The 230,686-nt window shown below is 59.6% G+C and carries 183 protein-coding genes and 1 pseudogene (2 of these 184 running past the window's edge); 97 read left to right on the top strand and 87 right to left on the bottom strand.

The window, feature by feature from the left end; translation table 11 throughout:
* The 6 genes from ydcS to ygjG all read left to right on the top strand — a co-directional run.
* Positions 1-64, top strand: partial view of a putative ABC transporter substrate-binding protein YdcS gene (gene ydcS, locus ACL2XN_RS15170; RefSeq protein WP_413723532.1) — the 3' portion only. It extends 1,088 nt beyond the left edge of the window; the window shows 64 of its 1,152 coding nt (coding positions 1,089-1,152); its start codon lies off the left edge, out of view; the stop codon is at positions 62-64.
* A 56-nt stretch (positions 65-120) separates the two neighbouring features.
* Positions 121-1,140, top strand: a complete 1,020-nt coding sequence (locus tag ACL2XN_RS15165) for an ABC transporter ATP-binding protein (protein ID WP_413730981.1) — start codon at positions 121-123, stop codon at positions 1,138-1,140.
* A gap of 5 nt (positions 1,141-1,145) precedes the next feature.
* Positions 1,146-2,093 (top strand): ABC transporter permease, encoded by a 948-nt coding sequence (locus ACL2XN_RS15160; protein WP_413727286.1) that lies wholly within the window; start codon positions 1,146-1,148, stop codon positions 2,091-2,093.
* Positions 2,083-2,889, top strand: a complete 807-nt coding sequence (locus ACL2XN_RS15155; protein WP_410012420.1) for an ABC transporter permease — start codon at positions 2,083-2,085, stop codon at positions 2,887-2,889. Before ACL2XN_RS15160 ends, ACL2XN_RS15155 begins: the two co-directional genes overlap by 11 nt.
* Positions 2,890-2,904: 15 nt before the next feature.
* Positions 2,905-4,329, top strand: coding sequence for an aminobutyraldehyde dehydrogenase (gene patD, locus ACL2XN_RS15150; RefSeq protein ID WP_413728979.1), 1,425 nt, complete (start codon positions 2,905-2,907; stop codon positions 4,327-4,329).
* A 439-nt stretch (positions 4,330-4,768) separates the two neighbouring features.
* A complete protein-coding gene (gene ygjG, locus ACL2XN_RS15145) occupies positions 4,769-6,217 on the top strand; it encodes a putrescine aminotransferase (protein ID WP_413730980.1) in 1,449 nt (482 codons plus the stop codon).
* Between the two features lie 131 nt (positions 6,218-6,348).
* Here ygjG and satP read toward each other — a convergent pair whose 3' ends face one another.
* The 4 genes from satP to malK all read right to left on the bottom strand — a co-directional run bounded on the left by satP (position 6,349) and on the right by malK (position 10,602).
* On the bottom strand, positions 6,349-6,906 hold the full coding sequence (gene satP, locus ACL2XN_RS15140) for an acetate uptake transporter (RefSeq protein WP_410012418.1): 558 nt from the start codon (positions 6,904-6,906) through the stop codon (positions 6,349-6,351).
* A gap of 234 nt (positions 6,907-7,140) precedes the next feature.
* Positions 7,141-8,052: a maltose operon protein MalM gene (malM, locus tag ACL2XN_RS15135; RefSeq protein ID WP_413728978.1), complete on the bottom strand. Its 912-nt coding sequence runs from the start codon at positions 8,050-8,052 to the stop codon at positions 7,141-7,143.
* 111 nt (positions 8,053-8,163) lie between these two features.
* The gene (locus tag ACL2XN_RS15130; RefSeq protein WP_410012416.1) at positions 8,164-9,453 is read right to left on the bottom strand and encodes a maltoporin; all 1,290 of its coding nucleotides are present in this window, start codon (positions 9,451-9,453) and stop codon (positions 8,164-8,166) included.
* A gap of 39 nt (positions 9,454-9,492) precedes the next feature.
* Positions 9,493-10,602: a maltose/maltodextrin ABC transporter ATP-binding protein MalK gene (gene malK / locus ACL2XN_RS15125; RefSeq protein WP_410012415.1), complete on the bottom strand. Its 1,110-nt coding sequence runs from the start codon at positions 10,600-10,602 to the stop codon at positions 9,493-9,495.
* Positions 10,603-11,058: 456 nt separating this feature from the next.
* On the opposite strand from malK, the gene malE reads away from it, so the two are divergent.
* The 5 genes from malE (at position 11,059) to ACL2XN_RS15100 (ending at position 15,852) form a co-directional block, all read left to right on the top strand.
* A complete protein-coding gene (gene malE, locus ACL2XN_RS15120; RefSeq protein ID WP_410012414.1) occupies positions 11,059-12,252 on the top strand; it encodes a maltose/maltodextrin ABC transporter substrate-binding protein MalE in 1,194 nt (397 codons plus the stop codon).
* 65 nt (positions 12,253-12,317) lie between these two features.
* On the top strand, positions 12,318-13,889 hold the full coding sequence (gene malF / locus ACL2XN_RS15115; protein WP_413728977.1) for a maltose ABC transporter permease MalF: 1,572 nt from the start codon (positions 12,318-12,320) through the stop codon (positions 13,887-13,889).
* Positions 13,890-13,900: 11 nt separating this feature from the next.
* Positions 13,901-14,791: a maltose ABC transporter permease MalG gene (gene malG, locus ACL2XN_RS15110; protein WP_410012412.1), complete on the top strand. Its 891-nt coding sequence runs from the start codon at positions 13,901-13,903 to the stop codon at positions 14,789-14,791.
* A gap of 153 nt (positions 14,792-14,944) precedes the next feature.
* Complete coding sequence (locus ACL2XN_RS15105) at positions 14,945-15,385, top strand: antitoxin Xre/MbcA/ParS toxin-binding domain-containing protein (RefSeq protein ID WP_410012411.1); 441 nt, start codon at positions 14,945-14,947, stop codon at positions 15,383-15,385.
* A complete protein-coding gene (locus tag ACL2XN_RS15100; RefSeq protein WP_410012410.1) occupies positions 15,382-15,852 on the top strand; it encodes an RES family NAD+ phosphorylase in 471 nt (156 codons plus the stop codon). The genes ACL2XN_RS15105 and ACL2XN_RS15100 overlap by 4 nt, the downstream gene beginning before the upstream one ends.
* Here the strand turns inward: ACL2XN_RS15100 and malQ are convergent.
* The gene (gene malQ, locus ACL2XN_RS15095) at positions 15,849-17,930 is read right to left on the bottom strand and encodes a 4-alpha-glucanotransferase (RefSeq protein ID WP_413728976.1); all 2,082 of its coding nucleotides are present in this window, start codon (positions 17,928-17,930) and stop codon (positions 15,849-15,851) included. The genes ACL2XN_RS15100 and malQ overlap by 4 nt on opposite strands.
* A 253-nt stretch (positions 17,931-18,183) precedes the next feature.
* Between malQ and malT the strand changes: the two genes are divergently transcribed.
* A complete protein-coding gene (gene malT / locus ACL2XN_RS15090) occupies positions 18,184-20,898 on the top strand; it encodes an HTH-type transcriptional regulator MalT (protein ID WP_413728975.1) in 2,715 nt (904 codons plus the stop codon).
* A gap of 1,339 nt (positions 20,899-22,237) precedes the next feature.
* On the opposite strand, the gene ACL2XN_RS15085 is transcribed toward malT, so the two are convergent.
* Positions 22,238-24,535, bottom strand: a complete 2,298-nt coding sequence (locus tag ACL2XN_RS15085) for a TonB-dependent siderophore receptor (protein WP_410012407.1) — start codon at positions 24,533-24,535, stop codon at positions 22,238-22,240.
* Between the two features lie 315 nt (positions 24,536-24,850).
* Between ACL2XN_RS15085 and fes the strand changes: the two genes are divergently transcribed.
* The 3 genes from fes (at position 24,851) to ACL2XN_RS15070 (ending at position 30,428) form a co-directional block, all read left to right on the top strand.
* Positions 24,851-26,122, top strand: coding sequence for an enterochelin esterase (fes, locus tag ACL2XN_RS15080; RefSeq protein ID WP_413730979.1), 1,272 nt, complete (start codon positions 24,851-24,853; stop codon positions 26,120-26,122).
* Between the two features lie 101 nt (positions 26,123-26,223).
* Positions 26,224-26,430 carry an MbtH family protein gene (locus tag ACL2XN_RS15075; protein WP_410012406.1) on the top strand — a complete coding sequence of 69 codons (207 nt, stop codon included), beginning with the start codon at positions 26,224-26,226 and terminating at the stop codon, positions 26,428-26,430.
* 35 nt (positions 26,431-26,465) lie between these two features.
* Complete coding sequence (locus ACL2XN_RS15070) at positions 26,466-30,428, top strand: enterobactin synthase subunit F (RefSeq protein WP_413728974.1); 3,963 nt, start codon at positions 26,466-26,468, stop codon at positions 30,426-30,428.
* Between the two features lie 3 nt (positions 30,429-30,431).
* Here ACL2XN_RS15070 and ACL2XN_RS15065 read toward each other — a convergent pair whose 3' ends face one another.
* From ACL2XN_RS15065 to fepD, 3 genes are read right to left on the bottom strand one after another with little or no spacing between them, the layout of a single operon-like run.
* Positions 30,432-31,232 (bottom strand): ATP-binding cassette domain-containing protein, encoded by an 801-nt coding sequence (locus ACL2XN_RS15065; protein WP_413721974.1) that lies wholly within the window; start codon positions 31,230-31,232, stop codon positions 30,432-30,434.
* Positions 31,229-32,230, bottom strand: a complete 1,002-nt coding sequence (fepG, locus tag ACL2XN_RS15060) for an iron-enterobactin ABC transporter permease (protein ID WP_413728973.1) — start codon at positions 32,228-32,230, stop codon at positions 31,229-31,231. The genes ACL2XN_RS15065 and fepG overlap by 4 nt, the downstream gene beginning before the upstream one ends.
* Complete coding sequence (gene fepD, locus ACL2XN_RS15055; RefSeq protein WP_410012402.1) at positions 32,230-33,216, bottom strand: Fe(3+)-siderophore ABC transporter permease; 987 nt, start codon at positions 33,214-33,216, stop codon at positions 32,230-32,232. The genes fepG and fepD overlap by 1 nt, the downstream gene beginning before the upstream one ends.
* Before the next feature lie 132 nt (positions 33,217-33,348).
* Here fepD and entS point away from each other — a divergent pair, with 132 nt between their 5' ends.
* Positions 33,349-34,632, top strand: coding sequence for an enterobactin transporter EntS (entS, locus tag ACL2XN_RS15050; protein ID WP_413728972.1), 1,284 nt, complete (start codon positions 33,349-33,351; stop codon positions 34,630-34,632).
* Between the two features lie 74 nt (positions 34,633-34,706).
* Here the strand turns inward: entS and fepB are convergent, their stop codons facing one another.
* Entirely contained in the window at positions 34,707-35,642 is a 936-nt protein-coding gene (gene fepB / locus ACL2XN_RS15045; protein WP_413730978.1) for a Fe2+-enterobactin ABC transporter substrate-binding protein, read from the bottom strand.
* A gap of 251 nt (positions 35,643-35,893) precedes the next feature.
* On the opposite strand from fepB, the gene ACL2XN_RS15040 reads away from it, so the two are divergent.
* The 4 genes from ACL2XN_RS15040 to dhbA are packed head-to-tail and all read left to right on the top strand — an operon-like array spanning position 35,894 to position 40,322.
* Complete coding sequence (locus ACL2XN_RS15040) at positions 35,894-37,066, top strand: isochorismate synthase (protein ID WP_410012400.1); 1,173 nt, start codon at positions 35,894-35,896, stop codon at positions 37,064-37,066.
* A gap of 11 nt (positions 37,067-37,077) precedes the next feature.
* Entirely contained in the window at positions 37,078-38,709 is a 1,632-nt protein-coding gene (locus tag ACL2XN_RS15035) for a (2,3-dihydroxybenzoyl)adenylate synthase (protein ID WP_413730977.1), read from the top strand.
* Positions 38,710-39,567 (top strand): isochorismatase family protein, encoded by an 858-nt coding sequence (locus ACL2XN_RS15030; protein WP_410012399.1) that lies wholly within the window; start codon positions 38,710-38,712, stop codon positions 39,565-39,567.
* Positions 39,564-40,322, top strand: coding sequence for a 2,3-dihydro-2,3-dihydroxybenzoate dehydrogenase (gene dhbA, locus ACL2XN_RS15025; protein WP_410012397.1), 759 nt, complete (start codon positions 39,564-39,566; stop codon positions 40,320-40,322). Before ACL2XN_RS15030 ends, dhbA begins: the two co-directional genes overlap by 4 nt.
* A gap of 62 nt (positions 40,323-40,384) precedes the next feature.
* Here the strand turns inward: dhbA and ACL2XN_RS15020 are convergent, their stop codons facing one another.
* A complete protein-coding gene (locus ACL2XN_RS15020) occupies positions 40,385-41,140 on the bottom strand; it encodes an IclR family transcriptional regulator (protein ID WP_413728971.1) in 756 nt (251 codons plus the stop codon).
* 85 nt (positions 41,141-41,225) lie between these two features.
* Between ACL2XN_RS15020 and ACL2XN_RS15015 the strand changes: the two genes are divergently transcribed.
* Genes ACL2XN_RS15015 through ACL2XN_RS14995 form a run of 5 tightly spaced genes read left to right on the top strand, consistent with a single transcriptional unit; the run spans position 41,226 to position 47,295 of the window.
* A complete protein-coding gene (locus ACL2XN_RS15015; RefSeq protein ID WP_413728970.1) occupies positions 41,226-42,875 on the top strand; it encodes a hydantoinase B/oxoprolinase family protein in 1,650 nt (549 codons plus the stop codon).
* Entirely contained in the window at positions 42,872-44,914 is a 2,043-nt protein-coding gene (locus tag ACL2XN_RS15010; RefSeq protein WP_413728969.1) for a hydantoinase/oxoprolinase family protein, read from the top strand. Before ACL2XN_RS15015 ends, ACL2XN_RS15010 begins: the two co-directional genes overlap by 4 nt.
* A 25-nt stretch (positions 44,915-44,939) precedes the next feature.
* Positions 44,940-45,719, top strand: coding sequence for an ABC transporter substrate-binding protein (locus ACL2XN_RS15005; protein ID WP_413728968.1), 780 nt, complete (start codon positions 44,940-44,942; stop codon positions 45,717-45,719).
* A gap of 42 nt (positions 45,720-45,761) precedes the next feature.
* The gene (locus tag ACL2XN_RS15000) at positions 45,762-46,556 is read left to right on the top strand and encodes an amino acid ABC transporter ATP-binding protein (RefSeq protein WP_413728831.1); all 795 of its coding nucleotides are present in this window, start codon (positions 45,762-45,764) and stop codon (positions 46,554-46,556) included.
* Between the two features lie 49 nt (positions 46,557-46,605).
* Positions 46,606-47,295: an amino acid ABC transporter permease gene (locus ACL2XN_RS14995; protein ID WP_410012392.1), complete on the top strand. Its 690-nt coding sequence runs from the start codon at positions 46,606-46,608 to the stop codon at positions 47,293-47,295.
* Positions 47,296-47,299: 4 nt separating this feature from the next.
* On the opposite strand, the gene ACL2XN_RS14990 is transcribed toward ACL2XN_RS14995, so the two are convergent.
* A complete protein-coding gene (locus ACL2XN_RS14990; protein ID WP_413727274.1) occupies positions 47,300-47,980 on the bottom strand; it encodes a TetR/AcrR family transcriptional regulator in 681 nt (226 codons plus the stop codon).
* A 297-nt stretch (positions 47,981-48,277) separates the two neighbouring features.
* Between ACL2XN_RS14990 and bhsA (ACL2XN_RS14985) the strand changes: the two genes are divergently transcribed.
* Both bhsA (ACL2XN_RS14985) and bhsA (ACL2XN_RS14980) read left to right on the top strand, forming a co-directional pair.
* Complete coding sequence (bhsA, locus tag ACL2XN_RS14985) at positions 48,278-48,535, top strand: multiple stress resistance protein BhsA (RefSeq protein WP_413721983.1); 258 nt, start codon at positions 48,278-48,280, stop codon at positions 48,533-48,535.
* Between the two features lie 119 nt (positions 48,536-48,654).
* Positions 48,655-48,912: a multiple stress resistance protein BhsA gene (gene bhsA / locus ACL2XN_RS14980; RefSeq protein WP_410012389.1), complete on the top strand. Its 258-nt coding sequence runs from the start codon at positions 48,655-48,657 to the stop codon at positions 48,910-48,912.
* Between the two features lie 151 nt (positions 48,913-49,063).
* Here bhsA (ACL2XN_RS14980) and ACL2XN_RS14975 read toward each other — a convergent pair whose 3' ends face one another.
* The 4 genes from ACL2XN_RS14975 to ACL2XN_RS14960 form a co-directional block, all read right to left on the bottom strand.
* On the bottom strand, positions 49,064-49,591 hold the full coding sequence (locus ACL2XN_RS14975) for a DUF1993 domain-containing protein (protein ID WP_413728967.1): 528 nt from the start codon (positions 49,589-49,591) through the stop codon (positions 49,064-49,066).
* 171 nt (positions 49,592-49,762) lie between these two features.
* Positions 49,763-50,950, bottom strand: coding sequence for a DUF1615 domain-containing protein (locus ACL2XN_RS14970; RefSeq protein ID WP_413728966.1), 1,188 nt, complete (start codon positions 50,948-50,950; stop codon positions 49,763-49,765).
* Between the two features lie 10 nt (positions 50,951-50,960).
* Positions 50,961-52,232, bottom strand: a complete 1,272-nt coding sequence (gene cytX, locus ACL2XN_RS14965; protein WP_413728965.1) for a putative hydroxymethylpyrimidine transporter CytX — start codon at positions 52,230-52,232, stop codon at positions 50,961-50,963.
* Between the two features lie 76 nt (positions 52,233-52,308).
* Entirely contained in the window at positions 52,309-52,812 is a 504-nt protein-coding gene (locus ACL2XN_RS14960) for a YgjP-like metallopeptidase domain-containing protein (RefSeq protein WP_410012385.1), read from the bottom strand.
* A gap of 275 nt (positions 52,813-53,087) precedes the next feature.
* Here ACL2XN_RS14960 and dhaK point away from each other — a divergent pair, with 275 nt between their 5' ends.
* From dhaK to dhaM, 3 genes are read left to right on the top strand one after another with little or no spacing between them, the layout of a single operon-like run.
* Entirely contained in the window at positions 53,088-54,158 is a 1,071-nt protein-coding gene (gene dhaK / locus ACL2XN_RS14955) for a dihydroxyacetone kinase subunit DhaK (RefSeq protein WP_410012384.1), read from the top strand.
* A gap of 15 nt (positions 54,159-54,173) precedes the next feature.
* Positions 54,174-54,806 carry a dihydroxyacetone kinase subunit DhaL gene (gene dhaL, locus ACL2XN_RS14950; RefSeq protein ID WP_410012383.1) on the top strand — a complete coding sequence of 211 codons (633 nt, stop codon included), beginning with the start codon at positions 54,174-54,176 and terminating at the stop codon, positions 54,804-54,806.
* Positions 54,807-54,835: 29 nt separating this feature from the next.
* A complete protein-coding gene (gene dhaM / locus ACL2XN_RS14945; RefSeq protein WP_413727272.1) occupies positions 54,836-56,347 on the top strand; it encodes a dihydroxyacetone kinase phosphoryl donor subunit DhaM in 1,512 nt (503 codons plus the stop codon).
* Between the two features lie 66 nt (positions 56,348-56,413).
* Here the strand turns inward: dhaM and dhaR are convergent, their stop codons facing one another.
* From dhaR to ACL2XN_RS14930, 3 genes are all read right to left on the bottom strand, one after another.
* The gene (dhaR, locus tag ACL2XN_RS14940; protein ID WP_413730976.1) at positions 56,414-58,333 is read right to left on the bottom strand and encodes a dihydroxyacetone kinase operon transcriptional regulator DhaR; all 1,920 of its coding nucleotides are present in this window, start codon (positions 58,331-58,333) and stop codon (positions 56,414-56,416) included.
* Positions 58,334-58,519: 186 nt separating this feature from the next.
* Positions 58,520-59,314, bottom strand: coding sequence for a 5'/3'-nucleotidase SurE (gene surE, locus ACL2XN_RS14935; RefSeq protein WP_413728964.1), 795 nt, complete (start codon positions 59,312-59,314; stop codon positions 58,520-58,522).
* Positions 59,315-59,631: 317 nt separating this feature from the next.
* Positions 59,632-60,492, bottom strand: a complete 861-nt coding sequence (locus ACL2XN_RS14930) for an SDR family NAD(P)-dependent oxidoreductase (protein WP_413728963.1) — start codon at positions 60,490-60,492, stop codon at positions 59,632-59,634.
* 416 nt (positions 60,493-60,908) lie between these two features.
* Between ACL2XN_RS14930 and ACL2XN_RS14925 the strand changes: the two genes are divergently transcribed.
* From ACL2XN_RS14925 to ACL2XN_RS14910, 4 genes are all read left to right on the top strand, one after another.
* Positions 60,909-61,886 (top strand): TRAP transporter substrate-binding protein, encoded by a 978-nt coding sequence (locus ACL2XN_RS14925; protein ID WP_413721988.1) that lies wholly within the window; start codon positions 60,909-60,911, stop codon positions 61,884-61,886.
* A gap of 63 nt (positions 61,887-61,949) precedes the next feature.
* A complete protein-coding gene (locus ACL2XN_RS14920; RefSeq protein ID WP_413728962.1) occupies positions 61,950-62,459 on the top strand; it encodes a TRAP transporter small permease in 510 nt (169 codons plus the stop codon).
* A gap of 17 nt (positions 62,460-62,476) precedes the next feature.
* Positions 62,477-63,775, top strand: a complete 1,299-nt coding sequence (locus ACL2XN_RS14915) for a TRAP transporter large permease (RefSeq protein ID WP_413728961.1) — start codon at positions 62,477-62,479, stop codon at positions 63,773-63,775.
* Positions 63,776-63,890: 115 nt separating this feature from the next.
* The gene (locus ACL2XN_RS14910; protein ID WP_413728960.1) at positions 63,891-64,913 is read left to right on the top strand and encodes an isopenicillin N synthase family dioxygenase; all 1,023 of its coding nucleotides are present in this window, start codon (positions 63,891-63,893) and stop codon (positions 64,911-64,913) included.
* Here the strand turns inward: ACL2XN_RS14910 and ACL2XN_RS14905 are convergent.
* Together ACL2XN_RS14905 and ACL2XN_RS14900 are read right to left on the bottom strand one after the other, a co-directional pair.
* Positions 64,908-66,059, bottom strand: a complete 1,152-nt coding sequence (locus ACL2XN_RS14905; protein WP_413728959.1) for a trans-sulfuration enzyme family protein — start codon at positions 66,057-66,059, stop codon at positions 64,908-64,910. The genes ACL2XN_RS14910 and ACL2XN_RS14905 overlap by 6 nt on opposite strands.
* Positions 66,060-66,114: 55 nt before the next feature.
* Positions 66,115-67,488, bottom strand: a complete 1,374-nt coding sequence (locus tag ACL2XN_RS14900; protein WP_410012374.1) for a pyridoxal-phosphate dependent enzyme — start codon at positions 67,486-67,488, stop codon at positions 66,115-66,117.
* A gap of 352 nt (positions 67,489-67,840) precedes the next feature.
* Here ACL2XN_RS14900 and ACL2XN_RS14895 point away from each other — a divergent pair, with 352 nt between their 5' ends.
* From ACL2XN_RS14895 to ACL2XN_RS14880, 4 genes are all read left to right on the top strand, one after another.
* Positions 67,841-68,050 carry a hypothetical protein gene (locus tag ACL2XN_RS14895; RefSeq protein WP_410012373.1) on the top strand — a complete coding sequence of 70 codons (210 nt, stop codon included), beginning with the start codon at positions 67,841-67,843 and terminating at the stop codon, positions 68,048-68,050.
* A 439-nt stretch (positions 68,051-68,489) separates the two neighbouring features.
* Positions 68,490-69,407 (top strand): dihydrodipicolinate synthase family protein, encoded by a 918-nt coding sequence (locus tag ACL2XN_RS14890; protein WP_413728958.1) that lies wholly within the window; start codon positions 68,490-68,492, stop codon positions 69,405-69,407.
* Between the two features lie 80 nt (positions 69,408-69,487).
* On the top strand, positions 69,488-71,467 hold the full coding sequence (locus ACL2XN_RS14885; RefSeq protein WP_413728957.1) for a YjhG/YagF family D-xylonate dehydratase: 1,980 nt from the start codon (positions 69,488-69,490) through the stop codon (positions 71,465-71,467).
* Positions 71,468-71,699: 232 nt separating this feature from the next.
* On the top strand, positions 71,700-73,046 hold the full coding sequence (locus tag ACL2XN_RS14880) for a GntP family permease (protein ID WP_410012370.1): 1,347 nt from the start codon (positions 71,700-71,702) through the stop codon (positions 73,044-73,046).
* Between the two features lie 59 nt (positions 73,047-73,105).
* On the opposite strand, the gene ACL2XN_RS14875 is transcribed toward ACL2XN_RS14880, so the two are convergent.
* A complete protein-coding gene (locus ACL2XN_RS14875; RefSeq protein ID WP_410012369.1) occupies positions 73,106-73,870 on the bottom strand; it encodes an IclR family transcriptional regulator in 765 nt (254 codons plus the stop codon).
* 224 nt (positions 73,871-74,094) lie between these two features.
* Here ACL2XN_RS14875 and ACL2XN_RS14870 point away from each other — a divergent pair, with 224 nt between their 5' ends.
* A complete protein-coding gene (locus ACL2XN_RS14870; protein WP_413728956.1) occupies positions 74,095-75,471 on the top strand; it encodes a hypothetical protein in 1,377 nt (458 codons plus the stop codon).
* Position 75,472: 1 nt separating this feature from the next.
* Here the strand turns inward: ACL2XN_RS14870 and ACL2XN_RS14865 are convergent, their stop codons facing one another.
* Positions 75,473-76,429 carry a sugar-binding transcriptional regulator gene (locus ACL2XN_RS14865; RefSeq protein WP_410012367.1) on the bottom strand — a complete coding sequence of 319 codons (957 nt, stop codon included), beginning with the start codon at positions 76,427-76,429 and terminating at the stop codon, positions 75,473-75,475.
* 186 nt (positions 76,430-76,615) lie between these two features.
* Between ACL2XN_RS14865 and dalD the strand changes: the two genes are divergently transcribed.
* The 5 genes from dalD (at position 76,616) to ACL2XN_RS14840 (ending at position 83,136) form a co-directional block, all read left to right on the top strand.
* Complete coding sequence (gene dalD / locus ACL2XN_RS14860; protein ID WP_410012366.1) at positions 76,616-78,016, top strand: D-arabinitol 4-dehydrogenase; 1,401 nt, start codon at positions 76,616-76,618, stop codon at positions 78,014-78,016.
* Positions 78,017-78,047: 31 nt separating this feature from the next.
* Positions 78,048-79,517, top strand: a complete 1,470-nt coding sequence (gene xylB / locus ACL2XN_RS14855) for a xylulokinase (RefSeq protein ID WP_413721994.1) — start codon at positions 78,048-78,050, stop codon at positions 79,515-79,517.
* Between the two features lie 118 nt (positions 79,518-79,635).
* Positions 79,636-80,595 (top strand): substrate-binding domain-containing protein, encoded by a 960-nt coding sequence (locus ACL2XN_RS14850; RefSeq protein ID WP_331122048.1) that lies wholly within the window; start codon positions 79,636-79,638, stop codon positions 80,593-80,595.
* Between the two features lie 47 nt (positions 80,596-80,642).
* Positions 80,643-82,142 (top strand): sugar ABC transporter ATP-binding protein, encoded by a 1,500-nt coding sequence (locus ACL2XN_RS14845; RefSeq protein ID WP_410012364.1) that lies wholly within the window; start codon positions 80,643-80,645, stop codon positions 82,140-82,142.
* A gap of 55 nt (positions 82,143-82,197) precedes the next feature.
* Complete coding sequence (locus ACL2XN_RS14840) at positions 82,198-83,136, top strand: ABC transporter permease (protein WP_410016644.1); 939 nt, start codon at positions 82,198-82,200, stop codon at positions 83,134-83,136.
* Positions 83,137-83,252: 116 nt separating this feature from the next.
* Here the strand turns inward: ACL2XN_RS14840 and ACL2XN_RS14835 are convergent, their stop codons facing one another.
* The 3 genes from ACL2XN_RS14835 to ACL2XN_RS14825 are packed head-to-tail and all read right to left on the bottom strand — an operon-like array spanning position 83,253 to position 86,507.
* Positions 83,253-84,767 (bottom strand): FGGY-family carbohydrate kinase, encoded by a 1,515-nt coding sequence (locus ACL2XN_RS14835; RefSeq protein WP_410012363.1) that lies wholly within the window; start codon positions 84,765-84,767, stop codon positions 83,253-83,255.
* Between the two features lie 38 nt (positions 84,768-84,805).
* Positions 84,806-85,606: a BtpA/SgcQ family protein gene (locus ACL2XN_RS14830; protein ID WP_410012362.1), complete on the bottom strand. Its 801-nt coding sequence runs from the start codon at positions 85,604-85,606 to the stop codon at positions 84,806-84,808.
* 49 nt (positions 85,607-85,655) lie between these two features.
* A complete protein-coding gene (locus ACL2XN_RS14825) occupies positions 85,656-86,507 on the bottom strand; it encodes a DeoR/GlpR family DNA-binding transcription regulator (RefSeq protein ID WP_410012361.1) in 852 nt (283 codons plus the stop codon).
* Between the two features lie 155 nt (positions 86,508-86,662).
* On the opposite strand from ACL2XN_RS14825, the gene ACL2XN_RS14820 reads away from it, so the two are divergent.
* The 5 genes from ACL2XN_RS14820 (at position 86,663) to ACL2XN_RS14800 (ending at position 91,852) form a co-directional block, all read left to right on the top strand.
* Positions 86,663-87,463 (top strand): SDR family NAD(P)-dependent oxidoreductase, encoded by an 801-nt coding sequence (locus ACL2XN_RS14820; protein ID WP_413728955.1) that lies wholly within the window; start codon positions 86,663-86,665, stop codon positions 87,461-87,463.
* Positions 87,464-87,613: 150 nt separating this feature from the next.
* Positions 87,614-88,738: an ABC transporter ATP-binding protein gene (locus ACL2XN_RS14815; RefSeq protein ID WP_410012359.1), complete on the top strand. Its 1,125-nt coding sequence runs from the start codon at positions 87,614-87,616 to the stop codon at positions 88,736-88,738.
* Positions 88,739-88,757: 19 nt separating this feature from the next.
* Positions 88,758-89,558 (top strand): carbohydrate ABC transporter permease, encoded by an 801-nt coding sequence (locus tag ACL2XN_RS14810; RefSeq protein ID WP_410012358.1) that lies wholly within the window; start codon positions 88,758-88,760, stop codon positions 89,556-89,558.
* Between the two features lie 128 nt (positions 89,559-89,686).
* Positions 89,687-90,919, top strand: coding sequence for an ABC transporter substrate-binding protein (locus ACL2XN_RS14805; protein ID WP_410012357.1), 1,233 nt, complete (start codon positions 89,687-89,689; stop codon positions 90,917-90,919).
* 9 nt (positions 90,920-90,928) lie between these two features.
* Positions 90,929-91,852 carry a carbohydrate ABC transporter permease gene (locus ACL2XN_RS14800; protein WP_410012356.1) on the top strand — a complete coding sequence of 308 codons (924 nt, stop codon included), beginning with the start codon at positions 90,929-90,931 and terminating at the stop codon, positions 91,850-91,852.
* Between the two features lie 154 nt (positions 91,853-92,006).
* On the opposite strand, the gene ACL2XN_RS14795 is transcribed toward ACL2XN_RS14800, so the two are convergent.
* Positions 92,007-93,437 (bottom strand): sugar porter family MFS transporter, encoded by a 1,431-nt coding sequence (locus ACL2XN_RS14795; protein ID WP_413728954.1) that lies wholly within the window; start codon positions 93,435-93,437, stop codon positions 92,007-92,009.
* Between the two features lie 341 nt (positions 93,438-93,778).
* Here ACL2XN_RS14795 and cbpA point away from each other — a divergent pair, with 341 nt between their 5' ends.
* The 3 genes from cbpA (at position 93,779) to ACL2XN_RS14780 (ending at position 96,235) form a co-directional block, all read left to right on the top strand.
* Positions 93,779-94,717 (top strand): curved DNA-binding protein, encoded by a 939-nt coding sequence (gene cbpA, locus ACL2XN_RS14790; protein ID WP_410012354.1) that lies wholly within the window; start codon positions 93,779-93,781, stop codon positions 94,715-94,717.
* 6 nt (positions 94,718-94,723) lie between these two features.
* A complete protein-coding gene (locus tag ACL2XN_RS14785) occupies positions 94,724-95,026 on the top strand; it encodes a chaperone modulator CbpM (RefSeq protein ID WP_410012353.1) in 303 nt (100 codons plus the stop codon).
* A gap of 195 nt (positions 95,027-95,221) precedes the next feature.
* A complete protein-coding gene (locus ACL2XN_RS14780; protein ID WP_410012351.1) occupies positions 95,222-96,235 on the top strand; it encodes a glycosyltransferase family 9 protein in 1,014 nt (337 codons plus the stop codon).
* On the opposite strand, the gene ACL2XN_RS14775 is transcribed toward ACL2XN_RS14780, so the two are convergent.
* Together ACL2XN_RS14775 and ACL2XN_RS14770 are read right to left on the bottom strand one after the other, a co-directional pair.
* Positions 96,232-96,588, bottom strand: a complete 357-nt coding sequence (locus tag ACL2XN_RS14775) for a DUF1493 family protein (RefSeq protein WP_410012350.1) — start codon at positions 96,586-96,588, stop codon at positions 96,232-96,234. The genes ACL2XN_RS14780 and ACL2XN_RS14775 overlap by 4 nt on opposite strands.
* Positions 96,578-97,717 carry a glycosyltransferase family 9 protein gene (locus ACL2XN_RS14770; RefSeq protein WP_410012349.1) on the bottom strand — a complete coding sequence of 380 codons (1,140 nt, stop codon included), beginning with the start codon at positions 97,715-97,717 and terminating at the stop codon, positions 96,578-96,580. Before ACL2XN_RS14770 ends, ACL2XN_RS14775 begins: the two co-directional genes overlap by 11 nt.
* 613 nt (positions 97,718-98,330) lie before the next feature.
* Here ACL2XN_RS14770 and gntU point away from each other — a divergent pair.
* Positions 98,331-99,668: a gluconate transporter gene (gntU, locus tag ACL2XN_RS14765; RefSeq protein WP_413728953.1), complete on the top strand. Its 1,338-nt coding sequence runs from the start codon at positions 98,331-98,333 to the stop codon at positions 99,666-99,668.
* A gap of 140 nt (positions 99,669-99,808) precedes the next feature.
* Here gntU and ACL2XN_RS14760 read toward each other — a convergent pair whose 3' ends face one another.
* Positions 99,809-100,387 carry an Ail/Lom family outer membrane beta-barrel protein gene (locus ACL2XN_RS14760; RefSeq protein WP_410012347.1) on the bottom strand — a complete coding sequence of 193 codons (579 nt, stop codon included), beginning with the start codon at positions 100,385-100,387 and terminating at the stop codon, positions 99,809-99,811.
* 507 nt (positions 100,388-100,894) lie between these two features.
* Between ACL2XN_RS14760 and ACL2XN_RS14755 the strand changes: the two genes are divergently transcribed.
* A complete protein-coding gene (locus ACL2XN_RS14755) occupies positions 100,895-101,566 on the top strand; it encodes a TetR/AcrR family transcriptional regulator (protein WP_410012346.1) in 672 nt (223 codons plus the stop codon).
* A 128-nt stretch (positions 101,567-101,694) separates the two neighbouring features.
* On the opposite strand, the gene ACL2XN_RS14750 is transcribed toward ACL2XN_RS14755, so the two are convergent.
* The 5 genes from ACL2XN_RS14750 to panE form a co-directional block, all read right to left on the bottom strand.
* A complete protein-coding gene (locus ACL2XN_RS14750) occupies positions 101,695-102,495 on the bottom strand; it encodes an anti-sigma factor family protein (RefSeq protein ID WP_413721997.1) in 801 nt (266 codons plus the stop codon).
* Positions 102,495-103,022 (bottom strand): sigma-70 family RNA polymerase sigma factor, encoded by a 528-nt coding sequence (locus tag ACL2XN_RS14745; RefSeq protein ID WP_410016643.1) that lies wholly within the window; start codon positions 103,020-103,022, stop codon positions 102,495-102,497. Before ACL2XN_RS14745 ends, ACL2XN_RS14750 begins: the two co-directional genes overlap by 1 nt.
* Positions 103,023-103,045: 23 nt before the next feature.
* Positions 103,046-103,528, bottom strand: a complete 483-nt coding sequence (locus tag ACL2XN_RS14740) for a tetratricopeptide repeat protein (RefSeq protein ID WP_413728829.1) — start codon at positions 103,526-103,528, stop codon at positions 103,046-103,048.
* 102 nt (positions 103,529-103,630) lie between these two features.
* Positions 103,631-104,200, bottom strand: coding sequence for a cytochrome b (locus ACL2XN_RS14735; RefSeq protein ID WP_410012344.1), 570 nt, complete (start codon positions 104,198-104,200; stop codon positions 103,631-103,633).
* Between the two features lie 90 nt (positions 104,201-104,290).
* Positions 104,291-105,223 (bottom strand): 2-dehydropantoate 2-reductase, encoded by a 933-nt coding sequence (panE, locus tag ACL2XN_RS14730; protein WP_413728952.1) that lies wholly within the window; start codon positions 105,221-105,223, stop codon positions 104,291-104,293.
* A gap of 569 nt (positions 105,224-105,792) precedes the next feature.
* Between panE and ACL2XN_RS14725 the strand changes: the two genes are divergently transcribed.
* Entirely contained in the window at positions 105,793-106,530 is a 738-nt protein-coding gene (locus tag ACL2XN_RS14725; RefSeq protein WP_410012341.1) for a metallophosphoesterase, read from the top strand.
* A 70-nt stretch (positions 106,531-106,600) separates the two neighbouring features.
* Here ACL2XN_RS14725 and lsrK read toward each other — a convergent pair whose 3' ends face one another.
* Positions 106,601-108,208 carry an autoinducer-2 kinase gene (gene lsrK, locus ACL2XN_RS14720; protein WP_410012340.1) on the bottom strand — a complete coding sequence of 536 codons (1,608 nt, stop codon included), beginning with the start codon at positions 108,206-108,208 and terminating at the stop codon, positions 106,601-106,603.
* A gap of 47 nt (positions 108,209-108,255) precedes the next feature.
* Positions 108,256-109,221: a transcriptional regulator LsrR gene (gene lsrR, locus ACL2XN_RS14715; protein ID WP_410012339.1), complete on the bottom strand. Its 966-nt coding sequence runs from the start codon at positions 109,219-109,221 to the stop codon at positions 108,256-108,258.
* Positions 109,222-109,439: 218 nt separating this feature from the next.
* Here lsrR and lsrA point away from each other — a divergent pair, with 218 nt between their 5' ends.
* Genes lsrA through lsrG form a run of 6 tightly spaced genes read left to right on the top strand, consistent with a single transcriptional unit; the run spans position 109,440 to position 115,327 of the window.
* A complete protein-coding gene (gene lsrA / locus ACL2XN_RS14710; protein WP_413728951.1) occupies positions 109,440-110,981 on the top strand; it encodes an autoinducer 2 ABC transporter ATP-binding protein LsrA in 1,542 nt (513 codons plus the stop codon).
* Positions 110,974-112,047, top strand: coding sequence for an autoinducer 2 ABC transporter permease LsrC (gene lsrC, locus ACL2XN_RS14705; RefSeq protein WP_413728950.1), 1,074 nt, complete (start codon positions 110,974-110,976; stop codon positions 112,045-112,047). Before lsrA ends, lsrC begins: the two co-directional genes overlap by 8 nt.
* Positions 112,047-113,054, top strand: coding sequence for an autoinducer 2 ABC transporter permease LsrD (lsrD, locus tag ACL2XN_RS14700; protein ID WP_413728949.1), 1,008 nt, complete (start codon positions 112,047-112,049; stop codon positions 113,052-113,054). Before lsrC ends, lsrD begins: the two co-directional genes overlap by 1 nt.
* Positions 113,055-113,084: 30 nt before the next feature.
* Positions 113,085-114,110 carry an autoinducer 2 ABC transporter substrate-binding protein LsrB gene (gene lsrB / locus ACL2XN_RS14695; protein ID WP_413728948.1) on the top strand — a complete coding sequence of 342 codons (1,026 nt, stop codon included), beginning with the start codon at positions 113,085-113,087 and terminating at the stop codon, positions 114,108-114,110.
* Positions 114,111-114,134: 24 nt separating this feature from the next.
* Positions 114,135-115,028, top strand: a complete 894-nt coding sequence (lsrF, locus tag ACL2XN_RS14690) for a 3-hydroxy-5-phosphonooxypentane-2,4-dione thiolase (RefSeq protein WP_410016641.1) — start codon at positions 114,135-114,137, stop codon at positions 115,026-115,028.
* The gene (gene lsrG / locus ACL2XN_RS14685; protein ID WP_410012333.1) at positions 115,028-115,327 is read left to right on the top strand and encodes a (4S)-4-hydroxy-5-phosphonooxypentane-2,3-dione isomerase; all 300 of its coding nucleotides are present in this window, start codon (positions 115,028-115,030) and stop codon (positions 115,325-115,327) included. Before lsrF ends, lsrG begins: the two co-directional genes overlap by 1 nt.
* Before the next feature lie 24 nt (positions 115,328-115,351).
* On the opposite strand, the gene ACL2XN_RS14680 is transcribed toward lsrG, so the two are convergent.
* Complete coding sequence (locus ACL2XN_RS14680; protein WP_413722004.1) at positions 115,352-117,184, bottom strand: glycoside hydrolase family 15 protein; 1,833 nt, start codon at positions 117,182-117,184, stop codon at positions 115,352-115,354.
* A gap of 136 nt (positions 117,185-117,320) precedes the next feature.
* Positions 117,321-118,079 carry a helix-turn-helix transcriptional regulator gene (locus ACL2XN_RS14675; protein WP_410012331.1) on the bottom strand — a complete coding sequence of 253 codons (759 nt, stop codon included), beginning with the start codon at positions 118,077-118,079 and terminating at the stop codon, positions 117,321-117,323.
* Positions 118,080-118,349: 270 nt separating this feature from the next.
* On the opposite strand from ACL2XN_RS14675, the gene ACL2XN_RS14670 reads away from it, so the two are divergent.
* The 4 genes from ACL2XN_RS14670 to ACL2XN_RS14655 all read left to right on the top strand — a co-directional run bounded on the left by ACL2XN_RS14670 (position 118,350) and on the right by ACL2XN_RS14655 (position 122,964).
* Complete coding sequence (locus tag ACL2XN_RS14670; RefSeq protein ID WP_413722005.1) at positions 118,350-119,654, top strand: purine-cytosine permease family protein; 1,305 nt, start codon at positions 118,350-118,352, stop codon at positions 119,652-119,654.
* A 345-nt stretch (positions 119,655-119,999) separates the two neighbouring features.
* Positions 120,000-120,620, top strand: coding sequence for a hypothetical protein (locus tag ACL2XN_RS14665; protein WP_413722006.1), 621 nt, complete (start codon positions 120,000-120,002; stop codon positions 120,618-120,620).
* A 254-nt stretch (positions 120,621-120,874) separates the two neighbouring features.
* Complete coding sequence (gene astD, locus ACL2XN_RS14660) at positions 120,875-122,341, top strand: succinylglutamate-semialdehyde dehydrogenase (RefSeq protein WP_413728947.1); 1,467 nt, start codon at positions 120,875-120,877, stop codon at positions 122,339-122,341.
* A 164-nt stretch (positions 122,342-122,505) separates the two neighbouring features.
* A complete protein-coding gene (locus ACL2XN_RS14655) occupies positions 122,506-122,964 on the top strand; it encodes a hypothetical protein (protein WP_410012327.1) in 459 nt (152 codons plus the stop codon).
* A 17-nt stretch (positions 122,965-122,981) separates the two neighbouring features.
* Here ACL2XN_RS14655 and ACL2XN_RS14650 read toward each other — a convergent pair whose 3' ends face one another.
* On the bottom strand, positions 122,982-123,875 hold the full coding sequence (locus ACL2XN_RS14650) for a LysR family transcriptional regulator (protein ID WP_410012326.1): 894 nt from the start codon (positions 123,873-123,875) through the stop codon (positions 122,982-122,984).
* Positions 123,876-123,999: 124 nt separating this feature from the next.
* Here ACL2XN_RS14650 and ACL2XN_RS14645 point away from each other — a divergent pair, with 124 nt between their 5' ends.
* Both ACL2XN_RS14645 and ACL2XN_RS14640 read left to right on the top strand, forming a co-directional pair.
* Positions 124,000-124,740 (top strand): SDR family oxidoreductase, encoded by a 741-nt coding sequence (locus ACL2XN_RS14645; protein WP_410012324.1) that lies wholly within the window; start codon positions 124,000-124,002, stop codon positions 124,738-124,740.
* Between the two features lie 44 nt (positions 124,741-124,784).
* Positions 124,785-125,681 carry an SDR family oxidoreductase gene (locus ACL2XN_RS14640; protein WP_413728946.1) on the top strand — a complete coding sequence of 299 codons (897 nt, stop codon included), beginning with the start codon at positions 124,785-124,787 and terminating at the stop codon, positions 125,679-125,681.
* A gap of 69 nt (positions 125,682-125,750) precedes the next feature.
* Here ACL2XN_RS14640 and ACL2XN_RS14635 read toward each other — a convergent pair whose 3' ends face one another.
* Both ACL2XN_RS14635 and ACL2XN_RS14630 read right to left on the bottom strand, forming a co-directional pair.
* Complete coding sequence (locus ACL2XN_RS14635) at positions 125,751-131,561, bottom strand: hypothetical protein (protein ID WP_413728945.1); 5,811 nt, start codon at positions 131,559-131,561, stop codon at positions 125,751-125,753.
* Positions 131,562-131,755: 194 nt separating this feature from the next.
* Positions 131,756-133,045: a DUF445 domain-containing protein gene (locus ACL2XN_RS14630; RefSeq protein ID WP_410012320.1), complete on the bottom strand. Its 1,290-nt coding sequence runs from the start codon at positions 133,043-133,045 to the stop codon at positions 131,756-131,758.
* Positions 133,046-133,586: 541 nt separating this feature from the next.
* Here ACL2XN_RS14630 and ACL2XN_RS14625 point away from each other — a divergent pair.
* Complete coding sequence (locus ACL2XN_RS14625; protein WP_413728944.1) at positions 133,587-136,040, top strand: DUF3772 domain-containing protein; 2,454 nt, start codon at positions 133,587-133,589, stop codon at positions 136,038-136,040.
* 72 nt (positions 136,041-136,112) lie between these two features.
* Here the strand turns inward: ACL2XN_RS14625 and ACL2XN_RS14620 are convergent, their stop codons facing one another.
* Together ACL2XN_RS14620 and ACL2XN_RS14615 are read right to left on the bottom strand one after the other, a co-directional pair.
* Positions 136,113-136,655, bottom strand: a complete 543-nt coding sequence (locus ACL2XN_RS14620; RefSeq protein WP_410012318.1) for an N-acetyltransferase family protein — start codon at positions 136,653-136,655, stop codon at positions 136,113-136,115.
* Positions 136,656-136,778: 123 nt separating this feature from the next.
* Entirely contained in the window at positions 136,779-138,113 is a 1,335-nt protein-coding gene (locus tag ACL2XN_RS14615; protein WP_413727248.1) for an MFS transporter, read from the bottom strand.
* Between the two features lie 315 nt (positions 138,114-138,428).
* On the opposite strand from ACL2XN_RS14615, the gene ACL2XN_RS14610 reads away from it, so the two are divergent.
* The 3 genes from ACL2XN_RS14610 (at position 138,429) to ACL2XN_RS14600 (ending at position 142,420) form a co-directional block, all read left to right on the top strand.
* A complete protein-coding gene (locus ACL2XN_RS14610; protein WP_413722012.1) occupies positions 138,429-140,081 on the top strand; it encodes a glucan biosynthesis protein D in 1,653 nt (550 codons plus the stop codon).
* Positions 140,082-140,424: 343 nt separating this feature from the next.
* Positions 140,425-141,207: an ABC transporter ATP-binding protein gene (locus ACL2XN_RS14605; RefSeq protein WP_410012315.1), complete on the top strand. Its 783-nt coding sequence runs from the start codon at positions 140,425-140,427 to the stop codon at positions 141,205-141,207.
* A 244-nt stretch (positions 141,208-141,451) separates the two neighbouring features.
* Positions 141,452-142,420: an MBL fold metallo-hydrolase gene (locus tag ACL2XN_RS14600; protein ID WP_413722013.1), complete on the top strand. Its 969-nt coding sequence runs from the start codon at positions 141,452-141,454 to the stop codon at positions 142,418-142,420.
* Between the two features lie 14 nt (positions 142,421-142,434).
* On the opposite strand, the gene ACL2XN_RS14595 is transcribed toward ACL2XN_RS14600, so the two are convergent.
* From ACL2XN_RS14595 to agp, 4 genes are all read right to left on the bottom strand, one after another.
* A complete protein-coding gene (locus ACL2XN_RS14595; RefSeq protein WP_410012313.1) occupies positions 142,435-143,697 on the bottom strand; it encodes an MFS transporter in 1,263 nt (420 codons plus the stop codon).
* A gap of 26 nt (positions 143,698-143,723) precedes the next feature.
* Entirely contained in the window at positions 143,724-144,191 is a 468-nt protein-coding gene (locus tag ACL2XN_RS14590) for a MarR family winged helix-turn-helix transcriptional regulator (protein WP_410012312.1), read from the bottom strand.
* A 138-nt stretch (positions 144,192-144,329) separates the two neighbouring features.
* The gene (locus tag ACL2XN_RS14585; protein WP_413722015.1) at positions 144,330-144,827 is read right to left on the bottom strand and encodes a thiol-disulfide oxidoreductase DCC family protein; all 498 of its coding nucleotides are present in this window, start codon (positions 144,825-144,827) and stop codon (positions 144,330-144,332) included.
* A gap of 81 nt (positions 144,828-144,908) precedes the next feature.
* Positions 144,909-146,225: a bifunctional glucose-1-phosphatase/inositol phosphatase gene (gene agp, locus ACL2XN_RS14580; protein WP_413722016.1), complete on the bottom strand. Its 1,317-nt coding sequence runs from the start codon at positions 146,223-146,225 to the stop codon at positions 144,909-144,911.
* 379 nt (positions 146,226-146,604) lie between these two features.
* Here agp and ACL2XN_RS14575 point away from each other — a divergent pair, with 379 nt between their 5' ends.
* A complete protein-coding gene (locus ACL2XN_RS14575; RefSeq protein WP_413728943.1) occupies positions 146,605-147,654 on the top strand; it encodes an aldo/keto reductase in 1,050 nt (349 codons plus the stop codon).
* Between the two features lie 285 nt (positions 147,655-147,939).
* Positions 147,940-152,166 (top strand): hypothetical protein, encoded by a 4,227-nt coding sequence (locus ACL2XN_RS14570; RefSeq protein ID WP_413728942.1) that lies wholly within the window; start codon positions 147,940-147,942, stop codon positions 152,164-152,166.
* Positions 152,167-152,183: 17 nt separating this feature from the next.
* On the opposite strand, the gene ACL2XN_RS14565 is transcribed toward ACL2XN_RS14570, so the two are convergent.
* From ACL2XN_RS14565 to ACL2XN_RS14545, 5 genes are read right to left on the bottom strand one after another with little or no spacing between them, the layout of a single operon-like run.
* Positions 152,184-153,689: an efflux transporter outer membrane subunit gene (locus ACL2XN_RS14565; protein WP_413728941.1), complete on the bottom strand. Its 1,506-nt coding sequence runs from the start codon at positions 153,687-153,689 to the stop codon at positions 152,184-152,186.
* A gap of 2 nt (positions 153,690-153,691) precedes the next feature.
* Positions 153,692-154,615 carry an efflux RND transporter periplasmic adaptor subunit gene (locus ACL2XN_RS14560; protein ID WP_410012305.1) on the bottom strand — a complete coding sequence of 308 codons (924 nt, stop codon included), beginning with the start codon at positions 154,613-154,615 and terminating at the stop codon, positions 153,692-153,694.
* A gap of 6 nt (positions 154,616-154,621) precedes the next feature.
* Positions 154,622-154,831 carry a DUF1656 domain-containing protein gene (locus tag ACL2XN_RS14555; protein ID WP_410012304.1) on the bottom strand — a complete coding sequence of 70 codons (210 nt, stop codon included), beginning with the start codon at positions 154,829-154,831 and terminating at the stop codon, positions 154,622-154,624.
* A complete protein-coding gene (locus ACL2XN_RS14550; protein ID WP_413727241.1) occupies positions 154,828-156,924 on the bottom strand; it encodes an FUSC family protein in 2,097 nt (698 codons plus the stop codon). Before ACL2XN_RS14550 ends, ACL2XN_RS14555 begins: the two co-directional genes overlap by 4 nt.
* A gap of 5 nt (positions 156,925-156,929) precedes the next feature.
* A complete protein-coding gene (locus ACL2XN_RS14545) occupies positions 156,930-157,415 on the bottom strand; it encodes a MarR family winged helix-turn-helix transcriptional regulator (RefSeq protein WP_410012302.1) in 486 nt (161 codons plus the stop codon).
* 189 nt (positions 157,416-157,604) lie between these two features.
* Between ACL2XN_RS14545 and ACL2XN_RS14540 the strand changes: the two genes are divergently transcribed.
* Positions 157,605-158,714: a hypothetical protein gene (locus ACL2XN_RS14540; RefSeq protein ID WP_410012300.1), complete on the top strand. Its 1,110-nt coding sequence runs from the start codon at positions 157,605-157,607 to the stop codon at positions 158,712-158,714.
* 20 nt (positions 158,715-158,734) lie between these two features.
* Here the strand turns inward: ACL2XN_RS14540 and ACL2XN_RS14535 are convergent, their stop codons facing one another.
* The 11 genes from ACL2XN_RS14535 to ACL2XN_RS14485 form a co-directional block, all read right to left on the bottom strand.
* Entirely contained in the window at positions 158,735-159,874 is a 1,140-nt protein-coding gene (locus tag ACL2XN_RS14535; protein WP_413727240.1) for a glycoside hydrolase family 88/105 protein, read from the bottom strand.
* 33 nt (positions 159,875-159,907) lie between these two features.
* On the bottom strand, positions 159,908-161,473 hold the full coding sequence (locus ACL2XN_RS14530; RefSeq protein WP_410012298.1) for an MFS transporter: 1,566 nt from the start codon (positions 161,471-161,473) through the stop codon (positions 159,908-159,910).
* A 251-nt stretch (positions 161,474-161,724) separates the two neighbouring features.
* Positions 161,725-162,246, bottom strand: coding sequence for a 5' nucleotidase, NT5C type (locus ACL2XN_RS14525; protein ID WP_413728940.1), 522 nt, complete (start codon positions 162,244-162,246; stop codon positions 161,725-161,727).
* Between the two features lie 114 nt (positions 162,247-162,360).
* The gene (locus ACL2XN_RS14520; RefSeq protein ID WP_413728939.1) at positions 162,361-163,614 is read right to left on the bottom strand and encodes a DegT/DnrJ/EryC1/StrS family aminotransferase; all 1,254 of its coding nucleotides are present in this window, start codon (positions 163,612-163,614) and stop codon (positions 162,361-162,363) included.
* Positions 163,615-163,808: 194 nt separating this feature from the next.
* Entirely contained in the window at positions 163,809-164,531 is a 723-nt protein-coding gene (gene fucR / locus ACL2XN_RS14515; RefSeq protein ID WP_413722024.1) for an L-fucose operon activator, read from the bottom strand.
* Positions 164,532-164,621: 90 nt separating this feature from the next.
* Positions 164,622-165,050, bottom strand: a complete 429-nt coding sequence (gene fucU, locus ACL2XN_RS14510) for an L-fucose mutarotase (RefSeq protein WP_410012292.1) — start codon at positions 165,048-165,050, stop codon at positions 164,622-164,624.
* Complete coding sequence (fucK, locus tag ACL2XN_RS14505) at positions 165,044-166,519, bottom strand: L-fuculokinase (protein ID WP_413728938.1); 1,476 nt, start codon at positions 166,517-166,519, stop codon at positions 165,044-165,046. Before fucK ends, fucU begins: the two co-directional genes overlap by 7 nt.
* Before the next feature lie 78 nt (positions 166,520-166,597).
* A complete protein-coding gene (locus ACL2XN_RS14500; protein ID WP_413730975.1) occupies positions 166,598-168,358 on the bottom strand; it encodes an L-fucose isomerase in 1,761 nt (586 codons plus the stop codon).
* A gap of 63 nt (positions 168,359-168,421) precedes the next feature.
* A complete protein-coding gene (locus tag ACL2XN_RS14495) occupies positions 168,422-169,381 on the bottom strand; it encodes an ABC transporter substrate-binding protein (protein WP_413722026.1) in 960 nt (319 codons plus the stop codon).
* 53 nt (positions 169,382-169,434) lie between these two features.
* A complete protein-coding gene (locus tag ACL2XN_RS14490) occupies positions 169,435-170,415 on the bottom strand; it encodes an ABC transporter permease (protein WP_413728937.1) in 981 nt (326 codons plus the stop codon).
* A 3-nt stretch (positions 170,416-170,418) separates the two neighbouring features.
* The gene (locus tag ACL2XN_RS14485; RefSeq protein WP_413728936.1) at positions 170,419-171,918 is read right to left on the bottom strand and encodes a sugar ABC transporter ATP-binding protein; all 1,500 of its coding nucleotides are present in this window, start codon (positions 171,916-171,918) and stop codon (positions 170,419-170,421) included.
* 626 nt (positions 171,919-172,544) lie between these two features.
* Between ACL2XN_RS14485 and ACL2XN_RS14480 the strand changes: the two genes are divergently transcribed.
* From ACL2XN_RS14480 to ACL2XN_RS14465, 4 genes are all read left to right on the top strand, one after another.
* Positions 172,545-173,192, top strand: a complete 648-nt coding sequence (locus ACL2XN_RS14480) for an L-fuculose-phosphate aldolase (protein WP_413722028.1) — start codon at positions 172,545-172,547, stop codon at positions 173,190-173,192.
* 353 nt (positions 173,193-173,545) lie between these two features.
* Complete coding sequence (locus ACL2XN_RS14475; RefSeq protein WP_410012283.1) at positions 173,546-174,793, top strand: FAD-dependent monooxygenase; 1,248 nt, start codon at positions 173,546-173,548, stop codon at positions 174,791-174,793.
* A 176-nt stretch (positions 174,794-174,969) separates the two neighbouring features.
* The gene (locus tag ACL2XN_RS14470) at positions 174,970-175,344 is read left to right on the top strand and encodes a DUF3817 domain-containing protein (RefSeq protein WP_410012282.1); all 375 of its coding nucleotides are present in this window, start codon (positions 174,970-174,972) and stop codon (positions 175,342-175,344) included.
* The gene (locus ACL2XN_RS14465) at positions 175,344-175,772 is read left to right on the top strand and encodes a CopD family protein (RefSeq protein WP_410012280.1); all 429 of its coding nucleotides are present in this window, start codon (positions 175,344-175,346) and stop codon (positions 175,770-175,772) included. Before ACL2XN_RS14470 ends, ACL2XN_RS14465 begins: the two co-directional genes overlap by 1 nt.
* A 31-nt stretch (positions 175,773-175,803) precedes the next feature.
* On the opposite strand, the gene ACL2XN_RS14460 is transcribed toward ACL2XN_RS14465, so the two are convergent.
* Positions 175,804-176,661, bottom strand: a complete 858-nt coding sequence (locus ACL2XN_RS14460) for an SDR family oxidoreductase (protein ID WP_413723539.1) — start codon at positions 176,659-176,661, stop codon at positions 175,804-175,806.
* 80 nt (positions 176,662-176,741) lie between these two features.
* Between ACL2XN_RS14460 and ACL2XN_RS14455 the strand changes: the two are divergent.
* Positions 176,742-177,134, top strand: a pseudogene (locus ACL2XN_RS14455) (winged helix-turn-helix transcriptional regulator); the annotation flags it as partial.
* 68 nt (positions 177,135-177,202) lie between these two features.
* On the opposite strand, the gene xylR reads toward ACL2XN_RS14455, so the two are convergent.
* The 3 genes from xylR to xylA all read right to left on the bottom strand — a co-directional run bounded on the left by xylR (position 177,203) and on the right by xylA (position 181,380).
* On the bottom strand, positions 177,203-178,381 hold the full coding sequence (gene xylR / locus ACL2XN_RS14450) for a D-xylose utilization transcriptional activator XylR (protein ID WP_413722029.1): 1,179 nt from the start codon (positions 178,379-178,381) through the stop codon (positions 177,203-177,205).
* A gap of 114 nt (positions 178,382-178,495) precedes the next feature.
* Positions 178,496-179,950 (bottom strand): xylulokinase, encoded by a 1,455-nt coding sequence (gene xylB / locus ACL2XN_RS14445; RefSeq protein WP_413727234.1) that lies wholly within the window; start codon positions 179,948-179,950, stop codon positions 178,496-178,498.
* A gap of 110 nt (positions 179,951-180,060) precedes the next feature.
* Positions 180,061-181,380 carry a xylose isomerase gene (gene xylA, locus ACL2XN_RS14440; protein ID WP_413722030.1) on the bottom strand — a complete coding sequence of 440 codons (1,320 nt, stop codon included), beginning with the start codon at positions 181,378-181,380 and terminating at the stop codon, positions 180,061-180,063.
* Positions 181,381-181,863: 483 nt separating this feature from the next.
* Between xylA and xylF the strand changes: the two genes are divergently transcribed.
* The 7 genes from xylF (at position 181,864) to ada (ending at position 191,456) form a co-directional block, all read left to right on the top strand.
* Positions 181,864-182,859, top strand: coding sequence for a D-xylose ABC transporter substrate-binding protein (xylF, locus tag ACL2XN_RS14435; protein WP_413722031.1), 996 nt, complete (start codon positions 181,864-181,866; stop codon positions 182,857-182,859).
* 105 nt (positions 182,860-182,964) lie between these two features.
* Positions 182,965-184,473, top strand: a complete 1,509-nt coding sequence (locus tag ACL2XN_RS14430) for a xylose ABC transporter ATP-binding protein (protein ID WP_413723540.1) — start codon at positions 182,965-182,967, stop codon at positions 184,471-184,473.
* Positions 184,466-185,632: a xylose ABC transporter permease XylH gene (gene xylH / locus ACL2XN_RS14425; RefSeq protein WP_413722032.1), complete on the top strand. Its 1,167-nt coding sequence runs from the start codon at positions 184,466-184,468 to the stop codon at positions 185,630-185,632. The genes ACL2XN_RS14430 and xylH overlap by 8 nt, the downstream gene beginning before the upstream one ends.
* A gap of 299 nt (positions 185,633-185,931) precedes the next feature.
* A complete protein-coding gene (darB, locus tag ACL2XN_RS14420; RefSeq protein ID WP_413728935.1) occupies positions 185,932-188,319 on the top strand; it encodes a darobactin export ABC transporter permease subunit in 2,388 nt (795 codons plus the stop codon).
* A complete protein-coding gene (gene darC, locus ACL2XN_RS14415) occupies positions 188,310-189,566 on the top strand; it encodes a darobactin export ABC transporter periplasmic adaptor subunit (RefSeq protein ID WP_410012270.1) in 1,257 nt (418 codons plus the stop codon). The genes darB and darC overlap by 10 nt, the downstream gene beginning before the upstream one ends.
* A 1-nt stretch (position 189,567) precedes the next feature.
* Positions 189,568-190,227, top strand: coding sequence for a darobactin export ABC transporter ATP-binding protein (gene darD, locus ACL2XN_RS14410; RefSeq protein ID WP_410012269.1), 660 nt, complete (start codon positions 189,568-189,570; stop codon positions 190,225-190,227).
* Positions 190,228-190,382: 155 nt separating this feature from the next.
* On the top strand, positions 190,383-191,456 hold the full coding sequence (gene ada, locus ACL2XN_RS14405; protein ID WP_413728934.1) for a bifunctional DNA-binding transcriptional regulator/O6-methylguanine-DNA methyltransferase Ada: 1,074 nt from the start codon (positions 190,383-190,385) through the stop codon (positions 191,454-191,456).
* A 165-nt stretch (positions 191,457-191,621) separates the two neighbouring features.
* Here the strand turns inward: ada and ACL2XN_RS14400 are convergent, their stop codons facing one another.
* Positions 191,622-192,803, bottom strand: coding sequence for a benzoate/H(+) symporter BenE family transporter (locus tag ACL2XN_RS14400; protein WP_410012267.1), 1,182 nt, complete (start codon positions 192,801-192,803; stop codon positions 191,622-191,624).
* A gap of 330 nt (positions 192,804-193,133) precedes the next feature.
* On the opposite strand from ACL2XN_RS14400, the gene ACL2XN_RS14395 reads away from it, so the two are divergent.
* Positions 193,134-194,036: a hypothetical protein gene (locus tag ACL2XN_RS14395; protein WP_413728933.1), complete on the top strand. Its 903-nt coding sequence runs from the start codon at positions 193,134-193,136 to the stop codon at positions 194,034-194,036.
* Between the two features lie 53 nt (positions 194,037-194,089).
* Here ACL2XN_RS14395 and dmsD read toward each other — a convergent pair whose 3' ends face one another.
* From dmsD to ACL2XN_RS14375, 4 genes are read right to left on the bottom strand one after another with little or no spacing between them, the layout of a single operon-like run.
* On the bottom strand, positions 194,090-194,698 hold the full coding sequence (dmsD, locus tag ACL2XN_RS14390) for a Tat proofreading chaperone DmsD (RefSeq protein ID WP_410012265.1): 609 nt from the start codon (positions 194,696-194,698) through the stop codon (positions 194,090-194,092).
* A 10-nt stretch (positions 194,699-194,708) separates the two neighbouring features.
* Positions 194,709-195,569, bottom strand: coding sequence for a DmsC/YnfH family molybdoenzyme membrane anchor subunit (locus ACL2XN_RS14385; protein ID WP_410012264.1), 861 nt, complete (start codon positions 195,567-195,569; stop codon positions 194,709-194,711).
* A gap of 1 nt (position 195,570) precedes the next feature.
* On the bottom strand, positions 195,571-196,188 hold the full coding sequence (locus ACL2XN_RS14380; RefSeq protein WP_413727231.1) for a DMSO/selenate family reductase complex B subunit: 618 nt from the start codon (positions 196,186-196,188) through the stop codon (positions 195,571-195,573).
* A gap of 3 nt (positions 196,189-196,191) precedes the next feature.
* The gene (locus ACL2XN_RS14375) at positions 196,192-198,642 is read right to left on the bottom strand and encodes a DmsA/YnfE/YnfF family dimethyl sulfoxide reductase (protein WP_410012262.1); all 2,451 of its coding nucleotides are present in this window, start codon (positions 198,640-198,642) and stop codon (positions 196,192-196,194) included.
* Positions 198,643-198,992: 350 nt separating this feature from the next.
* On the opposite strand from ACL2XN_RS14375, the gene umuD reads away from it, so the two are divergent.
* Complete coding sequence (umuD, locus tag ACL2XN_RS14370; RefSeq protein ID WP_410012261.1) at positions 198,993-199,409, top strand: translesion error-prone DNA polymerase V autoproteolytic subunit; 417 nt, start codon at positions 198,993-198,995, stop codon at positions 199,407-199,409.
* A gap of 2 nt (positions 199,410-199,411) precedes the next feature.
* Positions 199,412-200,677 carry a translesion error-prone DNA polymerase V subunit UmuC gene (umuC, locus tag ACL2XN_RS14365; protein WP_410012260.1) on the top strand — a complete coding sequence of 422 codons (1,266 nt, stop codon included), beginning with the start codon at positions 199,412-199,414 and terminating at the stop codon, positions 200,675-200,677.
* Here the strand turns inward: umuC and ACL2XN_RS14360 are convergent.
* A complete protein-coding gene (locus ACL2XN_RS14360; protein ID WP_410012259.1) occupies positions 200,648-201,052 on the bottom strand; it encodes a winged helix-turn-helix transcriptional regulator in 405 nt (134 codons plus the stop codon). The two genes, umuC and ACL2XN_RS14360, sit on opposite strands and share 30 nt — an antisense overlap.
* A gap of 98 nt (positions 201,053-201,150) precedes the next feature.
* On the opposite strand from ACL2XN_RS14360, the gene ACL2XN_RS14355 reads away from it, so the two are divergent.
* Positions 201,151-201,900, top strand: coding sequence for an SDR family oxidoreductase (locus tag ACL2XN_RS14355; protein WP_413728932.1), 750 nt, complete (start codon positions 201,151-201,153; stop codon positions 201,898-201,900).
* Between the two features lie 80 nt (positions 201,901-201,980).
* The gene (locus ACL2XN_RS14350) at positions 201,981-202,463 is read left to right on the top strand and encodes a GNAT family N-acetyltransferase (RefSeq protein WP_410012257.1); all 483 of its coding nucleotides are present in this window, start codon (positions 201,981-201,983) and stop codon (positions 202,461-202,463) included.
* On the opposite strand, the gene ACL2XN_RS14345 is transcribed toward ACL2XN_RS14350, so the two are convergent.
* Positions 202,460-203,554, bottom strand: coding sequence for a DNA alkylation repair protein (locus ACL2XN_RS14345; protein WP_413727229.1), 1,095 nt, complete (start codon positions 203,552-203,554; stop codon positions 202,460-202,462). The genes ACL2XN_RS14350 and ACL2XN_RS14345 overlap by 4 nt on opposite strands.
* Positions 203,555-203,750: 196 nt before the next feature.
* Positions 203,751-205,187: an alkaline phosphatase gene (phoA, locus tag ACL2XN_RS14340; protein WP_410012255.1), complete on the bottom strand. Its 1,437-nt coding sequence runs from the start codon at positions 205,185-205,187 to the stop codon at positions 203,751-203,753.
* 286 nt (positions 205,188-205,473) lie between these two features.
* Here phoA and ACL2XN_RS14335 point away from each other — a divergent pair, with 286 nt between their 5' ends.
* From ACL2XN_RS14335 to ACL2XN_RS14325, 3 genes are read left to right on the top strand one after another with little or no spacing between them, the layout of a single operon-like run.
* Complete coding sequence (locus ACL2XN_RS14335; protein ID WP_410016637.1) at positions 205,474-206,235, top strand: endonuclease/exonuclease/phosphatase family protein; 762 nt, start codon at positions 205,474-205,476, stop codon at positions 206,233-206,235.
* 2 nt (positions 206,236-206,237) lie between these two features.
* A complete protein-coding gene (gene clsB / locus ACL2XN_RS14330) occupies positions 206,238-207,482 on the top strand; it encodes a cardiolipin synthase ClsB (RefSeq protein WP_410016636.1) in 1,245 nt (414 codons plus the stop codon).
* Positions 207,479-208,534 (top strand): lysylphosphatidylglycerol synthase domain-containing protein, encoded by a 1,056-nt coding sequence (locus tag ACL2XN_RS14325; RefSeq protein ID WP_413728931.1) that lies wholly within the window; start codon positions 207,479-207,481, stop codon positions 208,532-208,534. The genes clsB and ACL2XN_RS14325 overlap by 4 nt, the downstream gene beginning before the upstream one ends.
* Here the strand turns inward: ACL2XN_RS14325 and cydB are convergent.
* From cydB to bhsA (ACL2XN_RS14290), 7 genes are all read right to left on the bottom strand, one after another.
* Complete coding sequence (cydB, locus tag ACL2XN_RS14320; RefSeq protein ID WP_413728930.1) at positions 208,504-209,532, bottom strand: cytochrome d ubiquinol oxidase subunit II; 1,029 nt, start codon at positions 209,530-209,532, stop codon at positions 208,504-208,506. The two genes, ACL2XN_RS14325 and cydB, sit on opposite strands and share 31 nt — an antisense overlap.
* Positions 209,533-209,557: 25 nt before the next feature.
* Positions 209,558-210,979 (bottom strand): cytochrome ubiquinol oxidase subunit I, encoded by a 1,422-nt coding sequence (locus tag ACL2XN_RS14315; RefSeq protein WP_413728929.1) that lies wholly within the window; start codon positions 210,977-210,979, stop codon positions 209,558-209,560.
* A gap of 37 nt (positions 210,980-211,016) precedes the next feature.
* Positions 211,017-211,502: a DUF1641 domain-containing protein gene (locus tag ACL2XN_RS14310; protein WP_410012251.1), complete on the bottom strand. Its 486-nt coding sequence runs from the start codon at positions 211,500-211,502 to the stop codon at positions 211,017-211,019.
* The gene (fdhF, locus tag ACL2XN_RS14305) at positions 211,502-214,474 is read right to left on the bottom strand and encodes a formate dehydrogenase subunit alpha (protein ID WP_413728928.1); all 2,973 of its coding nucleotides are present in this window, start codon (positions 214,472-214,474) and stop codon (positions 211,502-211,504) included. Before fdhF ends, ACL2XN_RS14310 begins: the two co-directional genes overlap by 1 nt.
* A 171-nt stretch (positions 214,475-214,645) precedes the next feature.
* On the bottom strand, positions 214,646-215,527 hold the full coding sequence (locus tag ACL2XN_RS14300; RefSeq protein WP_410012249.1) for a PhzF family phenazine biosynthesis protein: 882 nt from the start codon (positions 215,525-215,527) through the stop codon (positions 214,646-214,648).
* Positions 215,528-216,289: 762 nt separating this feature from the next.
* Positions 216,290-216,547 carry a hypothetical protein gene (locus tag ACL2XN_RS14295; protein WP_410012248.1) on the bottom strand — a complete coding sequence of 86 codons (258 nt, stop codon included), beginning with the start codon at positions 216,545-216,547 and terminating at the stop codon, positions 216,290-216,292.
* 10 nt (positions 216,548-216,557) lie between these two features.
* Positions 216,558-216,815, bottom strand: coding sequence for a multiple stress resistance protein BhsA (gene bhsA / locus ACL2XN_RS14290; protein ID WP_410012247.1), 258 nt, complete (start codon positions 216,813-216,815; stop codon positions 216,558-216,560).
* Positions 216,816-217,191: 376 nt separating this feature from the next.
* On the opposite strand from bhsA (ACL2XN_RS14290), the gene ACL2XN_RS14285 reads away from it, so the two are divergent.
* The 3 genes from ACL2XN_RS14285 (at position 217,192) to nirB (ending at position 222,426) form a co-directional block, all read left to right on the top strand.
* Entirely contained in the window at positions 217,192-217,860 is a 669-nt protein-coding gene (locus ACL2XN_RS14285; protein WP_410012246.1) for a TetR/AcrR family transcriptional regulator, read from the top strand.
* A 147-nt stretch (positions 217,861-218,007) separates the two neighbouring features.
* The gene (locus ACL2XN_RS14280; RefSeq protein WP_410016635.1) at positions 218,008-219,279 is read left to right on the top strand and encodes a nitrate- and nitrite sensing domain-containing protein; all 1,272 of its coding nucleotides are present in this window, start codon (positions 218,008-218,010) and stop codon (positions 219,277-219,279) included.
* Between the two features lie 144 nt (positions 219,280-219,423).
* Positions 219,424-222,426: a nitrite reductase large subunit NirB gene (gene nirB, locus ACL2XN_RS14275; protein ID WP_413728927.1), complete on the top strand. Its 3,003-nt coding sequence runs from the start codon at positions 219,424-219,426 to the stop codon at positions 222,424-222,426.
* 45 nt (positions 222,427-222,471) lie between these two features.
* Here nirB and ACL2XN_RS14270 read toward each other — a convergent pair whose 3' ends face one another.
* From ACL2XN_RS14270 to ACL2XN_RS14255, 4 genes are all read right to left on the bottom strand, one after another.
* Entirely contained in the window at positions 222,472-223,875 is a 1,404-nt protein-coding gene (locus ACL2XN_RS14270; RefSeq protein WP_410012244.1) for an efflux transporter outer membrane subunit, read from the bottom strand.
* 63 nt (positions 223,876-223,938) lie between these two features.
* Positions 223,939-227,043, bottom strand: a complete 3,105-nt coding sequence (locus ACL2XN_RS14265) for an efflux RND transporter permease subunit (protein WP_410012243.1) — start codon at positions 227,041-227,043, stop codon at positions 223,939-223,941.
* Complete coding sequence (locus tag ACL2XN_RS14260) at positions 227,043-230,240, bottom strand: efflux RND transporter permease subunit (RefSeq protein WP_413722040.1); 3,198 nt, start codon at positions 230,238-230,240, stop codon at positions 227,043-227,045. Before ACL2XN_RS14260 ends, ACL2XN_RS14265 begins: the two co-directional genes overlap by 1 nt.
* On the bottom strand, positions 230,237-230,686 hold the end of the coding sequence (locus ACL2XN_RS14255; protein WP_410012241.1) for an MdtA/MuxA family multidrug efflux RND transporter periplasmic adaptor subunit. It continues 762 nt past the right edge of the window; the window shows 450 of its 1,212 coding nt (coding positions 763-1,212); the start codon falls outside the window, past its right edge — the gene reads right to left on this strand; it ends in the stop codon at positions 230,237-230,239. Before ACL2XN_RS14255 ends, ACL2XN_RS14260 begins: the two co-directional genes overlap by 4 nt.

Here is a 230,686-nt window from a genome sequence, read left to right as displayed (position 1 = left end):
CGGCCAGTGCGTATCCTACAGCCGCTGGACCCAGGATTATATCGCCATGATGGGCGGCCGTTAGGGCGCCGGTAATTTGCCCGCGGCGCCTGCGCCGGGGCGCCAGCAGGAGGGGCCATGATGAACAGTGCGGTGAGCCTGGATAACGTAACGCGCCGTTTTAACGGCGTTGCCGCGGTGGACGGGGTGTCGCTGGATATTCCCGACGGGGAATTTTTCGCGCTGCTGGGGCCGTCGGGTTCCGGCAAAAGCACCTGCCTGCGCCTGATTGCCGGCTTTGAGCAGCCGGACGGCGGCGTTATCCGGCTGCACGGCGTCGACACCGCCAACCTGCCGCCCTATCAGCGCGACGTCAATACCGTGTTCCAGGATTATGCCCTGTTTCCCCATATGTCGCTGCTCGACAACGTGGCCTATGGCCTGATGGTCAAAGGGGTGGGGCGCGCCGAGCGCATGGCCCGGGCCCGGGCCGCGCTGGCGCGGGTGGCGCTGGGCGATGTGCACGATCGCAAGCCGGCCCACCTTTCCGGCGGCCAGCGCCAGCGGGTGGCGCTGGCGCGCGCGCTGGTCAACGAACCGCGCATCCTGCTGCTGGACGAACCGCTGGGGGCGCTGGATCTTAAGCTGCGCGAACAGATGCAGGGCGAGCTGAAAACCCTGCAGCGCGAGCTGGGAATCACTTTTATTTTTGTCACCCACGATCAGGGCGAGGCGCTTTCCATGTCCGACCGGGTGGCGGTATTTAACCAGGGACGCATTGAACAGGTGGATACGCCGCGCCGGCTTTATCTTCAGCCCAGAAGCCGGTTCGTCGCCAATTTTGTCGGCAGCGCCAATGTGATTGGCGGCGAGCTGGCCCGGGAACTGACCGGCGAAAACGGCCTGTTCGCCGTGCGCCCGGAGTTTGCCCGCATCAGCGTAGCGGGCGCGCCGGCCGGCGAGCTGTCGGTTAGCGGCGTTGTGAGCAATATCCTGTTTCAGGGGGCGATGACCCGCTATGAGCTGGTGTTGGCGGAGGGAACCCATTTTTCCGTCAGCGAGACCCATCCGGTACGTTCATCCGGCCAGGAAGGGATTGCCCTCGGCCAGCGGCTGACCGCGTCCTGGTCCCGGGCGGCCATGACCGTCCTCGAGGAGTAAGGAGTATGGCTATGAGCCTGGCCGATCGGCCGCAAACCGCCCGGCGCCCGGGCCGCGCGATAGCGACATTCCTCTACCGCCGGCCGGCGGTGCTGCTGGCGTTACTGCTGCTGCCGCCGCTGATGTGGTTTGTCATCATTTACCTGGGCGCCTTGCTCAGCCTGCTGTGGCAGGGCGCCTATACCTTTGACGATTTCACCATGACCGTGCTGCCGGAGCTGACCACGGCCAATATCCTCGCGCTGTTCAGTCCGGCCAACTACGACATTATCCTGCGCACCCTGGCGATGGCGGTGGCGGTAACGCTTGCCAGCGCGCTGCTGGCGTTTCCCATCGCCTGGTATATGGCGCGTTATACCAGCGGCCGCTGGAAGGCGTTTTTTTATATTGCGGTGATGATGCCGATGTGGGCCAGCTATATCGTTAAGGCGTATGCCTGGACGCTGCTGCTGGCCCATGACGGCGTGTTGCAGTGGTTTTTACAGCATCTCGGCCTGCAGCCGGCGCTGCAGGCGGTGCTTACCCTGCCGGGCATCGGCGGCAGCACCCTGTCCACCTCCCATTTGGGCCGCTTTATGGTGTTTGTGTATATCTGGCTGCCGTTTATGATTTTGCCGATCCAGGCGGCGCTTGAGCGCCTGCCGCCGTCGCTGCTGATGGCCTCCGCCGATCTTGGCGCCCGTCCGGACCAGACGTTGCGCTATGTGGTGCTGCCGCTGGCGGTGCCGGGCATTGCCGCCGGCTCCATTTTTACCTTTTCGCTGACCCTGGGCGATTTTATCGTGCCGCAGCTGGTGGGGCCGCCGGGCTATTTTATCGGCAGCATGGTTTACGCCCAGCAGGGCGCCATCGGCAATATGCCCATGGCGGCGGCGTTTACGCTGGTGCCGATGGTGTTGATCGGTTTGTATCTTACCCTGGCCAAACGTCTGGGGGCTTTCGATGCGCTCTGATCGCGCGCCGCTGGCGCTGAGGCTTGCCGCCTGGGGCGGTATCCTGTTCCTGCATTTTCCCCTGGGGATCATTGCCCTGTACGCCTTTAACACCGAGGACGCGGCGTTCAGTTTTCCGCCGCGGGGATTTACCCTGCACTGGTTTGAACTGGCCGCCGGGCGCCCGGATATTTTGTCCGCCCTGTGGCTGTCCCTGCAGGTGGCCTGCCTGGCGACCCTGATTGCCCTGCTGCTGGGCACCCTGGCGGCGGCGGCTTTGTACCGGCGGGATTTTTTGGGCAAACAGGCCATCGCCATGATGATGGTGCTGCCCATCGCCCTGCCGGGCATTATCACCGGCATCGCCCTGCTGTCCGCTTTCAAGGCGCTGGATATCAGCCCCGGCCTGATGACCATCGTTATCGGCCATGCCACTTTCTGCGTGGTGATTGTTTTCAATAACGTTATCGCCCGGCTGCGCCGCACCTCTTTTAGCCTGATCGAGGCGTCGATGGACCTGGGCGCCGACGGCTGGCAGACCTTCCGCTATGTGGTGATGCCGGGGCTGTCCTCGGCGCTGCTGGCCGGCGGCATGCTGGCGTTCGCGCTGTCGTTTGACGAAATCATCGTCACCACCTTCACCGCCGGCCATGAGCGCACGCTGCCGCTGTGGCTGATGAACCAACTGGGCCGTCCGCGCGATGTGCCCATCACCAATGTCGTTTCCCTGCTGGTCACCCTGGTGACCATGCTGCCGATACTCCTGGCCTATTACCTGACACGCGGCGGCGAGGGCGTGGCGGGCAGCGGCAAATAACCCAAGGACTCTCCTATGCATGACACATTATTGATAGACGGCAGGTCGGTGACGGGCGCGGGCAAACCGACGCCGGTGATAAATCCCGCCACCGGCGATACGATTATCACCATTAACGAGGCCAGCCTGGAGCAGGTGGACGCGGCGGTGCTGGCGGCGGACGCGGCGTTTGAAACCTGGGGGCAAACCACGCCGAAAACCCGCGCCACGCTGTTGCTGCAATTGGCCGACGCCATCGAGCGCCACGGCGAGGCGCTGGCGCGCCTGGAATCCCTGAACTGCGGCAAGCCGTACCACTGCGTTATCAACGATGAAATCCCGGCGGTGGCGGACGTATTCCGTTTCTTTGCCGGCGCGAGCCGCTGCCTGGGCGGCAGCGCCGCCGGGGAATACCTGGAAGGGCATACCTCCATGATCAGGCGCGATCCCATCGGCGTCATCGCCTCCATCGCGCCCTGGAACTATCCGCTGATGATGGCGGCGTGGAAACTGGCGCCGGCGCTGGCCGCCGGCAATTGCGTGGTGTTCAAGCCCGCCGAGCAGACGCCGCTGACCGCGCTGTTCCTGGCGCAACTGATGGCGCCGATCCTGCCGGCGGGGGTGGTTAACGTGCTGTTCGGCACCGGCGCGGAAATGGGCGACGCCCTGACCGGCCATGAGCGGGTGCGCATGGTATCGCTGACCGGTTCGATTGCCACCGGCGCGCATATCCTGTCCCATACCGCCGGGGGGATCAAAAAGACCCATATGGAGCTGGGCGGTAAGGCGCCGGTGATTGTGTTTGACGATGCCGACATCGACGAGGTGGTGGACGGTGTGCGCACCTTTGGATTTTATAATGCCGGCCAGGACTGCACCGCCGCCTGCCGGCTGTATGTGCAGCGCGGCGTTTACGATGCGCTGGTGGACGCCTTGGGCAAAAGCGTCGCCACCCTTAAAATCGGCGATCCGGCCGATGCCGGCACTGAACTGGGGCCGTTGATTACCGCTGAGCACCTGCGGCGGGTCAGCGGGTTTGTCGAGCGCGCCAGGGCATTGGCGCATATCCGGGTGATTACCGGCGGCGCGCCGATCGACGGACCGGGTTTCTATTTTGCCCCCACGGTGCTGGCCGATGCGCGCCAGGAGGATGAAATCGTCCAGCGCGAAGTGTTCGGGCCGGTGGTGACCGTCACGGTCTTTGACGACGAAGCGCAGGCGATACGCTGGGCCAACGCCTCCCCCTACGGCCTGGCCTCGTCGGTATGGACGCGGGATATCGGCCGCGCCCATCGGGTTAGCGCCCGTTTGCAGTACGGCTGCACCTGGGTCAACACCCATTTTATGCTGGTCAGCGAAATGCCCCACGGCGGCCAGAAGCTGTCCGGCTTCGGCAAGGATCTGTCGATGTACGGGCTGGAAGATTATACCGCGGTGCGGCATGTCATGATTCGCCATTAGCCGCGGCTTATCACTCCGGTCGGCGGCGGGAATAGGGTTTTTCGCCGCCGCGCCGGGGCCGCGAAAAAATTGCCATAAAAAGCGCTGCCATCGACATAAAAAGATTGCCGTTCCGCTCCGCGTCTGTTATAAAATTCTGCGTTCAAATATTATTGGCTAAATATCACTGGTCAATTGCACCTATTTAATGCAGGCGCGATCTATTATGGTGCATGGTTATTTTCGCAATAAATCCCCCTTATATTTCCTTTGGCAGTAATCAGCATTTCCGGCCGCGGTTCTTCTCTCTCCCTATGTGAATAACTTTTTTTATTGGTCTTATTTATATTTTGTTCTAAACCTAAGCATGTAGTTACAGTTGGCCCGGACGCTGCATCTGTCAGATCGATATCATATGATATCTCCTTCCAAGGAGCTTATTTTGTCTCGTTCAACCCCCATGCTTACCCCGTTAGAATGTACTCAGCAGGCGCTTTCGTGGATTGAGAAAAAAACGCTGACGCATGATGAGATGGTTAACCTGAATAAGGAAGTGATAAACAATTTTAAAGAGTATGTGAATCCTGGTTTTCTCGATTACCGTAAATCCGTGACGGTAGGCGGGGATTACGGAGCCGTAGAATGGCGGGCCGGCGGTCTTAATACGCTGGTCGACACCCAGGGCAGGGAATATATCGATTGCCTGGGTGGTTTCGGCATATTTAACGTGGGGCACCGTAATCCAAAAGTTCTTTCCGCCGTCGAAAACCAACTGGCGAAACAACCGCTGCATAGCCAGGAACTGCTTGATCCGCTGCGCTCCATGCTCGCCAGGACCCTGGCGGCGGTCACCCCCGGCACGCTGAAATACAGTTTTTTCAGCAACAGCGGCACCGAGGCCGTCGAGGGCGCGCTGAAGCTGGCCAAGGCGTATCAAACCCCGCGCGGCAAAACCACCTTTATCGCCGCCACCGGCGCCTTTCACGGCAAAACCCTCGGCGCGCTGTCCGCCACCGCCAAATCCACCTTTCGCCGTCCTTTTATGCCGATGCTGCAGGGTTTCGATCATGTGCCGTTCGGCGATATCGGGGCGATGCGCGATCATGTCTATCGCTGCCGGTCCACCGGCGCGGACGTGGCGGCGGTTATCCTGGAGCCTATCCAGGGGGAGGGCGGGGTCATTATTCCGCCGGAGGGATACCTGACGGCGGTGCGGGCGCTGTGCGACGAGGTGGGCGCGCTGCTGATCCTCGACGAAGTGCAGACCGGCATGGGCCGCACCGGCCGGATGTTTGCCTGCGAGCACGAAGGCGTGCAGCCGGATATCCTGTGCCTGGCCAAGGCGCTGGGCGGCGGCGTAATGCCGATCGGCGCCACCGTCGCCACCGAAGAGGTATTCTCGGTGCTGTTCGAGAACCCGTTTTTGCATACCACCACTTTTGGCGGCAATCCGCTGGCCTGCGCGGCGGCCCTGGCGACCATTAACGTGCTGCTGAGTGAGGATTTGCCGGCGCAGGCGGCGCTTAAGGGCCAGTTTTTGCTTAGCGGTTTCGCCCGGCTGGCGTCGGCGTATCCAGAGTTTATGGTGGAGGCACGCGGGCGCGGGCTGTTGCAGGCATTGGAATTCAGACGCAACGATATCGGTTATGCCTTTGCCCAGGGTATGTTCCGTCATCAAATCCTGGTGGCGGGTACGCTGAACAATTCCAAAACCATCCGCATCGAGCCGCCCCTGACCATTACCCCCGAGTATTGCCAGCAGGTGCTGGCGGTAGCGGAACGGGTACTGGACCAGATGCGCGGCAAGGAACCGGCCCATTACAAAACGCCGGCGACGACGGTGGCGCAGCCGCAAACGCAGGCACACATACCGTTCCCCTTGGCCGCCTCGACCGGCCTGACCGCATAAGACGGACCCGCCGTTGGCGCTTGCGGGAGGGGTTGCCGTGTTGGCGCGGGTTTTGCCTAGGCGGCATAAAGCTTACTCCTAGGCGCCCCCCCACCGGTTCGGCATAAATCCCGCGGTAAGCGTCGTGATGCTCAGCCGACCGGCATCACCTGGCGGCCCAGCTGTTCATTGACCACCTGCGCCATGGCCAGATAAATGGCGCTGGCGCCGCAGAACAGGCCTTCATAGCCGGCAATGACGATGATCTGATGATTGCCGGTAATATTGCCGGCGGCCAGCAGGGCGAACAGCACGGTCAGGCTGCCGAACACGATTTGCAGGCCACGGCTGGATTTAAGGGTGCCCAAAAACATAAACAGGGTAAAAATGCCCCACAGCGCCAGATAAACGCCTAAAAATACCGCGTCGCTCGGCTCGGCCAGGCCCATGCGCGGCAGCATCAGAATCCCCACCAGGCTCAGCCAGAACGCGCCGTACGAGGTAAACGCCGTGGTGCCGAAGGTATTGCCGTGCTTATATTCCATAATACCGGCGATGATTTGGGCAATGCCGCCGTAAAAAATCCCCATACTGATAATGATCGAGGTTAAAGGGAAAAAACCGGCGTTATGCAGGTTTAGCAAGACGGTGGTCATCCCAAAACCCATTAATCCCAGCGGGCCGGGGTTCGCCAACTTAAAGGTATGCATATATCCTCAGCAGAAAAAAGCAAAATGAAGTGGACTGACTGTCCTGTTGCGTCCCGCGACGGCGCAGATGGCTCTGCGGCCGAAGGAGGGCTGCGGCATCATAATGACCTTGCACGGCTGAAACAATGATTTAGATTAGTGCCGGGTGATTTTTGCCGGTTTTTGCCGGCCGGAAAAAAAGGTGCGCCTGGGCGCACCAATATTCTGCCAAATATCAGCAGTATCGGGATAACCTTACCCCTTGCCTTTTACACTACTGATAAATGTTTGCCGCGCCGATGACGATCCCAGCCGCTCCGCTTCGTTGAGCAGCTTCAGCGCCTTATCGATATTACCGTCGCGCACCGCTTGTTTAATGGCTTGATTAAAATAGCTCTCGGTATCGTTAAGCATCGGCGCGGCCGGTCCCGCTGCCGCTGCCGCGGCCTGGGGCGCCGGCGGCGCGGTATTGCCGACCACGACCGGCTGCGTCTCGGGGCCGGAGAAGATCTGGCCGATGGTGATATTGCCGCTCTTCTGTTCCGCCTCCACTTTTAACCTGATGGTGCCGGTGTCGCTATGGCGGCCGATGGGATCGGGAATATCGGGCACCGCATTACCGACGCCCTCGGCGTAGGCCTTGGCCGGATTGGTCATGGTGGTGGTGGCCAGCAGGTCCTGGCGGGTGGTGTAGATCAGCAGGTAGATTTGTTTCTGTCCCAGGGCGGGAGTGAGCTTAAGCGTGCCTTCCAGCCGGTCCATCGACATGCCGCCCGGTTTTTCATAGGGGAAATAGCTGCTGGGGAAAAACGCCGCCGGACGCAGTTGTTCATCCAGCACCAGCACGTTGGGGGCATAGATCGACTGGCCTTTAGCCAGGCTGCTGAGGGTGATGGCCAGCGATCCGCGGTTGGCCGGCAGCGTAATGGCGGCCACCGGCCCGGTGATATCGCCCATCTGGATGCGGGGCGAGGCGCCGTCGAGAATGATTTCCTGCCTGGCCGGGGGCATCAGCGTCTGCCAGGGCAATTGCCGCAAGGTGGACTGCGGTATCACCGGCGCCACCGACATATCTTGGGGGTTGGTCAGGGTATCCGCCAGCGTGGTGGCCGGCAGGGTGGCGCTCAGTGCGGCCATCAGGCACAGGGAAAGTATTTTTATTTTCATTATTATCGCCTTTTCAGCGTGACGAGCGACGGGCCGTCGCCGGGCAAGTAGCGCCGGCCCGCCAGGTACTATCCCACGCGTCCTACCCCCGGGGGCGGGACGCGCCGGAGATTATTTCCACCAGGCTTCCATCTGCACGCCGAAGGAGACTTCATCATCCTTACCGCGGCTGAAGGTGGTCGAGCTGTTATCGCTATACGCGATGCCGTTGGTAAAACCGGCGTCGTTATTGCCATAACCCCATTTTTCATTCCATTTGGCGTAGGTGGCGAACAGGCGGATCGCCGGACGGGAGAAGATGCTGTCCCCGGCCTGCCACTGCTGCGCCAGCGTCACTTTATACTGATCGTTGCGATCGCTGGTGCGCTGGGATTTGACATTGTCGTAGCCGACTTCCAACAGGGTGCTCATGATCGGGGTCCATTTGTACATCGGGCGTATGCCGACGGTGTACCAGGTGGTGCCGTTATTGTTATCGCGGTCGATATCCTGGTACATGCCGACGTACATCATTGCCCACTTGTCGTTGAAGTCCAGGCCGCCGTGATCCAGCACGCGGATCATATGGCCGTCGTTATCGACGTAGGAGCCGTGCGGGCGCCCGGTATTATCGGTGGTCATGGCGTCGGTGGCGTATTGCAGCACAAACTTGTTAAAGCCGTTGCCGATGGTCTGGGTATGCTCCATCGTGGCCATGGTGCCGTCTTTGGTGGCCCCGTCCGCCAGATTGAAATTGTCCTGCACGTTGGCGCGGCCGTAGTCCACGCCGAATTCCAGCTTGCCGCCGGGGTTGGTTTCCAGTTCGGCGATACGCACGTCGTAGATGTCGTTAATGGTCGGCACCTGGTTGAGCTGGTTATCGATATAACCATAAGAGCCGCCGGACTCGCTGTTGCGCGTGACCGCCAGGGACAGCTTGCCTACGCCCAGATCGATATTTTCCAAACCGGCGCCGGGACCGGAAATGTCCCAGTAGTAGAAGTCGATCATATGGACGTCGTGACGCTGATAGAAACGTTTCCCGGCCCACATATTGGCGCCCGGCAAGGCGTCGATCAGATTCTTGCCCACCACGTTGACTTCGCGGAAGCTGGGTTCCAGCGGTTCGTCATCGTTACGCTGGGAAACGGAGTACCCCACGTTGGTATCGAAGTAGAAGCTCTTGTTGCCTTCGCGCCACAGCTCCTGCCCGAGTTTTAATTCGGCGTAGGTTTCGCATTCGTTGCCGAGACGGTATTTACTGGAGGCGCCGGTGGCCTTGAAGCATTGCTGCTCGCCGCCGCTCCCGGTCCAGCCGATGCCGGAACGGGCATAACCGCCAAAATCCACCGCCATCGCCTGGGCGGAAGCCGCGCCGGCGATGATTGCCACTGACAAAGGTAAAATGCGTAGGTTAGTCATTATTTTCTCCTGATTATTATTGCCTGCGGACAGGCAGACTTATACGCCCGGTTCCTGATGTAACCGTCGGCAGGCGCTGCCATCCTCGCGGAATAAATGGCAGCGCTCGGGCGGCAGGCCGATAGCGAATTGGGCACCCTCGTTTACCAGCACCACGTCATTCTGGCGATAAACCAGATTGAGGCGGAGCGAGGGAATTTGAATATGGATCAGGGTTTCATACCCCAGTTGCTCCACCACCTGCACCACGCCTTCCAGGACGACATCGGCGATGTTGCCGGCCAGCAAATGCTCGGGCCGGATACCCAGCGACATCGTGGCGCCGACCTCCACCCGGCTGCTCTCCACCGGCAGCCACACTTTCTGGCCGTTGTGCAGCGCGATCTGCACCTGGTCGATGGCGATGGCGGTGACTTTTACCGGCAGGAAATTCATCTTCGGCGAACCGATAAACCCGGCGACAAACCGATTTTCCGGGTAGTGATACAGCGCCAGCGGCTTGCCGACCTGCGCCACGCGCCCGCCGTCGAGCACCACGATTTTGTCCGCCAGCGTCATGGCCTCGGTCTGGTCGTGGGTGACGTAAATCATGGTGCGCCGCAGGCGCTGGTGAAGACGTGAAATCTCGATACGCATCTGGACGCGCAGCGCGGCGTCCAGGTTCGACAAGGGTTCGTCTAGCAGGAACACCTGCGGCTCCGCCACCAGGGTGCGGCCGATGGCGACCCGCTGGCGCTGCCCGCCGGATAACGCTTTGGGGCGGCGGTCCAGCAAATGGCCGAGCTGGAGAATCTCCGCCACCTGGTTTACCCGGCGCGTTATTTCCTCTTTTTTCACCCGGGCCAGCTTCAGGCCGAAGGACATATTGCCCGCCACCGACAGGTGCGGATAAAGCGCGTAGGACTGGAAAACCATCCCGACCCCGCGTTCGGCGGGCGGCACGTCATTCATCCGGCGATCGTTGATTTTCAGCTCGCCGGAGGTGATGTCCTCCAGCCCGGCAATCATTCTCAGCAAGGTGGATTTGCCGCAGCCCGACGGGCCGACAAACACCACGAACTCCCCTTCGCCGATATCCAGGTTGATATCGCGGGAAATCACGTTTTCACCGTAGCTTTTGCAGATATTGCGCAGCGTCACGCTTGCCATAGACCCGGATTCCTACCTCTGTTTACCCTGCCGCCCGGCGGTGCGGCGGCAGGCTGACATCAAGTGTCGGCAAGTGTGAGGGAAATGCGCGGCAGGGAAATCATCCGGGACGGTTTTTTTCAAGGGGGAGGCGGCGGGATGACGGCAAAGCGCCATTCACGGCCGCGGCGGCGGCGAGCCGGAAAAAACGTGACGGCGGCGGCAAATATCCAGCATGCTTTTTGTGGCTTGCCCCGCAAATTGTCCACGGAGTGTTAATGCGGTCACATCGGGAGGCGCAGGGGCGTAGGACGGGGGAGGATGAGCGCGCCCGAGGTTAAACGCAGTATGTCCGGTGTGTAAATTCACCACAGCTTTCCGTGCGCCCCGGACATCGCCGGGCTGGTTGCAGGTGCGATGCCTGTCGGGACCCGCTTTGCGCGCGTTGGGAACGCTGCCACCAGTAAGGATGGAACTATGACCCGCATCAAATGCACTCTCCGTACCCTGGCGCTGTCGTCCCTGATGTCGGCGATGGCCTGTTCTTCGGCGTTCGCCAAAATAGAAGAAGGCCGGCTGCTTATCTGGATCAACGGCGACAAGAGTTACAACGGCCTGGCTGAAGTCGGCAGGAAGTTCGAACAGGATACCGGCATCAAGGTGAGCGTAGAGCATCCCGATAAGCTGGAGGAAAAATATCCCCAGGTGGCGGCTACCGGTGACGGGCCGGATATTATCTTGTGGGCGCACGACCGCTTTGGCGGTTATGCCCAATCGGGCCTGCTGGCGGAAGTGGCGCCGGATCAGGCGTTTCAGGATAAGCTGTTCCCCTTTACCTGGGACGCGGTGCGCTATAACGGCAAGCTGATCGGCTATCCCATCGCGGTGGAGTCCCTGTCGCTGATTTACAACAAGGATCTGGTCGGCGCGCCGCCGAAAACCTGGGAAGAGATCCCGGCGCTGGATACCCGACTGCGCGCCAAAGGCAAAAGCGCCATTATGTGGAACCTGCAGGAACCCTACTTTACCTGGCCGATTATCGCCGCCGCCGGCGGTTATGCCTTCAAGCCGGAAAACGGCGGTTACAATATCAAGGATGTGGGGGTGAACAATGCCGGCTCCCGCGCCGGGCTGCAGTTTATTGTCGATTTGGTCAAAAGCGGGCATATCAGCGCCGATACCGATTATTCCGTCTCCGAAGCCGCCTTCAACAAAGGACAGACCGCCTTGACCATCGACGGCCCCTGGGCCTGGGGCAATATGGAAAAAAGCGGCGTTCACTACGGCGTGGCGCCGTTGCCTACCTTCCAGGGCCGGCCGTCGAAACCTTTTGTCGGCGTGCTAAGCGCCGGGATTAACGCCGCCAGCCCCAATAAGGAACTGGCGAAAGAGTTCCTGGAAAATTACCTGCTGACCAGGGACGGACTGGATGCGATGAATAAAGACAAGCCGCTCGGCGCGGTGGCGCTGAAAAGCTATCAGGCGGAGCTGGCCAAGGATCCCCGGATCGCCGCCACCATGGCGAATGCGCAACAGGGTGAAATCATGCCCAATATTCCCCAGATGAGCGCGTTTTGGTATGCCGAGCGCAGCGCGGTGGTCAACGCCATAAACGGTAAACAAAGCGTGCAGGCGGCGCTGGACGGCGTGAAGGACCGCATTACCAAATAATCCGCCGGCCGCCGTCACGGGGCCTGCGTTCAAGCGGGTTGTCATCCGCCGTTATAGGAAGGGTTATGTCAAACACCGGCTCGGTTCCTCTGTCCCGCAAGCCCGCGCGCTGGCGGCATCACCGGTTTGTGAAGTGGGCGGTCGTGATTTTTTGCGCCCTGGCCATCGCCTGGATGGTGATACCGCTGTATGCCCGGGGTGAATATCTGTTTGCCCTGCTGACGCTCATCCTGACAAGCGCGGGGCTGGCCGTTTTCGCCAATGCCGGGGCCTATGCCTGGCGCTATGTGTATCCGGGACTGGCGGGCGTGGGGCTGTTTGTGTTGTTTCCGCTGCTGTGCACCGTCGGCATCGCCTTTACCAACTACAGCAGCGTCCATCAGCTGTCCTTTGAGCGCGCGCAATCGGTGCTGCTGGATCGGCAGTTGCAAATCGGCAAAGCCTACGCCTTCAGCCTGTACGGCCAGGGAACCGCATGGCGGCTGGCGCTGGCCGATGCCGACGGCGGACGGTTATGGGTCTCGCCGGCGTTCAGCCTGGACGGCGGCCGGGACCAGACGCTAATGATGTCGCCGGGCGACGCGCCGCCGCCGGGAGAGCGCGGCACGCTCAGGGTGGTAACACAGTATCGCCAGGCCCTCGGCCGGCTGACGCTGCAATTGCCCGACGGCGCCCGGCTGCGCATCAGCTCGTTACGGCAATTTTCCGGCCTGCGGCCGCTGTATACGCTGGGCGGCCAGGACCGCCTGACCGACAGCCGCACCGGGGCCGTCTACCGGCCCAACCGGGCCACGGGTTTTTACCAGGCGGTCGATGCCGAAGGCCATTTTGTCGCCGGGCAGCTCAGCCCGGGTTATACCGTGCCGGTGGGGTGGCAAAATTTTATGCGGGTGGTAGAGGATCAGGGAATCCGGCAGCCTTTCCTGGCCATATTTGTCTGGACCATTGTGTTTTCGTTGCTGACCGTGGTCCTGACGGTGGCCATCGGCATGGTGTTGGCCTGCGTGGTGCAATGGGAGGCGCTGCGGGGCCGCGCTTTGTACCGGCTGCTGCTGATCTTGCCGTATGCCGTGCCGTCGTTTATTTCAATATTGATTTTCAAGGGATTGTTCAACCAGAGTTTTGGGGAAATCAATATGCTGCTGAACGCTGTGTTCGGCATCCGGCCCGCCTGGTTTCAGGATCCGCTGCTGGCGCGGCTGATGCTGGTGGTGGTGAACGCCTGGCTCGGGTATCCCTATATGATGATTTTGTGCATGGGGCTGCTGAAATCCATACCCGATGACTTATACGAAGCCTCGGCCATGGACGGCGCCGGACCGTTACAGAATTTTTTCCGTATTACGCTGCCGTTGCTGCTCAAGCCGCTTACGCCGCTGATGATCGCCAGCTTTGCGTTTAATTTTAATAATTTTGTGCTGATCCAGTTGCTGACCAACGGCGGGCCTGACCGCATTGGCACCAGCACTCCCGCCGGTTATACCGACCTGCTGGTAAGTTATACCTACCGTATCGCCTTTGAAGGCGGCGGCGGGCAGGATTTCGGCCTGGCCGCCGCCATCGCCACCCTTATTTTCCTGCTGGTGGGCGGGTTGGCGATACTGAATGTGAAAACGGCGCGTCTGACATTTGATTAAGGAGGTCCCGGGTGGCTATGGTGCAATCTTCATCGCGTTTCCTGCGGCTGGCGGCGACGCACGTGCTGCTGCTGGGTTTTATCGCCCTGATCGTGTTTCCATTGCTGATGGTGCTGGCGATTTCACTGCGCGTCGGCAACTTCGCCACCGGCAGCCTGATCCCGCAGCAGATATCCCTGGAGCACTGGCGGCTGGCGCTGGGTTTGAGCGTACGGCACGCGGACGGCAGCATAACCCCGCCGCCGTTCCCGGTGCTGCTGTGGTTATGGAACTCGGTAAAGGTGGCGACCATTACCGCCCTGGGCATCGTGGCGCTGTCCACCACCTGCGCCTACGCCTTTGCCCGCATGCGTTTTCACGGTAAAAGCGCGTTGCTTCAGGGCATGCTGATTTTCCAGATGTTCCCGGCGGTACTGTCGCTGGTGGCGCTGTACGCGCTGTTTGACCGGTTGGGTCAGTATCTGCCGTTTATGGGGCTTAATACCCATGGCGGGGTGATCTTCGCCTATCTTGGCGGCATTACGCTGCATGTCTGGACCATCAAGGGCTATTTCGACACTATCGAGGGTTCGCTTGAGGAAGCGGCCGCGCTGGACGGCGCCACGCCCTGGCAGGCGTTCCGGCTGGTGTTGCTGCCGCTGTCGGTGCCGATACTGGCGGTGGTGTTCGTGCTGTCGTTTATTGCCGCCATTACCGAGGTGCCGGTGGCGTCGCTGCTGCTGCGCGATGTGGATAATTTCACCCTGGCGGTGGGCATGCAGCAGTATCTCAATCCGCAAAACTATCTGTGGGGGGATTTTGCCGCCGCGGCGGTACTGTCCGCCCTACCCATCACCCTGCTGTTTTTGTTGGCCCAGCGCTGGCTGGTAAGCGGTCTTACCGCCGGAGGCCTGAAAGGTTAAGCCACTGTTGTTGTTCTTGCGTACGTGTCTGTGTCTGTGTCCTGTGTTTTTGGCGACGTTATGTCGCCATTTTTTTGCCGGGCACGAAAATATTGATTTTTTCTGCCAAATGGCTATCATGAAGTATGACATTTGGCAGAAAGTGAGGCGTGCATGAAAATATATACCCCTCCCGTAATGAAAGAGCCCGCACATAGCCTGTGGGCCTCCGCTCATTTGCCGGATGCGTCCGGTCCCGAGCTGCGTCATCTGATGATGGAAGGGCTTGAAGTGTCGGTAATTGATAATATCAGGTCCATCGTCGGCTTCAAAAGGGAAGAATTTTTGGCGACGCTTGGGTTAAGTGGACGCAGCATTGCCCGGCGTAAAGAGAAGCTCTCTCCGGCTCAAAGTGAATCTATTACCCGTTATGTTACCGCCTTTGATATGGCTTTAGCGCTGTTCGGCAATGACTTCCAGAAAACCATTGCCTGGATGAACAAACCTGCCAAAGTTTTAGGCGGCGAAACACCCAATCAGGCGATTGGCACTGAAACCGGTGCCCGTGATGTGGTCAGTTTGATTGAAGGCATTAAACATGGAGTTGTCATGTGATCTTGTATCGATTTTGCCAGAAGCAATATATCGCCACCGCGTGGAGTGGCGTTGGCGCTTTTAACAGCTCGGTGGCAAGATGGAACAGAATGGGTACGCCGATGGTGTATATCTCCTCGGCAGTGTCACTGGCCATTCTGGAAGTATTAGTGCATTTACAGGACGAATCCATATTAGATTTTTATCAGTTAATGAGTATTGACGTACCCGACGATTTCATTGTCAAGCTCAATGCGCAAGATCTTCCTGCTAACTGGAATGCGCCGGTGCCGATTCCCGCCACCAAGGATATCGGCACACAATGGTTTCAGGGAAAATCGAGCGTCGGGCTAATGGTGCCTTCCGCCATTGTGCCTATGGAATACAATGTATTGATTAACAATGAGCATCCGGCGTTTGCTGGTTGTCTGGCGTCGGTTACGCCGCTCGAATTTACCTTTGATCCAAGGCTGAACCCCAGCCTCTAACGCAACTGGCGACGCCGGTTGATATCCCGCAGCAGGGCATTGATGCCCTTATCGGCGAAAATCTCCTCCAGGCTGCGCGTCAATTTGCGGCGCCAGTTCGGATACCCATCGCTGGTGCCGGGCACGTTGACCGGCGTGGTGATATCCAGCCAGTCCTCGGGCTGTAATCCCAATAACGCGCTGCCGCTGTCGGCCAGATAGCGGTGAATGGCATGGTTAAGCATGCGCGACATCGGCAGGCCATCGGCCCGGCGCGATACCCGCCGCGGCAGGCCGCCGTGACGGTGCAGGGCGTCCAGCAGCCCCTGGCGCGCGCGCCGTCGGTCCTCATGCAGATAATGCAGCACCGCCGCGTCGGGATACAGTCCCAGCGTTTTGCCAAGGCTGAGATCGCCGGCGCCCCAGTAGCCGCGCAGCGTCGGTAAATCATGGGTGGCGGCGGTGGCCATAGACTGCGGCGGGTAGGCTTCCGGCGGCTGGAAATGATGCCGGGCGTCCCGCTCGAAATAGAGCACTTTATAGGAATAAACGGCGCTGTCGCGCAGCCGCGCGAGGATTTCATGCGGCACGGTGCCCAGATCCTCGCCGATCACCAGGCACTGGTTGCGCAGGCTCTCAAGCGCCAGGATGGCGAGCAAATCGTCCAGCGGGTAGTGGACGTAGGCGCCCTGTCCGGCGGTATCGCCGCGTGGGATCCACCACAGGCGCAGCAGCGACATGACGTGATCGATGCGCAGCGCGCCGCAGCCCTGCATATTCGATCGCACAAGATCGATAAACGGCTGGTAGCCGCGGGCGGCCATCACCCGCGGATCCATGGGCGCCAGCCCCCAGTTCTGCCCCTGCGGGCCGAGCACATCCGGCGGCGCGCCTAGCGCTACCTCCAGGCAATATAATGCCGGATCGCTCCAGGTTTCCGCGCCGCCGTCGCTGACCCCCACCGCCAAATCGCGGTATAAGCCGAGAGGCATGCCAAGCGCCCGGCAGAGCGCAGAACATTCGGCAAACTGACGGTCGGCCAGCCACTGCAGCCAGAGATAAAATGCGATCTCACCGGCATGCCGCCGGCGGAACGCCTGCGTTCCGGCGCCCTGGCTGGCGCGGTACTCGGCAGGCCAGTCCTGCCAGCGGCGCCAGGACGGATCCCGCGCCAACAGGTACGCGTGCAGGGCGTCAAATTCAGCCTGATGGCGCAGGCTGTCGCCGCCCAGGCGCACAAAAGCGGCAAACGCCAGGCGCTGCGCGTCCTGCTCTCCGCGCAGGCTGAACTGTTGCCAGCACAAACGCAGCGCGGCTAATTTCAGCGCGCCGACCCGGGGATAATCCACCTCGGGAGCGGCGCGCGCCAGCGCCAGCGCTTGCTGCACCTCTTCGCGCGCCCACCATGACCGCGCCGCCGGGCTAAGGTGGAAATCCTCCAGGCTATTGATATCGATATACAGCATATTCAGCCAGCGCCGTGACGACGGGCTGTAGGGACTGGCATCGCCCGGCGTGGCCGGGCAGAGCGCATGGATGGGGTTGAGACCGACAAACGCGCCGCCGCGCCGGGCGACTTCCCGCACCATCGTTTTCAGATCGCCGGTATCGCCGATACCCCAATTGACCGCCGAACGCAGCGTATAGAGCTGGATGCAGGCGCCCCAGAGCTTTTGCCCGGCCAGCAGCGCCCCTGGCTGAAAACAGCGGGGCGGGGCGATGATTACCCGGCAATGCCACTCCCGCGCGCCCTGGCTTAACGTTAACCGGTGATAGCCGCACGCCAGGGTGTGGGGCAGCGATAGCGGCGATCCGGCGCTTATCTCGCCCTGAAGGGTTCCGCCCTGCTCGGTGCGCAGTTGCCAGCGGTAATCGCCCCGGCCGCCGGGCGTCAGCGCCGCCGGCGCATCCCGGCGCCAAACGGCTACCGGCGGCAGCGGGTCCTGCGAGACGGCCGCCAATCCTGACCCGCGCCCCATGGCGTCCAGCAACCGTCGTTTGGTTTGTGCCGAGATGGCCTGCCGCTGGCCCAGGGCATTGATATAGTCGCTGCCGATACCGGCCTGGGCCGATATCTGTTCGAACAAGAGTTCTTCCATTATTTTTCCCGCGGTGGATAGCCGTCGCCCGTTTGCCGCCACCGGCCATCATGACGCGGCATAGGGCGTTTTTCATCCTCCCGGCGGCGGGTTAAAAGGGGAGGAGCGCCAAGGCTGAGTTAAAATTGTGATAGGGCGCAATTTACTAAAATGGGATATGGATAACCTTAGGTAATAATTATTTACATTATAATTACAATGGTTAACAGTTAGTTTTAGCACATTGCCGTGTACCCCTGGGGAAATAAAAACAATGCTAATCCCATCAAAACTGAGACGGCCAGTGAGGCTGCAAAGTGCCGTGCCGCGCCAGCGTTTGCTGGACCGGCTGGATAGCGCGGCGAACTATCGCCTGGCGCTGATTACCAGCCCCGCCGGTTACGGCAAAACGACGCTTATTGCGCAGTGGGCGGCGGCGAGGCAGGATCTGGGCTGGTATTCCCTTGACGATAGCGATAATGAACCGGAGATCTTTGCCAATTACCTGGTGGCGGCGATCCAGCAGGCGACGGGCGGCCATTGCCTGCGAAGCGAAGCGCTGGCGCAGAAGCATCAGTATGCCAGCCTGGGAACCTTGTTTGCCCAGCTGTCGGTGGATCTGGCCGACTGGACCACGCCGCTTTTCCTGGTCATCGACGATTACCATCTGATCACCAATACGGTTATCCATGACGCCATGCGCGGCCTGCTGCGCCAGCAGCCGGATAGCCTCAAGCTGGTTCTGCTGTCGCGCAACCTGCCGTCGCTGGGCATCGCCAATCTGCGGGTGCGCGATCAACTGCTGGAAATCGGCAGCCAGCAGTTGGCCTTTACCCATGAGGAGGCCAGGCAGTTTTTCGCAGGACGCCTGGATATGCCCATCGCAGCCCAGGACAGCAACCGGCTGTGCGACGAGGTCGCGGGCTGGGCGACGGCGCTGCAGCTGATTGTTCTGTCTTCCCGCCAGTCCGATACCCCGGCCAGCAAAACCGCCCGGCGGCTGTCGGGCATTAATGCCGGTCATTTGTCCGATTACCTGGTGGATGAGGTGCTCGATCGGGTCGATGGCGCCACCCGTCGTTTCCTGCTGCGCTGTTCGCTGCTGCGCTCGATGAACGATGCGCTGATTGACCGGCTGATGGGCGAGGGAAACGGCCAGCAGCGGCTGGAGCAGACCGAACACCAGGGGCTGTTTATCCAGCGTATGGACGACAGCGGCGAATGGTTTCGTTTTCATCCGTTATTCGCCAGTTTCCTGCGCCAGCGCTGCCAGTGGGAACTGGCGGCCGAGCTGCCCGAGATCCATTGCGCCGCCGCCGAGGGCTGGCTGGCGCAGGGCTATCCCGCCGAAGCCATCCACCACGCGATGGCGGCGAATGATGTGGGTATGATGTGCCGGATACTGCTTGATAGCGGCTGGACGTTATTTAACCATGGTGAGCTGGCGTTGCTGGACCGTTGCCTGAAGCATTTGCCCTACGACGTGCTGATCCTGCGGCCCAGGCTGGTGTTGCTCAAGGGCTGGCTGGCCCAGGGCCAGCACCGGAGCGCCGAGGTGGCGAGCCTGCTGGCCCATGACAAAGCGGAGATGGCGCGGCGCAAACTCGATCTTGCCCCCTGGCTGGTGGCGGAGTTTAACGCCCTGCTGGCGCAGGTGGCGATAAATACCGGCAAGCCCCTTGAAGCGGAATCCCTGGCTGCCGAAGCGCTACGGTTTTTGCCGCAGTTTAATTATTACGGCCGTATTGTCGCCACGTCGGTGACCGGCGAAGTCGCGCATTGCCAGGGACAGTTGGTCAAAGCCTTGAGCATGATGCAGCAGACCGATCGGATGGCCCGCCGGCATGGGGTGTATCACTACGCCTTGTGGGCCTTGCTGCAGCAAAGCGAAATCCTGATAGCGCAGGGGTATTTGCAGGCGGCGTATGAAATACAGGATAAGGCGTTCGAACTGGTGGGCGAGCAGCATCTGGAACAATTGCCGATGCATGAGTTCCTGCTGCGTCTGCGCGCGCAGCTGCTGTGGTCCTGGGCGCGCCTGGACGAGGCCGAACAGGCCGCCAGCGCCGGGCTGAAGGTGCTGGAAAGCGCCGAACCGCAGCAGCAGCTGCAGTGCCTGGCGATGCTGGCCAAAATCGCGCTGGCGCGCGGCGATTTCGATAATGCCCGCAGCCATCTGCACCGTTGCGAGAACCTGATAAGCGGCGCGCAATACCATAGCGATTGGGTGACCAATGCCGATAAGCCGCGGGTGCTGTTCTGGCAACTGACCGGGGATGTCGATGCCGCCGCGAGGTGGCTGGACCAGACGGTGAAACCGGATAACGTCGATAACCATTTTTTGCAGGGGCAGTGGCGTAATATTGCCCGCGCCCAGATTCTGCTCGGCCAGTTCGACGAGGCGGAAGTGGTGCTGGACGAGCTTAATGATAATGCCCGACAACTGCATTTGGTGAGCGATCTTAACCGTAACCTGTTGCTTAATAATCTTATTTATTGGCGCACCGGGCGCAAGAACGATGCCCAGCGGGTGCTGATGGAGGCGTTGTCGTTAGCCAATCGCACCGGTTTTATCAGCCATTTTGTTATTGAAGGCGAAACGATGGCGATGCAGCTGCGGCAACTGCTGCAGCTCGGCGTGCTGCCGGAGCTGGAACAACAGCGGACCCGGCGCATTTTGCGCGATATTAATGCCCATCATCGCCATAAGTTCGCCCATTTCGACGAAGTTTTTGTCCAGCAATTGCTCCATCATCCGCAGGTGCCCGAGTTGATTCGCATCAGTCCGCTGACCCAGCGGGAGTGGCAGGTGCTGGGGCTGATTTATTCGGGTTACAGTAACAACCAGATTGCCGGCGAGCTGGACGTGGCGTCGACCACCATCAAAACCCATATTCGTAATCTTTACCAGAAGCTGGGGGTGGGGCAGCGGCAGGATGCGGTGCAGCAGGTGAAAAAGATGCTGACGATGATCGGTTATGCGGTATAAGGCGCGTATCGATTACGCGTCCGGGCTGTTGACGGCGCCGGCGCTTGTTTTCGTTCGGGCGTGATGGGTAAAGGGGGCGGTATTACAGCGGCCTCGTGGCGGCTTGAGCCCGGTGGGCAAAGGTTTTGTTTGCGGTCAGCTGAATGTTGCGTCGGGGGGGGTCGCTTGCCGTGTGCGGGGGAGGCTTATACTGCCGCTGCGGAAGGTTCGCTTGCGGGGGAGGCTTATGCTGCGGCGGTAGGAGGTTCGCTTGCGGGGAGGCTTATGCTTCGGCGGCGGGAGTTTCGTGTGCGGGTAGGCTTATGCTGCGGCGGCGGGAGTTTCGTTTGTGGGTAGGCTTATGCTGCGTCGGCGAGAGTTTCGTTTGCGGGTAGGCTTATGTTGCTGCGGCAGAGGTTTCGCTTGCCGTGCGTCCGGTGGTTATATGTATTGCCTGGCGCCGGCAAGCGACAAGGAGGCCGTACCGCGACGGCCTCCTTGACCTCCGCGCGCCCGGCAGGTCGCGCGTCGCTGCGCGATGCCTTCCGCCGCCCATGCCCCCGTTATGCACCGGCCCGGTTAGCGCTCCCGGCGCAACCGGGCCTTTCGCCGCTCCCGGCGGCTCATGCCGGGGGCACAGGCGCCGTCAGCGCGCTTTATGCCGGTCCATATGTCGCTGTTCGTACTGCATGTTATGAAGCGATAGCGGCGCTGTGGCTTAGGATAGGACTGGCGTCGGCTTAGGATCGACTGTGGTGGGATGCAACGGGTATGGAATGCCGCTGGCGCAGCGAAAAGCAGGTCATACAGACATACAGTCACACATTAAGGCATTCATCATTCAGCTACAGTAAGTACTACGTTTTCAGCCATCCGCTATCCGCCTATCGACTTCAGCCCAAAAAGCATGCTGATATTTCTCCCGGTAATCACATACCGCGATGAACCCCAAAACGCTGTTTTACTCACAGGCGATGGTGTTGACGTGGTGCCGGCATAGAGTGCGCCGGCGGCGCACATCACGGCTGGATGAGCCGCCGGGAGCGGCGAAAGCCCGGGCTGCGCCGTGAGCGCATCCCGGGCGGTCCACAAGCCGGGATGGGTGATGCCGGGGACCGCGCAGCGGCGCACGATCTGTCGGACGCGCGGAGGTCAAGGAGGCCGTCGCGGTACGGCCTCTTTGTCGCTTGCCGGCACCCGGCAATACATATCACCACCGAACGCACGGCAAGCGAAACCTCCCCCACGGCAACATAAGCCTACCCGCACATGGCAAGCGAAACCTCCCCCACGGCAACATAAGCCTACCCGCACACGGCAAGCGAAACCTCCGCCACGGCAACATAAGCCTACCCGCACATCAGAAGTGGGTGTTAAGGCCAAGGTAGAAGGTTCTGCCCGGTTCGTTGTAGGTGGCGGCGCCGGCGCCGTACATATAAGCGTTGGTGGCGGCGTTGCCGGTGGTCTGGGCGTTACCGGCGCGGAACTGGCGCTTGTCGAAGACGTTGTCGATGCCCAGGGTCAGGCTGGCGTATTTGTTGATATCGTAGGTGCCGCTCAGGCCGACAATGGCGTAAGGGCTGACCTCATTGGTTTCGCTGCCGGTAACGCGTTCGCCCTTGTAGTTGTATTTTTTCGGTTTCTGGCGTCCATACCATGAAAGGGTGGACTGTAGCGACAGATCCTGGCGCGCCTGCCAGCTCAGGGTGGAATTCAGCGTATATTCCGGAATAATCGACAGGTAGTCCCCGGTCTCTTTATTTTTGCTTTCAATGATATAGGTAACATTGTTATTCCAGGAAACCGTTTCGCTAACCGGGATATTCAGCGTACCTTCCAATCCCTGCACCACCGCCTTGGGTACGTTTTCCCAGCGATAGATATCGGACGCGCCGTTGGTCGAGACGCCGGTCGGCACATAACCCGCCTCGATTTTATCGCGGTAGTCATTGCGGAAATAGGTCACGCCCGCCTGGTAGCCGTCGCGTTTAAATTCCAGCCCGATTTCTTTGTTGATGCTGGTTTCCGCCTTGAGATCATCATTACCTAGCAGATAACACCCGCCGGTGCTGGCGGCACAGCCCTGGCCGCGGCTATAGAGCAGGTAGTTGGGGTTGGTCTGGAACAGGCTCGGCGCTTTATAGGCGCGGGCGATGCCCATTTTCAGGGTGAAATCCTGTCCCAGCCCCTGCGAGAGGTTAAGCGAAGGACTCCAGTTGTCGCCGACGATGGAATGGTGGTCGAAGCGCAGCCCCGGCACCAGCATGGTGCTGTCGGTCAGTTCCATATTATCCTCGGCGAACAGCGAGAAAATATCGGCCGAGGAGTAGGGGCTGCGTCCGGTGCTGGCCACGCCCGGGATAGCGCCGCCCAGGAGGGTCTGGGTATTCGACGCCGGATCCTTCATTTTCTGCTGGTTCCACTCGCTGCCGGCCGTGAGGGTCTGGTTGACCCCCAGCTCAAACGGCACGCTGAGTTCGGTATGCGCCAGCACGCTGTCCAGCTGGATGGTGGAAAAATCATTGCTGGCGAAAATCCCCTCCGTGCCGCCGGCCAGCCCCTCGTCCAGGCGGGTATTTTTTGTGCGCTCATATTGCAGGTAATTAAGGGTGCTGACGCCGCTGTCCCAGGCGCCGCGCCAGGTCAGGGCATGGGTCTGGCGATAGATACGGTTGGTTTCATGGCCGTAGTTGTCCTGCACCAACTGGCTGGTATTGGTGTTCTGGGTATCGCCGGCGTAGATATTGCCCTGGCGGCTGTAGGTGGTTTCATATTCCAGGCTTTGCATCGGCGCCAAATCCCAGTGCAGGAGGGCATCGATATTTTTGTCCCTGACCCCTTCGCGTCCGGCCGGGACGGTATCGGCATAGGTGCCGGTGCGCAGGGACTGATGACCGTCGTTAATATCCTGGGCGTCGGCCTGGGTTTTGCTGTAGCCGCCGGTCAGGCGGAAGCTGAACGCGTCGCTCAGCGGCCCGGACAGGCTGAAGTTGGTGCGTTTGGTCGCGCCTTCGTCGTCATGCTGCGGCATATTCAGATAGGTATTCCATGAACCATGCCAATCGCGGGTGTCTTTTTTGGTAATAATATTCACCACGCCGCCGGCGGCGCCGTTGCCGTAGCGCGCCGCCGCCGGTCCGCGGATCACCTCGATATGATCGATCATTTCCGGCGGCACCCAGGCGGTATCGCCCCGGGTGTCGCGCTCGCCGCGCCAGCCCTGGCGCACCGAGTTGCGGCTGCTGACCGGCAGGCCATCAATCAGGATCAGGGTATTTTCCGGCCCCATGCCGCGGATATCGATTTGGCGGTTGTTGCCGCGCTGGCCGCTGGTGGAATTGCCGGTCAGGTTGACGCCGGGCATGGTGCGGATGATTTCCGACACATCGCGGGCGGGCGGCCGTTTCCTGATTTCATCGGCGCTGATGGTGGATACGCCAGGCGCCTGGAGATTTTGCTTTGCCGCGGTGACGACGATGGTATCGCCCGCCGCGCTTTTGCCGCCGCTGGTTGCCGTGGCGTCGTCCGTCGTCGCGGAGGTTGATACCGGTGCTGTGGTCGTGCTGTCGGCCGCAGGCGCGGCCAAAGGAAGTGCCAGAGTTCCCAGACCCAGACTGATTAGGGTCGCTAAGGAGTAACCTGAGAATGTGGTATGCATATGTTCCCTGATCTGTAGCCGATCCCGTGACTGCTCCGGCGAAAGCCAGCAGTATGGACGGCCTGCTATGTTATAAATTGGATAAAATAAGCAGTTTTTTCAGCAACTGCCGGCGGCTAGCACGCAATGTTAAATCGCTGTTAACATTGCGTTATTCCCTCGTTCGGCCACGCCATTGACAAATAAAACCGACCCTTAATGGAACTTTTACACACTATTGCAAATAGAAATAATTATCAATAGTATTTAGTTTACGTTTTAGATTAAAACGTCTACATTCACGGTTTACATAAGGAATCGCGCCCGGTGAAAAAAATGATGTTGGCCCGCGCCGATGTGGGCGGCGACGACTGGTGGCGGGAGGTGGAACGCCAGGGCGCGCCCTGGGTGGAGGCCGGTGCGTCCGGGCAGTGCGGCGTGATATTCCTGTGGCGCGACCCCGGGGGCGACGAGCGCGCGTCCCCTATCCGCCGGGTATGGATTAACATCAGCGGCGTGACCGACCACCATAGCGATACCGGTCCGCAAAGCCTGGAGCGTATTGCCGGCACGGATGTCTGGTATTGGCAAACCAGTCTCGGCGCGCGGTGGCGCGGCAGTTATTGCTTTATCCCATGCCGGGACGACGGGGCGTTCGGCGCGGCGGCGCCCATGGACCGCGCCGCGCTGCGTAACGCCTGGCGTGGTTTATTTTCCGGCGCGGTCGCCGACCGGCTTAATCCGCTGCGCGCCTGGACCAACGGACGCGGCCATCCGGTTTCCGCGCTGCATATGCCGCTGGCGCCCCCGCAGACGGCCTGGAACGAGTACGACAGGCTTGGCCCGGTGGCCGGGCGCACCCTGCCGCCGCTGCCGCCGCCCGCAGGGCTGGAGCGCCATCGCTGGCATAGCGAACGCCTGGGCAACAGCCGCGATATCTGGGTATTCACCAGCGGACGCCGGCATGCGCCCGGGCGTCCGCTGGCCATCCTGCTGGACGGGCAGTTCTGGGCGCGGCAGATGCCGGTCTGGTCGCCGTTGCTGCATATGACGCGCGCCGGGGTCCTGCCCGAGGCGGTCTATGTATTGATTGACGCCATCGATAGCCCACGGCGCGGGCGTGAATTAACCTGCAACCCTGAATTCTGGCGGGCGGTACGGGAAGAACTGCTGCCGCAGCTGGCAGCCTGGGCGCCGTACCGCGCCGATCCGGCGACGACGGTGGTGGCGGGGCAAAGCTATGGCGGCCTGTCCGCCCTGTATGCCGCCTTAAACTGGCCCGGGCATTTTGGCTGCGTGCTCAGCCAGTCCGGTTCGTTCTGGTGGCCCGACCGGGATGCGGCACAGGCGCGGGACGCCTCCGGCGATGACCGTGGGCTGCCGGCGCAGATCGGGCGGGGCCTGGGCGACGGACTGGCGCTTAAGGTCTTTATCGAGGCCGGCAACCGGGAGCGGCTTATTCACCAGGTAAACGACCGGGTGGTGGAACTCCTGCGCCGGCAAGGGCACCGGGTTGATTACCGGGTGGTGGACGGCGGCCATGACGCGCTGTGCTGGCGCGGCGGCCTGCTGGACGGGCTGGCCGCGCTCTGGTCGCCCGGCCGCTAGCGCCCCCGGCCCGCGCTTCCCGCGTCCATGCCCGGCCTGGCTATTTTCGCCCCGGGCAATCCCCGTCATTGGCGCTATCGCCACAAAATAAGGAGTGCGTTTTGGAACACCCCAACCCCTTCGACGATCCGCAACAGATTTGTCTGGTTTTGCAAAACCGCCAGGCCCAATACAGCCTCTGGCCGGATTTCAGCCCGGTGCCCGCCGGATGGACGCCGGTTTTTGGCCCGGCGCCGCGCCCGGAATGCGGCCGGTGGCTTGAGACCCACTGGACCGATATGCGTCCCGCCGCGCTGCGCGGGGCATAAGCAGCGCAACCCATCGTTTTTAAGGAGTTACCGCCGTGTCAGAAATATCCTTGCCAACCGGCGCCGATGGACAGCCGGCCGAACTGCCGCTGGTGGCGGCGCAGCCCGGTATCTGGGTGGCAGACCAACTTTCCGCGCAGCCCAACGCCTATGCGGTGGCGCACTATATCGAGCTTAAGGGCGATATCGATGAAGGCTGCCTGCTGCGCGCCATCGACCAGGGCATGGGCGAAGCCGACACCCTGCGCATGCGTTTTGCCGAGCGTGACGGCATTGCGGTGCAATGGGTTGACGGCGATCTGACCTTTGACCGTCCCGATTGCGTGGATCTCAGCGCCGCCGGCGACGCCCGGAACGCCGCGCTGGCGCTGATGCAGCAGGATCTGGCGGGAGATCTGCGGGTGCTGAGCGGCAAACCGTTGTACCGGCATCTGCTGATTCGCGTGGCCCGCGATCGCTGGTTTTGGTATCAGCGCTATCATCATCTGATCGTCGACGGCTTTAGTTTTACCGCCATCACCCGCCGCATCGCCGTGCTGTATAGCGCCTTCATGCGCCGGGAAACGCCGCCGCCGTCGCCTTTTACCCCCTTTCAGGGGGTGGTGGAGGAATATCAGGCGTATTATCAGTCGGATGCCTGGCGCCGCGACGCCGCTTTCTGGCGCGAAAAAACCGGCCGACTGCCGGCGCCGGGCACGCTGTCGCTCAAACCGTTGTCCGGCCAGGCCGCCACCACCCATGTGCTGCGTTATGCGCTTGATCTCGATAGCCGGCTGTTCGCCGGCCTGGTCACGGGGGAGGAGCGCGCGCCGGGCATCGCCGATCTGGCCCTGGCGCTGGTGGCGTTATGGTTTGCCCGGCTGTGCGGGCAACCGTCCTATGCCGCCGGTTTTATCTTTATGCGCCGTATGGCCTCGGCCGCCCTGGATGCCACCGGTCCGGTGATCAATGTCCTGCCGCTGGCCGTGACCGTCGGCCCGGGGCAGACGCTGGGCGCCTTGGCCGCCGCCCTGTCCGGCGAGCTCAAGAGCCTGCGCCGCCATCAGCGTTATGATGCGGAACAGGTACTGCGCGACCTGGGCCGCACAGGGGATGAACAACCGCTGTTCGGCCCGGTATTTAATCTGAAGATGTTCGACTTCCAGCTTGATTTCGCCGGGGTGGAGGGCGTGACGCACGCGCTGGCTTCCGGGCCGGTGCGCGATCTGGAAATCGCGCTCTATCTTGGGGAAGAAACGGTAGCGGTGGAACTGGTGGCCAACGCCGAGCGGTATACCGCCGGCGAGCTGGCCGGCCATGCCCGGCGCCTGCCGCTGCTGCTGCTCCAGTTTGCCGCCGATCCCGCGCTGCCATGCGGCCAGGCCGATTTGCTGGGCGAGGCCGACCGCGCGCTGCTGGCGCGCATCAATGATACCGGTAAAACGCTGGCGCCGGATACGCTCGCCACCCTGCTGGCACGCCAGGCGTTGCGCACGCCCCAGGCCGTGGCGCTGGCGGATGCGCGGCGCCGCCTGACCTACGGCGAAACCCGCGGGCAGGTGCTGGCGCTGGCGCAACGGCTGGCGGCGCAGGGGGTACGCCCGGGCGATATCGTCGCCGTCGCGCTCCCGCGCTCGGTATTCCTGACGCTGGCGCTGATGGCGGTTATCGAGGTGGGCGCCGCCTACCTGCCGCTGGACACCGGTTATCCGGACGAGCGGCTGCAACTGATGCTGGACGATGCGCGGCCGCGGCTGATTATCACCTGCGCCGGACAGGCCGCGCGGTTCGACGGCCGCGGCGATCTGTTGCTGTATGAGGCGCCGTTGACAGCGGACCCGCGGCTGCCGCGGGATTTCCCCCGGCCGTCGGCCCATCATCCCGCTTATATTATCTATACCTCCGGGTCGACCGGACGGCCGAAAGGCGTGGTGGTGGCCCATGACGCCATCGTCAACCGGCTGCTGTGGATGCAGGATCGCTATCCGCTGAGCGCGGATGACGCGGTGCTGCAAAAAACCCCCTGTAGCTTTGACGTATCGGTGTGGGAATTTTTCTGGCCGCTTATCAACGGCGCGCGGCTGGTCATGGCGCCGCCGGACGCCCACCGCGATCCGCAGGTGTTGCTGCAGCTTATCGCCGATTACCGCGTTACCACCCTGCATTTCGTCCCCTCGATGCTGGCGGCGTTTGTCGCCTCACTTGCCGATGACGGCGCCATCGCCTGCTGCGCCACCCTGCGGCGGGTATTTTGCAGCGGCGAGGCGTTGCCCGCCGAACTGTCGCGCCTGTGGCAGCGGCGCACCGGGGTGGAGCTGCATAACCTCTACGGCCCCACCGAGGCCGCGGTGGACGTCAGCTGGTACCCGGCCCACGGCGAGACGCTGGCGGCGGTGCGCGGGGCGCATGTGCCGATCGGCTTCCCGGTATGGAATACCGGCCTGCGCATTCTTGACGGGCGGCTGCGGCCGGTGCCGCCGGGCGTTGCGGGCGATCTTTACCTGACCGGCGTTCAACTGGCCCAGGGTTACCTGGCGCGCCCGGAGCTGACCGCCAGCCGGTTCGTGGCCGATCCCGACGGCGACGGCGGGCGGATGTACCGCACCGGCGATGTTGCCCGCTGGCTGGACGACGGCGCGGTGGAGTACCTGGGCCGCAGCGATGATCAGCTTAAAATCCGCGGGCAGCGGGTGGAGTTAAGTGAAATCGATCATGCGCTGCTGTTATTGCCGGGCGTGCGCCAGGCGGTGACCCATGCCCGGGTATTGGGCGCCGCGCCTGATGGCGGCATCGGCGGCGATGCGCGGCAACTGGTCGGCTATCTGGTGGCGCAGCCGGGTGAAAAGCTGCACCCCGAGGCGCTGCGCGACGCCCTGGCCGAACGGCTGCCGGCGCATATGGTGCCGGTGGCGCTGGTCGAACTTCCGGCCCTGCCGCTCAGCGCCAACGGTAAACTGGATCGCAAGGCGCTGCCGTTACCCCAGTCGCGTCGGGCGACACGGGGGCGAGCGCCGCAAACCGCCATCGAGCGGCGGGTAGCCGCGCTGTTTGCGCAACTGTTGCAACAGGAGATCGGGTCCGTCGATGATGACTTTTTTGCCCTTGGCGGCCATTCCCTGCTGGCGATGCGGCTGGCGGCGGAGCTGCGCCGCGACGTGGGTAAGCCGGTAACCGTCGGACAGGTGATGGTGGCCTCGACGGTGGCGCGCTTGGCCGCGCTGTTTGATGATGAGGTGGATAACGACCCCGGCGATGCTATCCGGCGTTCCGGACTGGACGCGGTCCTGCCGCTGCGCCAGGGCGAGGGCCCGCCGCTGTTTTGCTTTCATCCCGCCTCCGGTTTCGCCTGGCAGTTCAGCGTGCTGCGGCGCTATATCGATCCGCGCTGGCCGCTGGTGGGTATCCAATCGCCGCGTCCGGACGGTCCGCTGCAGCGGTACGGCACGCTGGAGCAGGTGTGCGACGCGCATCTGCTGACGGTGCGCGGCATACAGCCGCACGGCCCTTATCATTTTATCGGCTATTCGCTGGGCGGCACGCTGGCGCAGGGTATTGCCGCCCGTTTACGCGCGGCGGGGGAAACGGTGGCGTTTCTCGGCCTGCTCGATACCTACCCGCCGGAGACGCGCAATTGGGACGCGGTGCAGGGTAAACATGTGCTGGACCCCGAAGTGCTGGAGGAAGTACGGCGCGAGCGCGAGCAGTTCATCGCCGCGCAACAGGGTATTGCGGAGCCGGCGGGGGACGAACAGCGGCGGCTGTTCGATGCCATCGAGGGCAACTATGCGGATTCGGTACGCCTGCTGGCGGCCAGCCGCAGCGCGTATTTTGCCGGAGAAGCCACGCTGTTCGTGGCCCGGCGCACGCTGCCCGCCGCTATGGACGTGCGCCGGACCTGGTCAGATTATGTGGACCGGCTGCGCGTGCACGAACTGGACTGCGCCCATGTGGATATTATTTCGCCCGCGTCGTTCCAGGTGCTCGGACCCTTGCTTAACCAGGCGCTCAGGGAACTGTAGGCGTCAGCCCCGGCCCAGCGGCACGATCATCGGCGTATGGGAGACCGGATCGTCGATGATCATGCAGCGCAGGCCGAATACCGCCTCCACCAGTTCGGCGGTGACGATGTCCACGGGCGCCCCCTGGGCCAGGATACGCCCGTCGCGCATCGCCACCAGATGGGTGGCGTAGCGGCAGGCGTGATTAAGATCGTGCAGCACCACCACCAGCGTATGGCCGGCGCGGTGCAGCTCGCGCATCAGCTCCAGCAGATCTATTTGATGGGCGATATCCAGCCAGGTGGTGGGTTCGTCCAGCAGCAGCAGCGGCGTTTGCTGCGCCAGCACCATGGCGATCCAGACCCGCTGCCGCTGGCCGCCGGACAGGGTATCCACCGGCCGTTCCGCCAGCCCGGCGACGCCGGTGGCGCGCATCGCTTCCTGCACCGCTTGTTCATCGCGCCCGCTCCAGCGGCTTAATAGCGATTGATGCGGGTAGCGTCCGCGCGCCACCAGATCGCCCACCGTGATATCCCCGGGCGCGCTGGAGCTTTGCGGCAACAATCCCAGGCGCCGCGCCACCTCCTTGGTGGCGTAGGCGCCGATCTCCCGGCCGTCCAGCCATACGGTGCCCTCGCCGGGCCGCATCAGGCGGCTGAGCGTGCGCAGCAACGTCGATTTGCCGCAGGCGTTGGGGCCGATGATCACCGTCAGTTCACCATCGGGGATGGTGATGGACAGATCGCGGGCAATCACTTTTTTATCATAGGCGAGCGTAAGATTTTCCGCCCGCAGGCGGCTGGACGACGGGGTAAGGGCGCTCATTTTTTTCGCGACTCCCGGATTAATAAGCCGATCAGATAGAGGCCGCCGATGCTGACGGTAACCACCCCGACCGGAAGCTGATAAGGCGTAAACATACGCTGTGCGGCGAGGTCGGCCGCCAGCAACAGCAGCGCGCCGGTCAGGGCCGCCAGGGGGATCGCCAGGGTTTGGCTGCCCGCCAGGCGGCGTGAAATCTGCGGCGCCACCAGGGCGATAAAGGAAATGGGGCCGGCGGCGGCCGTGGCGGCGGCGGTCAGGGCCACGCCCGCCAGCATCAGTCCCAGACGCGATTTTTCCACCGGCACGCCGAGCGCGCAGGCGGCGTCATCGCCCATTTCCAACAGGCGCATGCGCCGCGACAAAGCCAGGGCCAGGGCAAAGGCCAGGACAATTGGCACGGCCACCGGCGGGCATTTCGCCCAGGTCATGCCGTTAAGCGATCCGGCGCTCCATAGCCCGGCGGTCAGGGCGGATTCAAGCGAAGCGCTGACCACCAGCCAGGTGTTAAGCGATACCAGCAGGGCGCGAACGGCAATGCCGACGATAATGAGCCGGAAGGTCTGGATGCCGTTGCGCCAGGCCAGCAGGTAGACTACGGCGGCGGTCAGCAGGCCGCCGGCAAGGGCCGCGCCGGTTATGCCCAGATAGCTGCTGTTGAACAGCACTATCGCTATCAATACGGCGCTGTGCGCGCCGGTATTGAAACCCATGACATCCGGGCTGCCGAGCGGGTTGCGCATCAACGACTGGAAAATAGCGCCGCTGGCGCCCAACGCCGCGCCCAGCAATAACGCCATCGCCACCCTGGGCAGCCGCCATTGCGTCACGATAACCTGGATATTGTGCGCCGCCGCGCCGCGCAGGGCGTCCACCACCTGCCGGGCCGGAAGCGGGAGCGACCCGGCGCCGAGGGCGTAAATCGCCAGCGCAAGGCAGGCAAGCAGCAGGATGCCGACGGTCAGCGACGTCCTGATCCGGGCGTGCCGGTTCGCCATCATCACCGGCTTATCATCCGGTGGCGGCGTACCAGGGCTATCAGCACCGGCGCGCCGAGCAGCGCCGTTATCACCGATACGCGCAGCTCGCCGGGCACCATCACCCGGCCCGCCATATCGCTGCCCAGCAGCAGCAGCGGCGTAAGCAGCAGCGTCCAGGGCAGCAGCCAGCGGTGGTCCGGGCCGGCTATCCAGCGCGCGATATGCGGCATCATCAGCCCGATAAAGGCTATCGGCCCCGCCAGCGCCGTAGCCGCGCCGCATAACAGGGTAATGGCCGCCAGGCCGAGCAGCTGCGTCAGGCCCACCCGCGAGCCCAGCGCCGTCGCCAGTTCGCTGCCCATGCCCAGGGTATTGAGCGCCCGCGTTAGCCAAAGCGTCAGACCGGTGCCCAGGACGATAGGCCAGATAACGGCGTTTACCGCCGCCATGCTGCGGATATCCAGCGAACCGGCCTGCCAGAAGCGCAATTGGTCGTAGACCAGGGGATTGAGCAAGGAAATACCGGAAGCCATGCCGTCCAGCACCGCGCCCAGCGCCACGCCCGCCAGGGTGAGGCGAATGGGGTTCAGCCGCCCGCCGCCCGCCGCGCCGATTAACGCCACCAGCAGGGCGGCGGCCAGCGCGCCGGCAAAGGCAAACCACAGGTAGCGATCGATGGAGGCGGCGCCGAAAAAGGTGATGCCCAGCACCACGGCGAACCCCGCGCCGGCGTTGACGCCAAGAATGCCGGGGTCGGCCAGCGGATTGCGGGTCAGGGTTTGCATCAGGGCGCCGGACAGCCCCAGGGCGATGCCCGCCAGCAGCCCGGCCAGCGTGCGCGGCAGGCGGCTCTCGAGGATAATAATACAATCCGGGCTGCGGCAGGCGCCGGTCAGCGCGGGCAATACCTGGTCGGCGGGAATGGTTTTGGCGCCGATAAAGAGGCTCGCCGCCATCAATAATGCCAACAGCACGCCGCTTAACAGCAATCCGTAATAATGGCGCATAAAAGGCTAAACCATAAATTATATGATAATGATATTTATTATCGTTATTACTCGCAATAACTTATGATAGCATGACTGCTTCCCTGATTGCAGCGCCCAGTGGCGTCGAATTCCCCGGATAGTTAGCGTCTTATGCAAAAACCCTCGTATTTACTCGATATCAGCCTGCTGAAAACCCACCCCGCCTTCCGGGCGGTTTTTATCGCGCGGTTTTTGTCCATCCTGGCGCTCGGCATGCTGGCGGTGGCGGTGCCGGTGCAGATACAGGCCATGACGGGGTCCACCCTGCAGGTCGGACTGGCGGTGACGCTGGCGGGCGGCGGTATGTTCGTCGGCCTGCTGGCCGGCGGGGTGATGGCGGATCGCCGCGAGCGGCGCGGGCTTATCCTGTTTGCCCGCGCAACCTGCGGGGTGGGGTTTATCGGCCTGTGCCTTAACGCGCTGCTGCCGGTACCGTCCCTGTTCGCGATTTATCTGCTGGCGGTGTGGGATGGTTTTTTTGGCGCGGTGGGGGTGACGGCGCTGCTGGCCGCCACGCCGTCGCTGGTCGGGCGGGAAAATGTCATGCAGGCGGGCGCCATCAGCATGCTGACCGTGCGCTTCGGCGCCATTTTATCACCGGCGGCGGGCGGCCTGGTCATCGCCTCCGGCGGGGTGGCCTGGAACTACGGGCTGGCGGCGCTTGGCACGCTGCTGACGCTGTTGCCGCTGCTGCGCCTGCCCAGGCTGGCGCCGCCTCCCCAGCCCCGGGAACACCCGCTGCACGCGCTGGCCGGCGGCATGGCCTATCTGTTTCGTCATAAAACCATCGGCCTGGTGGCGCTGATCGGCGCCCTGCTGACCATGGCAAGCGCGGTACGGGTGCTTTACCCGGCGCTGGCGATAAGCTGGCATATCAACGCCGCCCGGCTGGGGCTGATGTATGCGGCGGTGCCCCTGGGCGCGGCGATAGGCGCGTTTACCAGCGGCCGCGTCGCCGCCACGGCGCGGCCGGGAAGAATGCTGCTGCTTACCGCCGTCATGGCGTTTATCTGCGTCGCGGCATGCAGCCTGATGCCGTGCTACGCGCTGGCGCTGCTGTGTCTGGCGGGCTTTGGTTATTTCAGCGCCATCAACTCGCTGCTGCAATATGCATTGATACAACAGCTGACGCCGGATCATCTGCTGGGCCGCATCAACGGCCTGTGGACCGCGCAGAACGTCACCGGCGACGCGCTGGGGGCGCTGGTATTGGGGGGGTTGGGCACCCTGATGCCGCCGGGGCTGGCCGCCGCGGCGTTCGGCCTGGCGGCGGCCCTGGCGGGGCTACTGCCGGCGCTGGCGCTGCGGGGCCTGCGCGCCGTGGATATGGCGCGGCATCGGGATCAGGGCCGGCCGGCGGATGAAATCCCGCCCGCCGGCCGCAGTGAGCCATAACCGCCATGAATCCCCGCCCGGCCGGGAATGGCCGCGGCATGACGCGGTTAGCCACGCGGCAGGATGGGGAAAGATCACGGCTTGGCGAACAGCTGTTCCAGGCGGGCCAGCACATTGCTGGCGCTGTAGTAATCAAGGCGGAAGGTGTCGTTGCCAAGGGCGTAGACCCGGCGGTTTTGCACCGCCGGCAGATGCGCCAGGAACGGATTGGCCAAGAGCAACCGGGCGCTGGCGTCATCGCCGGCAAACAGCAGAAAGGTTTGCCCGTTCAGGCCGGCGGCCAGGTTTTCGCCGGACAGCTGGACGATGTCCTTGCGCACGCCCATGCTTCGGCCGCCGACGGGGGTGGCGGGCGGTTCGGCCAGCGTAAAGCCCAGCTGGCGCAGCAGCTGGCCCTGCGGCGAATCGGCGGTCCACAGGTTGGCGGCTTTGCCGTCCGGCTGGTATACCAGGGCGGATACCGGCTGCGGCGGCAGCGCCAGATGCTGTTTCAGCGCCTGCCGGCGGGCGTCGAAGCGGGCGATGACCTCCGCGGCCTGCGCTTCATGGCCGGTGGCTTGTCCCAGCTCCCGGGCCAGGTCCTGCCAGCTTTTATCGTCATAATTGACCACCAGGGTCGGCGCCAGCGGCGACAACTGATCGTAAAGGCGCAGGGCCGAATCGCCGCCGGTGGCGGCGATAATAATCAAATCGGGATTCTGGCCGGCGATGGCCTCGGCATCCGGCTCGCCGATGTACAGGCGTTTGACGCCGCGCTGCCGGGCGACATCGCTCCACTGGCGAAAAAAGCCCTGTTCGTCCGCGACCCGGTTATTCGGCGTGGTGGCGCCGCTGGCTATCACCGGCGCCCCGATGGCCAATAGCGAGCCGGTAAGGGTGACGCTTGTGGATACGATGCGCTGCGGCATGTGATCCAGGGTAATGGCGCCATGCGCGCCCGCCACCTGCCGCGGCCAGCCGTTTTCAGCGGCGCGCGGGGACGCGGCCGCCAGCAGTAAGGGCAGGGCCATCAGGGCGAGCCAATTGCAGGCGGATCGGCGCCGGGACAATAGAGTGATCATGTCTGGTATTCCTGGGGTAGGGGCTGGTTTTGTCCGCCTTATGATGACAAAAAACGGGCAATCAAATCCACCCTTGCGCGGGTGAGGCAGTGTTTACGTTCATTGACACGGCAGATTCTACGACGTAGTTTATGTGCTATCAATACAAATGATAATTATTATTATTGTGTTTATCATTTGATAATAGCGGAGATCGTCACGTGGAATTTTCATTGTTTCGACAGACAACACCAGGCGACGCGGATGCCCTTATAAACGGATTTTTTTTCATGTCGCCTTATCGCAGCTTCGTTACCCAGGGTCGTTTCTGCGCCATCAGCGCGCCCGCGGGCAGGGGTGATCAGCCCGATGGCGTGTTTCAGCGGGAGCTGCGCCACGCCTTCCGGCGCGCCAGAAACGCCGGCATTGAACGGCCGCTGGTGGTGGGGGCCATTCCCTTCGATGCCGACCGGCCCGCGGCGCTGTTTATCCCGCAGCGCAGCCAGGGGTTCGATCGCGAGATGTTTTTGCAAAGCCGGAATGTGCCCGCCGAACCCTTGCCGCAGGTAACCGGCAAAATCGAGCGACCGCCGGAGCGCGACTTTAAACACATGGTGGCGCGAGCGGTGGAGGCCACCGGCCAGCAACGGCTGAGTAAAGTGGTGCTCGCGCGCCTGCTGGATATCACCACCCGGGAACCGGTGAATACCGCGGCCCTGATGCGGCGCATCGCGGCCCAAAATCCCGCCAGTTACAATTTCCATGTTCCCCTCGACAACGGCGCCCTGCTGGGCGCCAGCCCGGAGCTGCTGCTGCGCAAGACCGGCAACCGGTTTTACTCCACGCCGCTGGCGGGTTCCGCCCGGCGCGACGCCGAGCCGGGCCGTGACGCCGCCGCCGGCCGCCAATTGCTGGATTCCGTCAAGGACCGCTATGAGCATCAGCTGGTTATCGACCAGATGCGCGAAGTGCTGGCGCCCTACAGCGCGGGTTTAAACGTGCCGCCCGTACCCGGCCTGGTCAATACGCCCACCCTTTGGCATCTGGCCACCGCCATCGACGGCGAGGTGGCGGACCCCGCCGTCAACGCCCTGGCGCTGGCCTGCCTGCTGCATCCCACGCCCGCGCTGTGCGGCGCCCCCACCGATCGCGCGCGCCGCTTAATCCAGACCCTGGAACCCTTCGACCGCGATCTGTTCGGCGGCATGGTGGGCTGGTGCGACGAGGAGGGCAATGGCGAATGGGTGGTAACCATCCGCTGCGCCAGGGTGGCGGGCAACCAGGTGCGGCTGTTCGCCGGCGCCGGCATCGTGCCCGCCTCCCTCCCCGACGCGGAGTGGCGCGAAACCGGCGTCAAGCTCGATACCATGCTGAGCGCGTTCGGATTGCATTAACAGGAGAGATGATGAGCATTGTATTTAACCGTTGGCCGGATGAGTTCGCGGCCCGCTACCGCGCCAGGGGATACTGGCTGGATTTGCCCCTGACCGATATTATCGACCGCCGTAAAGACAGCGGCGCGCTGGCGGTGGCCTGCGGCGAGCGCCGCCTGAGCTACCGGGATGTCAACACCTTGTCCGACCGGCTGGCCGCGGCCCTTGCCCGGCGCGGGCTGGCGGCGGGGGATACCGCGCTGGTGCAGCTGGGCAACGTGGCGGAATTTTACCTGGTGCTGTTCGCCCTGCTGAAAATCGGCGTGGCGCCGGTAAATGCCCTGTTCAGCCACCAGCGCAGCGAACTTACCGCCTATGCGCTGCAAATCAGGCCGGCGCTGCTGATTGCCGACCGGCAGCATGGGCTGTTCAGCGATAATGGCTTTATCGATGAACTGCGGCGGCAGCATTCGTCGCTGCGGGTGGTGGCGATGCGCGGCGACGACGCGCCGCAAACAAGTTTACAGGCATTATTCGACGAAGCGCCGGGCGCGTTCACCGCCGCCCCGTCGCCCGCCGACGAGGTGGCCTTTTTCCAGCTGTCCGGCGGCAGCACCGGCACGCCGAAGCTGATTCCGCGCACCCATAACGACTACTACTACAGTATTCGCGCCAGCGTGGACATCTGCCGTTTCGATGAGGATACCCGCTACCTGTGCGCGCTGCCCGCGGCCCATAACTACCCGCTGAGCTCGCCGGGCGCGCTGGGCGTGTTTTACGGCGGCGGCAGCGTGGTACTGGCCAGCGATCCGAGCGCCAACGTCTGTTTCCCGCTGATAGCGCAACATCGGATCACCGTCACCGGGCTGGTGCCGCCCGCCGTGACGCTGTGGCTGCAGGCGATGGAACAATGGGGCGACAGCGGGCAGTTGGCCAGCCTGCAATTATTGCAGGTCGGCGGCGCCAAGCTTGGCGAGGCCCTGGCCGCGCGCATTCCGGCGGAGCTGGGCTGCCGGCTGCAGCAGGTGTTCGGCATGGCCGAAGGGCTGGTGAACTACACCCGGCTGGACGATGACGACGAACATATCTTTACCACCCAGGGCCGTCCGATATCGCCGGATGATGAAGTCTGGGTGGCCGACGGGCAGGGCAATCCGCTGCCGCCGGGCCGCGTGGGACGCCTGATGACGCGCGGGCCTTATACGTTTCGCGGTTATTACCAAAGCCCGGAGCACAACGCCGCGGCGTTTGACGCCGACGGGTTTTATTGTTCCGGCGATTTAATCGAGCTGACGGACGACGGCTACCTGAAAGTACAGGGACGCGAAAAAGATCAGATCAACCGCGGCGGGGAAAAGATCGCCGCCGAAGAAGTCGAGAACCTGTTGCTGCGCCATCCGCACGTGGTGAATGCGGCCCTGGTATCCATGACCGATGCGCTGATGGGGGAAAAGAGCTGCGCCTATATTGTCGTTACGCAGGAGATCAAACCGGTGGCGCTGCGCCGCCATTTGCGCCAGCTGGGGGTGGCGGAATTTAAACTGCCCGACCGTTTTGAACGGGTGGACGCATTGCCCCTTACGCCGGTGGGCAAGGTCGATAAAAAACGACTGCGCCTGCTGATCGACGCCGCCACCGCCACCCCCGCCACAGGAGAAAAATAAATGGCCATCCCGAAACTGGTTTCCTATGCCATGCCCACTCCGGCGGAACTGCCCGCCAATAAGGTCAACTGGGCCTTTGAGCCGCAGCGCGCGGCGCTGCTTATCCATGATATGCAGGACTATTTCCTTAACTTTTGGGGCGGGGACAGCGCGCTGGTCAGCCGGCTGGTGGAGAATATCGCCGCCCTGCGCCGCTACTGTAAATCGCAGGGCATCCCGGTGTTTTATACCGCCCAACCGGCGCGGCAGAGCGAGGAAGATCGCGGGCTGTTAAACGATATGTGGGGGCCGGGGTTAAACCAGTATCCCGAACAGCAGGCGGTCATCGCCGCCCTCGCGCCCGACGCCGATGACCAGGTCCTGGTCAAATGGCGTTACAGCGCCTTTCACCGCGCCCCGCTGGCGGATATGCTGGCCGAGCGCGGCCGCAACCAGCTTATTATCTGCGGCGTTTATGCGCATATCGGCTGCCTGATGACCGCCGCCGATGCGTTTATGCGCAATATCAAACCGTTGCTGGTGGCGGACGCCCTGGCCGATTTTACCCGCGACGACCATCTGATGGCCCTGCGTTATGCCGCCGGCCGCTGCGGGCGCGTGCTGATGACCGCCGATTTGTTGCCGGCGCCCATCAGCAAGGCGCACCTGCGCGCGCTGATCCTGCCGATGCTCGACGACGACTGCGGTGATTTGGGCGATGATGACAACCTGATCGACTACGGCCTGGATTCGGTGCGCATCATGACGCTGGCCACCCGCTGGCGGCAGGCGCGCGCGGGGCTGGATTTTGTCGCGCTGGCGCGGAACCCGACCCTTAACGGCTGGTGGCAATTACTGGCGCCGGAGCATAACGTATGACTATCAGCCTGGATTTCAGCGGTAAGCGCGTCTGGGTGACCGGCGCCGGTCAGGGCATCGGCTACCAGACCGCGCTGGCGTTCAGCGAGGCCGGAGCCGACGTGGTCGGACTGGACCGGCGCTTTGCCGGCGACGGCTACCCGTTTCGCACGCAATTGCTGGATATCACCGATGCCCCCCAGGTCGGACGGGTGTGCGGGGCGCTGCTTGAGGAAAACCCACGGCTGGATGTCCTGGTCAACGGCGCCGGCATCCTGCGCATGGGGGCCACCGATAGCCTGGACCTCCAGGACTGGCAAGACTGCATGGCGGTCAACGCCGGCGGCGCGTTTAACCTTTTTCACCATACCCTGCCGGTATTTCGCCGCCAGCGGGCAGGCGCCATCGTCAGCATCGCCTCCAACGCCGCCCACGTGCCGCGCGTGGGCATGTCCGCCTACTGCGCCTCGAAAGCGGCGCTGAGAAGCCTGTGCATGACCGTCGGGCTGGAAATGGCGCCGTTCGGAGTGCGCTGCAACCTGGTGTCGCCCGGCTCGACCGATACGCCGATGCAGCGCGGCCTGTGGCAAAGCGCGGATGCGGAACAGCGGACCATTGCCGGTTTTCCCGGGCAATTCAAGCTGGGCATTCCGCTGGGGAAAATCGCCCGGCCGCGCGAGATTGCCGACGCGGTGCTGTTCCTGGCCTCGGAACATGCCGGCCATATTACCTTGCAGGATATCGTCATCGACGGCGGCGCGACCCTTGCCGCCTGATGCCGTTGCGGCCCGCCGGGCGCTAACGCCGGCGGACGTGTTTCATCGCCGGCCGGCCTGATTCAGTGCCAGCCCAGCCGGTTGCTCAATAATAGTGCATGGCGTTTCACCGCCGCGATAATATCCTCGCGCCGCTCGGCGAAACGGCTGGAAAGGGCCGCCACATTCAGCGCGGCCACGGTTTCCCCCTTGGCGTTCAGCACCGGCGCCGCCACCCCCGAACCGCCGATATCCATCTCCTGATCCGACACCGCGAAGCCGTCCCGGCGGGCCTTGGCGATATGCTGGCGGATAAGATCGCGGTCCACCAGGGTATGCCGGGTGTACTGCACGATGCGTTCATGGGCGAGGTAACGCTCGATCTGGCCGTCGTCCCGGGCGGCCAGCAGGGCGCGCCCCATGGCGGTGCAATAGGACGGCAGGCAACTGCCCAACGGCGACTCGTAACGCACCGGTTGGGTGCCGCTGCAACGCTCCAGGGTTTTCAGCCGGCAATCGCGGTTCAGTACCCCGAGCATGATGGTTTCGCCGCAGCCGTCGCGCAGCTCGCGCATCACCGGCCCGGCCAGTTCAATCAGCCTGGCCTCCGGCCCGCAAATCCAGCCCGGGCCGTTGCGGTACGTGTCGTTCAGCGTATACCGATCCGCCTCGCCGCGCACCGCATAGCCGCGCGCCACCAGGGTCGCCAGCAGGTTATGGGTGCTGCTTTTCGGGTAGCCCAACTCGTCCACCACCTCTTTCAGGGCGAGCGGTTTTTCCGCCTGCGCCAGCAGTTCGAGTACTTCCAATACGCGCACCGCGCTTTTGACTTCGTTCATGTATGTGAACTCTATTCTTGTTGCTGAACTTATTTTTACTGTGTTAGAACTCGGAACACAATCTTTTCCTGATACGGGATCCGCGATGAACCAAACAGCGCCGCTGGACCAGATAGCCATCGAGCTTGTCCGCAACGCCTTCCATTCCATCTGCGATGAAATGGCCGAGTCGCTGGTGCGTTCCAGCCACTCGCCGAATATCAAGGAGCGGCGCGACTGCTCATGCAGCGTCTATGACGTGGCCGGCGATATCGCCGTGCAGGCGGAGCATATTCCCATCCATCTCGGTGTGATGGCGGGGGCGCTGCGCCATATCCTGGCGGCGTTCCCGGCGGCGGAGATGGCGCCGGGAGACGTGTTCCTGGTCAACGATCCGTATTACGGCGCCAATCACCTGCCGGATTTTATCGTCGCGGGACCCTTGTTCGCCGGCGGCCGGATGGTCGGCTTCGGCGCCAGCATGGCGCACCATACCGACGTGGGCGGCCTGACGCCGCGCAGCATGCCCGCCACCGCCACCGAGATCTTCCATGAGGGCCTGCGCATTCCGCCGGTGAAACTGGCGGCCGCCGGCCTGGTGGATAACAATATCCTGACCATTATCGCCGCCAACTCGCGCCTGCCCGACGAGCGCATGGCGGATCTCGGCGCGCAAATCGCCACCATCCGCGTCGCCCAGAGCCGCATTGACGAACTGGCGCGCCGCTATGATACCGATCAGCTGCGTTACGCCCTGGCCGAGATTATCCGCCGGTCGGAGGCGGCGACCCGCGCCTGTATCGCCGCGCTGCCCGACGAGGTTTGGTACGGCGCGGCGGCGGCGGATTTCGGCGGCGAGATGATCCCGCTGCGGGTGGCGCTTTCCCATCAGGGCGATCGCCTGAAAATTGATTTCTCCGGCAGCGGCCCGCAGACCAACAGCCCGTTTAATTCCTGCCTGGCCAATACGCTGGCCTGCGTCTACATGGCCATCCGCATCACCCTGGCGCAGGGCATCCCGGCCAACGCCGGCATGTACCGCGCCCTTGAGATCGCCATTCCCGCGGGTTCCATTCTCAACCCCGTTTTCCCGGCGGCCATTTCCGCCGCCACCCAGGTGTCCTATCATACCTTTGAGGCGCTGATGGACGCGCTGTCCGCCTTTGCGCCGGAACGGGTGCTGGCCGGCACCGGCGGCGGCGGGGTGTTTTCCTTCGGCGGCATGAACCCGCTGACCGGCCGGCTTTTTGCCTATGGCGAGGCGCTGGGCGGCGGTTCGGGCGCCAGCAACGTGGCCGACGGCGAGAGCGGCATGATCCCGCCGGTGGCCAATTTGCACGACACGCCGGTGGAAGTGCTGGAAATGAGTTTGCCGGTGCGTATTTTACGTTATGAACTGGTGCCGGGTTCCGCAGGCGCCGGACGCCAGCGCGGCGGCTTTGGCCTGCGCCGGGAATTCCAGGTGCTGACGCCGGTGCGCTGCTCTTTCCAGGTCAGCATGCCCACGCACGGGCCGGGCGGCCTGCTGGGCGGCGGCGCCGGCGCGCCGACGCGCATTACCGTCACCGCACCGGACGCCGCGCCGTTGTCCATCACGGGTTTTAGCGAACTCTCCGCGGCGGCGGGCACGGTCATCCGGGTGGAAACGGCGGGCGGCGGCGGCTACGGCCCGCCGTGCGAACGCGCCGCGCCGGCGCGCGCGCAGGACCGGCTGTACGGCTATGGCGATATCCAGATCAGGGAGGCTCAGGCATGAGCGGATTACTGGCCGCCGTTGACGTCGGCGGCACCTTTATCGACGTGGTGGTGACCCATCCCGCCACCGGCGAAACCCGCATCGCCAAAGTCCTGCACCGCAAGGGCGATCAGGGCAATGACATCCTGGCGGCGCTGGACGGGCTGGCGCGGCAGATGAATGCCGGCGCCGCCGACATCGATGCCGCGGTGGTGGGCACCACCGTGGTGACCAATGCCTTGCTGGAAGGCGCGCTGGCCAAGACCGCCCTGGTGACCACGGCGGGCTTTCGCGATGTGCTGGAAATTGCCCGCATGACCCGGCCGTCCTCCTATGATTTGCACGCCCGGCGCGCGCCGGTGGTGGCGCCCCGGCATTTGCGCCTGGAGGTGCCGGAACGCCTCGATCATCGTGGCGAGGTGCTGCTGCCCCTGGATGAGGCCGCGCTGGACCGCTGTATCGAACAGCTGCTTGAGGAAAAAGTGGAGGCGGTGGCGGTCAGCCTGCTGTTTTCCTTCGTCAATCCCGACCATGAGCGGCGTATCCTGGAAAAGCTGGCGGTGCTGGGGGTGCCGGTCTCGTTGTCCTCCGACGTGTTGCCGGTATTCCGCGAATACGAACGCACCGCCACCACGGTGCTGAACGCCGCCACCATGCCGGTGATGGCGCAGTTTTTAGCCGGCCTGCAAACCCTGAAAGACCAGGGACCGGCCCGGGCCTTTATCATGGGATCGGCCGGCGGCTGCCTGACCTTTGCCGAAGCCCGCCGTTTCCCGATAAAATGCGCCATGTCCGGCCCCGCCGGCGGGGCGGTGGGCGCGCTGGATCTCTGCGCCCGCCATGGCCTGGGGGAAGCGCTGACGCTGGATATCGGCGGCACCAGTTCGGATATCGCCCTGCTGCGCAACGGCGCCATCCCGGTGACCGACGAGCGGGCGATCGGCGGCTATCCGGTGGCGGTGGCCTCGGCGGAAATTGAAACCATCGGCGCCGGCGGCGGTTCGATAGCGTATCTGGACCGCGCCGGATCCCTGAAGGTCGGGCCGCGCAGCGCCGGCTCGACGCCGGGGCCGGTGAGCTACGGCCGCGGCGGCGAACTGCCCACCGTCACCGACGCGCATGTGGCGCTCAATCGCCTGGGGGTCGACAGCATGCTCGGCGGCGGATTCCCCCTCGACCGGGAGGCGGCCGTCGCCGCCATCGGACTGCATATCGCCGCGCCCCTGGGCGTCAGCTGGCAGCGGGCGGCGCACGGCATATTGCAAATCACCACCGCCAATATCGTGCGCGCCATCCGCGCCATGTCGGTGGAACGCGGTCACGATCCGCGCGCCATGACGCTTATCGCCTTCGGCGGCGCCGGCCCGCTGCACGCCGTCGACGTGGCGCGCGCGCTTGAGATTCCGCGCGTGCTGATCCCGTATTTTTCCGGCGTGTTTTCGGCCCACGGTATTTTGTCGGTGGATATCGCCTATGACGCCCAGCGCACCTGGCTGCGGGAGCTGTCCGCCATCGATGCCCACGAGCTGGCGGCACTGACCGACGAGATGCTCGGCGCGCTGCTGGCCCGCGCCGCCGAAGACGGGTTTAGCGCCGGCGACCTGGCCATCGCCTGGTCGGCCGACCTGCGCTATCGCGGCCAGTCCCATGCGCTGACCGTGGCGCTGCCATCGCCGGACGCGGCGGGCCTGGCCGTCAGCCGCTCGGCGTTTTTGGCCGAGCATCTGCTGCGCTACGGCCACGCCTCCGCCACTGCGGCGGTGGAACTGCTCAACCTGCGGCTGAAAATCAGCCGGCCGCGCGGGGGCGTCGGCGAGGTCGGCGCCGCGCCCGCGACGGCGGCCGAACCGGCCGGTCAACGCGATATCTGGCTTGATGAGGCCGAATGCGTCGCCTGCCCGGTCTATCAGCGCGCCACGCTGCCGGACCACTGGCGCGCCACAGGCCCGCTGGTGATTGAACAGTTCGACGCCGTGACCGTACTCGGCCGCGGCGATATCGCCGAGGTCCTGCCCGGCACGCGCGCCTTATCGATTCGCATCCACCCACACACCGACTGAAACCATTCACCCGAAGGAGCACCCTATGAGATTTTCTGCTAAGCACGGCGCGGCGCTGATTGTACTGGCCGCCAGCCTGACCGTCGCCGCCCTATCGGCCCAGGCGCAGGGCCTGACCCAGCTGCGCGTTGGCGCCGATCCCAGCTACCGGCCGATATCCTTCGTCGATCCGTCGGGCAAGCTTATCGGTTTCGACGCCGATTTCGCCGCCGCCCTCGGCCAGCATATGGGGGTGCCGGTGTCCTATGATGGCATGGCGTGGGACGGTATTATCCCGTCGCTCCAGGGCGGAAAAATAGACGCCATCACCAATCTGGTGATAAGCGACGAGCGCAAGAAAGTCGTGGCGTTTTCCCAGCCGATCATGACGCAAACGATTGTCGCGGTGGTGCGCGCCGACAGCCAGCATCCGCAGGCGGCCGCCGCCGACCTGCCGGGGCTTAAGGTCGGGGTGATGGTCAACACTGCCGCCGCCACCGCGTTGCAGGGTATGAAGGGGGTAACGCCGGCCACCTATAACACCGTGGTGGACGCCTATAATGATCTGATGCTCGGGCGCATCGACGTGGTGGCGGTGGAAAGCGTTAATGGTACCTATATTGCCGCCAGCCAGTATGCCGGCAAGCTGAAAGTGGTGCCGAAGCCGCTCACCGACGATGTGAAGCTGAACGGCGTGGCGCTGCGCAAGCAGGATACCGACGGGCTGGCGCAGGTTAACGCCGCCATTGATAAAATGAAGTCGGACGGCACCCTGGCCGCCATCGCCACCAAGTGGTTCGGCAATACCTTGAATGTGCCACACTGATTGTACTGCCAACGTTACCCATGAGGTCAACAGATGCCGGAAATGACGGAAACGCCGTCGGTGGAGCCAGAGCCGCCGATCCTGCGGATTAGCCAGCTCTGCAAGTCGTTTAACGGCGTGCCTGTCCTGACCGATGTCAATCTTGATATCGCGCGCGGGGAAACCGTGGCGGTGATTGGCCCCAGCGGGGCCGGCAAGACCACGTTGCTGCGCTGCGTCAATTTTTTAAATACCTACGACAGCGGCAGCGTGACCCTGCGCGGCGAGCAAATCGGCTACCGGCAGTTGGGCAACCGGCGGGTGGAGGATAGCGACGCCAATATCAGCCGGATGCGCCGTAAAACCGGCATGGTGTTTCAGCGGTTTGCGCTGTTTCCGCACCTGAGCGTGCTGGAAAACCTGATTGAGGGACCGACGCGGGTGCTGGGACAATCCCATCGCGAGGCGGTGGCGCGCGCGACCGCGACGCTTGCGTCTGTGGGACTGGCGGATAAGGCCCATGCCTACCCGGCCCGGCTTTCCGGCGGCCAGCAGCAGCGGGTCGGCATTGCGCGCGCCCTGTGTATGGAACCGGACGTGCTGCTGTTTGACGAGGTGACCTCGGCGCTGGACCCGGAACTGGTGGGCGAGGTGCTGGCGGTGATGCGCCGCCTCAGCGAGGAGGGGCGTACCATGCTGATGGTCACCCACGAGCTGCGCTTTGCCCGCGATGTGGCCGATCGCATCGTGTTTATGGAGCAGGGACGCGTGGTGGCCGACCTGCCGGCCCGGCAGTTTTTTGCCGAGCCGCCCAACGAGCGTATCCGGGCGTTCCTGACGGCCAGCGAGGCAAAATAAGCGCGCCGGCGACGGCAATATTTAATCTTGATACAGGATGGCGCGGGTTATGATGGAATTTGTGGCGGCCTATTCGCCGCTGTATTTGCAGGGCGTGCTGGTCGGTCTTTCTTTAACCGTCTTCGCTATGGCGGGCGCCCTGGTCATCGGTTTGCTGGTGGCGCTCGGGCGTTTATCCCGGCGGATGCCGGTGCGGCTGTTTTGTCTGGCGTATGTCACTGTTTTTCGCGGCGTGCCGCCGCTGGTATTGCTGTATCTGGTGTATTTCGGCTTGCCGGCCTGGGCCAGCCAGGCCGGCAGCCCGCTGCTGATAAGCCTGCTCAGCCCGCTGGATAACCGGCTGCTGGCGGCGACCCTGGCGTTTGCGGTTAACGCCGGCGCCTATACCGCGGAAAGCATTCGCGCCAGCATTACCTCGATTCACAGCGAGCAGATGGAGGCCGCCCGCTCCATCGGCATGACCTATCCGCAGGCCATGCGGCGCATTATCCTGCCGCAGGCGCTGCGGGTGGCGTTTCCGCCGTTGTGTAATGAGTTTATCATCGTGCTTAAGGGAACGTCGCTGGCGTCGGTTATCGGTGTTACCGAGCTGATGCGCAATGCCCAGATGGTGGCGTCGGCCACTTTCCTTAATCTTCAGGCCTACCTGCTGGCCGCCGCGTTTTATGTGGTGCTGGTGATCCTGCTGCAAGTGCTCGCCAGCGCCGTCGAACGCCGACTGAGCCTGCCGAAAGGCTAAGGCGCTACGCTTTACTCTCCTTGCCCCTCATTCCCGCGTCAGGCTTGGGTACGGTCAGCGCCGGCCAAACCGCCATCCAGGTGGCCGCGATGGCGTGCAGATCATCCCGGCTGGCGCCTTCGCGCGCCTGTACCGACATGCCGTGCAGCGCGCAGACCAGATTCTTGGCCAGGCCTGCCGCGTCAATATCCGCCGCCAGCTCTCCCGTCGTCTGGCGCTGGCGGAAAAATGCCAGCAGCATATCCTCCTGCCGGTGATGGCGAGCGCGCAGCATCAGCGCCACGTCGTGCGAGGACGAAGACAGCGCCGCAGAGGTGCAGATTAAAAAGCAGCCCGGCGGCAGCGTCTCATTGGTAAACATCGCTGCGGCGTCGCGCAGGTAATCCCGCAGTACCTCATCCAGCGGGCGGCCCGCATCGGCCAGCAGGTTTTTACCCCGCTCGGCGTACAGCGCGATATAACGTTCGGCGGCGGCGCGAAACAGCCCCTCCTTATTACCGAACGCGCTATAAAGCGTCGGCGCCTTGGCGCCGGTGGCCGCCACCAGATCGGACATGGAGGTGGCTTCATAGCCATGGCGCCAGAACAGTTCCAGCGCTTTATCCAGGGCGCACTCCCGGCTGAACTGTTTTGGCCGGCCCGGTCCTTTGGCGGTTTTGACACACGCAGTCGGATGTGTGTCCATAAAATCCTCTCTTAATGATGGTGATGTATCAGTATATAATTAACGATCATTAAGAAAATTACAAGCACCACGTGGCAACGCAGGGAGGTGACGCATTGCCAGGGGGGTCGTAAAGGGGATAAAGACAAAAAATTTTCAACTTTAATCGTATTATTATCAGTTGCTTAACTATTAAATTAACGATCGATAATAAAAAGAAGTTGCGTGCCGCGCTGCGGGAGGATAGTATTTAGTTATCGAACGTTAAGAAATTAACGTCGCCAACTGAATCCTGACTAACTTTAGAGAGTACACATCATGAAAAACGTAAAATATGCCGTTGCCGCCATCGCCCTGAGCGTTGTTTCTTTCGGTAGCTTCGCCGCCGACCTGGTTAACGCCGCACCGGCCGACCAACAGCAGGTCGGGGTGATTTCCGCCACCGGCGGCAGCAACCTGTCCTCGCTGGAAAGCCAACTGGCCGATAAAGCCGCGCAGTCCGGCGCCAAGTCGTTCCAGATCACCTCGACTACCGGCCAGAATAACCTGCACGGCACCGCGGTGATTTATCAATAAGTGTGGCCGGCCGCGGGGCCTATCCCCCGCGCCGCAGATAAATAACAAACCCACAATCGTTAATTATGCGCTTACCCGCGGATAATGATAATGTCATTTGAATACAGAGAGTCGCTATCATGAAAAACGTAAAATATGCCGTTGCCGCCATCGCCCTGAGCGCTATTTCCTTCGGTAGCTTCGCCGCCGACCTGGTTAATTCAGCGCCGGCCAACCAGCGCCAGGTCGGGGTGATTTCCGCCACCGGCGGCAGCAACCTGTCCTCGCTGGAAAGCCAGCTGGCCGATAAAGCCGCCCAGTCCGGCGCCAAGTCGTTCCAGATCACCTCGACCACCGGTCAGAATAACCTGCACGGCACCGCGGTTATTTATGAATAATATAAAAAGAACGGAAGCGCCGTTTAACCGGCCTTCCGTTCTTTTTTATTCGCTATTATTGCGCCGTCAGCGCGGCGTCTTAATAGTTTCTCCCGCCGTTAACCTCCCTGTTTATCCGCCGCGTTCGCGTGCTCATCGCTTGTCAAATCACTTATTCAAATGAACCCAGATAATCGCTTTTACCTATAGCCAGGCCCTGGTTACGCAGGATGTCATAGGTCGTGGTGATATGGAAAAACAGGTTCGGCAACGCCAGGCGGAATAAATAATCATAGCCGGTGAAGGTTTTCGCCGTACCGCGCATATTCATCACGATGGGCCTTTCGCCGCTATGGGCAAACTGATCCTGGGACAGGCTGTTGAGGTAGGTGATGGTTTTGGCGATACGCTCCTGCAACTGCTCAAAGGTGGTCTCGGTATCGGGAAAACTGGGAATGTCGCCGCCGGACAGGCGCGCCGCGCAGGATTTTGCCGCGTCGCTGGACGACTGCACCTGCCGGGCCAGGCTGAACATATCGGGGGCCAGGCGGGCGTTGACCAGTTGGGATTCGTCGATGCCCTGCTCGGCGGCGTAAGCGACCGCTTTATGCAGCAGCGCGGACAGATTGTTCAGCGCCCGGATAAATACCGGGATCGAAGCCTGGTAGTAGGTCAGGTCATGTTGTGCCGGATTAGCCATTTTTCGTCTTCTCATCGTTATCGGACATCAGGATAGACAGCGGGCCGTTGATTCTGCCCGCCATCAACTTAGGGCGCGGCATCCGGCCCGTCAATGTTTTTTTAACGATCGCTATGAAATTTGATAACCCGGCGGCATTGGTTTCAGGTACGGCATACGCAGGCCAACGCCTCAGCCGGCCCGGTCGCGGGCCAGGCAGGCCAGGCGCCGTTCATCAACCCGTTTGGCGAACCAGGCGGTGGTCAGCTTGCGGGTTATTTTCGGGCTTTCCAGGGTAATGCCCGGCAGTATGGCGCGCGGCAACGGCTGGCCCTGGGTTTTATCGGCCAGGGCAAACACGCGCCGGTAAAGATCCGTTTCTTCAAAATCCAGACGTTCGCCCTTTTCCAGCGCCCGGCGGATGGCCGCGTCGCCGATATCCAGACGCTTGCCGATCGCCCGTACGGCCAGTTCCGTGGCGCTCGCCGCATCTGACCCATAGTTGACCAGATCGCCGTCAAGCGCCAGCTGCTTGCCGGAGAGGCGATTGACGGCATTCTGGAACGCGGCGTTGCGGCTGGCATACCAGCCGGCGTTGAAATCGGCGAAGCGGAAGATCTGCCGGGGATAATGGGTAGGATAGCCGAGTAAATGCACAATGCCGAAATACATGCCGCCGCGCCGGCTGAATACTTCGTGGCGGATCGAGCCCTCGATGGGGTAGGGGTAGCCGTCGGCATGTTCGGCGGCGAAGGCGATGCTGACCTGCATCGGCCCGCCGGTATGGACTGGGTTCAGGTTGCCGAACAGTTTTTGCCCCATCGGCACCATGCCGATAAAGTCCTCGAAAATGCCGCTCAGTTCTTTTTCATTGCGCACGTTGTCCAGGCGTTCGCTATAGGTCTTGCCGTTGGGCGAATTGATATGCAGCGCGGCATGGACCACGATCGCCGGGATATGCGCCTGCGCGGCGCGGCGGTCGATTTCATCCCAGGCTATCTTGCCCAGGCCCGCTACCGGCGCGTCGGCCTGCAGCCCTGATTCCTGCTGGGCTACCGCCAGTACCGAGCAGATATTCTCGCTATTGGGGTCGATATTGCGGACGGCGAACGCCGTATAGATATCCTTGGCCCAGCCCGCGCGATCGGCGGTATTGGCCGGCAGTAACCGGATGATATGCGCCTGGACGTCCGCCGGCTGCGGCTTGGCGGGCTGGCGCTGCTGGCTGCCGCAGCCGGCCAGCGCCAGCAGCAGGGCGATGCCCGCCCAGGGGCGGCAGGCGCGCAATAATGCCGCCGCCGGGCGGTTTCCCGCTTGGCGGGCGATCCTGTCGGCGGCCTGGGCAACAGGTGAAAATGAGATAACGCGGTATAAAAGCATGGCTTTCCTGTTAAACCTGACGGGGACGGCGGGACAACGCACAATGCAGCAGCCCCGAGATAAGCAGCGCCGGCAGGGTGGCGCCCACCTGCGGCAACCAGTGCGACATGGCCTGGTAGACCGCGATGCCGCAGACCCAGGCCAGGAAGGCCCGCCATGACAAGGCGGCGCCCGGGGCCAGGTCATGGCGGCGGCGCACCAGGAAATGCTCCACCAGCACCACGCCGAACAGGGGCGCGAACACCGACCCGATCAGCAGCAGAAAGTTTTCATACTGCGACAGCGGTACCCGCCAGGCTATCAGCGTACAGGCCAGGCCGATAACCAGGGTCAGCGGTTTCACCCGCAGCGGCACCAGCAGCGCCGACGACAGCGCCGCCGAATGGATATCGGCAAAGGCGTTTTCATTTTCATCGATAAGGATAAGCAAAAGGGGAATGCCCATGGCGGCGCCCGATAACGCCACCAGCAGCGCGCTGGTATCGTTATTGCTGACGAACGCCAGGGCATAGGCGCCGCCCAGGGCCATGATCCACAGACTGCCGCACAGATAGCCGGCCAGGGTGCCGAAAAAGGTTTGCCGGGCGCTTTTGCCGAAACGGGTGTAATCCCCCACCAGCGGCAGCCAGGATAAGGCCATGGAAATCACGATATCGCAGCCCGCCGCAAACGGCAGCGTGCCGTCGCCGGGGCTGGCGGCCAGCGCGCCCATATCCGCCCGCCGCCATAACGACCAGCTCAGCCAGCCGCAGGCAATAATCAACAGCCAGATGCCGAAGCGCCGCAGCACCACCCGGATAAACGCCAGCGGCCCCGACAACGCCAGCGCCGTGGCGCACAGGCCGAACAGCCAGGTCCACAGAATGGGATTCGCCCACGGACTGCCGCCGCCCAGGGCGCGTGTCGCCAGCAGGCTGGCCGCGTCACGCATCATCACAATTTCAAACGCGCCCCAGCCGACCAACTGCAAAAAGTTGAGCAGCGCGGGTACCGACGCGCCGGTATTACCCAGGCTGAAGGCCATGCCCGCCATGGACGATCGCCCGGTGTCATAACCGATAACGCCTGACAGCGCCAGCAGCACGCAGCCGGCCAGCGATCCGATGGCGATGGCGGACAGGGCGCCCAGCATGCCCAGGCCCGGCGTAAGAAGGGCGCCGGCCTGCAACACCGCCAGCCCCAGGCCTAAAGAGAACCATAAGGAAAAAAGATCCCGCCAGCCCAATACGCGCCCGCCAGGGGCAATCAACCGGTCGGGGGCATAAGTATCACTGTCTTTCATGGGGTTATCTGTTCGCACAAGGATAAGCGAGCATAGCATAGCCCGCGCGCGCCGTCGGCTAATCCCGGCGCCGGCGTCAATCCGGCTTGCCTTGCAGCGCGAGCTGCGTCAGCCACAGGCGGGTATCGAATTCCAACTGGTGATAGCGCGGCTCCATATGGCAGCAAAGCTGATAGAACGCCTTGTCATGCTCTTTCTCTTTCAGGTGGGCCAGCTCATGCACCACGATCATGCGCAGGAAATCCGCCGGCGCGGTTTTGAATACCGTGGCGATGCGGATCTCCGCCTTGGCTTTCAGCCTGCCGCCCTGCACGCGCGACACCGCGGTGTGCAAACCCAGCGCATTCTTCAGCACGTGGATTTTACTGTCCCAGGCGACTTTATTGATCGGGGCCGCGTTGCGCAGGTAGCGGTTTTTCAGCTCCAGCGTATATGCGTACAGCGCCTTGTCGCTGGCGACCTCATGCGCGGCGGGATAGCGCTGCGCCAGCACCGCCGCCAGCCGCTGCTCCGCGATAAGCGTGCGCACCTGGGCGAGGAGGTGCTCCGGGTAACCCTGCAAATAGATAAGTGGTGTCATAAGTGCCCTGTTGCGCGGCAAAAGATGCCGACCCGGCTAAGGGTAACGGATCCCGGGTGTAAAACCAACGGCCGCGGCCGCGTCGCCCCGGTGTTATCGCCGGCCCGTAATGTGCGTCAGTTCACCCTCTGCCGCGCTACGCCCGCCCGATGTTCCAAAATGAAACCTTATTCGCGCCGCAACGTTCCAAAACGGAACTATTTACGTCGTTATCCCGTCCGGCCAAAGCTGCCTTATAGTCATGATCTATTCCTATTCATCTGGCGGAGCAGCGTATGAAAAAATTAATCAATAGCGTTGAAACGGTGTTGCAGGAACAGCTCAACGGCCTGGTAGAGGCGCATCCCACACTGGCATTGCACCAGGAACCGCTGTTTATCACCCGCGCCGACGCGCCGGTGGCGGGGCGGGTGGCGCTGATGTCCGGCGGCGGCAGCGGCCATGAGCCGATGCACTGCGGTTATATCGGCCAGGGTATGCTGGCCGGCGCCTGCCCCGGGGAAATCTTCACCTCGCCCACGCCGGATCAGATGTATGAATGCGGACAGGCGATTGACGGCGGCCAGGGCGTATTGATGCTGATTAAAAACTATACCGGCGATATCCTTAATTTCGAGACGGCGGCGGAATTGCTGCACGCCAGCGGCACGGCGGTGGCGACCCTGGTGGTCGACGATGACGTGGCGGTAAAGGACAGCCTGTTTACCACCGGGCGGCGTGGCGTGGCCAATACCGTGTTGCTGGAAAAATTGCTGGGCGCGGCGGCGGCGCGCGGCGACTCGCTCGATGATTGCGCGGCGCTTGGGGAGCGCATCAACAACCAGGGGCATTCCCTGGGCATCGCCCTGGGCGCCTGCACCGTGCCCGCCGCCGGCAAACCGTCGTTTGCGCTGGCGGACAACGAGATGGAATTCGGCATCGGCATCCACGGCGAGCCGGGCATCGAGCGCCGTCCGTTTATCTCGCTTAACGACACGGTGGATACCCTGTTCGCCACCCTGATCGAAAACGGCGGCTACCAGCGCACCCTGCGGCACTGGGATCGCCAGGCGGGCGATTGGCGTGAAACCCGCCAGTCCAAGCAGCCGTTGGCAAAAGGCGATCGGGTTATTGCGCTGGTCAATAACCTGGGGTCGACGCCGCTGTCGGAGCTGTATGGCGTCTGGCATCGCCTGGCGGAGCGCTGCGCGGCGTTCGGCCTGCAGGTGGAACGTAAATTAATCGGTTCCTATTGCACTTCGCTGGATATGCAAGGCATGTCCATCACCCTGCTGAAGGTGGATGACGCGCTGCTGGAACTGTGGGATGCGCCGGTCAACACGCCGGCCCTGCGCTGGGGCTGTTAATTTATGGAGGCAATAATGGTTATTACCAGACAGCATATCGTCAGTTGGCTGCAACTGTGCGCCGAGGTGTTTACCGAACAGCGGGACTTCCTTACCCAACTGGATTCGGATATCGGCGACGGCGATCACGGTCTGAATATGAACCGCGGTTTTAATAAGGTACTGGAGAAATTGCCTTCAGTCGCGGACAAGGATATCGGCTTTATCCTCAAGAATACCGGCATGACGCTGTTGTCGAGCGTGGGCGGCGCCAGCGGCCCGTTGTTCGGCACCTTCTTTATCCGCGCCGCCCAAAGCGCCAACGCCAAACAAAGCCTCGATTTGCCGGCCCTGTGCCAGATGCTGAAGGAGGGCGTGGAAGGGGTGGTCATGCGCGGCAAGGCTGAACCCGGTGACAAGACCATGTGCGACGTCTGGGTGCCGGTGGTCGAGCAACTGGAACAGGACAGCCGGGACCACCTGGCGTTGCCCGACGCCCTGCGCCAGGCCGTCGAGCGGGCGCAGCGGGCGCTGGAGTCCACCATCACCATGCAGGCGCGTAAAGGACGGGCCAGCTATCTGGGCGCACGCAGCATCGGCCATCAGGATCCCGGCGCCACCTCGGCGATGCTGATGATCCAGGCGCTTTACCAGGTGACGACCCGTTAGTCGCAGGCCCCGGGCGGGCAGGAGGAAAGATGGTCAATATCGTGGTAGTGTCCCACAGCCTTCTTCTGGCGCAGGGCGTAGCTGAGCTGGCTGAACAAATGATCCAGGGCGGCTGCCGGCTGGTTATCGCCGCCGGGGTGGACGACGGCGATCATCCCATCGGCACCGATGCGGTCAAGGTGATGGACGCCATTGAATCGGCGGACGATCCCTCCGGGGTGCTGGTGCTGATGGATCTCGGCAGCGCCCTGTTGAGCGCGGAAACCGCACTGGAACTGCTGGACCCCGCGCTGGCGCAGCGGGTAACGCTGTGCGCCGCGCCGCTGGTGGAAGGCACCCTGGCGGCGGTGGTGGCGGCGTCGGCGGGGGGTAGCCTGGCGCAGGTGAAGGCGGAGGCGCTGGGCGCGCTGGCGGCTAAGGCCCGCCAGCTTGGCGAGCCGGATGACGCCGGCGACGAGGGGCCGGGCAAGACGGTAATGCCCGCCGACAGCCAAAGCGTCAGCTGGACGGTGCTTAACCCGAACGGACTCCATGTCCGTCCGGCGGCGCGGCTGGCCGGGGTATTGGCGCCGTTTAAGGCGGACCTGCGTCTTGAAAAGGGCGGGCGCGGCGTCGACCCGCGCAGTCTTAACCAACTGGCGACGCTGCAAATCCGCCAGGGCGATACCCTGCGCCTGCTGGCCAGCGGTCCGGAGGCGGGGGCGGCGCTGGACGCGTTTATCGCCCTGGCGCGCCGGGGTTTCGGCGAACAGGTCGACGTGCGCGCCGGCATGACGCTTACCGGCATACCGGTTCCCCCCGGCGGTATTCGCGCGCCGGTGCTGAAGCTGCGTCCGGCCCGTTATCATGCGCGGCCGGAGACGATTTCGCGCCAGCAGATAACCGGACAGCAGCAGCGGCTGCGTTCGGCGCTGGCGGCGACCCGCGGCGATCTGCGGCGGCTGGCGCATCGGGCCGGCGATGCCATGGGGCCGGATCAGGCGGCCATTTTCAGCGCCCACGCGCTGCTGATTGAGGATGCGGATCTGCTGCGGGCGCTGGATCAACGCATCGCAACGGAACTCTCCAGCGCCGAGGCGGCGGCGTCGCGGGAACTGATGGCCATGGTCGACGAGTACCGCGCGATGGAGGACCCCTACCTGCGCGCCAGGGAACTGGATATCCGCGATATCCTCAACCGGGTGCTGGGACATCTTGGCGCCGGGCCGGTGGCGCCGCCCGGCGTTGGCGACGGCGACGGCGTGCTGCTGGTGGCCGAGGAACTGATGCCTTCCGAGATGCTTGGCCTGGACCGGCAAAAGGTGAAAGGCATTTGCCTGAGCGCGGGGAATATCTGGTCGCATAGCGCCATCCTGGCGCGGGCGCTGGGCATACCGATGGTAGTGGGCGTGAGCGGATGTTTACAGGCCACCCGCAACGGCCAAACGGCGGCGCTGGACATGGCCGCCGGCACCCTCACCGTCGACAAGCCCGCCGGTGGTAAAAAAGCGGGGACGGAGGAGAGCGAAGACAAAAAGCCGCGCGGCGGCGCGCTGGTTTAACGCCTGGCGCTTTCGCAGCGATGTTTGACGCGAGTATTTTCCCGGCGCCGGCGGACCCGCCGGCGCTTATTCCGCCTCGGCGCCCGTTTTGAACCGCGCCATTTCCAGGTGGTATTGCTTCACCTTGCGCCAAAGCGTGGTGCGGCCGATGCCCAGCAGCGGCGCCATTTCGTTTAGCTGACCCCGGCATACCAGCGCCGCGCGGATAATCGCCTGGCGCTCCAGGTCCGGAAACGACAGCACCGGCTGCGACGCGGGCGCGTCCGGTTCCACCAGCGCCCGTTCCTGCAGCAAATGCTCCGGCAGATCGTTAAGCTCGATACGATTGTTGCGGCAGGTCATGGCGGCGCGCTCCACCACGCTTTTCAGCTCCTGATCGTTGCCCGGCCAGGGGTACAGGCACAGCTGGCGAATGACGTCCCCGGCAATCTGATAGCGGCACTGGAAATGGCGGCCCAGCGCCTGCAGGCTGTCCTGCACCAGCACGGGAATATCCTGCGTCCGCAGGCGCAGCGGCGGGATATGCAGTTCAAAGGATTGCAGCGTGTAAAACAGCTGGCGGCGAAAACGGTTTTGCTTGACCAGCAGCGGCAGATCGGCGCCGGTGGCGGCGATGACCCGCACATTCACCGGGATCACCCGGTTCGAATTGACGCGCATCAGCATGCCGGTCTTGATGATTTGCAGCAGGGCTGACTGCATTTCCGGCGACAGATATTCCACCTGTTCCAGATACAGGGTGCCGCCGTTGGCGAGTTCGAATTTACTCGGCTGCCCGGCCTCGCCCTCGCTGGCATCGCTGCCCAGAAATTCCCGCGCCATCAAATCCTGCGGCAACGCCTGGCAGTTCAGGGCGATAAACGGACCCTGCGCGCGTTCGCCGCCGTTATGGATGGCCTGTCCCAGACGCTGCTTGCCCACGCCTTCCTCGCCGTGCAGCAGCATGGGATGGCTGCCTTTGGCCGCCTGTTTGCCATAACGCACCAGCCGCCGCATTTCCAGCGACGCCAGCGGCATATCCGCAAAGGTATAACTCACCCGGCCCAGCTGGTTATGCACCAACTGCTGCAGGAGTTCCTGCGGGTGAAGCAGTGCGATAAAACCGCAGCGATCGCCGTCGGGAATAGGCTTTAGCGTCAGCAGCGCCGGGATAAACTGCTGCCGGTTCTCAAACGTGACCTGGACATGGCTCAGCGGGCTGCGGTTATGCATGGCCTGGATCACCAGCGCCGGCAGCGTCAGCAGGGTCAGCACCGGCTTGCCGAGGCTCTCCGTTTCATCGAGGCGCAGCATGGCCGCCGCGCGTGCGTTAAGGTATTGCAGGCAACCGTGCTGATCCCAGGCCAGCACGCCGTCTTCCACGCCGTCGAGCAGGGCGTTGAGCGCGTTAAGGTGGCGGTTGGTTTCGGCCAGCAGGCTGTCGGCGTGCAGGTAATTGCCCACTTCGCGCGCCAGCACCAGCGTCAGCGACAGATCGCTGGCGGCCTTGTCCTCCACCAGGCTGGCCAGCACGATGACCGCCCGCTGGCGGCCGCCGTTGTCGTACACCGGGGCGGCGCAAAAGTGCCAGGGGTGCAGCGCCTGGCGGAAATGCTGTTCTCCCGCCAGTTGCACCGGATAGCCCCCGGCGATGGCCAGCGCCGGCGCGTTGGTGCCGATCAGGCCTTCGGTCCAGTAACTGCCGGGGCCGATGCCCAGCGCCTCCAGCCGGGCCTGGGTAAACGGATGGCCGCACGCCCACAGGGTACAGCCGCTTTCATCCAGGATCAGCAACGCGCAGGGCCGCGACTCCATATACTCATACGCATCCTCCAGCGCCGCCTGTCCCAGTACCAGCAAATCGTCCTTACGCCGGCAAATGGAAGCGAAGGTCACGCCGGCGGCCCGGTGCGCGGGACGCCAGTCGGCGGGCTGCATCAGTTTGCGGCAGCGGCGCCGGGATTCCTCCAGGGCCGGAACGGCGCACGCCGGTTCCCGCTTGGGCAGGTCGTCGCGGCCAGGGTGGGGCAAGGCAGTTTTCAGCACCAAGGTATCGTCTCCCCGGATTAACGGCATCAAGGGAGGTATTACTCCAGAATCCCGGCGGGATTTCTGTTAAGCCTCAGGCAAATATCGCAGGCGGCGATAACGCGGGGGGAGCAACCGCACCGGCGGGGCGCGGTTAGGCAGGGGCTAAAAGTCCTGGCCGTACAGGCTGCCGAGACGTTGGAACTCTTTCATTTCAGTCCGCTCGAAGGTGAGCGGCGTCACCGAAATATAGCCTTCGTCATTCAGCTTCAGCTCGCTGTTCTCCGGGCGTTCAAGGCCGCCGTGCTGCACCCGGATCCAGAAATAGTCCTCGCCGTGGGGATCCTTGGCGGGAATGACCATCATGCCGTCCACATTGCCCATGCCCTGCTTGGTGACCCTGATGCCTTTCACCCGATCGGCGGGCATATCCGGGAAATTCACATTCAGGCACACCTGCCGGTCCCATGTCGCCTGCAACACATGCCGCAGGGTCGGTATCAGGTAGCGCGTGGCGCTATCCCAGTTTACCGGTTGATCGGGATCGCGGTTCTGGCTTAGCGCAATCGAGGGAATGCCCGACAGCATGCCGGTCATCGCCGCGCCCACCGTGCCTGAGAGCAGGGTTTCAAATCCCAGGTTGGAACCGTTGTTGACGCCGGAAAGCACCAGGTCGGGCGGGGAACCGAGCATCGCCTGGTGCACGGCGTAGGCCACGCAGTCGGCGGGCGTGCCATAGACGGCAAACCGCCGCGGACCTTTGTTGATCACCCGCACCGGCTCGCGCATGCTCAGGGAGTTGGCCACGCCGCTTTTGTCCTGGGCGGGGGCGACTATCCACACCTCTTCTGCAATCTCCTGGGCGGCCTTGGCCAGCAGCTCCAGACCGGGGGCGTCGATGCCGTCATCATTGGTCAATAAAACGCGATTCACTTTTTTCATCACAGGGTTGTTCTCCATGGGTCAGGCCAAAAATGAATGAATGTCGAGTTGATTTCGCCACGGGCTCTGCCTGACATCATAAGACAAAAATCACGTGCGCAGGGGATAAAATCTGCGCGGCCGCGCGGCTGCCCGCCCTGGGGCGGGCCATAAAGCGCAGCGCAAGGGTAAAAAAAGGGGTTGAACAGCGGATGACAAAAATATGACAAATCAAAGAAATAAAGCGGTTACCCCAAGCGCACTACGTGTTTGCCATCAATACGCTAGTTCATTAAATTGAGGGAGGCCATAAGTCCCGGATTATTCCCGCCATCATCAACGACCTCTCATTGATATCACTGCGGGAAATCCGTCGCCAGCGACGCATCCTTCCACGCCGCCAGATCCAGCTTAACCTCGCCGAGTTTCTGATACGCCAGATCCCAGGCCAGATTGCCGGGGAACAGGTGCAGCGGCGGTTTTTCCACGGATGCGATCCGGGCGATAAGTGCGGCCAGCCTGTCGGGATCGCCGGCCTGGTTGCCCGCCAGGGTGTCCATATGCAGATCCAGCGACGCCTGGGCAGCGGCGTAGTCGTCAATCTGGCGCTGCGCCACCGCCAGGGAGCCGGCCGAGAGAAAGTCGGTGCGCACCGGCCCGGGGTAGATCACGGTGGCATGGATGCCCAACTCCCGCGTTTCGGCCGCCAGCGATTCCGTCAGTCCGGCCAGGGCGAACTTGGCGGCGACATAACCGCCCCAGCCGGCATAGCCGCCCTGGAAACCGGCAACGGACGCGATATTGATAATGTGCCCTGCGCGCTGGCGGCGCAGCTGCGGCAAGGTCTTGCGCAGTACGTTTAGCGGCGCGAAGACATTGACGTCGAAATTACGGCGCAGTTCGGCGTCGGTCAGCGCTTCCACCGTGCCCTGCAGGCCATAACCGGCATTATTTACCACGACATCGATAACGCCGAACGCCTTTATAGTTTGCTCCACCGCCGCGCCGACGCTGTCCTCGTCGGTGAGATCGGCTTCCAGCGGCAGGAACAGCAGGAACTGGTCGGCGGTGGGCGCCACGGCGCGCTCCAGCGCCGCGCGGTTTCTCGAGGTGGCGGCCACGTTGTGGCCCTGCGCCAGCAGCAGGCGGGCCAGGGTCAGACCGAGGCCCCTGGAGGCGCCGGTAATAAACCAAGTCTTGGGTGGTAGGGTGCGCATAGCAGTTATTCCTCAGGATAATGAAACGGGCCGTCGGTCTGACGGGCGATCGGTTTGCCGACGTCGACGCCGTCCGGCTGGAGAATGACCATGCTATGGTACGGGGTTGTCCGCCGCGCGCGAATATACAGTCCTTTTGATTTGTTGCCTATTTCTCTTTAATTGCTCTTCAAAACGGTTTGCCGCAAAAATTGGCATTTAATTTCAATTTGTGACAGACATTAAAATTTCACATTTTGATAACCAAAAAATGTGACCCACTTCATTCTACTGATTGATGGTGTATTTTATAAAACACCGTTCCAGATATATTCATTTTGTTACTTTCCTTTTGCTTATACATTTTAGCGCCCAGCGGCGAGCTGCCCGTCCGCCCAGGCGTATGCGACCTCTGAAACCCGTCCGGAGTTAAAATAATGAAAACGAATAAATTATTGATTGCACTATCGATAACCCTGGCCACCGCATTGTCCGCCCCCATCGCCACGGCCAGGGTGCTCAAGGTCGCCGAGGTGCAGCCCGACGGCTATCCCACGGTGGTGGCGCTGCAGCATATGGGGGAAAAGCTGAAGCAGGCTACCGACGGGCGCCTGGAGATGAAGGTCTATTCCGGCGGCGTGCTGGGGGATGAAGAGCAGACGCTGCAGCAGGTACAAATCGGCGCGGTGGATATGATCCGCGTTTCGCTGGCGCCGATGACCACCATTGCCCCGGAAACCAGCGTGCTCACCCTGCCGTATATTTTTCGCGATGAAGATCATATGCATAAGGTGCTTGACGGCGAAGTGGGGCAGGAAATCGCCGCCAAGGTCAGTGCGGATCCCAAGGCTAAAATGGTCTTCCTCGGCTGGACCGACGCCGGCGTGCGCAATATGATCACCAAAAAACCGGTGGTGAAGCCGGAGGATCTGCACGGCATGAAAATCCGCGTACAGAACAGCCAGATATCGCTGGCGACGTTAAAAGCCATGGGCGCCAATCCGGTCGCCATGGGCGTCAGCGAAGTCTTCAGCGCCATGCAGACCGGCGTAGTGGACGGCACCGAAAATAATCCGCCGACCTTTGTTGCCCATAATTATATTCCGGTGGCCAAGTATTACACCCTGACCGGCCATTTTATCCAGCCGGAAATGATTTTGGTGTCCTCGCTGGTGTGGAATAAATTATCCGCCGCGGATCAGCAGACCATGCTGAAATTGGGCAAGGAAGCGCAACTGGACGAGCGGCAATTATGGGCCACCTACAACCAGCAATCGCTGGATAAAATGAAAGCCGCCGGCGTGACGTTCCAGAATATCGATCATGATTATTTCATTAAGGCGACGCAGCCGGTAAGAGATCAGTTTGGCAAAGGACATGAAGAATTAATGAAACGTATTGCCGATGTGCATTAATCCTTATCCCTCCCTGCGGCGGGGATAACGTCCCGCCGCCTGCAACCTTTCAGGTGGAACATTATGCCTTTTAATTATTCCCGGTTAATGGACGGGTTGTATGCGATATGTCTGCTGATCGCCAGCATCGCGCTGATGATTATGGTCACCGTGATCCCCATCGGCATCGGCGCCCGTTATTTGTTTGATAACGCCCTGTCCTGGCCGGAGCCGGTGGCGATTGTCTGCATGATTATCTTTACCTTTATCGGCGCGCCGGTGGGGTATCGCGCCAACACCCATATTTCCGTCTCGATCATGACCGACCGGTTGTCCCCGGCCGGAAAGCGTTTCTGCGAGCTGGTCTGCGATATTCTGATGTGCGTGATCTGCCTGATCATGATCTGGTACAGCACCAGCCTGTGCGCCGCCATGTGGGACCAGATGATGGCCTCGCTGCCGGGCTTTTCGTACGGAGAAATGTACCTGCCCATCCCCGTAGGCTCGTTCCTGATGATGTTGTTTGTCATCGAACGCATGATATCCGGGCCCCAGGATCACCGTCCTTTGGTGATGCTGGGCAATTCCCATTAATAAAGCGGAGCGGTGCTATGGATGCGTTAATCTTGATAGGCAGCCTGGTGGTGCTTCTCGCCCTCGGGTTTCCCGTGGCCTTTGCCGTGGGCTTAAGCGCTTTTATCGGCGCGTGGTGGATTGATTTACCGCTGGAGGCGATTGTTATCCAGCTGACCAACGGCATTAACAAGTTTTCCCTGCTGACGATTCCGTTCTTTATTCTGGCCGGCGCCATTATGGCCGAAGGGGGCATAGCGCGGCGAATGGTGAACTTCGCGTACATCTTCGTCGGCTTTATCCGCGGCGGCCTGTCGCTGGTGAATATTGTGGCGTCGACCTTTTTCGGCGCGATCTCCGGCTCGTCGCTGGCGGATACCGCCTCCATCGGCTCGGTAATGATCCCGCAAATGGAGGCGCAGGGCTATCCGCGCGATTTCGCCGCCGCGGTGACCGCCAGCGGCTCGGTGCAGGCGGTGTTAACCCCGCCCAGCCATAATTCGGTGATTTATTCGCTGGCCACCGGCGGCACCGTAACCATTTCCTCCATGTTTATGGCGGGTATCTTTCCCGGCTTATTGCTGGGACTGTGCCTGGTTATCATGTGTATCGGCTTTGCGCGCAAGCGCAATTATCCCAAAGGCGAACTGGTGCCGTTCCGCCAGGCGTTGAAAATATTTGTCGATGCGTTCTGGGGCCTGTTCACCATCGTGATTATACTCGGCGGTATTCTTTCCGGCGTGTTCACCGCCGCTGAATCCGCGGCTATCGCCTGTATCTGGGCTTTTTTTGTCACCATGTTCATTTACCGCGAATTCAGGTGGCGCGATCTGCACCTGCTGCTGTTCCGCACCATTAAAACCGTCACTATCGTCATGGTGCTGATCGCCTTTGCCGCCGCCTTTGGTTCGGTGATGACCTTTATGCAGCTGCCGACGATTATTACCGACTTTTTCCTGAGCATTTCAGAAAACAAATACGTTATCCTGATGTGCATTAATATCATGCTGCTGATTGTCGGCTGCCTGATGGATATGGCGCCGCTGATACTAATCCTGACCCCGGTTCTGCTGCCGGTCACCACCTCGCTGGGTATCGACCCGGTGCATTTCGGCATGATTATGCTGGTCAATCTCGGCATCGGCCTGATCACTCCGCCGGTGGGCACCGTGCTGTTTGTCGCCAGCGCGGTCAGCCAGCAGAAAATGGAGGCGGTGGTAAAGGCGATGCTGCCGTTTTACTGCGTGCTGTTTATCGTGCTGTTGATCATTACCTATGTGCCGATTATCTCGCTATGGCTGCCCGCGGTCACCGGGGTGTATAACGGCAACGGTTGAAGGGTGCGCCGCGATTTCTTAGCAGTACCGGCAATAACTTAGAACCGATCAGTATTGGGCGACGTTTTAAAGATGATGCATGTTGGGCTCTTAGGTATGAACAACGGAGCAGCCTATGAGTACGGCAGTAGCGGCATCTTTACCCTTGCTCGATCTTTCCCGGCTTGATGGCGGCCAGGCGGAGCGTACGGTCTTTTTAACCGAGCTGCGTCTCGCGGCGCGGGATATCGGTTTTTTCTACCTGGCCGGCCATGGCGTGGATGCGCAGTTGCTTGACCAGGTGCAGCGGCTGTCGCGTGAATTTTTTGCGCTGTCCGACGCGCAAAAACAGGCGGTGGCGATGATCAACTCTCCCCATTTTCGCGGCTATAACCGCGCCGCGTCGGAATTGACCCGGGGACAACCCGACTGGCGCGAACAGTTCGATATTGGCGCCGAGCGCGCGCCGCTGCCGCAGACGGAGCGGACGCCGGCGTGGACCCGGTTGCAGGGGCCTAACCAGTGGCCGGCGGAACTGCCCGGGTTAAAACCGGCGCTGCTGCGCTGGCAGGCCGCAATGACCGCGATGTCCCTGCGCCTGCTGCGCGCCTTTGCCGAGGCGTTGTCGCTGCCGGCGGACGCGTTCGATCCCCTGTACGGCGATAAGCCCAATGAGCATATTAAGCTTATCCGTTATCCCGCCCGCAACCAGACCGGCAGCAGCCAGGGCGTCGGCGCCCATAAGGATTCCGGTTTTCTCAGTTTCCTGCTGCAGGATCGGCAAAAGGGCCTGCAGGTGGAAGTGGAAGAAGGTCATTGGACGGATGCCGCGCCGGTTGCCGGCACCTTTGTGGTCAATATCGGCGAACTGCTGGAACTGGCCACCAACGGCTACCTGCGCGCCACGGTGCACCGGGTGGTGTCGCCGCCCGCGGGCGCCGATCGCCTGTCCATCGCCTTTTTCCTTGGCGCCCGGCTGGACGCGGTGGTGCCGCTGTTTGAACTGCCGCCCGCGCTGGCCGCCCAGGCGCGCGGCCCCGCAAGCGATCCGCGCAATCCGCTGCTGCGCGACGTCGGCTGGAATTATCTGAAAGGACGGTTGCGCTCCCACCCCGATGTGGCGCAACGCTATTACCCCGATATCCCGGCGTTATTATAACGCCGCCAGCCCGCGGGCCAGATCCGCCATCAAATCCCCGGCGTCCTCAATGCCCACCGACAGCCGCACCAGCTGCGGCGTAATGCCGGTGGCCAGCCGTTGCTCCAGCGGAATGGAGGCGTGGGTCATGGCGAAGGGCTGGCTTACCAGGCTTTCGACGCCGCCCAGGCTTTCGGCCAGGGTGAACAGGCTAAGCTGCCGGATAAAGCGATTGGCCGACTGCGCATCGTCGCCGCGCAGGCGGATGGAAATCATGCCGCCCGCGCCGCGCATCTGGCGCCGCGCCAGCTCATGCTGCGGATGGCTCGCCAGGCCTGGGTAATAAACGTTCTCAATCTGCGGCTGCGTTTCCAGCCATGCGGCAATGCGCAGCGCGCTTTCGCTGTGGCGGGCGATACGCAGCGCCAGGGTGCGAATGCCGCGCAGGGTTAAAAAACTGCTGAACGGGTCGAGCACGCCGCCGATGGCGTTTTGCAAATAGGCCAGCCGCTCCGCCAGCGCGGGATTATCCCCCACCACCGCCAGCCCAGCCACCACGTCGGAATGGCCGTTAATGTATTTGGTCGCCGAATGCACCACGATATCGAACCCCAGCGTCAGCGGCTGCTGCAATACCGGCGAGGCAAAGGTGTTATCCGCCACGCTTATCAGGTTATGGCGGCGGGCGATAGCGGCAATCGCCGCCAGATCGGCAAGCTTAAGCAGCGGATTGGTGGGGGTCTCCACCCAAATCATCCGGGTATCGGGTTGAATGGCCCGCTCTAGCGCGTCCGCGTCCTGTGGCTTGACCCAGCTGACGCGCAGGCCGGCGGTGCGGGCGCGCACGTTTTCCAGCAGCCGGTAGGTGCCGCCGTATACATCGTCCACCGCCACAATATGGCTACCCTGATCCAGCAATTCCAGCACCGTTGAGCAGGCCGCCAGCCCGGAGGCGAAGGCGAATCCCCGGGTGCCTTGCTCAAGCTGGGCGATGGCCTGTTCCAGCGCGTGGCGGGTGGGATTGCCGCTGCGCGAATATTCGTAGCCGCTGTGTTCGCCCGGCGCCGTTTGCGCAAAGGTGGAGGTGGCGTAAATCGGCGGCATTACCGCGCCGGTGGCGTCCGGGGTATAACCGCTGTGCACGGCAAGGGTGGCGATATGGGTCATGCTATTATCCTTATTATGATTATAGAGGTTGCGGTTGCGTCGGGTGTTCAGCACATCATGTTGAAGGCAGGCGGTTGCGCCACGTGTTCAGCACATCGGCGCGGGTGATGAGCCCCAGGAATTGCCCGCCATCCATTACCACCGCCACATGGCCTTGGGCGAAAGTACGCAATAGCGTCGCTTCGTCGGCTTCTTTCGCCAGGGTAATCACCTCCCGCGTCATGGCGGCGTCGACCGTCAGGGCGAACCGCCGGGCATCGGCCCGTACCTGGGTAAGAATATCCCATTCATCGATAAGCCCCACCAGCCGGCCGTTTTCCAGCACCGGCAGTTGTGAGATATCGTACAGGCGCATACGGGCGTGGGCTGTGGCCAGGGTATCCGCCGGCAGGGCGAACACGGTGGCGCCTTCATCGTGACGAAAAGCGATAAAATCGCGCAGATCGCCGGTAACCGGACGCGCCAGCAAACCCTGCTGGCGCAGCCAGTCGTCGTTGAACATTTTGGAGAGATATTTGTTGCCGCTGTCGCAGGCGAAGGTCACCACCCGTTTGGGCGTACGCTGCGCCCGGCAGTAGCGCAGCGCCGCCGTCAGCAGGGTGCCGGTGGACGACCCGGCCAGGATGCCCTCCTTATGCAACAGGGTACGGGCGGTGGCGAATGCCTCGCCGTCGGTAATGCGAAACGCCTGGCTCAGCCGCTCCACCTGGCTGAGCGGCGGCACAAAATCCTCGCCAATCCCCTCCACCAGCCAGCTGCCGGCCTCGGGCGCGGTGCCGTGCTCCACCACATCCGCCAGGATTGACCCCGCCGGATCGGCGAGGATAAATTCGGTTTTGGGCGATACCTCGTCAAAAAAGCGCCTGAGTCCGCCCAGGGTGCCGCCGGAACCGACGCCGACCACGATGGCGTCGATATCCTGATCCATCTGCTGCCACAGTTCGGGCGCGGTGCCCTGGTAATGGGCCAGCGGGTTGGCGGGGTTGTTAAATTGATCGATATAAAAGGCGCCCGGGGTTTCCCCGGCCAGGCGACGGGCGTAGTCCTGATAATAATCGGGGTGTCCCTTACCCACGTCGGAGCGGGTCAGCAGCACTTTCGCCCCCAGCGCCCGCAGATGGAATATTTTCTCGCGGCTCATTTTATCCGGCACCACCAATATCAGGCTATAGCCTTTTTGCGCGGCCACCAGCGCCAGGCCCAGGCCGGTATTGCCGGCCGTGGCCTCGATAATGGTGCCGCCGGGGGCCAGGATGCCCTGGCGCTCCGCCTGCTCGATCATGGCGAGCGCCACGCGATCCTTGATCGATCCCGCCGGGTTTTGGTTTTCCAGCTTAAGAAACAGCCGGCAGATGCCGCTGTCCAGCCGCGTAAGTTCCAGCATCGGGGTATGGCCTATCAGATCGAGAACGGAATCAGGTAATGGCATGGGCAATGTCCTTTAACGTGCCGGGGATGATTTGCGTGGATAATAGAGCTGAATCAAGCCGGTGTTTAAAGAACAAATAACTACTTTATATGCCATAAAGTAATATATTGCTCTGTTTAGACGTCGGGATGTACGGCCGTATAGCGGTAAGGAAAGATAAAATAAAACCTCTTCCGCGCCGGCGCTGGGTCCGGCGACGGCGGGTATCGCGTTCCGGTGCCGGCCCTGCGGCCCAATAGGCAAAAAATGCGTTAGCTTAAACAAAATAAGTATAAGTTGACGCCATACTGAAACACCGGCGTGGTATGAACTATGATCTCCATATCCGGACAGGTGCAACGCGGGGGGAGATATGCGTAAGCCACGTAATGACGATCGCGCCATCATCGAGATGCTGGGCGATGATCAGGAATTCGCCGTGGAATTTTTACATATGGTGTATGGCGGGCTGGACGAGGAAGAAGAGGAAGAGCTTTTCCTGACGGCGCTGCATGGGCTAAAGGCGTCCGCCGGCGATAACGCCCAGGCGCCGGAAACAGCGCCGGGACGCCAGGGCGGTTAACCGGCCGGCACCGATATAACCCTGATAAACCGGGCCGAAACCCGTTCCCGGTGTAGATTTCTGCGCCCGGCATCGCCGTCATTGCGCCGCCGCCGGACGCCACGTTCGCCGCGCTGGTGGCGACGACGGTCCCACCTTTGCGCCCGTCCGGCGGCCATTTCCCCACCTGTTATTTCCCGCAAACGCTCAAGCGACGCAAGACCGGCCCGCCAGGATCAATCCGGCGGGTTTTTGTGATCCAAGATACAGAACGAACACGCATTCCCACGGTGGGTATTTACACCGCCAAAATGACGGTGCTAGTATCTCGTTAAGCATTATACAACCGTGTTCTATAATATAGAACAAATCCACTGACGATTGCCGGTAATGATCCTGATTTTTTGGCCGGTCCGCATAATGCGCCTTCCCACATTCCCGGTTGTAAAAGGTTACTATTATGATTGATAACAAGAAGTTTCGCGGGATTATTCCGCCGGTGTCCACCATCCTGACCCAGGAAGGCCAGCTTGATGAGGCGGGCATGGGCCTGACCATCGACCATCTGATCGCCGCCGGGGTCAACGGCCTGTTTTTCCTGGGGACCGGCGGCGAATTTTCGCAAATGTCGTGCGCCGAACGGCAGACCGTGGCCGAATTCGCCGTGCGCTATGTTAACCACCGGGTGCCGGTGCTGATTGGCACCGGCAGCACCAATACGCGCGAGGCCCTGACGCTGAGCCGTCATGCCCAGGCTATCGGCGCGGACGCCATCGTGGTGATCAATCCCTATTACTGGCATCTCACCGACGCCAACCTGTTGCGCTATTACGGCGACATTGCCGCAAGCGTCGATCTGCCGGTGATTTTATATAATTTCCCTTTCCTGACCGGGCAGGATCTGACGCCGGCCCTGGTCAAGCGCCTGGCCGATGCCCATGGCAATATCGTCGGCATCAAGGACACTATCGACTCCGTGGCCCATCTGCGTGACATGATAGTCACCCTGCAGGATGCCCATCCCGGTTTCTCGGTATTCTGCGGTTTTGACGATCATCTGCTTAATACCCTGTTGCTGGGCGGCGCCGGCGCGATTTCCGCCAGCGTCAATTTCGCCCCCCAGCTCTCCGTCGGCATTTATAACGCGGTACGCGCCGGCGATCTGGCCAGGGCCGCCGAATTAAACCAATCCTTGCTGATGCTGCCCGCGCTGTATGCCATCGACAGCCCGTTCGTCAATGTGGTCAAGGAGGCGATGCGGGTATGCGGACTGGCGGTATCCGATTATGTACTGCCGCCGGCGCAGCCGCTGGATAGCGCGGGCAAAGCGGCCGTCAGGCGGGTACTGCAACGGGCCGGCGTCATTAACCAACAATGATGCGCCGCAACGTTAATGTCGCCGCTACGCGGTATGTTGAATCACAGAGAATGAAGTCATAGCAGCAGGTGAGTAATATTATGTCTATCAATACTATTTTCACTGATGTCGATGCGTCGATATATGATATCCAGACGCACGCGGAAGGGCCCAAGGGGTCGCTGCCGCTGACGCCGGAAATGCTGATGGATTCCCCCAGCGGCAACATTTTCGGCCTGACCCTGAATGCCGGCATGGGCTGGGATCCTAATAAGCTATTGGGTACCGAAGTACTGATCCTGGGTACCCAGGGCGGGATTCGCGATCATGACGGCGCGCCCATCGCCCTGGGTTACCATACCGGCCACTGGGAAATCGGCCTGCAAATGAAAGCCGCGGCGGAGGAAATCAGCCGGCACGGCGGCGTTCCTTTCGCCGGTTACGTCAGCGACCCTTGTGACGGACGCTCGCAGGGCACCACCGGCATGTTTGATTCCTTGCCCTATCGCAACGACGCGGCCGTGGTATTCCGGCGCCTGATCCGCTCCCTGCCGACGCGCAAGGCGGTGATAGGCGTGGCGACCTGCGACAAAGGGCTGCCGGCGATGATGATCGCCCTGGCGGCGATGCACGACCTGCCGACGATTATCGTGCCCGGCGGCGCGACGCTGCCGCCCACCCAGGGTGAGGATGCGGGCAAGGTGCAAACCATCGGCGCCCGTTTCGCCAACCATGAGCTTACCCTTGAGGAAGCGGCGGAGCTGGGTTGCCGGGCCTGCGCATCACCCGGCGGCGGCTGCCAGTTCCTCGGCACCGCCGGCACTTCCCAGGTGGTGGCGGAAGGGCTGGGCCTGGCGTTGCCGCATTCGGCGCTGGCGCCGTCCGGCCAGGCCGTCTGGTTTGAAATTGCCCGCCAATCGGCCCGCGCCGCGCTGGTGATGGGGCGCAAGGGACTCGCCACCAAGGATATCATCACCGATAAAGCCATAGAAAACGCCATGGTCATCCATGCGGCTTTTGGCGGTTCGACCAACCTGCTGCTGCATATTCCCGCCATCGCGCACGCCGCCGGATGCCATATCCCCACCGTGGACGAATGGGCGGCGATAAACCGCCGCGTGCCCAGGCTGGTGAGCGTGTTGCCCAACGGCCCGGTATATCACCCCACGGTAAGGGCGTTCCTCGCCGGCGGCGTTCCCGAGGTGATGCTGCATCTGCGCCGGCTGGGTTTGCTGCATGAGGATGCGCTGACCGTGACCGGCGAAACCCTGGGCGCCAATCTGGACTGGTGGGAGGCGTCGCCGCGGCGCGCACTGTTCCGCGAACGTTTACAACAGCTTGACGGCGTGCATCCGGATGAGGTAATCATGTCGCCGCGCCAGGCAAAGGAACGCGGCCTGACCTCGACCATTACCTTCCCCACCGGTAATATCGCCCCCGAGGGGTCGGTCATCAAATCTACCGCCATCGACCCCTCGGTGGTCGGCGCCGACGGCGTTTACCGCCATACCGGCAAAGCCCGGGTATTTACCGCCGAGTCCGACGCCATCAAGGCCATCAAGCAGGGTCATATCCACGCCGGCGACATGATGGTGGTGATCGGCGGCGGCCCGTCGGGCACCGGCATGGAGGAGACCTATCAGTTAACCTCCGCGTTAAAGCACCTCTCCTACGGCAAGCATGTTTCCCTGCTGACGGATGCGCGTTTCTCCGGGGTATCCACCGGCGCCTGCGTCGGTCATATCGGGCCCGAAGCGCTGGTGGGCGGCCCGATAGGCAAACTGCGCGACGGCGATATTATTGAAATGATCGTCGACCGCGACCGGCTGGTGGGATCGATTAATTTTATCGGCACCGATTCCGCCACGCTGTCCCCCGGCGAAGGCGCCGCGGTATTGGCGCAGCGTCCCAGCCACCCCGGGCTGCGCCCGCATCCCCAATTGCCCGACGACACCCGGCTCTGGGCGGCGCTCCAGGCGGTCAGCGGTGGAACCTGGCGCGGCTGCGTCTACGACGCGGACCGTATTATCGCGGTGCTCGATGCGGGCGTGAAAGCCCTGGCGGAAAAAACGCATAATTAAATTACTATTCAGATCTATAACGACGAAGCTATTAATAGCTCACTGATATGAAGTGGCAATCTTATTAACAGGATTGCCACCTCTTTTTTCATATTGTTGTCATGATAGAACATATCTCTGCGCTGACTATAGCTCCAGTGATAATAACCGCAGCCTTATTTCTCTATATAAGGTTGGCGAAAGCGTGTGTCTTTTTTATTAATTGATAACACAATAAAACCGGAGTGAGAGAATGCCTTTAATTATTGTTTCTTTGGGAATAGTAACCCTCTTATTTTTAATCATGAAGTGTAAGCTTAATACTTTTGTTTCGCTGATTATTGTTTCATTCGGCGTGGCGTTGGCATTGGGCATACCGCTGAATAACGTGGTGAAATCCATCGAAGGCGGCCTGGGCGGCACGCTCGGTCATATCGCGCTGATATTCGGTATCGGCGCCATGCTGGGACGCCTTATTGCCGATGCCGGCGGCGCCCAGCGCATCGCCATTACCCTTATCGGCAAATTTGGCGAGAAAAATATCGAATGGGCGGTGGTGGTCGCGTCTTTTATCGTTGGCATCGCGCTGTTTTTTGAAGTGGGCCTGGTCTTGCTGATCCCGATAATCTTCACCATCGCCAAACAGCTGAAGGTGTCAATCCTGCATCTGGGGATTCCCATGGCCTCGGCGCTGCTGGTGACCCACGGCTTTTTACCGCCGCATCCGGGGCCGACGATGATCGCCGGGGAATATGGCGCCGATATCGGTTCAGTGCTGCTGTACGGCATTATTGTCGGCACGCCGACGGTGATCCTGGCCGGTCCGGTTTATAATAAACTGGCCAAAAAAATCGTGCCTGAGGGGTTTAACAAAATCGGCAATATCGATTCCCTTGGCGAATCAAAGCTGTTCAGGCTTGAGGATACCCCCGGTTTCGCCATCAGTATGCTGACCGCCATGCTGCCGGTGATATTGATGTCGTTAGCGACCATTATTACCATGATCCAGCAGGAAACGGGGCTGGCCGATAATACCGCGCTGGCCATTATCCGCCTGCTGGGCAACGCTTCTGTCGCCATGCTGCTTTCCCTGCTGTTCGCCATCTACAGCATGGGGCTGGCGCGCGATATCCCCATCAAAAACCTTATGGCCTCCTGTGGCTCGGCGGTGACCAGCATCGGCATGATGCTGCTGATTATCGGCGGCGGCGGGGCGTTTAAACAGGTGCTGATCGATGGCGGCGTCGGGCACTATGTGGCCGATTTATTCACCGGCACCGCCGCCTCGCCGATTATCCTGGCCTGGGTGGTCGCCGCGATCCTGCGTATTTCGCTGGGTTCCTCCACCGTGGCCGCTATCTCGACGGCGGGGCTGGTCATACCCACCCTGGCGCACAGCGATGCCAACCTGGCGCTGGTGACGCTGGCCACCGGCGCCGGCAGCGCCATCGCCTCGCATGTCAACGACGCCGGTTTTTGGATGATCAAGGAATACTTCGGCCTGACCATGAAAGAGACATTCGCCACCTGGACGGTACTGTCCACCATTGTCTCGGTGGCCGGGTTGGGGTTTATCTTATTACTGAGCCTGGTGGTATAACTCCCGGCGAGTGATGAATGACGATCTTGATGCCGGGAGCGCGGTAACCCTTGTCGCCGTCAGTTCCCGGCCGTATATCCTAATTGCTGTGATAATTCCTGCCCGGCCTGTTTTAATAATTGGATATAGTCATCGAATTCGTTATCGCTGACGCGGGAAATTAAGGTCGAGATACTGATGGCGGCGATAACCTTGCGTTCAACATTCCATATCGGCACGGAAATACATCTTACCCCCTGTTCATTTTCCTGGTTATCGAGGGCATATCCCCGGCTGCGCACCTCGGCCAGTTCCGCTAAAAACCGGCCTTCATCGGTAATGGATTGCGGCGTTTGCCGGGTATAGTCGTAATTCTCCAGCAACGCCTGGATATCCGCCGGTTTAAGAAAGGATAACAGCACTTTGCCGATGGCTGTGGCATGCACCGGCAGCCTGCGCCCGATGCGGGAATAAGAAATTACCGCCATCTTCCCTTCCACTTTATCGATATACACGCCTTCTTTACCGTCAAGAATACCCAAATGCGTGGTCTGGCCGGTTTTAATCGATAATTCAAGCAGGAAACTTCTGGCTTTTTGCCGGATATCAATGGAATTGACCACCAGGTTTCCCCGTTCGACCAATTTCATGCCCAGACGGTATTTGCCGTTTTCATGATTTTGATCGATATAACCCTGCACCTGCAGGGTTTTAAGCAAGGAGTGCAGGGTGCTTTTGTGCAGGCCCATTTTATTGCTGATTTCGGTGATTTTTAGTTCGGTGTCGTGTTCATCGAACAGGTCCAGAATATGCAGGGCTCGTTCAACGGATTGGATGATTGGCATGGCTGACCGCTTGGGAAAAGAATGATACATGTTATGGGCTTGACGGTACTACGTCCGGTCGGGAAAATCAATTTAACCCCATCCGCCGCGCGACGCGTCCGTTTATCGTCTTATGCGATCGCGAACACGGATTTTAAAAAAATAATTTCAAAATCATCTAAATTTGAAAGTTTTTTTGGCAGACGGTCGCTACCTTGTGGCGGTAAATCAGGGGAGAATTCGTTATGACGACAAACATCACTAACAACTCTTTTTACCGTCCCGAGGATAATAATGCGTTCAACACAGGCGTGAACAGAATGTCGGGCGCGCTGCGGTTAGATGATCGCAGCGAAGGAGCGTATGAACAGCCGGGCGTGCCGCAACATATCATCAAAGTCAGTAACCGGCCGGCGGGAAGCCCGTTAGCACCAAACGGCCATCGTGCGTCTGGATTCCTTCCTTTGCCGGTTCAGCCTATCAATCTGGGTGTTGCGGCAGCGCGCGCCGCGGCGGGTTCTTCCATGGCGGTAGCCCCCGGCGCCGCACACAAGACCACCGCTATAAAGGCCATACCCGCTAACGCCGAAACCACGGCAAGCCAGCGCATTAAGATGTTCATTAAGTCGTTATTTACGGCTAAAAATATTAACAAGGCCATCAGAGTGGTGGGCGTAGCCATGACCGCTGCCGCGCTATTCTCCGCCGTGGCGACCTTAGTCGGTGTGGCGGGGGGACCTTTGCTTATCGTCGTCGCGGTAGGTTTTGCCATTGGCGCGCTGGTGAGTTTAACGGCCAAGGGTTTATCCCGCGCTTTCGCCAAGGCTGCGGTTCATGTGGTCAAAAATAAATCCGCCGAAACCCAGGCCAAAACCGGCGGCGCGGTGGCTCTGATGTCGGCGTTTGGCCACAATGCCAGCACCCGTGGAATGCAAACCGCCGCCTACGTTGGCGGCATAGCCGGTTATTGCTGCGCCACAATCGGGAAACCTGAACTGACCAAGGTTTTGTTGGCGCCCATTGGCAAAGCCGTTGGCGTAATGGATACGATGATGTGTGGAACGGCTAATGTGGCTAAACAATGGGGCGCGGCCGTAGGCACCGCCGTGGCGGGCTGTTTGGCATGGTACAGTAATTTGGCGGAGCACGAACTTGGCAAAGTTGCCGATGGCGCCGCGTCTGGCAGCCAAACCGGGGCGTCAGTTGGCCGTTTAATCGATGATTTTATTTTTTCTCCCCTCGGGCTGGGTTTGATTCGCAATATACAAAATCAGTATATCAACACCGCTAAATCCTGGTATTTATTACCCTGGACATCGGAAGAACCCGCGGCCGGTCCCGCGGAATGGCTGGCGGCGATATCCGGGGGCACCCTGGGCGGCGTGACGCAGGTGGCCGATATTTACACCGGGGGGGAAATAACCCGCATAGGCCAGGCGGCCGATACCGCCCGGCGCACCGTATCCTTTGGCAAACTGCTGCGCGCGGCGGGTAATGCGCGGGATATGCGGCCCGGCGGGACCCTCAACGCCTTGCATACCGCCTGGCAAACCGTTTCCTTCGGCAAGATGGTAAGCGCGGTAGGTAATTATTTCGAACTGCGTATTCCGCATCCGGCCTGAATCACGCCTCGGCGGCGGCCAGCAGTTTTACGGCGGTATCCTCATCCGTTACCAGGCCGTTAATCCAGCCGCCGCTGAGCACCGCCTGGATAGCCTGGAACTTTTCCCGGCCGCCGGCAAAGGCGATCACCGGTTTTTCGGGGCGTGTCTGGATAGCGACGCTGGTCAGGCGATCGTCCATTTCGCTTGCCACCCGCTGGCCGTTTGCGCCGATAAAATGGCCGACGATTTCCGCCACTACGCCCGCCTGCGTCAGCCGGTTGACTTCGTCGGTGGTGATAAAACCATCCTTATGCAACGGGCAAAGGTAGTTCATCTGGCCGATGCCGATAAAGGTGACATCCGCCTGCGCCGCCTTATCGGTCACCATGCGGTAGATACGGTGATTACACCACAGCTCTTTATCCGTTAGGTTATCGGCGAACAGCGGCGCCGGCAGGATAAAATATTTACCCTGGGTTTTTTCCGCCATCCATAACGGCACATCGTAACGGGTACAGGAGCCGTCGGAGGCGATGGCGCCGATAAGCGATACGCAGCTATGCTGCGGGCGATCGATGGGCGCCATTTCGTTAATGGTGGCGCGCAGCGCCCGGCCGGAGCCGACGGCGATGGTCCTGGGCTGCGGCTGATCGAGAAACTGCATCATCACCTCCGCGCCGGCCACCGCGATCATGCTGTTAATACTGCCGGTATCCATGCCTCCCGACGGCACCACCAGGCATACCGACAGGCCAAAACACCGGGCCAGCCGTTGGGAAAGCGCCGTGCATTCAGCCACCGGATGGGTGATATTCACCCTGACCAGGCCATTTTCCGACGCCAGCGCCACCAGGCGCTGCGCCGCCTGGCGCGACACCCCCAGCACATCGGCGATTTCATGCTGTGTTTTGCCCGCCACGTAATACATCCAGGCGGCCCGGGCGGCCTGATCCAATTTCCTGTCGATTTTACCCATTGATCATACTCAGCTTTTAGCAGTGGTGGAACTATACCCATCATTTATGGAGGGCGTAAATCGATCATGTGCGAACTGTGAGCTAAAGCTCATTTGATGGGCTATTATTCGATTAAGCTCTCCATCTAGGCAATTACTCATTTTGTGAGCTTATGCTCATCTCCCTTTCGCGAGGTACTATACATTATGACCACTTCACAACACTTTACCTGGATGCACATCGGCGCCGGTTCTTTCCACCGCGCGCACCAAGCCTGGTATCTGCACCGTCTGCTGATGCAGGGCGACGGACGCTGGTCGATTGCGCTGGGTAATATCCGCGACGACGCCAACCCACTGCTGGATATCCTGGCGGCACAGAAAGGGGAATATGCACTGGAAACCGTGACGCCCGCCGGGGAGCGCAGCTATGAAAAAATCACCTCCATCCGCAAAATCATCCCCTGGGACGAGCAACTGTCGGCGCTGGTCGGGCAGGGCGCGAGCGCCGATACCCGGGTTATCTCCTTTACCGTGACCGAAGGCGGTTATTACCTGGATACCCATTTTAAACTCGACCAATCCAACGCGGATCTGCAGGCCGACCTGAAGGGCGGCGCGCGCACGATTTACGGCACCATCGCGCGCATCCTGCAAACCCGCCGCAGCCAGGACACCGGCGGCGTCACCCTGCTCAGCTGCGACAATGTGCGCCATAACGGCGAACGGTTCCGTGACGGCCTGACCGAATTCCTGACCCTGCGCGGCGAGCAGGATCTGCTGGCCTGGTTCCAGGCCAATACTACCACGCCGAACACTATGGTTGATCGCATCACGCCCCGTCCGTCCGCTGATATTGCCGGCCGGGTCAAGGAAAATCTGGGCATGGACGACCGCGCGCCGGTGATGGGCGAGTCTTTCATCCAATGGGTGGTGGAAGACCATTTTATCGCCGGACGTCCGGCGCTGGAAAATGTCGGCGTCGAAATGGTGGATTCCGTGGTGCCTTATGAAGAAGCGAAAATCCGCATCCTCAACGCCAGCCACAGCTGCATTGCCTGGGCGGGCACGCTTATCGGCCAGTCTTATATCCATGAAAGTACCGGCACCGCGGATATCCGCCGCATGGCCTACGACTATGTCACTCAGGACGTGATCCCCTCGCTGACGCCAAGCCCGCTGGACCTGGCGCAATACCGCGATGTGGTGCTGGACCGCTTTAGCAATCCGTATATCCGCGACACCAATCAACGGGTCGCCGCCGATGGCTTCTCCAAGATCCCGGGCATGATCACCCCGACCCTGATTGAATGTTACCGCCGGGGACAGCCGCCCAAGGCCACGGCCGTGCTGCCGGCGCTGTTTTTTATCTTCATGCGCCGCTGGCATGACGGCGAACTGCCTTACGACTACCAGGACGGCATCCTGGACGCGGCGGCCACCCACGCCATGTTCAGCGCGGCCGACCCCGTCGCGCTCTTTGCCCGCGACGCTAAACTGTTCGGGCCGCTGGCCACCGACCAGGATTTTGAAAAATTACTGCGCGAGACCATCACCCGGCTTGACGCCTGGGCGCTGGCCAAGGCCCCGAAGGTCGCCGCTCAGTAACCGCATCAGCCAATAACGAAGGGGAGCGAATATGTATCTCGGTCTTGATTTAGGCACCTCGGAAATCAAAGTAGTGATTATCGATGACAAGGGACAACTGGTCGCCAGTGAAGGCGAACCGCTGACGGTGCAGCGCCCGCATCCGCAGTGGTCCGAGCAGGATCCCGCGCAGTGGTGGGCGGCCACCAACCGCGCCGTCGGCCGCCTGCGCGCGCGGCATACCGATCTTTGGGCGGGGATTCGCGCCATCGGCCTTTCCGGCCAGATGCATGGCGCGGTATTGCTCGACGCCCGGGATAACGTGCTGCGCCCGGCCATTCTGTGGAATGACACCCGCAGCGCGCAGGAGTGCGAACAGCTTACCCGGCTGGCGCCGGAGCTGCATCAAATAGCCGGTAACCTGGCGATGCCGGGGTTTACCGCGCCTAAGCTGCTGTGGGTGGCGAAACATGAGCCGGAGATCTTTGCCCGCGTCAAGACCGTACTGTTACCCAAAGATTACCTGCGCCTGATGATGAGCGGTGAAAAAGTGTCGGATATGTCCGACGCGGCGGGCACGCTGTGGCTGGATGTGGCGAAACGCGACTGGTCGGATTCCTTGCTCGGCGCCTGCGGCCTGACCCGGGATCATATGCCGGCGCTGGTGGAAGGCTCCGCGCCGTCCGCCACCCTGAAGGCGGATGTCGCCCGGGAATGGGGTCTGCCGCCATCGGTGGTGATAGCCGGCGGCGGCGGCGACAATGCGGCCAGCGCCGTGGGCATCGGCGCGGTGAATACCGGCGATGCGTTTATCTCACTCGGCACCTCCGGGGTGATCTTTGCCGTTAACGAATGTTTCCGCCCCAACCCGCAGTCGGCGGTGCATGCGTTTTGCCATGCCCTGCCGGGCCGCTGGCATCAGATGAGCGTCATGCTCACCGCCGCCAGCGCGCTGCGGTGGTTATGCCAGATTCTGCATACCGACGAACCCACCCTGCTGGCGGAGGTGGCCGCGCTGAGTCTTGAGGAACAGCGGCGGGCGCCGATATTCCTGCCTTATCTTTCCGGCGAGCGTACCCCGCATAACGATCCCGTCGCCAGCGGGTCGTTCCATGGCTTGACGCATTCCACGGAGCGCGCGTCGCTGGGCTACGCGGTGCTGGAAGGCGTGGCGTTCGGTCTCGACGATGGCCTGGCGGTCATGAAACAGGCCGGCAGCCATATCGAACAATTTTCGCTGATCGGCGGCGGCGCCCGCAGCCCGTGGTGGGCGCAGCTGATAGCCGACGTGGTGGCCGTCCCGGTGGTAACCCATCGCGACGGCGCGGCCGGCGGCGCGCTTGGCGCGGCCAGGCTGGGCTGGCTGGCGGCGGGCGGCAACGAGGCGGACGTGTGCCGCAAACCGGCAATCCATACCCGTTTCACCGCCGGGACCGACCGCACCGAACAGCTGCAACACCGATTGGCGCTCTACCGGCTGTTCTATCGCCAGCAGGTGGACGCCAGGAAACTGGCGCTATGATCCCGGCCCGCCGGATCGGGCGCCGTATCCGGCGGGCCACCCCCATTCACGCACGCTGAACAGAACAATAAAGACGTTACCTCTACCCTAACGTAAACAAACAGAAGGAAGGATATCGATGAAAAAAGTATTAGCGGGTCTGTTGCTGGCCGTGGCCTCGGTGGCGATATCGGCCCATGCCGAAGATAAAATCAAAGTCGGTTTTGCCAACCGAACCCTCAATGGTGCCTTTTTCAACGGCCTGACAGAGTATATGAAAATCCATGCCAAGGAACGGGGCTATGATTTGATCACCACCGATGCGCGCGGGGATTTGAACAAGCAGATCTCCGATGTCGAGGATATGATTTCCCAAGGCATTAATTATCTGGTGCTCAATCCGCAGGATCCCGAAGCCGGCATGCGTATTACGCAAATCGCTAAACGCGCGGGTATTCCTACCGTTATCCTCGACAGCGATATTTCACTGGATGCGCCGGTGATCACCCGCGTGCAGGCCAATAACGCCAAGAACAATATCGCCATTGGCGAATTCGCGGTCGATCAGTTTGGCAATAAGCCGATGAACTGCGTCATTATCAGCGGCAACCAGGGCAACCTGGTGGGTGAAGCCAGGCGCACCAATTTTATTCGCGGCGTGATGGAAGCGCAACTGCGTAAATATAACCAAACCAACCTGACCATCGTCAGCCAGGGCTGGGGCAACTGGGATCAACAGGGCGGCCTGAAAGCCATGGAAGACATCATTGTCGCCCAGGGCAATAAGATCAACTGCGTCTACAGCGAAATGGACGATATGGCCCTGGGCGCCATTTTGTCGCTAAAAGGCGCCAATAAACTCCAGGACGTAAAAGTATTTGCCCACGACGGCTATAAAAAAGGCCTGGAAGCCATTGAACGCGGCGACCTGCAGGCGACGGCGGCCAATAACCCCAATACGCTGACCAATACCGTGCTGGATGTTATCGCCAAATACCAGGCGGGCAATAAAGACTTCCCGGATTATGTTTACACCCCCACCGTGCTCATTACCAAAGATAACGTGAAACAAGTCTACGATGCTAAATCGCTTTTCTAACGTCTTCCCCCCCCTTGCCACAAGGGGGGCTGATATGAGGTATGTTCATGGACCAGTATGCAGTCGTTATCGAAAAGGTTAAAAAAAGCTTTGGCGGAGTCCATGCGCTAAAGAGTATTGATTTGAAGGTGAAGAAAGGAAGCATCCACGCCATCGTCGGTGAAAACGGCGCGGGTAAATCGACGCTGATGAAAATCCTCTCCGGTATCTATATCAAGGATAGCGGCACCATCTATATCAACGGTAAAGAGGTGCATTTCACCACGCCAAAACAAAGCCGGGAAAATAATATCGGCATTATCTACCAGGAACTGGCGCTGGCGCCGGATCTGACCGTGGCGGAAAATATTTTCCTCGGCGACCTGGGGTTCGGTGGCCAACTGGTGAACTGGAAAAAAATGAACCAGAAAGCCGGCCGGGTATTATCCAACCTGGGTTTCCATATACCGCCCACCGCGCGCCTGGGCACGCTGAGCGTCGCCTACCAGCAGATGGTGGAAATTGCCAAATCGCTGGCCCGGGACGTCAAGATATTGATTCTTGATGAACCCTCGGCGGTATTATCGAACCGGGAAATCGATATTTTATTCAGCCAGCTGAAATTACTGAAAGGGCAGGGGGTCACCATTTTGTATATCTCCCATCGCCTGGATGAAATATTCGCCATCGCCGACGCCATTACGGTTATCAAGGATGGCGAGACGGTGACCGATCTGGACCCCAAGACCTGCACGGAAGACGACATTATTTCCAGCATGGTGGGGCGTAAATTTGAAAACCTGTATCCGACCAAAAATATTCCCCAGGACGAAACGGTGCTGGAGGTGTACGGCATGTCCACCAAATCGCTGTTAAAGGATATCAGCCTGACCGCCAGGAAAGGGGAAATCGTCGGGCTGGCGGGATTGGTCGGATCCGGGCGCACGGAAATTTCCCGCTGCCTGTTCGGCCTGGACCGCATGACCAAGGGCCGGATTGTTAAAAACGGCAAGGACATCACCATTCGCCACCCGGCCGACGCCATGCGCCAGGGCATCGGCCTGGTGCCGGAAAGCCGCAAAGAGCAGGGCGCGATTTTAACCCGTCCTATTCGGGAAAATATGACGTTATCCAGTCTGAAACGCGTTTGTTATAGGTTTGGCATTATTAATTATCGCAGTGAGCGGGCGTTCAGCGAACAGTCGCGGCAACGGCTGGCGATTAAGCTGGGCTCCGTCGAGGACCCCATATCCAGCCTGAGCGGCGGCAATCAGCAAAAGGTGGTTATCGCCAAATGGCTGGCCACGGAATGCGATCTGCTGATCCTGGATGAGCCCACGCGCGGCGTCGACGTCGGCGCCAAGGTGGAAATTTACAACGTCATCCATGAACTGGCCGAGAAAGGCTACGCCATTATCGTTATCTCGTCGGAAATGATCGAGGTTATCTCCCTCTCCCACCGGGTGTATGTGATGAGCGAGGGATCGATAACCAAAGAGTTGCAGGGCTCCCAGATTACCGAGGAAAACATCATGAGATTCGCCATACCTAAACGTGCTTTAGTGTAGATGAGGAAAAATTATGGAAACGGTAAACAATCCCACTAAAACGACGGGCTTTGCCATGCGAGCCAAAGTGCTGAAATTTTTCGCCAACAACTCCACGTTACTGGTATTTTTCGTGATGTTGATTGTGGCCAATTTTTTATCCGATCGCTTCTATAGCCCGGAAAATATTACCAATGTGCTAAGGCAAAGCGTGCCGCTGGGCCTGGCGGCCATCGGCATGCTGTTTGTTATCCTCACCGGCGGCATTGATTTATCGGTGGGGTCGATCATGGCCCTGGTGTCGGTGGCCGTCGCGCTGCTGATCCCGGAAATCGGCGTGATGCCGGCCATCGTGGCGGGCGCGGGCATCGCCACGCTGGTGGGGGCCGCCGCCGGCTGCCTGGTGACTTTTTTTAATATCGCCCCCTTTATCGCCACGCTCGCCATGATGACCATTGCGCGCGGCCTGGCGCTGATTGCCGCCAAGGGGCAGCCGATTTTCATCGACGATGTGTCTTATGTGAATTTCGGCACCGGCTATTTATTGGGACTGCCCCTGCCGGTCTATGTCTTTATCGCATTTGCCATCATTGCCCATTTTGTCTATCAGTACACCGTGTTCGGCCGGTTGGTGATTTCCATCGGGTCCAACGAAACGGCCACCCGTTTCGCCGGTGTGCGGGTCGACTGGTATAAGTTTGCCGTCTATGCCCTAAGCGGACTGGCCTGCGGCCTGGCGGGCGTGCTGGCCTCCACCCGTACCGGCGTCGGATCGCCGGTGATGTCCATCGGCTTCGAGCTGGATGTGATCGCGGCGGTGGTGGTGGGCGGCGCCAGCCTGGCGGGTGGCCGCGGCACGGTGGTCAATACCATTATCGGCGTGCTGATTCTCAGTATCATCTCCAATCTGATGAATTTAATGAATATCTCCGGCTATAACCAACAGGTGGTCAAAGGCGCCATCATTATCATCGCGGTGATGCTGGAAAGCTTTAAATCCCGGGCGCGGGCGTAAAGCCACTTCGGCGGGAAGAGCGGCCAAACCGATCGGGGCATGTGGTTTTGGTGGGCAAACCAGCGCTGGGTGCGGGCGTATGCAACGAGTGTGCATACGCCCGTTTTCGCCTAAAATTAACGCGTCTGCGCAGCGTCGGTCAAGGGGCGGCACTGCTGATAAAGCTGGCGAAAACGCGGGTACAGTTGGTGGTAAAAATCCCGTGTCGCGGCACTGGGCCGGATGACCTCGCCGAAACGCACAAACCGGCTGGCGCCGTTCCAGTCGTCGCTTAGACCCGCTCCAATGGCGGCGGTCCAGGCGGCGCCCAGGCAAGAGCCGGGATGTCCCTCCAGGCGCTGCAACGGCTCACCGAGCACGTCGGCGACAATTTGCATCCACAACCGGCTGCCGGAACCGCCGTCGGAAACGATATAACGACGGGTGGGATACCCGATATCATGTAGCGTGTCGATATGGTGCCTGATGGCAAAGGCGTAGGCTTCCAATAACGCGCGCCAGATATGACCTGCGTCGTGGGACAGCGTCAGGCCGAACAATACGCCGCGCGCCGCCGGATCGTGCAGCGGCGTCTTTTCGCCCAGGAAATAGGGCAGGCATATCACCCCGCCGGCCCCCGGCGGTTTCTGTTGCGCCAGGCTATCGATATATTGATGCAGTGAAAGGCCGGCCTGCGCCGCCGCCGGCCGGTGCTGGCCGGCAAAATTTTCCGCAAACCAGTTTAGTCCCGAGCCGCCGGTGGACATACAGCCGTTCGGCATATACATACCCGGCACCAGATGATAATCAAGAAAAAGGCGCGCATCCGGATTGACCGTGGCGGTGGCGGTCAATATATCCACCGACCCGCCGAATTTCAGCAACACGTCGCCCTCCCGGGTGACGCCTGCGCCCAGCGCGGAGGCAATAAAATCCGCCGCGCCGCCGATAACCGGCGTGCCCGCCGCCAGGCCGGTGAACTTAGTCGCCGCCGGCGATACCCTGCCCAGGATGTCATGGGATCGTACCAGGCGCGGCACCGCCAATCTTGGCAGATGGGCCAGGGCAATCTGTTCGTCGTCAAGCCTATGGGAGGCGATATCGATAAAACCCGCTTCCAGCGCCCAGTTCTGCTCGATGGCCTTTTCGCCGGTCAGCCGCCAGTTGATGAAGTCATAGGCGCCGAATACCGTGGCGATCCTTTGATAGATCGCGGGTTCATGGCGTTCGATCCAGCGGATCTTGGCGGCGACCAACTGCTGGTTGATGCCGTTGCCGCTACGGCGGATAAACGCCTGCTCATCCTGTTCGGCGCGAAGTTCGGCCACTTCCCTACCGCAACGGCCGTCGCTTTGCTGGATGCTGGGGCGCAATAGCCGATCCTCTCCATCCAGTAGCACCACGGCCGGTAACATGCCGGTGATGCCGATGCAGGCGATATCGGTGTTGGTTATGCCGCTACTCTCCAGCAGCTCGCGGCAAATTTCGCCGACGTTGCGCCACCATTGTTCAGGATCCTCCTCGGCCCATCCCGGCTGCGGCGAGGAGAGCCGCACCGGACGGGAAACCAAGCCCAATACGTCATCCGGGAGCCGGATCAGCATGCCGATGGTGGACGTGGTGCCTATATCAATACCCAGTAAGCAGTTCATGCGCCCTCCCGTCAGGCCGCCGTCGCGATGTCAGTTCATTAACGCAGGCTTTCCACCACATCCATAAAGCGCTTGACCCGATCACCGTCCACCGCGTTCCAGGTATAGCCGTCCACCTTGAAATGCGTGCCAATAACCACGCCGCTGGCCATGCTTAACACGTCGCGCACGTTATCGATGGTGGTGCCGGTGTTGGCGAATACCGGCACGTCGGAAACTGCTTCGCAGACTTTACGCAGATGGGATTTATCCGCCGCCTCGCCGGTTATCTGGCCGGAGACCAGAATGGCGTCGGCCAGAGAGGAGAATACCGCGCTGCGCGCGCGCAGCTCAATCGGCCGGCAGTCCAGGGAATGGGCGAATTCGGCGTTGATATTGAACAGCAGTTTCATATCGTCCCGGCCCAGATTATGGCGCAACCGGGATGCGGTGGCGCAGTCGGGCTGCCAAATGCCCATGTCGGAGGCGAACACGCCGGTAAAAATTTCCCGCACAAAACTGGCGCCGGTGACGGCGCCGATAGCGACGCTGGCATTCGGATCCCACAGGTAGTTGACGCCGAAGGGTACCCTAAGCGCCGGTTTAATGGCCTGCACCACCGCCGACATGGCGGCGACGCCTTCCAATGCCGCGTTAAACACATAAGGCCGATCATTTTCGTTGCCGAACATGATGGCGTCCACGCCGCCCGCCTGTAGCTTTTCCACATCGGCCAGCACATCGGCGATCAGTTTATCAATGCCGCCGCCGGCATCGTAGAGCGGGGACCCCGGCAGCGCGCCGATATGCGCCATGGCTATAACCGCTTTGGCTTTATTACCAAAAAAATCAAAAATCATAGGACACTCCAGACGATGTTATCGGGGACCGGTATCCCCGGGCCACATATCAGCAGCCTGCCGACAAAGGCGGAGCGATGACCACCTTAATCCTGGCTGCCTCGAGCGCCAGGGCAATTGCCGGTGGCGGCGAGCTCTCGGTAATCAGCATGTCCACACCCTCCAGCGGGGCGATGTTCACCAGCGACATGCGTTGGAATTTGGATGAATCGCACAGCACCACGGTATAACCCGATCGGTTTAGGTAAAGCCGTTTCAGGTCCACATCCTCAAAGGAGTAGTCATAAATGCCGTCGGCGGTAATGCCGGAAACACCGATAAAGGCGACATCAAACCACAGCTGTTCAAACTGGGCGATGGCGGCCGGGCCGCCCATGGCCATTTCATCGCCGCGCATATGCCCGCCCGCGAGATAAATATCCGGCGCCCCGCTGCTCATACGGTGGGCAATGCGCACGCTGTTGGTGAAAATTTTCATCCGCTGGCGCTCCAGTAGTCTTTCCGCCACCAAATAGGTGGTGGTGCCGACATCCAGCGCCACGGTGCGGTAACCGCAGGCGATATCCGCCGCCATCGCCGCAATGCGGGCCTTTGCCTCGCAATGCTTTACCAGGCGGGCGTCAAAACTGGGCTCTTCGCGATCTATCGCCACCGGCGTAATGTGGTCCGGCAGCACCGCCCCGCCGTGGATCCGCACCAGTTTCCCTTCCGACTCCAGCTCGAGGAGATCGCGTCTGATGGTCATATCTGAAACGTCCAATTCGGCGGCGATGCCGGTAACCGAAACGGATCCCTGCTGCGCCAAGGTCTCGATGATATGTAAATGGCGGTCTTGTGCCAGAAGCCTGGGGCGTTCCGGTTTCGCGTCATAGGCCGAAAACTGTTCTTTATTGGTGTTCATTCCGACATCCATTGCAGCTTAATGTTTGGGTTTGTCTGTCATCAAACAATAATTCACATAATACGGAGAATTATTTTTTTATCAAACATATTTATGTTTTGATTTGTTCGATATTTTGTTGTAGATAATAGTGGATAACTTAGAGGAGCAGCAACATGAGCTATGATATTGCCAGTCCCTATCAGTATCACGATCTGGCCGGAAAGGCCGCGGTAGTCACGGGCGGCGCCACCGGTATCGGCCGGGCCATCGCCGCCGCGCTGGCCGCGCAGGGTGTGCGCGTCGCCATTGGTGATATCGATGAGGTAAAGGCGAAACGCACCGCCGAGGAATTAGGCGGCGAGACGTTTGGTTTTCATCTTGACGTATGCTCCCGCGCATCGGTCACCGCCGGGTTTGCCCGGGTAAATGAGGTTTTTGGCGGTTTTGAGATTTTAGCGGCCAACGCCGGGGTTTCTACGATGCAGCATGCGTTAAAACTCACCGATGACGAATGGGATTTTAATTTTGACGTCAATGCGCGCGGGGTGTTTCTGACCAATCAGATCGCCGCCCGCCAGTTTGTCGGCCAGGGCCGGGGGGTGATAGTCAATACCGCTTCCCTGGCGGCGAAAGTTGGCGCGCCGCTTCTGGCGCACTACTCCGCCAGTAAATTCGCGGTACTGGGCTGGACCCAGGCGCTGGCCCGTGAACTGGCGGTACATGGCATTAGGGTGAATGCCGTGTGCCCCGGATTTGTTAAAACGGGGATGCAGTCGCGAGAGGTGGAATGGGAAGCGGAGCTGCGTTCCGTCGAGCCGGAACGGGTCATCGCCGATTATATCGCGCAGACGCCGTTGGGACGTCTGGAAACCCCCGATGATGTCGCCGATGTGGTGGCGTTTTTGTGCTCGGACGCCGCCCGCTTTATGACCGGTCAGGGTGTTAATGTCACCGGTGGCGTTTATACCGGCTGATAAATACAACAAAAAGAAACATTCTAATCAGATGCGGACAACACTTCTGCGGGATCCGATAGGCAACCGGCGAAAGCGCGCCACCGGTAAAAGCAATCGTTTGCCCCGATGATGGTCGGTTTTGCGTTAACGTCAAAGAGAGGGAATACCATGGCTTCTATTGAACTGCGGCGGGTTTCCAAGATCTATCAAAACAATCAGTACAGCGTACGTGACGTCGACCTGAAGATTCGCGATGGTGAGTTTGTGATCTTTCTCGGCCCCTCCGGCTGCGGCAAATCCACGACGCTGCGCATGATTGCCGGCCTGGAAAGCATTACCTCCGGAGAACTGCGCATCAATGACCAAAATGTTAACCATGTGGCGCCCCGCGATCGCAATATTGCCGTGGTATTTCAAAGTTACGCGCTCTACCCCCATATGACGGTGGCGGAAAACATGGGTTTCGGTTTGAAAATGCGCGGCACCGCGACCGGCGTTATCCGGCAAAAGGTCGCCGAAACCGCCGCCATGCTGGGACTGGACCAACTTCTGCATCGCAAACCGGGCGCCCTGTCCGGCGGCCAGCGGCAGCGGGTGGCGCTGGGGCGCGCTATCGTGCGGGAACCGCAGGCTTTTCTGCTGGATGAGCCCTTATCCAACCTGGATACGCAACTGCGCGCCGAAATGCGCACCGAACTGATAAAACTGCACCGCAGGTTGGGTAAAACGATGGTGTATGTCACCCACGACCAGATAGAGGCGATGACCATGGGTGATCGCATCTGCATCATGCGCGACGGATACCTGGTACAGAGCGGCACGCCGTTGGAGGTTTACGCCAACCCGGCCAATACCTTTGTGGCGCGTTTTCTTTCCTCACCGCCCATCAACCTGATCCCCTGCGTGGTGCGCGCGTGGGCCAAGGGAGTATCTCTTGAGCTGAACGCCACCTGCCGCCTGCGGGTGGCGGATTACGCGCGGGGGGATTACCGGCACTATGACGGACAGCCTGTGATCCTGGGAATCCGCCCGGAAGATTTCCATGCGCGGCAGCTTAACGCCAACTGGCAGCCGGTGATGTTAAAGGTGACGGCTGTGGAAGCCCTGGGGGCGGAGAACATCGTCATCGGCACCATTGCCGATGTCCGGTTCGTGGTGCGGCTTGACCGGCATACTCTGCCGTCGCCCGGGAGTACCATCACCCTCTATATGGACCCCGACCCACTGCATTTATTTGACAGCCTGACGGGGGATGTCCTGCCGCGCCGGGCCTCCCCTCCACTCGCCAGCTAGGCTACACCGAGGGCATGGTATGTTACGCAAAATTGCACTGCATCTTGGGCTGATACTTTCCTGCCTGCTGGTGATACTGCCGCCGTTATGGGCGCTGCGCACGAGTCTGGTACCCGAGCCTATGGCCTACAGCGCCGATTTGTTCCCAGGCTGGTCATGGGAAAATTACCAGGGACTGCTTGAGAAAAACAATTTTCTGGTTCATTACCGCAACAGTCTGATTGTCTCGATATGTTCGGTGATTCTGGCGATGCCGTTTGCCGCCGCCACCGGTTATGCGTTTGCCCGTTTCAGGACCGGCGGACGGGCGGCGCGCTTTATTATGCTCGCAACCCAAATGCTGCCGGCGGTGGCGCTGGTATTGCCGGCGTTTGCCCTATTGCGCACGCTCGGGCTGACCAACTCGCTGGTCGGGTTGACGCTGGTGTACGCCGCGCTGAACCTGCCGTTCCTGACCTGGATCCTGATGGGTTTTTTCGAGGGTATACCGGTCGACCTGGAATGGGCGGCCATGACCGACGGCGCCACCGCCTGGGGCGCCTTCCGCCACGTGGTGCTGCCGGTTTCGCTGCCGGGCCTGGCCGCCGCCGCGGTGCTGGGGTTTATTCTTTCGTGGAACGAGTTTCTATTCGCCCTGGTGCTGAGCGGGCCGCAAACCTCGACTATTCCGGTGGCGCTGGCCGCGTTGCAAACGTCCAACGGCGTACAGATTGGCAAAGTGTCGGCGGGGGTGGTAATGGCCATTTTACCGCTGATTATCGCATCGCATTTTATCCAGCGTTTTATCGTCAAGGGCCTGACGTTCGGTAGCGTTAAATAATATAAGCGTTTAATAGTTAAAACCTCACGGCCCATTGTTCTTTTTCACCAGAGAAAATCATCAATCCGACGAAACAGGAGCCGGTCATGTTAATAAAGACAAAAATATTATTCTTATCAGGTTTGGTTATGTTGTCCACCGTTATGGCAGCGCAGGCAAAAGAGGTGGTATTGCGCGCCCTGATGGAAGATGTCCCTGAGACTCATATTATCGAGCAAATGCTGCCGCAATTCGAAAAAGAGAGCGGTATCAAGGTTGAGTTTGAAAAGATCGGCTACGGCGATATGCATGATAAGCTGGTAGCACAATTAATTGCTCCACAAAGTTATTACAATTTGCTGGAAGTGGATTTTCTATGGGCCGGTGAATTTCCCGCCGCGCAATGGCTAACCAATCTCACCCCGCTCATTAAAAAAGATAATTTTGATACGTCGGCGTTTATCCCATCCACCGTTTCACTGCTCAACCACGACAAAGATAAATTATTTATTTTGCCGATGTATAACTATTCCATGGGGCTGATATATCGCACTGATATTCTGGCGGATAAAACGCTACAGCAGCAATACCAGGCCAGCGCCAATAAGGCGTTGGTGCCACCGCAAACGCTTCAAGACTATGTCGCGTTAATTAAATATATTAAAGAAAAACAGGGTATTGCCGGGGCGGCCATGCAGGGGCAACGCGGGGATCCCAACAGCATGGAATTCTCCAACTATCTGTTTGCCGCCGGCGGCGATTACCTGGACCAGGATAATAAGGTGGTGCTCAATAGCCCGGCGGGTAAAAAGGCCCTGGCCTTATATGTCGATGCCATCCAGCATGGGGCCCAAGCTGGCGCGCTGTCCGCCACCCTCGACGATACCATGCGTTTGATGTGCGGCGGCAAGGCCTTCAGCATGATCACCTACTGGTGGATGCTGCCGCAACTGGACAACCAGCAGGCATGCCCGGCCGTGGCGGGTAAACTGGCGCTGACGACGATGCCGGGCGGCCATGGTGAAAGCGGCGGCTGGGGATGGGGCATTCCACATAATGTTTCACCTGAAGAAAAACAGGCCGCCTGGACCTTTATCCAATGGGTGCAAAGTAAAAAAACCGAAACCGAGCGCGCGCTGCAGGGCCATGCGCCGGTGCGCGCCGATGTCTACCAAGACCCGGCGGTGCTGGCTAAATTCCCCTATTACCAAACCGCGCAGCAGGTGGTCGCCAGCGGCAAATCTTTCCCTATCTTCACCTATTCCGCCCAGTATGAGGATGTGCTCGGCACCCAACTTTCCCAAGTGGCCGGCGGCAGCGGCACCGTTGACGGGGCGCTGGCGGAATCCGCCGCCCAGCTTGAAAAGCTGATGAAGAAGTAGAAGTCATTGATGATGCTATCTAAAACCTCCGCAGCTTCCCTGCGACAGACAAAACCCGACCGCGTCGGGTTTGACCGGTTTCGCCTGACCGGCTGGGCGTTTGCCTCACCGGGTTTGACCGCATTGGCTATCGTGCTGGGTTTCCCTGTGCTGTATGCCGTCGCCCTGGCTTTCTCTTCCTTTACCCTGATGCGGCCTGCCCTGGCGCCGTTTGCCGGCATCGACAACTTTGTCGCCGTGCTGAACGATGGGGCATTTTGGGCGGCTGCCTGGTTGACTATTAAATATTCGCTGATTACCGTCACCGGCGAGTTTTTGGCGGGGCTGGGCATTGCTCTGATGCTTAACCGGGTGGTCAGGACCCGGCCGCTTTATTTCGCGTTGCTGACCATCCCGATGGCGATGTCGCCGGTATGCGTTGCGCTGATTTGGCGTATGTTGCTGCAGCCCAACCTGGGTATTATCAACCATGTGTTCGAGTCCTGGGGACTACCGCGCATGGACTGGTTGGGCAATCCGACCCTGGCGTTCTGGAGCATGGCGTTTATTGATGTCTGGCAGCAAATGTCTTTTGTGGTGCTGATCCTGGCGGCCGGTCTTGCCGCGCTGCCACGTGAACCTTACGAGGCCGCCGAAATGGACGGCGCCAGGCAATGGCAGCAATTTTGGTATATTACCTTGCCGATGCTGCGCCCGGTGGCGGCCATCGCCGTGGTCATCCAGCTGATTAACGAGCTGCGAACCTATGATTTGCCTTATGTGCTGACCCGCGGCGGCCCCGGTACCGCCACCGAGGTACTGAGTTTTTTTGCCTACCGTCGGGCCTTCCTCGGCCTGTCGATTAACGAAGGCTCGGCCGCCGCACTGGTATTGCTGCTCATTGTGCTCGCCATGACGGTCATCTTTTTCGCCATGCTGGAGCGGCGTCGTTAATCGCCGGGGCAACCCGCGGTTCCTGATAACGTTACGCCAGCCCAGGGGATTGGCGCCCGGCACGTATGAAGGCAGGTGGCGGCTAATATCGGTATTGGCGCCGGCAACGACTGACGATAGCGGTATATTAGCCGCTATTAGCCGCTATTAGCCGCTACTGGCCGATATGCCGCAGCTTTTTACCCGCCAGCAGGTTGTGCTCTATTTTTTCCAGCGACATATTTTTGGTTTCCGGTATCAGGATAAAGGTGATCACCACAAAGACCACATTAAGCGCGCTGTAGAGCCAGAACGTGGCGGCGGCGCCAATATGTCCCATCAGGGTCAGGAAGGTGGCGCCGATAATCATATTGGCGACCCAGTTGGTGGTGGTGGAACAGGTAATGCCGAAGTCGCGGCTTTTCAGCGGCTGGATTTCAGAACACAGGATCCAGACCACCGGCGCGGCGCTCATGGCGTAACCGGCGATGCACATCATGGTCATGCCCACCGCCAGATAGGAAATGCCGGCGGAATGATTGCCGCTATCGATCAATTGCAGGCAAACCCCCAGTAGCAGCGTGCCGACGGCGATGACGCTAAAGCCGATTTTCAGCGCCGGCTTGCGCCCCGCCTTGTCCACCATGCCGATGGCGATAAATGTCGCCAGCACAAACGTCAGACCGACGATAACCGTCGCGATCATTTGTTGGCGGGTGGTGGTGAATCCCGCCAGGCTGAAAATTTTCGGCGCGTAATACATGATGATATTCATACCGGTAAATTGCTGCATTGCCTGCAACAACATGCCGAGAAACACCGCCCGGCGCACATTGCCGTTGGATTTGAATAATGCCCAGCCGTTTTGCTTGAGCTTCAGGCTTTCACGGATATCATTGAGCTCTTGCCGCGCCTTTTCCGAGGTGTCGCGCAGCATCCGCAGTACCTGTTCCGCCTCGATATGCCGTCCCTTGGATGCCAGCCAGCGGGGACTGTTGGGCAGAAAAAACACCGCCGCCAGCAAGACGATCGCCGGGATGCACAGCACGCCCAGCATGGCGCGCCAGTTGCCGCTAGCGCTAAAGGCGGTATCGGACAAAAAGGCCAGCAATATGCCCAGGGTCACCATCAGTTGATACATGGCGATAAGCTTGCCGCGTATGGATTCGGTGGCCATTTCGGACAAATAAAGCGGCGCGGTATAGGACGCGATGCCGATGGCAAAACCCAGCAGCACACGGCTGAGCAACAGGATTTCCGCCGACTGGGCCAGCGCCGAGCCAAGAGATCCGAAGATAAACAGCACGGCGCCAATCATCAGGCTGTATTTGCGTCCCAGACGGGAAGAGAACCAGCCGTTGGCCAGCGCCCCGATCGCCGCGCCCAGCATCATGCTGCTGACTATCCACTCCTGCAATTGATTGCTCAGGGAAAAATGCTCGGCGATAAGTGGCAGGGCGCCGGCAATCACGCCGATATCCAGCCCGAACAACAGGCCGGCCATGGCGGCGGAGAAGGAGATAAACGCATTCATAAAGCGCGCGTTACCGGCCAACGGAATGCCGGTAGCGGCGGCCGGGGAGGGGTATTCGCCAGAGTGTGACATGAAGTCTCCATACAAAGCATAACAACGGCGGTCAGCCGGACAGGTGCTTAACATGGAACCCATTGCCGTTCAGCGTGAGACTTGGTCGGCTAAAGATATAGAGAGTCCTGCTACTTATCGGGTATTTGTGATAGGTGTATCACATTTACAAGCTGGTTAATCCCTACAAAATGGATAAAACAGCTTTACGATTGCCCGCTTTTTTTATGCCGCGCGCCGGCGACCGGACAGACTTTTAATGCACTGGCCGAAGTGCTAAAGTTAATCAAATTGCAGGTATTTCCGTCAGCGGTGGGTTTAAACGCCGCAATTCACTACATCAAATATGGCGGTAGGGCTGTATGGATTTTAAAGATTATTATGCCGCTCTGGGTGTCGAACCCACGGCCGATATTAAAACGATCAAAACCGCGTATCGCCGGCTGGCGCGTAAATATCATCCCGACGTCAGCACCGAGCCCAATGCCGAAGCTAAATTCAAAGATATCGCCGAAGCCTATGAGGTGCTCAAGGACAGCGCCCGTCGCGCCGAATACGATGAACTGCGTAAATATGGTCAGGGCGGGCGCTTCGAGGCACCCCCCGGCTGGCAGCCCGGCGGGCGCGCCGGCGGCCAGGCGCAAAACGATTTCGAGCCGCGTGACTATTCCGATTTTTTTGAATCGGTGTTCGGCGGCCAGGCCCGTGGCGGACAGCGCGCCCGCGCGCCCAGGCGCGGCCAGGATGCTGAAATTGAGGTGGCGGTATTCCTGGAGGAAACCCTTGAGGAGCACCAGCGCACCATCAGTTATCAACTGTCGGCCCCGGTTGAGCGCGGGCGGCAGGGCGCGCCGATCGGCAAAACGCTGAAGGTGAAGATCCCCGCCGGCGTCAGCGACGGCGATCGCATCCGCATCAAAGGACAGGGGCCCGCGGGCAGCAACGGCGGCGACAATGGCGACCTTTATTTGGTTATCCGCATCGCCCCGCATCCGTTATTTGACATCGACGGCAACAACCTGCTGGTCACTTTGCCCCTGGCCCCTTGGGAAGCGGCGCTTGGCGCTAAAGTCACTGTGCCCACGCTCACCGGCAAGATTACCCTTACCGTGCCGGCCAACAGCCAGACCGGCCAGCACCTGCGCGTCAAGGGCAAGGGCCTGGTGAATAAGCAGGGAACCGGCGATTTATATGCTTTGATTAAAGTGGTGATGCCGCCGCAGGCCGACGATCGGGCCCGTGACCTGTGGACGCAGCTCGCCGCGCAATGTGCGTTTAATCCTCGTGCGGAATGGGAGTAAAAGGCCATGACCGATGTCAGGGTTACCCTGGAAATCACGGAAATTTGCCAAACAGCCAGTATTTCCCGGGACGAACTGTTAGAAGTGGTGGCGTTGGGCATTATTGCCCCGCAGGATAACTCAACCGACGACTGGCGTTTCGAGCCGGCGGCGTTGCGGGAGCTTAAGCGGGCGCAGCGCCTGCGCCAGGATTTGGAGCTGGACTGGGCGGGCATTGCGCTGGCGGTGAACCTGCTTGACGAAATCTCCCGCTTAAGAACGGAGAACCGGCGTTTGCATCAGCGCCTGGACCGCTTTCTGATGAAATAATTGGCCGGCGACCCGGCCGGTTACCCCCCTCTTTCAGCCCTGGTCCAGGGCTGATATCATTTATTGCCTTATCATTTATCTTCAAATGGTTGAACGTGTCTAATTCGCCGGTGTCCTATAACCGGTCATAAACCATCCTTATGTGGCCCGGTGGGGTTTTAACCTGACTGTTAATTCTATCAGCGGAGCTACGCCATGAGAGCCTTGGTGGTATGTCGGGATAATATCGGCGATACGTTGTTGACCACTCCGCTCATCCGCGCCCTGGCCAGGGAAGGCGGCTACCAGGTCGATGTCCTGGCAAACAGCTACAATGCCGGGGTGCTGGCGCGCAATCCCGATATCGGCAATATCTACGTCTATCAGAAAAGCCACCATCGCGGCGCGGGCGCATCCCGTCTCGGTATTCTCCTGCGCCGGATAAAAATCATGTGGCTTATCCGCCGTACGCATTACGATATTGCCGTGATTGCCAAAAGTCGCTGGGACCGGCGGGTATTAAAATGGGGCACATTGTCGGGGGCCGCCAGGATCCTGGCCCTGGGCGAACTTTCCCATCCGATGATTACCGATTTGGTCACGCCGCCGCCAGAGAGCCGGGAACATCTGGTGCAGCGATTTCACCGTATGCTGGCCCCCCTGGGGCTACGCTCGCCCGCCGGACCCCTGGTGCTTAACGCCGATCCGGCCGCGGTCGACGCGCTGTCGGCACGTTACGGCATCGAGCCCGGCCAGCCGGTCATCGGGCTGCAAATCAGCGCCCGCAGAATTCTGCAGCGCTGGCCCGAGGCTCATTTTGTCGCCTTGGCAAGGCTCATCGCCGCCGCCGGTCCCGGCAGGATCATCCTGCTCTGGTCGCCGGGCGCGGCGGATAATCCCACGCATCCGGGTGATGACGCGTTGGCTGCGCGCATTGTGGCCGCCTGCCGTTTACCTGGTTTGATCCCTATCGCCACCCGATCGCTGGATGAGCTGACGGCGGCCATGCAGCTGTGCGACAGCGTGGTGACCAGCGACGGCGGGGCGATGCATATCGCGGCCGGATTGGGCAAAGGCATTGTCGCGTTATTCGGCGACAGCGATCCGATATGCTGGGCCCCCTGGCGGGTGCCGCATACGGTTTTGCTGGCAGAGGATAACAATGTGGCGTCTCTGACACCCGAACGGGTGTATCAGGCGTTGCGCGGGCTCAGGCCGGAAGCGCGCTAGTTTTCCTGCCGCGGCCATCTGCCGGCGCGGGCGGCCGAGACCAGCATCGCCAGGGTTAATGGCCGCGGACCGTCTGGCGGCGCAGCACCGATGCTCAGGCCCAAATGCTGCATTATCCTGATGGGGATCGGGCGGTTGTTTTCCGGGAAATAGGCCAAATGGTCGTAGTGGCTGGCGTCGACCTGAAAAAGCAGAAAAAAGTCGTTCATCAGGTGATCGAATTCGTCTTGGGATAAATTCAGATCCTCGCGCAGGGAAAAGGCCGGGCACAGGGGCTTGCTCCGGCCCCAGATATCGGGCTGGCGAAACGGGCTGATAAAATCGAATACCTGCTGGCGCAAATCAGGTTCCATAATGGTATTCGCTCATTGCCAGATCCGGCGTGTTGTCCTGGCCGCGGCGGTAACTTCGGCGCACGGCGGCAAAAACTTCATCGACGGTAATGGCCGTCATCGGGAACGGGCTGTTGGCCAGGTCCGGCGCCAGCGTGTGCAGCGGTTTATAAAACACATGGTGCAGGTGCTGGTCCTGGTAGGGCCCGGTATACAAGGGATTGGCGGTCACGAACAAGCTTACGGTCCGCACCTGCTGCGCAATCGCCAGATGCAGTGGCCCGGTATCGCCGGTTACCAGCGTATCAAAAGTGGTTATCGCGGCGGCAAGTTCCAGCAGGCTGGTTTTACCCACCAGTGAAATTACCCGGCGCCGGTTATCAGCCGGTATCAGGGCCATAAAGTCATCGACCAGGGATAACTCGTTCTTGCCGCCGATAAGCACCACGTCAAGCGTTGAATCCTGATCCATCAGTTTGCGGCTTAACGCGGCGAAGCTCGCCGGCGGCCAGCGCCTGAAATCCCGCGAGGCGCCAAGCTGGAAGCCGACGCGAACCCTATCCAGGGGTTTTGCCTGATGCGGGATGACCACTGGAATCGCCATCCGCACCGCGGTCGTATCGCATCCCAGGGGTTGCAGCAGATTCAGCTTGCGTTGCACGGTATGTCCCTCGAATTTTTGCGAGTAGGCGGTGAGCCAGGGGTTGAGCGCCGGGCTTTCGCTGCCGTAATGATCGCGAAAGATGTAACGGCATCCGGCCAGTACCACGCTTAGGATATCGTAAGGAAAATAGGAGTGCAGGATCACCGCCAATTGCGGACGCAGGCGACGTAATTTATAGATAAAATAGATAATATTATTGAACTTATTGTTCCAGTATATGACCTCGTCAAACAGCGCGCTGTTATGTACCAGTTCCTTATTTTTCGGGCTGGACACCAGCACCAGCCTGGCATGGGGGAATTTTTTCCTGAGCGCATGAATTGCAGGGGTATTAAGAATTAAATCGCCTAGCGCAGTAGTGGAATAGATGACAATACAACTAATGTCATTATTGTTGCACTCGTCCGCCCGGCCTTTTTTATAGCCGCTAAAAAAAGTGTAGCAAGAGAGTATCTTGTTGATAATATTGATCTTATTTCTTTTCATAGCGTTATTTTATTAATAAGAGAATTAAAGGCATAATAACATAACCTGGCCAAAAAATATTCGCTATTATTGCCAGGAAATCGTTAAATTCGTAAATGCTGATGGCAAAACGGAGCGGCCAGAAGAACAGGGTATGCCATTTTTATCGCCAAGTTAAATTAAATAATTTTATATGTTACTTAAATGGCGTTTATACCAAATGCTCCATGAGCTTGTCCTTGGAGGGTTTTTATTTTGGTAAGTTCAATTAATTTTAATTTTAATAGTAACTCTGTCATAAATTAAATAGGGTTTGGCATATCTTGCAATAATATCTGCTTAAATCCATGAGTAACATTACATAATCTACCCGTGAGTTATTTATTCACCCTGTGACTCGACCCGGTCTGGGGCAAAGCAACATTCGTTACAAAAAAAATGTGATATAACCCCATTTTTTGGAGGTACATCACACTTTTAGTGTGATCTGCTTCTAAGTTCTTGCCTTTTTTATAGTCAGGAAGGACTATTGTTACCGGTAACATTTTTTCTTTAGGAGTCAGCGCGTGATCGCACAAAAAAGAACTACCGTCAGGACCGGCGGCGCCATGACCGGTATGGCGGATAAGGCAATATGAGTACCTTAACATTGATTATCACCGCCATCGGGTCGGTGCTTATCCTGCTGTTCCTGGTGATGAAAGCGCGTATGCACGCGTTTGTCGCCCTGCTGTTGGTTTCCGTGGGCACAGGTATCTTCTCCGGAATGCCGCTGGAAAAAATTGCCGATACCATGCAGGCGGGCATGGGCGGGACGCTGGGCTTCCTGGCCATCGTCGTCGCTCTGGGGTCGATGTTTGGCAAGGTTTTGCATGAGACCGGCGCGCTGGATCAAATCGCCGGTAAAATGGTGAAGTGCTTTGGCGAAAGCCGCGCCTTTTTGGCTATGGGCATCGTGGGATTAATTTGCGCGTTGCCGCTGTTTTTTGAAGTGGCGGTCATGCTGCTGATTGGCGTGGTTTTTGCCGTCGCCCGCCGTACCGACGGTAATTTGGTTAAGTTATTGGTGCCGTTATTTGCCGGCGTTGCGGCGGCGGCGGCATTTTTGCTGCCTGGTCCGACGCCAATGCTGCTCGCCTCGCAGATGCACGCGGATTTTGGCTGGATGATTGCCATCGGCCTGATGGCGGCAATCCCGGGCATGCTGTTGGCCGGTCCGGTATTCGGCAGCGTTATCAGCAAGTCTGTTTTTATCCCGGTGCCGGCGGATGTCGCTGAACCGCAGCTGAAAACGGGCGAGCTGCCGTCGTTTGGTTTTAGCGTCTCGCTGGTGCTGTTTCCGCTGATCCTGGTGGGGTTGAAAACCATCGGCGTGCGCTTTGTGGCCCAGGGCGGAACCATGTATCGCTGGATGGAACTGGTCGGTCACCCGTTTATCGCCATCCTGCTCGCCTGCCTGGTGGCCATCTACGGTCTGGCTTATCGCCAGGGCATGAGCAAGGATAAGGTGATGGAGATTTGCTCGGCGGCGTTGCAGCCGGCGGGCATCATCCTGCTGGTGACCGGCGCCGGCGGGGTATTCAAACAGGTATTGGTGGATTCCGGCGTAGGGCCGGCGCTGGGCAATGCCCTGATCAGCACCGGACTGCCGATTGCCGTGGCCTGCTTTGTGCTGGCCGCCGCTATCCGCATTATCCAGGGGTCCGCCACCGTTGCCTGCCTGACCACCGTCGGCCTGATTATGCCGGTGGTCGCGCCGCTGGGATTCAGCGGCGCGCAGATGGCGGCGCTGTCGGTATGCATCGGCGGCGGCTCCATTGTCTGCAGTCACGTCAACGATGCCGGCTTCTGGCTGTTCGGCAAGCTGACCGGCGCCACCGAACTGCAAACGTTAAAGACCTGGACGGTTATGGAAACCATTCTCGGCACCACCGGCGCGGTGGTGGGCATGATTGCCTTTGCCTTGCTATGATTCCCTCCACGCGGCTTTGCGTCCATAGCCGCTCAAGAGGATGCCGATAGCCACCGCGTAGACGGGCGTGAATCACACTGTCCGGATAAGACATCTGCCCGCCGCCGGCAATCATTCTTGCCGTCGGCGGGCAGCGCTAATCAGAAGCGATAACCCACGCCCGCGTTAAACCCATTGATTGCCAGTGATTTATGATTATCGCTGGCTTTGAAATGGGAGCCTTCATATCCCACGTCCAGCGTCAGGTTTGAAGTGGGGTTAAACTGCACACCGGCTCCATACATCAGGGACGTATTTTTATAGTTAGCCTGGTTTTCTCTTATTACCTTTCCTGTTTTATCATAAGCCTTGCGGTTATAGTCCAATTTATTAAAGTTAACCCCAGCCAGGCCATAAATACTGATAAATTCATTGAATCGGAAAGCCGGGCCGGCGGCAAGAGACAGATAACGGAATTTTTCTTTTTCTTCGCCGGTGCGATAGTTCTGTTTAGGATCAAATGCGGAGTAAGAATCATTGGAGCCCATAAACGTCATGGAAGTAATAATACCGACCGGACTCTCCCCTTCATAACGATACTTGAGATTCGCGCCTTTGGGACGGGAGTCTAAAATTTTACTCTGCGCATACCCCAAAGACAGGGTATGTTCGTTAGCGGCGGCGGCAAAACTGGTTCCCAGGGTCGCGCAAGCGGCCAGCGCAAGGCATATTTTTTTCATTATCTCATCCTTAATTAATTTATAAATTAAATATATGCAATTGTTCAATAGTGTTATAACGCGTGAGTATAATAACGTGTTTGAGGGCGAGAATTTTAAACGAAACGTTACACTGAGAAAGAATAAATAAAAATCACCGGGTTAAATTGAACTTCTTGGTAATGCATGTTCATAAAATTGCTTATTAAAGTATTAAGTAATGTATGTAACAAAAGAGGGTGTCGGCATGAAATTCGATTATTTTTTATAATTAACCGCTATTGCCTGAATTAAAAAAAAGATGACGTCTGTGCATTATATTCCATGCCCCGGCCGCGGTTGAGAGGACCTTGCCTCCGCCTTCGACCATTATTGCCGCTCTCTGCTGTCGAAAGCGGTCCTCGCGCCGGGATGTCCCTGGGGCAACAGCCTTGACAAAATCTGAAAACCACCTCGACACTGGCGTCGCGATTTTTTATAATGGCCATTAATTATTCAATCACCGCAGTTTGGGCCAGAGAGGATGTCATGAGCATTGAACAAGCAGCATGTCTGAAGAAGGGTCGTGGACGCCCTAAGCAGTTTGACCGCGACATCGCTTTGGACAAGGCGCTGGAAATGTTCTGGCGGCATGGTTATGAAGCCACCTCAATGGCCGATTTGGTCGAGGCCACCGGCGCCAAGGCGCCGACGCTGTATGCCGAGTTCGGTAATAAAGAAGGGTTGTTTCGCGCGGCGGTGGAACGCTATGTCAGCAAATTCGCCGAGAAAGGCAAAGCCTTGCTGACACGCCCCGGCAGTTCCATCACCGAAGCCGTGGAAGGTTTTTTCCGCGCCGCGGCGGCCACCTTTACCGATAAGAGCCTGCCTTCAGGGTGCTTTATCATCTGCACGTCGGCGGCGTTGTCCGCCTCCTCGGAAGATGTCGCCGAATTGCTGCGCACGCGCCACCATTTGCAGGAAAATACGCTGCGGGAATTCCTGCTGGCCCGCCAGGCCCAGGACGAACTGCCCGCCGGCACCAACATCCCGGCGTTGGCGAAATATCTGGCCTGCACGCTGCAAGGCATGTCGGTCCAGGCCCGGGACGGCGCAACCCAGGAAGATTTGGACAGTATCGTTTCCACGCTTATGGCGGTCTGGCCGGAATTAATCCGCATCGGCGCGGACTTCAGGCTGCTTGCCGCCGTCGAAGCCTGACTTTTACCCCCGGCGGCCCGTCGGCGCAGCCTGGCCCCCCACCACCCTTGGCGCGCCGGCCAGGGGGCGTGTACATCCCCCGCCGTGCGCTGGTCCGTTTTACACGGCTGCCTGCGTGATACCACTGATTACCCCAGCATTAATTTTTGCGCCAGCGTACGCATTTCCGCCGCCGGATTATGGCCGATCAGCATAAAATGGTGCTTTTGCGCGCTCCAGTACACCACGTTCATCTCCAGGCGGACTTCGCTTTGCGCGCCGCGGTTAACCGCGCGATCGGCCGTGGTAATACAGAACGCCAGTGGGCCATGGCTAGGGTCCAGATAGGCGATTTGCGCAATGGGCTGGCTATCGTAACGCAGCATCCGGGCAAACTTCAGCTCTATCCCCGGCAGGGACAGGCGTGAAGGCTCAAGCGCCAGGCCCAGCTTGGCGCCGATAGTGCGCAGTTGCCGGTGTTGCAGCGCCATGGATTCGGGCATGTCGGCAAAGGTTTCATTGGTATAAAGCGACATATACTGCGCAACCAGGCCGCGCCAGTTGCCCTCGGGCGCTTCGCCTTCTCCCAGCCCCGCCGACAGCCGTCCGGCCACGCCGCCCACCGCCAGGCACGCTATCGCCGCCGCGATCAGCTGGCGCCGGCTGACGCCATTCCCGCGCGCAGACGACGCCGGCAATGGTGAAGACCCGGCGTACAGCGTTGCCAGCCCGGCCTTTAAGCGGGCCACCGGCGCCTGTTCCAGCAGGCCGGCATAAGCCGCGCCAAACGGCAGGCTGGCGGAATCCAGATGGGCCAGACGCGCCGCCAGCCGTGGGTCCCGGCTGACCTGCTCCTCTATCTGACGGCGTTGTTCCGCGCTGATTTCATTATCCAGGTAAGCCACCAGGGTTTCATCGGAAAACGGCGGAGCCGGGTGTTGTTGTGTCATTAAAAATCCCCCTCTGCCACGATCCGTCCTGACGCGACGGCGGTGTCGTTTGCCAACCGTTGCCGGGCGGTCGCCAGTCGGCTCATAATAGTGCCGATAGGTACGGACAAGGTATGTGCCGCTTCCTGATAGGTAAAACCTTCCACATAAACCAGGAATACCGCATTGCGCTGCGCCTCCGGCAACCGGTTGACCCGCGCCATGACTTGATTCGCCCAAATAGCATTCACCGCGCTATGGTCGTCGGTTGGAACATCGGCGCCATCGATATCAACAAATCCCTGGCCCTGGCGGATTAACCGTGACCTGATCTCATTGACCCATATTGAGTGCAGAATCGTGAACAGCCAGCGATCCAGGGTGGTGCCGGCGGTAAACTGCCCCGCACGCTCCAGGGCGCGCACGCAGGTCGCCTGCACCAAATCATCGGCGATATCCGGTTTGCGCGATAACACCATGCCGTAGCGCCAAAGGCGCGCCAGATGGTGCTCCAGTTCGCCTCTGATCTCGTCTGCTTTCACACTTATCCTCTCACTGCCGGATGCGCTGCCTACAGCTCGGGGTGGCCGTCAATGGCCGCCGCCAGATCGCGATATTCCTCGCATCCGGTACCGCACAGGGTCTTGATCGTGGCCAGCTGTTCCCTGGCCAGGTCCGGACGTCCCTTGATCATATAGGCTTCGCCAAGATATTCGCGTACCTGGGCATAATGCGGATCGAGGGCGATCGATTTCTGATAATACCCGATGCCCTCGTCGGTGCGCCCCAGCTTGCGGGTGGCGTAACCGCGATAATTCCAGGCCCGGGCGGTATTGGGCTGCCTGAGGGTATTCAATACTCCCAGCGCCTCGTCATAACGCCCGGCCTTGGCCAGGGAATAGGCATACCGGGCGCGATCGGCGTCGGATAGCATGCCGCCTTTATCCACCATGCAGCTTTTGGTGCGTGAATCGTAGATCTGTCCCTTGGGACAGGTGGGCGTCGTGGCCGAACTGTCGCCCATGGCGTTCGCCGCGCCGGACAGCAGCAGCATGACGCCGCCCGCCAGCGGCAGGACGCGTTTTTTTAATACCCTTACAGTCGCTGCATAAGTCATGGTTGGTACTCCGGTGGTTAAGGGGCGGATATCCGGACGTTATTCTGCCGGCGGGAACATTCTTTTCAGCGTATCGTCGCGCAGAACGTAGTGATGGAATAACGCCGCGCAGGCATGCAGGCCCGCAAGGATGATAATGGTCCACGCGGTATAGAAATGCAGCATGCCGAACGTACGGCGCAGCATGGGATCGACGCCGAAAATATCAGGAACAGGAAACAGGCCGAAAAACAGAAAAGGTTCGCCCTGAGCCCACCGGAACAGAAAGCCCAGGGTAACCTGCCCGATCAGCAGCAGGTATAGCGCCCAATGGGTCAGCTTGGCGATACGGTGCAGCCATAATGACGACGAGGCGGCGGGTAATCGTTTCCCGGCCGTACCGCGCCAGATAAGCCGGGCGACAATCAGAGCGGCGAGCATGATACCGAAGGAGATGTGCAGCGACTGGAGCCCTTTACGCCAGGGCGTACCGCGCTCCAGTTGCTCCCATATCTGCGAGCTGGCAAAAAGAAAAATAACGATTAACGCCGTTGCCCAATGCAACGTGATGGTCCATTTATCATAGCGTCGCGAGGGCGTTTTTTCCGACGCGGAAGGTGTGGTTGACATACCTGTATCCTGATTGCCTGGTTGGAATACAGAGTAAACACCTCATCGTGGCAATTTATTCGCTTTTTATAAATTATTTTTCTCACCGGCCTATGACGCTACGGCGTGCTCCCGGCCGCGCTGATAGACCGCCAGATGGGTATAGGCGGCGCAAAGCAGGGGAGTGGCGAGCCCGGCGCGCTGGCCTATTGCCACCAGATCGCCCAGCACCTGCTCCGCCTCCACCTGGTAACCCTGGTTCATATCCCGGTACATGGACGAGGTTTGCGCTGAATTTTTCTGAGTCAATAACGCGGTGGTATGCGCGATATAGTCTTCGCGCCGCTGATAGCCCGCCGAGGTTATCACCGTCAGTATCTCGTTTATCATCGCGCGGGCGAACTGTTCCCCGCCCGGGGCCGCGGCCACCTGGCCGATATTGCCGCGCATCAGGCAGGTAATGGCGCCGAGGCTTGCCAGCAGCAGCCATTTTTCCCACATATCGTTGATGATGGTGGTGGATAACCGGGAGGTAAAACCCGCATCCTTGAACAGCGCATCAAGCCGGCTGATGCGATCGGACAGCGAGCCGTCCAGTTCGCCGTAGGTGAATTCATGCAGCGGGCTTAATTGCACGACCCGTCCCTGTTCGTCAAGGGTGGCGGCTATTTTGCACAACCCGCCGATAACCGCCTGCCCGCCGAAGCGGTCGATGAGGATCTCCAGATGCTTCATGCCGTTGAGTATCGGCATGATAATCGTATCGGCGCCCACCGCCGGGGCAATATCGTTAAGCGCCGCTTCCAGGCCGAAGGCTTTTACCGTTAACAGGATGACGTCAAAGGGGCGGTTGATTTGCGCAGCGGTTATCAGCTGCGGTTGCAATGACGTCTCGCCTGTGGGAGTGACTAACCGCAGGCCGTGATGGCGCAGCGCATCGGCACGCTTGCCGCGCACCAAAAAAGTCACGTCGCGTCCGGCCTGGGCCAGCCTGCCGCCAAAATAACCTCCGGTAGCGCCTGCGCCGACAACTAAGATCCGCATAGTATTCCCTTCTTATTGTTAAATAGTGAAGAACCCCATCATCCGCCAGAAATGGGTGAGGATGCAACTCAGCGCGCGGACATCCCAGGCATCGCATAACCCGGTCTGGGATGGGGCCTGCGCCACGGAGCGGACAGGATACGTTAATCTAAACGCAATGCATGGCGTTAAGAAAATATCTTTCTAGCGGTTTATTATGAAAAATACTACCGTGATAATCCACGCTATTCAGTCTCAATAGCCAGCGTCAGGCCGGGATTTATATTGCGGCGGCAATTACCGCGGGATTATTTTCGCCACCTGCTGTTTGATCCGGTCTGGTCATGAAAATGTCATTTTATTCAATTATAATGAATTTAATAATATGATTTTAAAATAAAATATATTATGCCATTCTTAATAGATTATTGAATCGTATATGTTGACGCTTGGCGGTAAAAGTGCCGGCCGACCTGTTAATCGGCGCATGATGGATGACCCGTCATTCGATCCGATAATAATGTCATCGATAAGATAGTATTCAAAAGTTTTGATAATGTTATATGAATTAATATTAGCGGAGATAAGAAATGAAAATCATCCAGATCACCGACAGCCACCTGCGCTCAACGCCTGGCGCGACGATCCATGGCTATAATACCTATGAGGGGTTAACCTCGGTGATAGACGTTATTATTGACCATCATAATTTTGCATGCGAAGCACTGCTGGTTACCGGTGATATCTCTGATGACGGTTCTCACGCGTCTTATCGGCTTGCGCTGCAACAGATGAAAAGGCTGAGTCTGCCGATTTATTATTTGGGTGGTAATCATGATAACGCAATAAATCTGGCTGCGGTATTCGGCGCGGAAAAAAACGTCGGCAAGATAGAGGCGTTGTTATGCGACGATTGGCAATTTATCTGCGTCGACACCGTACAAAATAACCAGGACAGCGGTTTCCTGTCCGCGCAGGCGCAGGAGACATTGCGCAGGCAAATCGCCGGCGGTGAAAAAAATAATATCGCATTATTTATGCATCATCACCCCGTTGCCGTAGGTATACCTTTGGTCGATGATTGCATGCTGCTTAACGGCGAAGACATTATCGCCCTCTGTCAGGCTCACGATGAAATCAAGGCGCTGTGCTGCGGCCATGCGCATACAGAATATCAGGAAATACAAAATAATTGCATGATAAGCGTATGCCCGGCGACCTCGTTTCAATGGCAAGACGGCGCCAGAACACTACTCACGGAAAATAAGCGCGGGTTCAACATCCTGGAGTTCGGCGCAACCTATCAGGCCACAACCTTTTTTATATGACTGCCGTTAAGAGATATAACCTGCGCCATACCGTTGCCATCCCTGCAACGCGGCCGGCACTCCCCGCCGTTTACAGCCCGGGCGCTTTCCACATCGAGGTGGTCAGGCCATGATCCACCAGGCCCAGCTGATCGGCGTACACCGCCTGCCAATTGATTTTCATTTCCTGGTAGCGCTGATGGTTTTCCATGTCGGGCTGGTATTCACGCTCCCAGCGCACCAGGCGCTCGCCGGTTTCGGCCAGCGCCGGATAGATGCCGGCGCCCACCCCGGCGGCGATGGCGCAGCCCAGCGCCGTGGCTTCCTTGACCTCGGGTACTTTAACCATCAGGCCGGTAACGTCGCTGAGGATCTGGCACCATAACTTACCTTTGGATCCGCCGCCGGCGAAAACCAACGAGGGCGCCTGTACGCCTGAGAAGCGGGCGATCTGCTCCAGATTGCAGGCACAAACGATGGCCGCGTTTTCTTCCAGGGCGCGGAACAGCGTCTGTTTATTGCAGCGATCGGGATCGATGGACAAATTGATAAACGAGGGGGCGGCGTGATACCAGGATTTAAAATGCATGGCGTCGGAAAATATCGGCATGATGCCATGGGATCCCACCGGTACGCGGGCCGCCATTTCCTCCAGCAGGCTATAGGTGTCCACGCCCATGCGCGCGGCGATGGATTTTTCCTCGCTGCAAAAAGCGTCGCGAAACCAGCGCATGGTAAGCCCGGTAAAAAAGCTGATGCACTCGGCCTGCGTCATGCCGGGGATGACATGGGGATTGATGCGGATGTTCATATCCGGATCGGTCATCGGCGCGGGCAGGTTAACCACCTGCTGCCAAAAGGTGCCGCCCAGCACCGCGGTTTGTCCCGGCTGCACGATGCCTAATCCCAGGCTGCCGAGCTGTACATCGCCGCCGCCCATGACGACCGGGGTGCCCGCCGCCAGTCCGCAGGCATGCGCGGCCAGGCGCGTGACCTCGCCCAATAGGGTGCCGGTCTCGCGCACCGGCGAGAGCATGTCGGCGCGCAGGCCGGCCATATCCAGCAGGCTGCGTTGCCAGTCGCGGCTGGAGAGACTCAGCATGCCGGTGGTGCCGGCGTTCGAGGGATCGACCGCCAGTTCCCCGGAAAGCATATAGGCCAGCCAGTCGCTTATCATGGTCAGCGTCGCCGCCCGGCGATACACGTCCGGCCGGTGGTGCGCCAGCCACAACAGGCGCGGCATGGCGCTCAGCGCCAGGGTTTGCCCGGAATACTCATATACCTCGCGCTCAAAACAATAATCGTGCAGTTCTTTCAGCTCGGCCACTTCGCGGCTGGCGCGGGCATCGACGTTGGCGCAGGCCCAGATGGGCTTGCCGTGGCGATCATAGAGCACGATGCCTTCGCGCATGGAGCAGGCGGCCACCGCCCGAATCGCCAGGGGAGGAAGCCCGGCGCGTTGCAGCGCCTGGCGTATGCATCCGCAGGCCAGCTGCCAGTTGTTGTCCAGATCAAAGTCCATGGACCCTGGGATGGCGGGGTCGGAGACGTGCCGCCATTCAGCCTGGCTCACGGCCACCTGATTGCCTGCGGTATCGAAAATTACCGCCCGCACGCTGCCGGTGCCGGCATCGATCGCCATCAGATAATCGCCGCCGGGGGCGGGGTCATTGTGCGTAGGGTTACAGAGTGATGTCATGGTTTTATCTCTGTTTTATCCGCGCCGGGGCGCGTTATGGGTATGGATTACAGCCTATCGAGCATGGCCCTCACCGTACTTTCTTCCGTGACCAGGGCGTTGATATGTTTGCCCGCCAGCGCCGCCAGGATGGCCTCGGCTTTTTCCACGCCGCCCGCCACGCCGATCACCAAGGGAATATTGTCCAAATCCCGCAGCGATATGCCGATCAGTTCCTGGTGGATTGGCATGGCCGCCGTCAATTCGCCGTTTCGCTGCATAAAATAGCCAAGAATATCGCCCACCGCGCCCTTGCGTCCGAACAGCAGCTGTTCCCCCTCGCTGATATAACCGGAACGCATGATGGTGGCCTCGCGCCGCTGGCTTAGCGAACCGATGCCTACCACCGCGATATCCGCGGCGCAGGCGGTCAGCATGACATCCTGTACGCTGCGCTCCTGGCGGAAAATTTCCGCCACGCTTGCCGAGGACGCGCGCAGCGGCGCCGGGATAATGCTGACGCTGCAGGCGGCGTCCAACTGGCCGATGCCGGTCATATAGGGACCGACCCCGCCGGAAAGGGTCACCAGCCTGATCTGCTGCGAGGTGATAAAACCGCTCAGATGCTGCAGCGTGCTCATGGCGGTTTCGCCAAAACCCACCGCCAGCAGTTGCTGCGGTTGAAGCTGTTTCATGATCTCCTGGGCGGCGCCGATGCCGATGCGTTGGCTCATATCCCGCTGCGGCAAGGCCGGCAACACCCGCGCGTGGCGCAAATCGAAACGCTCCAGCAATTGGTTTTCCAGCTCCAGGCATCCCTCGTAACGGGAGTTAATTTGTACGCGGATGACGCCCGACTGGCGGCCTTTTTCCAGCAGACGCGACACCTTGAGGCGGGTCAGCCCAAGCTGCTCGCCAATCTCTCCCTGGGTCATGCCGTCGTGATAATAAAACCACGCTATACGCGCTAACAGTTCCTGCTCGGCCATGCTGCTGTCCGCTGGGTTGAAATGATCCGGATTATTTTTCTTCATATAGAACACTTATTAAAATTTAAATCAATTGTTCAATTAATCACAACGCTAAATTGTGATGGAGACGACAAAAAGACCTTTCCGCCATCTGGTACGGCGGTTAATAAACCCGTGATGCACAAAATGTGATCGATCTGGCGGTTTTATTATAACGGCCCAACTAGGATTATGAACAGTTTTGAATTTTAAATTCATTTGTTCATACGCATCGAGGCAGCATGATACTACCATCCCCGATGGAACCCACGCCGTTGCTCAGCGTGCATAACGTCAGCAAACGCTATTCAGGCGTGGCGGTATTAAAAGATATCGCCTTTACCCTGATGCCGGGGCAAGTGCATGCCTTGCTCGGCGGCAACGGCGCGGGTAAGTCGACGCTGATGAAAATCATCGCCGGCGTGGTGGCGCCGGACAGCGGCGCCCTAAGCATCATGGGCGAGCCCTGCCCGTCGCTGACGCCCGCCCGGGCGCATCAGTTGGGTATCTATCTGGTGCCCCAGGAGCCGATGCTGTTTCCCAACATGACGGTTAAGGAGAATATCCTGTTCCGCCTGCCGCGCCATCAGGCCGATAGCCGGAAATTGCAGGCGCTGTTGCACCGCCTGGGCTGCGATCTGCCGCTGCAGGCCGCGGCCGGCACGCTGGAAGTGGCCGACCAGCAGTTAGTCGAGATCCTGCGCGGCCTGATGCGCGACGCGCGTATCCTGATCCTCGACGAACCCACGGCGTCGCTGACGCCCGCGGAAACCCAGCGTCTGTTTCAACAGGTGCGCGACCTGTCCGGTCAAGGGGTGGGGGTGGTGTTTATCTCCCATAAACTGCCGGAGGTCCATGCCCTGGCGGACTGGGTCAGCGTTATGCGCGACGGCGCGATTACCCTCAGCGGCGCCATCGGTGCGTTTACCACCGACGCGCTTATCCAGGCGATCGCCCCCGTGGCGCGTGTGGATAGCCTGCCGGTGGAGCAGAAGATGTGGCTGGAATTGCCGGGACGGCGCAATACCTTCGCCGCCCGCGGGCCGGTACTGGACGTGTCGGGCCTTACCGGCGAAGGGTTTAAAGACGTCTCTTTCACGGTTAATGCCGGAGAAATCATCGGCCTGGCGGGCGTGGTGGGCGCCGGGCGTACTGAGCTGGCGGAAACGCTGTATGGCCTGCGCCCGGTCCGCGGCGGGCAGCTACGGCTGGAGGGACGCGATATCGGATCGCTGACGCTGGCCCAGCGGCTGGCGGCCGGGCTGGTCTACCTGCCGGAGGACCGGCAGTCGTCGGGATTGTACCTGGATGCGCCGCTGTACTGGAATACCGCCGCGCTGACCGCCGGCCGCCGCGGCTGGTGGCTGCATCCCCGGCGGGAAAAAGCCACCCTGGAACGCTACCATCGCGCGCTGGGCATCAGATATGCCGATCCCGATCAGCCGGCGCGCACCCTCTCGGGCGGCAACCAGCAAAAGCTATTGATCGCCAAATGCCTGGAAGCGCAGCCCCGTCTGCTGATCGTCGACGAACCGACGCGCGGCGTCGACGTATCGGCGCGCGCCGATATCTACCAGCTGCTGCGCGGGGTGGTGGCGCAGAATGTGGCGCTGCTGCTGATTTCCTCGGATCCGGAAGAGATAGCGCTGCTGGCGGACCGGGTCTTTGTCATGCATCAGGGGCAATTAAGCGCGCCCATGACGGGCGGCAGCGTAAGCGTAGAACACATGATGCGCATGGCCTTTGGCTCCCATGCCCCGGATGAGGAGATCGCGGATGCTTAGACTATTGCAGAATAACCGTGAATTTACCGCCTTGCTGGCCATCCTGGTGCTGTTTGTGCTGCTGGGGGCGCTTGATCGCGGTTATATCGGTTTCCAGACGCTGCTGATGATTTTCAGCAGCGCGCAGATCCTGATGCTGCTGGCGATGGGCGCCGCACTGGTTATGCTGACGCGCAATATCGATGTGTCGGTGGGGTCCATCGCCGGTCTTTGCGCGGTAACGCTGGGATTGTTGCTCAATGCCGGTTGGCCGCTGGCCACCGCCATTGTGTTTACCCTTTTGACCGGGCTGGTGGCGGGGCTGTTTAACGGTGTGCTGGTCGCCTGGTGCCGGATACCCGCCATTGTCGCCACGCTTGGTACCCTGGGGCTGTACCGGGGACTGATGCTGTTGCTGACCGGCGGTAAATGGATTGAAGGCCTGCCGTCCGGGTTAAAGTCTTTGTCCAATCCGTCCTGGTTTGGCGTCTCGCCCATCGGCTGGGTGATCATGCTGTTGCTGGCCGGCCTGTTCTGGCTATGCTCGCGCAGCGCGCTCGGGCGCAACTTCTATGCGGTGGGGGACAATCTGCAGGGCGCGCGCCAATTAGGCGTGCCGGTAAACGCCATCCGTATCGCCGCGTTTGCCGTTAATGGGGCGATGGCATCGCTTGCCGGCATCGTGTTTGCCTCGCAGATCGGTTTTGTCCCCAACCAGACCGGCAGCGGACTGGAAATGAAGGCTATCGCCGCCTGCGTGCTGGGCGGCATCAGTTTGCTGGGCGGCACCGGTACGGTGATAGGCGCCATCCTCGGCGCCTATTTCCTGACGCAAATCGACACCGTGCTGGTATTGCTGCGTCTGCCGGCATGGTGGAATGATTTTATCGCCGGCCTGGTGCTGCTCGGCGTGCTGATTTTCGACGGCCGCCTGCGCCGGGCGCTGGAGTTGAACCGCCGTCGCCAGAAATACGCCCGTTTTATGCCGGCGCCGGCGGCGAAGGCCAAAGACGCTAAAAAACGCCCCGGCGGCGGCGCGCGCGCGGCGGCGTCCGGCACCACTAAAAAGAACAGCGGGGTGGCCTGATGAAACCGGCAAAACTAAAAGGCTATGGTTGGGAAGGCGCGCTGATAGTGCTGCTGATAGCGGAAATCCTGCTGTTCGGCGTCATCAACCCGCGCATGCTGGATCTCAATATGCTGTTGTTCAGCACCAGTGATTTTATCGCCATCGGCATCGTCGCCCTGCCGCTGACCATGGTTATCGTCAGCGGCGGGATTGATATCTCTTTCGCCGCCACCGTCGGACTGTGCGCCATCGCGCTCGGGGTCCTGTTCCAGGGCGGGGTGCCCCTGTCCCTGGCGATCCCCTTGACCCTGCTGCTTGGCCTGGCGTGCGGGCTGCTTAACGCCGCCCTGATTCTTTATACCGGCGTGAATCCGCTGGTGATAACCCTTGGCACGCTGTATCTGTTCGGCGGCAGCGCCCTGCTGCTGTCAGGCCTGGCGGGCGCCACCGGGTTTGAAGGCATCGGCGGTTTTCCCGCGGTCTTCAGCGATTTCGCCAACCTGGCGCCGGGCGGCCTGCCGATGCCGCTGCTGCTGTTCCTGCTGACGCTGATGGGGTTCTGGCTGCTGATGCACCGCACGCGGCTCGGCCGCAATTGCTTTGTTATCGGCCAAAACGCGCGCGTGGCGCGTTATAGCGCGGTGCCGGTCGGGCGCACCCTGTGCGCGGTATATGGCTTGACCGGCCTGGCGTCGGCGGTGGCCGCGGTACTGCTGGTGTCTTATTTCGGCTCCGCCCGGTCCGACCTGGGCGGCGCGTTGCTGATGCCGGCGATTACCGCCGCGGTGCTCGGCGGGGCCAATATCTACGGCGGCTCCGGTTCCATCCTCGGCACCGCGCTGGCGACCCTGCTGGTGGGCTTTTTGCAGCAGGGCCTGCAAATGGCGGGCGTCGCCAACCAGGTCTCCAGCGCCCTGTCGGGCGCGCTGCTGATCCTGGTGGTTATCGGCCGCTCCGCCAGCCTGCATCGGGAACTATTGGCCCGCTTCCTGACTCGCCGGCTGCGCCCGCGGGTTTCCTTATGATGACTATCTCTGAGATCAATGGAGTCGAACATGGATAACAATATCTGGCGCAATAGAGCAATGGCGGGCGCGTTCCTGCTGGTGGCCGCTGGGTTCGCCACCGCCCAGGCCGCCGAGCGCATCGCCTTTATCCCCAAGCTGGTGGGCGTGGGTTTTTTTACCAGCGGCGGCAACGGCGCGCTGGCGGCGGGCAAGGAACTGGGCGTCGACGTTACCTATGACGGCCCTACCGAGCCCAGCGTCTCCGGGCAGGTACAGTTGATCAACAATTTTGTCAACCAGGGCTACAACGCCATCATCGTATCGGCGGTGTCGCCCGACGGCCTGTGTCCGGCGCTCAAGCGGGCCATGCAACGCGGGGTAAAGGTGCTGACCTGGGATTCCGATACCAAACCGGAGTGCCGTTCGGTGTATATCAACCAGGGTACGCCGAAACAGCTCGGCTCGCTGCTGGTGGATATGGCGGCGAAACAGGTCACCCGGGAGCAGGCCAAGGTGGCGTTTTTTTACTCCAGCCCGACCGTTACCGATCAAAATCAATGGGTCAAAGAGGCCAAGGCCAAAATCAGCGCCGATCATCCCGGCTGGACTATCGTCACCACGCAGTTCGGTTATAACGACGCCACCAAATCCCTGCAAACCGCCGAGAGTATCCTGAAGGCCTACCCGGACCTGGATGCGATTATCGCGCCTGACGCCAACGCGCTGCCCGCCGCCGCGCAGGCCGCGGAGAATCTTGGCCGTAAGGGCGTGACCATCGTCGGTTTCAGCACGCCTAACGTCATGCGTCCCTATGTGCAACGCGGCACGGTAAAGACCTTTGGCCTGTGGGATGTGGTACAGCAGGGCAAGATTGCGGTGTATGTGGCGCATGAAATGCTGCAAAAGGGCGACCTCAATGTCGGCGATAAACTGACCATCCCGCAGGTGGGCGCGGTGGAGGTCTCCGCCAACAGCGTGCAGGGATATCAATATGAGGCCAAGAACAACGGCATCGTCCTGCTGCCCGAACGCGTGCAGTTCAATAAAGACAATATCGATAAATACGATTTTTAACCGGTCTGCGTAGGAGACATGATTATGGCTGATTTGGACGATATCAAGGACGGCAAGGATTTCGGCATCGGCGTGGCGCAGCGCAATGTGCCGTTTTTCCTCAAGGGCAGCGGAGCGCTTGACTGGGGCATGCAATCGCGCCTGGCGCGGATTTTCAATCCCGTATCCGGCCGTACGGTAATGCTGGCGTTCGACCATGGCTATTTCCAGGGGCCGACCACCGGTCTTGAGCGGATCGATTTGCACATCGCGCCGCTGTTCGCCCATACCGACGTGCTGATGTGCACGCGCGGCATCCTGCGCAGCCAGGTGCCGCCGGCGGTAAATAAACCGGTGGTGCTGCGCGCGTCCGGCGCCAACTCCATCTTAGGTGAACTGTCGAACGAGGCGGTGGCGGTATCCATTGAAGATGCGCTGCGCCTGAACGTGGCGGCGATGGCGGCGCAGGTGTATATAGGCAGCGAATACGAGCATCAGTCGATAAAAAATATTATCCAGCTGATTGACCAGGGCACGCGCTACGGCATGCCGACCATGGCGGTCACGGGCGTGGGAAAGGATATGGCGCGCGATCAGCGCTATTTTTCGCTGGCGACACGCATTGCCGCCGAAATAGGCGCGCAGGTGATCAAGACCTATTATACCGATATCGGTTTTGAACGCGTGGCGGCGGGCTGTCCGGTGCCGATCGTCATTGCCGGCGGCAAAAAACTGCCCGAACGGGAGGCGCTGGAGATGTGCTATCGCGCCATTGACCAGGGCGCTTCCGGGGTCGACATGGGGCGGAATATCTTCCAGTCCGAGGCGCCGGTGGCGATGCTGAAAGCCGTGCAGGCGGTGGTGCACCACGGCGAAAACGCCGAGCGCGCGTATGCGCTGTTCAAAAGCGAGCAACACCCGATAGAAGGGGGCAGGTAATGCATGTGACGCTGGTGGAGATCAATGTCAAAGCCGACAAGATAGACGATTTTATTGCGGTTTTCCGGCAAAATCATCTTGGTTCGATTCAGGAACCAGGCAATTTACGCTTCGACGTGCTGCAGGACGAGCAGGTGCCGACCCGATTTTATATTTACGAGGCGTATCGCGATGAACAGGCGGTGGCGGCGCATAAAAAAACCGCGCACTACCTGCGCTGCGTTGAGCAATTGGCGCCGCTGATGACCGAACCGCGCAAGAAGACCACCTTTATCGGCCTGCTGCCGGAGACGGCGTAAGCTCCCGGCATAAACGGCGGGCGGTCAGGGCTGCCATAGCGGTTCCTGTCCGCTGAGCTTACGGTCAAGGAAAAACGCCGCGCTGATCAGTGCCAGATGGGTCAGCGCCTGCGGCGTATTGCCCAGCGGGTAGCCCCGCTGGTCGAATTCTTCAGCGTACAGGCCGAGCGGATTGGCATAGCTGAGCAGTTTTTCGAATTCGAAATGCGCTTCCTCCAGGCGATCCGCGCGCGCCAGGCACTCTACATACCAAAACGAGCAGGCGGCGAAGGCGCCCTCGCTGCCGGGCAAGGTATCGGATGGCGTGTTTTCGTTATTATAGCGCCGCACCAGGCCGTCCTGGACCAGCGTATCCCTGATGGCGTCCAGGGTGGCGAGCCAGTCGGGATCGGTGGCGCCGACAAAACGGAACAGCGGCATCAGCAGCATGGACGCGTCCAGGTCCTGACCGTGCCGCGTGGCGGTAAAATGGCCTAGCTCATCATTCCAGAAATGCGTCCAGATATCCGCGCGGATATCGGTGCGCGCCTGATCCCAGCGATCGTAGGGCATGGGCAGGGAGCGTTTCATCCCCAGGCGCAGCGCGCGATCGATGGCTACCCAGCACATCAGCCGGGAGTGCAGGAAATGCTGGGGTTCACCGCGCATTTCCCAGATGCCCGCATCCGGCTGGTTCCAGCTGTTGCAGACATGATCGATCATCCTGACGATATGCTGCCAGCCGCGGTGCGAAATAGCCTCGCCATATTTGTTCGCCAGGTAAACGGCATCCATCAGTTCGCCATAAATATCGAGCTGGAGCTGCCGGTAAGCCCCGTTGCCGATGCGTACCGGCACCGACCCGGCATAGCCCGACAGATGCGGCAGGCTGGCCTCCGGCAGTTCGGTACCGCTGTCCAGCCGATACATGACCTGCAGTTTATCCGGCTCAAACTGACTGTTTTCCATGCAGCGGCCCACCCATGTGGTAAAGGCGCCGGCTTCCTCGATATAACCCAGGCGCATCAGGGCATAAACGCTAAACGAGGCGTCGCGGATCCAGGAGGCGCGATAGTCCCAGTTGCGCGCGCCGCCCAGATGCTCAGGCAGGCCGAAAGTGGCGGCGGCGGCAATGGAGCCGTGTTTCCAGGAGGTCAGGAGCTTAAGCGCCAGCGCCGATCGGTTGACCATTTCCCGCCAGCGCCCTTTATAGCTGCTGGCGGCGCTCCAACGCCGCCAATAGCGCAGCGTGGTATCGAAGCATACCCGGGTATTATCCAGATTGACCTGCGGGTCGCGGGCGCTGCCGAAGATAAATTCCGCGTGTTCACCGGCTTTAAGCGTAAAACGGGCCACGGCGGCGGTGCCCGCGGCGGTATGCAGGGGGACGCTGGACACCAGGCGCAGGCTGGGCTGGCCGGGAGCGGTAAACACCACCGTCTCATGGTCCAGGCGGGCGCGGGTGGCCGCGCGGGCATAGTCGTGCACCGGCGCGCAGCGCAGCGTAAAGCAGGCTTCGCCCTGAAGCACCTTCAGGCGACGTATAATGCGCGGCATGCGGTTTTCGTCGTCGCAGATCGGCATAAAATCGGTGATTTCCGCCAAGCCGGTAGTGTCCAGCCAGCGGGTTTGCAGGATATTGCTGTCGGGCAGGTAAAGCTGTTGCCTGCGGGCATCCGGCCAATCGGGGGATAAGGTGAAAACCCCGGCCGCGTCGGTATCCAGCAGCGCGCTGAACACGGACGGACTGTCAAGGTCGGGCCAGCAGAAATAGTCAATGCTGGCGTCAACGGCGATCAGTGCGCAGGTCTGTAAATCGCCGATGATGCCGTGTTCCCCAATGCGTCGTATCGCGTCGGTTTGAGGTAAGTCAGCCATGTCCCTGATTTCCTGAAAAGGCGCGTATGCCGCTGGATTGAGTCAATGTAGTACTAACTATAGCGCAGGATGAATGGCCTGGCCTTTGCATCCGCGTTCATGCGCGCCAGTCTATGGGGTTTATGCAGGGATGATTTCAGGCGGCAGGCACGGAGAGCCGGGTTTTGGCATTGATGTTGATCAGCTGGCTGCCGGCGCAGAAAAATTTTTGCGGAATGTAACGATCGAACCCCTTGGCACGGCAAAAATCCACTAGCCCGCTTAAACAGTGCACGCCGGCTTTTTTATACACAATAAGCAATCTATTCTCGACGGTCCTGAACGAGAGGTTAAGTTTTTTGGCTATTATTTTACTGCTCATGGATTGCAATGCATAAAAGATCACGTCCAACTCGCCTTCGGAAAACAGCTGTTCCGGCGGGAAAAAAGAGAAGAACGTGGGACGCTCGCCGTTAATATGTTTCAGCAGGGAAAAATGCTCAAACTTGCGGGCATGGAAAACGGTGCCGATACATTTGCCGATTCTATGGTCAAATAAAGGGAATTTATCAAAATAATAGGGCTGTAGCAGCTGTTCGCCGCCATAACGATGAATTTCCAGGGAACAGAGCCGATCTTTGACTTGCAGCGTGCTGCGGTCATGCTCTTTGAAATGCCAGGCGAATTCGGCAATGGAGGAGGGCAACTGATCGTCCAGGCAGCCTTCAATATTGTGTAACGAGCGCTTTACATTAATAAGGTCATAATAAGCTTTATTTGCATAGGCATAACGAGATTCTGTATCTTTAACGCCCCACGGCTCGCTGGAATTATCCCAGAACATCAAAAGCTGTGGTGATATTTCAATTGCAAATCGCTCGGCTATCCCAGCAGCGCATTTCATATTAACTTCCATTAGTGTGCCACCTAATTAATCACAACTTGTCCATATCCCCATCATAATGTTTAAACATAGTACTGTCCAGAGGGGTAAAAAAGATATTAATAACTGATAAAAATACATTGTCATTATAGAATGCAGGCCGTTAAGCCGAAGGCGCCCGTGTAGCTTACACCTTCATTTTTTTAATTTTAATTAAACGTAAATTATAAAATTAGATATATAACCAACGTATAAGCCGCCGATCCCGCATCTGGCGCTATTTACACTATAAGGATATTTGTGATGGAAAAAATCAATATCGCCGCCAATGATTATGCCTGCGCGCGCGTACCGGACGCGCGGCGCTCCGGCTTTCTCACCGTGACCATGATACGCATCGGCATTACCACCACCCTCGGGCAATTTTTGCTTGGGGCGATGCTTGGCCATGCCATGACATTTTACCAGGCGCTGTTCGCGACCTTTCTGGGAAGCCTGATCCTGGAATTCGTCGGCCTGGGGCTGGGACTGGCCGCCGCCAGGGAGGGGTTGTCCACCAGCCTGCTGGCCCGCTGGTGCGGTTTCGGCCAGGCGGGATCGGTGCTGATTGGCGTTGTGATCGCCCTTAGCCTGTTAGGGTGGTTTGGCGTGCAGAACGCCATTTTTGCCCATGGCGTTGATTATATGCTGGGAGGGCGGCTCGGTTTCGGCTGCTCCGCGGTTATTACCGGCATGGCGCTTACCGCCCTGGTCGCCTGCGGTTTTCGCGCCCTGGGCTGGACGGCCATGATATCGGTACCGCTCTTCTTCCTGGTGGTCGGCTGGATCGCGCTGGAGCTGCTGGCCGGCCATGATGTTGCCGCCCTGGTCGCCGCCGCGCCTATCGGCGAACCCATGACCCTGGGGATGGCGGCCACCAGCGTAGCGGGCGGTTGTATCGTCGGCGCTGTCACCACGGCGGATATCAGCCGTTATTGTAAAAACGGCCGGCATGTTTTCTGGATGATCACCGTCTCGATTATCATCGGCGAATTCGTGGTTAACGGTATCGCCATCCTGATAGCGCATGCGCTGGGAACGTCGGACGTGGTCGCGGTGATGACGCAGACCGCCGGATGGGTAGGCGTATCCGCGGTGATCTTGTCGGCGGTGAAAATCAATGACGCCAATTTGTATTCGTCTTCCCTGGCACTGGCCAACGCTTTCGAAGGCATTACCGGCAGGAAGTTAAGCTATCGCCGGCTGACGATTATCTTGGGTGCCTGCGGCACGATATTGACGCTAATCGGCATTCTGGAGCAATATCAGCATTTCCTTATCCTGATGGGTGTGGTTTTCCCTCCGGTGGCAGGCGTTATGGTTTGTGATTATTATCTGCTGCGAACCAGCCGCCGGCTCCTCGACCAAACGCGCGCCAACCATGCCCTGCCGGACCCGGCATTGACGCCTGTCATCGGCTGGCGGGCCGTTATAGCCTGCGTAACGGGGATCCTGGCCGGCCTTCTCTTTGATGCGGGGATCGCGGCCCTTAATTCGTTAATGGTTTCCATTATTGTCTATTGGATAATATGTACTCTTAAATCAAGGCGCGTTGCCGATGTACAATAACCCTCCCCTGGTAAAGTAAAATGCCATAACATTAACAGGAAGCGTATCAGCGTCCGGAAAAAGGCGGATATCCTGATCGCTTCTTTGATATTCAAAATAATTCTTTATGTGTTTAAGGAAAATGAATATATCGTTCAGGTAAGATTTAACGTAATCTGCCAGCGCCATGACAATACCGGGCTTTATGCCACAATGTGCCCCGTTGTTAATCACTGGTATATCACAATTAGCCGCTGTCCACTAATCCACGTGGTAGAGTACTTTCTACTCGATAATAAATATGTTTTAATACGCAGCTATTTTAACAACATAACACTATACATTTGCCGGTGCAGGAGAAGACGCATGTGTAAATTCAGCCCCTGCTTCTATGAGTTCCTTTTTGATAGTCATGTTGAGTTCATTAGGAAGCCTGATGGAAATACAATAATTTTTGGCGCCTTGAATTTAACCCATACGGGAATCAGGCATATTCCGCAAAAATTGATAATTGTTAATTCGCTTATTATGAGATATTGCGACATTGAATATCTTCCCGAGGGGTTACAGGTCTTTGATGACCTGGACTTGAAAAACACGCCGATCAAGCGATTACCGCAGGACCTGCACGTTGGCGGAAGTATCTTCCTGGAAAATTCGCAGTTGAGCGAGCTGCCGGACAATTTCGAGGTTGACGGCGGATTGGATCTTGAAAATACGCCGATAAGAACGTTACCGAGTAATCTGTGCGTAGGGGGTTATCTGAACATCCAGGGTACCAATATTACCGCTTTGCCTGAAGATCTTTATGTCGGCCAGACTTTGCTGCTTGATAGCGAAAAAATCAGTATGAACGAGGCCTATCGCAATATTTTGGCCAGCGGGATAATATGGCCTAAGGAACGTCAATATATTAACAAGAATGTTAAGTCATTAACAAAGGTAGGCAATGCCGAATCGAGCTACACGCATCGTGCGTTTTTCTAGTGCGCCGTTCGGCGCGCCCATGGCGGCCTGCTTTTTGATCCTCTTACCGGAAACGCCGTTCCAGGCTGTATTGCATTGGGGGGCCCGGCTTGTTATTAATATTTCTAATAGGGATATTAATAAAATGAGGGTGGGTTATCCCATTCCCGCGGCCTGTTTTATGGAATAGTAGTGGGCAATCTGACCCATACCACCGGTGTTTACCGCCCGGCGTACCGGCGCTGGGAGTCAATTTTCGCCATGGAGAGATTGTCATGACCCATTTTATCAACGGCAGCTGGCGCAGCGGCAAAGGCGATCCTTTTACCAAGCTTTGCCCTGTCAGCGGCGCGCTTTTATGGCAGGGTAACGAAGCGAATGCGCTTCAGGTCGACGAGGCATGTCGGGCCGCGCGCGCTGCGTTTCCCGCCTGGGCCAGGCGGCCGTTGTCAGGACGCGTCGAGATGCTGCAGGCATTCGCCGGTTTGCTTGCCCAGCATAAAACCGAGCTGGCGAGCGTCATTTCCCGCGAGACCAGCAAGCCGCTGTGGGAAAGCCAGACCGAAGTGCAGGCCATGATCAATAAGGTGGCTATTTCCCTGACGGCTTACCACGCCCGCACCGCAGAAAGCGTCGCGGCGCAGGGCGACGGCCAGGCCAGCTTGCGCCACCGGCCGCACGGCGTGCTGGCGGTATTCGGCCCGTATAACTTTCCGGGGCATTTACCCAACGGCCATATCGTGCCCGCGCTGCTGGCGGGCAATACCCTGGTGTTTAAACCCAGCGAACTGACGCCGATGACCGCCGAACTGACCTTGCGTTTGTGGCAAGAAGCCGGACTGCCCCCGGGGGTTATCAACCTGGTGCAGGGCGGCCGGCAAACCGGCATGGCCCTGGCTCAATCTTCTGAGACCGACGGGCTCTTGTTTACCGGCAGCGCCCATACCGGCTATCAACTGCACCGGCAATTGGCCGGCCGGCCGGAAAAAATGCTGGCGCTGGAAATGGGCGGTAACAACGCCCTGATTGTTGAACAGGCGGACGACGTGGACGCGGCGGTAAATGTTATTATCCACTCGGCGTTCATCTCCGCAGGCCAGCGCTGTACCTGCGCCCGCCGTCTGCTGGTCAGGCGCGGTGCGGCGGGGGATGCCCTGCTCGGCCGGCTGGTAAAGGTAAGCGCCGCCTTGCGTATCGGCGCCTGGGATAGCCAACCGCCGCCGTTTATGGGCGGGGTGATAAGCCTGCAGGCGGCGGCCAGTCTTATCGTGGCGCAGGAACAACTGCTGGCCGCGGGCGGCAAAGCCATGCTGGCCCTGACTCAGCCGCGGGCGGAAAGCAGCCTGCTGACGCCGGGCATTATCGATATCACCGCGGTGCCTGACGCCCCGGATGAAGAATACTTTGGCCCGCTGTTAAGCGTTATCCGCTATGACGATTTTGACCAGGCCCTGCATATTGCCAACAATACCCGTTTCGGGCTGGCCATGGGATTGATATCACCCCATCGCCATCATTTCGACCGGCTATTGCTTGAGGCCCGCGCCGGCATCGTCAATTGGAATAAACCGCTGACCGGTGCGGCCAGCAGCGCGCCTTTCGGCGGCATCGGCGCATCCGGCAACCACCGGCCCAGCGCTTTTTACGCGGCGGATTATTGCGCCTGGCCCATGGCGTCGCTGGAAAGCGAGCAATTGACCCTGCCCGAGCCATTGGCGCCGGGTCTGACATTTCCCGGTTAGCGGCGCGGATGTTTTCAGGCCGGCGGCGCGGGAAAGTAAACCCGACATCACCCGCCGGCCGGATCCATAATTTGCCGCTGACCGCAGCGTAAATCGCTGCTATGATTGCCGGATTCATGGGTTCACCGTCATCCGGGCGCCCTCGCTCAGCCTAAGGTAGAGATATGGACATCAATAAAAGCTTCTCTATGGCGGCGCTGTGCGCCGTACTAAGCGCCTGCGCGCCGGCGCCGCACCGCGAGGCGCCGGCGCTATCGCAAAGGGCTGCGAGCGCGCCGGCCCTTTGCGGCAAACCGGATGCGGGCGCGGAAATGGATTATTATCAATCCACCAGGCAGGCCTATCTGGACGCCGGGATGGATGATGAATTAAGCACCTATCTTGCCCATACCGCCTCCGCCATGATGAGCTGTATCTGGCATCAGGAATTCGGTCAGTTCGCCGGCAGGACCTGCTCGGTGAAACTGGATTTCAGCGGTACGCGCCCGGAAAAGTCGTTTTCCGGTGATAAGGCGTTGTGCGCCTTTATCGAAAAACAAATTGTCCCGGTCGCCATTTCTCCGCCGCCGGCCTCCTATCTGAAACAGCATCAAGCCATTTGGATTGAGTTCACGCCCGGTTAAGGCGATACCGCCCGCGCTCAGACATTGCGGTTGGTGAACTCCTGGCCCAGCCAGTCTATAAATACCCGCACCCGGGGTGCTAGCTGGCGATTATGCGGATAGAGCACCGCAACCGGAATCGGCGCGGCGGGATAATCCGCCAGCAGCGACAACAGGGCGCCGCTGGCCAAATCGCCGGCCACATGGTAGCGCGGCACCTGGATTATCCCCATGCCCAGCCGCGCCGCCGCCACCAGGCTCTCCGCGCCGGTAACCGAGACCGTGGCCTGCAGCGTGCGGGTGTGCAGGGTGCCATCGATCATGAATTCCAACGGCATAAGGGTACCGGTGGCGGACGAGCGGAAACCGACCATCCTGTGGTCTGCCAGATCCGCCGGCGAAGCCGGCAGGCCGAAACGCTGAATATAATCAGGCGAAGCGCAGGTGATTTGTGCCAGCGCGCCGAGACGCCGCGCCACCATATCGCTGTCTTTCAGGTTGCCGACCCGCAATACGCAATCCATGCCCTCGCGCACCAGATCCACCAGCCGGTCGCCCTCGCTCATGAAAAACTCGATTTCCGGATACCGCGCCAGAAAGCCGGGCAGGCCGGGCAGTAGGAAATGGCGTGCCAGGGTGCCGTGTACGTCTACCCGCAATAATCCCTTCGGCCGGGCGCCGCTAAAGGCGGTCTCCGCATCCTCCACCGCCGCCAGGATCAGCAGGCAGCGCTGGTAATACGCCTCGCCATCCAGCGTCGGGCTTACCTGACGCGTGGTACGATGCAGCAGCCTTACCTGCAGCCGGTTCTCCAACTGCTTGACGGCGTCGGTGGCGGTGGAACGCGGAATGACCAAATCCCGCGCCGCCAGCGTAAAACTGCGCTGTTCAACCACCCGGGTAAATACCCGCATGGCATCGTATCTGTCCAAGGCATTGTTTCTCATTTTCGGATAGTGATGACGAATAATAGGGGATTATCCGGAAAAGAAAAAGGTCCATGCTGTTTTCACCGGCCCCGACAGGGTATGGCCGGCAACCCGACAGGAGAACAGCATGAATAACGCTACATCGCGCGTCGCCATCATTACCGGCGCCTCAAGAGGCATCGGCGCCGCCATCGCCCGGCGCCTGGCCCATGACGGTTATACCGTTATCGTTAATTATTCGCGCCAGCAGCAAGAGGCCGACGCGCTGGTCAGCCAGATCGCGCAGGCTGGCGGCCATGCCCTCAGCGCCCAGGGTGACGTCAGCGACCCGGCGACTTTTACCACCTTGTTTGATCGGGCGGAAGAGGCGTTCGGCGGGGTGGATATCCTGGTCAATAATGCCGGCATCATGAACCTGAGCACCCTGGCGGACAGTGACGACGCGCTGTTTGATCGCCAGATCGCCATCAACCTGAAAGGCACTTTTAACGGATTGCGGGAAGCGGCGCGGCGCCTGCGCACTGGCGGCAGCATCGTCAATTTTTCCACCAGCGTCGTCGGCCTGCGGCTTGAAACCTACGGCGTCTACGCCGCCACCAAGGCGGCAGTGGAAACCCTGACCGCCATCCTGGCTAAGGAACTGCGCGGCCGCGCGATCAACGTCAATGCCGTCGCTCCCGGACCAACGGGAACCGACTTGTTTTTAAAAGGCAAACCGCAGGAAGTGGTTGACCGCATGGCCAAAATGGCGCCGCTGGAACGCCTGGGCACGCCGGAGGATATTGCCGCCGTGGTGGCGTTCCTGGTGGGTGCCGACGGTGCCTGGATCAATGGCCAGGTGCTGCGCGCCAACGGCGGGCTGATCTAACGCCTTTTCAGTCGATTCATTTCATCTTGAAAAGAGGTTTGGCCATGAAACACGTGATCGTGATAACCGGCGCCTCCAGCGGCTTTGGCGCCCTGACCGCACGGGCGCTGGCCGCAGCCGGACATACCGTTTACGCCGGCATGCGTGAAACCGCCGGGCGTAACGCGCCGCAGGCGGCTGAAGCCCGGCGCTATGCCGCCGAACAGGGCGTCGATCTGCGCCCTGTGGAGCTGGACGTCGTGTCCGACGCATCGGTGCAGGCCGCCACTGCCGGCATTATCAGGGAGTGTGGCAGGCTGGATGTGGTGATCCATAATGCCGGTCATATGTCGTTCGGCCCGGCGGAGGCGTTTACCCCGGAACAATTTGCCCAACTGTACGATATCAACGTGCTCAGCACCCAGCGCGTAAACCGCGCCGCCTTGCCGCAGCTGCGCAAGCAGGGCAGGGGATTGGTGGTATGGGTGTCGTCCAGCAGCGCCAGGGGAGGCACGCCGCCCTACCTGTCTCCTTACTTCGCCGCCAAGGCGGCGATGGATTCACTGGCCGTCTCTTACGCCGCGGAACTGAGTCGCTGGGGAATTGAAACCAGCATTATCGTGCCGGGGGCGTTTACCCGCGGCACCCATCACTTCGCTCATGCCGGGGCGCCGGCCGATGCGCCGCGCGCCGCGGAATACGATCAGGGGCCCTACACCGGGCTGGCGGAGCAAAGCCTGAAGGGGTTGTCTTCGCTGGAGCCGGCGAATGCCGATGTCGCCGAGGTGGCCAGGGCCATCGTCCGGGTCGTGGATATGCCCTTCGGCACCCGGCCGTTCCGGGTGCATATCGACCCGTCCGGGGACGGCTGCGAGGTGGTCAATGGCATGGCGGACCGGGTGCGCGCCGAACTGTTCCGCCGCATCGGCCTGGAAGACTTATTAAAACCGCACAAGCGGTAGTATCTCAAGGCGCTTATGGCCTGGCATCCATCCTGTTACCGCCGCGACGGATCGCGGCGGTGATGTTCATCAGCTGTAGGGCCATAATGGCAACGTATGGTTCGCGGTAGTTATGGGCATGGGATAAATCAATTCGGTAAGACGGCGGAAATTCTTGACGGAAAAAAGGATATCGAAAAAACACTGCAGGTAATATTCGTCCGCTTCCGCAATATAGTCCTGGTACTCCCTGAGAATATGATAAATTTTTTCTTCAGACTCTTTATCCAACTGCTGCCGGTAGATGCCGGTAAAATCATAGAAATTCATATCGCGAATGATAAGTCGCGCTAAATCACTCAAAATATCGGGTAAAAAAGTGACGTTTCGTTTGATGCGGGCGTTATTGAGTGATTTTCTGATGGTAATAAGCATTTCCACCATATCAGCCAGGCGCCTGGTTTTTGCATAGCCCCGGCGATGTTCAGTAGCGCCATGCCTGTGCGTTACCGGCGCTGGCAATGCTTCACCCGGTTCGACGGTAGAAGGTGAAAAGCGGGTAAACCAATGGGGCTGCCGTTGCCTGATGTTATCTGTCGCCAGATAGGGGCCCAGCTGGATGTTGAGCCTGAGATCATTAGCCAGCACCTGTCCCCGCTGGGAATGAGGCGCAAATCCATCAAAGAGGGTGATTAATTCCATATATCGTACCTGCGCGAGGTCGGGCAGCTTGCTGTTGGCATAAACCAGACCGCGGATAATGTGCGCCATTTCGCGGGGGCGGGAGGGATAAATATTTTGTGGGACAGCCTCCATTTTAAGCGTCAGCACCGCGGGATTATCAGCCGAAGTCGCCAGCGTCCAGGTATTTTGGGTCAGCGTTTTTTCCCTTGCGGCCACAGGAAATTCTGCGATGGCCTCTTCACCATACGTAGTGGTGTTAACAATCTTCTGAAACGCCAGCCTGTCCGACATAACGGGTTCATCAGGCGGCGCGTTAAAAAGATTACCTGCGATCAGGGTATATTGTTCGGACGTGTTTCTTATCGTGAGCTTGCCTTCGGAAAAAGTACCCATTTCTTCGGCCAGGATAATCGAAGGCCCGGTCTCGAACAGCGGGTTAAATAAATTATTGCCTACGCCTGCAAAGCGGCCATCGCCGACGCTGAGTAATAAATGGCTTAAATATAAATCATCATAGAATACCGCGAGCAATTTTCCCGGCTTTATTTTTAACAAATCATCGATTTCCAGCAGTTCGACACCGGCTGACATGTAGCTCTGGCTGGGATAATTTTGACCTAATGCCCGCGTGGTTTTTTGCTGCATATCTTCCGTTTCCTGGGCGCTGAGAAGTTTAGCCTCTTTCAAAATGAGAAAAGGAAAGGTCACTTTCATATGATGATTTTCATCTGTTCGATCAATACGATCATATTCAGCGGTCATGTTACGCGCTGCCGACAAAACGGAAGGGGTATCATCATACTCAGTAGGTAATTTTTCCTTGACATAGCGATAATAATATTTAATCCCTGCGGTTTTATACCATATAGGTTCACGCAGCAAGAACGCGCCTTTGACGTATTTTCCCGGATGTTCCGCCTCACGATAGGGAAAGGCGATAGCCGATTTAATTTTACTGAAATCTTTGTATTTTATCAGAGGGTAATCGTTGCTGATGGTTTTTTTAATCAGATATGCCCATTCGGGTTCATTAAAAACCTGCCGGTCTTCAATGAGCCCGGCTCCGTACGGACGAAGGTAGGTCATATCAACAATATAATTATTCCCATTTATCTTTAAGACTAAAACAATATGATCTACCGGCAAACGATCGTGCTCATTCTGCCATAAGCGCTGCATGCGGTAGGCGACGCCCACTCCCCCATCCAGTGCTAAACCGGTTACAAAGTGGCGCAGCATAATGTTTTCCTCACCGGATCCCTGCGTAAAGACCTCACGGAATTTATGCTCGTCGGCAAGACAATCTACAAAGTCGGTTAACATATTACTTATGTCGCTGTTTTGGTCAAATAAATTTTTCATATGGGTGGTGTAGTCATTTACCATGATTTCTAACATGTAAATGTACATCCATTTATTGTCCCGGTAATGGTCTTTCGTAAATTGTATGGCGCGTAATGGTTCCATGGTAAAAATATCAATTTCTTTATTTATATGCCGGGTTCGACGGCCGGAGCGCATGTATATAGGGAAGCGGTCATTATCCAAAAAATAGGTGGCACTCCATTTGCCTTTATCGTTTTTATACATAGGGATGGCGTAATTGAAATTTATAACCTCGGTCGGTTTGACGACACGCCAGGATTTTATCGCGGCATCCCAAATAACCTGAAAGAAATAATCGTCAATCTCGATAAATTTCTGCGTGGTCCCCTGTCCCTGATCAAGGATAAATGTGCCATCGTTGTTTTTTTGAGAGAGCAAATTTTTATCAATTTTAGCGGACCAAAGAATAAAATTAGTCATTCTTTGCTCCATATTATTTAGAATAAAATTGCTCATCCATGAAATTACCGTGGCCATATTTTTAGATAAGTGATGCTTTACCTGCCTTGAGAATATGGAATGTATCGGCAACGGATTTAGATAACCGATAAGGCTGCTAACAACAGAACCCGAGCTTTTTCTTGCAATAGTGGGTAATTCTTCAACCAGTATTTTTGAAATAGCCCTATTCAGCTGCTTAACGGGCAGATTATCGATATTGGCAATGTTAAATAAACGTTTGTATAATATCCCAGTTCCTTTGGCCGCACTACCGGTTAATTGCGCGAGCATAAAAGCCAGATCAAAAGTATCGAATATGATTTCTATGCCATTGGGCTGGTTGTCAGCGTCATGCCATTCCTTCCACAAGATTTCATAAAAGGGTATTAACGCCAGCAACTCTTGCCACCATTTTCTTTCTCGTAGCGAAATTTTTAACTGATCCGTTATCTCCTTTAGCATTTGCGTATTCCAGTAGTCCACTATTTCCATCAGCGTCTTATATCCATCTTTTTCTTTTCCCGCCACCAGAACATAATCCGGTGTGGGCATGCTGGCAATGTTTTCTTCTGGTTCAATCAGGAAAAGACTCAATGGCGACATACGCAACGTAGAGTTGTCAAAATGAATATTAAAAAGCTCTAATAAATCATCTGTTGTTATAGATATTTTCCGGCGATTAAGCCAGTTAAGGTCGAAATTGGTTTTTTTATGTTCAGCCCGAATAAAACTAAGTATGACATTCTCAGGAGATATCGATATCTCTTTGATAAATGGAGCGCTAAAAAGAGTGCATGCCATAATGAGTTTATGACTGTAAGTTTTAATCAGGGAAAAAGTGCCAAAGTTATTATTTGGCGCGAAAATATCAGTATTGGGAGATAATGAATTCTGGACGTAATTCCTAGAATAGATTTTAAAAGTATGTACTTCCTTGGGGGGATAGATCATATCCAAATAATCTAATTGCGAACGGGAAAGAATTTTATATGTAAATTGCCGTGCTTCCTGTTGTAGGGAATAAGCTTTATAATGGATAAATTGGTTATAAAAATCCCTGGCTGAATCAAATTCACTCGAGGGTTTCAACTCAAATATTTTTTTAAAATTTTCAACGGATCGCGACTCGAAATCAAGCGCGACCATTTTTTTTGCATCTTGAAATTGCTTGATGATAAATAATGAATTGAGTTCGCTTAACTGATCCGGCCGGACGCGATGATAATCCATGTACCAGTAGATTGACGCTCTCAAAAGCAGTTCAATATCGCCCATAGTAACGCGGTGGAAGTATTGGTTGAGTATGTCCTGCTTTGATTTGTTGCTGGCGTCGCCGGGGAAGGCCATTATCATCGCCATGATTTTTGCTTCCGCCAGCCGTTGCTCATCCGTGTTACTGCCTAACAACACTTGTTCGTGCTGATGCTCGTCGACTATAATTATTAAGGAGGTTTGCAGCTTTTCAAGGAAACTCAACAATAAAATGCATTCCTTGTCATATTTAATTTGATCGAATAAAGTATTAATCCATTGAGGATTATGCGCATAGGCAGGATCGTCCATACGCGCAAGATTGGTGGCCGCGCTTTTCTCAAGGCAATGTAATGTCTCTTGGTAGGGTAGCAAACTTTCATCCTGCCAGCGTTGGCCTGCGTTGTGAGTAGCTAGGCGGGTACGATAAAAAGCGATGTCACGCAGCAACCGGTCGATATGGGGATGATATTTATCACTGCCGTGGATAAAATCCACGATCTGCTTTGCCACCAGCTCGGCTATTTCCTCTTCGCTTAACGGTGGGACCGGCTGGTCAAAAAGATTTCTGTATTCAGTCAGCTCTCCTGGAATAAAAAGATAATTGCCCTGAATGCTTAGGCCATTGTTCCTGCTATACTCGAAAATATAATAAAAAAAACGCTTAATAAGAATCCGCTTGAGATTTTTGGGCTGTTCATCGAGCATGTCAATATATATTTCCCGGGAATTGTAATAGATGAGTCTGTCTATTGTTGGGATTGAATCACTAAATAATGATCTTTCGTATTTATGCTGCGCTTCTTGCATTAAAATAAGCATTGTATATTGTTCTCTATACATTTCAACATCGTCTAATGATGATTCTTTAATCAGTTGCAGCAGGTTTTTTTTGGCATCGGCATACGAAATGCCATTTTTAAAATCTATCAATTCACGCAAAAGTTTGAAATTGATTTTTCCCAACGCCTCTTCAATGTGGTGGCTAATCTGAGGATAAAAATCGGCCACCATCCTTTGCTCTTTGAAATAGTTTCTGCTGGAATTTTCATATTTTGTTATTTTGGCTGATGATTTAATACAATCTTCAATATTGTTTTCGATATATTTTTTGATCATTATAATATCAGTAAACTGCACTATATTGTTAAGGTATGAAATATCGTTAAATAGTTCAGTTATTTTGTCGTATAAAAAAATATTGAGATCGTACATCCATTCTAGCGAGTAAATTTTACCTTTCGCCAATGGGATATATTGCTGTTTAATTTCCGTATATAATTCTTTGGCTGCATGATTAGCGATATGTAAGTTTGTTTCACAGATATGATTTTTTCCATTATCGTCGTTTTCTGTTATCGGCGGGTCGGAAAACAAGGGCAAGGCGTGGTCATGCCGCCGCTCAATGTCATCTACCGCTGCCGCGCCGGCGCCAGGTAACAATGTGGGTAGAAAGAACCTATGACGGGATTGCCACAGGGTGGTTAATATGCCGGAGGCACGCAGCGGGGAAGGACCGATATCGCGCGCTTGCGCGTTGGGCCGGTGCCCCGATGCGGCGATTTTTGCTTGTTGCGGCCCCGGTGTGCCCCGGGGTTGCGCCTGGAAAATCCGGCTCGCGTAATAGCCGCTGACCACGCCCGCGAGATGCTCCAGCAGATTGACCAAATTGTCCATCCAGGTGCGGGGCGGACCGGCAAGATCGTCAATATGATAGATCTCCCCATCGGAAAGCAGCCACCGCCCGTCCATTTCCGCGATATAAACACCATAGCCGCCTGGCAAGACAATCTTGCGGGTCGGAATGCTAAGGGATTGATCGGCAATAGTGATGGTAATATTTTTTCCGGTTGTCGCCGTGGATACGCTTCCGGGATGTTTTTTAAATAAAGCCACGCAGGCGTATAACCGATCCGCTTTTAATTTTTGTTCAGCTGTTTCTTCAGTGTCAATACCGTTATGTGGTTTAGATACGCATTCGCGCTGCTTTGACGGCAGATTAGTATCATGTTGGTTCTGAACGTTGTTAATTTTTTGATAGTAATTATTAATTGTTGATGAGTTGGCATGACCGGCGACAGCGACGTTGGATTCTTTTGTTAAAAAGCAATTATATTGGCTGATAGTTGTATTTAACATAGTATCTCCAGTGATTTATAGGCATCTGTGCAGCTTGCCGACGGGAAAAGTAAGCGGGGCGCCATAATATTATGGCGTGCTATATAAGGCATATTGGAGCATGTTAATTAAGAAAGGACAGTGGATTTTTCGTTAATGTATTTGTGATAAAAAAGCGCTTGCTAACGAACGCAAAAAAATGCCGTTGTTTATTGTTATTGCAACCATAGGCGCAGCATGGCCGGCACAGCCGGTAATTGCGACAGCAGGTACAACACCAGGCCGATAAATCCCCCCACCAGCGTGCCGTTGATGCGAATAAACTGCAGATCCTTGCCGATGTTCAGTTCTATTTGCCGCGACATATCGCGCGCGTCCCAGCTTTTTACCGTATCGCTGATATGCTGGGTCAGGAAGGCCGAGAAGTCGGGCGCCATGCGCAGGGCCGCCTGTTCCAGATGCTGGTTTAACGAAGCGCGCAGGTTGGCATCCTCCGCCAGCGTCCGGCCCATCCAGAGGCCGGCGTCGGTCACCTTGCCATGCAATACCGAGTCCGGCCGATCCAGATCGTCTTTCAGCCAGCCGCGCACATCACCCCACAGGCCGCTGATATAGGTATTCAACACCTCATCGTTTTTCAAGTAATGTTTGATTTCCTCCGCCCGGCGGGCAGTAGCGGGGTCGTGTTTTAGCCGCTCGATCAATTTTTGCGCCAGCCGATCGAACCGCCCGCGCAGCTCATGGCCGCGATCGCGGCCAATTTCATCCAGCCAGGCGTTCACCGCGTTGGCCACCGCCGTGGCGCTGTGTTCGCCAAGCCATTCCGTCGGCAAAACCTTTTCTTTCAGCGGATGCTCACGTTTAAGCCATTGGATAATCTGATCGGCGATAAGCGTGCGGGTGGAAGATTTGTTCAGCAGTTTAACCAGCTGGCGCAGCCCCGCGTCCAGCAAATCCTGATGCCGGCCGTCTTTGGTCAGGCTGTCCAGGATGGCGCCGACGGAAACGGACAGGTCGATTTTATCAATCACAGCGTCCAGGGCGCGGCGGATAAAACCCTGGATGCGCCGGTCATCGGTAAAGTCGAGAAAGCCGCGCATCAGCTGCAGGATTTGGCCGCCCAGACGATCGGCGTTGGCGGGGTCGGTCAGCCAGCCGGCAATGGTCTGCGCCGGATCGTGTTTCCTGATAAGGCCGGCAAGGGACGACGTATTGAGGAATTTTTCCCGGACGAACAGCGCCAGGTTATCGGCAATTTTGTTTTTATTGCGCGGAATAATGGCGGTGTGGGCGGCGATGAACGGGATCGGCACCCGCCTGAACAGCGCTACGACGGCAAACCAATCGGCCATGGCGCCGACCATTGCCGCCTCGGCGACGGCCTTGATTCCATCGCGCCAAAAGCCGGGCGGTATAAACAGCGTCGCGACAAATATGCCCGCGGCCACGGCCAATAACAGCAGAGCCACCCGTTTGATTTTTTTCAGTTCCGTTTGTTTAGTCATAAAGTACTAATATCGGCATCCATCAGGCGGCCGTGGCCTTGGCGCTCTAACGCTCGGGGACAGCCGCCGGTGACTGCGCAGAAGAGGCGCACGCCATCGGGCGTGTGAACGACTTCTCGTGCGGTGGTTAACGTTCAGGTTCCTTAAGCGTAGTCGGCATTTCATCCGGCGGTAAACGAATAGGCGGCCGATCCCTTCCTTCGCGCGCCTTGCCGTTAACGCATTCTTATCACCTGCCGGCGCCGGCGTGTTCAAGAGAAGTCTTAACGCGTTTATCCGTGATTTGCCCTACGATACCGTCGGCAACGCCCCCGTCACCGGCAGCCATCGTGCAAGTTTCCTCCGCTGACGGCAACACGCTTGATGGTATTCAGTGTAATATTAGTGGGCAAATAAAATGCCATACAATATTAAACCGTTATCGGCCTAGCGGCGGACGACGGCAGATAATAATCAGTACCGGCAGTTATCTGTGAGCGTCGCATGCACAACAACCGGCGTAGCGGCCACGGCATCGTTGATTTTCGGAATCATTTACTCTATGTATAACTTTTTCTTTCGGACATGTTTGCACCGTTGCGTCCTGATGGTGTTTATCATCGCGGCGGGTTTTTCCCCCATCGATGTTGTCTTTGCCGCCGATCCCGCACCGGCCGGCGCCGCCCCCGCCGCGCCGAAACTGGTGGCCAGCGTGGAATTGCCCAAACTGCAAAAGCAGTTGGACAGCATCAAGCAACGCGTCTCAGCCGCCACCAATGACAATCAGCTGAGCGCGCTGAACGATGAGACGCTGCAATTAGCCGCCGACGCCGACGCGCTGGTGGCCGCCATCCAGCCGGATCGGGCCCAGGTCCAGGCTCAGCTCGATATCCTGGGGCCGCCGCCCGCCGAGGGGGCGATGCCCGAGACCAGCGTGGTCGCCCAGCAACGCAATGCTCTGAATAAAAGCAAAACGCTTATCGACGGACAGCTCGAACATGCCAAGGCTATCAGTACCGGCGCCACCAATTTATCAGTGCAAATCGTCGATATCCGCCGCAATGCGCTGCGCACGCAGATGGCGCTGAACTCGGGCAGCATCCTGTCGGGTAGCTTCTGGTCGCCGTTGTTCAATACCGCGCCGGAAGACAAGCGGCGTCTGGACAATTTCGGAGAACAGTTAAAAGAGGCCTGGCTTGCGGCCTGGGAGCCCGAGTGGCGCTTTGGCTCGGCCGCGCTGCTGATCATGGCGCTGGCCGTCTGGGCGTTGGCCAGTCGGTTATTGGACAAGCTGACGGCGTGGTTCTGTATCAATATCCTGCCGGAAGGGCGCCTGCGGCGCAGTTTCCTGGCCTGCGCCACGGCGTTGGTGACCGTATTCAGCGTCGGGCTGGGGGCGCAGCTGATTTTGCTGCTGTTTCTCCGCCATCCCGATGTCTCGCAGCTGGTGACGGATTTTATCATCGAAATCTTTAAGCTCACCCTGTTTTCGGCGTTGATTGCCGGGCTCGGCCGCGGATTGCTCTCCATCAAGCGCCCCTCGTGGCGGCTGATGGCCATCGCCGATCCGGTGGCCATGGCGATGCGTTCGCTGCCGCCGATGCTGGCGTCGTTTATTCTGGTGTTCGGCGCGGTGGAGCAGATGAATAACCTGGTCGGCACCAGCGTCGCCACCACGATTTTCGGCAACGGCATTTCGGCGCTGCTGGTGGCGCTGACCGCAGGCTACGCGCCGCTGCGCACCAACCGTACCCGGCGCAAGCTTCTGGCCGAAGGCGGGGAGCCGGAAGCGCGCAGGACGCTGGCCGGGCTGATTCACTTGTGCATTACCGTCACCGCCATCGCCATCCTTGTTTCCCTGCTGATCGGCTATATCGCCCTGGCGCGGTTCCTGACATATGAGCTGGTGTGGGTGGGCATTATCCTGTCCTGCCTTTATCTGCTGATCCACCTGGTGGTGGATCTGTCCGATAGCCTGTTTTCCCCTGCCACCCTGGTCGGCCAGCGTATTAAACACTCCCTCGGCCTTGACGACCGCCACCTGGCCCAGGCCTCCACGCTGTTGTCGGCCATCGGTAAAACGGTGCTGATCCTGTTTGCCGCGGTGGCGTTGCTTAACGGCACCTTTGGTTCCACCACCCCGCTGGCGTTGCTGAACAAGGCCATCGATATGTGGGGCGGCAAGGGGCTGGAGAAGCTGAATATCGTCCCGGCGCATGTGATGAACGCGTTGATTTTCCTGGCCATCGGCATCTATGTGCTGCGCTCGGCCAGGCGATGGCTGGATAAGGATTTCCTGCCGCAGACCATGATGGAGCCCGGCATGCGCGCTTCGCTGGTGATCTTGTTCAGCAATATCGGGTATGTGCTGATCGCCCTGCTGACCCTGTCGACGCTGGGCATCCAGTGGAACAACCTGGCCTGGATCGTCAGCGCCCTGTCGGTGGGCATCGGTTTCGGTTTGCAGGAAATCGTGAAGAATTTTATTTCCGGCATTATCCTGCTGATTGAGCGCCCGGTAAAAGTGGGCGATTTGATCACCATCAGCGGCGTCGAGGGGGATATCCGGCGTATTAACGTGCGCGCCACCGAAATCCAGCTGGGCGACAGGTCTACCGTTATCGTGCCCAATTCACAGTTTATTTCCCAGAACGTGCGCAACGCCACCATGGGTAACGCCCAGGGGGTGGCGACCATCGCCCTGACGTTCCCGTTGGATATCGACCCGGAGCAGGTGCGTAATCTGTTGCTTGAGACCTACCGCGATCATGAGTCCATCCAGGATACGCCCGCGCCCTCGGTGACCTTCAGCCAGCTTGGCCCCAGCGGTATTACGCTAAGCGTAACCGGGTTCGTCAGCAGTCCGCGTATCGTGGCGGGCACTAAAAGCGATCTGTTATTTGAAATGCTTAAACGCATGCGCGCCGCCGGCATCGTGCTGTCTACGCCGCAGAAAATGATTTTCGAGAATTCGCCGCCGTCGGCGCCGGGCATACTGGACACCACGGCCCAGTAGCCCGTTAAAACCGCGGCGTCGGCAATGACGGGCCTGGCGCCCGGCGGCGGGGGATCCGTTATGGCATGGCCGCTATGCGGCCGGCCCGGGCAAGGTATCCTGTCCTTCACCCAGCGGCCGCTGCATCAGCAGCGTGTCGACCCAGCGGCCATGCTTAAACCCAACGGCGGCCAGGGTGCCGATAAGCCGGAATCCCAGTTTTTCGTGCAGACGAATGGAACCAATATTGCCGCTGTCGCCGATAACCGCCAGCATCTGGCGCCAGCCGCCCCGCTGCGCCCGCTCGATGGCCTCGGCCAGCAGGGCATAACCTATTCCCTGGCCGCCCATTTCCGGATGAATATAGACCGAGTCCTCCACGGTAAAACGGTAGGCATGGCGCGGACGATATAATCCCAGGTAACAGTAGCCGACCACCCGACCGTCGAGCCTTGCCGCCAGCCAGGGCAATCCCTTCGCCAACACGCCGGCGCGCCGCGCCGCCATGTCCGCCAGGCAGGGTGGTTCGGTCTCGAAAGAGGCGATGCCGTGCAGGACATGCCAGGCGTATATCGCCTGGATGGCGGTCATATCCGCGTCGGTGGCGTCGGTGATGCTTAAGGGGGTAATGGACACGTTATCGGCCTGTCAATCAAATACATCAGGCGTTCAGCATAATGCAGAAATTCCGCGCCGGGTAGCCGCTTTCTCTTATCGACGCCATAAGCAAAACAGGGTACCGCCGCATTTTGGCCCCGGCTAGTCATTTTGTCCCACGCCCGCCGGCATGGCCCGTGCACGTCGGAACACCGCGCCGTAGCGACGCATCCTCGGCAACAACAGCGCCGCGATAAGGCCCAGCAGCGCTGCCAGCGACAGCCAGGCCCCCGGCATGGCCTTATCGCCGCTGGCATGGATGAGATAGCTGGAAACCGCCGGCGTAAAACCGCCGAAAATGGCCGTCGCCAGGCTGTAGGCCATGGAGAAACCGGTGGCGCGCACGTCGGCCGGCATGACTTCGGCAAGCGTGACCACCATGGCGGCGTTATAGCTGGCGTAGAGAAAAGACAGCCACAACTGGGCCATCATCAGCCGGCCGAACGCCGGGGCGACCACCAGCCAGTGCAGCACTGGATAAGCGGTCAGCAACATCAGGGCGCTACAGGCCAGCAACAGCGGCCGCCGGCCGATTTTATCCGACATGGCGCCCATGACCGGCAGCCAGAACAAATTGGAAACGCCGACGCACATCGTGACGATAAAACTTTGCTGCTCGCTGAAATGCAGCACGCTTTTGCCATAGGTGGGCGTAAAGGCGGTGATCATATAAAACGCCACGGTGGTGGTGGTCACCATAAACATGCCCACCAGCACCAGCCGCCAGTTTTCCGCCATTGAGCGCATGATATCGGCGGTATGGGGATGGTGGGGGCGCTGTTTGAATGCATTGGTTTCCTCCAGCATGCGCCGGATCCAGAACAGCACCGGCACAATCAGGCAACCGATAAAAAACGGTACCCGCCAGCCCCAGGCCGCCATGACGGCCTCGCCAAACAGATGATGCAGCGCCACGCCGAGCAGGGCGGCAAAGATAACCGCCACCTGCTGGCTGGCGGATTGCCAACTGACATAAAAGCCCTTCTTGCCCGGCGGGGCGATCTCGGCCAGGTAAACCGATACGCCGCCCAGCTCCACGCCGGCGGAAAACCCTTGCAGCAGGCGTCCCAGCAGCACCAGCGCCGGCGCCGCCACGCCCAGGGTGGCGTAGCCGGGCACGCAGGCGATGGTCAGGGTGCCGAACGCCATCAGCGCCAGGGTAAGCAACAGCCCCTTGCGGCGGCCGTGGCGGTCGATATAGGCCCCAAGCACCAGGGCGCCCAGCGGGCGCATCAGGAACCCGGCGCCGAAGGTCATCAGGGTCATCATTAACGAGGCGAACGGATTATTATTCGGGAAAAACGCCGCGGCGATGGCGCTGGCGTAATAGCCGAAGACCATAAAATCGTACATTTCCAGGAAGTTGCCGCTGGTGACGCGAAAGACGGTCATGATGCCGGCCTGGTGAATCCCGGCGTGGGAGTCAGGTGAAGACATAATTAATAACCTATGCAATCAAAAACATTTTATTAACATTGCCGACGGGGTTTAAAAAGTGATCCAAGTCTCATTTATCTTCATGGCTACGTTAACCCCAAAGCAGAGAGATATTTTTGCCCAACCCGCGCATCCGCGACGTATTTCCCGTAAACTCATTGGCGCTGTAATTTTTTTCCGTGGAATTTTTTATCCCGCCCGCTGTCGAAAAAGTCGAACCCGGGAGGAGCCGAGTGCCCGAAGCCCGCCGCGACGCCTGTCGGCGCACGGCTCCGCGCGGTCACTATACTGCCAGTCATAGGAACCTTTTCCGGCATGGAACGAAGATCATTTATCAAAGCTTCATTGGCCCTGGCCGCCTATTGCGGCGTGCCCGCCATGGCATCATTATTCGTGCGCTCGGCGCAGGCCGCCGACACCGTCGCCGACGGCAGCGCAACCGCGTTTGATTTTTCCACGCTGAAGACCATGGCCGCCAATCTGGCGGGGCAGGCCTTTGGCGGTCCTCCGGCAGAACTGCCGAAGACCCTGGCCGAACTGACTCCCCAGGCTTATAACGATATCCAGTACGATGCCAACCATTCGCTATGGCATGACGTCCCCGGCCGTCAGCTGGATGTGCATCTGTTTCATGTCGGCATGGGATTCAAGCGCCGGGTGCGGATGTATTCCGTTGATCCGCAGGCCCATCTTGCCAAGGAGATCCATTTTCGGCCCGAGCTGTTTAACTACCATAACGCCGGGGTGGACACCGCTCAGCTCCAGGGGCGCGATAACCTGGGTTTTGCCGGTTTTAAAGTCAATAAGGCGCCGGAGCTGACCCGACGCGACGTGGTTTCCTTCCTTGGCGCCAGCTATTTCCGCGCGGTGGACGATACCTATCAGTACGGCCTGTCGGCGCGCGGGCTGGCCATCGACACCTTTACCGATCAACGGGAAGAATTTCCTGATTTTGTCGCTTTCTGGTTCGATAAACCGCAGCCCGCCGATACCACCTTTACGTTGTACGCGCTGCTCGACAGCCCCAGCGCCACCGGCGCCTATCGTTTTGTCATCCATTGCGAGGCCGAACGGGTGGTAATGGATATCGAGAAACATATCCATGCCCGCACGGCCATCAAGCAGCTCGGCGTGACGCCGATAACCAGTATGTTCAGCTGCGGCACCAACGAACGGCGCACCTGCGATACCATCCATCCGCAAATCCACGATTCCGATCGCCTGGCGATGTGGCGCGGCAACGGCGAATGGATCTGCCGCCCGCTGAATAATCCCCAGCGACTGCAGTTTAACGAGTACCTTGATGAAAATCCCAAGGGGTTCGGCCTGCTGCAGCTCGATCATGATTTTGACAATTACCAGGATGTGATCGGTTGGTATAATAAGCGGCCCAGCCTGTGGGTAGAGCCGGTGGGCGACTGGGGCAAAGGGTCGGTCAACCTGCTGGAGATCCCGACCACCGGCGAAACCCTGGACAATATCGTCTGCTTTTGGCAACCCGCCGAGCCTATCCAGGCCGGGCAAGAGCTCAGCTTCAGCTATCGTCTGTACTGGAGCGGCGAACCGCCGGTCAGCAGTCCCCTGGCGCGGGTTAAGGCCACCCGTACCGGCATGGGCGGATTCCCTGAAGGCTGGGCGCCGGGCGAGCACTATCCCGCCACCTGGGCGCGCCGCTTCGCCATCGATTTTGTCGGCGGCGACATCAAGGCCGCAGCGTCCCAGGGGATAGAACCGGTGATTACCCCCACGCGCGGCAAGATCGATAATATCGAAATCCTGTTTGTCGAACCGATGGACGGGTATCGTATCCTGTTCGACTGGACGCCGGACAGCGATTCGATTGACCCGGTGGAGCTGCGCATGTTCCTGCGCACGCGCGGCAATGTGCTGAGCGAAACCTGGCTGTACCAGTATTTTCCGCCGCCTCCCGATAAGCGTAAGTATGTCGACGACCGCCAGATGAGCTGACGGAACCGCGTTGCTTGCACCGGCAGCGCATAGGGCGGAGCGGGCAGCTCCGCCCTTTTTCAACGTCCGGGCCATGATGCGCGGCCGATCAGCGGCATTTGGGCCACGCTGAGCCGCAATGCGTTATGACCGGGCCTCACCGTAGTGCATTCCTCCCCTCTCTTGCACCAAAAGCGGAAGTATGGCCGCCGCGTACGTTTGCCATCCTGGAAAAAATCCACGAATAACATGATTAATCATACGGTTACCATGAGTGTTTTTTGTGCTCATTATTGGCCCTGTAATTGCTTGCTCTTGTCTATACAAGTCCCACCTTCGCGTTATTTTCTGATGGAGCCGCCGTATGCCTTCCCCCATAACCCTGTCGATGATCGGCATTCGCAAATCCTTTGGCGACCAGGAAGTATTAAAAGGCATATCGCTGGATGCGCGCCAGGGCGAGGTGATTTCCCTATTGGGCGCCAGCGGCTCCGGCAAAAGCACTTTTCTGCGCTGCATCAATTTGCTGGAAACGCCGGATGAAGGCACCGTGGCCATTGGCGGCGAGACCATCGTCATGAAGCGACACCGGCGCGGGCATCAACAGCCCGCCGATCGGCGCCAGATTGATAAGATCCGCGCCCGGCTCGGCATGGTGTTCCAGAATTTTAATCTTTGGCCCCATATGACCGCGCTGCAAAATGTGATCGAAGGTCCACAGCATGTGCTGAAACGAACGCGCAAGCTCTGTATCGAACGGGGCGAACAGCTGCTGGCGAAAGTGGGGTTATATGATCGCCGCAATTATTATCCGTCCCAGATGTCCGGCGGCCAGCAGCAGCGGGTCGCCATTGCGCGCGCGCTGGCCATGGATCCGGAAGTGATGTTGTTCGATGAGCCGACTTCCGCGCTCGATCCAGAACTTGTGGGCGAGGTGCTCAAGGTCATGCGGGCGCTGGCGGAGGAGGGCCGCACCATGCTGGTGGTCACTCATGAAATGGGTTTCGCCCGCGGCGTTTCCAATCGAGTGGTGTTTATGCATCAGGGCGCTATCGAGGCGCAGGGCACGCCGGAGGAATTATTTAATCACCACCCGTCCGAACGTTTCCGGCAGTTTATCTCCAGTCATCAACAGCGGGCGCAGTAGCGAAGGCAACACGCGCATGGCGCTTTACCGGGGCGGCCTTCCGGCTATAGTTGCCCGTACACCCGGCAGGCGCGCCGTTGGGCAGCATGGCAAGCCGGTATTCCCTAGGGATGTCGGCCCACGCTAAGCCACGCCGGCATAGGGATAGGGCATTGATTAGTCATGATATTGATGTAAAAGTGAGCGATTGCAGGTAAGGTAGGAAGGCTTCTCACTACCTGAACCCATCGCCGGAGGACTTATCATGATGATTAAAGCCGTTACCCGCGCCGCTATCCTGCTCTGCGCCGCGGCAATGATGCCGTTTGCGTGGGCTGCCGCCACGCCGCAGATCAAAAGCCAGGCCCCGGGCTACTATCGGATTATGGTCGGCAATGCGGAAGTCACCGCCCTGTATGACGGCAGCTCCACCTTTCCCCTGACCCTGTTTAAAAACGCCACGCCTGAAGAATTGCAACGTTATGTCGCGCAAGTGGACGGCGACGCGCCCAAGGTGGTTAACGGATCGGTTAACAGCTTTCTGATCAATACCGGCGAACACCTGATCCTGATCGACAGCGGCGGCGGCAAACTGCTGGGCCCGGGTTTCGGTCAGGTAATGGCCAATCTGAAGGCATCTGGATACGCACCGGAGCAAGTGGACACTATTTTATTAACCCATATGCATGGCGATCATATCGGCGGGCTGGTGACCGCCGACGGCAGGCCGGCCTATCCGAACGCCACCGTCTGGGCGGCTAAGCCGGAGGTGGACTACTGGCTGTCGGCAAGCCGGGCCGCCAAGGCGCCGCAGGCGCAGCAGGCGGGTTTCCAGCGCGCGCGGGATATCCTGACGCCGCTGAAAGACGCAGGCAAACTGAAAACCTTTACCGCCGGCAAAGACCTGCTCCCCGGCCTGCAGCCCATTGCCTTGCCCGGCCATACGCCGGGACACAGCGGTTTTGTCCTGGAACAAAGCGGGCAGCGTATTTTTTTCTGGGGCGACATCGTGCACTACTCCGCCCTGCAGTTCGCCCATCCGCAGCTGGCGGTGGGGTTTGACGCCGACGGCGCCCAGGCGGTGAAAACCCGTGCCGGCCTGTTAAAACTGATGGCGCATCAGAGAACACTGATTGCCGGCGCCCATATCACCTTTCCCGGCATCGGTTATGTCAGCGAAAACGGGCAACAGGGATACCGTTGGACGCCGGTGGGTTATGGCGAGGTACGCTAAACGCGTTGGCCGGGTTAACGCGGCGCGGCCAGGGGATCGTCGTCGAGGATAAAGCGCAGGCGCCGCTGTTCGACACGCACGCGCAGGTGACGATATTTAACCAAGTAGTACATGCCGACCAGCGCGGCGGCCAGTCCCGCGGCGGCGCCGATGCCCATTGCCCAGCGCGGGCCGAACCTGTCGGCCACCCAGCCCACCGCCGGGGCGCCGATGGGGGTGCCGCCCAGGGCGATGGCCAGGAAAATGGCCATAACGCGCCCGCGCATGGCGGGTTCGGTGGTCAGTTGCATCAGGCTGATTGCCGAGGTGGTTAACGTTTGCGCCGTCACGCCGATAAACACCAGCATGACGCTGAACAGCAGATAATTGGGCATAACGGCGGCAAGCGCCAGGCCGAGACCAAAGATGAGGGTATGGGTGAACAGCAGTGAGATGCCGGTGGTGGCGCGCCGGGCGGCGAGTAGCGCGCCGATAACCGAGCCAAATGCCATCGTCGAGGTTAACAATCCGTACTGGCTGGCGCCGGTATGAAATACGCTGACCGACATGGTGGCGATAAAAATAGGGAAATTCAGCCCGAAGGTACCCATTAAAAAGATCATCAGCAGGATGGTCTTGAGTTCCGGCCGGGCCCAGACATAACGAAATCCCCCGGCGAAGCTTCCCGGCGCGCGCATCGTCCGGTCGCGCGCATACAGTTCACCGTGACGCAGGGCATGCAGCGAGCCCAGCACGGCGATAAAGGAGGCGGCATTGATAAGAAACAGCCAGCCCGATCCCACCACGGCAATCAGTATCCCGGCAAGGGCCGGGCCGACCATGCGCGCCGTGTTGAACGAGGTGGAGTTCAACGCTACCGCATTCGGCAGGTCGGCTTGCGCCACCAGCTCGGCGACAAATGTCTGGCGCGCCGGCGCGTCGAACGCCGTGGCGCAGCCCAGTAAGAACGCAAATACATAGACGTGCCATAACTGCACCAACCCGGTCACCGTCAGGAGACCCAGTGCCAGAGCCAAGATGCCCATGGACGCCTGGGTGGCGATCAGGAGTTTTCGCCGGTCGACATAATCGGCGGCGAATCCCGTCAGGGGCAGCAGCAGGATCTGCGGGCCAAACTGCAGCGCCATCACCACCCCGACGGCGGTGGCGTTATTATGGGTAAGTTGCGTCAGCACCAGCCAGTCCTGTGCGGTGCGCTGCATCCAGGTACCGATATTGGACACCAGCGCGCCGCCGGCCCATATCCGGTAATTGACATTGCGTAATGAACGGAACATCCCCGTGGCCGTACCGCCTGGGCCGGTCATGGGCGCGGGTCGTCGACAAGGCGTTGAAGCAATGCTACCGCGTTGGCCAGTTCCCGCTGTTCCTGCGGCGAGAATTTGGACCGCACGGCCTGGAACAACCAGTCCTCCCGGGCCGCCCGATTGTCGGCAACCCACTGCCGGCAGGCGTCGGTCAATGAGAGCAAGGTCTGCCGTCCGTCGGCCGGGTCCGCCGTGGCGCCGACCAGTCCGGCCGTTTGCAGGGCGGCCACGGTGGCGCCCATGGATTGCGGGCGCATGCCCTCGCACCGGGCAAGGCCGGTGACGGTCATGGGGCCCTCGCGCTCCAGGCGGATAATAACGGCAGTTTGCGCCGGCGTCAGTCCGCCCGGCCGCGTTTCCTCGCGCAGCCGGCGTTTCAGCTGGCCGATCAGGACACGAAAATCCCTGACCAGGGTCAAGGTACGCGCGGCATCGGCATCGTTGGGTAGCAATTGGGTTTTCATAACGGAATGAATAGCAGATATACAGGTAAACTACAAAGGTATCCTTCATAAATAGTGCGCGCGGATGTTAATGCCGGTAACCTGTTATGACATTACGGCGCCCGGGTTCAGCCATGGCAACGGGTAAAGCGCAACACCTCAGCCCCTGCCGTGATCCAGGTAGCGACGACCCTGGCCGTCATCGGGGGGCGGGGTGCCGGCGGGCAGCTTGCCGAACCAGCGATAGCGATTGCGGGCGACGGCGTTATAGATGCCGTCTTTGATCACCTGCGGGAAAAAACGCAGGATCAGCAGTGCGCGCCATGGCCAGCCAAGCTGGGCCAGGGCGGCGAAAAAGGCCGTCGAGCGGGTCGATACCTCGCCGTTGGCGATATAGGCGATGGTGCTGAAATTATCGGTGGGCAAACCGGCCCAGCGCAGAAGATCCTGGCCGGCTGGCGATTGCACCGTGGCCAGATGGATTTTTTTGCGCCGGTCGGCGCGGATCAGAAAACGCACCAGCCGCTGGCATAACACGCATTCGCCGTCAAACAGGATCACCCGCTCGCCGGCCAGCAAATGCGGCGGGGGCGTGAGGCGTTGATTGCGGATAACATAGAGCAGCGGCGCGGTTGATTTGCGTCTGGCGTTTTCCATGATGCTTACCCCCTTAAAACCGATCCCGGCGCCGCGCCACCGGGCGGCGCGGGGTGACTGCCTCCCGCCGCGCCTGCGGCGTCAGCCCTGTAAATCCTTGAGTACCGCCTGTTTGAACTGCGCCATCGGGCAGAACCCGCGGGCATCCACCGGACATCCCGCAATATGTAGAGTGACACGTTGCGGCGGCGCGGAAAGCGACAGCGCACGCGTATTGCGAATTTGCCTGGCGGTGGGATACACATATTCGATTTTCATCAGATCACGATTGTGTCGAGCGTCGTGCCAGCGCTGAAATACCACGGCGCCGCTGATGGGGGTGCGTTCAAACTGGCCCGGCAGTTGATAATCGCCGGTGCGCAGCGCCGCCAGGAGCGAGGCGATATTGGAATCATGACCTGCCAGCACCGTCAGCTTCGCCCGCTGAGCGGCCTGTTGATTGGCATCCGCCGCCGGCTGGACATCCAAGGCGCCGGCGATAAAGCCCAGCAGGGGCTTGGCCGCATTGGCGGCGATGGCCGGCGAGCCGAACAGCGTTTCGTGGTACAGGTTTTTAATTGTCTCCAACTGCCGCCATTGCTTATCGGTGGTCACTTTGCCCCAGGCGACATCCTTAAGCGGAAAGCCTTCATAATATTGCAGCATAAACGCATCGGTGGCGCCGGTGGCGGTGCGCAGCGGGCCGTTGATGCCCGGTTCCCTGCCGGTGGTCAGCGTCACCGACGACGGTTGTGCGGCAAGATCACAGGTATGGTCCCGCAGGCAGACCGTGCTTTGCCGATAATCCAATACGGTTTCCAGCAGGCGGTAGTTCGGCTGCAGCCGCTGGTTCAGGCCGTCGATGCCGCCGTCCCCCGCGTGCCGGTTAACCGATTCCAGCGCGTTTTGCTTAAAGCTATCGGTCACCTCGGCGGTGATGATCGGATTAAACGTCGGATCCATGGTGCCGACGGCGGCCTGATGGGTAACGTCAATGCCGCAGGTGGGAAAGGCGCCGGCGATAAATGCTTTTGCGGTATCAATGGTGCGCGGCAGGCTGTTGGCATAGATAAACACCTGCTGGTCCGCGGGGCAACCCTCCCTGGGAAGCAGGCCGGTTTGCGCCAGCCATTGCCGGAAATAGCGGCCGACATGTTGTTCCACTTCGCCGCCCTTGGGGGTGAGCAGTCCGCCGTCGGTTTGCCATACCGGCCATTTTTGCGGCGTCGCTTCCGCCAGCGCGTCGCCATAATTCACCAGCGGCGCGCGGATACCGTGGCGGCTGAGCGCCACCACTTGCTCCAGGGTATAACCCGCGGGGATCCGGGCGTTGTTTTCGGCTGCCCGCAGGGGGGCGGAAGACATGGCACATTGCAGCGCCAGCAGGCCAAGGGCATAACCGGGGAGTGTTCTTTTCATTGATATTTTCCTAAAAAATCCGATGCCAATTATATGCTGGTAAATATATTCTATTGAATATAAAGTATTTTCAGAATAGTCATTAATAAGGAAAATAGAGGGATCGACGTCACACTGCCGGCACCGCCCCTGACGAAAACACAAAAAGTTACTTAAACCGCCATGCTTACCGGCGTGATCCGGTATAAATTAATCTGGTCTATACTCAGGATCGGCAAAGCGTAGGCGCGCTACCACCGGCCCCGCGTTCTGTTATCCATCCCCTCTCAGTTCCCTCCCTGCCGTGCCTGCCGCTGATGCGCGTCGCATTTGTTTAATTTAAACACGGATGTCCATGTTGCGGCGGGCCACGGCGGGGAGATTTTTTTTCGGAGGAATTATGCGTTACAGCACATTCGGCAATACCGGTTTATTTGTTTCCGAGCTCTGCCTGGGCACCATGACCTTTGGCGGCGAGGGCGGCATGTGGGGACAGATCGGCAACCTGCAGCAGGCGGACGCCGAACGGCTTATCGGCCGCTCCCTGGACGCCGGCATCAATTTTATCGATACCGCCAACGTCTATTCGGAAGGCCGGTCGGAAACCATTACCGGCCAGGCCCTGAAAAACCTGAAGGTGGCGCGGGAAGACGTGGTGGTGGCCACCAAGGTCTTCGGCGCCAGCGGCACCCAGGGCGTGAATTCCTCGGGACTGTCGCGCTTTCATATTATGGAGGGCGTGAAGGCCAGCCTGAAGCGCCTGCAGCTTGATCATATCGATCTCTACCAGGTGCACGGCTTCGACCCTGCCACGCCAATCGAGGAAACGCTGTATGCCCTGGATAATCTGGTGCAGCACGGGCATGTGCGTTATATCGGCGTCTCCAACTGGAGCGCGTGGCAGATCATGAAGGCGCTGGGCATCTCCGCGCGCCTGGGATTGGCGAGGTTTGAATCGCTGCAGGCCTACTACACTATCGCCGGCCGGGACCTGGAACGGGAACTGGTGCCGTTGCTGCAAAGCGAGAAGGTCGGCCTGCTGACCTGGAGCCCCTTGGCCGGCGGCTTGCTAAGCGGCAAATACGACCGCCATACCGCCGGGGTGGAAGGCAGCCGCCGCACCACCTTTGATTTTCCGCCGGTTGATAAGGAACGCGCGTATGACTGTATTGACGTCATGCGCGAAATCGGCGATGCCAAAGGGGTGTCGGTGGCGCAGATCGCCCTGGCCTGGCTGCTGCATCAGCCGGTGGTGACCAGCGTTATCATCGGGGCGAAAAAAATCGAGCAGTTGGAAGACAATATCGCCGCCACCGCCATCACCCTGTCGCCGGATGAACTGGCCCGGCTGGATAAGATCAGCGCCCTGCCGGCGGAATATCCCGGCTGGATGCTGGAGCGCCAGGGCGAGAATCGTCGCAAGCGCCTAAACGAGGCGAATAAAGCCTAGCGCCTCCCGCCTGGTGCAATATTTGCAGGCATCGGCGCGCGGCATATATCAATGCGCCGCGCCGATGCCAGTAAAAGGCGAATGACGGCGTGAAGCGTCTTAGTGAGGTATTTTATTAATTACTTATCTTCACACTACTTTCATTAAAACAAATATAATATTTTTATTTATGGGCTCTGATAATGAAATCACGTCATTTACAGTGTCCCGCTAGGTAATATTGAGGTTCCCCCCTGTTATAATCAATATCCCAAGGTTCTTTAATGTCCGCTGCCGGAGTTAATTATGCCGCAATGTCCCCTTGCCAGCAGAAATTGCATTGGTATTTATCATAATAAAACCGCCATTACCGTTGCGGATCAAAAATATCAGCGTCAAATCATTCGCTATTTATCCGAGCACCCCGGCGACCCGCTTAAACGCGCGCGCGCGGATCTGCTGCTGCAAAGTTTGCTATTTATAACGAATATCACGGCTCATACGTCGACCCGCATTTTGCCGCCGGTGGCGCATAAAAAGAACACACATTCGCCGGTATCGCCGGCTGCCCCGCTCGCCGCTGAACGCCAGACGGGGAACGCCGGCGATCGCCGCCATTATTGGCACGCCAGCCTTATTCTCGCCCGAACCGATGCGAAAGCGGGTGAGGGGGGCATATTGCCCGCCATGGTCAACCCGGCGTGGATAAAATCCGGCGACGCCGAAATGGGGCGCGGTGACGTAATCGCCGGCCGCTCCACGCTCGCGCGGCGCCAGCGTCGGCATACGGCATTAAAAACCAGGCATGATCATGGCATAAACTTGCGCGGCCCGTCCGGCGTGGATGATCCGGCGGCCAATAAAGTGAAAGCCCAAACCCGCCGGATTACGGCGTGGCTGATAAAAGAACGTCTCGCCGCCGTTGACGATGTCGCCAATCATATTTACCCCTTGATCAACCGATGTATTGATTCTTTACAGGATAATCCCGGCATATTACCCAGCCTGGCCAGGGAACTGAGCAAGCCGTCGGGTGATTTTGGATCATATCGCGCGGAGCTATTATCTGAAAAACAGCAGCAGCGTATTTTCAGCCAGTGGCTGGATGCGGTGGTCTTTAAACCCGGCATCGGCGAGTTTATTGCCCGCGCCCTGGTGTGCGACAGGTCCGGCGACGATGAAAATCCCCCCTCGCGCACGGCCATAAGGCACCTATTTTCCGCCATCGAAGCTGAGCTGGCGGCCCCCGCCACGGCGCAAGAGGACGCGGCTTCCCCGGACGCGGGCCAGGCGTTAAGCCAATCCGCCCAGCGCTATATCCTGGACAATGTGGTCTTTGCCGACATGCCGACCTTGCGGTTTTATAACGAAACCGCGCCTTTTGCCGGCATGGATGTTGGCAGCGTGGAATGGGTCTATTTGCATGCCGGGCTGCGTTATGCCGACAGCCTGGCGCTGGACGGTTCTCTCCTGTCGAAAGAAGAATTGCTCCAGCTAGGGTATTCGCTGGAAGAGATGCTAAGCGCCGCGGTGATTGATGCCGAAGTGTTGTTTTTATTTGACGCGCCGGCCAGGATTTTTTATAGCCGGCAACAAAGGTTGCCGGCGACAGAGCGGCAGGTGGAAAATATCTTCCATGGGACGAATGCCTCCTCTGTTGCCCTCGAGGCGTTCTTTGCCGCCGGCGAAAAATATAAAAACGACCATAATCCGGCGGAAATTTTACTCTCGGCGCTGGGGAAATACCAAACCCGTACCGCATTGTCGCCGGATCTGGCGCAGGCTACGGCGCTGTTCCAGAGTCAAAATGAGGATATTGCCGCTAAATACGCCGTGGTGGACGCATTAATGCTGTCGCGGTTGCTGGAGGATCGGGCGTCGGTGGCGTCTGAATTTATCGCCGGCGCAGCGGTGAGGTTAATATCGGCAAAATTCAGCGCCTTTAAAAGCCTGAAGCATCTCATGGGCGCAAGGCATATTCCCCGACACGCTTATTCCATCGCGCTATTGCCCGAGGTAGACCTGCTGGCCGCGTCCGTGGGGAGCGAAATACGGATTTTTGCCCTGCGACCCTCGCAGGCGGGTTATAGCCTTGAGCGCGTGGATAAGATAACGGCACATTATTATGCGCTGATGACGGACCCCACGACGGCGAGAAAAGATCCGGACTATCAGTTGGAAATTTATGAGAAGGCCGTCAATGCGCCGCTGATGAAAAGTGCCGGCGATACGCTGGGGCCGTTGATCGAAAATTTGGTCATGCGGCATAAGCAGCGGCTGTTGGACCAACTGCATCAATTCGGTTTTGAAGAAACGTCATGGGAAAAAACACAAAAGTTCCTGCTGTCACTGGTTCCGTTTCATGATTGCTTAACGGGACTCGAGGAAGGGCGCAGGGAGGCGATCATCCCCTGCCTGACGGACGCGTTTTCCCTGGTTCCCCTGGCTGGGCAGGGCGTGGCGCTATCGGCCCGATTTGCACAACGCGGCGCCATGGGCGGCATAGTTGCCCTGCGCGCCAGCCTCGGCGCCCTGGTTGTGCGCGCGTCATTCAGGGAAACGCTGCGCCGGGCCGGAACGGATGTCGTCCACTTCGCCGTGCTGCCGGCGTCGCGCGAGCTGAACCGCCAGGCCATGATTTCGCTTGGCCTGACGGCCATCAGGGCCATGGATCCCGGCGTTGAACTGGCGGGCTTCGCCGGCGCCCGGACGTTTAAACAGCTGGTCTCCATCGCCGAATTCATGAACGGCCGACTACCGGTATGGCAAAAAATACGCCTGGGGCTTGAACAGCGTCTACCGCCGGTAATGGCGCCGCCCGCTACACCGGTAATAATGGCTCGGCTGGCGGGGCTGGACAAGGAACTGCCGGTGGTAAAACTCGGGGGCGATAAGCTGGCGGGCCAGGACGTTTATGTCCGTTTTAATCCCGAGACCGGCGAAGCCTTCGGCAAAAAATACCAGTTGGCCCTTGGCAATATATTGCAGGCGATACCTTTGCCCATGGCCAAACGGTTGCGAAACATTCTGGAGCAGGGTATGGGCGGGCGGGGCGCGCCGGGGGCGGGGAAAGCATTCGCCGCCGCATCTTCCGGCCAGCCCTATGCCTGGGTCACGGCCCAACACCTGGCGGCATGGGTGGAAAACGCCATCGGTCCATTACCGACCACTACCCTGGCCCTTATCGCGCGGTGGCGCATTTCTGTGCGCCAATGGCGGGGCTATGTAAGCCCGGACGGGGTATTAACGGCCCGGGGGCGCGAGATGCTGCAAAACGCCGCGCCGGTGACATGGCGTCGCATTCTTGACCTGCCGCCTGCTATGCAACAGCGTATCCTGGGTCCTTCCTACCCGGGGACATTAAGCCATACCGGCCTTGCTTCTCCTGCAGCGGATAACGCTCATCGCGTCCTGGCGCTTTTTCCCCGGCAATCCGATTTGCTCCTGGCAAAAGAACATGCCCATTTCAATGACATATGGCATCGATGGGCAGCCGGCGGGAGCAGCCACGAACAGCGCGGCAATGCGGTGGTAACATTGCAGTTCTGCCTGCGAGATAACCTGAAGGAACTTGATTTAAGGGGGTTGGGCCTGAGGTCTTTACCCACGGCATTACCGCCACAGGTGGTGAAACTGAAGCTTAGCCACAATGAGCTGCGACACTTTCAAGGCGTTCCGCTGCCCAATTTAACGCACCTGGATATCAGCCATAATCGTTTTAGCCTGTTACCCCGGGTGCAGGCGGATAAGCTGGAAACCCTTATCGTCCATCACAACCAGTTACAAAAACTTCCCGCCACGCAGGCGCCGAACTTGTCCGAACTTGACGTCAGCTATAACGAGATTAATATGGTCAACCTGATTAGCCATGGGAAATTGATGTCGTTAAAACTTAATAATAATGAATTAACCACGTTACCCGACATTAGCCAGCTGAAATTAAAAAGTCTTTACCTGGACCATAATTTTCTGACCGAGTTGCCCCGGTTACCGGAGACGTTAACTATTTTCAGCGCCGCGAATAATATTTTAGCGCAGGGAATGGCGGTATTACCGCACAAATTAACCAATCTGGATCTTAGCTTTAATTTAATCAACAAAATACCCCAGCAATGGCAGTTCAGCCAGTTGTTGCATCTGAAACTCAATAACAACCAGATAAGTGATATACAGCGGCTATTGCCGCCAACGCTGATTACCTTGTCGGCAAACCACAACTTTATCATGGAACTGCCGCCAACCTGGCCACCTAAAATAAGGTTTATAGGGCTACAGCATAATGATATCACCACGTTGGCAAACACCCACTTCCCGCCCGGGCTGCGGCTGATCAACCTGAACCAAAACCATATCCAGTCCCTGTCTGAAAACTTGCCCGCCGGCATAAAAAAGATTTTCATCGCCGACAATAAATTGAAAGCCATTATGACCAACGTGCCGCGTGACCTGGAGCTTATCGACGTTAGCAAGAATATGATTAAGCAGCGCCCCGCGCATTTGCCCGTCGAGGTGGAATTTATCAATACCCCTTAGCGGCAGGGCGTGCGCCTCTATTTTATCGCGCCCTGCGCTGTTTCCCAGCCCCCGCCCAGCGCCCGGAACAGCATCACCTGATCGTCGGCCAGTTGCGCCTGCGACTGCGCCAGGGCGGCGTCGCTGTCGGCCAGGCTGCGTTCCGCGTCCAGTACATCCAGATAGCCTATTTTGCCGCTGGCGTACAGCCGGCGGGTTTTTTCCGCCACGTCACGGGTTTCTTTACCCGCAGCGCGCAGCGCCTGGTAGCGGTCCAGTTCCCGGGCGTAGTTATTCAGGGCGGTCTCCACTTCCCGCAGCGCGGTCAGGACGGAACCGTCAAAGCGGGCCAGACTGGCTTTTGTGGCCGCCTGGGACTGGGCGATGCGCGCCTGCGCCACGCCATTATTGGGGATCGTCCAGGAAATCAGCGGTCCAAGGCTCCAGCCATAGGTATCTTTTTCGCCGATGCCGTTCATCAAGCCGGCGGAGCTGCCCGCCAGGCCCAGGGTGATTTTGGGATAGAGATCGGCCATCGCCACGCCGACCCGGGCGGTGGCGGCGGCCAACTGACGCTCGTTCTGGCGGATATCCGGACGGCGGCGCAGGAGCGCGGCGCCGTCCCCCATCGGGATAAGCCGGCTGAGGCGGGGCGGCGTCACGCAGTCGGCGACATCATGCGGAAAATCCTGCGGCAGCGCCCCGGTAAGGGTGGCCAGACGGTAGAGCGCGTTCTGGCGCTGGGCCAGCAGTGGCGGCAGGGTAGCCGTGAGCTGTTGCAACTGCGCGCGGGCGCGTACGGTATCCAGTTCACCGGTGCGGCCCGCCTGTAGCAGCCGGCCGGTTAACGCCACCGATTGACGCTGCAGGTCGATAGAACGCCGGGCGGTTTGCAGCCGCAGGCCGGTGGCGCAGATCTCGGCATAGGCGCGGGCGGTGTTCGCCGCCACGTTGATTCTGACCAGATCAAGGGCCGCCCGGGCCGCCTCGCTGTCGGCGTTGGCGGCCTCGATGGCGCGCTGGATCTGGCCGAACAAATCCAGCTGATAGGACAAGTTCAGGCCGCTGTCGTAGTGCCAGGCGTTATCCGGCACATAACCCGGCTGCAATTCGGACAGCCCGGACGGATGGCCGTAATAAGGCCTGGCGTTAACGCCGAGCGTGGGATTTTGCGCGCTGCCGGCTTCCCTGAGCAAGGCCTGCTCCCGCTCAAGATTGGCCATGGCGACACGCAGATCGGTATTACGCGCCAGCGCCTGGGCCACCAGGCGGTCAAGCCTGGCATCCCGGTAAAGCTGCCACCAGCGGTCCGGCAGCGGTTGGGCGCTGGCCGGCGCGGCTCCGGCCTGCGCCGGGGCGTTCGTTTTTTCATCCACCAGCGGCAGGCTGCCGGCGCGGGTGACCAGCGTTGATGCGGGAGCCCGGTAGTCCGGCCCGACCGGTTGTAACGAGCAGGCGTTCAGGCCGGCCAGGGCCAGCACTATGGCGCAGGCCGGCCCGAACGGAAATTTTTGATATCCGGCAATCATGGCTTGCATCGGCATGGCTAGCGTCCTTGCGCGACGGGATGGAGGTTAATGATGCCGCTGGACGACCCCGCCACCTCCACGGTAACCGTCTCGCCGGCTACCAGCCGCTGATCCGGCGCTAAAGCGCCGATTTTCACCCGTACGGGGATACGCTGCGCCAGCCTTACCCAGTTAAAGGTCGGGTTCACGCTGGGCAGCAGGTTATCGCCGGTCAGCCGATCGCGTTCGGCAATGCCGGCGGCGATGCTTTCCACCGTACCCTTGAACGGCCCATTGCCGCCCATGGGGATAACCCGGACCGGATCGCCAAGGTGAATGCGCGGCAGCTTGGTTTCCTCAAAATAACCCTCGACGTAAAACGATCCGGTATCCACCAGCGCCATCACCGGTTTGCCGGTGGTGGCATAGCTGCCCTGGCGCAGATCAAGATTGGTCACCATGCCGTCGACCGGCGAACGCACCTGGGCCCGCTGCAGGTTCAGCCGGGCGCTGTCCAGCGCGACCTCGGCCTGGGCCAGGGCGTTTTGCGCCTGGTCGAGCTGGGTGCGGGTGCGTTCCCGTTCCTCCTGCGGGATCAGCGTGCCCAACTGAGCATTGCGCTTGTCCTCGCGCTGGGCCTGGGCGATGGCGATGCGCTGGGAGTTAAGGCCGACTTCCGCCTGCCGCACCGCCAGTTCATAGCGGCTGCGATCCACCACGAATAACAATGCGCCGGCCGCCACGCGCTGGTTATCATGCACCGCCACCTCGGTCACCAGGCCGGAAACATCCGGCGCGATGGGCACCACGTTGGCGCGCACCCGGCCGTCCCGGGTCCAGGGGGCCAGTTCATAATGATCCCATAGCTGCAATACCGCCCAAATGGCCGCCAGCGTCACCAGCAGGGTAATCAATACGCGGATCGCTTGCCGCGAACGTAAGGCAAAAGTGTCGGATTTCATCGTAGGTTATCGCTGCAAAAGATACGTGACATGGGTAATCCCATAAAGTAAAAGGAAATAAACGGCGATATCGAACAAGGCCGGATGCCAGACCCAGCGATAAAAACCGCCCATCGCCAGCAGGCGCCGTACCGCCCAGAATAGCCCCAGCGCGGCCAGTGCCAGCACCATCAGCCAGGGGAAAAAGAGACCATAAAAACTGGCTTCGCCAATCATGGCGCCTCCTCCTTAACGTTCAGGGCGACGGGGGCGTCGGGGAACAGGTTATTGCGCAGCCCCACCAGGGCGGAAATGGCGCTGCGCCACTGCGGGGTGGGTTCCGGCATGTCGAGCATCGTGCCCAGCGCCTGGTCGACGGCGCGATGCAACGACACGGCGGGCAGGTTTTCCGCCGAGCGGAACAACTGGGACAACTGGGCGAGCAGCGCGCCGAAGTCCACCGCCGGAAAATGCCGCCGCGCCTGCTGCAGCGCGATGATATTCACCCCCAGGCGCAGATCGCGCAGGGTTTCCCTGGCGACGCTATGGTGCCGGTTGGTTTCGCCCTGGGCGATGCGCGTCACCAGCAGGCCGATGCGATCGATCATCCTGACGGCAAAAATTTGCAGCTGCTGCGCTTTTACGCCCCTGGCCATCGCCACCAGGTCGCGGCGTATTGCCCGGCGGATACGGCGCGCGCTCCAGTCGGCGCCGACCGAGCGAAATAACCGGGTTACCCGCGCCGCCACGAAGGTTCCCAATAACTGGGCGGTGGTGCTGTTGATAAAGCTGGTGACGTCCGCATGGGCGGTATCATGCAGCGACAGGGTGCCCGCCACGCCGAACAGCAGCGGCAGCGCCACCATAAGCAGGGCCGGGCGGGCGCTGTAGCAGCCCAGCACCAGGAACAGCGGCGCGCATATCAGTACCAGCATGCCGAAGTCATGTACCGCGGGCAGCAGCACCAGAATATAAATCGCCGATATGGGAGCCGACAGGAAGGTGTATTTAAGGAAATTATTGATGGCGGGCACCGGATCGTCCATGACGGCGAAAAAGCTGCAAAACACCGCCGCCATCATGGCCGCGGTGGCGCCGTCGGCCCAGCCGATTTGGATCCAAAACACGCAACACAGGCCGATGGCGATAAAGGCCGCCAGCGACGAAAGCAGCGCCATGCCAAGATCCCGATGCAGCACCCGGTTGCCGACGGCGGCCAGGCGGCGCCTGGGCATGACGCCGAGCCGCATGGCGGTGGCGATATCCTGGCGCAGCACTATGCACTCCTGCCATTTCATCACCAGTTCTTCCAGATAGCTGACCAGCGAAATGCGCAACGCCCGCGACCACGGGCTGTGATTACCGCCGGATTCCAGCCGTGTTGCCGATTCCCTCAGCGCCAGGCGCTGGTCGTGATACTCCGCCGGGGTGAGCCGGACCTCGACGCCGGCCATTAGCGGTTCGTTGGCCGCCAGCCAGGCGCTGATTTGACGTTGCACCGCCAGCACATCGGGGCTCCAGCCGCCTTCCGCCCGATACAGCGCCTGCAGGCGATCCTCCACCCCGGAGAGCGTGGGGATCAGTTCCGCCACCCGGTCCTGCATGGTACGCATAGCGCCCGCCGTCCAGGCCAGATTGCCGGTATCAAACGGGATATGGGTGGCCAGCAGCCGCAGTTGGGTAATATCCACCGACAGGCGCAGGCGCGCCGCGGAAGTGGCGCCGTCCTCCCCTGCGGTAGGAGGAAGCGGCGCCGGGGCGGAAAAAATATCCTTCAGCCAGCGCCGGGTATCGGTTAAGGTTTTGTCCAGCAGGCCCATGACGCTGCCCGTCAAGCCTGCCGGCAGCACCACGCTGTGTACCAGGGTGGCGCATAAAATCCCCAGGCAGATTTCCTCCACCCGGGTGATGGCGGTATTAAAGATCAAATCCGGGGTCTGTACCGATGGAAAACCGATCAGCGCCGCCGTGTAGCCGGCCAGCATAAAGGCGTAGGAGCGCGGGGTTCTGTCGAGCAGGGAAATAAACAGGCAGACGCTGACCCACAGCGCCATGGCCAGCACCAGCAGCACCGGCGCGTTGGACAGGGCGGGAATGATAAATACCGTGGCGGTGCTGCCGATAAACGTGCCGCACAGGCGGTAGACCGCCTTCGATCGCACCATGCCGGCCAGCGGCTGGCTGACCACATAGACCGTCATCATCGACCAGAAGGTATTGGGCAGCCCGGCGCGGCTGGACAAATAGAGTGCCATCATCGCCGCCGTAAAGCTTTTCAGCGAATAAATCATTTCCGCGCGGGAAAACAGCCTCAAGGCAGGCAACGTCATGGTCATCAGGCCGGCGTGTTGATTAGCGCGTCGTCCAGGGACGAAGATCCGTTGATACCCAGCCGCCGTTCCAGCAGGCAAAAAGTCCGCAGGCATGCGTCAATGTCCGCCTGCGGCACGTCCTCGAACAGCGTGGCGCGAAAGTCGTTCAGCATCGCCTCGATCCGTATCTGGATAGCGCTGCCCGCCGGCGTCAGGTGCAGAACCTTGGCGCGCTTGTCCACCAGGTCGTCCTGGCGCAACACCAGCCCGGCATCCACCAGTTGGTTGAGCGAGCGCACCAGGGAGGGGCCCTCGATCCCTAGTTCTTCCGACAGCCCGCCGGGACGTATCCCTTCGGGATGACGGCCTATCAGCACCAGCGGCCAGGCCATGGCGGAGGAGAGTCCCAGCGGCGCGACCAGTTTATCCGCCTTGGCCCGATAGGCCCGTTGTAGCTGGCCCAGGGCCATGGTCATCGCCATCAGCGCCTGCGCGCGGGTTTTCGGCATAGTCATCGCTATCGTTAGTATGTAATTAGGTAGTTTGCTAACTATATGGTGATCAGGGGCATGCGTCAACGGATCGGCCGCTTTTCGTTATGCAGTCTTTGCCGATTCGGGACTAGGTTTATTACCCATACATAGTGATCATAGCTATCCACTAACGCGTTGTTGCGTACTGATAAGGATGACTACGCCATGCCAGATCCGTTATTAACCGGCCATGTATTGGGAGAGGCGGCCTGCCTGCACGCCGTTGATGATGGGCCGCCGGAAACGCCTCGCTTTTCGCTTGATCATTTTATCCTGAAGACCTATGTGCAGCCCTGCCGCTACGGCGCATATCGCCTTTATCACGGCATGCGCTGGTTTGAACATGCCGATACCGCTTCCCTTAGCGCGCGCATCCATTTTACCCGCTGTCTGGTCGATCGCATCATTGCCATGGACTTGCCCAGGCAACAGCCGCTAACCCTGATTTCACTGGGTGCCGGCGGACTTTTGGCGGAATATGTCATCAGCCGGTTATTAACCGATAAGGGATTTACGCATCTTCGCTGGCGCTGCATCGACGTTATGTATGCCCATGAGGATTTTGCCGACGCCATCAGGGTTTTCCGTGAATGCACCGGCTCTTGCATCGAGACTTTTTCCACCGAGCGGGCGTATCTTGATCCTATGGCGGGCGCGGGGGCTTGGGCGGCAGGCGACAGGGACGACGGCGCCGCCATTGTGCTGTCCATGGCGCCGCCGGCGATAGCGATGAAAGATTTGACGCCGTCGCAGGAAAAACAATTGGCGGGCCAGGTCTGTATGCGCGGGCATATTACCGAAGAGCTGGACGAAGCCAACTGTGTGAATATTATTTTCGCACTAAACAATAATATAGACAGCTATTATCAAGAATTAACGGCTGTGCTCAAAGGCAGTAATAAACTTATCTGGCTTAATTGTATACTAAAATGCTCTGTGAATGACCAAGGGCATTATGATATGGTCTCCAGCGCTGATACATACGCCGATGTCATTTATAACAGGCTGACAACGCAATTACATCAGCTCTGGAAAAGCGCGCGCCTTCGCACCGCCGGGGCGCCGGGCGATGCCGTCCCCGTGCTTAGCCTGTCGCAGATCATTATAGCGGCGGGGTTGCTAAGAACACGATGGCCGCCATTAAGGGTCATCCACAAGCTGTTTTTATTCAACGATTATGATATCGCGTTGAGCGGGCTGCGCGCCTTTTTTCGCGACGGCAGCCGGTCAACGTTATTTGCTTCTTTTGAGAATAATACCGCGGAGTTTGCCTAAGCGAGCGGCAATGGCCGGGTTTAGATATAGACCCGCAAATACTCCGTCAGGCACAATATGGCCATGGCCTGGCCGTAGGGCATGGACGTCAGGGGGATCTGGCGGTAATATTCCAGCTCGCTGCCCATCGCCGTGCCGAACGACACATCGGTCAACTCGCCGTCCTGGTTTATGCGGCCGATGACGCCGCGCACCGCGTTTTCCGCCATTGCCCGGTAGCGCGGGTCGATGTAGCGTTTGCGCAGCGCCTTCAGTATGCCATAGGCAAAACCGGCGGTGGCTGAGCTTTCCAGGTACGACTGCGGCTCATCAAGCAGCGTATGCCACAGGCCGCTCTCATCCTGGCATTTTTCCAGGGCGTCGATTTGGCTGGTCAGTACCTCGAGCAGATAGCGGCGCGTGGGGTCCTGTTCCGGCAAATCCAGCAACTCGATAAATTCCGGAATGGCCACCGTCAGCCAGCTGTTGCCGCGCGCCCAGCGCGCCCGGGCAAAATTATGCCGGCCGGCGAAACTCCAGCCGTGAAACCACAGCCCGGTTTCCCGATCCATCAGGTACTGGATATGCAGTAAAAATTGATAGGTTGCTTCCGCCACGAACTCCGGCCGGTTGAGCAATTTGCCGATTTTCGCCAGGGGCAGCACGCTCATCATCAGCGTATCGTCCCACAACTGCTGATGGTTTTCATTGTTATAGACGATATGCTGCAACCCGTTTTTTTCGGTGCGCGGCATCTCGTACATCACCCATTCCGCCCAGCGCTCCAGGTAAGGGCGCCAGGCTGGATTGCCGGTATCCTCATAGCGGTAGGCCAGCGTCAGCAGCGGACACACCGTGTTCACGTTTTTGGTGGGCGTGCCCTCCGCCAGCCTGGCGGCGAACCAGTCGTCGATAATCCCCCGCATCCGGTCGTCGCCGGTTTGCTGGTAGTATTGATAAATGCCGTACAGGCCGATGCCGTGCGTCCATTCCCACCCGGCCCATCCCTTGGTGTCGATGACCCGTCCGTCGTCGAGGCGCAGTAAAAACTCGCCGGTGCGATCCTCGATATTGATCAGGTTATCGGTCACTTTGCCGATCAACCCTTTTAACCGGTCGCGGGGTAACAGATATTCAGGCTGCCGGAGCAACGGGCTGTGTTTTACGCTAAAGATAGTCATGTATGTCGTCCTGCCGATGTCTTTATAGATAGATTAAATCAGGTGCCCGGTGGGCGCGGCTTTTTCCGGCGCGCCTTTATGGCGGTTAAGGTAGCCGATGTTGTTATTGCCCCACAGCGATTCGTATTTCATGCCGGTCAGCGTCTCCACGGTGGCCCGTGCCTCCGGCGTGATCTGCTGCGGCAGCGGATGATTGGCCGCGCGCATTTTTTGCGTTTCCAGCTGCAGGATGCGGTGGGTTTTCAGGTTCAGCTTAAAGCGCAGGGAAATAATGAAACCCGCGGTCAGCACCAGCACCGTGCCGATGCACAGGATGGCCAGGATGGCGTGGCTTACCTGCGGCAACTGCACTTTCTGCCCGGAAACGAACCCCGACAGCTGCAGGAACACCCCCACCAGCATTACCGCCCCGGCCTGGGACGCCTTGCGCGTCAGCGTCATGATGCCGGCGAAGATGCCCTCGCGCCGCTGGGCGGTGATCGCCTCGTCCACATCGGCGATATAGGTGTAGATATTCCAGGGCACATAGTTGATGCCGCCCCGGCCAAGGCCGGCCACGGCCGATACCAGCAGCAGCAGCGAGAACGTGTCGCTCAGGCCGGCGTAGTACAGCACGCCGTAGGAGAGCGCGCTCAGGCCGAACAGGGTGACCACCAGCCGGTAGGACGGCGCCGGTCCGAAGCGGATGCACAGCGGGATCATGCCGATCACCGCCACGAACTGCAGGATCGCCATCACCCCCATCAGGTTGGAGGCCACGGTGGCGCTTTGCATCAGCACGAACACCACATAATAGGTAAACACCGCGTTGAACACGTCCTGGGCGATGTAGCCGCCGAGGTACAGGCCCAGATGCTGGCGAAAAATGCGCACGCGCAGCGTGGAGGACAGTTCGATATGCAGGCGCCGCAGGCTTTGTCCCAGGGTCAGCTGCTGTTTTTCACGCTCAAGCTTTAATACCGCCTCCGATTTCAGCGCCGCCGGTCGCTCCCAGGTAAACAGGTAGACCAGGGTCAGCACCAGCGCGCAGATCACCGCGAACACCACGCTGGCGTAGAAAAAGGAAATAGCGTTGTCCTTGCCGAAATGCGACAGCAGGATGCCGGGCAAAAAGGCGGCCAGGATGGCGGACAGCTGCGCCAGGGCGATGCGCGCGCCGGAGAACTTGGATTTTTGTTTAAAATCGTCGGTCATTTCCGGCACCAGGGTTTCGTAGGGCACCAGGATCATGGTGTAGACCACGTCGAACAGCAGATAGGTCAGCAGGTAATAACCGTAGCCCATGCCGCCGACCCACATCAGGCAGTAGCTGAACACGCAGGGAATGCCGAGCAGGATAAAAAACTTACGGCGGCCGAAACGCTTGCCCAGCCAGGTGCCGCCGAAGTTATCGGTCAGGTAGCCCATCAGCGGGCTGACCACGGCGTCCAGCACCCGGGCGCAGGCAAAGATAAAGGTGGCCTCGATGGGCGAGAGGCCGCAAAACGTGGTGTAGAAATAAAGCAGCCAGGCGGCGGTCAGGGCGGTGGTGCCCGCGCCCAGGAAATCGCCGGAGCCATAAGCCAGGTATTGCGGTAAACCTATGGAGCGTATTTTCATCGTCATGCTTCCCCGGATAAGGCGTTGACAGGGCATGGTAAAAAACGGTCAACCGACCGTAATCCTCATTGTCGCTGTCAACCCTAGCGCCTGGGGCGGCGAGAAACCTTTCTCCCGTTGCCAGACCCGGTGATTGAATGGCAAAAAAATAAAGAGCGGGGCGATCAAGCTCAAATTTATAAAATTTTATTTCTTTTATTAAGAAACATTGGTTCATTTAATCAGCAAACCCTGTCCGCCGCGGCGCAAACCTACAAAAAAAGATCAGCCACCTCCCGCCAGTCGTTGACCCGGCGATAGCCGCGCGCATGGATATTATGCGGAGCGGTAAACAGGATGCCTTCGCCGACGAAATGCTCAAAATGACGGACATTGTCGTCGATAAGAAAATCGGCGTTGAGGATGCGCTTGTTGCCGCAAAAGACAAAATTCATGGCGCTTAAAAAACCGAAGTGGGTTTGCAGCCAGTTAAACTTGGCGGTAAACGAGGCGGGGAATTCCATGGCGGCGGTAGTGATGAAAACATGGTATTTGCCGCTCAATTCCCGGACCACATCCTGCGCGCCGGCGATCACATCCAGATCGCTGAAAAACGCCGGCTCGCCGATCATCTGGTTGATTTTCTCGCGCAGCGCCGGACGCAATTGCTGAATAGTCTGTCCGGCAAGATCGTTTAAGCCGATATGTTCGCCAAATTCGGCATTAAAATGCCGGATCATTTTGCTGTTGAAATCGGCAATCACCTCATCCATATCTATGGCTATCGTCTGCATGGCTCCTCCGGTTTTTCAGGCCGCGCCGTGCAGCGGCGGGCCGGTATCGTAGAGCACAATACTAGCCCAACAAGCGGGTAATTGGCCACGCTTGTCCCGGCATCACGCGCGCGCTTACTGGAAAAATTGGTTGATAACGCCGACGATCCGGTCCTGCTCTGCCAGGGACATATGATTGTGCAGTGGAATATGGAGCACCGTGGCATGAATGCTGCGGCTGGTAGCGAAACTTATTTTATCCTGGTAGGTTAAGGCAAACTCGTTGGCCCCGTCATACCCTAATATGGGATAATAGATATCAAATTCGATATTCATTATTTTGGCAAAACGTATCAACTCGTCCCGCTTGCCCGCGTTGACCCGGATGGGGAATAAATGCCAGGTGTTGGCCGTTTGTTCGATGGGCAGCGTAATAAATCCGCGATGTTCCAGGAGAGCGAGCTTATTAATATAACGATAAGCCAGGTAAGATCGTTTTAACGCATTCAGGGCAAAAAAAGTTAATTTGGCTAATAACGTCGCCGCCTGGATATTATCCATCCGGCTGTTAAACCCCCAATTCTGCGCTTTGACGTTTTTTTTACCCTCGCAAAAGCCATGATAGGAAAATTGCCGGGCGCGTTTGGCGATGGCCGAGGAACAGGTCAGCAACGCGCCCGCCTTGCCGAATCCGCCGATGTTTTTAAACGGGTTAAAACTCAGCGTCACTACATCGCCGTAGTTGATGATATCCGGTATGCCGAAACACTGGGCCGCGTCAATGATGACGCGCAGCTCATGATGCCTGGCCTCTTGGGATATGGCGCTCATATTTCTGACGGAGCCGTACAGGCAAACGGCCAGGATGGCCTTGGTGCGCGGGGTGACCAGCCGCGGGATCTCGGTTGGGTTGAGATTGAAACTGGCGTCGATGTTGGCGTAGACCGGCTTTGCCCCGATGGAAAATATGGCGTTTTCCGTGGCCGCGAAAGAGTTGGGCGGCACAATGACTTCGTCGCCCGCACCGACGCCGATGGCCTTCAGCGCAATTTTCAGCGCGTCCGTCCCGCTGCTGGTGGCGACGCATGCCGTCGCCCGGTAAGACGCCGCCAGCCGTTTTTCCAGCCGGGTGATAAAGTCGCCGCTGGTGAACTGGCCTGACGCCACCACTTTTTCCATTTCTTCCAGGCAAGCCGCCCGCTCTTTGTCCGAATTAAGCCGGGTGAAGGGGAGAAATGGAATAGGGGCGCCGCTGTCGTATTTGGCTTCGTTATTAATAATACTGATTAAGCCGTCGCTTTCCATAGGTAAATGGGTTGCCCGCGCGTTGGATTTTCCAGTCTTTAATAATTCAAGTGCGTGATGATTAATATCGATAATGTTAAGCATATAGCTTATTCTTCCTTGATGGCCGGGAGAATAACTTATGCCATTAATGTAAAAAAATCATCATAAAGTTAAAATTTTAACGTTATTTTTCGCTCAATGATTTAGCATTAATATACTTAATTATTTGCAATAAATATTATGTTTTTAATATCCATGCGCCGCTTTTCGTTTCCCCGGCCATAGCGGCGGGCGCATCACGTTGGCGGCTTTCGGTACTCCGTATCGGAAATGACCCGCGCCACCTGGGCCAGCGGTCCGATTTTCACCGTGCTCCTGCGCCCGAGCTTGCTTTTGTCCATCAGCAACAGCGACTGCGTGGCCTTGTTGAGCATCAAGGTCTTGTAATCGGCGTTGATCGCGTTCGAATCCCACATGATATCGTCATTATCAATGCCTTCGCAGGAAAAAATAAACAGGTCGATATCAAGGTGCCTGACGATGGAAAACAGCGCTGGATTGACGTAACAGGCATATTTACGCTGCAACGTGCCGCCGGAGCTGACCAGCGTAATATGGGATTTTTTTTCCAGCTCGCTGCACACCCGGACGCTATTGGTAAACACGGTTAGGGGGATGTCAGGCAGCTTTTTGGCCAGGTACCAGCACGTGGTGCTGGCATCCAGGGCAATCACCATATCCTCGTCAACCCAGGTCAGGGCCTGGCCGGCGATATCAGCCTTGCTGTTTAAATGGCTTTTGACGCGGGCATTAAACGAGTCGCCGCTGTCGGGTTTGCCGCGCGCAATGCCTTTGGCCCGGCCATGTTGACGGATGATCAGGCCCTGGTCCTGCAGGCTGTTGAAATCCCGGCGGATGGTTTCCTTGCTGACGTCGAACCACGCCGCCAGTTCATCCACCTTCAGGACCTCCTGTTGGGATATTAACGCCAGGATATCTTGCTGCCGCGTTGATTTCATCTTGCCCTCCCGCTTACCCGATGTCCCGCTTCCGGCGCCCCAGGCCAGGGTGTGAAAGCGGTTGTCGGCATAAGATACGGCAACGGACGGTCAAAATATGGGCGTTACCCCTTTTTTTAATAAGATATTACCGTATTTTGCCCGCTCGCCGGTCATGACGATGGCGAACGCCCGCCGGGCGCGCTCGTAAAAAGCAAACCGGTCGATGCGCGTCACCGGCAGGCGTTCGCCCGCGCCAAACAAGGCCTGCAGGTAGCGGTTTTCCACCGCCGGGTCCAGTTCATCCCCTGCGCCGGGCATCATCATCACCAGCGGCGGCGCATAGCTGTCCAGCTGGAACAGCGGGATCACCGCCGCCAGCAGCGGTCCGATGTCCAGCCCGTCGGCGCGCAGCACCTGCGGGCCGAGGGAATGCCCCGGAAAATGCGCATCGGCGAAAACAATCTCGTCGCCATGGCCCATTTCGGCCAGCGTTTTTAGCAGCGACGGCGAGATAAGCGGGGATATCAGTTTTAACATACATGCACTCCAGTTCGAGGGGATGGGAGCCCGGTCGGGGGCCACTTAATATCGGCATAGTCGCCGCCGGGCCTGAACCATTGATAGCGATAACCGACCAGGGCGCGGGCATCTTCCGGCGACGGAACATAACCGATGCCGCTCCAGATAAACATCGAGGCGCCCAATACCGTGGTTTCCGCCTCGTCCATCACTTTGATCGGCACCTGCAGCAGGTCGGCCTTGATTTGGTTCCACAGGGCATTGCGACCGCCGCCGCCCACCAGCGTCAGTTCACTAACGGTGAAATGTCCTATTTGCGCTAATAATGCCAGATTATCGCGCAGGGTCACGGCCAGTCCTTCCAGCGCGGCGCGATAAATATGGCCGCGCCGCGCCGCCAGCGCAAGTCCCTGCCAGCTTGCCAGTCCCGCCCCCGCCGCCAGCAGGGAACCGCTCATCCTGACGCCGTCCGCCCCCGGCGGCACCTCGCGCGCCTCGCGAATCATCGCCTGATAGACTTTGCTGGCCGGCGTTGCCGACCAGCAAAGCTCGCGCACCCACTCCAGTACGCCGGAGGCCAGCCATTGCAGGCCGGGATTAAACAGGCCGGCGCAGCTGTCCAGCTCGCAGGTGGACCCGGCGATACGCGGCAGTATGCTGGTGTCCACCCGCCGGCTGCGTACCATCAGTATTTCCCAGGTGCCGGAGGACAGCACCGGCTGGTCCAGCCCGGCCCCCGACCCGAACAGGGCAAACTGCGTGTCATGCCCGGCGGCGATCACCGGCAGGCCCGGCGGCAGCCCAAGCCTGGCGGCGGCGGCGGGCAGCAGCGCGCCGATGATATCGCCGGCGTTCACCAGCGGTGGAAACAGCGCGGCGTCCAGGCCGACGGCCGCCAGTATCCGCGCGCTAAAGCATTCGCGCCCGACATCCAGCAGCTGGCTGGTGCCGGCCATGGTGCGATCGGTGGTGAACGCGCCGGTCAGACGGTGGTTGATAAGCGACGAGATAAACAGCCAGGCGCGGGCCTTCGCCAGCAATGCGGGATGATGCTGTTTCAGCCAGATAAGTTTATACAGGGTATTAAAACTGAACTGGCCGACGCCCGATATCGCCTGTAATTCCGCCGGGCTGATATAGCGGGCGATATCGGCCATCACCGGCGCGGTGCGCGGACACTTCCAACTGATAACCGGATACAGCAAGGCGCCTTGCGCGTCCACCAGCGCGCCGTCGACGCCAAAGGTGGTCACGGCCAGGCCGCGCACCCGGCATGACGCCAGTTCGGCCGCCAGGCGGCGGGAGCACTGGCTGAAGCCGTCCATAATGCTGTCCAGCGACCAGGTTTGCCAGTCGGGGTTCTCCGCCGCCGGCAGGCTGGCGTTCGGCATAACCGCCTTGGCGACCGTCCGGCCGTCCGGGGCCATGGCGATCGCCCGGATATTGGTGGCGCCGCAGTCCAGTACGATAACCACATCTTGCTTCATACCGTCTCCCCACTCGCGTCAAGGGGCGGGGCCGGCAATCCCGCGATAGCGCCGGGATCCGGCCGCGCGCCGCCGGGATTATTTTTTATATAACGCGCCGTAGTTGGCGCAGGCGCGGTAATCCTGTCCTTCCGGATCCATGCCGTGGGCGGCCCAGGCGGAGGGCCGGTAGATGTCTTCCGGCGCCACGTTATGCATGCAAACCGGGATGCGCAGCATCGCCGCCAGGGTAATAAAATCCGCGCTGACGTGGCCCACGCTGAGCACCCCGTGATTGGCGCCCCAGTTGGCCATCACCGAGTAGACGTCGCGAAACGGTCCTTGCCCGGTCAGCCGGGGGGCGAACCAGGTGGTCGGCCAGGTGGCGTCGGTGCGCTGGTTCAGCGTATCGTGGACCCCGGCGGGCAAATCGACGCTCCAGCCCTCGGCGATTTGCAGCACCGGTCCGACGCCGCGGATAATATTGACGCGCGTCATGGTGAACGGCACGCCGCCCCGGCTTAAAAAGCATGACGAATAGCCGCCGCCGCGAAAATACTCATGAATGGCCGGGCACCACGCGGTGGCCGCCAGGCACGCCTGGGCGTCCTGTTCGGTTATCTCCCAATGCGGTTTGATGGTGGGGTTGCCCGCGTCATCGGTCTGGCGGCAGGTGCCGTCAAGCGCCGCCGAGCCGGAGTTGATCAGATGGATAATGCCCGCCGCGGCCCGGCCTTCAAGCCGGTGGCCGGTAACCCGTTCCACCGCCTGCGGCGACCAGTAGGTACGCACATCGGCAAAAATCTGCGCGGTGCCGGTCAGGGCGCGGCCGAACAGCATGGCGGCGGCGTTCAGGCTATCGTTTTCCGTCGCCACCACCATCGGCGCGCGTACCCCGTTCCAGTCGAACGCGCTGTTGAGCAACGCCTCGGCGGTGTCGCCGTTGGGGTACTGATCGGTCCAATGCCGCTGCCCCTGGAAGCCGGCGGCAATGGCGTTATAGCCCAAAGACTCCTCGATAAAGCCCTTGGCCGCCACCTTAGCGCTGCCCTGCATCATGTCGCGGATACAGATCGCCATCAGCAGGCTGTCGCGCAATACGCCGCGGCTTTGCGCGGCATCGCGGCGGTACCGCTGCGCATTCTTGTCCGGGCCGAAACGAAAGGCCTTGTCCGCCCAGGCCAGCGCCAGCGCCAGTTCTTCCTCGTCATAAATGCCCTGATCCATGCGGCGGCGCAGCTCGGTCATATCCACCGCCTGCACCTTCATGCCCAGCCAGGATTCAAAAAAGTCATGATCGACAATGGAACCGGCGATGCCCATGGCGACGCCGCCGATGGACAGATAGCTTTTACCGCGCAGGGATGCCGCGGCAATGCCCGCGCGGGCGAAGCGCAGGAGCTTTTCCCGCACGTCGTCGGGGATGGCGCCGTCCCCGCCGTCCTGCACGTCGCGGCCATAGATGGCGAACGCCGGCAGTCCTTTCTGGTTATGGCCGGCCAGCGCGGCGGCAAGATACACCGCGCCGGGGCGCTCGGTGCCGTTAAACCCCCAGATGGCTTTCGGCCGGAAGGGGTCCATGTCGATGGTTTCGCTGCCGTAGCACCAGCACGGCGTTACGGTAATGGTCAGGCCGATGTTGCGGCCGCTGAATTTGCGCTCGCAGGCGGCGGATTCCGCCATCCCGGCAATGCAGGTATCGGCGATGACGCACGCCACCGGCTCGCCGTTGGGGTAGCGCAGGGACGCGGTTAGCAGGGTGGCGGTGGCGCGCGCCATTGACAGCGTTTGTTCTTCCAGCGATTCGCGGATGCCCAGGCGACGGCCGTCAATAACCGGGCGAATGCCGATGGCCGGCATATCGTCATGCCGCTGTGGGGAAGCTGTTGTCTTGTTCATGGCAATTCCTTGTGACGTTGACGGTTATTTTTTGCCGAACGGATAGAGCAATTTCTGGATAGCCGGATCGTTAAGATTGGTTTGGGTAACGAATTTCACCGGGATATCGATGACCTTGGCCACCTTCTGTCCCTTCAGGAAGCTGTCGAGGGTTTTGATGCCCTGGTAGCCGATCTGGTAGGCGTCCTGGACGATAAAACCCTGCAGGGTATTGGATTTCAGGAAACCGATAATGGCCTCGGTACTGTCGAAACCGATCACCTTGACCTTGCCGGCCAGGCTCAGGCTGTCAATGGCGTTGGCGACGCCCAGCGTCGACCCCTCGTTGGTGGCATAGATGCCCGCCAGGTCGGGATTGGCCTGCACCATATCGATGGTTTTATCCATGGCTTTCTGCGGATCGCCGTCGCTGTACTGCACCGGCAGCAGGGTAATGGCGGGATATTTTTCCTTGATGGTCTTGGTAAAACCCTCGGTACGCTCTATCGCCGAGGTGGTGCCCGCCACATGGGCGATAATGCCGACCTTGCCTTTGCCTCCCACCTCTTTCGCCAGGGCGTCCGCCGCCGCGGAGCCGGCCTTGACGTTATTGGTGGCGACAAAGCTCACCGGGATATCGGAGTTGACGCCGGAGTCGAAGGTGGCGACAGCGATTTTTTTGCTGTGCGCCATTTCCACCAACGGCACCAGGGCGTTGGCATCCAGTGCCGCGAGCAGAATACCGCTGGGCTGGCGCGTGATGGTATTTTCCATCAGCTGGATTTGTTCGGCGATTTGCGTTTCATCGGACGGGCCGACAAAACTGGTTTTTATGCCTAATTCTTTTGCCGCCGCCTCCGAACCCAGTTTTACCGTTTGGAAAAATTCATGCTGGTAGCCTTTGCTCACCACCGGAATAGAGATATCGCCGGTGGCGGCATCAGCGCCGCCCGCGCCGCATAGCGTGAACAGCGCGATGCCGCACAACCTGATTAATTTCATCATGACAACCTCCAAAGTGATATTTTTACTGTCCAGATAACAGGAACGTCGGTGAATCAGATCTTTTTGCGCAGCGTATCCAGATACACCGCCGCAACCACGACAATGCCCATCGCAACCATTTGCCAGAATTGCGACACGCCCATTAAATTCAGTCCGTTTTTCAGCACGCTCATGATAAAGGCGCCGATAATAGTGCCGCCGATGGTACCGATGCCGCCCATCAGGCTGGTGCCGCCGATCACCACCGCGGCGATGGCCTCAAGCTCATAGCCCACGCCCACCGTCGGTTGTCCGGAATTCAGCCGTGATGCCAGCACCACTCCCGCGATGCCGGTCAATATGCCGCAGAACAGATAAACGAACAGTTTGACGTTCCGCACCTTGATTCCCGATAAATGGGCGGCGTCCTCATTGCTGCCGACGGCGTAGATATACCGGCCGATAACGGTTCTTTTCAGGATATAGGCGGCAATGGCCGCCAGTACGATCAGGTAGATAACCGGATAGGGCAGGAAATCGAACAGCTTGCCCTGGGCCAGGATTTTAAAACCGGGATATTGCGAAAAATAAATGGCGCGGCCGTCGGTCAGCACCATATTGATGCCGCGCACCGACATCATCAGGCCGAGCGTGGCGATAAAGGGGGGAATGGCCGCCCGGGCCACCAGAAAACCGTTGATATAACCGCACAACGCGCCGCCCAGCGCCCCGCAGAGGATACACAGCGCCAGCGGCAGTCCGGCCGCGGCCCCCAGGCCGATGGCCACGCCGGAAAACGCCACCACCGACCCCAGCGACAGGTCGATGCCGGAGGTAATAATGACGTAGGTTACGCCAATGGCCATGATGCCTATTACCGAGGTTTGCAGGGCGATGGTCATCAGGTTTTCGGTGTTCAGGAAAAACGGCGAACCGAGGCTGAAAAATATCATCAGCAGAATCAGGCTGAGCAGCGGAGCAAAACGCATCAGCAACGCTTTATTGCTTATTTTTTTATTGGAGCCGTTCTGTAAATATTTGGTTATGCCAATCATGATTTACCCCTCAAGCGTTGCATATTTCATTATATTTTCCTGGGTGGCCTGCGCGGCCGACAGCTCGGCGGTAATACGCCCCTGCCGCATTACCAATATCCTGTCGCACATGCCCAAGATCTCCGGTAATTCAGACGAAATCATAATGATTGATTTACCTTCCGCCGTCAGACGGTTCATCAAATCGTATATTTCGAGCTTGGCGCCGACGTCAATGCCGCGTGTCGGTTCATCAAAAATCAATATTTCCGAATTCTTGCATAGCCATTTGGCGATAATAATTTTCTGCTGGTTGCCGCCGCTTAAATTCACCGCCAGTTGTTCCAGGTCGGGCGTTTTAATACGCAGCTGGCGGCGCAGGCGCTCGCTTTCGGCGTGACACCTTTTGTCGTCGATAATCCCTAAGCCGTTGGCATAGTGCCGGTAACTGCTGAGCATAATATTGGTGCCGACCGACAGGCCCAGCGCCAGCCCGTCTTTTTTGCGATCTTCGGTCAGATAGCCGATGCCCAGGGCGATGGCGCCGTGCACGCTGCTTATTTTGACGCGATGTCCGGACAGGCGTATTTCCCCGTGGTCCATGGGATCGGCGCCAAACAGCGCCCGCGCCACCTCGGTTCGTCCGGCGCCCATCAGGCCGGCGATGCCGAGGATCTCGCCTTTGCGCAGCGCAAAGGTAATATCGTGCAGTACGCCCTTACGGCCGAGATTATGGACGTCGAGCACCACGTCGTCGCCGGGAATGGCGGCCCGGGCGGGGTAGATATCGCCCAGCTCGCGTCCCACCATCATGGCGATCAGCTGTTCGATGCGCACCATGGTGTAATCGACGGTGGCGATATATTTACCGTCGCGCATGACCGTGGCCCGATCGGCGATAAGCGCCAGTTCCTCCAGCCGGTGGGAGATATAAACGATGGCGACCCCCTGCGACTTAAGCAGTTCGATCACCTTGAACAGACTGTCGATTTCACTTTCGGTCAGGGCCGCGGTAGGTTCGTCCATGATCAGGATTTTGGCGTTGACCGAGAGCGCCTTGGCGATTTCCACCATCTGCTGCTGCGCCACGGTCAATTCACTGATGCGCCTGGCCGGATCGATGGTCAGGTTCAGCATCTGCAGGATATTCATGACCGCCTGGCGCTGGGCGACGTCATCCAGGATCCATGGCGCGCGTTGATGAAATTCCCGCCCGATATAAATATTTTCTTCCACGGTTAAATCAGGAAATAAATTGAATTCCTGGTGAATAATGGCAATGCCCAACGCCCCCGCCTGGATGGGGCTGGTAATCGTCACCGGCCGGCCGTCGAGTTCTATCCAGCCCTCGTCGCAAGAATAAACACCGGATAATATTTTCATCAGCGTGGATTTGCCCGCGCCGTTTTCACCCAGCAGCGCATGAACCTCCCCGCGGTTTAAATCGAAGTTAACGTTATCCAGGGCCAATACCCCGGGGAATCGTTTTGTGACATGCTTCATGGTTAACAACGCTGCGGACATGTTGCCTCCGGACAAAACGGGTTCTGGGTGTTTCAATGTTTTAGCTAACTCGAGTTAGCTATTTAAGGCATGTTCCCCGGATAAACAAAGTATTTATCCCCCTTTTGTGATGGCGATCGGGCCAGTCAGATTAATACACTGATAAAAAACAATTTTATTGACGGTTTATCCCTTCTTCTCGGGCGGGGACGTTACGGCGCGGGGTAATGAACGTGTTTGCCGTAAAAGCCTGCCGCTGGAAAAAATCTAAGGCAGATACGGATAAAAACCTACGGCGGGGGAGAGGTAAGGCCTGTTATGTAAATAAATTGTGAAGTTAATCACTAAAAAAAACGACGGTTAAATGATTTTTCTTCTGCCATGAAAAAAATAGCGCCGGATAAATGACCGTATTAGAGGTTTAGTAAAAAAACGGGCACTTATTAACAATAGACAAAGCAGGTTGACCGTTTACGCCGGTTCTGCGTTTAAACGGACATTTCTATTTAACTTCAGCACGATGAAAAGCGTATGACCATTAAAATAATGTCGATGTTATCACAATTATAATGCTCGTCGACGGCAGGGTAAGTCGTTCAGTTAATTATTACGCGGAAAAATGGCACTTATTAACTTGAGGAGCAATCATGGCAAGAACGACGCTTGCGCACGAGATTATCGCCACGTGTCTGGAGATGACGCGTTTAGGATTGAACCAGGGTACCGCCGGCAATGTCAGCGTCCGCTACCAGGGCGGAATGCTGATTACACCGTCCGGTATCCCTTATGAGCAGCTGACGGAGCAGCACATTGTCTTTGTCGACGGCCAGGGACATGGCGAAACGGACAAGATCCCCTCCAGCGAATGGCGCTTCCACCAGGCGGTATACCAGGCCCGGCCGGACGCCAACGCCGTGGTCCATAACCATGCGGTCAACTGTACCGGCGTGTCGATCCTCAACCGGCCGATTCCGGCGATCCACTATATGATTGCCGCCGCCGGCGGCAGCGATATTCCCTGCGCGCCTTACGCCACCTTCGGCAGCCGGGCCTTGTCCGAACATGTGGCCGCGGCGATCAAACACCGTAAGGCCATCCTGTTACAGCATCATGGGCTTATCGCCGCGGAAGATAATCTGGCCAAGGCGCTGTGGCTGGCCCATGAGGTGGAGGTGCTGGCCGCGCTGTACTTAAAACTCCTGCCGATTATCGATCCGGTGCCGGTATTGTCCAACGATGAAATTGCGCGCGTGGTGGAAAAATTCAAAACCTACGGCCTGCGTGTGGAGCAATAACCGGGCCTTAACGCCGGCGCCGCGCCGGCGTTAATTTCCGTGGCCGCAGGGGGTGCCGGACGCCGGGAGGCGCCGCGTGGCCGCCAGCCATAACGTCTTCAGGGTAGCGTATACGGCTAGCCGTTATTCATAAAATAATAAGCAATATGTCTATAACGTCGCTGCCATTGCGTCGCCCGCCGTGGTGAACAAGACTGACATAAGCACGCCCTATGCCGAGACGGCCGTTTAACCCCAAGCCTCCCGACATGTGCTGCGCCCGCCCGCCGGGTCCCCGGCGAACCCTGGGCGGGTTCCGACAAAAGGTGTGTAGCACTATTTCATTAAACGTTTATTCACCAAAGGTTAACTGAATGAATCGTAAGCTTCGTATAGGCGTCATCGGCGGAGGCATCGGTGGCGCTGCATTGACCGCATCATTGCAGCAACGGGGCATGGAAGCACATCTGTTTGAGCGTACAGCGGCATTTAGAGAAGTGGGCGCGGGGGTGCAGATGACGCCCAACGCGGTAAAAGTGTTAAAGGCCCTTGGCCTGGGCGGCGAACTCCAGCGGTTGGGCTACCTGCCGCTGGCGATTGTCGGGCGCAACTGGCGTACCGGGCGGGAGAAGTTTCGCACGCCATTATCCAGTGCCTGCCCGCAGCTGTTTGGCGCGGAGTTTTATCACCTGCACCGGGCCGATTTGCTGGCCATGCTGGTCGGCCTTATCGACGCGCGGTTGATTACCCACAACGCGCGCTGCGTCTCGGTGCTTAACCATGAGGGGACGGCGGTCGCCCGCTTTGATAACGGCGCGGAGTACGAGGCCGATGTCATCGTTGGCGCCGACGGCGTTCATTCGGTGGTGCGCGGCGCGCTGTTTGGCGACGAAGCGCCGCGTTTTACCGGCCATATCTGCTGGCGCGCCGCCATTACCCTGGGCGAACACGCCGATTTTATCAGCCCGGTTTCCGCCGTCTGGCTTGGCCCCAACGGACATGTCGTGACCTATACCATCTGCGGCGGCCGGGTGTTGAACATCGTCGCGGTCAGCGAAGCCGCCGACTGGATGGAGTCATCCTGGCATTTGCCCAGTAATCGCGACGAGCTGTTGCGCACGTTCAGCGGCTGGCATCCCGAGCTGCTGCGCATTCTGTCCTGCGCGCGAAACGTGCTGAAATGGGGCTTGTTCGATCGGGATCCGATGCCGCGCTGGTCGCTGGGGCATATCACGCTGCTGGGCGACGCGGCGCATCCCATGCTGCCGTTCCTGGCCCAGGGCGCCGCCATGGCCATGGAGGACGGATATGTGCTGGCCAGCGTCCTGGCGGCCAATGCCGGCGATATCCCCCGGGCGCTGCGGTTATACGAGGCGGAACGGCTGCCGCGCACCAGCCGGGTCCAGCTTTCGGCGCGCGAGCGGGGCCGGCTGTATCATTTGTCCTCGCCGTGGCAGCAGTTCCGGCGTGATTTCAGCTACAAGGTCAAGGCCCTGATGAATCCCCATGCGTCCGGCCTGGAAGCTCACTGGGTCTTCGCCTACGATGCCACCGCCTTCAGCCCGCCCGCGGCCACGCCGCCCGATGCGCCGGCGACCGCCACGCGTTCTGTTATGGGATAGGGGGATGTCGCCGGCGCCCTCCGGTCAGCGGGGTCCGGCGCCGTCGCCTGCCCCGGTTGACGTGTTACCCGCCGGCGGCGGCATTGGCCGGCTGGCTTGCCGTCATGGCAACCTGCGGTTAGAATAACCCTACTTTTTCAGTAGCTATCGCCGCCGCAGCGGCAAAAAGGGCGAACGTGGCCATCGACAATCAATCGCGCCAGGGTCTGGACGGCGCGGAGCTTACGCTGTTAAGACGCCTGCATCTCGCATCGGTGGTGGAAGGCTGTACGCTGGTTATCCTGGTGTGCATTGCCGTGCCGTTAAAACACCTCGCCGGCTTTCCCCAGGTGAGTGCGGCGATGGGGCCGATCCACGGACTGGCTTTTCTGTTTTACGCCTGGATGGTGGTGAATACCGCCGCCGGCGGTATGTGGCGTAAAGCCCAGGTGGCGCGCCTGCTGATCCTGGCTTTTATCCCTTTCGGGACGTTTTTTAACGTGGGCATGATTAAACGGCGTGAAGCCGGGCCGGGCGTGGATGGCGTGCCGGTTAAGGAGAAACGGATATAATGACCTATATGCTGATAAAGGCGCTGCATCTGGTGGCGTTCACGCTGTGGATAGGCGGTATGCTGCTGCTGGCGGTGGCGATGACCGCCTGGAAACACACTCCCGCCGCCGAGCGCGCGCCCGGCCTGCGGCTATTCAGCGCCGTGCAGCGTTTTAACCAAACCGTGACGCTGCCGGCCATGATCGTCACCTGGCTTTCCGGGCTGGCGCTGACCCTGATGGGCAATTGGCCGCCGTCCCTGTCGCTTATCATCAAGGTCATCTTTGTGCTGGCGTTATCGGCGCTGCACGGTATGCAGTCGGGATCGCTGCGCCGCAGCCTGGGCCGCGCCGAACTGACGGCCCCGGCCATCCTGCGCCACGCCGCCGCCTTTACCCTGGTGGCGCTTATCGCCTGCGTGCTGCTGATCGTGCTGCAGCCGCTGTAGCGCGGGCAACGCCGCGCATCGCGGCGGGCGATTACCCGGCTTTCAGTACGGCGGCCACCGTATCCCTGATGGGCGTGGTGGCGCGGCCTATCAGCCGGCTCAACTGCCGGCCATCGTCAAACAGCCCGCCCTGCGACGCGCCGGCATCAGAATCAGCCAGCAGCGCGGCAACCGGCCCGGGCAGTCCCGCCTGGCTGAGCAGCGCCTGGTATTCCGATGGCGGCAGGTCGACATATTTCACCGCCACGCCGGACTGGCGGGTAATTTCCGCCGCCAGTTCGGACAGGGTATAGGCGCTGTCCCCCGCCAGTTCATACACTTTACCGGCCTGGCCGTCCAGGGTTAATACCTTTGCCGCCGCAGCGGCAAAGTCGGCGCGCGCGGCCGAGGCTATCCTGCCGTCGCCGGCGCTGCCCGCCAGGGCGTGGTGGGCCAGGGCGGCGGGGACGCCGGCGGCATGGTTTTCGTTGTACCAGCCGTTGCGCAGCAGCACGACCGGCAGGCCGGAATCACGCAGCAGCGCTTCGGTTGCGCGGTGCTCTTCGCCAAGTCCCAGCGGGCTGGTATCGGCATGCAGCAAGCTGGTGTAAGCCAGTAATTCCACCCCGGCGCGTTTGGCGGCGTCGATCGCGGCGCCATGCTGGCGCGTGCGCTGGCCGAGTTCGCTTGAGGAGATCAGCAGCAGTTTCGTCGCGCCCTTAAACGCGCTGTCCAGCGTCTCGGGCCGGTCATAATCGGCCTGGCGCACGTTAACGCCGCGCGCCGCCAGATCCTGCGCTTTTTGCGGCGAGCGCACGGCGGCCACCAGATCCGCGGCCGGATGGGTTTTTAACAGTTCAGCTATCACTAAACGGCCCAGTTGGCCGGTCGCGCCTGTAATAACAATCATCATTTTCTCCTTTGGGCTTCAGAAAGAGCATCATATCCCCTATACTTACTTAAAGTAAGTACTAACAAAAAGGTAAGTATATGAATTTTCAGGCGGCACCCAAATCCACGCTGGCGCGGCAAATGCAGCGCGGCGAATTGCTTGACGTCAATTGCCCGTCGCGGGAGGTGTTGAAACACCTGACCAGCCGCTGGGGCGTACTGGTGCTGATCGCCTTGTCGCAAGGTACCCATCGTTTTAGCGAGCTGCGCCGTAAAGTGGGCGGCGTCAGTGAAAAAATGCTGGCGCAGACCCTCTCGTGCCTGGAGGAGGACGGCCTGGTCATCCGTCAATCCCTGCCGGTGATGCCGCCCCATGTGCAATATAGCCTTAGCGGGCTGGGACTGGAGGTCGGCGCTATCGTGGAACACCTGGCCGACTGGATAGAAACCCATTTGCCGCAGATCATGCAGGCGCGGCAGGCAAAACCGGCGCGGCGGGAAGCGGATGCCCTGGCCGTGCCTGATGCCGCAATGGTCAGCCGTGCCGGTATCGCGCGGCGTTAATAAGACATTTCGCCATATTTTTCACGATATTCCTTGGGCGTGATATCAAACCCTTTTTTAAATACCGAATAAAAATATTGCAAAGAAGGGTAGCCGCACATTTGCGAGACTTCATTGATGGTGAGCGACGTGGAGATCAATAAATTGCGCGCGCTCTCCAGCTTTTCCTCATGGATGACGTTATGAATTGTTTTACTGGTTTCGTCCTTAAACCGTTTTTCCAGGTTGGAGCGGGACATGCCCACCACGTCCAGCACCTGCTCGACCTTGATGCCCTTGCAGGCATGATAGCGGATATAATGCATCGCCTGTATCACCGCCGGATCGCGCAGCGAGCGGAAGTCCGTCGAGCGGCGCTCCATGACTTTCAGCGGCGGCACCAGAATCCGCTGCAGCGGCAGCCGTGATTTATTCAGCAACTGGTGCAGCAGCTTGGCGGCCTGGTAGCCCATCTGGCGGGTGCCCTGGGCGACGGACGATAAGGCTACCCGGGAAAGGCACCGCGCCAGCTCTTCATTATCGATGCCGATAATGCACAGTTTTTCCGGCACGGCGATATTCAGGTGTTCACATACCTGCAGCAGATGGCGGGCGCGGGCATCGGTTACCGCGATGATGCCGGTTTGCGGCGGCAGCGACTGCAGCCAGTCGGCCAGCCGGTTTTGGGCATGCTGCCAGTTATCCACCGCGGTTTCCACGCCCTGGTAGACTATCGGCTGGTAATACTCATCCGCCGTCAGTTTGCGAAACGCCTGCTCGCGTTCGTGTGACCAGCGCTTGCCGCTGCTGGCCGGCAGGCCGTAAAAAGCAAACCGGTTCAGGCCTTTTTCCTTCAGGTGCAAAAAAGCGCTGGCCACCAGCGCATGGTTATCGGTGGCGATATAGTGCACCGGCGGATATTCCTCGGCATGCTGGTAAGAGCCGCCGACGCCGACAATCGGCACCTTGGCCTCGCTGAGCAGCAGTTCAATTTCCTTATCATCGTAATCGGCAATCACGCCGTCGCCCAGCCACTCTTCAATACGGTTGATACGGCAGCGGAAATCATCTTCGATAAAAATATCCCAATCGCACTGCGACGCCTGCAAATACTCGCCCACCCCCTCGATAACCTGGCGGTCGTACACTTTATTGGCATTAAATAATAGAGTTATACGATAACGTTTTTCAAACATACGGTGGGTTCTCACGAAAATCTGCCGAAGGCCAGCATATACCTTTGAACAATCAGAAAGAATTGACCGGATGTGCGCCAGCTAGCAAATTCATTATAAAGTGCGGGCGAGGCTCTACTCGCCCAAATGCGCCACCTGCTGGTAGAACCGGCGGAATACTTTCCGTTGCTCCGCATAAGCCTCGTGCCGCTCCTTATCCGGCGTATAGCGGGCCTCCAGCGGCAGCGCGGGCAGCATGTCCGCCCAGGACGTCCCGGGGTGGCAGCTAAGCTGCGCCAGACGCGCCGCGCCCAGCGCCGGACCGACGTCGCCGCCGGTGCGGTAGTCCAGCGCCTCGCCGCTGACATCGGCCAGCAGCTGCCGCCAGTATTCGCTGCGCGCCCCGCCGCCAATCAGCGTGATGCTGTCCGGCCGCAGGCCGGTGCCGTGCAGGGCGTCCATACCGTCCGCCAGGCCGAAGCTGACGCCTTCCACCACCGCGCGCGCCAGGTCGGCCGGGCCGTGTTCATGGGTCAGCCCCCAAAACGCGCCGGTGGCGTTGGGATTATTGTGCGGCGTGCGTTCGCCGGAAAGATAGGGTAAAAACCACACCGGCGCCGCACCGGGGCGGGACTGCGCGGCGGCTTCCAGCAGTGCCGGCACGCTGCCGATGCCGGTCAGGCGGGCAGCCCAGTCCAGGCAGGATGCGGCGCTGAGCATGACCGACATCAGATGCCAGGTACCCGGCAGCGCATGGCAAAAACTGTGCACCGCCTGCTCGGGATTGCTGAGAAACCCATCGCTGACGGCAAAATAAACGCCGGAGGTGCCAAGCGACAGCATGGCCTGTCCCCGGCGATACAGGCCGACGCCGATGGCCCCGGCCGCGTTGTCGCCGCCGCCGGCCACCACCGGCACCGCGGCCATGCCCCAGCTTGCCGCCACCTGCGGCAACAGGGTGCCGGTCGCCTGGTTGCCCTCGAACAACCGCGGCATCTGCGCCCGGGACAGCCCACAGGCGCCCAGCAGCGCATCGCTCCAGTCGCGGCGCCCGACATCCAGCCACATCGTCCCCGCCGCATCGGACATATCGGTGGCGAAATCCCCGGTTAGACGCAGCCTGAGGTAGTCTTTCGGCAGCAGGACCTTATCCACTTGCGCAAAGATCTGCGGTTCCTGTTCGCGCACCCAGCGCAGCTTGGGGGCGGTAAAACCGGGCATCATCAGGTTGCCGGTGATATCCCGGGAACGGGGCACGTCGTCTTCCAGCGAGCGGCACTGGGCAAAGCTGCGCCCGTCGTTCCACAAAATGGCCGGGCGCAATACCCGCTGCTGCTTATCGAGCAACGTCGCGCCGTGCATTTGGCCGGTCAGTCCGAGGGCGCGCACCCCGCTCAGATCATGCCGGGCGGCCAGGGCGCGCATGGCGCTGTCGGCCGCCCGCCACCACTGCTCCGGGTCCTGCTCGGACCACAGTGGCCGGGGCCGGGAAACGGTCAGGGGTTCCGTATGGCTGCCCAGAATATGCTGCGCCTCGTCCAGCAGAATGGCTTTCACGCCGGAGGTGCCCAAATCTATGCCGATATACATACGCTATCCTTCTGAATTGTCACCGCGCCGCCCCCGCGTTGGCGGGGGCGGCGCGGGTTGACTATAGCGGCCGTCCGCCAGCGCGGACGCCGGGATCGCCGCCGGAGACGTTAGCTGAACAAGACCTGGTTGACGATATTTTCCAGCAGTTCCTGCTGTCCGCTGCGATGCTCCGGCGCCAGGGCGTGCTTGCCGGCGTACTGGGCCAGCTCGGCAAGGGAAAGGTTGCCCTGCAGTATCCGCTGCCCCAAATCGCCGTTCCAGCCCGCGTAGCGCGCCTTCACCATCTGCTCCAGGCGACCGTCTTCGATGAGCTTCGCCGCCACTTTCAGCGCCAGCGCCATGGTATCCATGCCGCCGATATGGCCGTGGAACAGATCGTATTTATCGGTGCTTTGCCGGCGTACCTTGGCATCGAAATTCAGTCCGCCGGTCGTGAAGCCGCCGGCCTTGAGGATTTCATACATCACCAGCGCATTTTCCTCCACGCTGTTGGGGAACTGGTCGGTATCCCAACCGGACTGCGGATCGCCGCGATTGGCATCTACCGAACCAAAGATCCCGAGTGCTATGGCGGTGGCGATTTCATGATGGAACGTATGCCCGGCGAGCGTGGCGTGGTTGGCCTCGACGTTAACCCGGATCTCTTTTTCCAGGCCGAACTGTTTTAAAAAGCCGTACACCGTGGCGACGTCATAGTCGTACTGGTGTTTGGTCGGCTCCTGGGGTTTGGGTTCGATAAGCAGCGCGCCCTGGAAACCGGTTTTGTGTTTATGTTCCACCACCATTTGCATAAAGCGGCCGATCTGCTCGCGTTCCTGGCGTAAATCGGTGTTCAGCAGCGTTTCATAGCCTTCGCGTCCGCCCCACAGCACGTAATTTTCCCCGCCGAGTTTGCGGGTGGCGTCCATGGCGCTGTTGACCTGGGTGGCGGCCCAGGCGAAGATTTCTGGATCCGGACTGGTGGCCGCGCCGGCGCCGTAACGCGGATGGCTAAAGCAATTCGCCGTGCCCCACAGCAGCTTGATGCCGGTCTGCTGCTGCTTTTGCGCCAGCACGTCGGTCAATATGGCGAAGTTATTCAGATAGTCTTTGATGGTGGGACTGTCCGGCAGGATATCAATATCATGGAAGCAGTAATAAGGCGCGCCCAGTTTGCTGAAAAATTCAAAGGCCACATCGGTTTTCAGCCGCGCCTGGGCCAGCGCGTCTCCCGCGTGCTGCCAGGGACGGTCGAAAGAACCCACGCCGAACATATCGGTGCCGCCCCAGCAGAAGGTATGCCAGTAACAGACGGCAAAACGCAAATGGTCCTCCATGCGTTTACCCAAAATCTTTTCGTCGGCGTTATAGTGATGAAACGCCAGCGGATTGGTGCTTTGCGTACCTTCAAAACGGATTTTTTCAACTTGATCAAAGAATTGAGACATAATGACTCCTTGGAAACACCAGGTCCGTTCTGAAGCGGACGGGATTTATCAGGCCGGCGGGTAAATATGACGGCACAATAAGCAAATCTGTGCTTGATTCTGGTAATAACGCCCGGCGCGATCAATTACGTTATTTCACATCGCCATTCATGAAATTATTAATTGTGCGCGGGATCACAAGGAATAGGGGATAAAAGCGCTTTTTGGCGGGGAAAATACGGAAGTTAATGTTTGGCCGGCCTTAACCTCACCGGCAAAATAAGGCGCAGCTCACAGAATACGCATTTGAGTAAAATATCATAATGCCGTTGTGAAAATTTGCAATTGCCGCTGCTGATTTCCGACCCTAATACTACATGGGTTAACTCTGTCGCCTCTTGGGCGCCCCTACGCAACATTATTTGTAAAGGTTTGATTCTTATCCGTTGCTCGGCAAGTTCCATTGCTGAATATGTTCTTATAAAAGTAACATAAGGAATTAAAATGAAACTGAAAACTCTCCTGCTTTCCGCCTGCGCGGCGCTGGTATTGCTAAGCCAGCCGGGCATGGCCAAACAAATCAAGATCGGCATGGCGGTGGACGACCTGCGTCTGGAACGCTGGCAAAAAGACCGCGATATTTTCGTCGCCAAGGCCAAATCACTGGGTGCCGATGTTTTTGTTCAATCCTCCAACGGCAATGAAGAAACGCAAATGTCACAAATAGAGAATATGATCAATCGCGGCGTCGACGTGTTGGTGATTATTCCTTACAACGGACAAGTGTTAAGCAATGTTATTGCCGAAGCGAAACGGGAGGGCATAAAAGTCCTCGCTTATGATCGAATGATAAATAATGCTGATGTGGATTTTTATATTTCCTTTGATAACGAAAAAGTCGGGCAACTGCAGGCGCAAAGCCTGGTTAAGCGGGTGCCGCAAGGTAATTATTTCCTGATGGGTGGCTCGCCGGTGGATAATAACGCCAAAATGTTCCGCGCCGGCCAGATGACGGTGCTTAAACCCTTGATTGACAGCGGTAAGATAAAAATCGTCGGCGACCAATGGGCCGACGGCTGGTTACCTGAAAACGCCCTGAAAATCATGGAGAATGCCCTGACCGCCAATAACAATAAAATTGACGCGGTAGTGGCCTCCAACGATGCCACCGCCGGCGGCGCCATCCAGGCGCTGGCCGCCCAGGGGCTGGCCGGCAAAGTGGCCATTTCGGGCCAGGATGCGGATCTGGCCGGTATTCAGCGGATTAACCAGGGCACCCAGACCATGACGGTGTATAAACCGATCAAGCAGCTGGCCTCCACTGCCGCCGAGATAGCGGTTCAATTGGGCAATGGTGAAAAACCCAAGTCCAACGCCTCCCTTAACAATGGCCTCAAGGACGTCCCCTCCTATTTGCTGACGCCGATCTCGGTGGATAAAAGCAACATAGAGAGCACGGTCATCGCCGATGGTTTCCACAAGAAATCCGATCTGAACTAATCCGCCTGAACGCCGGCTGTCGTCTGTGACGTTAACTGAACCGGGCCGCGCTAAACAGCGGCCCGGTTGCGGAGGTTGATTATCGTGGCATCAAATTTGCTGGAAATGAAAAATATCACCAAGCGGTTCGGCCAGGTCAAGGCGGTGGATAATGTGTCCCTGACCATCGAGGCCGGCCAGGTGCTGTCGCTGTGCGGCGAAAACGGCTCGGGTAAATCGACGCTGATGAAAGTGCTGTCGGCGGTGTATCCGCACGGCACCTTCGAGGGCGAGATCCTGTTCGGCGGCGAACCGCTGGTGGCGCACGGGGTACGCGATACCGAACAAAAGGGCATCGCCATTATTCATCAGGAGCTGGCGCTGGTGAAACAAATGACGGTACTGGAGAATATTTTCCTCGGCACCGAGTGGGCGAAATACGGCGTCATGGATTATGACAATATGTACCTGCGCTGCCAGCGGATGCTGGCGCAGGTCAAACTCAATATCGACCCCGACACGCGGGTCGGCGAACTGGGCCTGGGCCAGCAGCAGTTGGTGGAAATCGCCAAGGCGCTCAACAAGCAGGTCCGCCTGCTGATCCTGGACGAGCCCACCGCGTCGCTCACCGAAAGCGAGACCGCCATCCTGCTCGATATCGTCGACGATTTGCGCAATCACGATATCGCCTGCATTTATATTTCCCATAAACTTAATGAAGTCAAAGCCATATCGGACATGATCTGCGTCATTCGCGACGGCAGGCATATCGCCACGCGTCCGGCCGCGGGCCTGAGCGAAGAGGCGCTGATCACCATGATGGTGGGCCGCGAACTGACGGAGCTTTATCCCCATGAGCCTCATGTGATTGGCGAGGAAATCCTGCGGGTGGAGGGCCTGACGGCCTGGCATCCGGTCAATCAGCATATCCGCCGCGTCAATAATGCCGCCTTCAGCCTGCATAAAGGGGAAATCCTCGGCATCGCCGGGCTGGTGGGATCGGGTCGTACCGAACTGGTGCAGTGCCTGTTCGGCAGTTATCCGGGGCGCTGGGAGGGCACGATCCTGCTCCATGGCGCGCCGGTACGTTTCGCCAACTGCCGCCAGGCAATGCGCCGGGGGATAGCCATGGTGCCCGAGGATCGTAAAAAGGACGGCATCGTGCCGGTGATGAGCGTCGGCGCCAATATTACCCTGGCGGCGCTCAACCAATTCACCGGCGGGTTCGGCATGGTGGACGAGGCCGCCGAGCAGGCCGCGGTGCGTGACGCCATCGGGCGGCTGAAGGTGAAAACCGCTTCCCCGGAACTGGCCATCGGCCGGCTTAGCGGCGGCAACCAGCAAAAAGCCATCCTGGCGAAATGTCTGCTGCTAAACCCGGACATCCTGATACTCGACGAGCCGACCCGCGGTATCGATATCGGCGCCAAGCAGGAAATCTACCTGCTGATTAATCAATTGGTGCGCCAGGGCATCGCCGTCATCGTGGTGTCCTCGGAATTACCCGAGGTGCTGGGCATCAGCGATCGGGTGCTGGCGATGCACCAGGGTGTCATTAAAGCCTCACTTATCAACCGCAACCTGACCCAGGAACAGGTCATGGAAGCGGCGCTCAGGAGTGATTCCCATGTCTAAAATTATTCACACCGACGGTGCGGCGATTGCCGGCGGCAGGCGGAAGTCCCTCAACCTGCAGGTGTTCGTCATGCTGGCCGCCATCGTGGTCATCATGCTGTTTTTCACGTTTACCACCGAAGGCTCGTACCTGAGCGCGCGCAATATTTCCAACCTGCTGCGCCAGACCGCCATTACCGGCATTCTCGCGGTCGGCATGGTATTTGTCATCATCTCGGCGGAGATCGATCTGTCGGTCGGCTCCATGATGGGATTGCTGGGCGGGGCGGCGGCGATTTTCGACGTCTGGCTGGGCTGGCCGCTGCCGCTGACCATCGCCGTGACCCTGGTGCTCGGGTTGCTGCTCGGCGCTTGGAACGGCTGGTGGGTGGCGTACCGCAAGGTGCCTTCGTTTATTGTCACCCTGGCGGGCATGCTGGCGTTTCGCGGCATTTTAATCGGCGTCACCAACGGGACCACGGTATCGCCCACATCGCCCGCCATGTCGCAGATCGGGCAAAGCTATCTGCCGGGCGGCGCGGGGTTCGGCATCGGGTTTATCAGCCTGGTGCTGTTTATCGCCTGGCAATGGCGCCGGCGCGGCAATCGCCAGCGTCTGGGATTGTCCGTGCCGGCCAAGACCTGGGATATGACGCGCCAGGCTATTACCGCCGTGGTGGTATTGGGCGCCATTTATTTGCTTAACGACTACCGTGGCGTGCCCACGCCGGTGCTGATGCTGGTGGCGCTGATGCTGGCCGGCCTGTTTATGGCGTCCCGCACCGCCTTCGGCCGGCGCGTCTATGCCATCGGCGGCAATATTGACGCCGCCCGGCTTTCCGGCGTGAATGTCGAGCGCACCAAGCTGGCGGTATTCGCCATCAACGGCCTGATGGTGGCGATTGCCGGGCTTATCCTCAGTTCCCGCCTTGGCGCCGGATCGCCGTCGGCGGGCAATATCGCCGAACTGGACGCCATCGCCGCCTGCGTCATCGGCGGCACCAGCCTGGCCGGCGGCGTCGGCAGCGTGGCCGGCGCGGTAATGGGCGCGTTTATCATGGCGTCGCTGGATAACGGCATGAGCATGCTTGACGTGCCCACGTTCTGGCAATATATCGTTAAAGGGGCCATCCTGCTGCTGGCGGTTTGGATGGATACCGCCACCAAAAAACGGGTGTAAGGTCTGTTTCAGCGCCACGGGCCGCCGGCGGGCGGCCCGTTTTTTTATTCATTAACGGTACGCGCTTTTATGGCGTAAAGTTAAACGCAGATTAAATAATATTAAAAAACACACCCAGTAGATTGACGCTTTTATTAATGCCTTCTTAAATCAATAAGAGGATAATCCTGTTTATAAGTATAATGATTTTCAATCAGTTAGCGTGATTAATATATAGTAATTAATAATTAATAGACAAATTAAATAATATATTGCAAGGCATAGTGGTTTTTTACTCCCTCCACCGAGATAATCCGCTGATGATCCTGAGTGAGTTTGTTAACGATATAAAAGCCAATCCTGTTGCCTCCCTGTTGGCGATCGTTATTACCGCCATCGGTTTTGCCACGACCTTCTTAATTCTGCTGCTCTTTATCGACGATGTTAAAATAGACCGGTTTTATCCCGGCGCTGAACGCCTTTACCGCATCGAAACCCTGTTTTGCCCACCCAACGGCGATAAGGTGCTTTCCGCCCAGGCCCCGCTGCCGTTGCTTGACGCGCTGCGCAAACAACCGGGGATTGACCGCGTCGTCTATGCCCTGCGGCTGTTTACTACCGTTCGCAGCGAGGGGCGGTTTGTCCATCGCGTACCGGTGTTCGCGGTCAGCGCAGGCTTCCTGACGCAGCTCAATCCCTACCGCCAAGCCCCCGCCTTGCTTGCGGCGAACGAAATTTATATCACGCCGGCCTTTAACCGCCGGTATCTCGGCCTGGCGTCCCCCGTGGGCAAGACTATCGATCTGGGCGACAAAGGCCGGTTTGTGATCAAGGGCGTGCTTGAACCCCGTTCCGACAGCAGCATCGATATGCCGGCGGTCATTGCCTTCTCACCGGCGGCGATGGCGGGTTATCACGATAAGCGGAGAGACTGGTATCACAGCCACCTGTTTATTTTTATCAGGACCGCCCCGGCCGCGCCGTTCGATAACGCTCTGCTGGATAAACTGGTCGGGCTTCACGCCCCGCCGCTATCCGGGACGCCCATTACTCCCACGGCATTCATTCACCTGCGCGCCAAACCTATCCAGCAGATGCATTATGACGACGGTTATGCCGATGACATGGCCGCGACTATCGCCAAACCCTTGCTGCATGCCCTGTATGCGGCCGCGTTGTTTGTGCTGCTGACCACGGCGGTAAACTATTTTAACGTCAATGCCATCATTAACGCCGCCAAACGGCGCAGCCTGAATATCAAACGCGCGCTGGGCGCGTCGGATAAACAGCTTGCCGCCGAGTCGGTGGCGGTTATCGTGCCGCAGTTTGCCGTCATCTGCGCGCTGGCGCTGTTGATATTGTTCGGGACGTCCGCCATGTCGCCTTACGTCCTGGCGCTGATATCACATCACAGCGCCGCATTGCTGGCCGCGCTGTTCCTGGCGGTGCTGCTGCTTATCGGCTGCGTGGTGATCGCCGCGCATGTGCTTTATTTCTGCTGTTTTGTTGTATCCGCCGGCGCGGGACGGGCAAATCACCGCCACGAAACCACCGCGGCCTATTACCTCAACCGGCTTACCCTGGTGACGCAACTGCTGATCTCGGGCGTCCTGGTCTACTCCTGGGCCGGTACGGCGGCGCAGAACCGTTACGTCATGCAAGCCGATTTCGGCTATCGCCAAAAGAACCTGCTGACGTTTGAACCCAGCGAACGGCTCCATTCGCTTGAAAGCGTGCGCGCGCTGCAAAACCGCCTCAAAGAGGACGCCGGCAGCGCCAATATCGCCTTGAGCAACTGGCGCCCGTTTGATATGACGCCTACCGCGCTCATTATCCAGCATGCCCGCCAGCAGGCCAAGGATCAGTTCGTGACCGTCAGCGCTCTCGACGTCGACCCTCACTTTACCCGGGTATGGGGCCTTGAAACCCTGGGCGGCGGAGAAAATGCCATTGCCGTAAGCGCCGATCCGGCGGTGCGCCATGTGATTGCCACCCGGGCCTTTATCGGGCTGATGGGGCTGTCTTCCTATGATGAAGCGCTTAACACGACCTTCTACGCCGAGGTGGACGGCGGGAGGCGCCGGCTGCGCGTGCTGCGCGTCGTCGATAACTTTTATCCGGGCGAGCGTACCCGCCAGCCGCCGCCGCTGATGCTGTTCATTAACGATCGGGTGGAAAAGTATGCCGCTATCGGGTTTTCCACCGCGGCGCAACGGGATCGCATCATCTCCGCGCTCAGCGGTTATGGCCTGGCGGACCTGCAGGTGCGCACGGTGGAAGAACTGCATGCCGAACACTATAAAAACAGCCTGTTGATCCAGGACGTCATCAGGCTGGTGGCTTCTCTTTCCCTGTTCCTGATGCTGGTCAGCGCGATGGTCATCGGGCTGTCGGAGGCCCGGCGGCTCAATCAGACCCTGATGATCATGGCGGCGGTGGGCGGCTCGGTGTCTACCAGCGCGGTCTTTTTCCTGCGGCAAAACATGCTGGCGCTGACGCTGACGTTGTCGCTATCCCTCGGCATCGGGGTTGTGCTCCTGCGGCGCTGGCTGGGCCAATTCGACGTGGTCACCGGTCTGGCCCTTACCTATGCCTTCGCCGCCCTGATGCTCCTGGGCCTGGCGGTGATGGCGGTGATGGTCGCGACCCTGCTGGCCGGTGGCGGCCGGCTGGCGCGCCTGCGGCGAGGGCCACGGCTATGGACGTAAAACTGGATAAAAAGGCTGCCCTGCATCCGGGCGCCGGATGGATCGCCTGGATCGCCGCCGCGCTGTTGATCCTGCTGTGCGCAGGGCTCTATAAGCTGGCCACCACCGATAATTACCTGCGCCTGCCGTTGGCGAGCGTGGCCTTGCATCCGGTGACGCGCGGGGCCTATACCGACACCCTGGTTACCCGCGCCATCGCCCTCCCCAACGAAAGCGTTATCGTTTCCACGGAGCGCGGAGGGAAGGTGGTCGATATCTATAAAGCCTCTTCCGATTATGTCAAAAAAGGCGAAATTATCGCCCGCCTGTCCAATTATGATTTTGTCCTGCAGGTCACCTCGCGCATCGCCGACGCCACCGAACAGATCAATAATCTGCGCAATATGCGCATGTTATTGGAACGCAACAGCCGCGACACCAAGCTTGAGCTGCAGAAATCCCATTACAACCGGCAGAAGCTGGTCAAGGACATCCGGCGCAATAAAAAGCTGTTTGAAAAAGCCATTATCGAAAAGGCTAAATATGAAGACCTGCTGGATGAGTTAGCGCATTGGGAAAAAACCTGCGCCATTTTGTCCGGACACGATCGGCAGCAGGACCAAATACTGCCGCAGCAGTTCCAGGAAATTGATCGCTCCATCAAACGCCTGGGCAAACTGGTGGATTTGATCAAGGGCGGCCTGGAGCAGCTGATTATCGTCTCGCCTATCGACGGCACCCTCTCATCGCTGGATATCAAAATCGGCCAGCAGATTAAACCCGGCGACAAGGTTACCATGGTCGACAACCTGCATTCCTACTACTTTGAAGCCGATTTCAGTGAATATTACCTGGATAAAATCAAGCCCCAGGCCAATGTCATGGCGCAGGCCGGCGGCATCGAAATCCCCCTGGCCATTGAATCGGTATCCTCGGCGGTGGACAACGGCAAGTTCAAGGCCAGGCTCCGGCCGTCCCAGCCCCAGCAGATTGCCCTGAAGCGCGGGCAATCCATCGATCTGCATGTGTTTCTGAGTACGCAGCAGGACGCGCTGCTCGTCCCTTCCGAAGCGGTGTTTTTCAACGAGGGCCAGGCGCTGGTCTATGTGTTTGATGAAAACGATCGGCGGGCGGTTAAGACGCCGGTGCGGTTAAAGCGGCAGGGCGCGGCACAGGCGGAAATACTCGGCGGGCTTGCCGAAGGGCAACGGGTGGTGACCTTCGCGGATAATGATTACGAAAAATCCAATATCATTGAGTTTGATTGATATGATTACCCTGGAAAGAGGCGGTAAGTTCTACACCACCAAGACCATCAAGACCCTGGCGCTGAACGCGGTAAGCCTTAACGTCGGGGCGGGTGACTTTCTTGCCGTCATGGGGCCGTCCGGTTCAGGCAAATCCACCCTGCTGAACGTGCTGGGAATGTTCGAACCCCTTGATGAAGGCCGTCTGACCCTGGCCGGCGAAAACGTCGCCGCCCTGGGTTATGCGCAGAAAATCGCCTTACGACGGCGGCTTATCGGCTATATATTCCAATCGTTTAACCTGATCCCTTCCATGTCGGTCTATGACAACGTGGTTCTGCCGCTGAAATACCGCGGCGTGGCGAAGGCGGAGCGCCGGCGGCGGGTTGATCAGATCCTGGCGGTATTCGGCCTGACGCATCGCGCCGGGCATTATCCGGCGCAGCTGTCCGGCGGCCAGCAGCAGCGGGTGGCCATTGCCCGCGCCATGGTGTCCCGCCCCGGCCTGATACTGGCGGATGAACCCACCGGCAACCTGGACAGTAAGAACAGCCGCGACGTGCTGGAACAGCTGAAAAACATCAACCGGGAAGGCACGACCGTGGTGATGGTGACGCATTCGCAGGAGGCGTCGAGTTATGCCAACCGGGTGCTGACCATGCGCGACGGGCGTCTTGCATAATGCCGGCGCGCGCATGGCGATAAAAGCCATTGGCATAACGGCATACATTAAAAAGCAAGCTTCAGGGGGTTTAACCGCCGCGGGCATGCCACCCTAATCATCAGTCTGGTCACCACCTGGCCGTAGCGATATGATGAAACCAAAGGGGCTTTGCCATGAAACCAGGTAACACCGCATCCATGATACCCACCGAGCAGGACCCGCGCTGGCAGGCCATCGTCGCGCGCGATAAAGCCGCCGACGGCCGGTTTGTTTATGCCGTCAGGACCACCGGGATATTCTGCTCGCCATCCTGCCCGTCGCGCCTGCCTCTGGCGGCGAATGTGCTGTTTTTCGCCAATGCCGAAGACGCGTCGCGGGCGGGCTTCCGTCCCTGCAAACGCTGCCGCCAGGGCCGGCCTTCGCTGGCGGCGGAACAGGCGGCGAAAATCCAGCTGGCCTGCCGTTATATTGACGGGGCTGAGGGGATGCCGACACTGGCGGAGCTGGCGCAACAGGCCGCCTTAAGCCCGTTCCATTTCCACCGGTTATTTAAGTCCGTTACCGGCCTGACGCCGAAAGCCTATGCCGTGGCCCGGCGTAACCAGCGGGTGCGGCAACGGCTTGCGGGCGACGCCTCGGTGACCGACGCGGTGCTGGAGTCCGGCTTTAACTCCCAGGGCCGTTTTTACGCCGGAGCCGATGCGCTGCTGGGGATGACGCCCACCGCTTACCGGGCGGGAGGGAAGGGCGTTGCTATCGTCTTTGCGGTCGGGCGTTGCTCTCTGGGTGATATCCTGGTCGCCCAGAGCGCGCGCGGCATCTGCGCCATCCTGTTGGGCGACGATGCGCAGCGGCTGGTGGAACAGTTGCAGGATACCTTCCCCCACGCGGCGCTGGCGGGGGACGATGAGGCCTTTGCCCGGCGGATGGCGCTGGTGGTGGGGTTTGTCGATGCGCCGGCCCTTGGCCTGGACCTGCCGCTGGATATTCGCGGCACCGCCTTCCAGCAGCGCGTCTGGCAGGCCCTGCGGGATATCCCGCCCGGGCGCACGGCCAGCTACCTGGAGGTGGCGAAACGCATCGGTTCGCCCGCCGCGGTGCGCGCCGTGGCGGGCGCCTGCGCCGCCAATATGCTGGCGGTGGCCATACCCTGCCATCGGGTGGTGCGCAGCGACGGGGCGTTATCCGGCTATCGCTGGGGGGTGGACCGCAAACGGCTGCTACTGGATAAGGAGGCCAAAGGCTAAGCGGCGTGACGCCACGATCGGCGGCCATATAATACCCGCGATGAGCCAGCCGGGTCATCGCGATGCGGCCCGATGATGCCGGTATCCACCGCCGGCGGCGGACGCCAACGACTTAGCGACGCGAGGAATGTCGCTACCGGTACCGGCGGCGAGGCGTGTTTCCGCTTATTTTGTCTTACCCGGCAGCGCCAGGATACCCCAGGTGATAATCCCCCCCGCCAGTCCCCAAAAGGCGCTGCCGATGCCGAAAAAACCGACGCCGGACGCGGTCAGTAAAAAGGTGACGATAGCGGCATCCCGGTGCGTCTCTTCCAGCAGGGCGCGATGCAGGCTGCCGGCAATGGTGCTCAGCAGCGCCAGCCCGGCGATGGTATGGATAAGCGCCGCGGGCAGGGCGCCGAACACCATGCCGATGGAGCCGCCGAACAGCCCGGCCAGCAGATAGGCCGCGCCCGCGGCGGCGGCGGCCATATACCGGCGCGCGGGGTCGGGATGGGCCTCCGGGCTCATGCAAATGGCGGCGGTAATCGCGGCGATGCATATGGAAAACCCGCCCAAGGGCGCCAGGATCAGCGACGCCAGCCCCGTCCAGGCGATCAGCGGCGAGGTCGGCACGCGATAGCCGGCGGCTTTCAGGGTGGCGATGCCCGGCGCGTTTTGCGAGGCCATGGTCACGAGAAAAAACGGCATGCCGACGCCCATCAGCGCGGAGAGGGTAAAATGCGGCATGATAAAATGCGGGGCGGCGAAGGTCAGCGGCTTACCGGCGAAGGCAATCTGGCCCTGCAGGCCGGCAACGGCCAGGCCGACGCCAAGCGCCGCCACGACGGCATAGCGCGGCGCCAGGCGCCGCGTCAGGAAAAAGGCCAGGCACATGCCCGCCGCCAGCACAAAATGACTTTGCAGCGCGATAAACGCATCCAGTCCGAAACGCAGCAAAATTCCCGCCAGCATCGCCGCCGAAATCGCTTGCGGAATATGCTGCATCAGCCGGGCGAACAGCCCGGTCACGCCACACAGTAAAATCAGTGCGCAGGCAAAGATAAAGACGCCGACGGCCTCGTTAATCGAGTAGCCCGGCAGGCTGGTGACCAGCAGCGCCGCGCCGGGTGTCGACCAGGCGGTGAGGATCGGCGCGCGGTAATACAGCGACAGGCCCAGCGAGGTTATGCCCATTCCCAGGCCCAGCATCGTCAGCCAGCCGCCGATTTGCTCAACGCTGGCCCCCGTGGCCTGGAGCGCCTGAAACACGATGGCCGCCGAGCTGGCATAGCCCACCAGTACGGCGATAAAACCGGCGATGACGGCGGAAAACGAGAGGTCGCGTAATGCGGAGCGAGGCGCCATGCTGATCATATCCTATTGCCGTGCAATGTTATAAATCACCGGGGCCATAGCGCCCCTGTTTCTGGTTGTGTTTTGCAATGTCGCCTTAAAACTTAACATTGTGCGCGACAACACTCAATCGCGAGCGACATACCGGGGAACGGCGAACGTGAAAACGCCGCTGGGAATGTAAAGCTACCGGTAGCATTTAGGTTATTTAATCAAGGTTTAGCCAGGATTGGCTATAATTCCACGATTATTATGAAATAGTCAGATTATGTGCTTATTTTTTGATAATGGCCATTAAATATATATAGTTGAACCGTTTGATTTATTTAAGGATGCTAATATATGAATGTGAATTTCCAATATGAGTCTTTTCAACTCAGTAACGTCATCATCATAAAAAACAATTCAGGTAACTCTGTCAACCTTACAGGCGAGGAAATAAAAAGTGTAATCGAAACGGGTTGCGAAAAAATAAATTTGCATAACTGTTTTACTCGCGCGGGTAATAACGACATTTATATCAAAAGCCAAAGCGGTGCTATATCCATCTCTGAAGGAGATATCCACTGTCATGTTCAATCTCAATCAGGAAAAATCAGCTGTGAACATGTTATTCTGTCTAACGTCGAAACCGACTCTGGAAAAATTAATTTAAAAAATGTCGAAAAGGCCGGATTTATAAAATCAATGTCAGGCAAGGTTACGCTTAATAACTCCATTGCGGACAGTGTGACTACCGCCAGTGGTAATTTGTCACTTAAAAACAAAAGCCATGTAAAAGGTGATGTCATTACTGCAGGCGTTTTTTCAATAAAAGACTCTGTCATAGATAAAACGTTGGAAATATGCTCGAATAATGTCACTATCGGTGCTAACTCAATCGTTAATGAAGTCTATATGAAAAAGTCTAATATAGAAGAAAATTTTATTAACTCTAATTACCAAAAAATCATTAGTATTAATGGAGTCAACTCTGGCAATATAAATATCATTGTTAGTGGCGTTAACTTCCCCCCCGGAAACTTAAACCTTGTTGGGGTAAATAATATTAGGTTCAGCACACAAAATCACGATTTTACCAGCGGACGCATAACTCAACCACAAGAAAATAGCATAACGATAGAAAATGACGCAGTGGTGAAATCATTGAGGTTTGACGGGGATGAATGCACCGTTATATTGAAAGGCAGCGCCCGTTTCGAAGGCGACCGCAATGTACCGGGGCTTACAGTCAAAAACGCATAAGCCGCTTTGGCATCCGGTGCTGTTGACGGTAAAACGGCCTCATCGCGCGGCCGTTAACGGTATAACTCCCTCTCCGGTGATTGCAGATTCCGCCTGCTTCGCCAGTCGCCCAGCGTCAGGCTGGCCAGGCGCGCCACGCCCCGGTAGAACGGATGCTCCGTGCCTTGTTCCAGCAATGCCAGGTAGCGTCCCGACCAGGGCAATATATGCTGCGCCAGCAGGGCGTCCAGCACGCTTTCATTATTTTCCGCCAGCCAGGCGGCCAGCATCAGCAGCAGGCCGATATGGTCCTCCGGCTCGCCGTCCTGCTGCCGGGAGGCGATGCCTTCCTGCGCCAGCCAGCGGCGCAGCGCCACGGTGGATTCCCCAAACAGCACGCTTTCCTTATCGAGATAGACCGATCCCCAGGGCGGGGCGGGCAGGGCATAGGGGCCGATAAACAGATTTTGAAAGGTCTCCTCCAAAGCGTCATGCCAAGGCGCGGCCAGGCCCTGGCGAATCAGCGCCGCCGCGTCTTCGACGCCGCTCTCGACAGGCCATTCCCGCTCCCAGCCCGGGGCCGCCAGCGCTTTCAGCAGGCCGGCGTTGGGCGCCGACAGGGGCGGATAATACAGCAAGGCCCCCAGCGTGCGCCCGGTCAGGGCCATATTCACATCATTCATATCATCGCCCCTAACCGGCAATCGCCATGCCCACGGTCATATGCAGGCCGTAAAATACCGCCCGGCCGATCAGTTCGCCGCCGAGCACCAGCACCAGGCCCAGCGTAAGTCCCGCCAGCGGCGGCGTGTTGCCGCGCGCCACCGGCCACAGCCAGCAGGCGAGGCCCAGCGCCAGCAGCAGCACCCGTCCGGCCATCAGCAGGCCATAGTCGGGGATAAGCGCCGAGGCCTGCTGCACCGAACTGTGGATCGCGGCCAGCCCTGCGGCCTGCATCATCACCGCCGCCACGCTTATCATCACCGCGATAACGCTTATCCAGGGCAGGTAGCGCCAGCCCGGCCCGCGGATGCCCGCGGCCTGCAGCAGCAGGTAGCCCAGCAGCGGGCCGCCGATAAACACCGTCAGCACAAAGCCGAGCGGGGTATAGATATTATCCCAGGTGGGCACGGTATCAATCATATAGACCCGGCCCATGGCATAAAGAAATACCAGGCCCGACAGCGCGGTAATCACCAGCCAGATCTTGTTAAGCGCCCGGGGCATGTGGTTAAACACCGCCATCAGCCAGTAGATGCCGCCGAGGGCGAAAAACAGCGAACCGGTGGCGATTTCATTGCTCAGCGGCGAGGCGCCCAGGCGGTTAAGCGCGTTCATGGCGCGCATCGGCGAGCCCAGGTGCATCATCGAGGCGATAAATCCCAGCCCCATCAGCAGCCACAGGAAAAACATGGCCAGATGCACCCGCCGCGCCTGCTGCACCGTCAGGTTGCCGGCCAGCAGCACCATGGCCATCACCAGATAACCGCCGATTACGCTCTGGCCCGCCACGGTAAAAAACATCAGCGGCCATTCATGCCATCCGTTACCCATATCACACCTCCCTTGGATTGGCGAGAAAGCCGGTGGTGTCGCCCTGCGGGCGGCAATTGGCATTGGCTTTGATCACCAGGTTGGGCATGGTGAAATGCGCCGCCGGCAGCGGCGCCACGTCGGCCAGGTCGCCATACTTGTCGCGCAGTTCGCCGATAGGCGCCAAATCCAGCGCGCGCAGCGGGCAGGATTCCACGCAGACAGGTTTTTGTCCCACCGCCACGCGCTCATGGCAGCCGTCGCATTTGGTCATATGCCCCTTGGCCTCGTTAAACTGCGGCGCGCCGTAGGGACAGGCCATATGACAATAGCGGCAGCCGATACAAATGTCCTCGTTGACTACCACAAAGCCGTCTTCGCCTTTGTGCATGGCGCCGCTCGGGCACACTTTGACGCAGGCGGGATCCTCGCAATGATTACAGGCGATGGACAGGTAATAAGCGAACACATCCTGGCGATAGCCGGCGCCGTCCGCCTGCCAGGTGCCGCCGGCATACTCATAGATGCGGCGGAAACTGACATCCGGCCCCAGGTTCTTGTAATCCTTGCAGGCCAGCTCGCAGGTCTTGCAGCCGGTGCAGCGACTCGAATCAATATAAAAACCGTATTGCGTGCTCATTCACTACACCTTCTCGATCTGTATCAGGTTGGTATGCTGCGGATTGCCCTTGGCCAGCGGCGATGGACGCTGCGTGGTCAGGGTATTGATGCAGCCGCCGTGATCGATTTTATCCCCGGCCATATCGGCCTGATGCCAGGCGCCCTGGCTGACGGCCGTCACGCCGGGCAGGATGCGCGGCGTTACCTTGGCGTCGATCCTGATCTCGCCCCGGTCGTTAAAGACCCGCACCTTATCGCCGTTGCGAATGCCCCGGCTTTCGGCGTCGATAGGATTGATCCACACCTCCTGCGGACAGGCGGCCCGCAGCACGTCGATATTGCCGTAGCTGGAGTGGGTGCGCGCCTTATAGTGGAAACCGGCCATCTGCAGCGGAAAACGCGCGCGCAGCGGATCGTCCCAGCCCTCGAAGGTGGGGACATACCGGGGCAGCGGACTGATGCTTTCATCCGCCTGCAGTTGCCAGGTGGCGGCCAGCTGCGCCAATGCCGCCGAATAGATTTCAATTTTGCCGGAAGGGGTTTTCAGCGGATTGGCCGCCGGGTCCGCGCGGAATTTACGGTAGGCGACAAAGTGGCCGTCGGGATCCTGGCGTTTATAGATGCCCTGGGCTTTTAACTGCTCATAGGACGGCAGTTGCGGGTCCTTGGCCAGCATCTTGGCATATAAAAATTGCAGCCATTCGGACTGGGTGCGCCCTTCGGTAAATTTTTGCGCCACATCCGCGCCGAGGCGCCGCGCGATATCGCTGGTGATCTGGTAAATCGAGCGGCGCTCGAATTTTGCCGAGGTGGCGGGCTGGCCGAAAATCAGATACCCCATATTGGCGGCGTAATCGTTGGGGACGATATCCTCCTGTTCGGTGGTCATCAGGTCCGGCAACAGGATGTCGGCGTATTTCGCCGATGAGGTCATAAAGTTTTCAATCACCACGATCATTTCGCAATCGCGCTCGTTTTTCAGGACTTCATGGGTGCGATTGATATCCGAATGCTGGTTGACCAGGGTATTGCCGGCATAGTTCCAGATAAATTTAATCGGCACGTCGAGCCGGTCCTTGCCTTTTATGCCGTCTTTTAACGCCGTCATTTCCTTGCCGCGTGAGATGGCGTCGGTCCATAAAAATACCGGGATCTGGGTTTTCACCGGATTGGTCAATACCGGCAGCCGTTCGATGGTAATGGTGTAGGTGGACTCGCGGGCGCCGCTGTTGCCGCCGTTAATGCCCACGTTGCCGGTGAGGATCGGCAGCATGGCGATGGCGCGCGCGGTCTGCTCGCCGTTGGCCTGGCGCTGCGGCCCCCAGCCCTGGCAAATATAAGCCGGTTTGGTCGCGCCGATTTCACGCGCCAGCTTGATGATCCGATCGCGGGGGATACTGGTGATCCTCTCCGCCCACTCCGGCGTCTTGGCGATGCCGTCGTCGCCCTGGCCGAGGATATAGGCTTTGTAGTGGCCGTTGGCCGGCGCGCCGGCCGGCAGGGTTTTTTCGTCGTAACCGACGCAGTAGGTATCCAGAAACGCCTGATCCACCAGATTTTCACTGATCAATACCCAGGCGATCGCCGACACCAGCGCCGCGTCGGTGCCGGGGCGAATGGGGATCCATTCATCCTCGCGCCCGGCGGCGGTATCGGTATAGCGCGGATCGATAACGATCATGCGCGCGTTGGAGCGCTCGCGCGCCTGCTCAAGATGGTAGGTAATGCCGGCGCCGCTCATGCGGGTTTCCGCCGGGTTGTTGCCGAACATCACCACCAGTTTGGTATTAACGATATCCGAGGTGCTGTTGCCCTCGTTGCTGCCGTAGGTGTAGGGCATGGCGGCATTGATCTGGGCGGTGCTATAGGTACCGTACTGATTGAGGTAGCCGCCGTAGCAGTTCATCAGGCGGGTGATAAGCGAGCCCGACGGTGACGAGCGGGCGAAATTGGCGCCGGTGGCGCCGGAGGAATAATTGATATACACCGCTTCGTTGCCGTAATCCTTGACGATACGCTTGAGATTATCAGCGATGGCGTCCAGCGCTTCATCCCAGCTGATGCGCTGGAATTTGCCTTCGCCGCGTTCGCCCACGCGCTTCATCGGATATTTCAGCCGTTCCGGATGGTTCATCCGCCGGCGCATGGAGCGGCCGCGCAGGCAGGCGCGCACCTGATGATCGCCGTATTCATCCTGGCCGGTGTTATCGGTTTCCACCCAATACACCTCGTCGTCGCGCACATGCAGCCTGAGCGCGCAGCGGCTGCCGCAATTAACCGAACACATGCTCCAGACCACCTTATCGGCCGTTCCCGCGGTCGTTGCCGGGGTAACGGCCGCCCGGGCGAACAGGAAAGGGAGCTGCAGCGCGCTGCTGGCCAACAGCAATCCCCCGGTCGCCACGCCGCCTTTCACCAGGCTGCGCCGGCTGATGGCGGCTTCGCCAAGCAGGGTTAATGTCTTGTTCTTCATCTCTCACCCGTCACATTGCACACACAAAGCGTTGCAGCCCGCAATCCTATAAAGCCTGATAGTTACTGGGGTTACAATTCATGGGAGCATAATGCGCGAAAAACAGGCGGAAAAACTTGTTCCTGAACAAAGTCGCATAACAAAAAGGGTTTTTAAGAACCAAAAGTATGAGTTACGTCTCGTTTTATCATACAAATATGCGGCGCCAGGCCGGCGCATGGGCGCCAGCCACGCGTGATCTTAAATCCAATGATTATCAGCCGTTTGTCGCCGCCGTGGTTTTTCCAGCTTCACATGTTCCCCCGGTCGCATCTATACTGTATGTAAATACAGTATATGGAGTGGCCGTTATGAAGATTTATCCCGCGGCGTTGGGCATCGGCGTTCCGCTGCCGTTTTTTGGCGATAAAGTCGCTGCGGGGTTCCCCAGCCCGGCGCAGGATTATGTTGAACATCGCCTGGATATCAACGCCATCTGCGTGCGCCATCCGGCCAGCACCTATTTTGTCCGCGCCACGGGTGAATCGATGATTGAGGGCAATATCCGTGAAGGGGATATCCTGGTGGTGGACAGCGCCCTTAAACCCGACCACGGCAATATTGTTATCGCCTCCGTCGACGGCGGCTTTACCGTGAAACGCCTGCAGCTTCATCCCCGCGCGCGGCTGATGCCGATGAATCCCGCCTTCGCGCCCATTCCCATTACCGAAGACAGCCAGGTGGAAATCTTCGGCGTGGTGACGTTTATCATCTATGCGGCGCTGTAGCCATGTACGCGCTGGTGGATATCAATTCGTTCTACGCTTCGTGTGAAACCGTATTCCGGCCGGAATTGCGCGGGCGCCCGGTGGTGGTGCTGAGCAACAACGACGGCTGCGTTATCGCCCGTTCCGCCGCCGCCAAACGCCTTGGCGTTGCTATGGCCGCGCCCTATTTCAAGATTCGCCGGCTGCTTGAACAACATGGCGTGGCGGTGTTTTCCAGCAACTATGCCCTGTATGCCGATATGTCGCATCGGGTGATGACCCTGCTGGAGGACATGGCGCCGGCGGTTGAGATCTACAGTATCGACGAGGCCTTTCTCAATCTCACCGGCGTCGGCCATTGCAGGGCGCTGGAACAGTTTGGCCGCGAGGTACAGCAAACCCTGTTGCAGTGCACGCATCTGCATTCGGGGGTGGGTATTGCGCCCAGTAAAACGCTGGCAAAGCTTGCCAACCACGCCGCCAAGCAGTGGAGCAAAACCGGCGGCGTGGTGGATCTGTCCTCGCCGCTGCGCCAGCGTAAGCTGATGGCGCTGATGCCGGTGGAGGAGGTGTGGGGCATAGGACGCCGGCTGGGCAAAACGCTGCGGGCGATGGGGATCGGCACGGCGCTGCAACTGGCGGATTCCCATCCGGCGTTTATCCGTAATAATTTCAGCGTGGTGCTGGAGCGCACGGTGCGTGAGCTGCGCGGCGAACCCTGCCTGGAGGTGGAGGAAATGCCGGCGGTGAAGCAGCAGATTATCTGCAGCCGCAGCTTCAGTTCCCGTATCACCCGTTACCAGGATATGCGAGAGGCGGTATGCAGTTATGCCGCGCGCGCGGCGGAAAAACTGCGCGGGGAAAACCAGTTTTGCCGGCAGGTCGCGGTCTTTGTGCGCACCAGTCCGCACGCGGCCGGCGAAATCTATTACGCCAACCAGGCCACCGGCCGCATTCCCGTCCCGACTAACGATTCCCGGGATATCATCGCCCAGGCGACGGCCTGCCTGGATAGCCTGTGGCTGGACGATCGGCGTTATCTGAAGGCCGGCGTCGTGCTGGGCGATTTTTATGACCGGGGCGTGGCGCAGCTCGGCCTGTTCGACCGGTATAAGCCGCACGTTAACGCCGAGGCGCTGATGGCGACCCTGGATAAGGTCAACCGCTCGGGCCGGGGGCAAATCTGGTTTGCCGGCCAGGGCATCCGCCGGGACTGGCAAATGAAACGCGACATGTTGTCGCCGGCCTATACCTCCCGGCTAAGCGATCTGCCCCGCGCGGCGCTCTAGGCCGGCGCCGGCCTGTAAATCCTCCTGGTGCGCGTCGACCCACGCGGCCAGGGACTGTAGCGGCGCCTTCAGCGTCTTACCCAGGGCGGTGACCTGATATTCAACCCGGGGCGGGATTTCGGCGAACGCGGTACGCCGCACCAGGCCCTTGGTTTCAAACGCGCGCAGCTGACGCGTCAGCTCCTTTTGCGTGATGGGGTAGACCCCGCGCTGCAGTTCGCCAAAACGCACCGGGGCGTCGATAACGATCAGCCGGTAGAGGATGGGAATGGCCCATTTGCCGGCCACCAGCTCGACAAAGGTAAGCATCGGGCAGGGCGTTATCGCCGGCGGCGGTAATATTTTTTTCGGTTGCGCAATCGTTCGGGTCGTCATTTCATCCCACTCGCCTCTTTAGTATCCTATTGGTACCTACTATCATTTTAATACTATCTTATAAATAATGGCATTTTTCACCTGTCAGAGAGATAAAAATGCCTCGTTTAGCCGATAAATTTGCCTTGATCACCGGCGGCACCAGCGGTATCGGGCTGGAAACCGCCCGTCAGTTCCTGGCCGAGGGCGCCACCGTCGCCATCACCGGACGCAACGCCGATGCGCTGGCGCGCGCCGCCGCGGATCTGGGCGAACGGGCGGTATGCCTGCAAAGCGACGCGGGCGATGTGGCCGCCCAGCCGCTCCTGGCCCAAGCGCTTGCCACCTTGTGGCCCCGGCTGGATGTGCTGCTGATCAATGCCGCCGATGTGACCCACCGTCCGCTGGAGGAATGGGATGAAGCCGGTTGGGATCGCCTGATGGCGACCAATCTGAAGGGGCCGTTTTTTCTGGTGCAGTCACTCCTGCCGCTGCTGCATGCACCGGCCTCGGTGATTTTATGCGGTTCGGTCAGCGCGCATATCGGCCTGCCGCAAAGCGGCCCGTATGCCGCCAGCAAAGCAGGACTGCTGTCGCTCTCCCGGACCTTGTCGGGGGAACTGCTGGCGCGCGGCATCCGTGTCAACAGCTTAAGCCCCGGCCCGACGCAAACCCCGGCGCTGGAAAAACTGGGCCTGGACGGGGCGGCCTATGCGGCCCTGCTGGCGCAAATCAAGCAACTGGTGCCGCTCGGCAGGCTGGGCACGCCGCTGGAGCTGGCCAAGGCGGCGGTCTATCTGGCGTCCGATGAATCGGCGTTTGTCGTCGGCAGTGAATTGATTGTCGACGGTGGCGTCAGCGGCTTATGATGTGCCGGTGGCCGGATAAGCCCTGGCTTTGCATTAGGGGCGCCGGCGTGGATAAGCACGTTATGATAACGGGTAGCGCTATGATTCATCTGAGGAATATGACCGCCGGGGAATACCCCGATTATCGCCATTTTTTTATCGGGGAATACGCCCGGGACCTGAGCGCCAACCACGGTTACGATATCGGGCAGGGCAGGATCAACGCCATCGCCAGCATTGACGGGTATTTACCGCAGGGGGTGGCGACGCCGGATAACCAGCTGTACTGCATCGAGGCCGGCGACGCGGCGGACCGGCAAGGCGTACCGCCGGTGGCGGGGTATTTATGGATCACGTGCAAAGACGAGGCGGCCTATATCTCCGATTTCTGCATCCTGCCCGCCTGGCGCCGCCGCGGGCTCGGACGCAGCGCGCTGGCGCAGCTGGATCAGCGGTTGCGCGCCCAGGGCGTGACCGAACTGGGGCTAAGGGTGGCGGCCGATAATCCCGGCGCCCGTGCGCTGTATGATGCCTGCGGTTTCCACGTTACCGGGGTGAATATGGTGAAACCCCTGTCACGCTAGACAATAAAAAACGCGCCCCGCGCCAGGCATTCGCCGTTGATAAAGACCTCGACGGCATGTCTGCCGGCATAGTGCATGCGGGTGGTAAAGTTGCGGATGGACTGGCTGCGGCTAATCTCAACGCTTGCATGCGGCGCCAGCGTCAGGGTTTTCAGTTTGAACACTTTGGCCGATGTGCCGCCGGATTTTTTCACATAGTGGATGGCGTAATCAATTACCAGCCGCTGGGGCAGGGGCGAGGTCGAGCGCAGCCGGAACGCCACGGTCACCTTGTCCCCCAGCCGGATTTCCCCGGGACTCACGCGCATCTCCTCCAGGCTGACCTGCGCCGCTTCGCCTGCGCCGATAAGCCCCAGCGCCCGCCGGTCCCCCTGTTTGATCAGGCTGCGCAACGCGTGACGGACGATCCAGGCGGTGGGGGGATGATGCAATTCCCATCCCTCCAGCAGGTCCATGACCCACTCGGGATGATCCTTGGTGATATCGTTGAGATGATTCGCCACGGATTTGCGTACGTACAGGCTGGGATCGGCGCGCAGGTTGTCGAGAATGGGTTTCACCGGCGACGGGTCGGCCCGCAGCGCCTCCAGGCGGAACGACCAGGGCAGGCGCGGCCGGCTGCCTTCGCTGGCCAGCCGGCGGACGTGCTCGTCATCGTCGCGCGACCAGCGTTCCATCAGCGCCAGCCCGCGGGACAGATCCTGGCGCAGGTAGGGGCGCACCGCGAATTCCGAGGAGCCGAACGGGGTAAAAAAGCGCAGGGCCTCCATCGACAGATCGTACTCATCCAGCCCGTACATCGCCACATACTCCGGCAATACCAGGGTGACAAAGCGATTGTCCAACCGCGGCGCCAGCCGGCGTAAAATCGCCAGCGCCTGCCCATAGTCCGCCGGCAGGCCGTCGTGCAGGCAGACGCTTACCCGCCGCAGGCGCGCCATCAGCGATAATTGGTCCAGTCCGTCGCCGGTGGCCGCCAGGAAGCGGGCGCCGTCAAAACCGGGGTGGACGGCGGCGGTGTGCGCCGCGATATCGCGCAGCCGGGCGTGGTTAAAGATTTCCTTCAGCGCGGGCGCGCTTTGCTCTGACATGTCACCTGATCTTATGGGAGCGGAGCCAGTTCGCAGGCTAAAGAAAATGACGGGTTTAGGCAAGTCTCACCGTGCGGAAAATCCTTCCCGGCGACAGGAAATGACAAGGGATGATACGCCATGGCGCGATACCCTGGTCCATTCCCGCCTTTACCGCCGGCACGGCGGTAAAGGCGGGAGGGGTCCCTGGCGGTAATTATTGTTTAATGCCCAGCGCATCGCGCATGGTATAGAACAAATCCGTCTGGTCGGTCAGGCCGGCCACGTTGCCCGCATAGGGACCGAAGGCGGCGATACGCAGCTGGGTGCCGGTATGTCCCTGGGATTCGGGGTCTTCAGAATTGCCGTAGCTGATGGCCATCACCGCGCCGTCTTTCGTGGTCAGCGCCTGGGTCAGGCCGGGGGCCTTGGCGTCCGCTTCGATAATCTGGCTGGAGTGGGCGTGATCGGCGGTGACCACCACCAGCGTATGGCCGTCGGCGCGGGCGAATTCCAGCGCCTTTTGCACCGCTTCATCCAGGTCCACCGTCTCGCCGAACTGGCCGCACGGGTTGGCGGCATGGTCCTGTTTATCAATGGATGCGCCTTCAACCTGCAGGAAAAAGCCGTTGGGATGGGTTTTCAGCAGATCGATGGCTTTTTGCGTCATGGCCGCCAGGGTAGGCACCCCGGCGCCGCGTTTGGGATTATCGCTACAGGTAACCGGCGGCTTATCGATATTGCCGTGATAGACGGCTTTCGGGCCCTGCCAGCGCACCGGCATATTGCCCTCGGCAAACAGGCCCAGCAAGGGTTTGTCCTGGTTGGCCAGGGCTACGCCGTTCAGGCCATCCAGGTCGCTCACCAACTGATAGCCGCGCGCCACGGCTTGTTCCCGCAGGGTTTTACCCTGCCACTCCCCGGCCTTGGCGGTTTCGCCAAAGGTTTTGGCGCCGCCGCCCAGCGTCACGTCGGCGCGGGCCGCCAGCAGCTGTTCGGCAATGGAGCCGCGCCCCTGGTTTTCCAGCGCCTGGGTGGGGCAATCTTTACTGGTCACTTCCGGGCCGTAGCATTTGCGGGAGCTGACGTGGGCCACCAGCGCCGCCGGGGTGGCGTCCTCCAGTTCAGCGGTGGACACGTTGCCGGTGGCTTTACCGGCCGCCTTGGCCAGTTCCAGGATGGTCATATGATCCTTGCCGAACACATCGACGCCCAGCGCGCCGTTATAGGTTTTCACCCCGGTGGACCACGCGGTGGCCGACGCCGCCGAGTCGGTGACGTAGCCGGGTTTATGGGTGGTCTTGTCCAGCGCGTAATGGGTGTATTGACCGGTCAGCGGCAGCGCGTCGATCCCGGGGAACGCGTTGCCCGCGCCCAGCGCGTAGTTGCGCGCGGCGGTGATTTCCGAGTCCCCCATGCCATCGCCAATCAGCAGGATGACGTTTTTTGCCTGCTGGTTGTTCAGCGCCGCCTTCAGCGCCTCGGTCTGATCGGCCTGCAGGCGGCGTGCGCCGCCGGGCTGGGTAATATCCCCCTGCGCCGCGCGCAGGCTGTCCGCGCCGGCGGCCGATACGCTGCGCGCCAGCAGGCCGTTGCCGCCCGCCAGGGCGAGGGTCAGGACGAGGGAAAGTACGGGTTGGTGCGGATGCGGCATAAAGAAGGCTCCTGTTGCCGGACGAGAAGAAGGGTATGTCTGAATTTATTATTGTGTAAGTCTACGTAACCCGGATGTCATTTTTATGACACCCGGAGATAACCGCCGCGGTCAAACTTGGCGAGGTTGTCCGGCAGCAGCTAAGATAGTAAGCACATTAACTAATAATGACTTCTCACCTATTCTACCCGCGCTATATCGGGGAGTGGGTTTTTGCCGCTTAATTTTGCAGGGGTTCGAGATCATGCTGCGAACGGATTATCATCAAAATAAGGATGTACCGGGCATGCCGCAAGTGGAGCAGGGATTTTCCTTTAAGGTGCTGACCATCAATACCCATAAGGGCTTTGCCGCCTTTAACCGGCGTTTTATCCTGCCGGAACTGCGCGAAGCGGTGCGTACCGTGGCGCCCGATATCGTGTTCCTCCAGGAAGTCCTGGGCACGCACGAAAAGCATTCGCAACGCTTCGATAACTGGCCGGTGGTGCCGCAGTACGAATTTCTGGCCGACACCATGTGGGCCGATTTCGCCTACGGGCGCAACGCGGTCTATCCCGACGGCGATCACGGCAATGCGCTGCTTTCCCGTTTCCCCATCACCCGCCAAAGCAATCTGGACGTGTCCATCGACGGCACGGAGAAGCGCGGCATGCTGCACTGCGTGCTGCAGGTGCCCGGCCGTGAGCTGGAGCTGCATATGATTTGCGTGCACCTGGGGCTGAAGGAAGCGCATCGCCGCGAGCAGATGCTGCGCATGAGCAGGCATATCGCCACGCTGCCGGCGGATGCGCCGCTGGTGGTGGCCGGTGATTTCAACGACTGGCGCCAGCGCGCCAATACGCTTTTGCGGCGCGAAGCCGGCCTGGTGGAGGTCTTTACCCAGGCGCGCGGCCGACCGGCCCGTACTTTCCCCGCCCGCTTTCCCCTGCTGCGCCTGGACCGTATTTATGTCAGGAACGCCCGCATCAGCGAGCCGACCTCCCTGGCCAACCAACCCTGGTCGCATTTATCCGACCATGCTCCCCTCGCCGTGGAGATCCATTTATGAATATGAATATGGAGTGGCGCGACGGCAATCGCATCAAGCTGCTGGAAAACGGCGAAGCGTTTTTCCCGGCCCTGTACGAGCGCATCGGCCAGGCCAGGAAAGAGGTGCTGCTGGAGACTTTTATCCTGTTCGAGGATAAAGTCGGCAAGGCGCTGCAGGAAAACCTGATTGCCGCCGCCAGGCGCGGGGTGCGGGTGGAAATCATGGTCGACGGTTACGGCTCGGCGGATCTGTCCGACAGCTACGTCGGCGCCCTTACCGCCGCGGGAGTGCATTTCCGTTATTACGATCCCCGCCCGGCGTTTATGGGCATGCGCACCAATCTGTTCCGCCGCCTGCATCGTAAAATCGTGGTGGTGGACGGCGTTATCGCCTTTATCGGCGGCATTAATTTTTCCGCCGAGCACCTGAGCGACTACGGCCCGGAGGCCAAGCAGGACTATGCGGTGGAGGTGGAGGGGCCGGTGGTGGAAGATATCCATCGCTTTACCCTACAGGCCTTGTATAAGGAAGACCACCATCGCAGCTGGCTGCGCCGGCGCTCCAGGCTGCCGGCCCATAACCGCCAGCCCGGCGAGGCCCAGGCGCTGTTTGTCTATCGGGATAACGATGAACACGATACCGATATAGAGCGCCACTATATCGATATGCTGCGCGGCGCAAAACGCGAGGTCATCATCGCCAATGCCTATTTTTTCCCCGGCTACCGCCTTTTGAAGGAGATGCGCAACGCCGCCCGGCGCGGCGTGCGCATGGTGCTGATTGTCCAGGGCGAGCCGGATATGCCGATCGTGACGGTCGGCGCGCGCATGTTATACAATTATCTGGTGCCGGAAGGGGTGAAAATCTATGAATATTGCCGCCGTCCGCTGCACGGCAAAGTGGCCGTCATGGACGATAGCTGGGCCACCGTCGGGTCCAGTAATCTTGACCCGCTCAGCCTGGCGCTGAACCTGGAGGCCAACCTGATCATCCATGACACCGCCTTCACGCAGCAACTGCGCGACAATCTTAACGGGCTGATTGAAAACGATTGCCGGTTAATTGACGAAAGCATGGTGCCCAAGCAGACCTACTGGCATGTGGTGAAAAGCGTGCTGGTGTTCCATTTCCTGCGCCACTTCCCGGCCTGGGTCGGCTGGCTTCCCGCCCATACGCCGAAATTATCGCTGGTGGCGCCGCCGGTCCAGCCGGAAATGGAAACCCAGGATCGCGCCGAACCCGAAAACGAGGGGGCAAAATCATGACCCGAAAACGCCCCGCCGGTAAACGCCACCGCGCCTGGTCGATGGCTAAAAAAATCCTGACCGGCCTGTTTTTTATCGGCGTCATTATCTTGCTGGTGGTCTATGCCCGCAAGGTGGACTGGGATGATGTGGAGCAGGCCATTACCGGCTACCGGCTCAATGCGCTGCTGATGGTGATCGGGCTGGCGGTGTTCAGTTACCTGCTGTATGGCGTCTACGATCTTATCGGCCGCGCCTATTGCGGCCATAAGCTGGCGAAAAAGCAGGTGATGCTGGTTTCCTTCATCTGTTATGCCTTTACCCTCACCCTCAGCGCCTGGGTCGGCGGCATCGGCATGCGCTACCGGCTCTATTCGCGCCTCGGTTTGTCCAACAGCGCCATCACCCGTATCTTCAGCCTGAGCCTGGCCACCAACTGGCTGGGATATATCCTGCTTTCCGGCATCGTCTGCGCGTTCGGGGTGCTGCATCTGCCGGCTAAATGGGGTATCGGCGAGCTGGCGCTGCGCCTGACGGGCGTGGTCCTGCTGCTGCTGATCGCCGCTTATTTTTGGCTGTGCGCCTTTGCCAAACGCCGGCGCTGGACCATCAAGGGCCAGAAGCTGGTGCTGCCGTCGCTGCGCATGGCCGGCGCGCAGCTGGTGGCCTCCTGCGCCAACTGGCTGGCGATGGCCGCCATTATCTACATTTTGCTGAACGACAAAGTCGATTTTCCGCTGGTGCTCGGCGTGCTACTGGTCAGCAGCATCGCCGGGGTTATCGTGCATATCCCGGCGGGCATCGGCGTGCTCGAGGGCGTATTTGTCGCCATGCTGGGCAGCGAGCATCTGTCCCATGGCACCATTATCGCCGCCCTGCTGGCCTACCGGGCGATCTATTTCATCGCGCCGCTGCTGCTGGCGCTGGTGCTGTACCTGGGCCTTGAAAGCCGCGCCAAGGCGCTGCGGGAAAAAAACCAGCAACGGGAAGCGGCCCATAAGGCGCAAAAGGACGCGCGGGGGGCGCTGGCGGAAGACGCCGGTCACTTACCCGATAAGGGGCCTTTGGCCTGAGCGTGGATTTTGCCGCGAAACACCCAAAAACCAAAGGTGTTGTAGGCCAGGGTGATGGGGATTAGCACCGCGAAGCCAATCAGCACAAATCCCTGGCTCAGGGGCGGCGAGGACGCGGCGCTTATTGACAGCCGGGGCGGGATCATCGCCGGATATACCGCCAGCAGCAGCAGGGCGAATGTCAGCACCACGCCCCCCAGCGCCAGGCACAGCGGCAGCAGGGCAACCCGGGCGGACAGCGCCCGCCGGAATCCGCCGGCGACCGCCAGCAGCAACAGCGCGGCGGGCAGGGTGAAACGCAGATCGGACAGATGCCGGCGGTACTCCTCATGCAGGCCGCAGGTCCACAGCGTCAGCAGCGCAACCAGCGCCAGGGCCAATGGGCCAAGCCGCCGGGCGAGCGCGCGTGCGCGCGCCTGCAGCATTCCTTCCGTACGCCATATCAGCCAGCAGGCGCCCAGCAGCGCGTAACCGGCCATCAGCGCCAGGCCGCAGAATAGCGGAAATACCCCCAGCCATTCCCAGCCGCCGCCGGTATAATGCGCGCCGTCATGGGGAATACCCTGAATAAACGTACCCATGATCACGCCCTGGCCGGCGGCGGCCAGCGCCGAACCGCCCATCAGCATCAGATCGAACCGCCACCGCTTTTGCGGGTCGGCGCGGTCGCGGTATTCAATCGCCATGCCGCGCGCTATCAGCGCCAGCAGCATGAGAAATACCGGCAGATACAGGGCGCTCAGCAGAATGGCGTAGGCGGCGGGGAACAGGGCCAGCAGGCCGCCGCCGCCCAGTACCAGCCAGGTCTCGTTGCCGTCCCAAACGGGCAGCAGCGAGAGCGTCATGACCTGGCGATCCGCTTCGGCGCGGTTGAACGCATACAGCATGCCGACGCCCAAATCGGTACCGTCCAGCAAGACATAGATCAGCACGCTGAAGGCCAGCGCGGCGGCGGATAACAGTTGCAGCGCGGCGGCGGAAAAAATCAGCTCCGGCATAGGATAAACTCCTGCATTCGTCGTGTTACGGGTGTTGCTCCGGCGGCGGCGCGGCGTCCTGGCCCGCGTACGTCGCGCCATCGCCGGTCTGCCGCGCCAGCGACGGCACCGGACCTTCTTCCCCCGGCCGGGGCGGTTGCGCCAGCAGGCGCAGCATAAAGAGCAGCCCGGTGCCGAACACCAGCAGATAAACCATCGCCACGGCGATGGCGGAGGCGATGACCAGGGCCATGGATACCGGCGAGATCCCCTCATAGGTACGCGTCAGGCCGTAGACCATAAACGGCTGGCGGCCGGCCTCGGTAACCACCCAACCGGCCAGCATGGCGATAAATCCCGCCGGCGCCAGCGGCACCATGATGCGCTGCAGCCAGCGCGCGCGCCACAGGGCGCCCCGCCAGCGCAACGCCACGCCCGCGATGCCCGCCAGGGCCATCACCAGCCCCAGGCCCACCATGACGCGAAAGGCGAAAAACACCAGTGGCACCGGCGGGATGTCCTGGGGCGGAAACTCATTCAGGCTTTTAATGGTGCCGGTAAGGTTATGGCGCAGATAGAGCGAGCCAAGTCGGGGAATCGACACCTCCCAATGGTTGCGCCGCGCCGTCATGTCCGGCAGCGCGAACAGCCGCATCGGCTCCCCGGCGCCCGGCGGCGGTCGGTCCCAGTCGCCCTCCATGGCGGCCACTTTTTGCGGCTGGTGGCGCAGGGTATTTTCGCCGTGCAAATCCCCGGCGATAATTTGCAAGGGCGCGGCGACGGCCACGGTCCACAGCGCCCAGGAAAACATCACCCGGGCCGCCGGATTGCGGCTGTCGCGCAGCAGATGCCGGGCACCGGCTGCCGCCACCATAAACGCGGTGCCAAGTACGGCGGCCAGCAGCATATGCGCCAGCCGATAGCCAAAGGAAGGATTGAAGATAATCGCCAGCCAGTCCTGCGGGTGGAAACGACCGCCGTCGTCCATCAAAAAACCCGCCGGGGTTTGCATCCAGGAGTTGGCGGAGATAATCCAGAACGCGCTGAACAGGGAACCCAGCGCCACCATGCAGGTGGTGAAAAAATGCAGTTTCGGCCCGACCTTCTGCATGCCGAACAGCATAATGCCCATAAAACCGGCTTCCAGGAAAAACGCCACCAGCACTTCATAAAACATCGGCGGCCCGATAATCGCGCCCGCCCGCGCGGAGAACACCCCCCAGTTGGTGCCGAACTCAAACTCCATCACCACCCCGGACACCACGCCCACCGCCACGTTAAGCGCAAAGATCTTGAGCCAATACCGATACAGGTCCAGATAGACCTGGCGCCGCCGCCATAGCCACAGGCCTTCCAGCGCCGTCAAAAAAAGGGCCAGGCCGATGGTAAAGGCGGCCAGCACGATATGAAAACCTATGGTGAAGGCAAACTGGGCGCGCGCAATCAGCAGCGCAGAAACGTGTTCCATCGGACCCTTGCTTCGGCAGCAATTGCCGTGTTTGACCTCAGGCGTCGCTGGGCTTGCCGGTAAACGAAGAGATGGGTTTATCCACCTCTTCATCCATGCGGCGGCTAAAGGCCTTCATGCCGTCGATAAACGGCGTAATCCCCTGCCAGAAGGCGTCGTCGTTAAGCATCTTATACAGTCCCCGGACTCCCGGCGCATCCTGGGGAGCGTCGTTTCCTTCCCGCGCGCGGCTTATCACATCGACCATATCGCGCACGGCGAACACCATCTTGTAGAATTGACCGGGAGGAAAGGTGGATAACGCCATGGCCAGCACCGACAGGTTCTGGATAACGTTCAGCGAGCCTTCCCGGTTGAGCCCGTTGACCAGCACCCGCGCTATCTGGTTATTGGCGGCCACCAGGTCGTTGGCCAGGCGCAGCACGCCGTGCTCGTGCAGGGTTTGCAGCAAGCGTTCCAGCTCCTCATGGGCATCCGGCCCGATTTTCGGAGCCTCCACCGTATAACCGATAGGTTTAGCCATTAGAATTTCTCCGGATGAGGTTCTTGTTCAGGCGGCGGCAGGTAATCGTCGCGCCGCCATTTCTGCTCCACGGGCACCTTGTCGATGGGGGTACGGGAGCCATAGCGGAAATTATGGCGCGGCAGGGGCGAAACCATGTTCTCCCGGGGCAGTACGGTAAGTTTAACCGCCAGCTCTTTATAGGCGGGGGTGTTCACATCCGGATCGTGATGCTCGCCGGTCAGGGCGTTAACGCCGTCCTTGCCCAGATGAATGGGGAGAAACAGGGTATTGCCCTGCACCCGATCGGTAATCACCGCCGGCACCTCGACGGCGCCGCGCCGCGAGGCCAGGCGTAGCCAGGCGCCTTCCTCGATGCCCCGCTCCGCCGCCAGCCCCGGGCTGATTTCCACAAACCAGTCCGGCGACAGGGAGAGGAGGCGACCTCCGCGTCCGGTCTGGTTGGTGGACTGGAAATGCTCCAGCATCCGGCCGTTATTCAGCATTAAATCATATTCGCCGTCCTGCGCCTCGGCGGGTGGCTTCCATTCCAGCGGATAAAGGACGGCTTTGCCGTCCTCGGTATGGAAACCGTCGGTATACAGCAGCGGCGTGTCGGTACCGTCGGCCTTGACCGGCCAAAGCAGCGATTGCCATCCCGCCAGCCGTTCATAGGTCACGCCGGCGAAGACCTTGGCGATACCGGCGGCCTCGGCCATGATCTGCGAAGGATGGGTGTAGCCCCAGGGATGGCCCATCCTGGCCGCCAGGTCGGTGAGGATGCGCCAGTCCGGCCGGCTATCGCCGAGCGGCGGCATCACTTCATAAAAACGCTGGATGCGGCGCTCGGTATTCACAAACGACCCTTCTTTTTCCACGCTCGGACAGCCGGGCAACACCACGTCGGCGAATTCGGCGGTGCGGCTCATAAACAGGTCCTGCACCACCAGAAAATCCAGATTGGTAAAGCCCTCATGCACATTGGCGGCATCGGCGTCAGAGAATGCCGTTTCCTCGCCAATCACATACATCGCCTTGATTTTTTTCTCTTTCGCATGTTTCACCATGGTGAAATTATCGTCGCCGGCCTTATCGGACAGGCGGTCCGGCGCCACGCCCCAGGCCTTGGCCCATTTGGCGCGCACCTGGGGATCGGTGACCTTTTCATAGCCGGGATAAAAATCCTTCAGACAGCCGAAATCACTGGCCCCCTGCACGTTATTATGGCCGCGCATCGGGTATCCGCCGGTACCGGGCCGGCCGTAGTTGCCGGTCACCAGCAGCAGGTTCGACAGCGCCGTGCTGGTATCCGCCCCGTGGCTGTGCTGGGTAATGCCCATCGCCCACAATATGCAGACGGAGGATGCCCGGCCAATCATTTCGGCGGCGTCAATCAACTGCCGGCGCGCGATGCCGGTGATCCGCTCGGCGAACGCCAGGGTAAAAGGCGCCAGGGATTGGCGGTACGCGTCCACCTGGTTTACCCGTGCCGCCAGGAAGTCCGTATCCGCATAGCCATGATCAAACATATAACGCGCCATGGCGGACGCCCAGACCATATCGGTGCTGGAGTTGATGCGCAGGAATAGATCCGCGCGTTCCGCCATTTCGTGTTTACGCGGATCCACGACAATCAGCCGCTGGCCGCGGTGCTTGCGCGCCGCCTTGAGACGGGCGGCGATCACCGGATGGTTCTCGGCGGTATTGCTGCCGACGATAATAATCAGCTCGGCCCGTTCCAGATCCTGGATGGAACCGGCGTCGCCGCCATATCCCACGGTGCGGAACAGACCCATGGTGGCGGGGTTCTGGCAGTAGCGGGACGAATTGTCGACGCTATTGGTGCCGATAATCAGCCGGGCGATTTTTTGCGTCAGGTAGGCTTCTTCATTGCTGGCTTTGCTGGAACCGATAAACCCGATGCTTTCGGCGCCGTGGGTATTGCGTATCTCCAGCAGGCGGCGGGCCACCAGATCCAGCGCTTCATCCCAGCCGGCCTTGCGGAAACGGCCGTTTTCACGAATCAGCGGCGTGGTCAGGCGCGCTTCGCTGTTGACGAAATCCCAGCCGAATTTACCTTTGACGCAGGTGGAGATGCCGTTGGCCGGCGCATCCACCATCGGCTGCACTTTCAGGATATGCCGGTCACGGGTCCACATTTCAAACGAACAGCCCACGCCGCAATAGGTGCAGACGGTTTTGGTGCGTTTGATTTCCGGCTGGCGCCAGTGCATATCCATCATGGAGATACCGGTAATGATTTCCGCGCCGGTGGTGTTCTCGAGGGTTTTGATCATATCGATCAGCGGGCGTTTCAGATCGGGAGACATGGCGGTAAACGGCCCGGCGTCCGGCTGCATGGTTTTTTCCATCAAGGCGTTGCAGGGACAGACCGTGACGCAGTGACCGCAGCTGACGCAGCTGGAGCCGGCGATTTTTTCACCACCGTCCCACAGTACGCGCGGATGATCCGCGCTGTAGTCGATACTCAGCGTCTCGTTGACCTCGACGTTCTGGCAGGCGTCCACGCAGCGGCCGCACAGGATGCACTGATCGGGATCGTAGGTGTAAAATAGATTGGAATGGTCCTTCGCATACGGCTTGCGCTCGAACTTATAACGCTGGATGGGGATATGCATATCCGCCATGGTGTTGTGCAGGGTACAGTCGCCGGTATTGTGCTCGCATACCGTGCAATACAGCTCGTGCTTGGCCAGCAGCCGGTCCATGCCCTCGACTTGCGCCGCCCGGGCCTGCGCGCCCCGGCTGTTGAGCACCATGCCGTCACGGGTGCGCAAGGTACAGCCGCGCACCAGCTGATGGTCCTGCTCCACCCAACAGACATCGCAGGTTTTCAGCGGGTCCAGCGCCGGGTGATAACAGACATGGGGCAGGTTGACGCCCCGCGCGGCCAGGAAATCCACCAGCGGCGTATCCGCTTTGCCGGTCAGCGGCACACCGTCAAAAATAATCGTGCAGTCTGTCTGGCTCATCAGGCTACCTCAAATAACAACCACCACCTATCATGTGCATCTTTGCCATGGCGGCCACCAAGATAGTGTTAAAGGTAGTCGTTAATGATTGATGCGCAATAGCCACACCGTTTGCAGATTGTTGCTAATTATTAACAGTAAGGACGCAGGTTATTAACATTTACCTGACGGCTACAGCCTGAACGTGCCGTCGATCACGGTGACCGATTGGCCGGCAATCCACGGCACGCCGTCGATAAAGCGCGCGCTGACCTGGCCGTCGCGCCCCAGGACCGTGCCCTGGCGGACGCGCCAGGACTCGGCAAACGCCGGATTATCAGGAAATCCCTGGGCGTGCAGCAGGCGCGCCAGGCAGGCATTGGCGCTGCCGGTGACCGGATCCTCCACCAGGGCGCCCTGTTCCACCAAAAAGGCCCTGACTTCATAATCCGCCGGGCCGTTTGCCTCGTGCAGGCCATATACCGCCAGGCCGTTCGCTTCGCAACGCTTGAGCAACCGCTCCAGGGCGACGGCGTCCGGTTGCATCCGCAAACAAGACAGCGCGCTGTCGGCCCGGGCCACCAGCCAGCGGATCCCCATGTCCACCACGACCGGCGGAGACCAGGTGACCGTCGTCGCGCCGCCCACGGCGGCGTTAAGCAGGGGGAAATAACTTTCGTTCACCGTATAGATTTTGGCCTCGGGCGCCTGGAACGCCAGCCATCCGGCGCGGGTGATATCGAGGGCGACCAGGCCCACCCCGCACTCCTGGATGAGTCTATCGGCCGCCTTGGCCCTAAAGCCGCTTTCCAGCATCGCATGGGCAGTGCCGAGCGTGGGATGGCCGGCAAAAGGCAATTCTCCTGCCGGGGAGAAAATACGCACATGATAATCGGCGCCGGCGGCCGAAGGCGGCAGGACAAACGTGGTTTCGGATAAATGAGTCCAGCGGGCCACGGCCAGCATCTGTCGATCGGATAAGCCATCGGCATCCAGGATCACCGCCAGGGGATTGCCCATCAACGCAGTGGCGGTAAACACATCGACCTGTTTAAATCGACGCAGCTCGGTCATAACCCATCCTTTTTAACAGTAAGGCGATTATTGCCGATTCTGGCGTGGTTGCAGGATAACTGCAAGGACGGTAAGAGGGATATTGCGCTTTGAGATAACCGCCAGGCCAGGGGAGCGGTTAACCCGCCGCCTCAGCGGACGGGCGGCAAAAAAAACTGCGCCGCCAACTGTCAATAAAAGCACCTGACAGTTGGGGCGCAGCTCTCAATGGGTTTTATACCAGAGGATCGCAACCCTTAGCCGCGGCCCGGTCCGCCGCCATGGTGATAACCGCCGCCGCCGCCATGACCGCCGCCGCCGCCCCAAGGAGGTGGCCACAGGCAACCGCTAAGCGCGGCGCTAAGAACAATAATTCCGACAAATGCTAAAATGCGACGCATTGTTTTGCTCCATATATTAATAATTACGTTACCGTTAGATGATTATCCATTCGTTAAAAGGGGTCAACGGCGGCAACCGTAAAGATATTTGGCACAGATGTTTCTATTTGCGTTTATTGCATGGAAGCGTAAATTTGGCGGAAAACGGCAGGGCTAATTTATTCATTAACATAGGAAAAAGCTTATTTAGGGCTTTTATTTATTTTAATAAAGATATAATTAAGAATATTCCTGACAGAGGATAGCAACGGGCAGGAGAAAAGAAAGCGTTATTTTGTTACAACGTAAAAAAAAGCGTTTGCGCGATGATATTACGCAAACGCTTTAGGGAAAATAATGAATGGGCCAAGCCCGGATTTTTTGATGACGCGCCGGTAAAGCGCTATTCATAAACGACCGACGTACTGTGCATATTATTGCGCCCCGACACCGACGTTACCGGATAGGCGCGGTTATCGACGCGTACGGCGCGTTCACTGCCATGACCGGGCAGGGTAGGCAACCCTGTCCTGGCGCCCACGGTCGTCAATACCACCTGGTGAGGCTCATACCGGGCGGTATTGATGGTGTCGGCGGCAACACTGCCGAACGACACCATGGCGGCCAGGGCAACGATACCAAGATTAACTTTGTTCATCATGGCGCCATCCTTATTGGTAAATTACCGCCGTGCCATGCAGGTTATTCTGGCCGGTGGTGGAGGTAATCACAAAAGACTTCGCGCCTTCGGCCGAAGCCTTGGCGGACAGCTGGCTTTCCAGCGAAGACAGGTTGGCGCCGCCGGTGGCGCTGATGACGCCTACCGGCTGCTGACCCGCCGGGGCGGAGGTCGCCAGTTCTGCGGCAAAACTACCGAAAGAGACGGCGCTCAGGGCGATGGCGGCGATGGCATATTTTACGTTTTTCATAATCTTATCTCTCTATGCATTCTGGTTGCAGGATTTGTGGGTCAACGCTATTTGTTAACGTTCGATAAGTAAATACTAGTCCTCCTGGCGGCGTTGATCAACTAAATTTTTAATGATCGTTAATATAATAGATAAGCCATTGTTAATAATGAAAAATTTATTTTTATTGTCAACGCTCACTCACTTTGGGTTGGAGAGGCCGCCGCAAGGGAGGAACAGGCATGGCCGCCAAATTTAACATTCTTTGGGCAATGTGACGAAAGGCACTTGTAATTTTTGTAATGATCGTTAATTATATAGGTGCCGGCTGATATCCACAAGGACGTTGTGCAAGCGGCAAGATGCCAGGCATAAAAATGCGATAAGAGAGGATGTTATGAATACCGATCATGTTGCGCCCATACGGAAAGGACGCGGACGCCCAAAACAGTTCGACCGTGACGATGCGCTGGATAAAGCGCTGGAACTGTTCTGGCGCCACGGCTACGAAGCGACCTCGCTGACCGATCTGGTGGAGGCCACCGGGGCCAAGGCCCCGACGCTGTACGGCGAGTTCGGCAATAAGGAAGGCCTGTTCCGCGCGGCGGCCGAACGCTACGTGGCGAAATTCGCCGAACGGGGCAAGGTGCTGCTGGCCGACCCCGCCTGTACGGCGGCGCAGGCGGTTGAAAATTTCCTGCGCGATACCGCGGCGCTGTACACCGACAAAGATTTGCCCTCGGGCTGCTTTATTATCTGTACGTCCGCCGCGCTCTCGTCTTCATCCGACGCCGTGGCGAAACTGCTGCGCGCGCGGCACCATTTCCAGGAAAACATGCTGGCGGATTTCCTGCGCGCGCGCCAGGCCCAGGGAGAATTGCCGGCCGGCACTCATGTGCCCACCCTGGCGAAATACCTGACCTGTATCCTGCAGGGGATGTCGGTGCAGGCCCGTGACGGCGCTACCCGCGCGGATCTGGATACCATCGTTACCACGTTGATGAAAGTGTGGCCGACTCTGGCGCGCATCGGCGCGGCCGCCGCCCGGGATACGGCACAGGTTTAACGGCGCCGCGCCGACCCGGCGCGGCCGAAAAGACAGCGGCGCGACGCAGATAAAGTTGATTCTGCGCAGGGCGCCGGTGTCCTGCGGTACGTAATATGCGTTTATCAGGTCACGTCGTGGCAATTCCGGACTGGATAAATGAACCCATTGATTGCCGATACTTCCACCGCTATTCGTTTCCTGCAGGCCTCGCGGCAAAGCGAGATCGCGGCGTTGCGACGTTTGCTGCAAACCGGCGAACTGGTGGGGGCGGTCAGTCAATTGGTGCATATGCTGCAACGCGAACGTGGCGTAACCACCCTTTACCTGAGCTCGGGCTTGCACGCCGATACGCTTGAAAAACCGGCGCGCGATGCCGTTATTGCCGAGCGTGCCGTATTGCGGCTATTGGGCCGGGAGGAAGGCGTCAATCGGCCGGCGTCCGACAGCCAAAGGCTGGGGCGAATTGCCGCGGTATGTTATGCGCTGGGACGTTTGCCAGCGTTACGCCGCCGCATCCGGCGGGCCGGGATCGATCAGGCGCAGGCGGCGGCGGTATTCAACGCGGTGATCCGCAGCCTGCTGGCGCTGGTATTCGAGGCGGCGGATACGGCGGCGGAGCCGGCTGTTTCCCGGGCGTTGATCGCCATGTTCAGCTTTATGCAGGGCAAAGAGCTGGCGGGGCAGGAACGGGCGCAGGGCGCGGCGGTGTTTGCCGCGCGCGCATTTAGCGCCGCCGCCCGCCAACAGTTGCTGGACCTGATTGAAGGCCAGGAGCGGTGTTTCGCCACCTTCGGCGAATTCAGCGATCCCCTTAACCTGCAGCGCTGGGGCGAGATGGCGCGTGACGGCGATTGCGATGTCGAGCGGCTGCGCCGCATCGTTCTCACGGGTAACATCGCCGCGGATCACAGCCTGCGTTGGTATGAGGCGACGACCCGCCGTATCGACCTGATGAAGGGGGTCGAGGACGGACTGGCGGCGGTATTGATGCAATTATGCCGGGCCGGCATCGACGCCGCGCAAGACGCCGCGGGCGACTGGCCGGGAGATGCCGCGCTGGAAGCCCTGCTGGCGCGTCAGATGGACCAACCGGTGGAGTATAGCGTATTCGTTGCCGCCGCCGGACCGGACGACGCCGCTGAGCCGCTGGGCAATAACGGCCTCAGCCCGCAGCTGGGACGATCGGTATTATCTCTCGTCGGGCAACAATCGCGCCGGCTGCGGGAACTGGCCGATGAGCTGGCGCAACTGCGCGCCACCCTTAATGACCGGCGGCAAGTCGAAGACGCCAAGCTGCTGCTGATGCGTCATCAGCGGTTAAGCGAGGAAGAGGCCTATAACGCCCTGCGGCGTATGGCAATGAACCAAAATAAAAAGCTGACGGAAGTGGCCGCGGCCATCCTGGCGGTGGAAGAGATATTGACCGGCCGGCCATAACGGCGGGCCGGGGGTAAGCGACATCAGGATATGACTTCGTGTTAAGCCAATGGCGGCGTAGCGCGGGTCAAGGATAAAGGCGTCCAAAAGCATGCAGTCATTGCATGTTTTTGGACGCCTTTTTTTTATGTAAGGACTTTTGTTATGAACAAACCCGTATTAGCTGTCATCGGCCACGGCATGGTGGGCCAGTATTTTCTGGAACAGCTGGTGGCGCGCGAGCTGCACCGGCGTTACCGCATCATCGTCTTCGGCGCCGAGCGCCGCCCCGCTTACGATAGAGTACATTTGTCGGCGTATTTTTCCGGGCGCAGCGCGGGATCGCTGTCGCTGGTGCCCGACGGTTTTTTTGCGTTGCATGACATCGAATTGCGCGGCGCCACCACCGTTACCGCCATCGATCGTCAGCGGCAATGCCTGACGGATAACCACGGCGGAACAACGCCCTACGATCGGCTGGTGCTGGCCACCGGATCCTATGCCTTTGTGCCGCCGATTCCCGGCTGCGATCTACCCGGCTGCCTGACGTACCGAACCCTGGACGATCTTGACGCCATCGCCGCGCGGGCGCGCCAGTCACGGCGCGGCGCGGTGATCGGCGGCGGCCTGCTGGGGCTGGAAGCCGCCAATGCCCTGCGGCAGCTGGGACTGGAAACCCATGTGATCGAGTTTGCCCCGCGGCTGATGGCGGTGCAGCTTGATGAAGGCGGCGCGGCCATGCTGCGGCGGAAAATCGACGCTTTGCAGGTAACCGTGCACACCGGCAAAAACACCCGCCGTATCACCCCTGCCGGCCAAGACGGCCTGCGGCTGGAATTTGCCGACGGCGGGTCGCTTGATACCGATCTTATCCTGTTTTCCGCCGGTATCCGTCCCATGGACCGGTTGGGCCATCAGTGCGGACTGACGCTCGGCGCGCACGGAGGACTGGCTATCGACGATCGGTGCGTGACCTCGGATGCCCATATTTTCGCTATCGGCGAATGCGCCGCGTGGCGCGACGCCTTGTTTGGGCTGGTGGCGCCCGGTTATCAGATGGCGCGCGCGCTGGCGTCATGTCTTGCCGGGGAGGAGGCGGTATTTAGCGGGGCGGATCTCAGTACCCGGCTGAAACTGCTGGGCGTCGAAGTCGGCTCGCTGGGGGACGCCCAGGGCGCCGCCCCGGGCTGCCAAAGCTATCTATGGACCGACGGCCCGCGGCAGATCTATAAAAAAATCGTGGTTTCCGGGGATAAAACCCGCCTGCTGGGCGCGGTGCTGGTGGGCGACAGCGCGGAGTTCAGTACCCTGCAGCAGATGATACTCAATGGCATGCCCCTGCCGGAACGACCGGAAAGCCTGATCCTGCCGGCCGGCTCGGGGGACGCGCCGAAGGCCGCGGGCGTGGCCTCCCTGCCTGACAGCGCCCAGGTTTGCTCCTGCCATAACGTCAGCAAAGGAGATATCCGCGCGGCGGTGGCGGCGGGGGCGCGCGATCTGGCGGCGGTGAAAACCTGCACCCGCGCCGGCACCGGCTGCGGCGGCTGCGTACCGCTGGTCAGGCAGGTCATGGAATATGAGCTGTCGCAACAGGGCGTGGTGGTGAAAAAAGACGTGTGCGAACACTTTGCCTATTCACGCCAGGAGTTGTATCACCTGATTCGCGTCAACCGTATCCGTACCTTCAGCCAACTGCTGGCGCAATATGGCCATGGCCTGGGATGTGAAATCTGCAAACCGCTGGCCGGTTCCCTGCTGGCTTCCTGCTGGAACGACTTTCTATTGCAACCCGAACATCTGCCGTTGCAGGATACCAACGATCGTTTTTTCGCCAATATCCAGAAGGACGGTACCTATTCCGTCGTGCCGCGCATGCCCGCCGGGGAAGTCACCCCTGCGGGGCTGATTGCCGTGGGCCAGGTGGCTGCCCGTTATAATTTATACACCAAGGTGACCGGCGGCCAGCGCATCGCGCTGTTCGGCGCCAGGATGGAACAGCTGCCGGCCATTTGGCGGGAACTGGTGGCCGCCGGTTTTGAAACCGGGCATGCCTACGGTAAATCGCTGCGCACGGTAAAATCCTGCGTCGGCTCAACCTGGTGCCGCTTCGGCGTGCAGGATTCCACCGGGCTGGCCATCAGACTGGAAAACCGCTACAAGGGCCTGCGCGCGCCGCATAAATTCAAGCTGGGCGTTTCCGGTTGTACGCGTGAATGCGCGGAAGCGCAGGGCAAGGATATCGGCATTATCGCCACCGACAAAGGCTGGAACCTGTATATTTGCGGCAATGGCGGCATGAAACCGCGCCACGCGGATTTATTTGCCACCGATCTGGATGCCGACGGCCTTATCGTCATGATCGACCGCCTGCTGATGTTTTATATCCGCACTGCCGATCGGCTGCAGCGCACCAGCACCTGGCTGGATAATCTGGAAGGCGGCGTAAACTATCTGCAGCGGGTGATCGTCGATGACGCGCTCGGCATCTGCGCCGAGCTTGAACAGGAAATGCAGTCGGTAGTGGCGAGTTACCAGTGCGAATGGCAAACCACCCTGGCGGATGCCGGCCGGCTGGCGTTGTTCCGGGGATTTATCAACAGCGACCGGCCGGATGAAGCGGTGGTCATGATGGCGCAGCGATCCCAGATCCGGCCCGCACGGCCGGAAGAAAAACCGCGGGCGGGCGTAAGCGCGCCGCCCGAGGGCGATGCGCGCTATGAGGTGTCCATGGGGGCGTTGCCAGCCGCGGCAGGAAATGGCCCCGGGCCGTCGTCCGCCGTTGAGGAAACCGGCTGGCGACCGGTGTGCATGCTCGGTGATATCCCGGCCCATGCCGGCATCGCCGCGCGTTTAGGGCAACGGCAGATAGCCCTGTTTTACCTGCCGTCGGCCGCGGGCCCGGCCGGCGGGGAAGGCCGGGTATATGCTTTATCCAATCATGAGGCGGGCAGCGGCGCCAACGTGTTGGCGCGCGGCTTGGTGGGCGATGTCGCAGGCGAGCCGGTGGTGATTTCGCCGCTGTATAAAAAACATTTCCGCCTGCGCGACGGTTGCTGCCTGGAGGATGCAGGCCTATCGGTCAGCGCCTGGCCGGTGGAAATCCGCCAGGGGCGCGTCTGGGTGGCGGCCTGCGCATTGACGGCGCGCGCGCCGGCGCCGGCGGAATAAGGGCGACGTCCGTGGCGGCCCGGGGCCGCCACGGACCGTCACGGCCTACCGACGGTCTTCGTCATGCCAGCCGCCGCCGAGGGCGACGATCAGCTGAACGCTGGCCACCCATTGGGTGCTGCGCAGCGACAGCAGGTTTTGCTGCTGCGACAGGCTGGTATTTTGGGTGGTGGCGACATCCAGGTAATCAATCATCCCCGCCCGGTACTGGTTAAGCGTAACGCGGGCCGATTCCTGCGCGGACTCGGCGGCGCGCTGCTGCGCGGCGGTTTCCGCCTCCAGGGTCGACAGCTCCACCAAATAATTTTCCACTTCCTCAAACGCCGACAGCACGCTCTGGCGATAGCTTGCGACGCTGGCGTCGTAAGCGGCCCGCGCCTGCTCAACGGATGCCTTGGTGGCGCCGAAGTCCAGCAGCGTTCCGCTCAGTTCCGGTCCCAGCGACCATACCCGGTTCGGCATGGAAATCAGATTATGCAGCACCGAACTTTGGAAACCGCCGCTGGCGCTCAGGGTCAGGTCGGGGTAATAGGCGGCCTGCGCCACGCCGACGGCGGCGTTGGCCGCGGCGACGCTGCGCTCCGCATAGGCGATATCCGGCCGGCGTTGCAGCAGTTGTGACGGCAGCGCCACCGGGATAACGGGCAGGGTGGCGGTGAGCCTGGCGGCGGGCAGGCTGAACTGCGCCGGCGACCGGCCGATCAGCACCGCAATGGCGTGTTCAAGCTGCGCGCGTTGCCACTGTAAATCCAGCGCGGAAGCGCGGGCGCTCTCCAATTGGGTCTGCGCCTGCGCCAGGGTGCCGCGGGACTCGCTCCCGGCGCGGTATTTATTCTCGATAATGTTCAGGTAGCGCTGGTAGGCCTCGACGCTCTCCTGATACAGCGCTATCTGCTCATCCATGACCCGCAGCTGGAAATAATCCTGCGCCAGCTCTGATTGGGCGCTCAGGGTAATATTGGCCAGTTCGGCGGCGCTGGCCTGGGCATTGGCCTGGTTTTCCTCCACCGTGCGTCTGAGCTTACCCCACAGGTCCAGCTCCCAGCTGGCGCTGACCTGCGCCTCATGCGTCGTGGCGGCGGCGGTCCGGGTGCCGCTGCGCGTGGTGTCGGCGGTGCCGGTGACCGTCGGGTACAGATTGGCGCGCGAGGCGGCCGTCAGCGCCCGCGCCTGGCGGTACAGCGCTTCATACTGCGCCACGTTCTGGTTGGAAATCCGCACCTGGCCCAATAAGCCGGAAAGCGTCGGATCCCGGTACACCGCCCACCATTCCCCCTTGCCCGCCTCATCCCGCGGCGCGGCCTGCGTCCAGCCCTTCGCCTGTTTAAATTCAAGCGGCACCGTCATCGCCGGCCGCCGGTAGTCCGGGCCCACCATACAGCCGGCCAGGATCAACGCCAGCGCCAGGGGCAGCAGCTTCAGGGCGGGATGTGGGAATATCGTTATCATAAAGTCACTGTTGTCCGAAATCATAAGTAAGAAGGGTGAGGCGCCATCGTCGGGTTACCGGCTTCAGGCCGCGCCGGTTTTGCCAAAACGCCGCCAGGCCCGCTTGCCGGAACGGCTTAGCCGGTCCATATACAGATACACCACCGGGGTGGTGAACAGGGTCAGCAGTTGGCTCAGCGCCAGGCCGCCGGCAATCGCCATGCCCAGCGGGCTGCGCAAATCCGCATCCCCGCCGCTGCCCAGCGCCAGCGGCAGGGCGCCAAAAAAGGCCGCCAGCGTGGTCATCATAATCGGCCGGAAACGCATCAGGCAGGCTTGGGTAATCGCCTGCTGCGGGCTGAGCCCCTGGGTCCGTTCCGCCGCCAGGGCAAAATCGATCATCATAATGGCGTTTTTCTTAACGATGCCTATCAATAACAAAATGCCGATCAGGGCGATCACCGTGAGCTGGGTGCCGGTGATAATCAACAGCAACAGGGCGCCAAGCCCGGCGGAGGGCAGAGTGGACAGGATGGTCAACGGATGGATATAACTCTCGTACAGCATGCCCAACACGATGTAGACCGCCGCCAGCGCGGCGAGTATCAGCCAGGGCATGCTGGAGGCCAGCGCCGTAAAGGCCTTGGCGGTGCCCTGGAAGCCGCCCTGGATGGTGGACGGCAGGCCAATCTGCGCCATGGCCGTCTTGATAAGCTGCTGCGCCTGCTCGAGGGACACGCCGTCCGCCAGGTTAAACGCCACGGTGCTGGTGGCGGATTGCCCTTGATGCGCCACGGATAACGAGGCGTTGGCGCCGCTGAAACTGGCAAAGGCGGCAATAGGGATTTGCTGGCCCTGGCCATTGACCACCATCAGCTCGTTCAGGACCGCCGGATCGACGGTGAACGCGGCGTCCAGGGTCATCACCACATGGTACTGGTTAAGGGTTTTATAACGCGTGGCGATCTGCCGCTGGCTGAAGGCGTTATTGAGCAGGGTATCGAGCATCTGCACGTTCACGCCCAGCCGGGTGGCCTTATCCCGGTCGATATTCAGCATCACCTCCTGGCCGCCGGTCTGGGAATCGGCGTCCACCCCGGTAAGCTGCGGGATCTTTTCCAGCGCCGCCTTGACCTTCGGCGTCCAGAGCCGCAGGGTATCGAGGTCGTCGGCCTGCAGGCTGTACTGGTAAAGGGCGTTGGCGCTGCGGCCGCCGATATGCAAATCCTGCGCCGGCATCAGGAACAGCTGGACGCCGGGCTGGTTAAGACCTTTGGCGGTCAGGCGGTTGGCTACCTCGGCGGCGCTGGCGTCCCGCTGGCTGAAATCCTTCAGGTGCACGAAAAAGTTGGCGCTGTTGCGCGAGCCGAAGCCGCCGCTGCCCATGGAGGAGAGCACGCCGTCCACCGCCGGATCCTGCTGGATGATGCGCGAAAATTCCTGCAGCTTGGGTTTCATGGCCTGGAACGAGACGTTCTGGTCGGCGCGCAGCATGCCCATCAGCAGGCCGGTATCCTGGTTGGGGAAAAAGCCTTTCTGCACCACGGTATAGAGAAAAATATTCAGCATCACGGTCAGCACCAGGCTGAACAGCGTCAGGCGCTGGTGGCGCATGACCCAGGCCAGGGCAACGGCGTAGGCCGCCAGCAGCCGGGCCAGCCCGCGCTCGATCAGCACATAGAGCCGCGGCGGCTTGCGGGTCACCGGCGGCTTGCGCTTGAGCAGCCGGGAACACAGCATCGGGGTGAGGCTCAGCGAGACCACCATCGAAATCAGCAGCGAGACGGTGAGCGTTATCGCGAACTCGCGAAACAACCGGCCGACGATACTGCCCATCAGCAGGATGGGGATAAACACCGCCACCAGGGACAATGTCATCGCCAGCACGGTGAAACTGACCTCCTGCGCGCCGCGGATTGAAGCGCGCACCGGCCCCAGGCCCTGTTCGATATAACGGGTGATGTTCTCCAATACCACGATGGCGTCGTCCACCACGAACCCGGTGCAGATAATCAGCGCCATCAGCGACAGGTTGTCCAGGCTATAGCCCAGCAGGTACATGACCGCGCAGGTGCCGATCAGGGATACCGGCAGCGCCAGGGCCGGGATAATCACCGCCTGCAGGTTGCGCAGGAAGACAAACACCACCGCGATCACCAGTATGACGGCGATCAGCAGCGTTTCTTCGGTATCGCGCAGCGAGGAACGCACGTTAGGCGAGCGATCCACCACCATATGCAAACCGACGTCGCCGGGCAGAGTGGCGGACAGCGCCGGCAGCCGCGCCTTAATGGCGTCGATGGTTTCCAGCATATTGGCGCCCGCCTGGCGGGTCACGCCAATCATCACCGACGGGGTCTGGTTGTAGTATCCGACGTTGTATTTATCCTCCACCGAGTCGTAGACCGTGGCCACATCCCCCAGCCGCACGGCGGTGCCGTTTTGATAGCTGACGATAAGCGCCCGGTAATCGCGCGCCAGATCCAGCTGGCCGTTGCCGTCCACCACCCAGGATTGCCTGTCCCCCTGCAATATCCCCTTGGGTAGATTGCTGGTGCTGTTGGCGATGGCGCTGCGCACAGTATCCAGGGATAAGCCGAAGTGGGTGATCATCTGCGGGCTCAGCTCAATGCGTATCGCCGGCAGCGAGCTGCCCAACAGCGATACCTGGCCGACGCCCTCGACCTGGGCGATTTTTTGCTGGATTTCGCTGGAGGCCAGATCGTATAACTCCCCGCTGGTGCGGGTGGGGGAGGTCAGGGCCAGCACGACGATCGGCGCGTCGGACGGGTTGGCTTTGCGGTAGGTGGGCAGCGAGGGCATGCTGGAAGGCAGCAGGCTGCGCGCGGCATTGATCGCCGCCTGCACATCGCGCGCCGCGCCGTTGATATCCCGGTCCAGGTCAAACTGCAATATCACGTTGGTGGAGCCCTGCCCGCTGCTGGACGTCATTTCGCTGATGCCAGCGATTTGTCCCAGGGCGCGTTCCAGCGGCGTGGCCACCGTCGCGGCCATGGTTTCCGGACTGGCGCCGGGCAGGCTGGCGCTGACCATGATGGTCGGAAAATCCACCTGCGGCAGCGGCGCCACCGGCAGCAGCCGGTAGCCCAGCAGGCCGAGCAGCACAATGGCCAGCGTCAGCAACAGTGTCGCCACCGGGCGAAAAATAAACACGCGCGAGATATTCATCAGCGCTCCTGGCGGCCGTAACGGCGCCATGTCCGCTGCGCGCGCTGTGACAGGCCGTCAAACCACAGGTAGATCACCGGCGTGGAAAACAGCGTCAGCACCTGGCTGAATATCAGGCCGCCGACGATCACCAGCCCCAGCGGCCGGCGCAGCTCGGCGCCGGATCCGTGCGCCAGCATTAGCGGCAGCGCGCCCAGCAACGCCGCCATGGTGGTCATCAGAATCGGCCGGAAGCGCAGCAGACAGGCCTGGTGGATGGCCTCACGCGGCGTAAGATGCTGGTGGTGCTCCGCCTCCAGCGCAAAGTCGATCATCATAATGGCGTTTTTCTTGACGATGCCGATCAGCAGGATGACGCCGATAAGCGCTATCAGGCTGAACTCAGTATCGGCGAACAGCAGCGTCAGCAGGGCGCCCACCGCCGCCGAGGGCAGGGTGGACAAAATCGTCACCGGATGGATAAAACTTTCGTACAGGATGCCCAGCACCACATACATGGTTATCAGCGCCGCCAGGATAAGCCACAGGGTGTTATCGGTGGCGCTCTGAAACGCCGAGGTTTCGCCCTGGTAGCGCAGGGTAATACTGGACGGCAGTTTCAGCTCATCGGTCACGTTGGTTATCGCCTGCTGCGCGTCTTCCAGCGAATAGCCGGGTTGCAGGTTAAAGGAGAGGGTGACCGCCGGGAACTGATTGAGCCTGGCGTACAGCAGCGACCCGGTACGCAGGTGGATTGCGGCGATAGCGGTGAGTTTCACCATGCCGGCTGAGGAACTGGTGGTGGAGCCGCTCGATGCGCTTGATGTCGTCGTGGCGCCGGACGAACCCGAACTGCCCGAGGTGCTGGCCGTACTCGTGCCGTCGGTAAGATTGGTGGCCAGGTAGATATCGTCCAGCGACGCCGGCGACTGCTGGTACTTCGGCAGCACCTCGAGCACCACGCGATATTGATTGGACTGGGTAAAGATCGTCGACACCAGGCGCTGCCCGAAGGCGTTATATAATGCGGTATCCACATCGGCGGCGGTAATGCCGTAGCGCGCCGCCGCGTCGCGGTTCAGTTCCACGTAGGCCACCTGGCCCTGATCCTGTAGATTGCTCACCACCTCGCTGAACTCCGGCCGCCCCGCGAGCGCCGCCACCACTTTCGGCGTCCAGGCGACCAGGTTTTCGCTGTCCGCGTCGTCGAGGGTGAACTGGTACTGGCTGGGCGTGACCTGATCGTTAACCGTCAGGTCCTGCGCGGATTGCAGATACAGCTGGATGCCGGCGATATCCGCGACGGCCTGCTTAAGCTGCGTGATAATCGCATCGGCGCGCAGGTCGCGATCCGCGAAGGGCTTAAGGTTTATCTGCAGCCGGCCGCTGTTCAGGCTGGTATTGTTGCCGTCGATGCCGATGGTCGAGGATACGCTCGCCACCGACGGGTTTTTGAGAATGACATCCGCCAGCCTTTGCTGTCGCGCCGCCATCTCGCTAAACGACACATCCTGCGAGGCCACGGTTACCCCCTGGATAAGGCCGGTATCCTGCGGCGGGAAAAAGCCTTTCGGCACCACCAGATACAGCAGTGCCGTAAGGGCCAGGGTCAATAGCGCCACCAACAGCATCAGGCGCTGGTGATCCAGCACCACCGTCAGCCAGCGATCGTAGCCGGCCACCAGCTTGTCGAACAGCTGCCCGCCCTTGCGGTTGAACCGGCTCTGTTGTTCCGCCGGGATATGGCGCAACAGGTAGGCGCACAGCATCGGCGTCAGCGTCAGGGACACCACCATCGACACCAGGATCGCCACCGCCAGGGTAATGGCGAACTCGCGGAACAGGCGCCCGACCACATCGCCCATAAACAGCAGCGGGATCAGTACCGCAATCAGCGAAAAGGTCAGCGAAATAATGGTAAACCCAATCTGCGCCGAGCCGTTAAGCGCCGCCTGCATCGGGGTTTCGCCGTTTTCCAGGCGGCGCGAGATGTTTTCCACCACCACGATGGCGTCGTCGATAACAAAACCGGTGGCCACCGTCAGGGCCATCAGCGACAGGTTGTTCAGGCTGAATCCGGCCAGGTACATCACGCCGAAGGTGCCCACCAGCGACAGCGGCACGGCGATGCTGGGGATTAATGTCGCGGCCAGGTTGCGCAGGAACAGAAACGTCACCATCACCACCAGCGCAATGGACAGCAGCAGCTCGAACTGCACGTCGCTGATGGATGAGCGGATGGTCTGGGTCCGGTCCGATAAAATCGCGATCTTAACCCCGTCGGGCAGCGCCGCCTGCAGGGTCGGCAACTGGGCCTTGATATTATCCACCACCGAGATCACGTTGGCGCCGGGCTGGCGCTGGACGCTGATGACGATGGCGGGCATGCGATTGGCCCAGGCGGACTGGAACGCGTTTTCCTCCGCTTCGTCGATTTGCGCGATATCGCGCAGGCGCAGCGCGGCGCCGTTCTGGTAGGTAATGATCAGGTTGCCGTACTCGGCCGCCGTGCGCAACTGGTCGTTGGCATCAATGGTAATGGAGTGGTATTTGCCGTCGAACCCGCCCTTGGAGCCGTTGACATTGCTGTTGCCAATCAGCGTATCGACATCGGCCAGCGTCAGGTTATGCGCCGCCAGGGCGCGGGGATCCATGCGCACCCGTATCGCCGGCTGATGGCCGCCGGCCAGCGTCACCATACCCACGCCGGAAATCTGCGACAGCTTCAGGGCGATGCGGGTATTGACCAAATCCTGCACCTTGATAAGCGGCAGGGTATCGGAGGTGGCGGCCAGGGTAATGACCGCCGTATCCGCCGGATTGACCTTTTTATAGGTCGGCGGGTTGGGCAGGTCGGTGGGCAGCAGGCTGTCGGCGGCGTTGATGGCCGCCTGCACTTCCTGCTCGGCCACATCCAGCGACAGCTCCAGCGAAAATTTCAGGGTGATAATCGACGCGCCGCCGGAGCTGGTGGAATACATCTGGCTCAGGCCGGCCATCTGTCCCAACTGGCGCTCAAGCGGGGCGGTGATGGACGACGCCATTACGCTTGGACTGGCGCCGGGATAAAGCGTCGTCACCTGGATGGTGGGATAATCCACCTGCGGCAGGGCGGAGGTGGACAGCATCCGATAGGCGAAAATGCCGGCGACCAGCACGCCGATCATCAGCAAAATCGTGGCGACCGGACGTTGGATAAACAGTCGTGAGGGATTCATTGCGCCGTCACGTCCTTGGTTTGCGCCGTATTCACCACCGTCACCTTACTGCCGGTATTGAGACGGTCTATGCCTTCGGTGACCACCTGGTCCCCCGGGGCGACGCCGGACAACACGGCCTGCAAATCGCTGCCGAACGCCGGCCCGGTTTTAACCGCTTTTCGCTCAACGGTGTTGTCGGCCTTGATCACATAAACAAAATCGCCGTCGCTGCTTAACTGCAGCGCCTGGGCGGGAATCACGGTCGCGCCGGCCAGCGTCCCGGTTTGCAGCCGGATGTTGACAAACTGGTTGGGGTAAAGGCTTTCGTCATCATTGGCAAAAATCGCCTTTAGCTTGATACTGCCTGTATCGCTATCGATTTCATTGCTGATAAAATTCAGCTTGCCCTGGCCGAGAGGGGTAATGCCGTCCTGATCGATGGCCGTGGCCGGCAGGGAATTGCC

This window comes from Sodalis sp. RH22 (assembly GCF_047324165.1).
In the GTDB taxonomy this organism is placed as follows: Bacteria; Pseudomonadota; Gammaproteobacteria; order Enterobacterales; family Enterobacteriaceae; genus Acerihabitans.
This window is presented reverse-complemented; position numbering and strand designations above follow the sequence as displayed.

What these genes read in the sequence shown, in the direction of transcription:
- lsrA (WP_413728951.1), top strand. Translation starts at nt 109,440, where the DNA reads ATGATACTACCATCCCCGATGGAACCCACGCCGTTGCTCAGCGTGCAT.
- ACL2XN_RS14395 (WP_413728933.1), top strand. Translation starts at nt 193,134, where the DNA reads ATGAATGTGAATTTCCAATATGAGTCTTTTCAACTCAGTAACGTCATC.
- ACL2XN_RS14815 (WP_410012359.1), top strand. Translation starts at nt 87,614, where the DNA reads ATGGCTTCTATTGAACTGCGGCGGGTTTCCAAGATCTATCAAAACAAT.
- ACL2XN_RS14360 (WP_410012259.1), bottom strand. Translation starts at nt 201,052, where the DNA reads ATGACGACCCGAACGATTGCGCAACCGAAAAAAATATTACCGCCGCCG.
- ACL2XN_RS14475 (WP_410012283.1), top strand. Translation starts at nt 173,546, where the DNA reads ATGAATCGTAAGCTTCGTATAGGCGTCATCGGCGGAGGCATCGGTGGC.
- ACL2XN_RS14575 (WP_413728943.1), top strand. Translation starts at nt 146,605, where the DNA reads ATGCGTTACAGCACATTCGGCAATACCGGTTTATTTGTTTCCGAGCTC.
- fucU (WP_410012292.1), bottom strand. Translation starts at nt 165,050, where the DNA reads ATGTTAAAACTGATATCCCCGCTTATCTCGCCGTCGCTGCTAAAAACG.
- bhsA (WP_413721983.1), top strand. Translation starts at nt 48,278, where the DNA reads ATGAAAAACGTAAAATATGCCGTTGCCGCCATCGCCCTGAGCGTTGTT.
- ACL2XN_RS14335 (WP_410016637.1), top strand. Translation starts at nt 205,474, where the DNA reads ATGCCGCAAGTGGAGCAGGGATTTTCCTTTAAGGTGCTGACCATCAAT.
- ACL2XN_RS14750 (WP_413721997.1), bottom strand. Translation starts at nt 102,495, where the DNA reads ATGACACAACAACACCCGGCTCCGCCGTTTTCCGATGAAACCCTGGTG.
- bhsA (WP_410012247.1), bottom strand. Translation starts at nt 216,815, where the DNA reads ATGAAAAACGTAAAATATGCCATCGCCGCCATCGCCCTGAGCGCCGTC.
- ACL2XN_RS14520 (WP_413728939.1), bottom strand. Translation starts at nt 163,614, where the DNA reads ATGCTTAACATTATCGATATTAATCATCACGCACTTGAATTATTAAAG.
- ACL2XN_RS14640 (WP_413728946.1), top strand. Translation starts at nt 124,785, where the DNA reads ATGAAACACGTGATCGTGATAACCGGCGCCTCCAGCGGCTTTGGCGCC.
- fucK (WP_413728938.1), bottom strand. Translation starts at nt 166,519, where the DNA reads ATGAAGCAAGATGTGGTTATCGTACTGGACTGCGGCGCCACCAATATC.
- panE (WP_413728952.1), bottom strand. Translation starts at nt 105,223, where the DNA reads ATGCGGATCTTAGTTGTCGGCGCAGGCGCTACCGGAGGTTATTTTGGC.
- ACL2XN_RS14900 (WP_410012374.1), bottom strand. Translation starts at nt 67,488, where the DNA reads ATGCCATTACCTGATTCCGTTCTCGATCTGATAGGCCATACCCCGATG.
- ACL2XN_RS14560 (WP_410012305.1), bottom strand. Translation starts at nt 154,615, where the DNA reads ATGAAATCCGACACTTTTGCCTTACGTTCGCGGCAAGCGATCCGCGTA.
- ACL2XN_RS14595 (WP_410012313.1), bottom strand. Translation starts at nt 143,697, where the DNA reads ATGTTCCGTTCATTACGCAATGTCAATTACCGGATATGGGCCGGCGGC.
- ACL2XN_RS14665 (WP_413722006.1), top strand. Translation starts at nt 120,000, where the DNA reads ATGTGTAAATTCAGCCCCTGCTTCTATGAGTTCCTTTTTGATAGTCAT.
- fepG (WP_413728973.1), bottom strand. Translation starts at nt 32,230, where the DNA reads ATGATGGCGAACCGGCACGCCCGGATCAGGACGTCGCTGACCGTCGGC.
- ACL2XN_RS14550 (WP_413727241.1), bottom strand. Translation starts at nt 156,924, where the DNA reads ATGACGTTGCCTGCCTTGAGGCTGTTTTCCCGCGCGGAAATGATTTAT.
- clsB (WP_410016636.1), top strand. Translation starts at nt 206,238, where the DNA reads ATGAATATGGAGTGGCGCGACGGCAATCGCATCAAGCTGCTGGAAAAC.
- ACL2XN_RS15015 (WP_413728970.1), top strand. Translation starts at nt 41,226, where the DNA reads ATGAACCAAACAGCGCCGCTGGACCAGATAGCCATCGAGCTTGTCCGC.
- ACL2XN_RS14975 (WP_413728967.1), bottom strand. Translation starts at nt 49,591, where the DNA reads ATGGCTAATCCGGCACAACATGACCTGACCTACTACCAGGCTTCGATC.
- ACL2XN_RS14850 (WP_331122048.1), top strand. Translation starts at nt 79,636, where the DNA reads ATGAAAAAAGTATTAGCGGGTCTGTTGCTGGCCGTGGCCTCGGTGGCG.
- patD (WP_413728979.1), top strand. Translation starts at nt 2,905, where the DNA reads ATGCATGACACATTATTGATAGACGGCAGGTCGGTGACGGGCGCGGGC.
- ACL2XN_RS14880 (WP_410012370.1), top strand. Translation starts at nt 71,700, where the DNA reads ATGCCTTTAATTATTGTTTCTTTGGGAATAGTAACCCTCTTATTTTTA.
- satP (WP_410012418.1), bottom strand. Translation starts at nt 6,906, where the DNA reads ATGCATACCTTTAAGTTGGCGAACCCCGGCCCGCTGGGATTAATGGGT.
- ACL2XN_RS15020 (WP_413728971.1), bottom strand. Translation starts at nt 41,140, where the DNA reads ATGAACGAAGTCAAAAGCGCGGTGCGCGTATTGGAAGTACTCGAACTG.
- agp (WP_413722016.1), bottom strand. Translation starts at nt 146,225, where the DNA reads ATGAAAAGAACACTCCCCGGTTATGCCCTTGGCCTGCTGGCGCTGCAA.
- ACL2XN_RS14385 (WP_410012264.1), bottom strand. Translation starts at nt 195,569, where the DNA reads ATGGGTAACGGATGGCATGAATGGCCGCTGATGTTTTTTACCGTGGCG.
- ACL2XN_RS14495 (WP_413722026.1), bottom strand. Translation starts at nt 169,381, where the DNA reads ATGATGAAATTAATCAGGTTGTGCGGCATCGCGCTGTTCACGCTATGC.
- ACL2XN_RS14910 (WP_413728960.1), top strand. Translation starts at nt 63,891, where the DNA reads ATGAGTACGGCAGTAGCGGCATCTTTACCCTTGCTCGATCTTTCCCGG.
- ACL2XN_RS14865 (WP_410012367.1), bottom strand. Translation starts at nt 76,429, where the DNA reads ATGGGTAAAATCGACAGGAAATTGGATCAGGCCGCCCGGGCCGCCTGG.
- ACL2XN_RS14615 (WP_413727248.1), bottom strand. Translation starts at nt 138,113, where the DNA reads ATGTCTTCACCTGACTCCCACGCCGGGATTCACCAGGCCGGCATCATG.
- ACL2XN_RS14655 (WP_410012327.1), top strand. Translation starts at nt 122,506, where the DNA reads ATGGACATCAATAAAAGCTTCTCTATGGCGGCGCTGTGCGCCGTACTA.
- gntU (WP_413728953.1), top strand. Translation starts at nt 98,331, where the DNA reads ATGAGTACCTTAACATTGATTATCACCGCCATCGGGTCGGTGCTTATC.
- ACL2XN_RS14830 (WP_410012362.1), bottom strand. Translation starts at nt 85,606, where the DNA reads ATGATTTTTGATTTTTTTGGTAATAAAGCCAAAGCGGTTATAGCCATG.
- lsrB (WP_413728948.1), top strand. Translation starts at nt 113,085, where the DNA reads ATGGATAACAATATCTGGCGCAATAGAGCAATGGCGGGCGCGTTCCTG.
- ACL2XN_RS15035 (WP_413730977.1), top strand. Translation starts at nt 37,078, where the DNA reads ATGAGCATTGTATTTAACCGTTGGCCGGATGAGTTCGCGGCCCGCTAC.
- ACL2XN_RS14780 (WP_410012351.1), top strand. Translation starts at nt 95,222, where the DNA reads ATGAGAGCCTTGGTGGTATGTCGGGATAATATCGGCGATACGTTGTTG.
- umuD (WP_410012261.1), top strand. Translation starts at nt 198,993, where the DNA reads ATGAAGATTTATCCCGCGGCGTTGGGCATCGGCGTTCCGCTGCCGTTT.
- ACL2XN_RS14885 (WP_413728957.1), top strand. Translation starts at nt 69,488, where the DNA reads ATGTCTATCAATACTATTTTCACTGATGTCGATGCGTCGATATATGAT.
- ACL2XN_RS14490 (WP_413728937.1), bottom strand. Translation starts at nt 170,415, where the DNA reads ATGATTGGCATAACCAAATATTTACAGAACGGCTCCAATAAAAAAATA.
- xylF (WP_413722031.1), top strand. Translation starts at nt 181,864, where the DNA reads ATGAAACTGAAAACTCTCCTGCTTTCCGCCTGCGCGGCGCTGGTATTG.
- astD (WP_413728947.1), top strand. Translation starts at nt 120,875, where the DNA reads ATGACCCATTTTATCAACGGCAGCTGGCGCAGCGGCAAAGGCGATCCT.
- ACL2XN_RS14795 (WP_413728954.1), bottom strand. Translation starts at nt 93,437, where the DNA reads ATGTCACACTCTGGCGAATACCCCTCCCCGGCCGCCGCTACCGGCATT.
- ACL2XN_RS15030 (WP_410012399.1), top strand. Translation starts at nt 38,710, where the DNA reads ATGGCCATCCCGAAACTGGTTTCCTATGCCATGCCCACTCCGGCGGAA.
- cytX (WP_413728965.1), bottom strand. Translation starts at nt 52,232, where the DNA reads ATGAAAGACAGTGATACTTATGCCCCCGACCGGTTGATTGCCCCTGGC.
- ACL2XN_RS14310 (WP_410012251.1), bottom strand. Translation starts at nt 211,502, where the DNA reads ATGGCTAAACCTATCGGTTATACGGTGGAGGCTCCGAAAATCGGGCCG.
- umuC (WP_410012260.1), top strand. Translation starts at nt 199,412, where the DNA reads ATGTACGCGCTGGTGGATATCAATTCGTTCTACGCTTCGTGTGAAACC.
- ACL2XN_RS15165 (WP_413730981.1), top strand. Translation starts at nt 121, where the DNA reads ATGAACAGTGCGGTGAGCCTGGATAACGTAACGCGCCGTTTTAACGGC.
- bhsA (WP_410012389.1), top strand. Translation starts at nt 48,655, where the DNA reads ATGAAAAACGTAAAATATGCCGTTGCCGCCATCGCCCTGAGCGCTATT.
- ACL2XN_RS14905 (WP_413728959.1), bottom strand. Translation starts at nt 66,059, where the DNA reads ATGACCCATATCGCCACCCTTGCCGTGCACAGCGGTTATACCCCGGAC.
- dhbA (WP_410012397.1), top strand. Translation starts at nt 39,564, where the DNA reads ATGACTATCAGCCTGGATTTCAGCGGTAAGCGCGTCTGGGTGACCGGC.
- ada (WP_413728934.1), top strand. Translation starts at nt 190,383, where the DNA reads ATGAAACCAGGTAACACCGCATCCATGATACCCACCGAGCAGGACCCG.
- ACL2XN_RS14895 (WP_410012373.1), top strand. Translation starts at nt 67,841, where the DNA reads ATGCGTAAGCCACGTAATGACGATCGCGCCATCATCGAGATGCTGGGC.
- ACL2XN_RS14465 (WP_410012280.1), top strand. Translation starts at nt 175,344, where the DNA reads ATGACCTATATGCTGATAAAGGCGCTGCATCTGGTGGCGTTCACGCTG.
- lsrC (WP_413728950.1), top strand. Translation starts at nt 110,974, where the DNA reads ATGCTTAGACTATTGCAGAATAACCGTGAATTTACCGCCTTGCTGGCC.
- ACL2XN_RS14755 (WP_410012346.1), top strand. Translation starts at nt 100,895, where the DNA reads ATGAGCATTGAACAAGCAGCATGTCTGAAGAAGGGTCGTGGACGCCCT.
- ACL2XN_RS14430 (WP_413723540.1), top strand. Translation starts at nt 182,965, where the DNA reads ATGAAAAATATCACCAAGCGGTTCGGCCAGGTCAAGGCGGTGGATAAT.
- ACL2XN_RS14770 (WP_410012349.1), bottom strand. Translation starts at nt 97,717, where the DNA reads ATGAAAAGAAATAAGATCAATATTATCAACAAGATACTCTCTTGCTAC.
- ACL2XN_RS14725 (WP_410012341.1), top strand. Translation starts at nt 105,793, where the DNA reads ATGAAAATCATCCAGATCACCGACAGCCACCTGCGCTCAACGCCTGGC.
- malF (WP_413728977.1), top strand. Translation starts at nt 12,318, where the DNA reads ATGTCAAACACCGGCTCGGTTCCTCTGTCCCGCAAGCCCGCGCGCTGG.
- ACL2XN_RS14295 (WP_410012248.1), bottom strand. Translation starts at nt 216,547, where the DNA reads ATGATGAACAAAGTTAATCTTGGTATCGTTGCCCTGGCCGCCATGGTG.
- ACL2XN_RS14500 (WP_413730975.1), bottom strand. Translation starts at nt 168,358, where the DNA reads ATGCCGGCCATCGGCATTCGCCCGGTTATTGACGGCCGTCGCCTGGGC.
- ACL2XN_RS14375 (WP_410012262.1), bottom strand. Translation starts at nt 198,642, where the DNA reads ATGAAGAACAAGACATTAACCCTGCTTGGCGAAGCCGCCATCAGCCGG.
- ACL2XN_RS14555 (WP_410012304.1), bottom strand. Translation starts at nt 154,831, where the DNA reads ATGATTGGCGAAGCCAGTTTTTATGGTCTCTTTTTCCCCTGGCTGATG.
- lsrG (WP_410012333.1), top strand. Translation starts at nt 115,028, where the DNA reads ATGCATGTGACGCTGGTGGAGATCAATGTCAAAGCCGACAAGATAGAC.
- darB (WP_413728935.1), top strand. Translation starts at nt 185,932, where the DNA reads ATGATCCTGAGTGAGTTTGTTAACGATATAAAAGCCAATCCTGTTGCC.
- nirB (WP_413728927.1), top strand. Translation starts at nt 219,424, where the DNA reads ATGAACAAACCCGTATTAGCTGTCATCGGCCACGGCATGGTGGGCCAG.
- ACL2XN_RS14630 (WP_410012320.1), bottom strand. Translation starts at nt 133,045, where the DNA reads ATGACTAAACAAACGGAACTGAAAAAAATCAAACGGGTGGCTCTGCTG.
- ACL2XN_RS14870 (WP_413728956.1), top strand. Translation starts at nt 74,095, where the DNA reads ATGACGACAAACATCACTAACAACTCTTTTTACCGTCCCGAGGATAAT.
- fes (WP_413730979.1), top strand. Translation starts at nt 24,851, where the DNA reads ATGATGTTGGCCCGCGCCGATGTGGGCGGCGACGACTGGTGGCGGGAG.
- ACL2XN_RS14920 (WP_413728962.1), top strand. Translation starts at nt 61,950, where the DNA reads ATGCCTTTTAATTATTCCCGGTTAATGGACGGGTTGTATGCGATATGT.
- fepD (WP_410012402.1), bottom strand. Translation starts at nt 33,216, where the DNA reads ATGCGCCATTATTACGGATTGCTGTTAAGCGGCGTGCTGTTGGCATTA.
- ACL2XN_RS14380 (WP_413727231.1), bottom strand. Translation starts at nt 196,188, where the DNA reads ATGAGCACGCAATACGGTTTTTATATTGATTCGAGTCGCTGCACCGGC.
- ACL2XN_RS15160 (WP_413727286.1), top strand. Translation starts at nt 1,146, where the DNA reads ATGGCTATGAGCCTGGCCGATCGGCCGCAAACCGCCCGGCGCCCGGGC.
- lsrD (WP_413728949.1), top strand. Translation starts at nt 112,047, where the DNA reads ATGAAACCGGCAAAACTAAAAGGCTATGGTTGGGAAGGCGCGCTGATA.
- xylA (WP_413722030.1), bottom strand. Translation starts at nt 181,380, where the DNA reads ATGTCTCAATTCTTTGATCAAGTTGAAAAAATCCGTTTTGAAGGTACG.
- dhaK (WP_410012384.1), top strand. Translation starts at nt 53,088, where the DNA reads ATGAAAAAATTAATCAATAGCGTTGAAACGGTGTTGCAGGAACAGCTC.
- ACL2XN_RS14525 (WP_413728940.1), bottom strand. Translation starts at nt 162,246, where the DNA reads ATGCAGACGATAGCCATAGATATGGATGAGGTGATTGCCGATTTCAAC.
- ACL2XN_RS14925 (WP_413721988.1), top strand. Translation starts at nt 60,909, where the DNA reads ATGAAAACGAATAAATTATTGATTGCACTATCGATAACCCTGGCCACC.
- malM (WP_413728978.1), bottom strand. Translation starts at nt 8,052, where the DNA reads ATGAAAATAAAAATACTTTCCCTGTGCCTGATGGCCGCACTGAGCGCC.
- ACL2XN_RS14355 (WP_413728932.1), top strand. Translation starts at nt 201,151, where the DNA reads ATGCCTCGTTTAGCCGATAAATTTGCCTTGATCACCGGCGGCACCAGC.
- ACL2XN_RS14315 (WP_413728929.1), bottom strand. Translation starts at nt 210,979, where the DNA reads ATGGAACACGTTTCTGCGCTGCTGATTGCGCGCGCCCAGTTTGCCTTC.
- ACL2XN_RS14345 (WP_413727229.1), bottom strand. Translation starts at nt 203,554, where the DNA reads ATGTCAGAGCAAAGCGCGCCCGCGCTGAAGGAAATCTTTAACCACGCC.
- ACL2XN_RS14605 (WP_410012315.1), top strand. Translation starts at nt 140,425, where the DNA reads ATGCCTTCCCCCATAACCCTGTCGATGATCGGCATTCGCAAATCCTTT.
- cbpA (WP_410012354.1), top strand. Translation starts at nt 93,779, where the DNA reads ATGGATTTTAAAGATTATTATGCCGCTCTGGGTGTCGAACCCACGGCC.
- ACL2XN_RS14645 (WP_410012324.1), top strand. Translation starts at nt 124,000, where the DNA reads ATGAATAACGCTACATCGCGCGTCGCCATCATTACCGGCGCCTCAAGA.
- ACL2XN_RS14540 (WP_410012300.1), top strand. Translation starts at nt 157,605, where the DNA reads ATGCCAGATCCGTTATTAACCGGCCATGTATTGGGAGAGGCGGCCTGC.
- ACL2XN_RS15105 (WP_410012411.1), top strand. Translation starts at nt 14,945, where the DNA reads ATGAAAATATATACCCCTCCCGTAATGAAAGAGCCCGCACATAGCCTG.
- ACL2XN_RS14810 (WP_410012358.1), top strand. Translation starts at nt 88,758, where the DNA reads ATGTTACGCAAAATTGCACTGCATCTTGGGCTGATACTTTCCTGCCTG.
- malE (WP_410012414.1), top strand. Translation starts at nt 11,059, where the DNA reads ATGACCCGCATCAAATGCACTCTCCGTACCCTGGCGCTGTCGTCCCTG.
- dhaL (WP_410012383.1), top strand. Translation starts at nt 54,174, where the DNA reads ATGGTTATTACCAGACAGCATATCGTCAGTTGGCTGCAACTGTGCGCC.
- ACL2XN_RS14270 (WP_410012244.1), bottom strand. Translation starts at nt 223,875, where the DNA reads ATGATAACGATATTCCCACATCCCGCCCTGAAGCTGCTGCCCCTGGCG.
- fucR (WP_413722024.1), bottom strand. Translation starts at nt 164,531, where the DNA reads ATGAAATCAACGCGGCAGCAAGATATCCTGGCGTTAATATCCCAACAG.
- ACL2XN_RS14805 (WP_410012357.1), top strand. Translation starts at nt 89,687, where the DNA reads ATGTTGTCCACCGTTATGGCAGCGCAGGCAAAAGAGGTGGTATTGCGC.
- xylH (WP_413722032.1), top strand. Translation starts at nt 184,466, where the DNA reads ATGTCTAAAATTATTCACACCGACGGTGCGGCGATTGCCGGCGGCAGG.
- ACL2XN_RS15000 (WP_413728831.1), top strand. Translation starts at nt 45,762, where the DNA reads ATGACGGAAACGCCGTCGGTGGAGCCAGAGCCGCCGATCCTGCGGATT.
- ACL2XN_RS14760 (WP_410012347.1), bottom strand. Translation starts at nt 100,387, where the DNA reads ATGAAAAAAATATGCCTTGCGCTGGCCGCTTGCGCGACCCTGGGAACC.
- ACL2XN_RS14840 (WP_410016644.1), top strand. Translation starts at nt 82,198, where the DNA reads ATGCGAGCCAAAGTGCTGAAATTTTTCGCCAACAACTCCACGTTACTG.
- xylB (WP_413721994.1), top strand. Translation starts at nt 78,048, where the DNA reads ATGTATCTCGGTCTTGATTTAGGCACCTCGGAAATCAAAGTAGTGATT.
- ACL2XN_RS14400 (WP_410012267.1), bottom strand. Translation starts at nt 192,803, where the DNA reads ATGGCGCCTCGCTCCGCATTACGCGACCTCTCGTTTTCCGCCGTCATC.
- malQ (WP_413728976.1), bottom strand. Translation starts at nt 17,930, where the DNA reads ATGGAAGAACTCTTGTTCGAACAGATATCGGCCCAGGCCGGTATCGGC.
- ACL2XN_RS15155 (WP_410012420.1), top strand. Translation starts at nt 2,083, where the DNA reads ATGCGCTCTGATCGCGCGCCGCTGGCGCTGAGGCTTGCCGCCTGGGGC.
- ACL2XN_RS14585 (WP_413722015.1), bottom strand. Translation starts at nt 144,827, where the DNA reads ATGGAAAACGCCAGACGCAAATCAACCGCGCCGCTGCTCTATGTTATC.
- dhaM (WP_413727272.1), top strand. Translation starts at nt 54,836, where the DNA reads ATGGTCAATATCGTGGTAGTGTCCCACAGCCTTCTTCTGGCGCAGGGC.
- ACL2XN_RS14350 (WP_410012257.1), top strand. Translation starts at nt 201,981, where the DNA reads ATGATTCATCTGAGGAATATGACCGCCGGGGAATACCCCGATTATCGC.
- ACL2XN_RS14670 (WP_413722005.1), top strand. Translation starts at nt 118,350, where the DNA reads ATGGAAAAAATCAATATCGCCGCCAATGATTATGCCTGCGCGCGCGTA.
- surE (WP_413728964.1), bottom strand. Translation starts at nt 59,314, where the DNA reads ATGGAGAACAACCCTGTGATGAAAAAAGTGAATCGCGTTTTATTGACC.
- ACL2XN_RS14325 (WP_413728931.1), top strand. Translation starts at nt 207,479, where the DNA reads ATGACCCGAAAACGCCCCGCCGGTAAACGCCACCGCGCCTGGTCGATG.
- cydB (WP_413728930.1), bottom strand. Translation starts at nt 209,532, where the DNA reads ATGCCGGAGCTGATTTTTTCCGCCGCCGCGCTGCAACTGTTATCCGCC.
- ACL2XN_RS14785 (WP_410012353.1), top strand. Translation starts at nt 94,724, where the DNA reads ATGACCGATGTCAGGGTTACCCTGGAAATCACGGAAATTTGCCAAACA.
- ACL2XN_RS14625 (WP_413728944.1), top strand. Translation starts at nt 133,587, where the DNA reads ATGTATAACTTTTTCTTTCGGACATGTTTGCACCGTTGCGTCCTGATG.
- malT (WP_413728975.1), top strand. Translation starts at nt 18,184, where the DNA reads ATGCTAATCCCATCAAAACTGAGACGGCCAGTGAGGCTGCAAAGTGCC.
- ACL2XN_RS14635 (WP_413728945.1), bottom strand. Translation starts at nt 131,561, where the DNA reads ATGTTAAATACAACTATCAGCCAATATAATTGCTTTTTAACAAAAGAA.
- ACL2XN_RS14480 (WP_413722028.1), top strand. Translation starts at nt 172,545, where the DNA reads ATGGCAAGAACGACGCTTGCGCACGAGATTATCGCCACGTGTCTGGAG.
- lsrF (WP_410016641.1), top strand. Translation starts at nt 114,135, where the DNA reads ATGGCTGATTTGGACGATATCAAGGACGGCAAGGATTTCGGCATCGGC.
- ACL2XN_RS14545 (WP_410012302.1), bottom strand. Translation starts at nt 157,415, where the DNA reads ATGCCGAAAACCCGCGCGCAGGCGCTGATGGCGATGACCATGGCCCTG.
- ACL2XN_RS14915 (WP_413728961.1), top strand. Translation starts at nt 62,477, where the DNA reads ATGGATGCGTTAATCTTGATAGGCAGCCTGGTGGTGCTTCTCGCCCTC.
- ACL2XN_RS14970 (WP_413728966.1), bottom strand. Translation starts at nt 50,950, where the DNA reads ATGCTTTTATACCGCGTTATCTCATTTTCACCTGTTGCCCAGGCCGCC.
- ACL2XN_RS14890 (WP_413728958.1), top strand. Translation starts at nt 68,490, where the DNA reads ATGATTGATAACAAGAAGTTTCGCGGGATTATTCCGCCGGTGTCCACC.
- ACL2XN_RS14300 (WP_410012249.1), bottom strand. Translation starts at nt 215,527, where the DNA reads ATGACCGAGCTGCGTCGATTTAAACAGGTCGATGTGTTTACCGCCACT.
- darC (WP_410012270.1), top strand. Translation starts at nt 188,310, where the DNA reads ATGGACGTAAAACTGGATAAAAAGGCTGCCCTGCATCCGGGCGCCGGA.
- ACL2XN_RS14610 (WP_413722012.1), top strand. Translation starts at nt 138,429, where the DNA reads ATGGAACGAAGATCATTTATCAAAGCTTCATTGGCCCTGGCCGCCTAT.
- ygjG (WP_413730980.1), top strand. Translation starts at nt 4,769, where the DNA reads ATGCTTACCCCGTTAGAATGTACTCAGCAGGCGCTTTCGTGGATTGAG.
- entS (WP_413728972.1), top strand. Translation starts at nt 33,349, where the DNA reads ATGCAAAAACCCTCGTATTTACTCGATATCAGCCTGCTGAAAACCCAC.
- ACL2XN_RS14775 (WP_410012350.1), bottom strand. Translation starts at nt 96,588, where the DNA reads ATGGAACCTGATTTGCGCCAGCAGGTATTCGATTTTATCAGCCCGTTT.
- ACL2XN_RS14995 (WP_410012392.1), top strand. Translation starts at nt 46,606, where the DNA reads ATGATGGAATTTGTGGCGGCCTATTCGCCGCTGTATTTGCAGGGCGTG.
- ACL2XN_RS14835 (WP_410012363.1), bottom strand. Translation starts at nt 84,767, where the DNA reads ATGAACTGCTTACTGGGTATTGATATAGGCACCACGTCCACCATCGGC.
- ACL2XN_RS14845 (WP_410012364.1), top strand. Translation starts at nt 80,643, where the DNA reads ATGGACCAGTATGCAGTCGTTATCGAAAAGGTTAAAAAAAGCTTTGGC.
- ACL2XN_RS14285 (WP_410012246.1), top strand. Translation starts at nt 217,192, where the DNA reads ATGAATACCGATCATGTTGCGCCCATACGGAAAGGACGCGGACGCCCA.
- ACL2XN_RS14680 (WP_413722004.1), bottom strand. Translation starts at nt 117,184, where the DNA reads ATGGCTGACTTACCTCAAACCGACGCGATACGACGCATTGGGGAACAC.
- ACL2XN_RS14260 (WP_413722040.1), bottom strand. Translation starts at nt 230,240, where the DNA reads ATGAATCCCTCACGACTGTTTATCCAACGTCCGGTCGCCACGATTTTG.
- fepB (WP_413730978.1), bottom strand. Translation starts at nt 35,642, where the DNA reads ATGGCCCTGCCCTTACTGCTGGCGGCCGCGTCCCCGCGCGCCGCTGAA.
- ACL2XN_RS14460 (WP_413723539.1), bottom strand. Translation starts at nt 176,661, where the DNA reads ATGATTGTTATTACAGGCGCGACCGGCCAACTGGGCCGTTTAGTGATA.
- darD (WP_410012269.1), top strand. Translation starts at nt 189,568, where the DNA reads ATGATTACCCTGGAAAGAGGCGGTAAGTTCTACACCACCAAGACCATC.
- ACL2XN_RS14875 (WP_410012369.1), bottom strand. Translation starts at nt 73,870, where the DNA reads ATGCCAATCATCCAATCCGTTGAACGAGCCCTGCATATTCTGGACCTG.
- ACL2XN_RS15005 (WP_413728968.1), top strand. Translation starts at nt 44,940, where the DNA reads ATGAGATTTTCTGCTAAGCACGGCGCGGCGCTGATTGTACTGGCCGCC.
- ACL2XN_RS14820 (WP_413728955.1), top strand. Translation starts at nt 86,663, where the DNA reads ATGAGCTATGATATTGCCAGTCCCTATCAGTATCACGATCTGGCCGGA.
- ACL2XN_RS14930 (WP_413728963.1), bottom strand. Translation starts at nt 60,492, where the DNA reads ATGCGCACCCTACCACCCAAGACTTGGTTTATTACCGGCGCCTCCAGG.
- lsrK (WP_410012340.1), bottom strand. Translation starts at nt 108,208, where the DNA reads ATGACATCACTCTGTAACCCTACGCACAATGACCCCGCCCCCGGCGGC.
- ACL2XN_RS14570 (WP_413728942.1), top strand. Translation starts at nt 147,940, where the DNA reads ATGCCGCAATGTCCCCTTGCCAGCAGAAATTGCATTGGTATTTATCAT.
- dalD (WP_410012366.1), top strand. Translation starts at nt 76,616, where the DNA reads ATGACCACTTCACAACACTTTACCTGGATGCACATCGGCGCCGGTTCT.
- ACL2XN_RS14485 (WP_413728936.1), bottom strand. Translation starts at nt 171,918, where the DNA reads ATGTCCGCAGCGTTGTTAACCATGAAGCATGTCACAAAACGATTCCCC.
- lsrR (WP_410012339.1), bottom strand. Translation starts at nt 109,221, where the DNA reads ATGAAGAAAAATAATCCGGATCATTTCAACCCAGCGGACAGCAGCATG.
- ACL2XN_RS15010 (WP_413728969.1), top strand. Translation starts at nt 42,872, where the DNA reads ATGAGCGGATTACTGGCCGCCGTTGACGTCGGCGGCACCTTTATCGAC.
- ACL2XN_RS14265 (WP_410012243.1), bottom strand. Translation starts at nt 227,043, where the DNA reads ATGAATATCTCGCGCGTGTTTATTTTTCGCCCGGTGGCGACACTGTTG.
- ACL2XN_RS14590 (WP_410012312.1), bottom strand. Translation starts at nt 144,191, where the DNA reads ATGAAAACCCAATTGCTACCCAACGATGCCGATGCCGCGCGTACCTTG.
- xylR (WP_413722029.1), bottom strand. Translation starts at nt 178,381, where the DNA reads ATGTTTGAAAAACGTTATCGTATAACTCTATTATTTAATGCCAATAAA.
- ACL2XN_RS14565 (WP_413728941.1), bottom strand. Translation starts at nt 153,689, where the DNA reads ATGCCGATGCAAGCCATGATTGCCGGATATCAAAAATTTCCGTTCGGG.
- ACL2XN_RS14825 (WP_410012361.1), bottom strand. Translation starts at nt 86,507, where the DNA reads ATGAACACCAATAAAGAACAGTTTTCGGCCTATGACGCGAAACCGGAA.
- ACL2XN_RS14675 (WP_410012331.1), bottom strand. Translation starts at nt 118,079, where the DNA reads ATGGAAGTTAATATGAAATGCGCTGCTGGGATAGCCGAGCGATTTGCA.
- ACL2XN_RS14530 (WP_410012298.1), bottom strand. Translation starts at nt 161,473, where the DNA reads ATGAAAATACGCTCCATAGGTTTACCGCAATACCTGGCTTATGGCTCC.
- fdhF (WP_413728928.1), bottom strand. Translation starts at nt 214,474, where the DNA reads ATGAGCCAGACAGACTGCACGATTATTTTTGACGGTGTGCCGCTGACC.
- ACL2XN_RS14600 (WP_413722013.1), top strand. Translation starts at nt 141,452, where the DNA reads ATGATGATTAAAGCCGTTACCCGCGCCGCTATCCTGCTCTGCGCCGCG.
- ACL2XN_RS15130 (WP_410012416.1), bottom strand. Translation starts at nt 9,453, where the DNA reads ATGACTAACCTACGCATTTTACCTTTGTCAGTGGCAATCATCGCCGGC.
- dmsD (WP_410012265.1), bottom strand. Translation starts at nt 194,698, where the DNA reads ATGAATGATGTGAATATGGCCCTGACCGGGCGCACGCTGGGGGCCTTG.
- ACL2XN_RS15085 (WP_410012407.1), bottom strand. Translation starts at nt 24,535, where the DNA reads ATGCATACCACATTCTCAGGTTACTCCTTAGCGACCCTAATCAGTCTG.
- ACL2XN_RS14960 (WP_410012385.1), bottom strand. Translation starts at nt 52,812, where the DNA reads ATGACACCACTTATCTATTTGCAGGGTTACCCGGAGCACCTCCTCGCC.
- ACL2XN_RS14535 (WP_413727240.1), bottom strand. Translation starts at nt 159,874, where the DNA reads ATGACTATCTTTAGCGTAAAACACAGCCCGTTGCTCCGGCAGCCTGAA.
- ACL2XN_RS14735 (WP_410012344.1), bottom strand. Translation starts at nt 104,200, where the DNA reads ATGTCAACCACACCTTCCGCGTCGGAAAAAACGCCCTCGCGACGCTAT.
- ACL2XN_RS14740 (WP_413728829.1), bottom strand. Translation starts at nt 103,528, where the DNA reads ATGCTGCTGCTGTCCGGCGCGGCGAACGCCATGGGCGACAGTTCGGCC.
- phoA (WP_410012255.1), bottom strand. Translation starts at nt 205,187, where the DNA reads ATGCCGCATCCGCACCAACCCGTACTTTCCCTCGTCCTGACCCTCGCC.
- ACL2XN_RS15065 (WP_413721974.1), bottom strand. Translation starts at nt 31,232, where the DNA reads ATGAGCGCCCTTACCCCGTCGTCCAGCCGCCTGCGGGCGGAAAATCTT.
- malK (WP_410012415.1), bottom strand. Translation starts at nt 10,602, where the DNA reads ATGGCAAGCGTGACGCTGCGCAATATCTGCAAAAGCTACGGTGAAAAC.
- ACL2XN_RS14800 (WP_410012356.1), top strand. Translation starts at nt 90,929, where the DNA reads ATGATGCTATCTAAAACCTCCGCAGCTTCCCTGCGACAGACAAAACCC.
- xylB (WP_413727234.1), bottom strand. Translation starts at nt 179,950, where the DNA reads ATGTATATCGGCATAGATTTGGGCACCTCCGGCGTGAAAGCCATTCTG.
- ACL2XN_RS14990 (WP_413727274.1), bottom strand. Translation starts at nt 47,980, where the DNA reads ATGGACACACATCCGACTGCGTGTGTCAAAACCGCCAAAGGACCGGGC.